General features: G+C 69.4%; 211 protein-coding genes, 12 tRNA genes, 1 other RNA gene and 11 pseudogenes (1 of these 235 running past the window's edge). 129 read left to right on the plus strand and 106 right to left on the minus strand.

Annotated elements, in window-relative coordinates:
• The 3 genes and pseudogenes from AQJ91_RS55650 to AQJ91_RS17575 all read right to left on the minus strand — a co-directional run.
• Positions 1–484 (minus strand): annotated as a pseudogene (locus AQJ91_RS55650) (DinB family protein); the annotation flags it as partial.
• A gap of 77 nt (positions 485–561) precedes the next feature.
• Positions 562–993, minus strand: a complete 432-nt coding sequence (locus tag AQJ91_RS17570; protein WP_067022151.1) for a hypothetical protein — start codon at positions 991–993, stop codon at positions 562–564.
• A 69-nt stretch (positions 994–1062) separates the two neighbouring features.
• Positions 1063–1929, minus strand: a complete 867-nt coding sequence (locus AQJ91_RS17575; RefSeq protein WP_067022153.1) for a bifunctional DNA primase/polymerase — start codon at positions 1927–1929, stop codon at positions 1063–1065.
• A 377-nt stretch (positions 1930–2306) separates the two neighbouring features.
• On the opposite strand from AQJ91_RS17575, the gene AQJ91_RS17580 reads away from it, so the two are divergent.
• The 7 genes from AQJ91_RS17580 (at position 2307) to AQJ91_RS17610 (ending at position 8769) form a co-directional block, all read left to right on the plus strand.
• Positions 2307–2633, plus strand: a complete 327-nt coding sequence (locus tag AQJ91_RS17580) for a hypothetical protein (RefSeq protein WP_067022155.1) — start codon at positions 2307–2309, stop codon at positions 2631–2633.
• A 277-nt stretch (positions 2634–2910) separates the two neighbouring features.
• Positions 2911–3816 (plus strand): bifunctional MaoC family dehydratase N-terminal/OB-fold nucleic acid binding domain-containing protein, encoded by a 906-nt coding sequence (locus AQJ91_RS17585; RefSeq protein WP_067022557.1) that lies wholly within the window; start codon positions 2911–2913, stop codon positions 3814–3816.
• Positions 3813–4208 carry a MaoC family dehydratase gene (locus AQJ91_RS17590; protein ID WP_067022157.1) on the plus strand — a complete coding sequence of 132 codons (396 nt, stop codon included), beginning with the start codon at positions 3813–3815 and terminating at the stop codon, positions 4206–4208. Before AQJ91_RS17585 ends, AQJ91_RS17590 begins: the two co-directional genes overlap by 4 nt.
• The gene (locus AQJ91_RS17595; RefSeq protein ID WP_067022159.1) at positions 4205–5371 is read left to right on the plus strand and encodes a lipid-transfer protein; all 1167 of its coding nucleotides are present in this window, start codon (positions 4205–4207) and stop codon (positions 5369–5371) included. The genes AQJ91_RS17590 and AQJ91_RS17595 overlap by 4 nt, the downstream gene beginning before the upstream one ends.
• Positions 5372–5517: 146 nt before the next feature.
• A complete protein-coding gene (locus AQJ91_RS17600) occupies positions 5518–6075 on the plus strand; it encodes a SigE family RNA polymerase sigma factor (RefSeq protein ID WP_067022161.1) in 558 nt (185 codons plus the stop codon).
• Positions 6076–6268: 193 nt separating this feature from the next.
• On the plus strand, positions 6269–6892 hold the full coding sequence (locus tag AQJ91_RS17605; RefSeq protein ID WP_079085030.1) for a superoxide dismutase family protein: 624 nt from the start codon (positions 6269–6271) through the stop codon (positions 6890–6892).
• 221 nt (positions 6893–7113) lie between these two features.
• A complete protein-coding gene (locus AQJ91_RS17610) occupies positions 7114–8769 on the plus strand; it encodes a long-chain fatty acid--CoA ligase (protein WP_407696868.1) in 1656 nt (551 codons plus the stop codon).
• Positions 8770–8915: 146 nt separating this feature from the next.
• Here AQJ91_RS17610 and AQJ91_RS17615 read toward each other — a convergent pair.
• The 3 genes and pseudogenes from AQJ91_RS17615 to AQJ91_RS17625 form a co-directional block, all read right to left on the minus strand.
• Positions 8916–9978: pseudogene (locus tag AQJ91_RS17615) on the minus strand (MFS transporter).
• A 341-nt stretch (positions 9979–10319) separates the two neighbouring features.
• The gene (locus AQJ91_RS17620) at positions 10320–14699 is read right to left on the minus strand and encodes a hybrid sensor histidine kinase/response regulator (RefSeq protein WP_079085031.1); all 4380 of its coding nucleotides are present in this window, start codon (positions 14697–14699) and stop codon (positions 10320–10322) included.
• A 271-nt stretch (positions 14700–14970) separates the two neighbouring features.
• Complete coding sequence (locus AQJ91_RS17625; RefSeq protein ID WP_067022166.1) at positions 14971–15489, minus strand: SSI family serine proteinase inhibitor; 519 nt, start codon at positions 15487–15489, stop codon at positions 14971–14973.
• Positions 15490–15739: 250 nt separating this feature from the next.
• Between AQJ91_RS17625 and AQJ91_RS17630 the strand changes: the two genes are divergently transcribed.
• From AQJ91_RS17630 to AQJ91_RS53630, 3 genes are all read left to right on the plus strand, one after another.
• Positions 15740–15830: transfer RNA gene (locus tag AQJ91_RS17630), tRNA-Ser, on the plus strand.
• 198 nt (positions 15831–16028) lie between these two features.
• A tRNA-Arg gene (locus tag AQJ91_RS17635) sits at positions 16029–16101 on the plus strand.
• 318 nt (positions 16102–16419) lie between these two features.
• A complete protein-coding gene (locus tag AQJ91_RS53630) occupies positions 16420–17229 on the plus strand; it encodes a PASTA domain-containing protein (RefSeq protein ID WP_159054594.1) in 810 nt (269 codons plus the stop codon).
• Between the two features lie 65 nt (positions 17230–17294).
• Here AQJ91_RS53630 and AQJ91_RS17645 read toward each other — a convergent pair whose 3' ends face one another.
• The 8 genes from AQJ91_RS17645 to AQJ91_RS17680 form a co-directional block, all read right to left on the minus strand.
• Positions 17295–18521, minus strand: a complete 1227-nt coding sequence (locus tag AQJ91_RS17645) for a site-specific integrase (RefSeq protein ID WP_067022172.1) — start codon at positions 18519–18521, stop codon at positions 17295–17297.
• Complete coding sequence (locus AQJ91_RS17650) at positions 18521–18703, minus strand: helix-turn-helix domain-containing protein (RefSeq protein ID WP_053560287.1); 183 nt, start codon at positions 18701–18703, stop codon at positions 18521–18523. Before AQJ91_RS17650 ends, AQJ91_RS17645 begins: the two co-directional genes overlap by 1 nt.
• Positions 18700–20187 carry a replication initiator gene (locus AQJ91_RS17655; RefSeq protein ID WP_067022174.1) on the minus strand — a complete coding sequence of 496 codons (1488 nt, stop codon included), beginning with the start codon at positions 20185–20187 and terminating at the stop codon, positions 18700–18702. The genes AQJ91_RS17650 and AQJ91_RS17655 overlap by 4 nt, the downstream gene beginning before the upstream one ends.
• A gap of 148 nt (positions 20188–20335) precedes the next feature.
• The gene (locus tag AQJ91_RS17660; RefSeq protein ID WP_067022176.1) at positions 20336–21055 is read right to left on the minus strand and encodes a DUF2637 domain-containing protein; all 720 of its coding nucleotides are present in this window, start codon (positions 21053–21055) and stop codon (positions 20336–20338) included.
• Positions 21056–21106: 51 nt separating this feature from the next.
• Complete coding sequence (locus tag AQJ91_RS17665; protein ID WP_067022178.1) at positions 21107–21292, minus strand: hypothetical protein; 186 nt, start codon at positions 21290–21292, stop codon at positions 21107–21109.
• Position 21293: 1 nt separating this feature from the next.
• Complete coding sequence (locus tag AQJ91_RS17670; protein ID WP_324618011.1) at positions 21294–22697, minus strand: FtsK/SpoIIIE domain-containing protein; 1404 nt, start codon at positions 22695–22697, stop codon at positions 21294–21296.
• Between the two features lie 11 nt (positions 22698–22708).
• A complete protein-coding gene (locus tag AQJ91_RS17675) occupies positions 22709–22996 on the minus strand; it encodes a hypothetical protein (protein ID WP_067022180.1) in 288 nt (95 codons plus the stop codon).
• On the minus strand, positions 22993–23352 hold the full coding sequence (locus AQJ91_RS17680; protein ID WP_067022182.1) for a hypothetical protein: 360 nt from the start codon (positions 23350–23352) through the stop codon (positions 22993–22995). Before AQJ91_RS17680 ends, AQJ91_RS17675 begins: the two co-directional genes overlap by 4 nt.
• A gap of 171 nt (positions 23353–23523) precedes the next feature.
• Between AQJ91_RS17680 and AQJ91_RS17685 the strand changes: the two genes are divergently transcribed.
• The gene (locus AQJ91_RS17685) at positions 23524–24054 is read left to right on the plus strand and encodes a GntR family transcriptional regulator (RefSeq protein ID WP_107122468.1); all 531 of its coding nucleotides are present in this window, start codon (positions 23524–23526) and stop codon (positions 24052–24054) included.
• A 1532-nt stretch (positions 24055–25586) separates the two neighbouring features.
• On the opposite strand, the gene AQJ91_RS17690 is transcribed toward AQJ91_RS17685, so the two are convergent.
• The 3 genes from AQJ91_RS17690 to AQJ91_RS17700 form a co-directional block, all read right to left on the minus strand.
• On the minus strand, positions 25587–26423 hold the full coding sequence (locus AQJ91_RS17690) for a serine/threonine-protein kinase (protein ID WP_067022187.1): 837 nt from the start codon (positions 26421–26423) through the stop codon (positions 25587–25589).
• Positions 26424–26493: 70 nt separating this feature from the next.
• Positions 26494–26946 carry a glycine-rich domain-containing protein gene (locus AQJ91_RS17695; RefSeq protein ID WP_067022189.1) on the minus strand — a complete coding sequence of 151 codons (453 nt, stop codon included), beginning with the start codon at positions 26944–26946 and terminating at the stop codon, positions 26494–26496.
• 196 nt (positions 26947–27142) lie between these two features.
• Positions 27143–27373, minus strand: coding sequence for a hypothetical protein (locus tag AQJ91_RS17700; protein WP_067022190.1), 231 nt, complete (start codon positions 27371–27373; stop codon positions 27143–27145).
• Between the two features lie 124 nt (positions 27374–27497).
• On the opposite strand from AQJ91_RS17700, the gene AQJ91_RS17705 reads away from it, so the two are divergent.
• On the plus strand, positions 27498–28838 hold the full coding sequence (locus AQJ91_RS17705) for an NsdA family TPR-like regulatory protein (RefSeq protein ID WP_067022192.1): 1341 nt from the start codon (positions 27498–27500) through the stop codon (positions 28836–28838).
• Here AQJ91_RS17705 and AQJ91_RS17710 read toward each other — a convergent pair.
• Positions 28816–29349, minus strand: a complete 534-nt coding sequence (locus AQJ91_RS17710) for an NUDIX hydrolase (protein ID WP_007503957.1) — start codon at positions 29347–29349, stop codon at positions 28816–28818. The genes AQJ91_RS17705 and AQJ91_RS17710 overlap by 23 nt on opposite strands.
• Positions 29350–29908: 559 nt before the next feature.
• Between AQJ91_RS17710 and AQJ91_RS53635 the strand changes: the two genes are divergently transcribed.
• Genes AQJ91_RS53635 through AQJ91_RS53640 form a run of 3 tightly spaced genes read left to right on the plus strand, consistent with a single transcriptional unit; the run spans position 29909 to position 35818 of the window.
• Positions 29909–31342 carry a TRM11 family methyltransferase gene (locus AQJ91_RS53635; protein WP_159054595.1) on the plus strand — a complete coding sequence of 478 codons (1434 nt, stop codon included), beginning with the start codon at positions 29909–29911 and terminating at the stop codon, positions 31340–31342.
• 17 nt (positions 31343–31359) lie between these two features.
• Entirely contained in the window at positions 31360–33891 is a 2532-nt protein-coding gene (locus tag AQJ91_RS49515; RefSeq protein ID WP_159054596.1) for an ATP-binding protein, read from the plus strand.
• On the plus strand, positions 33884–35818 hold the full coding sequence (locus tag AQJ91_RS53640; RefSeq protein WP_159054597.1) for a hypothetical protein: 1935 nt from the start codon (positions 33884–33886) through the stop codon (positions 35816–35818). The genes AQJ91_RS49515 and AQJ91_RS53640 overlap by 8 nt, the downstream gene beginning before the upstream one ends.
• A 468-nt stretch (positions 35819–36286) precedes the next feature.
• On the opposite strand, the gene AQJ91_RS17725 is transcribed toward AQJ91_RS53640, so the two are convergent.
• On the minus strand, positions 36287–37456 hold the full coding sequence (locus AQJ91_RS17725; RefSeq protein ID WP_067022199.1) for a site-specific integrase: 1170 nt from the start codon (positions 37454–37456) through the stop codon (positions 36287–36289).
• The gene (locus AQJ91_RS17730) at positions 37449–37997 is read right to left on the minus strand and encodes a helix-turn-helix domain-containing protein (RefSeq protein WP_159054598.1); all 549 of its coding nucleotides are present in this window, start codon (positions 37995–37997) and stop codon (positions 37449–37451) included. Before AQJ91_RS17730 ends, AQJ91_RS17725 begins: the two co-directional genes overlap by 8 nt.
• 123 nt (positions 37998–38120) lie before the next feature.
• On the opposite strand from AQJ91_RS17730, the gene AQJ91_RS17735 reads away from it, so the two are divergent.
• The 8 genes from AQJ91_RS17735 (at position 38121) to AQJ91_RS17770 (ending at position 43103) form a co-directional block, all read left to right on the plus strand.
• Positions 38121–38345, plus strand: coding sequence for a hypothetical protein (locus tag AQJ91_RS17735; protein WP_067022204.1), 225 nt, complete (start codon positions 38121–38123; stop codon positions 38343–38345).
• A gap of 71 nt (positions 38346–38416) precedes the next feature.
• Positions 38417–38722 carry a hypothetical protein gene (locus AQJ91_RS17740; protein ID WP_067022206.1) on the plus strand — a complete coding sequence of 102 codons (306 nt, stop codon included), beginning with the start codon at positions 38417–38419 and terminating at the stop codon, positions 38720–38722.
• Entirely contained in the window at positions 38719–39858 is a 1140-nt protein-coding gene (locus AQJ91_RS17745; RefSeq protein ID WP_067022208.1) for an AAA family ATPase, read from the plus strand. The genes AQJ91_RS17740 and AQJ91_RS17745 overlap by 4 nt, the downstream gene beginning before the upstream one ends.
• 108 nt (positions 39859–39966) lie before the next feature.
• Complete coding sequence (locus tag AQJ91_RS17750; protein WP_067022211.1) at positions 39967–40245, plus strand: hypothetical protein; 279 nt, start codon at positions 39967–39969, stop codon at positions 40243–40245.
• Between the two features lie 153 nt (positions 40246–40398).
• Entirely contained in the window at positions 40399–41769 is a 1371-nt protein-coding gene (locus tag AQJ91_RS17755) for a phage major capsid protein (RefSeq protein ID WP_067022212.1), read from the plus strand.
• Entirely contained in the window at positions 41766–42089 is a 324-nt protein-coding gene (locus tag AQJ91_RS17760; protein WP_067022214.1) for a hypothetical protein, read from the plus strand. The genes AQJ91_RS17755 and AQJ91_RS17760 overlap by 4 nt, the downstream gene beginning before the upstream one ends.
• A gap of 274 nt (positions 42090–42363) precedes the next feature.
• On the plus strand, positions 42364–42843 hold the full coding sequence (locus AQJ91_RS17765) for a phage terminase small subunit P27 family (RefSeq protein ID WP_067022216.1): 480 nt from the start codon (positions 42364–42366) through the stop codon (positions 42841–42843).
• Positions 42840–43103, plus strand: coding sequence for a hypothetical protein (locus AQJ91_RS17770; RefSeq protein WP_067022218.1), 264 nt, complete (start codon positions 42840–42842; stop codon positions 43101–43103). The genes AQJ91_RS17765 and AQJ91_RS17770 overlap by 4 nt, the downstream gene beginning before the upstream one ends.
• A gap of 7 nt (positions 43104–43110) precedes the next feature.
• Here AQJ91_RS17770 and AQJ91_RS17775 read toward each other — a convergent pair whose 3' ends face one another.
• Entirely contained in the window at positions 43111–43365 is a 255-nt protein-coding gene (locus AQJ91_RS17775; RefSeq protein ID WP_067022220.1) for a winged helix-turn-helix domain-containing protein, read from the minus strand.
• Between the two features lie 176 nt (positions 43366–43541).
• Between AQJ91_RS17775 and AQJ91_RS17780 the strand changes: the two genes are divergently transcribed.
• Together AQJ91_RS17780 and AQJ91_RS49520 are read left to right on the plus strand one after the other, a co-directional pair.
• Positions 43542–43772, plus strand: a complete 231-nt coding sequence (locus AQJ91_RS17780) for a hypothetical protein (protein WP_067022222.1) — start codon at positions 43542–43544, stop codon at positions 43770–43772.
• Positions 43769–43963, plus strand: a complete 195-nt coding sequence (locus tag AQJ91_RS49520) for a hypothetical protein (RefSeq protein ID WP_079085036.1) — start codon at positions 43769–43771, stop codon at positions 43961–43963. Before AQJ91_RS17780 ends, AQJ91_RS49520 begins: the two co-directional genes overlap by 4 nt.
• Positions 43964–44004: 41 nt before the next feature.
• Here AQJ91_RS49520 and AQJ91_RS17785 read toward each other — a convergent pair whose 3' ends face one another.
• Genes AQJ91_RS17785 through AQJ91_RS17795 form a run of 3 tightly spaced genes read right to left on the minus strand, consistent with a single transcriptional unit; the run spans position 44005 to position 44812 of the window.
• On the minus strand, positions 44005–44259 hold the full coding sequence (locus AQJ91_RS17785) for a hypothetical protein (protein WP_067022224.1): 255 nt from the start codon (positions 44257–44259) through the stop codon (positions 44005–44007).
• Positions 44256–44549, minus strand: coding sequence for a hypothetical protein (locus tag AQJ91_RS17790; RefSeq protein ID WP_067022226.1), 294 nt, complete (start codon positions 44547–44549; stop codon positions 44256–44258). Before AQJ91_RS17790 ends, AQJ91_RS17785 begins: the two co-directional genes overlap by 4 nt.
• A complete protein-coding gene (locus AQJ91_RS17795; protein ID WP_067022228.1) occupies positions 44546–44812 on the minus strand; it encodes a hypothetical protein in 267 nt (88 codons plus the stop codon). Before AQJ91_RS17795 ends, AQJ91_RS17790 begins: the two co-directional genes overlap by 4 nt.
• Positions 44813–45217: 405 nt before the next feature.
• On the opposite strand from AQJ91_RS17795, the gene AQJ91_RS49525 reads away from it, so the two are divergent.
• Entirely contained in the window at positions 45218–45871 is a 654-nt protein-coding gene (locus AQJ91_RS49525; RefSeq protein WP_079085037.1) for a signal protein, read from the plus strand.
• Positions 45872–45937: 66 nt separating this feature from the next.
• Here AQJ91_RS49525 and AQJ91_RS58745 read toward each other — a convergent pair.
• Positions 45938–46328: pseudogene (locus tag AQJ91_RS58745) on the minus strand (site-specific integrase); the annotation flags it as partial.
• 405 nt (positions 46329–46733) lie between these two features.
• Here AQJ91_RS58745 and AQJ91_RS17805 point away from each other — a divergent pair.
• The 3 genes from AQJ91_RS17805 (at position 46734) to AQJ91_RS17815 (ending at position 49690) form a co-directional block, all read left to right on the plus strand.
• On the plus strand, positions 46734–47660 hold the full coding sequence (locus AQJ91_RS17805; RefSeq protein WP_067022232.1) for an exonuclease domain-containing protein: 927 nt from the start codon (positions 46734–46736) through the stop codon (positions 47658–47660).
• Between the two features lie 793 nt (positions 47661–48453).
• Positions 48454–49134 carry a hypothetical protein gene (locus AQJ91_RS17810; RefSeq protein WP_234382507.1) on the plus strand — a complete coding sequence of 227 codons (681 nt, stop codon included), beginning with the start codon at positions 48454–48456 and terminating at the stop codon, positions 49132–49134.
• Positions 49135–49195: 61 nt separating this feature from the next.
• Positions 49196–49690: an NUDIX hydrolase gene (locus tag AQJ91_RS17815; RefSeq protein WP_067022570.1), complete on the plus strand. Its 495-nt coding sequence runs from the start codon at positions 49196–49198 to the stop codon at positions 49688–49690.
• Between the two features lie 100 nt (positions 49691–49790).
• Here AQJ91_RS17815 and AQJ91_RS17820 read toward each other — a convergent pair whose 3' ends face one another.
• From AQJ91_RS17820 to AQJ91_RS17835, 4 genes are all read right to left on the minus strand, one after another.
• Positions 49791–50360 (minus strand): hypothetical protein, encoded by a 570-nt coding sequence (locus AQJ91_RS17820; RefSeq protein ID WP_067022236.1) that lies wholly within the window; start codon positions 50358–50360, stop codon positions 49791–49793.
• Positions 50361–50454: 94 nt separating this feature from the next.
• The gene (locus AQJ91_RS17825) at positions 50455–50958 is read right to left on the minus strand and encodes a GtrA family protein (protein ID WP_067022238.1); all 504 of its coding nucleotides are present in this window, start codon (positions 50956–50958) and stop codon (positions 50455–50457) included.
• 203 nt (positions 50959–51161) lie between these two features.
• Positions 51162–51554 carry a hypothetical protein gene (locus tag AQJ91_RS17830; RefSeq protein WP_067022240.1) on the minus strand — a complete coding sequence of 131 codons (393 nt, stop codon included), beginning with the start codon at positions 51552–51554 and terminating at the stop codon, positions 51162–51164.
• Between the two features lie 97 nt (positions 51555–51651).
• Entirely contained in the window at positions 51652–52482 is an 831-nt protein-coding gene (locus tag AQJ91_RS17835) for an NAD(P)H-binding protein (RefSeq protein ID WP_067022242.1), read from the minus strand.
• Positions 52483–52617: 135 nt separating this feature from the next.
• Between AQJ91_RS17835 and AQJ91_RS17840 the strand changes: the two genes are divergently transcribed.
• Positions 52618–53016: a winged helix-turn-helix transcriptional regulator gene (locus tag AQJ91_RS17840; RefSeq protein WP_067022243.1), complete on the plus strand. Its 399-nt coding sequence runs from the start codon at positions 52618–52620 to the stop codon at positions 53014–53016.
• 12 nt (positions 53017–53028) lie between these two features.
• On the opposite strand, the gene AQJ91_RS17845 is transcribed toward AQJ91_RS17840, so the two are convergent.
• A complete protein-coding gene (locus AQJ91_RS17845; RefSeq protein ID WP_067022245.1) occupies positions 53029–53433 on the minus strand; it encodes a hypothetical protein in 405 nt (134 codons plus the stop codon).
• 335 nt (positions 53434–53768) lie between these two features.
• Here AQJ91_RS17845 and AQJ91_RS17850 point away from each other — a divergent pair, with 335 nt between their 5' ends.
• The gene (locus AQJ91_RS17850) at positions 53769–54653 is read left to right on the plus strand and encodes a DUF2797 domain-containing protein (RefSeq protein ID WP_067022247.1); all 885 of its coding nucleotides are present in this window, start codon (positions 53769–53771) and stop codon (positions 54651–54653) included.
• A gap of 136 nt (positions 54654–54789) precedes the next feature.
• Here AQJ91_RS17850 and AQJ91_RS17855 read toward each other — a convergent pair whose 3' ends face one another.
• Positions 54790–54975 carry a DUF397 domain-containing protein gene (locus AQJ91_RS17855; RefSeq protein WP_067022249.1) on the minus strand — a complete coding sequence of 62 codons (186 nt, stop codon included), beginning with the start codon at positions 54973–54975 and terminating at the stop codon, positions 54790–54792.
• 3 nt (positions 54976–54978) lie between these two features.
• Positions 54979–55842: a helix-turn-helix domain-containing protein gene (locus tag AQJ91_RS17860; protein ID WP_067022573.1), complete on the minus strand. Its 864-nt coding sequence runs from the start codon at positions 55840–55842 to the stop codon at positions 54979–54981.
• Between the two features lie 279 nt (positions 55843–56121).
• Between AQJ91_RS17860 and AQJ91_RS17865 the strand changes: the two genes are divergently transcribed.
• The 9 genes from AQJ91_RS17865 (at position 56122) to AQJ91_RS17905 (ending at position 67130) form a co-directional block, all read left to right on the plus strand.
• Positions 56122–56559: an ATP-binding protein gene (locus AQJ91_RS17865; RefSeq protein WP_067022251.1), complete on the plus strand. Its 438-nt coding sequence runs from the start codon at positions 56122–56124 to the stop codon at positions 56557–56559.
• A gap of 64 nt (positions 56560–56623) precedes the next feature.
• Positions 56624–56971, plus strand: coding sequence for a hypothetical protein (locus tag AQJ91_RS17870; RefSeq protein ID WP_067022253.1), 348 nt, complete (start codon positions 56624–56626; stop codon positions 56969–56971).
• Positions 56968–57222 carry a type II toxin-antitoxin system RelE family toxin gene (locus tag AQJ91_RS17875; RefSeq protein ID WP_067022255.1) on the plus strand — a complete coding sequence of 85 codons (255 nt, stop codon included), beginning with the start codon at positions 56968–56970 and terminating at the stop codon, positions 57220–57222. Before AQJ91_RS17870 ends, AQJ91_RS17875 begins: the two co-directional genes overlap by 4 nt.
• Before the next feature lie 1280 nt (positions 57223–58502).
• A complete protein-coding gene (locus AQJ91_RS17880; protein WP_067022576.1) occupies positions 58503–59243 on the plus strand; it encodes a response regulator transcription factor in 741 nt (246 codons plus the stop codon).
• Positions 59240–60877, plus strand: a complete 1638-nt coding sequence (locus AQJ91_RS17885; protein ID WP_079085038.1) for a sensor histidine kinase — start codon at positions 59240–59242, stop codon at positions 60875–60877. Before AQJ91_RS17880 ends, AQJ91_RS17885 begins: the two co-directional genes overlap by 4 nt.
• A gap of 14 nt (positions 60878–60891) precedes the next feature.
• A complete protein-coding gene (locus AQJ91_RS17890; protein WP_067022259.1) occupies positions 60892–62376 on the plus strand; it encodes a bifunctional glycosyltransferase family 2/GtrA family protein in 1485 nt (494 codons plus the stop codon).
• A 6-nt stretch (positions 62377–62382) separates the two neighbouring features.
• Positions 62383–64632, plus strand: a complete 2250-nt coding sequence (locus AQJ91_RS17895) for an ArnT family glycosyltransferase (RefSeq protein WP_067022261.1) — start codon at positions 62383–62385, stop codon at positions 64630–64632.
• Positions 64633–64727: 95 nt separating this feature from the next.
• The gene (locus AQJ91_RS17900) at positions 64728–66230 is read left to right on the plus strand and encodes an MFS transporter (RefSeq protein WP_067022263.1); all 1503 of its coding nucleotides are present in this window, start codon (positions 64728–64730) and stop codon (positions 66228–66230) included.
• Positions 66231–66374: 144 nt separating this feature from the next.
• The gene (locus AQJ91_RS17905; protein ID WP_067022265.1) at positions 66375–67130 is read left to right on the plus strand and encodes a TetR/AcrR family transcriptional regulator; all 756 of its coding nucleotides are present in this window, start codon (positions 66375–66377) and stop codon (positions 67128–67130) included.
• A 165-nt stretch (positions 67131–67295) separates the two neighbouring features.
• On the opposite strand, the gene AQJ91_RS17910 is transcribed toward AQJ91_RS17905, so the two are convergent.
• The 5 genes from AQJ91_RS17910 to AQJ91_RS17930 all read right to left on the minus strand — a co-directional run bounded on the left by AQJ91_RS17910 (position 67296) and on the right by AQJ91_RS17930 (position 72647).
• Entirely contained in the window at positions 67296–68084 is a 789-nt protein-coding gene (locus AQJ91_RS17910) for an alpha/beta fold hydrolase (protein ID WP_067022267.1), read from the minus strand.
• A gap of 61 nt (positions 68085–68145) precedes the next feature.
• Entirely contained in the window at positions 68146–68619 is a 474-nt protein-coding gene (locus AQJ91_RS17915; protein ID WP_067022269.1) for a PPOX class F420-dependent oxidoreductase, read from the minus strand.
• Between the two features lie 9 nt (positions 68620–68628).
• A complete protein-coding gene (locus tag AQJ91_RS17920; RefSeq protein ID WP_067022271.1) occupies positions 68629–69504 on the minus strand; it encodes a YceI family protein in 876 nt (291 codons plus the stop codon).
• Between the two features lie 91 nt (positions 69505–69595).
• Positions 69596–72130, minus strand: a complete 2535-nt coding sequence (locus tag AQJ91_RS17925) for an MFS transporter (RefSeq protein ID WP_079085039.1) — start codon at positions 72128–72130, stop codon at positions 69596–69598.
• 13 nt (positions 72131–72143) lie between these two features.
• Positions 72144–72647, minus strand: a complete 504-nt coding sequence (locus AQJ91_RS17930) for a MarR family winged helix-turn-helix transcriptional regulator (protein WP_067022275.1) — start codon at positions 72645–72647, stop codon at positions 72144–72146.
• A 178-nt stretch (positions 72648–72825) separates the two neighbouring features.
• Here AQJ91_RS17930 and AQJ91_RS17935 point away from each other — a divergent pair, with 178 nt between their 5' ends.
• Together AQJ91_RS17935 and AQJ91_RS17940 are read left to right on the plus strand one after the other, a co-directional pair.
• Positions 72826–73467, plus strand: coding sequence for a hypothetical protein (locus AQJ91_RS17935; protein WP_067022276.1), 642 nt, complete (start codon positions 72826–72828; stop codon positions 73465–73467).
• 48 nt (positions 73468–73515) lie between these two features.
• Positions 73516–73716, plus strand: coding sequence for a hypothetical protein (locus AQJ91_RS17940; protein ID WP_067022278.1), 201 nt, complete (start codon positions 73516–73518; stop codon positions 73714–73716).
• Between the two features lie 24 nt (positions 73717–73740).
• Here the strand turns inward: AQJ91_RS17940 and AQJ91_RS49540 are convergent, their stop codons facing one another.
• The 5 genes from AQJ91_RS49540 to AQJ91_RS17965 all read right to left on the minus strand — a co-directional run bounded on the left by AQJ91_RS49540 (position 73741) and on the right by AQJ91_RS17965 (position 77183).
• Positions 73741–74466: a hypothetical protein gene (locus tag AQJ91_RS49540; protein ID WP_079085040.1), complete on the minus strand. Its 726-nt coding sequence runs from the start codon at positions 74464–74466 to the stop codon at positions 73741–73743.
• Between the two features lie 48 nt (positions 74467–74514).
• Positions 74515–75423, minus strand: coding sequence for an RNA polymerase sigma factor SigF (locus tag AQJ91_RS17950; RefSeq protein ID WP_067022282.1), 909 nt, complete (start codon positions 75421–75423; stop codon positions 74515–74517).
• Between the two features lie 290 nt (positions 75424–75713).
• On the minus strand, positions 75714–76532 hold the full coding sequence (locus AQJ91_RS17955) for an RNA polymerase sigma factor SigF (RefSeq protein WP_067022579.1): 819 nt from the start codon (positions 76530–76532) through the stop codon (positions 75714–75716).
• Positions 76533–76701: 169 nt separating this feature from the next.
• Positions 76702–76995 carry a Dabb family protein gene (locus AQJ91_RS17960; protein ID WP_067022283.1) on the minus strand — a complete coding sequence of 98 codons (294 nt, stop codon included), beginning with the start codon at positions 76993–76995 and terminating at the stop codon, positions 76702–76704.
• An 8-nt stretch (positions 76996–77003) separates the two neighbouring features.
• Positions 77004–77183, minus strand: a complete 180-nt coding sequence (locus AQJ91_RS17965; RefSeq protein WP_067022582.1) for a hypothetical protein — start codon at positions 77181–77183, stop codon at positions 77004–77006.
• Positions 77184–77400: 217 nt separating this feature from the next.
• On the opposite strand from AQJ91_RS17965, the pseudogene AQJ91_RS58750 reads away from it, so the two are divergent.
• Positions 77401–77490 (plus strand): annotated as a pseudogene (locus AQJ91_RS58750) (DUF2637 domain-containing protein); the annotation flags it as partial.
• Positions 77491–79137: 1647 nt separating this feature from the next.
• Here the strand turns inward: AQJ91_RS58750 and AQJ91_RS17975 are convergent.
• Both AQJ91_RS17975 and AQJ91_RS17980 read right to left on the minus strand, forming a co-directional pair.
• Complete coding sequence (locus AQJ91_RS17975) at positions 79138–80028, minus strand: helix-turn-helix domain-containing protein (RefSeq protein WP_067022285.1); 891 nt, start codon at positions 80026–80028, stop codon at positions 79138–79140.
• Complete coding sequence (locus AQJ91_RS17980; RefSeq protein ID WP_067022287.1) at positions 80025–80822, minus strand: peptidoglycan-binding protein; 798 nt, start codon at positions 80820–80822, stop codon at positions 80025–80027. Before AQJ91_RS17980 ends, AQJ91_RS17975 begins: the two co-directional genes overlap by 4 nt.
• Before the next feature lie 423 nt (positions 80823–81245).
• On the opposite strand from AQJ91_RS17980, the gene AQJ91_RS17985 reads away from it, so the two are divergent.
• The 8 genes from AQJ91_RS17985 to AQJ91_RS18020 all read left to right on the plus strand — a co-directional run bounded on the left by AQJ91_RS17985 (position 81246) and on the right by AQJ91_RS18020 (position 91168).
• A complete protein-coding gene (locus AQJ91_RS17985; protein ID WP_067022289.1) occupies positions 81246–81797 on the plus strand; it encodes a peptidoglycan-binding domain-containing protein in 552 nt (183 codons plus the stop codon).
• 305 nt (positions 81798–82102) lie between these two features.
• Positions 82103–82696: a hypothetical protein gene (locus tag AQJ91_RS54450; RefSeq protein ID WP_199847955.1), complete on the plus strand. Its 594-nt coding sequence runs from the start codon at positions 82103–82105 to the stop codon at positions 82694–82696.
• Positions 82660–84864, plus strand: a complete 2205-nt coding sequence (locus AQJ91_RS17995) for a glycoside hydrolase domain-containing protein (RefSeq protein ID WP_067022293.1) — start codon at positions 82660–82662, stop codon at positions 84862–84864. Before AQJ91_RS54450 ends, AQJ91_RS17995 begins: the two co-directional genes overlap by 37 nt.
• Before the next feature lie 36 nt (positions 84865–84900).
• The gene (locus AQJ91_RS18000; protein WP_067022295.1) at positions 84901–85629 is read left to right on the plus strand and encodes a hypothetical protein; all 729 of its coding nucleotides are present in this window, start codon (positions 84901–84903) and stop codon (positions 85627–85629) included.
• A gap of 192 nt (positions 85630–85821) precedes the next feature.
• Positions 85822–86361, plus strand: coding sequence for a hypothetical protein (locus AQJ91_RS18005; RefSeq protein ID WP_067022297.1), 540 nt, complete (start codon positions 85822–85824; stop codon positions 86359–86361).
• Positions 86362–86466: 105 nt separating this feature from the next.
• The gene (locus AQJ91_RS18010) at positions 86467–88605 is read left to right on the plus strand and encodes a peptidoglycan-binding protein (protein WP_067022299.1); all 2139 of its coding nucleotides are present in this window, start codon (positions 86467–86469) and stop codon (positions 88603–88605) included.
• Position 88606: 1 nt separating this feature from the next.
• Complete coding sequence (locus AQJ91_RS18015) at positions 88607–90502, plus strand: PhoX family protein (protein ID WP_079085041.1); 1896 nt, start codon at positions 88607–88609, stop codon at positions 90500–90502.
• Between the two features lie 99 nt (positions 90503–90601).
• Positions 90602–91168 (plus strand): peptidoglycan-binding protein, encoded by a 567-nt coding sequence (locus AQJ91_RS18020; protein WP_067022301.1) that lies wholly within the window; start codon positions 90602–90604, stop codon positions 91166–91168.
• A gap of 217 nt (positions 91169–91385) precedes the next feature.
• On the opposite strand, the pseudogene AQJ91_RS18030 reads toward AQJ91_RS18020, so the two are convergent.
• The 7 genes and pseudogenes from AQJ91_RS18030 to AQJ91_RS18060 form a co-directional block, all read right to left on the minus strand.
• Positions 91386–91610, minus strand: a pseudogene (locus tag AQJ91_RS18030) (fatty acid--CoA ligase); the annotation flags it as partial.
• Between the two features lie 228 nt (positions 91611–91838).
• Positions 91839–92279: a type II toxin-antitoxin system VapC family toxin gene (locus AQJ91_RS18035; protein ID WP_067022307.1), complete on the minus strand. Its 441-nt coding sequence runs from the start codon at positions 92277–92279 to the stop codon at positions 91839–91841.
• Positions 92264–92512 (minus strand): hypothetical protein, encoded by a 249-nt coding sequence (locus AQJ91_RS18040; RefSeq protein ID WP_067022309.1) that lies wholly within the window; start codon positions 92510–92512, stop codon positions 92264–92266. The genes AQJ91_RS18035 and AQJ91_RS18040 overlap by 16 nt, the downstream gene beginning before the upstream one ends.
• A gap of 258 nt (positions 92513–92770) precedes the next feature.
• Positions 92771–92855, minus strand: a tRNA-Ser gene (locus AQJ91_RS18045).
• 60 nt (positions 92856–92915) lie between these two features.
• A complete protein-coding gene (tadA, locus tag AQJ91_RS18050) occupies positions 92916–93347 on the minus strand; it encodes a tRNA adenosine(34) deaminase TadA (protein ID WP_067022311.1) in 432 nt (143 codons plus the stop codon).
• A gap of 56 nt (positions 93348–93403) precedes the next feature.
• Positions 93404–93952 (minus strand): tRNA adenosine deaminase-associated protein, encoded by a 549-nt coding sequence (locus AQJ91_RS18055; protein WP_067022313.1) that lies wholly within the window; start codon positions 93950–93952, stop codon positions 93404–93406.
• A gap of 240 nt (positions 93953–94192) precedes the next feature.
• Positions 94193–94378 carry a hypothetical protein gene (locus AQJ91_RS18060; RefSeq protein ID WP_067022315.1) on the minus strand — a complete coding sequence of 62 codons (186 nt, stop codon included), beginning with the start codon at positions 94376–94378 and terminating at the stop codon, positions 94193–94195.
• 147 nt (positions 94379–94525) lie between these two features.
• Here AQJ91_RS18060 and upp point away from each other — a divergent pair, with 147 nt between their 5' ends.
• Complete coding sequence (gene upp, locus AQJ91_RS18065; RefSeq protein WP_067022317.1) at positions 94526–95161, plus strand: uracil phosphoribosyltransferase; 636 nt, start codon at positions 94526–94528, stop codon at positions 95159–95161.
• Positions 95162–95279: 118 nt separating this feature from the next.
• Here the strand turns inward: upp and AQJ91_RS18070 are convergent, their stop codons facing one another.
• The 5 genes from AQJ91_RS18070 to AQJ91_RS18090 all read right to left on the minus strand — a co-directional run bounded on the left by AQJ91_RS18070 (position 95280) and on the right by AQJ91_RS18090 (position 98452).
• Positions 95280–95921: a LytR C-terminal domain-containing protein gene (locus AQJ91_RS18070; RefSeq protein ID WP_407696870.1), complete on the minus strand. Its 642-nt coding sequence runs from the start codon at positions 95919–95921 to the stop codon at positions 95280–95282.
• A gap of 99 nt (positions 95922–96020) precedes the next feature.
• Complete coding sequence (locus AQJ91_RS18075; RefSeq protein WP_003999914.1) at positions 96021–96317, minus strand: type II toxin-antitoxin system VapB family antitoxin; 297 nt, start codon at positions 96315–96317, stop codon at positions 96021–96023.
• A 405-nt stretch (positions 96318–96722) separates the two neighbouring features.
• Positions 96723–97040 carry a hypothetical protein gene (locus tag AQJ91_RS18080; protein ID WP_067022321.1) on the minus strand — a complete coding sequence of 106 codons (318 nt, stop codon included), beginning with the start codon at positions 97038–97040 and terminating at the stop codon, positions 96723–96725.
• 80 nt (positions 97041–97120) lie between these two features.
• Entirely contained in the window at positions 97121–97783 is a 663-nt protein-coding gene (locus AQJ91_RS18085) for an HdeD family acid-resistance protein (protein WP_067022323.1), read from the minus strand.
• A 75-nt stretch (positions 97784–97858) separates the two neighbouring features.
• Positions 97859–98452 (minus strand): HhH-GPD-type base excision DNA repair protein, encoded by a 594-nt coding sequence (locus tag AQJ91_RS18090; RefSeq protein ID WP_067022326.1) that lies wholly within the window; start codon positions 98450–98452, stop codon positions 97859–97861.
• A gap of 167 nt (positions 98453–98619) precedes the next feature.
• Here AQJ91_RS18090 and AQJ91_RS18095 point away from each other — a divergent pair, with 167 nt between their 5' ends.
• The 8 genes from AQJ91_RS18095 to AQJ91_RS18130 all read left to right on the plus strand — a co-directional run bounded on the left by AQJ91_RS18095 (position 98620) and on the right by AQJ91_RS18130 (position 108655).
• The gene (locus AQJ91_RS18095; RefSeq protein ID WP_067022328.1) at positions 98620–99093 is read left to right on the plus strand and encodes a cupin domain-containing protein; all 474 of its coding nucleotides are present in this window, start codon (positions 98620–98622) and stop codon (positions 99091–99093) included.
• The gene (locus tag AQJ91_RS18100; protein WP_067022588.1) at positions 99090–99854 is read left to right on the plus strand and encodes an SDR family NAD(P)-dependent oxidoreductase; all 765 of its coding nucleotides are present in this window, start codon (positions 99090–99092) and stop codon (positions 99852–99854) included. Before AQJ91_RS18095 ends, AQJ91_RS18100 begins: the two co-directional genes overlap by 4 nt.
• 352 nt (positions 99855–100206) lie before the next feature.
• The gene (locus AQJ91_RS18105) at positions 100207–101925 is read left to right on the plus strand and encodes a copper resistance CopC/CopD family protein (RefSeq protein ID WP_067022330.1); all 1719 of its coding nucleotides are present in this window, start codon (positions 100207–100209) and stop codon (positions 101923–101925) included.
• A gap of 207 nt (positions 101926–102132) precedes the next feature.
• A complete protein-coding gene (locus tag AQJ91_RS18110; protein WP_067022332.1) occupies positions 102133–103446 on the plus strand; it encodes an ABC transporter substrate-binding protein in 1314 nt (437 codons plus the stop codon).
• A gap of 5 nt (positions 103447–103451) precedes the next feature.
• Positions 103452–104429 (plus strand): carbohydrate ABC transporter permease, encoded by a 978-nt coding sequence (locus AQJ91_RS18115; RefSeq protein WP_067022334.1) that lies wholly within the window; start codon positions 103452–103454, stop codon positions 104427–104429.
• On the plus strand, positions 104426–105310 hold the full coding sequence (locus AQJ91_RS18120) for a carbohydrate ABC transporter permease (protein ID WP_067022336.1): 885 nt from the start codon (positions 104426–104428) through the stop codon (positions 105308–105310). Before AQJ91_RS18115 ends, AQJ91_RS18120 begins: the two co-directional genes overlap by 4 nt.
• Positions 105311–105335: 25 nt before the next feature.
• On the plus strand, positions 105336–106652 hold the full coding sequence (locus AQJ91_RS18125; protein WP_067022338.1) for a glycoside hydrolase family 36 protein: 1317 nt from the start codon (positions 105336–105338) through the stop codon (positions 106650–106652).
• Entirely contained in the window at positions 106649–108655 is a 2007-nt protein-coding gene (locus AQJ91_RS18130; protein ID WP_067022340.1) for a beta-galactosidase, read from the plus strand. Before AQJ91_RS18125 ends, AQJ91_RS18130 begins: the two co-directional genes overlap by 4 nt.
• A 203-nt stretch (positions 108656–108858) precedes the next feature.
• Here AQJ91_RS18130 and AQJ91_RS18135 read toward each other — a convergent pair whose 3' ends face one another.
• Positions 108859–109671 carry an SCO2400 family protein gene (locus tag AQJ91_RS18135; protein WP_067022342.1) on the minus strand — a complete coding sequence of 271 codons (813 nt, stop codon included), beginning with the start codon at positions 109669–109671 and terminating at the stop codon, positions 108859–108861.
• A 255-nt stretch (positions 109672–109926) separates the two neighbouring features.
• Between AQJ91_RS18135 and AQJ91_RS53645 the strand changes: the two genes are divergently transcribed.
• Positions 109927–110112, plus strand: a complete 186-nt coding sequence (locus tag AQJ91_RS53645; RefSeq protein ID WP_159054599.1) for a hypothetical protein — start codon at positions 109927–109929, stop codon at positions 110110–110112.
• A gap of 15 nt (positions 110113–110127) precedes the next feature.
• Here the strand turns inward: AQJ91_RS53645 and AQJ91_RS18140 are convergent, their stop codons facing one another.
• On the minus strand, positions 110128–110625 hold the full coding sequence (locus tag AQJ91_RS18140) for a hypothetical protein (protein WP_234382473.1): 498 nt from the start codon (positions 110623–110625) through the stop codon (positions 110128–110130).
• Between the two features lie 184 nt (positions 110626–110809).
• Here AQJ91_RS18140 and AQJ91_RS53650 point away from each other — a divergent pair, with 184 nt between their 5' ends.
• Positions 110810–110974: a hypothetical protein gene (locus AQJ91_RS53650; RefSeq protein ID WP_159054600.1), complete on the plus strand. Its 165-nt coding sequence runs from the start codon at positions 110810–110812 to the stop codon at positions 110972–110974.
• A gap of 242 nt (positions 110975–111216) precedes the next feature.
• Positions 111217–111678: a DUF5990 family protein gene (locus tag AQJ91_RS18145; RefSeq protein WP_067022591.1), complete on the plus strand. Its 462-nt coding sequence runs from the start codon at positions 111217–111219 to the stop codon at positions 111676–111678.
• An 18-nt stretch (positions 111679–111696) separates the two neighbouring features.
• Here AQJ91_RS18145 and AQJ91_RS18150 read toward each other — a convergent pair whose 3' ends face one another.
• Positions 111697–112389: an ArsR/SmtB family transcription factor gene (locus AQJ91_RS18150; RefSeq protein WP_107122470.1), complete on the minus strand. Its 693-nt coding sequence runs from the start codon at positions 112387–112389 to the stop codon at positions 111697–111699.
• An 86-nt stretch (positions 112390–112475) separates the two neighbouring features.
• Here AQJ91_RS18150 and AQJ91_RS18155 point away from each other — a divergent pair, with 86 nt between their 5' ends.
• A complete protein-coding gene (locus AQJ91_RS18155; RefSeq protein ID WP_067022348.1) occupies positions 112476–113834 on the plus strand; it encodes an MBL fold metallo-hydrolase in 1359 nt (452 codons plus the stop codon).
• Between the two features lie 64 nt (positions 113835–113898).
• Entirely contained in the window at positions 113899–115173 is a 1275-nt protein-coding gene (locus AQJ91_RS18160; protein WP_067022350.1) for an MFS transporter, read from the plus strand.
• A gap of 187 nt (positions 115174–115360) precedes the next feature.
• Here the strand turns inward: AQJ91_RS18160 and AQJ91_RS18165 are convergent, their stop codons facing one another.
• Together AQJ91_RS18165 and AQJ91_RS55655 are read right to left on the minus strand one after the other, a co-directional pair.
• Complete coding sequence (locus AQJ91_RS18165) at positions 115361–115987, minus strand: 2'-5' RNA ligase family protein (protein ID WP_067022352.1); 627 nt, start codon at positions 115985–115987, stop codon at positions 115361–115363.
• A 14-nt stretch (positions 115988–116001) separates the two neighbouring features.
• Positions 116002–117582, minus strand: a complete 1581-nt coding sequence (locus AQJ91_RS55655; RefSeq protein ID WP_234382474.1) for a helix-turn-helix transcriptional regulator — start codon at positions 117580–117582, stop codon at positions 116002–116004.
• Between the two features lie 501 nt (positions 117583–118083).
• Here AQJ91_RS55655 and AQJ91_RS18180 point away from each other — a divergent pair.
• From AQJ91_RS18180 to AQJ91_RS18205, 6 genes are all read left to right on the plus strand, one after another.
• Positions 118084–118485 carry a DUF6415 family natural product biosynthesis protein gene (locus tag AQJ91_RS18180; protein ID WP_067022356.1) on the plus strand — a complete coding sequence of 134 codons (402 nt, stop codon included), beginning with the start codon at positions 118084–118086 and terminating at the stop codon, positions 118483–118485.
• Positions 118486–119782: 1297 nt separating this feature from the next.
• Entirely contained in the window at positions 119783–122995 is a 3213-nt protein-coding gene (locus tag AQJ91_RS18185; protein WP_067022358.1) for a family 78 glycoside hydrolase catalytic domain, read from the plus strand.
• Between the two features lie 165 nt (positions 122996–123160).
• Positions 123161–123445: an SHOCT domain-containing protein gene (locus AQJ91_RS18190; RefSeq protein ID WP_067022598.1), complete on the plus strand. Its 285-nt coding sequence runs from the start codon at positions 123161–123163 to the stop codon at positions 123443–123445.
• Between the two features lie 37 nt (positions 123446–123482).
• Positions 123483–123743 (plus strand): DUF2933 domain-containing protein, encoded by a 261-nt coding sequence (locus AQJ91_RS18195; RefSeq protein WP_067022360.1) that lies wholly within the window; start codon positions 123483–123485, stop codon positions 123741–123743.
• A 36-nt stretch (positions 123744–123779) separates the two neighbouring features.
• A complete protein-coding gene (locus tag AQJ91_RS18200; RefSeq protein WP_067022362.1) occupies positions 123780–124067 on the plus strand; it encodes a hypothetical protein in 288 nt (95 codons plus the stop codon).
• Positions 124068–124476: 409 nt separating this feature from the next.
• Positions 124477–124776, plus strand: coding sequence for a hypothetical protein (locus tag AQJ91_RS18205; protein WP_067022364.1), 300 nt, complete (start codon positions 124477–124479; stop codon positions 124774–124776).
• A gap of 1 nt (position 124777) precedes the next feature.
• On the opposite strand, the gene AQJ91_RS18210 is transcribed toward AQJ91_RS18205, so the two are convergent.
• Together AQJ91_RS18210 and AQJ91_RS18215 are read right to left on the minus strand one after the other, a co-directional pair.
• On the minus strand, positions 124778–125182 hold the full coding sequence (locus tag AQJ91_RS18210) for a hypothetical protein (protein WP_159054601.1): 405 nt from the start codon (positions 125180–125182) through the stop codon (positions 124778–124780).
• A gap of 17 nt (positions 125183–125199) precedes the next feature.
• Entirely contained in the window at positions 125200–125712 is a 513-nt protein-coding gene (locus AQJ91_RS18215; RefSeq protein WP_067022368.1) for a hypothetical protein, read from the minus strand.
• Between the two features lie 223 nt (positions 125713–125935).
• Between AQJ91_RS18215 and AQJ91_RS18220 the strand changes: the two genes are divergently transcribed.
• The 7 genes and pseudogenes from AQJ91_RS18220 (at position 125936) to AQJ91_RS18250 (ending at position 132393) form a co-directional block, all read left to right on the plus strand.
• On the plus strand, positions 125936–126925 hold the full coding sequence (locus AQJ91_RS18220) for an Acg family FMN-binding oxidoreductase (protein ID WP_067022370.1): 990 nt from the start codon (positions 125936–125938) through the stop codon (positions 126923–126925).
• Between the two features lie 135 nt (positions 126926–127060).
• A complete protein-coding gene (locus AQJ91_RS18225; RefSeq protein ID WP_234382476.1) occupies positions 127061–128734 on the plus strand; it encodes a stealth family protein in 1674 nt (557 codons plus the stop codon).
• Between the two features lie 74 nt (positions 128735–128808).
• Complete coding sequence (locus tag AQJ91_RS18230; protein WP_067022601.1) at positions 128809–130629, plus strand: stealth family protein; 1821 nt, start codon at positions 128809–128811, stop codon at positions 130627–130629.
• A 396-nt stretch (positions 130630–131025) separates the two neighbouring features.
• Positions 131026–131136 (plus strand): annotated as a pseudogene (locus AQJ91_RS18235) (type II toxin-antitoxin system prevent-host-death family antitoxin); the annotation flags it as partial.
• Positions 131137–131293: 157 nt separating this feature from the next.
• Positions 131294–131470, plus strand: a pseudogene (locus AQJ91_RS18240) (prevent-host-death family protein); the annotation flags it as partial.
• A 3-nt stretch (positions 131471–131473) separates the two neighbouring features.
• The gene (locus tag AQJ91_RS18245; RefSeq protein WP_067022374.1) at positions 131474–131755 is read left to right on the plus strand and encodes a type II toxin-antitoxin system RelE family toxin; all 282 of its coding nucleotides are present in this window, start codon (positions 131474–131476) and stop codon (positions 131753–131755) included.
• Between the two features lie 308 nt (positions 131756–132063).
• Entirely contained in the window at positions 132064–132393 is a 330-nt protein-coding gene (locus AQJ91_RS18250; protein ID WP_067022376.1) for a hypothetical protein, read from the plus strand.
• Between the two features lie 451 nt (positions 132394–132844).
• On the opposite strand, the pseudogene AQJ91_RS58250 reads toward AQJ91_RS18250, so the two are convergent.
• A pseudogene (locus AQJ91_RS58250) lies at positions 132845–134512 on the minus strand (SNF2-related protein); the annotation flags it as partial.
• Between the two features lie 281 nt (positions 134513–134793).
• Here AQJ91_RS58250 and AQJ91_RS18260 point away from each other — a divergent pair.
• The gene (locus AQJ91_RS18260; protein WP_067022380.1) at positions 134794–136125 is read left to right on the plus strand and encodes a ferredoxin reductase family protein; all 1332 of its coding nucleotides are present in this window, start codon (positions 134794–134796) and stop codon (positions 136123–136125) included.
• Positions 136126–136203: 78 nt separating this feature from the next.
• The gene (locus AQJ91_RS49565) at positions 136204–136827 is read left to right on the plus strand and encodes an FMN-binding protein (RefSeq protein WP_234382478.1); all 624 of its coding nucleotides are present in this window, start codon (positions 136204–136206) and stop codon (positions 136825–136827) included.
• Between the two features lie 422 nt (positions 136828–137249).
• Here the strand turns inward: AQJ91_RS49565 and AQJ91_RS18275 are convergent, their stop codons facing one another.
• Positions 137250–138722, minus strand: a complete 1473-nt coding sequence (locus AQJ91_RS18275) for an AAA family ATPase (protein WP_067022386.1) — start codon at positions 138720–138722, stop codon at positions 137250–137252.
• 851 nt (positions 138723–139573) lie between these two features.
• Between AQJ91_RS18275 and AQJ91_RS18285 the strand changes: the two genes are divergently transcribed.
• Positions 139574–140110, plus strand: a complete 537-nt coding sequence (locus tag AQJ91_RS18285; protein ID WP_234382481.1) for a Uma2 family endonuclease — start codon at positions 139574–139576, stop codon at positions 140108–140110.
• A 247-nt stretch (positions 140111–140357) separates the two neighbouring features.
• On the opposite strand, the gene AQJ91_RS18290 is transcribed toward AQJ91_RS18285, so the two are convergent.
• Complete coding sequence (locus AQJ91_RS18290) at positions 140358–141677, minus strand: helicase-associated domain-containing protein (protein WP_234382484.1); 1320 nt, start codon at positions 141675–141677, stop codon at positions 140358–140360.
• Entirely contained in the window at positions 141674–142402 is a 729-nt protein-coding gene (locus AQJ91_RS18295; protein ID WP_067022388.1) for a hypothetical protein, read from the minus strand. The genes AQJ91_RS18290 and AQJ91_RS18295 overlap by 4 nt, the downstream gene beginning before the upstream one ends.
• A 650-nt stretch (positions 142403–143052) precedes the next feature.
• Between AQJ91_RS18295 and AQJ91_RS54455 the strand changes: the two genes are divergently transcribed.
• The 4 genes from AQJ91_RS54455 (at position 143053) to AQJ91_RS18310 (ending at position 145828) form a co-directional block, all read left to right on the plus strand.
• Complete coding sequence (locus AQJ91_RS54455; protein ID WP_199847956.1) at positions 143053–143529, plus strand: 2OG-Fe(II) oxygenase; 477 nt, start codon at positions 143053–143055, stop codon at positions 143527–143529.
• On the plus strand, positions 143526–144905 hold the full coding sequence (locus AQJ91_RS54460) for a hypothetical protein (protein WP_199847957.1): 1380 nt from the start codon (positions 143526–143528) through the stop codon (positions 144903–144905). The genes AQJ91_RS54455 and AQJ91_RS54460 overlap by 4 nt, the downstream gene beginning before the upstream one ends.
• A 355-nt stretch (positions 144906–145260) precedes the next feature.
• Entirely contained in the window at positions 145261–145542 is a 282-nt protein-coding gene (locus AQJ91_RS18305; RefSeq protein ID WP_234382486.1) for a type II toxin-antitoxin system Phd/YefM family antitoxin, read from the plus strand.
• Positions 145543–145546: 4 nt separating this feature from the next.
• The gene (locus AQJ91_RS18310) at positions 145547–145828 is read left to right on the plus strand and encodes a type II toxin-antitoxin system RelE family toxin (RefSeq protein ID WP_067022610.1); all 282 of its coding nucleotides are present in this window, start codon (positions 145547–145549) and stop codon (positions 145826–145828) included.
• Positions 145829–146186: 358 nt separating this feature from the next.
• Here the strand turns inward: AQJ91_RS18310 and AQJ91_RS18315 are convergent, their stop codons facing one another.
• From AQJ91_RS18315 to AQJ91_RS57365, 3 genes are all read right to left on the minus strand, one after another.
• Positions 146187–146612: a PIN domain-containing protein gene (locus AQJ91_RS18315; protein WP_067022391.1), complete on the minus strand. Its 426-nt coding sequence runs from the start codon at positions 146610–146612 to the stop codon at positions 146187–146189.
• The gene (locus AQJ91_RS18320; RefSeq protein WP_079085043.1) at positions 146609–146890 is read right to left on the minus strand and encodes a CopG family transcriptional regulator; all 282 of its coding nucleotides are present in this window, start codon (positions 146888–146890) and stop codon (positions 146609–146611) included. The genes AQJ91_RS18315 and AQJ91_RS18320 overlap by 4 nt, the downstream gene beginning before the upstream one ends.
• A gap of 144 nt (positions 146891–147034) precedes the next feature.
• Positions 147035–147190: an IS1096 element passenger TnpR family protein gene (locus AQJ91_RS57365; protein ID WP_267891208.1), complete on the minus strand. Its 156-nt coding sequence runs from the start codon at positions 147188–147190 to the stop codon at positions 147035–147037.
• 418 nt (positions 147191–147608) lie between these two features.
• On the opposite strand from AQJ91_RS57365, the gene AQJ91_RS18325 reads away from it, so the two are divergent.
• Positions 147609–148331 (plus strand): hypothetical protein, encoded by a 723-nt coding sequence (locus AQJ91_RS18325; RefSeq protein WP_067022395.1) that lies wholly within the window; start codon positions 147609–147611, stop codon positions 148329–148331.
• Between the two features lie 341 nt (positions 148332–148672).
• Positions 148673–149947, plus strand: a complete 1275-nt coding sequence (locus tag AQJ91_RS18330) for a hypothetical protein (protein ID WP_159054602.1) — start codon at positions 148673–148675, stop codon at positions 149945–149947.
• A gap of 830 nt (positions 149948–150777) precedes the next feature.
• On the opposite strand, the pseudogene AQJ91_RS55665 reads toward AQJ91_RS18330, so the two are convergent.
• From AQJ91_RS55665 to AQJ91_RS18380, 11 genes and pseudogenes are all read right to left on the minus strand, one after another.
• Positions 150778–151012: pseudogene (locus AQJ91_RS55665) on the minus strand (hypothetical protein); the annotation flags it as partial.
• Between the two features lie 69 nt (positions 151013–151081).
• On the minus strand, positions 151082–151444 hold the full coding sequence (locus AQJ91_RS18335; protein WP_199847958.1) for a glutamate ligase domain-containing protein: 363 nt from the start codon (positions 151442–151444) through the stop codon (positions 151082–151084).
• Complete coding sequence (locus AQJ91_RS18340) at positions 151444–151965, minus strand: C39 family peptidase (RefSeq protein ID WP_067022398.1); 522 nt, start codon at positions 151963–151965, stop codon at positions 151444–151446. The genes AQJ91_RS18335 and AQJ91_RS18340 overlap by 1 nt, the downstream gene beginning before the upstream one ends.
• A gap of 37 nt (positions 151966–152002) precedes the next feature.
• Complete coding sequence (locus AQJ91_RS18345; RefSeq protein ID WP_067022400.1) at positions 152003–153094, minus strand: D-alanine--D-alanine ligase family protein; 1092 nt, start codon at positions 153092–153094, stop codon at positions 152003–152005.
• Positions 153091–153891, minus strand: coding sequence for a diaminopimelate epimerase (dapF, locus tag AQJ91_RS18350; protein ID WP_067022402.1), 801 nt, complete (start codon positions 153889–153891; stop codon positions 153091–153093). Before dapF ends, AQJ91_RS18345 begins: the two co-directional genes overlap by 4 nt.
• Before the next feature lie 60 nt (positions 153892–153951).
• Positions 153952–154191 (minus strand): hypothetical protein, encoded by a 240-nt coding sequence (locus AQJ91_RS18355; RefSeq protein WP_067022404.1) that lies wholly within the window; start codon positions 154189–154191, stop codon positions 153952–153954.
• An 83-nt stretch (positions 154192–154274) separates the two neighbouring features.
• Positions 154275–154817, minus strand: a complete 543-nt coding sequence (locus AQJ91_RS18360) for an NUDIX hydrolase (protein WP_067022406.1) — start codon at positions 154815–154817, stop codon at positions 154275–154277.
• Positions 154814–155197 (minus strand): hypothetical protein, encoded by a 384-nt coding sequence (locus AQJ91_RS18365; protein WP_067022407.1) that lies wholly within the window; start codon positions 155195–155197, stop codon positions 154814–154816. Before AQJ91_RS18365 ends, AQJ91_RS18360 begins: the two co-directional genes overlap by 4 nt.
• A 96-nt stretch (positions 155198–155293) precedes the next feature.
• A complete protein-coding gene (locus tag AQJ91_RS18370) occupies positions 155294–156139 on the minus strand; it encodes a helix-turn-helix domain-containing protein (RefSeq protein WP_067022409.1) in 846 nt (281 codons plus the stop codon).
• 27 nt (positions 156140–156166) lie between these two features.
• Positions 156167–156679 carry a DUF6879 family protein gene (locus AQJ91_RS18375; protein ID WP_199847959.1) on the minus strand — a complete coding sequence of 171 codons (513 nt, stop codon included), beginning with the start codon at positions 156677–156679 and terminating at the stop codon, positions 156167–156169.
• The gene (locus AQJ91_RS18380; RefSeq protein ID WP_067022411.1) at positions 156657–156887 is read right to left on the minus strand and encodes a hypothetical protein; all 231 of its coding nucleotides are present in this window, start codon (positions 156885–156887) and stop codon (positions 156657–156659) included. Before AQJ91_RS18380 ends, AQJ91_RS18375 begins: the two co-directional genes overlap by 23 nt.
• Positions 156888–157062: 175 nt before the next feature.
• Here AQJ91_RS18380 and AQJ91_RS18385 point away from each other — a divergent pair, with 175 nt between their 5' ends.
• Entirely contained in the window at positions 157063–157620 is a 558-nt protein-coding gene (locus tag AQJ91_RS18385) for a GNAT family N-acetyltransferase (protein WP_067022413.1), read from the plus strand.
• 42 nt (positions 157621–157662) lie between these two features.
• Here the strand turns inward: AQJ91_RS18385 and AQJ91_RS18390 are convergent, their stop codons facing one another.
• Both AQJ91_RS18390 and AQJ91_RS18395 read right to left on the minus strand, forming a co-directional pair.
• The gene (locus tag AQJ91_RS18390; protein ID WP_067022619.1) at positions 157663–159429 is read right to left on the minus strand and encodes a relaxase/mobilization nuclease domain-containing protein; all 1767 of its coding nucleotides are present in this window, start codon (positions 159427–159429) and stop codon (positions 157663–157665) included.
• A complete protein-coding gene (locus AQJ91_RS18395) occupies positions 159419–160264 on the minus strand; it encodes a type II toxin -antitoxin system TacA 1-like antitoxin (protein ID WP_067022416.1) in 846 nt (281 codons plus the stop codon). The genes AQJ91_RS18390 and AQJ91_RS18395 overlap by 11 nt, the downstream gene beginning before the upstream one ends.
• A 558-nt stretch (positions 160265–160822) precedes the next feature.
• Between AQJ91_RS18395 and AQJ91_RS18400 the strand changes: the two genes are divergently transcribed.
• Together AQJ91_RS18400 and AQJ91_RS18405 are read left to right on the plus strand one after the other, a co-directional pair.
• Complete coding sequence (locus AQJ91_RS18400) at positions 160823–161119, plus strand: helix-turn-helix domain-containing protein (protein ID WP_067022417.1); 297 nt, start codon at positions 160823–160825, stop codon at positions 161117–161119.
• 10 nt (positions 161120–161129) lie between these two features.
• Positions 161130–162359, plus strand: a complete 1230-nt coding sequence (locus AQJ91_RS18405) for a tyrosine-type recombinase/integrase (RefSeq protein WP_067022419.1) — start codon at positions 161130–161132, stop codon at positions 162357–162359.
• Positions 162360–162465: 106 nt separating this feature from the next.
• Here the strand turns inward: AQJ91_RS18405 and AQJ91_RS18410 are convergent.
• Positions 162466–162553, minus strand: a tRNA-Ser gene (locus AQJ91_RS18410).
• Positions 162554–162625: 72 nt separating this feature from the next.
• Here AQJ91_RS18410 and ffs point away from each other — a divergent pair.
• The 6 genes from ffs (at position 162626) to AQJ91_RS18440 (ending at position 171507) form a co-directional block, all read left to right on the plus strand.
• Positions 162626–162724: signal recognition particle sRNA small type (gene ffs, locus AQJ91_RS18415), an RNA gene on the plus strand.
• Positions 162725–162780: 56 nt separating this feature from the next.
• On the plus strand, positions 162781–165165 hold the full coding sequence (locus AQJ91_RS18420) for a DNA polymerase III subunit gamma and tau (RefSeq protein WP_067022421.1): 2385 nt from the start codon (positions 162781–162783) through the stop codon (positions 165163–165165).
• Positions 165166–165460: 295 nt separating this feature from the next.
• Positions 165461–166714, plus strand: a complete 1254-nt coding sequence (gene purD / locus AQJ91_RS18425; protein WP_067022423.1) for a phosphoribosylamine--glycine ligase — start codon at positions 165461–165463, stop codon at positions 166712–166714.
• A 325-nt stretch (positions 166715–167039) separates the two neighbouring features.
• Positions 167040–168806 (plus strand): M48 family metalloprotease, encoded by a 1767-nt coding sequence (locus tag AQJ91_RS18430; RefSeq protein WP_067022425.1) that lies wholly within the window; start codon positions 167040–167042, stop codon positions 168804–168806.
• 238 nt (positions 168807–169044) lie between these two features.
• Complete coding sequence (locus AQJ91_RS18435; RefSeq protein ID WP_067022433.1) at positions 169045–170538, plus strand: N,N-dimethylformamidase beta subunit family domain-containing protein; 1494 nt, start codon at positions 169045–169047, stop codon at positions 170536–170538.
• Between the two features lie 69 nt (positions 170539–170607).
• The gene (locus tag AQJ91_RS18440) at positions 170608–171507 is read left to right on the plus strand and encodes a phosphoribosylaminoimidazolesuccinocarboxamide synthase (protein WP_067022435.1); all 900 of its coding nucleotides are present in this window, start codon (positions 170608–170610) and stop codon (positions 171505–171507) included.
• Positions 171508–171552: 45 nt separating this feature from the next.
• On the opposite strand, the gene AQJ91_RS18445 is transcribed toward AQJ91_RS18440, so the two are convergent.
• Together AQJ91_RS18445 and AQJ91_RS55670 are read right to left on the minus strand one after the other, a co-directional pair.
• Positions 171553–171625, minus strand: a tRNA-Gly gene (locus tag AQJ91_RS18445).
• A 504-nt stretch (positions 171626–172129) separates the two neighbouring features.
• Positions 172130–172528, minus strand: coding sequence for a hypothetical protein (locus tag AQJ91_RS55670; RefSeq protein WP_067022437.1), 399 nt, complete (start codon positions 172526–172528; stop codon positions 172130–172132).
• Positions 172529–172700: 172 nt separating this feature from the next.
• On the opposite strand from AQJ91_RS55670, the gene AQJ91_RS55675 reads away from it, so the two are divergent.
• On the plus strand, positions 172701–172856 hold the full coding sequence (locus AQJ91_RS55675; protein ID WP_234382489.1) for a hypothetical protein: 156 nt from the start codon (positions 172701–172703) through the stop codon (positions 172854–172856).
• Between the two features lie 51 nt (positions 172857–172907).
• Here the strand turns inward: AQJ91_RS55675 and AQJ91_RS55680 are convergent, their stop codons facing one another.
• The 4 genes from AQJ91_RS55680 to AQJ91_RS18470 all read right to left on the minus strand — a co-directional run bounded on the left by AQJ91_RS55680 (position 172908) and on the right by AQJ91_RS18470 (position 174383).
• The gene (locus tag AQJ91_RS55680) at positions 172908–173225 is read right to left on the minus strand and encodes a hypothetical protein (protein WP_234382492.1); all 318 of its coding nucleotides are present in this window, start codon (positions 173223–173225) and stop codon (positions 172908–172910) included.
• A gap of 493 nt (positions 173226–173718) precedes the next feature.
• Positions 173719–173791 (minus strand) — tRNA-Gly (locus AQJ91_RS18460).
• A gap of 80 nt (positions 173792–173871) precedes the next feature.
• Positions 173872–173943: transfer RNA gene (locus tag AQJ91_RS18465), tRNA-Gly, on the minus strand.
• Between the two features lie 122 nt (positions 173944–174065).
• A complete protein-coding gene (locus AQJ91_RS18470; protein WP_067022441.1) occupies positions 174066–174383 on the minus strand; it encodes a histone-like nucleoid-structuring protein Lsr2 in 318 nt (105 codons plus the stop codon).
• A 339-nt stretch (positions 174384–174722) separates the two neighbouring features.
• Here AQJ91_RS18470 and purS point away from each other — a divergent pair, with 339 nt between their 5' ends.
• The 9 genes from purS (at position 174723) to purM (ending at position 183699) form a co-directional block, all read left to right on the plus strand.
• Positions 174723–174986 carry a phosphoribosylformylglycinamidine synthase subunit PurS gene (gene purS / locus AQJ91_RS18475; protein WP_019982969.1) on the plus strand — a complete coding sequence of 88 codons (264 nt, stop codon included), beginning with the start codon at positions 174723–174725 and terminating at the stop codon, positions 174984–174986.
• A complete protein-coding gene (gene purQ / locus AQJ91_RS18480; RefSeq protein WP_067022443.1) occupies positions 174983–175663 on the plus strand; it encodes a phosphoribosylformylglycinamidine synthase subunit PurQ in 681 nt (226 codons plus the stop codon). The genes purS and purQ overlap by 4 nt, the downstream gene beginning before the upstream one ends.
• Positions 175660–177918, plus strand: a complete 2259-nt coding sequence (purL, locus tag AQJ91_RS18485) for a phosphoribosylformylglycinamidine synthase subunit PurL (protein ID WP_067022445.1) — start codon at positions 175660–175662, stop codon at positions 177916–177918. Before purQ ends, purL begins: the two co-directional genes overlap by 4 nt.
• A 120-nt stretch (positions 177919–178038) precedes the next feature.
• Complete coding sequence (locus AQJ91_RS18490; protein WP_067022447.1) at positions 178039–178539, plus strand: ArsR/SmtB family transcription factor; 501 nt, start codon at positions 178039–178041, stop codon at positions 178537–178539.
• Between the two features lie 20 nt (positions 178540–178559).
• On the plus strand, positions 178560–179384 hold the full coding sequence (locus AQJ91_RS18495; RefSeq protein WP_067022449.1) for a M23 family metallopeptidase: 825 nt from the start codon (positions 178560–178562) through the stop codon (positions 179382–179384).
• 9 nt (positions 179385–179393) lie between these two features.
• Entirely contained in the window at positions 179394–180191 is a 798-nt protein-coding gene (locus tag AQJ91_RS18500; RefSeq protein WP_067022451.1) for a maleylpyruvate isomerase family mycothiol-dependent enzyme, read from the plus strand.
• 38 nt (positions 180192–180229) lie between these two features.
• Positions 180230–180994, plus strand: coding sequence for an META domain-containing protein (locus tag AQJ91_RS18505; protein WP_067022453.1), 765 nt, complete (start codon positions 180230–180232; stop codon positions 180992–180994).
• Positions 180995–181055: 61 nt separating this feature from the next.
• On the plus strand, positions 181056–182585 hold the full coding sequence (gene purF, locus AQJ91_RS18510; protein ID WP_067022455.1) for an amidophosphoribosyltransferase: 1530 nt from the start codon (positions 181056–181058) through the stop codon (positions 182583–182585).
• A gap of 46 nt (positions 182586–182631) precedes the next feature.
• Positions 182632–183699: a phosphoribosylformylglycinamidine cyclo-ligase gene (gene purM / locus AQJ91_RS18515; RefSeq protein ID WP_067022457.1), complete on the plus strand. Its 1068-nt coding sequence runs from the start codon at positions 182632–182634 to the stop codon at positions 183697–183699.
• A 126-nt stretch (positions 183700–183825) separates the two neighbouring features.
• Here purM and AQJ91_RS18520 read toward each other — a convergent pair whose 3' ends face one another.
• Together AQJ91_RS18520 and AQJ91_RS18525 are read right to left on the minus strand one after the other, a co-directional pair.
• Entirely contained in the window at positions 183826–184077 is a 252-nt protein-coding gene (locus tag AQJ91_RS18520) for a DUF3073 domain-containing protein (RefSeq protein ID WP_067022460.1), read from the minus strand.
• 283 nt (positions 184078–184360) lie between these two features.
• Positions 184361–185455, minus strand: a complete 1095-nt coding sequence (locus AQJ91_RS18525; RefSeq protein ID WP_067022462.1) for a Leu/Phe/Val dehydrogenase — start codon at positions 185453–185455, stop codon at positions 184361–184363.
• A 222-nt stretch (positions 185456–185677) separates the two neighbouring features.
• Between AQJ91_RS18525 and AQJ91_RS18530 the strand changes: the two genes are divergently transcribed.
• Together AQJ91_RS18530 and bldC are read left to right on the plus strand one after the other, a co-directional pair.
• Positions 185678–186520: a DUF8083 family protein gene (locus tag AQJ91_RS18530; protein ID WP_067022464.1), complete on the plus strand. Its 843-nt coding sequence runs from the start codon at positions 185678–185680 to the stop codon at positions 186518–186520.
• Positions 186521–187071: 551 nt separating this feature from the next.
• The gene (bldC, locus tag AQJ91_RS18535) at positions 187072–187278 is read left to right on the plus strand and encodes a developmental transcriptional regulator BldC (protein ID WP_003949541.1); all 207 of its coding nucleotides are present in this window, start codon (positions 187072–187074) and stop codon (positions 187276–187278) included.
• Between the two features lie 402 nt (positions 187279–187680).
• Here the strand turns inward: bldC and AQJ91_RS18540 are convergent, their stop codons facing one another.
• The 6 genes from AQJ91_RS18540 to AQJ91_RS57370 all read right to left on the minus strand — a co-directional run bounded on the left by AQJ91_RS18540 (position 187681) and on the right by AQJ91_RS57370 (position 197519).
• Positions 187681–187908, minus strand: a complete 228-nt coding sequence (locus AQJ91_RS18540) for a DUF6274 family protein (RefSeq protein ID WP_067022465.1) — start codon at positions 187906–187908, stop codon at positions 187681–187683.
• A gap of 143 nt (positions 187909–188051) precedes the next feature.
• A tRNA-Asp gene (locus tag AQJ91_RS18545) sits at positions 188052–188126 on the minus strand.
• Positions 188127–188220: 94 nt separating this feature from the next.
• Positions 188221–192213: an ATP-dependent RNA helicase HrpA gene (gene hrpA, locus AQJ91_RS18550; RefSeq protein WP_067022466.1), complete on the minus strand. Its 3993-nt coding sequence runs from the start codon at positions 192211–192213 to the stop codon at positions 188221–188223.
• Between the two features lie 120 nt (positions 192214–192333).
• Positions 192334–192410 (minus strand) — tRNA-Phe (locus AQJ91_RS18555).
• A 23-nt stretch (positions 192411–192433) separates the two neighbouring features.
• A tRNA-Asp gene (locus tag AQJ91_RS18560) sits at positions 192434–192508 on the minus strand.
• Positions 192509–192650: 142 nt separating this feature from the next.
• Entirely contained in the window at positions 192651–197519 is a 4869-nt protein-coding gene (locus AQJ91_RS57370) for a CHAT domain-containing tetratricopeptide repeat protein (protein WP_067022467.1), read from the minus strand.
• A 237-nt stretch (positions 197520–197756) separates the two neighbouring features.
• Between AQJ91_RS57370 and AQJ91_RS18570 the strand changes: the two genes are divergently transcribed.
• The gene (locus tag AQJ91_RS18570; RefSeq protein ID WP_067022468.1) at positions 197757–198104 is read left to right on the plus strand and encodes a hypothetical protein; all 348 of its coding nucleotides are present in this window, start codon (positions 197757–197759) and stop codon (positions 198102–198104) included.
• 82 nt (positions 198105–198186) lie between these two features.
• On the opposite strand, the gene AQJ91_RS18575 is transcribed toward AQJ91_RS18570, so the two are convergent.
• Both AQJ91_RS18575 and AQJ91_RS18580 read right to left on the minus strand, forming a co-directional pair.
• Positions 198187–198262, minus strand: a tRNA-Glu gene (locus AQJ91_RS18575).
• A gap of 80 nt (positions 198263–198342) precedes the next feature.
• Positions 198343–199896 (minus strand): metallophosphoesterase family protein, encoded by a 1554-nt coding sequence (locus AQJ91_RS18580; RefSeq protein WP_067022469.1) that lies wholly within the window; start codon positions 199894–199896, stop codon positions 198343–198345.
• Positions 199897–199981: 85 nt separating this feature from the next.
• Between AQJ91_RS18580 and AQJ91_RS18585 the strand changes: the two genes are divergently transcribed.
• From AQJ91_RS18585 to AQJ91_RS18620, 8 genes are all read left to right on the plus strand, one after another.
• A complete protein-coding gene (locus AQJ91_RS18585; protein ID WP_067022470.1) occupies positions 199982–200332 on the plus strand; it encodes a metallopeptidase family protein in 351 nt (116 codons plus the stop codon).
• 111 nt (positions 200333–200443) lie between these two features.
• On the plus strand, positions 200444–200938 hold the full coding sequence (locus tag AQJ91_RS18590; RefSeq protein WP_067022473.1) for a hypothetical protein: 495 nt from the start codon (positions 200444–200446) through the stop codon (positions 200936–200938).
• A gap of 268 nt (positions 200939–201206) precedes the next feature.
• The gene (locus tag AQJ91_RS18595; protein ID WP_067022475.1) at positions 201207–203399 is read left to right on the plus strand and encodes a DEAD/DEAH box helicase; all 2193 of its coding nucleotides are present in this window, start codon (positions 201207–201209) and stop codon (positions 203397–203399) included.
• A 225-nt stretch (positions 203400–203624) separates the two neighbouring features.
• Complete coding sequence (locus tag AQJ91_RS18600) at positions 203625–204914, plus strand: FG-GAP repeat domain-containing protein (RefSeq protein WP_159054603.1); 1290 nt, start codon at positions 203625–203627, stop codon at positions 204912–204914.
• Positions 204915–205091: 177 nt separating this feature from the next.
• A tRNA-Lys gene (locus AQJ91_RS18605) sits at positions 205092–205164 on the plus strand.
• Positions 205165–205771: 607 nt separating this feature from the next.
• Positions 205772–205975 (plus strand): cold-shock protein, encoded by a 204-nt coding sequence (locus AQJ91_RS18610; RefSeq protein WP_067022479.1) that lies wholly within the window; start codon positions 205772–205774, stop codon positions 205973–205975.
• Between the two features lie 238 nt (positions 205976–206213).
• Entirely contained in the window at positions 206214–207710 is a 1497-nt protein-coding gene (locus tag AQJ91_RS18615; protein ID WP_067022481.1) for a DEAD/DEAH box helicase, read from the plus strand.
• A 46-nt stretch (positions 207711–207756) separates the two neighbouring features.
• The gene (locus AQJ91_RS18620) at positions 207757–208161 is read left to right on the plus strand and encodes a CBS domain-containing protein (protein ID WP_067022483.1); all 405 of its coding nucleotides are present in this window, start codon (positions 207757–207759) and stop codon (positions 208159–208161) included.
• Positions 208162–208364: 203 nt separating this feature from the next.
• On the opposite strand, the gene AQJ91_RS18625 is transcribed toward AQJ91_RS18620, so the two are convergent.
• Positions 208365–208724 carry a hypothetical protein gene (locus tag AQJ91_RS18625; protein ID WP_067022485.1) on the minus strand — a complete coding sequence of 120 codons (360 nt, stop codon included), beginning with the start codon at positions 208722–208724 and terminating at the stop codon, positions 208365–208367.
• Positions 208725–209588: 864 nt separating this feature from the next.
• Between AQJ91_RS18625 and AQJ91_RS18630 the strand changes: the two genes are divergently transcribed.
• Complete coding sequence (locus AQJ91_RS18630; RefSeq protein WP_067022487.1) at positions 209589–209927, plus strand: MerR family transcriptional regulator; 339 nt, start codon at positions 209589–209591, stop codon at positions 209925–209927.
• 245 nt (positions 209928–210172) lie between these two features.
• Positions 210173–210376 (plus strand): cold-shock protein, encoded by a 204-nt coding sequence (locus AQJ91_RS18635; protein ID WP_067022489.1) that lies wholly within the window; start codon positions 210173–210175, stop codon positions 210374–210376.
• 198 nt (positions 210377–210574) lie between these two features.
• On the opposite strand, the gene AQJ91_RS18640 is transcribed toward AQJ91_RS18635, so the two are convergent.
• On the minus strand, positions 210575–211078 hold the full coding sequence (locus AQJ91_RS18640; protein WP_234382495.1) for a radical SAM family protein: 504 nt from the start codon (positions 211076–211078) through the stop codon (positions 210575–210577).
• 70 nt (positions 211079–211148) lie between these two features.
• Here AQJ91_RS18640 and AQJ91_RS18645 point away from each other — a divergent pair.
• Positions 211149–211280, plus strand: a pseudogene (locus tag AQJ91_RS18645) (PPOX class F420-dependent enzyme); the annotation flags it as partial.
• Positions 211281–211364: 84 nt separating this feature from the next.
• Here the strand turns inward: AQJ91_RS18645 and AQJ91_RS18650 are convergent.
• Positions 211365–211874 carry a MarR family winged helix-turn-helix transcriptional regulator gene (locus tag AQJ91_RS18650; protein WP_067022491.1) on the minus strand — a complete coding sequence of 170 codons (510 nt, stop codon included), beginning with the start codon at positions 211872–211874 and terminating at the stop codon, positions 211365–211367.
• Between the two features lie 318 nt (positions 211875–212192).
• On the opposite strand from AQJ91_RS18650, the gene AQJ91_RS18655 reads away from it, so the two are divergent.
• Positions 212193–215483, plus strand: coding sequence for a S8 family serine peptidase (locus AQJ91_RS18655; RefSeq protein ID WP_067022623.1), 3291 nt, complete (start codon positions 212193–212195; stop codon positions 215481–215483).
• A gap of 275 nt (positions 215484–215758) precedes the next feature.
• Here AQJ91_RS18655 and AQJ91_RS18660 read toward each other — a convergent pair whose 3' ends face one another.
• Both AQJ91_RS18660 and AQJ91_RS18665 read right to left on the minus strand, forming a co-directional pair.
• Positions 215759–216400 carry a GTP cyclohydrolase II gene (locus tag AQJ91_RS18660; protein WP_067022627.1) on the minus strand — a complete coding sequence of 214 codons (642 nt, stop codon included), beginning with the start codon at positions 216398–216400 and terminating at the stop codon, positions 215759–215761.
• Positions 216401–216524: 124 nt separating this feature from the next.
• A complete protein-coding gene (locus AQJ91_RS18665; protein ID WP_067022493.1) occupies positions 216525–217049 on the minus strand; it encodes a MarR family winged helix-turn-helix transcriptional regulator in 525 nt (174 codons plus the stop codon).
• A gap of 72 nt (positions 217050–217121) precedes the next feature.
• On the opposite strand from AQJ91_RS18665, the gene AQJ91_RS18670 reads away from it, so the two are divergent.
• From AQJ91_RS18670 to AQJ91_RS49585, 3 genes and pseudogenes are all read left to right on the plus strand, one after another.
• Positions 217122–218252, plus strand: a complete 1131-nt coding sequence (locus AQJ91_RS18670; RefSeq protein ID WP_067022495.1) for a dihydrofolate reductase family protein — start codon at positions 217122–217124, stop codon at positions 218250–218252.
• Between the two features lie 218 nt (positions 218253–218470).
• Positions 218471–219289, plus strand: a complete 819-nt coding sequence (locus AQJ91_RS18675; protein ID WP_067022497.1) for a hypothetical protein — start codon at positions 218471–218473, stop codon at positions 219287–219289.
• Positions 219290–219438: 149 nt separating this feature from the next.
• Positions 219439–219633 (plus strand): annotated as a pseudogene (locus AQJ91_RS49585) (transposase); the annotation flags it as partial.
• Here the strand turns inward: AQJ91_RS49585 and AQJ91_RS18680 are convergent.
• A complete protein-coding gene (locus AQJ91_RS18680) occupies positions 219634–220569 on the minus strand; it encodes a LysR family transcriptional regulator (RefSeq protein ID WP_067022499.1) in 936 nt (311 codons plus the stop codon). It lies immediately after the preceding pseudogene.
• Between the two features lie 119 nt (positions 220570–220688).
• On the opposite strand from AQJ91_RS18680, the gene AQJ91_RS18685 reads away from it, so the two are divergent.
• From AQJ91_RS18685 to AQJ91_RS18705, 5 genes are all read left to right on the plus strand, one after another.
• A complete protein-coding gene (locus AQJ91_RS18685) occupies positions 220689–221699 on the plus strand; it encodes a fumarylacetoacetate hydrolase family protein (protein ID WP_067022501.1) in 1011 nt (336 codons plus the stop codon).
• Positions 221696–222682 carry a cyclase family protein gene (locus tag AQJ91_RS18690; RefSeq protein ID WP_067022503.1) on the plus strand — a complete coding sequence of 329 codons (987 nt, stop codon included), beginning with the start codon at positions 221696–221698 and terminating at the stop codon, positions 222680–222682. The genes AQJ91_RS18685 and AQJ91_RS18690 overlap by 4 nt, the downstream gene beginning before the upstream one ends.
• Before the next feature lie 114 nt (positions 222683–222796).
• Positions 222797–223936 (plus strand): FAD-dependent oxidoreductase, encoded by a 1140-nt coding sequence (locus AQJ91_RS18695; protein WP_067022505.1) that lies wholly within the window; start codon positions 222797–222799, stop codon positions 223934–223936.
• A complete protein-coding gene (locus AQJ91_RS18700) occupies positions 223933–224961 on the plus strand; it encodes an amidohydrolase family protein (protein WP_234382501.1) in 1029 nt (342 codons plus the stop codon). The genes AQJ91_RS18695 and AQJ91_RS18700 overlap by 4 nt, the downstream gene beginning before the upstream one ends.
• Before the next feature lie 24 nt (positions 224962–224985).
• A protein-coding gene (locus AQJ91_RS18705; RefSeq protein ID WP_067022507.1) for a VOC family protein crosses the window boundary here: on the plus strand, positions 224986–225647 show its 5' portion. It continues 277 nt past the right edge of the window; only the first 662 of its 939 coding nucleotides appear in the window; the start codon lies at positions 224986–224988; its stop codon lies off the right edge, out of view.

Here is a 225647-nt window from a genome sequence, read left to right on the forward strand (position 1 = left end):
AGGGGGGAGAGCGTCAACAACTCGGCGTTCACCCAGCCGATCATGTGGGCGACGGGGTACTGCGGATCCGCCGGCCACGGGAACGAGGCCGTGGCGTCGAGGTCCGGGTCGGTGAGGGCGTCCAGGGCCGTCAGCCAGTCCGTGCGCAGGGCGCGGAGCCAGGCGACGGTCGAGGGCCGTCGCCGGGCCAGGTGATGTCCGTGCGGTCCCGGGGCGGGCGGCCGTGCAGGTGGTCGGTGGCCACGCTCCACCACCAGCCGATGTGCCAGCTCACCCAGGCGATGGTCGGCACGGGAACGGGGTCGGGCTCCGTCTCCGCCCAGTCCGGCACCCAGGTGCCGTCGGCGGTCCGGTGGACCGTCCAGCTGTGGGGAGCCGGTTCCCACAGAAAGTCCTCCGGTTCGAGCCGGTCGAGGTGGTATTCGAACAGCGGCCAGGTGAGGTCGAACTGCCAGCGCAGAAGGTCACGTCGGGGAGTGGTCATCGGGTGCCCCTGGCACAACGGTTCAGCGTCGGGAAAAGGGTTTCTCCGCCGGAGGCAGCCAGAGTTCGCCGGGGTCGTTAGAGCTCGTAGTCCTGAGCCAGCTCCTCCCAAGCGACATCCCGCAGCGCCGCCTCCGCGTCGCATCCCGACGGCACTTCCGGCGTCGGCTGGAACCAGATGACGGTGAGGGCGGAGCGGTACAGGACCGGATCGTGGTCCCGGTCGCGTGCCGTGGAGTGGAAGGCGCCGACACAGGCCACCGGCGGCAGCACCTCGACCGGGCCGAACGCACCGGCGTACTGGTCGGGATACTCACGCGGTGGCGGCACGAGGTGCACCGGCGTGGCCGGGAAGGCGCGCTCGGCGGTGTGGAGGAGGCCCTTGATCTTCATGTCGTTGACCGGCTTGCAGGGGTAGCCCTCGAGCATTCCGCCGTACGTCGAGGAGATCCGCAGTTCGGAGAGGTCGATCGAACGGCCGGAGGACAGGACTACGCGGGTCAGGGACATGGTGGGCACCTTAGGGCGACCCGGCATCGGACTCCTCTGGTTTTACGGGTGGTTCGGCGGCCTCGGCTACTACGGCCGGTGGCCTGTCATGCGTGCCGCCGACGCGATCGTCGCGCGGGCCTCGCGTTCGGTCAGGCCGGTGTTGAGGGCGGCGTCGACGAGGGGGTCGACGAGGGCGGGGCCGATGCCGTTCTCGTAGGCGCGGCAGGCCGCCCAGAACAGGCGGGTGTTGCGCTGGCCCTCGTGCGCGGCGAGGACGAACTGGACCAGGCCCTGGCCGTGGTCGCCGGCCGACGGGGGCGTGGGGTGGTGGGTGCGGGGCGGCGGGAGCAGCAGGCGGAGCAGTGCGGGCGGGCAGACCGCGGGGGCGAGGTGTGCCGTGCCGGGCGCGGTGCTGTAGACGCCGTGGTCGGTGCGGGAGCCGGGGCCGACTAGGTAGCCGCCGGCGCCGCGGATGTCGATGCCGGGGGCCAGCCTGCCCGCGGAGTTGGGGACGACGACGTCCGGCGGGCCGCTCAGCCACAGGTGGCGGCCGCCGCTGGGGGTCAGGACGACCACCGTGGGCGGAATCGTGAACAGGTGTCGCAGGGCCAGTTCGCGCAGGGCGGCCGAGGAGTCCGTACCGGACTTGGTGTCGAGGTCGATGCCGATCAGGTGGTGCGGGGGCAGGCCGCAGGCGATGCCGTAGCCGGTCGCCCAGGGGGCCGCCGCGAAGAGTTCGCGGATGCGGGCCGGGGCGGTGGCGGCGTCGTAGACCCCGTGGCCGAAGCGGCCGCACTCGCCGTGGCAGGGGTCGGGGTCGGGGTTGTCGCGGTGTGGGGAGCGCAGGGCCGGGAGCTTCGTCCGGGACAGGGGGATGACGGCCAGTCCGCGTTCGGCGGCTGACAGGGCGTGTGCGAGGGCCAGCGTCGTGGCCTGCCGGTCGGTGGTGGCCATGCCTCCATGTTCGTACGTATGTTCGAAAAAGGGAAGGGGGTGTGACTGTGACCCGCCGGGTGACGCGCCGCTCGGGGAGATTGGCTGGAAATATGCCGGAACGCTTCGCCTCTTGTGGGGCTTGGGGGTGAGTTGCCGGTCCTGCCCCTGAGGTGGGGATGAAGGTGAGTAAAGGGGTTTATCCACTTTGCCTCACGCTTGGGGGCGAATCGAGGCTTTCAGGGTGGTTCGCCGGGGATTCGGTGGGCAACTCTGTTCTCGCGACGTCGTGCACCACACCGAGGCGGTCGGCCAACTGCCTGGGCAGAAGCCGTATTTCATGCACTTCTTGTGCGTCCGGCGAGGAAGCCGGTGCGTACCTTTTCTGGAGGAACAACATGGCAAGCATCCGTACCGCCCGCGTCATCGCCGCCGTCTCCGCCCTTCCGCTCGTGGTCGCGCTCTTCACCGGCGTCGCGGCGGCGGACAACGGCGCGATCGCGGACGACGGATCGACCGCGACCGCGACGAGTGCACTGGCGGGCATCGTCGGCAGCGGCGTCGGCGGTGACAACAACGGCAACTCGTCCACCACGCAGCAGCAGGCGGTCGGCGCCGGTGCCTCGAACCAGAGCGACACCGCCCAGGTCAACGGCTCTGCGTTCACGGCCATCAACCAGGGCAACGACAACACGTCCATCAACTTCACCCCGCTGTGGTGGTGAGCCGAGGGGGTCGGCGCCAGGTGCTCCGGCGCCGGCCCCCTCCCTCCTGTGTGGGTGTGCTCTGTGGGGTGTAACGCGCCTGCGCGGCGGTACTTCGGTACCGCCGCGCAGGCGTTTTCGCGTGCGCGGACACCGCCTTGACAGTGCATAAGATCTGACGGACAGTCAGAAAACTCTCGCGGAGATCGTGGGAACCGGACCGGCGGCTGCGGTGTACCAGAAGTGTCAGTGCGATGCGGCACGGGCCGACGAGGACGACGAGCACGAGGGGGCGGCTGTGACGGATGACCTGGGAAAGCTGCTGAAGGCCTACGAGGGGCGGCCGTCCGCCGTCTCCGGCGTGGGCAGGGATCCCGTCAACGCGCCCATGATCCGGCACTGGTGCGAGGCAATGGGTGACACCAACCCCGCGTATGCGGGCCCGGACGCCATCGCCCCGCCCGCCATGCTCCAGGCGTGGACCATGGGCGGCCTCTCCGGGCACGAGGGCCGCGCGCGGGCCTACGACGAGCTGCTCGGCCTGCTCGACGGCGCGGGCTACACCTCGGTGGTCGCCACCGACTGTGAGCAGGAGTATCTACGGCCCCTGCGGCCCGGCGACGAGATCACCTTCGACGCGGTGATCGAGTCGGTGTCGGAGAAGAAGACGACAAAGCTCGGGACCGGGTACTTCGTCACCACGCGGATGGACATCAGAGTCGGCGCCGACCTCGCCGGCACCCACCGCTTCCGCATCCTCAAATACGCTCCCGAACGTCGGCCGGACCAGCAGCAGCTGCCCTCGCGCCCCCGCCCGGTCGTCAACCGCGACAACGCCGGCTTCTGGGAGGGCGTCCGGCAGCGCAGACTGCTCATCCAGCGCTGCACAGGCTGCAGCACCCCGCGCCACCCCTGGCTGCCCGGCTGCAACGCCTGCGGCTGCCTCGACTGGGACACGGTCGAGGCGATCGGCGAGGGCACGGTCTATTCGTACGTCGTGATGCACCACCCCCCGTTCCCCGCCTTCGACCCTCCGTACGCGGTCGGACTGATCGAGCTCACGGAGGGCGTGCGGATCATCGGCAATGTCGTGGGGGTGCCGTACGACAAGGTGCGGATCGGGCTGCCGGTGCGGCTCGAATTCCAGGAGTACGACGAGGAGTTGGTGCTGCCGGTCTGGCGCGCCGAGGAGGAGGTCGTATGAGGGCCGGTGACGAACTGCCGCCGCTGGAGGTGCCGATCACCCGCACGCTGATCGTCGCCGGGGCCATCGCCTCACGCGACTACCAGGACGTGCACCACGACGCGGAGCTCGCCCGGCAGAAGGGCTCCCCCGACATCTTCATGAACATCCTGACGACGAACGGCCTGGTCGGTCGCTACATCACCGACCACTTCGGCCCGACAGCCGTCCTGCGCAGAGTGGCCATACGGCTCGGAGCGCCCAACTATCCAGGAGACACCATGGTGTTGACGGGCAAGGTGGAGGAGGTCGACGGCGATACGGCGACGGTCCGGATCGCGGGGGCGAACGGCATCGGCAGACATGTGACCGGCACCGTGACGGTCGCCGTCCCGGCGGGGGGTGCGGGATGAGCGTGCGTACCCGGGATGCCCTCGCCGGCCGCGCGGCGATCGTCGGCATCGGGGCCACGGAGTTCTCCAAGGACTCGGGGCGCAGCGAGCTGCGGCTGGCCGTGGAGGCGGTGCGGGCCGCGCTGGACGACGCGGGGCTGACGCCGGGGGACGTGGACGGGATGGTGACGTTCACGATGGACACCAGCCCGGAGATCACCGTGGCCCAGGCCTGTGGGATGGGCGAGCTGTCCTTCTTCTCCCGGGTGCACTACGGCGGCGGGGCGGCCTGCGCGACCGTCCAGCAGGCGACGCTCGCCGTGGCTACGGGGGTCGCGGAGGTGGTGGTCTGCTACCGCGCCTTCAACGAGCGGTCGGGCCGACGCTTCGGTTCGGGGGTGCAGCGCCGGGAGCCGTCGGCGGAGGGCGCGGCGCTCGGCTGGACCCTGCCGTTCGGACTGCTGACGCCCGCCTCGTGGGTGGCGATGACGGCCCAGCGGTATCTGCACACGTACGGGCTCACCCCGGAGGCCTTCGGGCAGGTGGCCGTCGTCGACCGGAAGTACGCGGCGACCAACCCGGCGGCGTACTTCCACGGCAGACCCATCACCCTCGCCGACCATGCCGCCTCGCGCTGGATCGTGGAGCCGCTGCGCCTGCTGGACTGCTGCCAGGAGACGGACGGCGGCCAGGCCCTGGTCGTCACCTCCGCCGAGCGCGCTCGCGACCTGCCCCACCCGCCGGCCGTCATAGCGGCGGCCGCCCAGGGCGCCGGCCGGGGGCAGGAGCAGATGACCGGCTTCTACCGGGACGACCTCGCCGGTCTGCCGGAGATGGGCGTGGTGGCCCGGCAGCTGTGGCGGACGGCGGGGCTGGGGCCGGGGGAGATGGACGTGGGGATCCTGTACGACCACTTCACACCGTTCGTGCTGATGCAGCTCGAGGAGTTCGGGTTCTGTGGGAAAGGGGAGGCGGCGGACTTCATGGCGGAGGAGCGGTTGCCGGTCAACACGCATGGCGGGCAGCTCGGGGAGGCGTATCTGCACGGGATGAACGGCATCGCGGAAGGGGTGAGACAGGTGCGGGGCACGTCCGTGAACCAGATACCGGGGGCGGGGCGGGTGCTGGTGACGGCGGGGACAGGGGTGCCGACATCGGGGCTGGTCCTTACTGCGGACGGGTGACCCCCAGGGGTAATCCCGCAGTAGAGGTCGCCCTCTCCTCCACCTCCAGGAGGTGGAGCCAGCCCCACCCCTACAACCTGAGGGGGACGGCGCTTCGGCACCTCCGGCCGATCCGCCGAAGTGGGGCCCGCTCATAGCGTGGAGCCATGACCACACCCGTCTGCACCAGCGCTTCCCACGCCGCCAGTTCAAGGGCGCAGACCCTGGCGTACCCGTCGTTCTCGTCGTACGTGAGGGCCCGCCAGCCGGTGCTGCTGCGTACCGCCCGGTCGCTGACCGCGAACCCGAGCGACGCGGAGGACCTGCTGCAGACCGCGCTCACCAAGACGTACGTCGCCTGGGAGCGGATCGAGGACCACCGTGCGCTCGACGGCTATGTGCGCCGGGCGCTGTTGAACACGCGGACGTCGCAGTGGCGCAAGCGCAAGGTCGACGAGTTCGCCTGCGACGAGCTGCCCGAGCCGGAGCCCGTGCTCGGCGGCGACGACCCTGCGGAGCAGCAGGCGCTGCACGATGCGATGTGGCGCGCGATCATGAAGCTGCCGGCGCGCCAGCGGGCGATGGTCGTCCTGCGGTACTACGAGGATCTCAGCGAGGTCCAGACGGCCGAGGTGCTCGGGGTGTCAGTGGGGACGGTCAAGTCGGCGGTGTCACGGGCGCTGGGCAAGCTGCGCGAGGACCCGGAGCTGGTACTGGCCCGGTAGCGGGCGGGCACTGGGCCCCGGGTGGCGGGCCCTCGACCGGCAACAGCCCCCGAAAAACTTGAACTTTCACGAAACTTCCTCCGTACCCTTCGGTAGAAGCTCCTTGGTGGCCTTGCCTCCGCTATACCGTTCGAGTGATCACAACGCCCCTCGGGGCATCTCTCTCTGCCACCCCCCATCTCGGAGTTTCGCCATGCCCAAGCACAAGTTCACCGCCCAGCACAAAGGCATCCTGGCCGCCATGGCCGGCGCCGTCGCCGTCGCCATCGGGGTCGGTCTGGTGGCCTCCGCCGGAGCAACCGAGCCGCGGAACTCCAAGGCTCCCGTGCGCAAGGTCGTCGTCAAGACGACGTTCTCCCCGGTGAGCGAGGCGGCCACGGCTCAGGCGGTGACCTACAACACCGCGCTGGTGCCGGAGGACGCCCGAGTCCAGGTGAAGGAGGAGCTGCGCCGCGACGGCGGGACGCGTATCGAGCTGCGCCTGCGGGACCTGATGGCGGACCGCGCATACGGGGCACACGTCCACACCAAGCCGTGCGGCGCGCTGCCCACCGACGCCGGGCCGCACTACCAGGATCAGCAGGACCCGACGAAGCCCTCGGTCGACCCCGCGTTCGCCAACCCGGACAACGAGGTGTGGCTGGACCTGGCCACCAACAAGGACGGCTCGGACCGGTCCATAGCCACCGTGGACTGGCGGTTCCGCGAGGGCGGGGCGCGTTCCGTGGTGCTGCACGAGATGGCCACTGCCACGCACGAGGGCCACGCCGGCACGGCCGGTGCGCGCCTCGCCTGCGTCAACGTGGCGTTCGAGTAGGAGCTCCGGGCCCGGAGGCACCCCCTCCGGGCCCCCGCCCGGCAGAGCGGCTGGGGATGCTCGTAGGGAACCTGAGCTGCGGTTTGTTCGTTCCTGGGCTGTCGTGGTGCTTAACGTCGGCTGATCGATCACCCAGGCTTAGTGACATACCGCCTGGTATGTGCGCAGAATCAGCGCAGTCATTACCGCCGCGTAGGCAATGTCGCCCCGGGAGGAACGCCGTGCTGAGCACGATGCAGGACGTACCGCTGCTGATCTCGAGAATCCTGACCCATGGGTCGACGATCCACGGCACATCGCAGGTGATCACCTGGACCGGTGAGGCGGACCCGCACCGCCGTTCCTTCGCCGAGGTCGGCGCCCGCGCGGCCCAGCTGGCCCACGCCCTGCGCGAGGACCTGGGGGTCGAGGGCGACGACCGGGTCGCGACCCTGATGTGGAACAACGCCGAGCATGTCGAGGCCTACTTCGCGATCCCCTCCATGGGCGCGATCCTGCACACCCTCAACCTCCGTCTCCCGCCCGAGCAGCTGGCGTGGATCGTCAACCACGCGGCCGACCGGGTCGTGATCGCCAACGGTTCGCTCCTCCCCCTGCTCGCCCCACTGCTCCCGCATCTCAAGACGGTCGAGCATGTGGTCGTGTCGGGGCCGGGCGACCGTTCCGCCCTCGCGGCCGCCTCCGTTCAGGTGCACGAGTACGAGGACCTGATCGCCGGCAAGCCGACCACGTACGACTGGCCGGAGCTGGACGAGCGCCAGGCCGCCGCCATGTGCTACACCTCCGGCACCACCGGCGACCCCAAGGGCGTGGTGTACAGCCACCGTTCGGTCTACCTGCACTCCATGCAGGTCAACATGGCGCAGTCGATGGGCCTGACCGACCAGGACACCTCGCTCGCCGTCGTCCCGCAGTTCCACGTCAACGCCTGGGGTCTGCCGCACGCCACCTTCATGACCGGCGTGAACATGCTGATGCCGGACCGCTTCCTGCAGCCCGCGCCCCTCGCCGAGATGATCGAGAGGGAGAAGCCGACGCACGCGGCCGCCGTGCCGACCATCTGGCAGGGCCTGCTCGCCGAGCTCACCGCCAGGCCGCGCGACGTCTCCTCCCTCACTCAGGTCACCATCGGCGGCTCGGCCTGCCCGCCCTCGCTCATGGAGGCGTTCGACAAGCTGGGCATGCGGGTCTGTCACGCCTGGGGCATGACGGAGACCTCCCCGCTCGGCACGATCGCCCGCCCGCCGGCCCATGTCGTCGGCACGGACGCGGAGTTCGCCTACCGCCTCACCCAGGGCCGCTTCCCGGCGAGCGTCGAGGCCCGGCTCACCGGCCCCGGCGGCGAGCGCCTCCCCTGGGACGGCGAGTCCGCCGGCGAGCTGGAGGTCCGCGGCCCCTGGATCGCGGGCGCCTACTACAACGGCCCCGACGGCGAACCGATGCGCCCCGCCGACAAGTTCAGCGAGGACGGCTGGCTGAAGACGGGAGACGTGGGGACGATCTCCCCCGACGGCTTCCTCACCCTCACCGACCGCGCCAAGGACGTCATCAAGTCCGGCGGCGAGTGGATCTCCTCGGTCGAGCTGGAGAACGCGCTGATGTCCCACCCGGACGTCGCCGAGGCCGCCGTCGTCGCCGTCCCCGACGACAAGTGGGGCGAGCGCCCGCTGGCCACCGTCGTTCTCAAGGAGGGCGCCACCACCGACTTCGAGATCCTGCGCGCCTTCCTCGCCGCCGAGGGGAAGATCGCCAAGTGGCAGCTCCCGGAGCGCTGGACAGTCATCGCGGCGGTGCCGAAGACGAGCGTCGGCAAGTTCGACAAGAAGGTGCTGCGCAGGCAGTACGCCGAGGGCGACCTGGACGTCACCCAGCTCTGAACCCGGCTCCGACGCACAGAGGCTGACGCCGGGCGGCTCCCCGTGTCCCACGGACGCTGCCCGGCGTACGCCGACGCCACCGCCGTACGAAAGCGGCCGTCCCCGTCGTACGAGGACGGCCGCCCACCGTCGTACGAACAAAGCCGTCACCGCCGTACGACGGTCGTCACACACCCGAGCGCCAGCCACACCCCAGCAACCCCGACCACGCCATCCCACCCCCACGCGCCGAACGCCACCCCCGCCAGCGCCGAGGCCAGGGCGCCGTCCGCGAAGCCGGCCACCACGTGGGCGGTTGGCGGTCGCGGGGGTGGATGTGGTGGTCAGGGCCAGGGTCTGGTTGGCGACGTGGGAGGCGACCAGGGCACGCGTGGATCGTGAGCGCGGCCGCGCACAGGGCTGCCAGGGCATGCCCGCCCAGCCAGAACAGCGGTACGGACACGGCGGCGAGCAGATACGCGGACCGTACGACCTTGGCGGCGCCGAAGCGGTCCACCACAGCCCGCCCGCGAGAGGCGCGACGACCGCGGCCGCGAGCCCGCACAGGCCGAACAGCCCGGCCGCGGCGGTGGACATGCCGTACGGCTCCCCCGTCAGCAGCAGCGCCAGCGAGGTCCAAAGGGCGCTCCAGGCGCCGTACATCCCGGCCTGCCGTACGCACGCGCGCCACAGGTCGGGTGAGCTGCGGACGACCGACGGCAGGGCCGCGAGGCCCGAGAAGAGGCGGCCTTCCCGGCGTCGCGCCTCCGTGGGCAGGACGCGCGAGGTCGCCAGTCCCAGTACGGCCGTCAGCGCGGCCGCGCCCACGAACACCACCCGCCAGCCGAAGGCCTGCCCGATCAGTCCGCCGGCCACGCGGGCGACGATGCCGGTGAACAGGCCGGCGATGGCGGTGGCGACGTGGCGGGCGCGGCGTTCGGCGGGGGCGCGTTCGGCGACGAGCGGGACGAGGAGCCGGGGGACGACGGTCGCCGCGGAGGCCAGAGGACGGCGGCGGCGAGGGGCGGCGGTCCCGGGGGCCGCGGCGCACGCCAGCAGCGCGGCCGTCGTGACCAGCGAGAGGACCGTGACCAGCCGGCGCCGGTTGACGCTGTCACCGAGCGAGGCGAAGAGGAGCAGACCGGCGGCGTAGCCGAACTGCGCGACCGAGGCGACCTTGGCCACGGCCGAGCGGGTCGAGCCGAAGTCGTGGGCGATGAGGGGGAGCAGCGGGGCGTCGTCAGCGACGCGATCCCGGCCCGTGACCTGCTCTTCCTGCTCATCGCGCTGGCCAACTGGGCCGACGTCGTCCCGCAGGTGAAGCGCACGTGGCGGGTGGCGAGGACACCGACCACGAGCGCCTGCGCGCCTCGGTCAGGGAGGCGGCGCGGCGGCTCGTCGCACGCTGAGCGCAGGAAGTGTGGGAGCCGACCGCCCGTAGTGGGGGCGGCCGCCCGTTGAACGATCCGGGACCGCTGTATGGTTCCGGCCCCGGACCGCCAGTTGGTTCCGACCCGGGACCGCCAGTTGGTTCCGACCCGGGACCGTCAGTTGACTCCGGTCCCGGACCGCTAATTCGTTCCGATCCGCGCCAGCAGGTCCACGATCCGCGCCTGCACCTCACCACTGGTGGACCGTTCCGCGAGGAACAGCACCGTCTCGCCCGACGCCAGCCGCGGCAGGTCGGCCTGGTCGACGGCGGCGGTGTAGACGACGAGCGGGGTGCGATTGAGCTGGCCGTTAGCGCGCAGCCAGTCGACGATCCCGGCCCGGCGCCGGTGCACCTGCAGCAGGTCCATCACCACGAGGTTCGGCCGGAACTGCCCGGCGAGCGTCACCGCGTCGGCGTCACTCGCGGCCCGCGCCACCTGCATCCCACGCCGCTCCAGCGTCGCGGTCAGCGCCAGCGCGATCTCCGCGTGCTCCTCGATCAGCAGGACACGCGGCGGATGCTGCTCGCTGTCCCGTGGCGCGAGCGCCTTCAGCAGAACGGCGGGATCGGCGCCGTACGCCGCCTCCCGCGAGGCCTGTCCGAGCCCCGCCGTCACCATCACCGGCACCGAGGCCGCGACGGCGGCCTGCCGCAGCGACTGCAGCGCGGTCCGCGTGATCGGCCCGGTCAGCGGATCGACGAACAGCGCGGCCGGGAAGGCGGCGATCTGCGCGTCGACCTCCTCCCGCGAGTGCACGATGACCGGCCGGTAGCCGCGATCGCTGAGCGCCTGCTGCGTGGTCACGTCCGGCGCGGGCCACACCAGCAGCCGCCGCGGGTTGTCCAGCGGCTCCGGCGGCAGCTCGTCGTCCATCGGCTGCGGGCGCGGGGTGTCGGCGATCTCGACGGCGCCGCCGGGACCGTCCAGCGGTTCGGGCCCCTCGGCGGCGTTCTCGTCCGGTGCGCCTATGGCGTACGACCGTCCGGCGCCCTCGGTCATCGGCGCCAGCCGCGACTGCCCGGCCAGCGACGGCTGAGGCTGCGACGGCTGGGGCTGGGGCTGCGGCGGCGCCGCGGGGGCGGGCTGCTCGGCGGGCGGATGCGGCCGGGCAGCCTGCTCCGCCCCCGAGCCCTGCCGGGTGGCCGGGTCGGGGGGCGTGCCCAGCTTGCGGCGACGCCCGCCACTCGTCTGATGCGGGGGAGGCGTGGCCGACGCCTGACCCGGATGCTGCACCTGCGCCGCCTGCCGCGTGAACGGCACCCCCTGCCCCAACGTCCGCACACTGATCGCCCGGCCCTGCGTCGAGTTCGGGTCGACGGGCACGGCCGCCTCAGCCGGGAGCGGCTGGGCAGCGCGCTGCTGGGCGGCCGCCGCGGCCTCGGCCGACAGCGGGGTGCCCGGGGCGGGCGTGCCCTGCCCGGGCTGCGGGGCCGGTGCGGGCTGGGGGGTGTTCGGATGCGGTGGTACGGGGGTGGCGGCGCCGTTCGGCGGTACGGCTGTCCCGGCGCCGGAGGTGTCGTTGGCCGCGGGCCACGGCCGCGGGGCCGGGGTGCCCTGCGCGGGGGTGCCCGGAGCGCCCGGGGCCGCGTCGGCGGGGAGCGGCTGCGGGGCGGGAGCCTGGGCGGGCAGGCCTGCCTGGGAGGCGCCCGTGGCCTGCGCCTGTGCCTGGCCCGTCTGCTGTGTGGGAACGGCCTGCGCGGGAACGGCCTGCGCCGGGACAATCTGTCCGGGAGCCGTCGGCACGGAAACCGGTTGCCCTTGGGAGGGCATTACGGCAACCGGTTGCCCGGGCACGGCCATCTGGATGCCCTGCTCCACGGTCCCCTGCGGGGGCACGCCTTGGGCGCCCGCGGCCTCCACCGGCGCGCCGCCCGGCACACCGGTCTCCCCGGCCGCCTCCTGCGCGGGCTGGCCCACGGCTCGTCGGCGTCGGCCGGTGGGTGCGCTCGTGGGATGCGGCTGCGGCGGGGTGTGGTCGTCGGCCTGGTCCGGCGGCACGGCATCGTGCCGGCCATCGTCGAAGGGGACGGCCTGAGCCGGAACGGGAACGGGAACGGGTGCCGGAGCCGCAGCGGGAGCGGGAGCAGACATCGGAGCCGGTGCGGGCGTCTGCGTCGGCCCGTCCGGGGCAGCCACGTCGGCGACGGGCTCGACCGTCCGGTCCGCGTCGGCAGGCGGCAGGGCGAACACCGTACGGGGCGCCGCCTCCTGAGCCGCGCTGCGCTCGTTCGCGGCGGCCAGCGCACGGCGGCGCCGCCCGGTCGGCTGCTGCGGGTTCTCGGCGGCCGAGGCGGCTGAGGTGGCAGAGGCGGCTGGGGCGGCCGTGGGCTGACCCGCCGCGGGCAGCGCGGGCGGCAGGGCGTGCTGCTCCCCGCCGTCGCGCCGGGCCCGCCGTCCACCGGGCGCGGGCACGCCCTGGGGCGGCACGGTCCCGCCGAGCCCCGTCCCGACGGCCGCGGTCCCGGCGGCATGCTCGGCGGCCGTCATGACGGCGCCCTCGGCGACGTCGTCCCCGCCACCGCCACCGCCACCGCCACCGCCACTGTCACCGCTGCCGAGTTCGGCCGGCCGTCCACGCCGCCGCCCGGTACCGCCCGACGCCTCACCGGCGTCGGCCTGCACGGGCTCCTGAGCGGGCGCGGCCGCACGCCTCCGGCGCCGCCCGGTGGGCGCGGCACCCTCGGCCTCGGAACCGCCGACAGCCGCGACCTCCGTACCCGGAACCTCACCCTCAAGGAAGGCGTCCACGGACGAGCGCCGGGCCCGCCGCCGCCCGCCACCGGCGCCGTCGGTCGCGTCGCCGGAGCCGGCCGCCTCCAGAGCGGCGGGAGCGGCCGGAGCGGCGGAAACGGCCCCCGCCCCACCCCCGATCGGCACTTCGAGGACGTACGCGCTGCCGCTCATCCCCGGCACTTCGTGCGTCTGCAGCACACCACCGTGGGCGCGTACGATCCCGCGCACGATCGGCTGGTGCACGGGGTCTCCCCCGGCGTACGGCCCGCGCACCTCGATCCGTACGCCCTCACCGCGCTGAGCTGCGGCGACGACCACGGTGTTGTCCATGTAACCGCCCGCGGACACGGGCGAGTTGCCGGTCGCGTCGACTCCCGCCACGTCGGCGATGAGATGCGCGAGCGCGGTCGACAGGCGCTGCGGGTCGACCTCGGCCTCGATGGGCGGCGCGTGCACGGCGAACTGGACCCGCCCCGGCCCGATGAGCTCGACGGCCCCCTCGACACCGGCGGCGACGACGGCGTCGAGCATCACCTTCGTACGCGAGACGGTTTCCGCCCCCGTGTCGAGGCGCTGATAGCCGAGGACGTTGTCGATGAGGGTCGTGATCCGCGAGTACCCGGCCGACAGGTGGTGCAGGACCTGGTTGGCCTCGGGCCACAGCTGCCCGGCGTCGTCGGCGGCGAGGGCCGACAGGTCACGCCGCAGCTCGTCGAGCGGCCCGCGCAGGGACTGCCCGAGCAGCGTGAGGAGCTGCTCGTGCCGCCCGGCGAGGGCCTCGAACCGGTCCTTCTCCCGTTCCCCGAGGGCCGCGTACCGCTCCTCACCGGCGGCGAGCTCCTCCTCGTGCCGCTCCTGGAGCTCCTCGACCTCGGTGACATGCTTCTGCCGCAGCGCGGTGAGTTCGGAGGCGTGCTCCTCGGAGAGCCGCTCCAGCTCCTCCTCGTGACGCTTGTCGGCGGTGGCCTTCTCCTCGGCGAGGCTGTCGTACGGCCGCCGGTCGGTGAAGGTCATCACGGCGCCGACGAGCTGGTCGCCGTCGCGCACGGGCGCGGTCGTCAGGTCGACCGGCAGCTTGTCGCCGTTCTTGGCGAACAGCACCTGCCCGCGCACCCGGTGCTTGCGCCCCGAGCGCAGGGTGTCGGCGAGCGGGGACTCCTCGTACGGGAAGGGCGTGCCGTCCGGACGGGAGTGCAGCACGAGGTCGTGCAGCTCGCGCCCGCCCAGGTCACTGGCCCGATACCCCAGTATCTGAGCGGCGGCCGGGTTGACGAGCACGATCCGCCCGTCGGTGTCGGTCCCGACCACACCCTCGGAGGCGGCCCGCAGGATCATCTCGGTCTGCCGCTGCGAACGGGCCAGCTCGGCCTCGGTGTCCACGGTGCCGGTCAGGTCCCGTACGACCAGCATCAGCAGCTCGTCGCTGCTGTAGCCGTAATTGTCGTAGGCCTGCTGACCGTTCTCGAGATTCGCGGACGTGACCTCGACCGGGAACTCGGTCCCGTCGGTCCGCCGGGCGATCATCCGGGTCGGCTTGGTCCGGCCCCGCGGGTCCATGTGATCGGGCCGCCGCATCGAACCCGGAATGAGCTTGGAGTCGAAATGCGGCAGCAGATCAAGAAGCCCCCGCCCCACCAGAGCGGTCCCCGGCGTCTCGAAGGCCTCCAGGGCGATGGTGTTGGCGTTGACGACGGTCCCGTTGGCGTTGACCAGTACCAACGCATCGGGAAGCGCGTCGAGTATGGCTGCGAGGCGAGCAGCGCCTCGGGATGGCCTGCTGCTCACGAGACGCTTCCTCCCTGTTACCGCACCTTCCGGACCGCTCGGGCCATCTTGCCAACCGGCCCGCAGCGTGTCACGCGAGGGAGTCTAAGGGCTGAGGTTGCGCTCGCGACGCCGGATGAGAGGGAGGTCGCACGACGAAGTGATGCAGAACGTATGACCGCGTCTTACGGCTTCGCGAGACCTCCGCGACACTTTTACGGCCCCGATGTCTCCCCCGCGAGCCGCCTGTACGACCGCTCACCAGCCTCGTTGCCGGAGCTCGCGCCTCTCCTCAGGACCATCCTCGCGGCCGTAGATCGGGCAGCAGCGGCACGAGCCGGTCCCACCGGGCGATCCGGCATCCGTCCCCCCGGTCGAACGTGGCATCGACGGGCCGCCCGACCCAGGTCCCGGTGACATGGGCGGTGGCCGGCCCGCCGTACTGCATGGTGCACATGCTGCCTCGCGGTACGGGAGCGAAGGCGTTCCTGCCCCACTCGGTCCCCCGGTCGAGCGCGGCGCACGCCCCACCGACGTCGGGGTGGCTGCCCCCGCCCGGGTGGCAGTACAGCTCGAACGTCCCGTCGGCGCCATCGCCGGCCTTCCGCACGGTGACGGTGAGGTGGTCGCCGGACGGCGGCGCGAGGCGGAGGGGCGTGAGGCCGAGGGGGGCGGCCTGGGCGTAGGCGACGCCGTGCGCGAGGCCGGGTGCGACGGAGGAGCAGACGACGCCGGCGAGGACGACGAACCGCCGAAGGCGACGGGCGCGGGGGATACGGGCGGTGCGAGTGGAACGGGTGACCTGCAACATGACCTGACTAACGCCGCGGCCCACCGGATGTTGCGCGCGGGCCCGCCCCACTGCGGCGACCCACCTGAAGGCCGGCTCGAGGGCCGGCTCGAGGGCCGGCTCGCAGTCCGGCTTCAAGATCGGCGACGCCCGAGGAAGGGCTTTGCCCTGCGGCCCGCCTGCCTAGTACCGTAGAGGCCGATTGGTGACACCCCGCTCGACTGTGTCATCATCTGCACGCACCACTCGCGCTCGCGCGGGCGGTTGTGCTGGAGGCGTCGCCTAGTCCGGTCTATGGCGCCGCACTGCTAATGCGGTTTGGGTCTTAAAGCCCATCGAGGGTTCAAATCCCTCCGCCTCCGCGCGATCACCGAAGCCCCGGTCACCCGACCGGGGCTTCGGTGTTTTGGCGGTGCTGGCAGCGGTGGCCGTGAGGGCCGTTTCTGCAGGTCACAAGGGGTATGGGAAACGGATTTCACATGGCGGCGGCAGTCATGTAATGTTCTTCCTGTCGCCGCGAGCGGGCCAGAAGGGCCGGGAGCGGCGGGAAAGCAAGACAAGCACTCGTAGCTTAACGGATAGAGCATCTGACTACGGATCAGAAGGTTGCAGGTTCGAATCCTGCCGAGTGCACAGCAGACCAGAGGCCCTGTGGAGTGATCCACAGGGCCTCTGGCTTTTGCGTTGACGGCAGTGTTTGACGGCAACCCTGGATCGCACGGTGACAGGGCAAGCGCTTCGGACCGTCGCCTTTCGTCCCATCTGTTGCCATCACCTCTCTCATTCCGATAGAACCCGATACGCGCGGATCATCATGGCCTGGCCGCTGCTGAAGGTGGCGTGCGCACGTCGTCCTTCTGGCGGATGCCTCGGCTGGACGGCAGTCCCGCACCCCCGGTGGGGCTCCCGGGGATCGATCATGTGAACCAGGGGGGTATCACCGCATTGGCAATGACTAGAGGTGAAAAGGGATGGTTCAGCGGCGTAAGCGCTTTGGCCGTGGTGCTGCTCCTGCTGCTACTCAGCTCTTGTGGCGACGACTGTGAGGACGTGGCGGCGGCGCCGGGTGCGACGGTCACTGTTACGGCCACTCCGGGCCCGGCTGGGAGTCAGGTCGGGAAGAACGTCGACAGCGCCTCAGAGCGAGCACGGCAGAGCGGGTTGAGCGTTGCGGTCCACGACGCCAGCAATCAGAACGAGGTCCCAAGCGGGGACTGGACGGTGTGCTTTGAGAAAGCGACCTTGAGCAAGGTCGACTTCGCTGCCGTGCCCGACGGGGCGCCGTGCCCGAAGAAGGATGGTCGACGCATTCCCTGGCCCAAGATGCCGAACGTGAAGGGCACCACGTACGCCAAGGCAGTGGAGAAGCTGGGGGATGCCGTCGGTGAGGTAGCCATCGAGGCCGCCTACGAGGACGAGGCGGCCTACGACACGGACAACGAAGATGGTGACTACGCGAACTGGAAGGTGTGCTTCCAGAGCGTCAAGGCTGGGACTGCCCTGCCGTATGAACCAGATGTCACCCTGCACGCCGTGGAGAAGGGCGAGGCGTGTCCGTCGTCGAAGGGGCTTTACAAGGACCCCACGAACGATCCGGACTACGTCGACCCCGATTACGTCGACCCCGACGACGGATGGTCTGAAGACGACAGCAGCAGTGGGGACAGCGGTAGCAGCGAGGAGGACTACTACCCCGGTGATAAGGGTGGATGCCCGCCTGGCGGTTGCTACAACCCGTGTCCGCCCGGAGGCTGCCGGTAGAACGCAAGGGCCCGCGCCAATGTTGCTCTGGCGCGGGCCCTCGTAGGCGGAGTGAGCGGTCTTATCTACCTCAGGGCGTCCCCGACGCGGTCGAATGCCAAGCGCTGGGAGTCGAGTCGCACGAAGGTGTAGATGTCCATGGTCACCCGGATCGAGCTGTGACCAAGAATCTCCATGATCATGCGGGCGTCGGCACCCTGCTCGTGGAGGAGTGACGCGCAGGTGTGGCGCAGGTCGTGAAAGCGGACCTTGCGGACGTCGGCGCGGGCGCACAGCACCTCGAAGGAGCGGTTCAGGTTGCGCGGCTCGATGGGGGTCCCGTTCTTGGTGGTGAAGACGAGGCCGTGGCCCGTGCCCTTCCAGTTCTCCCCCGCGCCCTTCCGGTCGGCGATCTGCTGTGCGCGCTGGGCCCGGAGCGCGGTCACACACTCGGCGGGCAGGGCCACGCGACGAGCCGAGCGCTGAGTCTTCGGCGCGACGATCAGCAGTTCACCGCCGACGCGCTGTAGGGCCTGCCGAACGGTGAGCACGCCTTCGTGAAGGTCCACGTCCGACCAGCGCAGCCCCAGCAGCTCACCGCGCCGGAGGCCGATACGCACCGCCAGTTCGTACGCGGCCCACAGTCGGTTGTCCCGGGCCGCCGCCAGAAGCTGACGCCCCTCCTTGGCGGTGAGCGGTTCGATCTCGCGCTTGGTTCCCATGCTCAGCTCCACGTTCCGGGCCACGTTGCGGGGCAACTCGTCTTCGCGTACGGCGTGCTGGAGAGCGGCACGCAGGATCACCAGAAGGAAGCGCACGGTCCGGTCAGACGGGAGCTTCTTGCAGCACTTCCGGAGGGCACAGCAGCGCCGCTTGTGCTCCGGCCGCTTCTTGTCCTTGCCCTGCGCGCAGCACTGGCAGGTGACCGCCGTCTTCGCGAGGAAGGCGCGGATGTCGCGAGCGGTGAGCCGGACCAGCTTCTTCTTGCCGAACTCCGTGGTGACGTAGTTGCGGACGAGGGATTCGTAGTTGACGTAGGTCGTCCTGCGGACCTTGCCCTTGGCGACGTTCGTCAGCCAGTACGTCAGGTACTCGGCGATCGTCATCTTGTTGGTGGCGACCGGCAGGCCGTTGAGGGAGTCGGCCTTGAGCTTGGTCAGCTTCTCGTGCGCCTCGTCCCAGGTCTTGCCGTAGACGCTGCGCCGCTTGTACGTGCCGTCCGTCGTCAGGACGTACGCACTGCCCTCCCAACGGCCGTCCTTGCGCTGGTAGATGGTGCCCTCGTTGTTGGCGTTCTTCTTCGACGTGGCCATCAGGCAGCTTCCTGTTCGGTCTGGAGGGATATGTACGCGTGCACGGCGGACTCGCTGATACGGCGGCAGCGGCCGATCTTGAAGGAGGCGAGTTCGCGCGAGCGGATCAGGTCGTGGACCTTCCAGCGGCTGATGCCGAGACGCTCGGCGACCTGGTCCACGGTGAGCACGGCGGTCGTCATGCAGGCACCAGCCCTTCGTACTTGAGTCGTTGGGTGTTGGCGATGTCGTGGCGGACCTGGGCGGCGAGGAGTTCTTCGCCGGGGCGGTAGCCGCTGCTGAGGTAGGTCCAGGAGGAGGCGGTGACGAGGGTGGTGTTCTCGTCGGTGGTGGGGTGGCCGGCGCGGGCACGGGCGGCTTCGGCCTGGGCGAGGCGCCAGGCGCGGCGTACGTCGCGGAGGGCGCCGAGGGTGGTGGAGTAGGCGCGGGATTTGGTGGAGAAGTGGCCGCGGAAGCCCAGCATGTGAGCCCACTTCCAGAGCTTGAGGTGGGCGAACTCCGGCAGGTGGCCCAGGTCCCATGCCGTGCGGATCATCTGTCGTACGTGCTGCTGGATGGGCAGGGCCTTGATGGGTTCGGCCTGTCCGGTGCCGTCGCAGTCGGCGCACCGGTCGTGGAAGCCGTCGGGGCCGCGTACGTAGCCGCGTCCGGTGCAGGGGCGGCACATCAGGGTGCGGTCCACAGTGCCCGCCCCTTCGGCGTTCTTCGTGGCGTACTTGGCGACGTATCCGGCGACCTTGGCGTCTGTGTACTCGGCAACCCTGGCGTCGGTGAGTTCGCCGTCGCCCAGGGCGGTGATGGGGTCGACCTTGTACTGGTTGCCCCAGGCGATGACGCGTTCGCCGATGGCGTCGGAGGCGATGGTGAGTCGGGCGCGCTCGACGGCCAAGCCCACGGCGGCGCTCAGGGCGTCGAAAGTGGCCCAGGGCGGGGGCTCGGTGGTGTGGCCGTCGGGTCCGTCGAAGCGGATCACGGCGTGGAAGTGGACCAGGCCGCGTTTCTGGTACTCGGCGACCTTGGCGAAGGAGACGCGCAGAGCGGCGTTGAGTGCCTTCTGCGTGATGCCGAGGTGTTCGGCCAGGGCGCGGCGCAGGTAGGTGATGAAGCGTGCCCAGAGCTGTCCGGCGTGCGCGTTCCACAGCACGGCGCCGGTGTAGTCGTACGTGGCCGGGTCGAGCGGAGTGCCCAACGCCGGGTCGTCCTCGGCGTGATGGGCGCCGCAGCCGCAGGAGCGGGCCTTGCCCGTGCTGTCGGTCTTGCGGTTGTGGACGGGGCCGAAGGAAGGGGCGGTGAGGGTGACGAAGGCGCGGGGGTGGTCGCGGACGGTTTCGGCGACGTTCTTGCCGCCGGACAGTCCGGCCTTGATGAGGTGGTAGGTGTCGGCGGCGTAGACGCGGGAGCAGGCGGGGCAGCGGGAGGAGCGGCGGTTGCCGCAGGTGGTCAGCAGGCGTCCGGAGGGTTCGTCTTCGGAGCGGTAGGAGCGGACTACTTCCTTGGTGGTCTGGTCGGTGGTGACCGTCCAGCCGTGGAGGTTGACGGGGCTGGTGCAGCCGTGCAGGTCGCGGACCTGTTCGGTGACGCGGTCGAAGTCGTGGGTGTTGGCCAGTTCGATCAGGTCCCGCAGGCCGGGGCTGATCACGTGGCGCAGGTCGAGGGGGCGGCGCATGGGTGGCGGGGTCTCCCTTCTGGCGTGAGGGTGGGACCTGCGGGCAGCAGCGATCAGCGCTCGGGCTGCTGCCCGCAGGCATGGCAGGTCGGGCCCAGGAGTGGGCGAGGGTGGGAAGTGCCGGAAGGCCGGCGGGGAGAGCGCGGCTCTACAGGGCGGCGTGGAGTGCCGTGGCCATGGGGAGGCCGATGCCGAGCCGCATCTTGAGCTGGGCCGGAGTAATCGTTTCTCCGTGCTCGGCGTGGTGCGATGCCGCGATGGAACGTGCTTCGGTCAACAGCGGTTCGGGGACCTTGACCGCAGGCGCGACCGGAGTCGGAGCGGTGCGCGGAGCGACTGGGGCCGGGGTCGGTTCCGGTGTGACGGGCGGGGCAGTCGCCGTGACGTGCGCGGGCTCGGCGGGGGCCGGGGCGGGCTCTTGGGCCGCTTCCGTCTCGGTGGCGTGCGCCGGTTCGGCTGTATGGGCGGCGACCGCGTGGAACGAGCGGAGGAGCTGGGGGCCGACCGCTCCCCAGCCGAGGAGGAGCAGGGGTGCTACGGCGTCGATGGCGGCGCGGCCGTAGTGTCCGGCGACGACGGGTTCGGCGACGTTGAGGGCCAGGGTCAGCAGGCCGGAGACGTGCATCAGGCGAGTGGCCGCCTTCATCTGCTCGGGCGGAACGCCGCGCAAGGACAGGTAGCGCAGTGCCACCAGGAGCCCGACCACGGACAGGTCGACCATGGGGGCGATCAGCGGTGCGATGGGGGCGGGGACGCCCAGGCGCAGGGCCAGGGCCCAGACGTTGCCGAAGGAGAAGACGAACGCCAGGAGGGCGATGATGCCCATGACCACGGTCACGGTGCGCTGGGTGATCCGGTCCTCACTCATGGGGGTTCACCTCCTTTCGCGGTGTCGGTGGGGGAGCTGGGTGGGGTTGGGTCAGGGCTTCGGGGCGAGGTCGGCTATGTGAGCAGCGTTCGGGCCGAGGTAGGTCTCCAGAACCCGGCGTTCGTGGGTGTTGGCGACGCGGTACGCGGCGATGCCGATCCGACCGGCGCGGTCGAGGTCCCCGCCAGTGATCGCCTTGCGCATGTGCTGGATGTAGATCCTCACGACGCGGCGCATGTCAGGCCGCCATGGACGGGGGCTCAGGGTCGTTCTTGGTGAGGTCCACGACGTCCTGTCCGGTCAAGTCCTCCAGGAGCCGGGCCGGGTGGCGCACCAGGTGGCAGGTTTCTGCGGCGACGTGGGCGGCGTCCTCGTCGGCGACGTAGGGGGTACGGATGCGGATGAAGCCGGGGCGGCCGTGCTGGGACATGACCGCGACACCGACGTACGCGGGGTCTTGGAGGTTGACCGGGCTCGCGTCGGGCCACTCCCGGATGTCGTCGCCGAGGGCGGCCACGGCGGCGTCGGCGGTCTTCTGCGCGAAGGACAGGCCGACCGGGCAGACATCGCGGATGAAGGTGGGGATGGCGTCCCCGGTGGTCTTCTGCGTGGTGAGCAGGGTCAGGAAGCCGACTGAGCGTCCCTTCTTGACCAGGTCCTCCACGAGGCGGGCGTTGTCTGCCGCGAGCGCGGCCAGCCGCTTGGTGACCGGGTCGGAGCCCTTGTGGTCGCGGAAGTAGGTGTGGGCCTCGTCGATGACGATGACGACCAGTGGCCAGTCAGCCGAGGGGCCGACGTGCCACATGTTCTTCCTGCCCAGCACGCTGCGGATGCTCGCGGAGCGGGCGCGACGCAGCTCCACCAGCTCCTTGAACAGCTTGTTCGCTTCCTCCAAGTCGTCTCCGCAGAAGGCGAACGCCCGGTGTACGAGGTCGGCGTAGTCGCCCTCGTAGGCGTGGGAGACCTTCCCGTCGAAGAAGACGAACTGAACGGCCGGCGAGGGCGCCCAGTCACACACCAGCCGGTTCACGCACGAGGTCTTCCCGAAGCCAGGCAGACCGCCGACCGCCACCCCGGGCACTTCCTTGAGGGGCACGAAGACGGGCATGCCGTACTCGTCCACCCCCAGCTCCCACTTCGCGTACTCCTCCGGAGGGCGTCCGGTGGGCACATGAACGGTCGGCGTGATCAGCGGGTCCACGCGCACCCCGCGCAACACGACGTGTCCGGGCCTGTCCCCTGGCAGCGCCGACACACGGGTCATACGCCAGGCGTCCGCCAGGTAGGGGGCGGCCTTCTGGAACTCCGCCAGACCGACGCCCGGCAGACAGCCCGCCCGCGCGATCACCCCGTACGCGTCATGCGTGACCTTCAGGGCCGGGACCAGGACGCGCGGCTTGATCGGCTTGCCGTCCGTGCTGGCCAGCGATGCCATGGCGGTCGGCATCTTGTCCGTGGCCGACAGGTTCAGCATCTGCGCGAGCCGCTTCCACGTCCGCCGAACCCGAACGGCCTGCCGGATCGACTGCCGGGTCATGGCGTCGGCCCGCAGGTAGCGGACCACCCACAGCAGTGCCCACACGGCGATGCCAGCCAGACCCACCCCGACCAGAGCGGGGGCGTAGCCCATCACCTCAGTCACGTCGTTCAAGGTCACTTCGCTTCCTTCTTTCGCTTCCGGTTTCGGGTGCCTGCTGAGGGTGTTGGCGCAGCGAGGATCAGGCAGATTTCCGCGCGCTGGACCGCGTCAGCAGGCGGAAAGCCGTGGTTCGCCCACATCGCCGCGATGAGGCGGTCCCTGTCGTCGTGACCGGCGAGAGTCAGGCAGATCTCCGCATGGCGAAGAGCCGATGCGGGTGGAAAGCCAGCGCTCTCCCACACCGCCGCGACACTGTGAAGCTGGGTGTCGCGGCCGGTGCGGAAGAGGTCGGTGCCGCTCACGCCGTCTCAGTGGCCGGGGCCGAGCCGCCGACCAGGTCAAGACGGTCCGCGCGGTACGCGATGCCGTCCGAGAGCGACCCGTTGAAGATCCGGGCCCACGGGGTGGCGAACAGCTCCACCGGGATGACCGGCACGCCGGGCTTGAGGCCGTTGGGGAGACCGGTCTCCGGAACGGTGACCTTCATGGCCTCCGCCCGGTCCTCCTCCATGAGGAAGAGCGTGACCGTGAACAGCTTCGCGCCGGTCTCACGGTCGGTCGCGAACTGGGTCTTCTCGGCGTCCGAGTACTTCGGAACCGCCATGTTGCCGACCATGAACGACGTGGACGGGAGCAGGCCAACACGGATACGAGCCATGGGTGTTACGTCCTTTCGGTAGGTGCTCCGCCAGGTGGCGGGGCGTGATCAATAGAACATCGCTCACCTAGCAGTGTCAAGTGAGTAGAGGGTGCTAGGTGGGTTGGGTTATAGGTGTGCGTATGTCAGATGGGTGTGCTAGGGCAGCTAGATCTCGCTACCCTGATAGCTATGACGCCTGCTAGCTCTGCTAAGCCCGACCGTCGGCCGCCCTATCAGCACGCGGCCGACGAGCTCCGGCGCGAGATCAAGGCGGGCCGCTATAAGCCGGGCGAACAGCTCCCCTCCTACCGCGAGTTGCAGGAGCGCTTCGGGGTGGCGAACATGACCGCCCGCAGCGCACTCGGGGTGCTCCGGGAGGAAGGGCTGATCTACACCATCCAGGGCCGGGGCAGCTTCGTCAGTGACTTCGAAGGCACCGGTGTCGACTACACCGCGCCCGCCTGGTACCTCCGGAACTCGACCGGGGCCCCCGCCGAGGAGGCCGCCGACAGCTCCACCCGTGCCTGGCCACCCGGCGAGACGATTCCTCTCGGTGACTCTGGCGAGGGGAAGGCCGGCGGCTCGAACGTCGCCGATCCCTCCCTCGCCGACATGCTCACCGCGTTGCGCGACGAGATCAGAGCGCTCAGCGCCGAGCATCAGGAACTTCGCCGAGAGTTCGAGGAGTTGAAGAAGGCACAGCAGTCGCCGCGTTCCTGAGCCGCGTGACTTCTTCTCGCATTTCCCTCGCTTCACGGCCGAGCCTTGCCACGGTGGCCGTCATCTCGCGAACTAGTGCGGCCATCTCCGCCGACTCCCGGTTGTGAATGTCGATCAGCTCCTTTCCTGTGCTGGGTATCTGCTCGGTCATCTCTCCCCGTTCACTGGCGCGCCGTTGTTTCGTGTTGTCCTCACCCAACCGCCGGGGGCTTGCCCGAAGGCTTGCCCAGCGGCCATGTGCCACAGGATCGGGGCTTGCCCGGACCACCCGGCAACCCGTCACCGAGGTTGTTGCGACAGGTCTACCGGCCGGACCAGACACGTACGAGGCTTGCGGCGCCGCGCTCCCGTCGGACGGGCTGAATCCGTCCTTCGATTTCGTCAGCGTCCCCGCAGGCGGGAAATCGCGATTCCGCGCGCGCACGCCACTCGTCCTTCCAGTCGTCGGCCAGGAGCATCAATAGTCCGGAGAATCGCCGGTTTGGGTAACCGGCACTTCGGTGCTATGTTGCCCGGCTCGGTCCCTCCGGGATCGCCTATAGGGGTGTCGAAATCCGCATCGGTGCGACCCCCGTTTCTGTGATCCATGCCACTTCCCCATCTTTGGTTGACCTCCCGCACTCGCTTGCTACAGGTGTCAAAAGCCCTGCCCGTGTGACACCTCATTTTGTGATCTGAGTCACTTGGTAGAAGTGGCCCGTTGGGCGCGCTTCGCTCATCCCGAACTATGCGGCCCCCAGCCTGTGGATAAATTCCGCAGACTCGCAGAGCGAATAGGCAGAAATAGCGCTTCAAGTCCCCATAAAGACATCGAAGCCGTGGAACGGATGGGAAGGCGGGGAGACAGCGCATGGTCGTGCAACCGGCCAGGGGCCCAGCGCAGCGGAGCTGTTCAGAGTTTCTTTACTGGATCAAGGCGGCCCGCCTGCGGCGGGCCGCGCGCGCTGGCGGCCAGGGGCCGCCGCCGCTCCTTGTCTCCGCCACCGCTCCGGCGGCCCCACCCGCTCAGCGCGCAGCCCTGCCAAGGCGGGCAACTAGACCGGGGAAGCAACCCGACCACTCCGAGCAACAGGACCAGGCCGACGCCCACCAAGCGTGACCACGCCACCAACCGCCCACCGCTGGACGCCGCATGGCCCACAGAGCCGCAGCCCGAGCCCAGAGGACGGGCCACATCGGCAACGTCCAGGTCGGATCGAGGTGCGGCCTGTGACGATGGAAGCAGCGTGGCTGAGGACGGCACGGGGTTGCTGGAAACACACGTGACGGGTGCTCAGCCGGCGCACCCGCCGTCGTGGCTGACTTTCGCTGGCTCAGCTCAGAACCCTCTCCAACTCGACATCGCGAAACCGGGGTTGCAGCCGCACCCACGTTCGAGCACGCCAACCGCCCCGGTGCCATCGGCACCGGGGTCCTGATCAGGGCTTCCGCGACCGGACCACCCGGAATGCTGTCCAGGCTGAGGGGTGGTCCGGTCTTTGAGTTGTCGGCCGCAGCCGTGCGACCAGCGCCGACGAACCGGCGCTTCGGAATCAGCTCAGAGCCTTGCCCACCTCGTAGATGGTGGGCCGGTCCCCTGGCGCATGGCTGAGCATCGCGTCGATCAACTCGCCCAGCTCACCCGGCGCCTTCACGAGCCGGCGACGACCGTCCGCCACGGCCTCTCTCTGCACCGAGCGGGGAGCGTCGTCCGGGTACTCCATCGCCCGCCAACCGGTAGCGGAGATCAGCAGGGAAGCCCCGAGCGCGTACACGTCGGCTTCCTGCGTCGGCTCGGCTTCCCCGGTGTCGAGCACGCTGCGTGCGATCTCCGGTGCCTCGTAGTGGACGAGGCAGCCGCGGAACGGGAAGTCGTACCCCTCAGGCACGTTGCCGCCCTGGGCAAGGGCGAGGTCGATGAGGTGCGTTCGTTCCGGGCCGATGATGAAGTGGGCGGGCTGTACGTCACCGTGTGCCCAACCCTTGGCATGCAGTTCGGCAAGTGCCTCGACGCAGCCCAACGCCACGCTGGTGTGCGGCACGATGGACGAGTCCGGCCTACGGCAGGGCTCCCAGAGCTGGTACAGGTCGGGCCCTTCGTGCCACGGCTGGAAGTTCCAGGTACCGCGTTCCCACTCGCCGTACGCGAGGTCGACCAGGCCGAGGCGCAGCAGAACGGCCCCTTCACGTGCGGGCGCGAGGGCGGTCCAGGGCTGGGCGGCCCATTCGGCCGTGGCCTCGATCGGGTAGCCGACTTTCACGGCATAGTGGTCTCGATGGCTTTCTACCTCCCACACCGTGGAGCCCCGGCGGTCCAGGACCAGGCGCTGGGACGTGGGCATGAGCGCGTCGAGCACCACGAGCGGCAGTTCAGGGGGTGACCCGGGCAACGTCTGTTCTCCTTCCGGGCGAACGCGGCCGACCACGAGTCGAGGCCGGCCGCGTCGCTGCTGTTGTGTCCTACTCCTGGTAGTCCTGACCGTACGGACGGCCGCAGTCCGAGTCGCACTGCGCGAGGTTCGTGCCGTCCACGGTCCACAGGTCGTCGAAGACCTTGAACCCGGTCGCCTTCATGGCGCGGGCCGCGGTAATGACCATCAGCAGGTCCCGGGGCCCGCCGCCCGGCTTCGGGTTGTGGTGCAAGAAGCGGCCCGCGTACCGCTCACACAGCCTCGCGTACTCCTTCGTGTGCAGGATGAGCGCGTGCAGGCCGAGGTCCACGTCATCCGACGGGACCATGGGGACGTTGGCCGTGGCCGCCGTGACCAGGAAGGCGACTGCCTGGTCCGCGATCCGCTCGGCGCGTTCGGGCGACTGCCCGTTGTGGACGACCACGAAGTGGGCGAGGCTCTCGAACAGCTCCTCACCAGCCACCGCGCGACCGGTCTTCAGATCGTTCACTGTTGCCGTCATGTGAGTACTCCTTTTGTGTGGCGGTGCGTGGGTTGGATGGCCGGCCCCGAACGGGGAAGGGGGAGCCGGGGAGTTGGCACCCGTCCGGGGCGGCCCGTCTACTGGCCCATGGCGAGAGCCATGCCGATCGCCAGGCCGCACGAGCCGCTGATCATGATCACGAACAGGACTCCTGCGTACCGGCCGACGGCGCGCATCACAGCCCATCCCGACTGTTGCCGTTCCTGATGGCCAGGCGCGCGCTCAGTTCCTCCCGTGGACTCGGCGCCACCACGTTGTCCGGCATGGCATCCCATTCCGTGCCGCCGCCGATCGGCCTCATCTGCACCCGACCGCCGAGCGCACCCATGACGACGCCGATCCGGTCGCGGGCGCTGTCCTTCGCCAGTTCACCGATGCATGGTCTGGTCTGCTGGTTGCTCGCCATGAAAGGAGCATCGCGATCAGGCCACCCCTGCCAAAAGGTCAGGCTGATTACCCAACTTGGGTAACATCGCGGCAAGTAGAGAATCAGCGACGTTGCGTAGCCCTCGCAGTGTGGGAGCTTGCCGATGCCCGACGCAGACCGGCCGCAGGAACTGCCAGCCAGGCTGCTCACCGATCCCGAGATGATCGACGCGTGCCGAGTGCGGGACTTCGCCCGAGTCTTCCGGCTGGTGAAGATCAAGGCGGGCATCTACCCATCCATGATCGCCAGACGCTGTGAGCTGACCCCCAGCCGTGTCGGCGAAGTCATCGCCGGACAGCGCCAGTTGCAGCACATGGACGTCATCGAGCGCATCGCGGACGGCTTGCGCATCCCCGGACACATGCTGGGGCTCGCCCGCCGGGTGTGGGAGACACCTCAAGCCCTCGTAGTCACCGAGCGAGAGGTAGCCCAGGAGCCGGAGCCCGAGCCGCAGACCCCGGCCGCTTTACCTGGCCCGGACGTGGACAGCATCCTGGCCCTGGCCACACGAACGAGCTTGAACGCAGCCACCCTTGAAGCCTTCCGCTCCTCCATTGAGGACTACTGGCGACGGGACGACCAGCACGGAGGCGAGGCCCTACGGCCGGCCATCGTCGGCCAGCTCCGCCACGTCGTCGGTCTCTTGAAGGAGAACCGACCGCCGTCCATCCAAAACGGCCTGTACGGAATCGCCGCCGAGCTGGCACGCCTCACCGGCTGGACCTACTTCGACGCCCGCCAGTACAACCAGGCCCGCGCGTACTTCACCGAGGCCCTCCAACTGGCCAAGGAGATCGACGACCGCCAGTTCATGGCCAACGTCCTTGCCTGCATGAGCTTGCAGGGCACCTACCAGGACAAGCCCGCTGACTCCCTGGCCTTCGTCACCGCCGCCCAGGACCAGGCCCGCTCGGCTGTCGACACCACGCCGCGGGTCCTGTCCATGCTGTCGATGCGCGAAGCCTTCGCTCACGCCACGCTCGGCAACCGGGACTCCACTCACCAGGCGATCGGGGAGGCGCACCACCATTTCGAGCGGATTCGGTCGAGCGACCCCGACCCGTCCTGGGTGTCGTACTTCGACGAGACGAAGCTGATCGTGGACACGGGCATTGCCCACGGCCGACTGGGCGAAGCAGCCACCGCCGAACCCCTGATCGCGGACGCGTTGCGGCGCGAGGCCCGCACCAACCAGCGTGGCCGGGCGTTTCACTCGTTCTGGCTTGCCCGTACACAGCTGGATCAGGGCAAGCTCGACCATGCGTGCCACACCGCCACGCAAGCACTGGAACCGGCGTCGGCAGTGGCCTCCGAGCGAGTGTCAGGCCATCTTCGAGAGTTCTACGACCAGTTGGCCCCACACAGGCAGGAGCCCGTAGCCCTGGCCTTCGAGGCGCGGCTACGGGAACTCCTCCCGCCAGTTAGCGGATCGCTTCATCCATGAGCAGGTAGAGCAGGCCGACGAGCGAGCCGCTGCTTACGACCTCCCGGCGGTCGATCATGCCCCGCACCTCGGAGAGGGGAATCCACTCGATGCGGTCGGACTCGTTCTTCTCCGTGGGCGGCCCGGCGTAGGTAGCGCCGTCGATCCGGAAGACGTGATGCTGCGAGTCGGTGATCCCGTTGGCCGGCTCGGCGTAGATCAGAGGCTTGATGGGGCCGGGGCGCCAACCGGTCTCCTCCAGGACTTCTCGGCCCGCCGCTTCTTCCGGAGTCTCGCCCTCCTCGACCAGGCCCATGGGCAACTCCCAAGCCCACGAATCCGTGATGAAGCGGTGCCGCCACATCATCAGAACCTCTTGGCGGTCGTTGACCACGGCGGCCACGGCCAGGTGCCGCAGACGAACAACGTGGTACTCCCACCTGCGCCCGTCAGGCTGCTGGACGTCGACCAGACACAGATTCACCCACTTGTTCGTGTAGATCTGTCGCTCACCGTGCGTCTTCCACTCCATACCTTCGACCCCTCTCGATCGGTCTCCAGGATCTCAGACCGGTTCGGAGGAGGGTGCACGTTCAGCCTTTTTCGCGTCACCTTGACGAGATGTCCGACAGTATCGACAACCTGCATCGTGGCTCGTTGCTGTCAACCGCTCCGTGATCTCCGGCGCAGACGGTCGAGCACTGGTTCGGCGCCTCGCCATCCGGAGTGAGGCGGTGGAGCCCGTGTGCCCTGGCGTTGCCTGCCGCCCAAGTTCGCAGTAGCCGAGTGTGGTGATGAACACCGACAACTCCTGCACCAGGCTCAGGATCCCTGCGTCAGAACAGCGTTCACGTGCCGGACGCCATCGCAGCAGCTCACCGAGGCTTTGGCAGATCACCCGACGTGGAGGCCAGCAGGCACCTGTACAAGATCAGCCGTATCCGCAACGATTTTCGGCCGTTCTAGCAATCAGTGCTGATGACGTGACGGCCCGTCATCTGGTTCAATCTATGAACTTGTATCCGTAACTAAGCAGGCGGGGGTCCGGGTTGAATGACAACGGAACGGAATCCGCCTCGATGGAAAGTGCGATGGACCGCCAACCAGCATCCAACGTCACTGAGGGTGAGGCGAAGGATGAGGACGCTACGAGGACAGCCCGGAAACCTTCGATGAGGGCGACTCCCAAGCTTGAGCAGGAGTTGGCCTCCAAGCTCCGCGCGCGAGCAGACGCGACGCCAGAGTTCTGGTCATTCTCAGGGCGTTCTCGCCGTGAGGCCGGCCACGGGATCTTTGCCTACCCGGCAATGATGGTGCCCCAGCTTCAGGGCGCTCTTCTAGAGGACGTGCAGGCAGTAGATCCAGCTGTCTCGGCAGTCATGGATCCCTTCATGGGCTCAGGCACCGTCATGCTGGAATCAGTAAGCCGCGGACTGTCATTTTATGGCGCCGATATCAACCCTCTAGCTGTTCTTCTCGCTACAGTGAAGTCAAAGGTCTACGACCCGAAGCAACTTTCTATCGTACGTCAAAGAATTGCATCGCGTGTGACAGAGGACTCAAGCGATGAGATTGCTGTCGAGTTCCACAACAGAGACAAATGGTTTCGAAGCGACGTTGCACTGAGCCTGTCGAAGTTGAAAAGGGCTATTTCTGCAGAACGTCGAAAGGTAGTACGTCAGGCATTTTGGGTCGCCATGGCCGAAACCATCCGGCTGGTAAGTAACAGCCGAACTTCCACTGTGAAGCTACACTCATACAGTGCGGATGAGATCGATGCTCGCCAGATTGATACTATTGGAACTTTCCTGCGTATCTCCGCCGCACAGATCGAGCAACTCAAAGATCAGGCGGATGCCTTGTCGCGCGGGCTTTCCAATAATCCTGATCTCAAGATCGTATGCAGTGTAGGCGATGCTAGGAGTGCTCCGTCAGGAAAAGTTCGAAAAACCGTCGACATCCTTATGACGTCACCACCATATGGTGACAACGTCACCACTGTTACCTACGGACAGCACAGCTATCTACCCTTGCAGTGGATCGACACAGCTGACGTCCCCGGAATGCGCCCGGAACTGCTTGAGAACACTCGCTCAATCGATTCTATTAGCCTTGGCGGAAAGCTTAAAGGGGCTCTCGGTTGGGCTGACGAACTGCAGGGTAAGTCGCCCGCTTTTACATACTGCTTGGAACAACTTCGCAGTCATCCAACAAATGCGCAGTCGAGATTTGTTGGTTTTGTCCGCGATCTCGACGATTCCCTAGATGCGATTACTGCCCATCTGGGGAGTAACGCTTGGATGTTCTGGACGCTCGGCGAACGCAAGATCAGTGGAATTTCTGTCCCCACGGTGGCCATAGTACGAGACCTATTGGCTTCCCGTGGCGCTCGACACGTCGAGACATTGGAGAGAAAGATTCCCGGAGGATCCAAGCGAATGGCATTTCGTAACGCCAGCGTCGAGACGATGAATTCCGAGAGTGTTTTGGTCATGCGCGCCCCCTGCAATGATGACCCTCGCTGACAGGGAAGGAGAGAGCAGTGCCTCACCGTCACGAGGAACGTGATCCTACGGAAATCCTGCACCTTGAAGTCCATCCATCTGTCGTGTTTAAGCTTGGCGAGGACCTGATCACCGATTCTATGCAAGCTTTGATCGAGCTTGTAAAGAATTGCTATGACGCGGACGCGACTTGGGCAGAAATCGTAATCAACACTGGCCTAGGTGACTCAGCGGACCCGAGTGAAGCATCCATTGTTATCAGAGATAACGGCTCGGGAATGAATGGTGAGGACATCAGACGCGGGTGGCTCACGATCAGCAACTCCGTGAAGCGTGAAATGAAAGAGCAGGGCAGGGCTACTGTTCTCGGCAGGACTCCGCTAGGGGATAAAGGGCTCGGCCGTCTGGGTGCCCAGCGGCTAGGGGACGTTGTCTCCATTGTGACTAGGCCGAATGGTGCTGCTATCGAGAATGAACTCAGCATTGATTGGCGTGAGTTTCAGAGCAGGTCATCCCTTAGAGAAGTTGATCTATCACTTCATACTCGGCCAACACAGGAAACGTCCGGAACGACCCTGACCATCACACAGTTGCGAGACCCAGAACAGTGGCGGGAAGCGGCTAAGAGCGGGTCAGTGGATGGGGCCTCTGCCCTTCAGAAAGACTTGTCCGTCCTGATCTCGCCCTACGGTAATAAGCGTGGCCTGAAGATCCTTCTCAAGGTCGACGAAGAGCGCATTGACCTCTATGATTTGCCATCGCGTGTCCGAAGTGCGGCTGAAGTGCGGTACCTACTGAACTATGAAAACCGCAAGTTTGACATGATTGGTGAAGCCTCTCCGAGCTACTGGGCCCCCCAAGAGAGGTCGAAGGAAGTAGACCGAGCGGCCTTTGCAAGGCTCTTTGAAGCTGACTCAGGTGCGCGATTTTTGAATTGGCTACGTGAGCGCCGGCCTAGGCAGATGGAGGCGCTCAATTGCCAGGTGGCTGAGGCACCCTACTTTTTGCGTGCTAGCGGGTCAATCACCCTGGACAGTCTCGACAATGTTGCTCTGGTTCGCTCCGATGAGGGAAGTTTTAACCCCGCTGATCCCGGACCTTTTAAAGGCGAGGTTGATTATGTCACTCTTGGGCAGAGCTATCCAGAGGTATTCAGCAGCCGTAGCGAGTTCCGCAACTATCTAAAGAGCCTTGCGGGAATTCGGGTATATCGCGATGGATTCGGCGTCCGGGTGGATGAAGATTGGCTCGGACTGAGGAAGTCGCAAACCAGTGGCTCCTCGTACTATACGTTGCGACCTGAAAATACACTGGGGTTCATTGATATTTCTGCCCGGGATAATGCAAAGCTGATTGAAACGACAGACCGTGAAGGCTTTGCCGATACGCCACATTATCGCAATCTGATGGCGCTCCTTCAAGGTTGGCATTCCTTTACCAATGCGTTTCAGGAATTCCTTCGCCGCTCTTACAATGAGTATCGTCATGAATGCGAGGCCGCAAATGCAGGGGTTGATCCAGAGGCGGACTCGGAAGTACTGATTCAGCACGTCGAAGACACTCGATCGCGCACGATCGTAACAGCGAAAAGACAGCTTAAAGCTTTGCGCGACGAAGCAGAGGCAACTGCCAAGAGCCATGAACGTGTTGCAAATGAAATCGATGCGAGTGAGAGGTCGCTCTTCGCAGGTGCGGTTGATCCTGCGATCGCACAGGAACTATCGAATCTGCAAGCCGCGGACAAGCGGACAGGTCAGTCGGTCGCCAAGATTGAGCAGATCGTTGATTCCTTGGAGTCTGAGCGCGCGGTACTAGAGATTGTGCGAGACCGGACAGAGCAACTCCGTGCCCAACTCGCACAGACCTGGGAGACTGTTTCACTGGGTCTTACGGCTGAGGCCGTCTCCCACGAGGTGGCTCATGTGGCGGAAGGAATTTCGGTAAGAAGTTCTCAAGTTCGACGACACCTCGCCGAGACGGAGATCGTTGATAGGAGAATCTCCAACTACATCCAATATGTTCAGTCGGCGGCGAGTGCCCTGAAGCGTCAATTGGCTCATCTGAATCCGTCCCTACGCTATATGCGCGAGCGGCGGGAAAAGATTTTGGTCGGCGAATTCCTTCGTGACGTAGCCGAATATCACCGTGACAGGTGGAGTAAGGGGCCTCTCTCTGTCGAGGTTGAGGTCATCCGTGATTTCACAGTCGAGGTGAACAGAGGGAAACTCACCCAGATTCTCGATAATCTGCTGCTGAACAGCGAGTATTGGCTCCTCCAGGATCACAGGCTGGGTATCCAGAATTCCCCTAAGGTCTCTCTTCTTGTCGATTCTCCCCGCTTGACCGTCAGCGACAATGGTCGCGGAATCGATCGAAGTGTAGAGGTGACGCTTTTTGAGCCCTTTGTGTCATTCAAGAAGCGAGGGGAAGGGCGAGGGCTGGGGCTCTATGTGGTGACGCAGTTGCTCGATTCTGAGGGGTGCGGGATCGAATTGGCGCGAGACCGCAATGACAACGGTCGTTTGTATAAGTTTCAGATGAACCTGGGGGGGATGCGTGTTGATGCATGAAGAGGGCACCGCGAAGGATGATGCAGCGGCACGTGAGGGAATTCCTCGGGTTCCGGCTCAGGCGGACGTCAATGGCGGGGCCTCTTTCGATGCAAAGGCTGCATCCCAGCAGTTGCTGGAGCTAGCTAGGGTCGAGCGAGTCATATGCGTCGATGACTGGTACGCGCAGAAAGAAGACGGCGGTGAGGGAATTCTCGCGGCGCTAACCGAGGGTGCACTGCTGTCTGAGGACTTGGATAAGATCGCCAGTTTCATTCCTGGAGCGACTCTTTTAACCGATCCGTCAGCCCCCATCGAGTTGGTAGTGGACGAAGTCCGGGGTGTGTGGCCGTCCCTGGAAGAAGACCAGCGGACGGCTATACAGCGCCTTGTAGATGAGCGCCTTGGTCCGGAGGGTGTCGGCTTTCCTACGGAGGAGGACGAGCCAGCCGCTGCATGCTTGCGAGAACTACTTGCAGACTCAAGGGACTTTTTGACTCTTTCGCTCGCTGGGTGGCGTAGCCAGCGAAGCAGTCTGCTGGGCGACGGCAAGAGTACCTTGATCTTGTTCGACCGGGACTTCAGTAGAGAGGGTGCGTCACAGAATGCTGGCGAGGAGCAGATCTCTTTGCTTCTCAGAGATGCTCCTGATAGTTGGCGCATCGGCCTTCTGACACATACTGTATCTCCGGACGACGCTGAGGTTGAAACTTGGAGGATGCTTTCGCAGCAGTTTGAGGCGGACTCTTCCCGGTTCCTTGTAATTGCAAAGGGCCGTCTCTCAGTCAGTGCCGATGGCTTTCCTCGGATGCTGAAACTAACCTTGCTGGCACCCGCGCTAGAGCGTTTGCAAGGGAGCTTGTCTGAAGCAGTCAGTGGGACCTGGAGTGAGGCGATCGACAAGGTAGGGGCTATCGACCCTTACACGCTTGAAGCTGCCCTCAACGGTGACAGGTTGACGGACGGGACCTGGGGCCCTGAAACGCTCTTGCGGATTGCAACGGCTTTCACGCAGGACTCTGTCCGTGCCAAGCTCCGTGCTGACCGAATGGTTCACCTTTCTAGTGAGCTTGTCACGAGTCTCAGCCAAGTAAGGCTGCCGAGCACCGCGAACCCGGATCGTGTTCGTCAAGAGCTAGCTGAAATTGAGCGCCTCGAATACTTCGAGACCGCCGATCACTTGACGCAGCTCCACTTCCCGCTCGAAGTCGGTGACGTTTTCGCGTTCCAAAAGTTCGTGCAGAAGCCGCATCAGTTTGAACAGCAGAAGAGTGGGCGCAGGGCCGGTGCCGGGACGACTGATGAGCCCCGGCGTTCGGGAGCGGAGCACTATATGATTCTTCTGTCCCAGCCATGTGACCTTGCAGTTCGGTCTGATGGTAAGCGGGGCAATGACCTGGAGTTCGTTAGGGTTGCTCCTTTGAAAAGTCCTGCAAAGGGCCGGGTGATCACGCATCCGGGAGGGGGGGTTGCGACATCGTTCGATCTTCCATTCTTCTTCGAGGAATCGGGCGGTGGCGTTGAAGTCAAGCTAAGTCAGCAACACTATGTGCCACTAACCGCTCTCGATATGTGCGTGCTCAGTGCCGGAGGCAATGGCATTATGTCTGCGCGACAAGGAATGCCTGAGCATATTTTGCCTAATTGGCAAAAGCGTTTTGAAATCCTACGTGCGTGGGTTTCTAAGCAAGTTGACGCGTATAAGGCCATGGAGCCTCATGGAATGCCAGGGAGGGCGGCCGACCAGATCACAGCAGCTCTGACGGGTACTGTGGCATCGCCGAAACTTGAGTCGCTGATTTCGCTTTCGGAGTCCGCAATCATCTATGGCGTTAGGCGAGTTGGCCGCCTTCGGGAGCCGTATCGCTCGGCTCTGCTCTCTCGAATGGCACAGCGGGACTCTCGGGATGCGTTTGATCCGAGTTTGATCGACAAGACCAACTCATAATGTTGCGGAGATGTGAAACTGAGGGGCGGCAGTGGCCCCAGCCACGAAGTACCCCTCCTCTGGCATCAGGTGGCTGATTGCTGTAGTGCGCGGCACGGGCGCCGGCCGAGCGGGAGCGGGGCCGAGACATATGGAGTGCAGGCGCAGCTGGGATCCATAGTCGGTCTTGCTGGAGCTGTGGCGGGTCGGCCGGCAGACCGTCGTGACGACGGAGCGACCGGCCGGAATTGACGGCAGCGCTGACGGCAACGACGGCACACGGACGCACATGATCGCTGGCTTGCACAATCGGAGCAGGAGGCCGTTGGCCCCCCTCACGGCAAGCTGCCCGATCCTACGGATCAGAAGGTTGCAGGTTCGAATCCTGCCGAGTGCACCAGAGTTGCCAGGTCAAAGGCTCCGAATCGCCCCGGCGGATCGGGGCCTTTGTCGTGTCGTCTCACGGTTTCTCACATCCCGTTCGAGGACTCAGCCGAGGAGATCGGCGAGCCGGTCTGAACCCGCCTTCAGTGACTGCGGGTCGGGGTGCACGTACGTGCGCTTGGTGAAGCCGAGGTCGGCGTGTCCGGCCCACGCGCTCACTACCGTGTCGGGGACGCCGTTGTTCGCCATCCACGACAGGCAGGCGTGCCGCGCGTCGTACAGCCGCACCCTGCGCACCCCGGCCTCTTCCATCAGCCGGTACGCCTGGCGCCTGAGCCAGTCCGTCTTCACCGTGGCGCCCAGCTCGTCGACGACGACCCGCCCCGAGGCGTCGTAGCCCTCGCCCGCGGCGAGCCGCTCGGCGGCCTGCCGCCGGCGGAACAGCTTCAGCGCGGCGAGCAGCGGCGCGGGCAGGGGCAGTCCACGCTCCCCGGCGGTCGACTTGGTGTCCTTCTCGATGACGACGCCGGCGACGAGCGTCCGCGTCCACTCCACGGACAGCGTCCCGCCCTCCAAGTCGACGTCGACCCACCGCAGCCCGCACACCTCCGCGGGCCGCAGGCCGATCAGCGAGAGCAGCATCACCGCGTACAGGCGGCCCCCCGCGCAGTGCGCGAGGAACACCTTCACCTCGTCCTCGTCCCACGGCTTCCGTGCCCGCCGACGCGCCCTGTCGTCCTTCCGGGCCTGCCGCGGGATCTTCGCGAACTCGGCGACGTTCCGCACCAACAGGCGGTCCCGTATCGCCATGTTCAGCGCGGCCCGAAGACGGCCCAAGGTGAGCTCAATCGTCCGCACGGACAGGCCCGTTCCTGGCTTCCCGCCGATCCGCCGGGCGCTCGTCAGCATCCACTCGATGAGCTCCTGGACGTCCGCGGTCGTCAGCTCCTGGACGTGCTTGTGCCCGAGCCGGACGCGCACGTACCGCATCGCGTCCTCGTACGACCGCTTCGTCGCGACCTCCACGTCCACGGTGGCTTCCTTCAGCCACGCGTCGACGAGTTGGCCGACTGTCGTTTTCGACGGCACCACCAACGTGCCCGCACTCTTCTCGTGACGGATCCGCGCGTACTCGTTCTGCGCTTCCTTCTTCGTGTCGAAGGTGCGCGTGATCTGCTGCCGCTCGCCCGTCTCCGGGTGCCGGCCGACGTCGACGACGAACCTGTACCGGACCTTCCCGCTCGCCAGCGTGACCTTCTTGATCGGATCAGCCACCTTCCCCCCCGGTGTTGTCCTCCGTGCCCCACGCGCCGGCCTTCAGTGCCGCGATGAACGCGTCCCGCCCCTGCGACGTCGTCATGTCGAAGTCCGGCCCCTCCGGTGTCACGGCCATGAGCCACACCGCGAGGTAGCGGGCGCGGCCCTGATCGTCGAGACCCGGCGGGTAGCGCAGCGGCTCCCGCCCCTGGGCCCATGCCCACGCGCGTTTCCCGCTCACCAGGCCCGTGCCGCCATCGATGCCGCCCGTGCCCGTGAGCTCCACACCGCCCCGCGCCGTCGACGGCATCAGCAGCGTGATCGGCGGGACATCCAGAACCACCGCCAGCGCCACCAAGTCGCCGACGTCCACGCGCCGCTCGGCCCGCTCAAGGCGCCCCAGGGCCGAGGCAGTCATGGGCCGCCCGGCATCCGCAAGTTTTCGCGCCAATTCGTACGTGGACAGTCCCTGCCGCTCGCGGTGCCGGCGGATGTTCGCGGCCACAGTGCGGCCGGTCGGGTCAGTGATCTGCGGGGGTACGCGCTTCTGCTCGGCCATGAGCGTCAGCCTAAGGCTCATCTAGATCCATCCCGTCCCACTCAGGTTGTTGCCGTCCGCAGACGACGTGAGATATACATAGCACCGATGCCAAAAACAAAGCAAGTGATGCCAGGAGTGAACATGGAGCAAGGGCAGCGGCCCACTCTTACGGAGGTGCGGGGGTGGCCGGCCACGGTGCGCGTGCCTCAGGCGGCCCTCGCGTTGGGGTGCAGCCGCTCGGAGCTGTATGAGCAGATCAAGCGCGGCACGTCGCCCGTGCGGACGCTGGAGTTCGGCCGTAGGCGCGTGGTCGTCACGGCGGACCTGGTGCGTCTGCTGTCGGGGGAAGGCCAGCCAGCGGCATGACCCAGAACGCACAGACGCCCCGGGGGAAAGCCGGGGCGTCTGCGGAAGTCCTCGCGGCGAGCGGTGGGACTGTGGCCAGCGTAGCGCCCTCCGGTGTCACCCCGGGGGACATCACTGGGCTGTGGGCCTCCAACCAGGTGACGTCCCTCCTGGACGGCGTCGACGGCACCGTGCCCGAGTACGGCTCGCTGGAGTGGGTGCAGCTGCCGCCGGGAGACCCGCGGAAGGTCGCCGCCGTCATCGCGGCCGCCGAGGAGTTCCGGCGCTACGTCCTCGAGGAGACATGGATGGACGAGCTCCACCGCCGCGACCCCGAGGCATGGCACGCGGAGCTCGCCGCGAACTCCTACGCACCGCAGAACGGAACTGGCACGTGACCATTGACCCCACCGTCCGCGGCCTCGCCGACGGACTGCCCGAGCCGCCGGTGCCGCGCCGGATCAAGCTCACTCCCGCGTCCAATATGGTGCCGGAGCCGGTCATCTGGGCGTGGGAGCCCGAGCCGGGCGCCGGACGTATCCCCGCCGGCGCGCTCACCCTGGCCGCCGGGCGGGAGGGCACCGGCAAGTCGTCGTTCGGCATCTGGCTCGCGGCTCGCCTCTCCCGCGGCGAGTTGCCCGGCACCTTCTACGGGCATCCCCGGAACGTCTTCTACGCAGCCGTAGAGGACTCCTGGCCCCGGACCCTGCTGCCGCGCCTGATCGCGGCGGACGCCGACCTCGAGCGCGTCTTCCGCGTCGACGTCGAGACGACCCGCTTCGAGGACGGCCGCCTGATCACCGGAGAGACCATGATTTGCCTCCCCGCGGACATCGGCCCCCTCGAGCAGGCCATCGATGAGTACGACGTCGCCGCGCTCATCGTCGACCCGCTCATGTCCACCCTGGGCAGCCGCACCGACGCCCACCGGTCTCAGGACGTGCGCCAGTCCCTCGAGCCCCTCGTACGGATGGCGGAGCGCACCAAGGCCCTGACGCTGGGCATCGCGCACTTCAACAAGGGCACCAGCACGGACGCCTCGCAGCTCATCACCGGCTCGGGCGCCTTCAAGGACCTCGCCCGCGCCGTCCTCGCGTTCGCCCGTGACGGCGAGATGGACGAGCAGGTGATGACCCAGACCAAGAACAGCCTCGGACGGGACCTCGATCTGCCCTCCCTCGCGTACCGCATCGAGGGCTACGACGTCCCCACCCCCAAAGGCATGGCCAACGTCGGCCGCCTCACCTTCACCGGCGTATCCCAGCGCACCGTCCAAGACACCCTCGCCGCGCCCGTTGACCGCGACGAGGTGAGCGAGCGGGACGAGGCTGCCGAGTGGCTGCGCGGCTACCTCACCGACGCCGGCGGCGAGGCCGCGACGCGGGACCTCTTCAAAGATGCCGAACGGGACGGCATCGCCAAGCGCACACTCCAACGCGCGCGATCACGCCTCGGGGTGACGTCCCACCAGTCCGGATTCGGCAAGAAGAAGACTTGGGTCTGGACACTCAGCGTTACCGACGACGAGCCATGACCCCTCTCTCGCGCCTCTCGCGCCAACCCCTGAGTGCTGGCGCGAGAGGCGCGAGAGGCGCGAGAGCACCACTACCGAACACAGAGAGTGAAGACAGGAGAGACGGCCATGAAGATCGATCACGCCGCTATCGAGTCGACGCTGCCCACCGAGGTCGACGAGCTCATAGACGAGCTGGACTACCTGCAGGCGCCCGCGCACATCACAACCGGGAACCGGCTGCTGCGCGCCGAGCTCGGCGACGTCGACGATGCGGACCTGCACGATGCGGTCTACTTCCGCAAGCGCATGCTGTGTGGGGCCTGCAAGACCGGCAGCGGCCGTCACAGCGAGCCGGACGGCGCGAGGGTGCAGGAGTTCACGCCCGGCGTCCGTACGGGCCGCTAGCATGGCCATACGCCGCGTTCCTGAGCCCCGGCGCCCGCTCCCCGAGGGCGGGCCATGCTCCGCAGCTACTACGCCGCTCCCCGTGGGCGGCAGAACACCCCTTCACGCCCCGGCGCGCGCCGCTGCGCGCGTCGGCATTCCACGGGAGCCCTGATGACCAGACGAACCCTGCCCGGCAGCTTCGAGACCATGTGTGAGCGCTTCGGCGTACGCGCGAACAGTGCGCTGCTGATCCGGGAACTCAAGAGCAAGCGCACCGAGCGCCAGGACCAGGCCCGCCAGATCATGACCCGCTCCGGCGCGAACATGAACACCGCCGAACAGCGCGAGTTCGACCGGCTGATGGACGAGTACGAGAACCTGGACGAGATGGTCACCCAGGCAGAGGAGCGCACCGAGGGCGACCGCAGCGCCGTTGACGAGGACCGGCCCAACGGCCGCCGCGACACCCCGAACCTGTACTTCCACACGGCGGACGGCCGGAAGGTCCGCGCCGTACGACACGGCGAGTCGTTCGCCCGCGCCGCCGGTACGCCCCGCACGGCCGGAAGCGACCCCGAAGACCTCTCGCTCGGCCGCGCCCTGGTCGGCATCCTCCGAGGCGACCACGCGATGATGGAACGCGAGATGCGCGCCCAGGTCGTCGCCCAGGACCCCGCCGGCGGATTCTTCGTCACCCCCACCCTAGGAAACCTGTTCATCGACCTCGCCCGCTCCCAGTCCGTCATCTCGCAGGCCGGAGCGATGACCATCCCGCTCGGCTCCGGCGAGACCCGCATCCTGCGCACCGCCACCGACCCCACCGCCTCATGGAAGGCCGAGCTCGGCGCGCTCAACAACACCGACGTGCAGTTCGACGCCGTCACCCTCTACCCGAAGGTGCTCGGCTGCATCGCCGACATCTCCGAGGAACTCATCGAGGACGGCGCGAACGCCGCCGCGCAGATCGAGGCCGTACTGTCCGCGGCCGTCGCCAACCAGCTCGACCGCTCGTTCTGGCGCGGCGTCAGCAACGGCACCGGCGACAACGACGTGGCAGGCCGCTACTTCACCGGCATCCTCGACGACCCCGGCGTGGGAACCGTCGACCTGGCCGGCGCCGCGCCCGCCGACTACGACGAGTGGATCGACGCAATGCAACTCGTCGAGGACGCCAACGGCATGCCCGACGTCCGCATCGACTCCCCCCGCACCGCGGCCCAGTTGGCCAAGCTGAAGGAGGCGACCACACTCGCCTACCTCAAGGCACCCGAGCAGGTAGCCGCGCTGCGCCACTTCAAGACCACCCAGACCCCCGTGACCCTGGGCGCCGGCAACGACGAGTCGGTGAGCGTGGTCGGCAACTTCGCCTCCGCATTCGTGATCATCGGTATCCGGTCGGCGTTCCGCGTCGAGGTGTCCAACCAAGCCGGGAACGCCTTCGAGAACCTCGGCCGCAAGGTCCGGGTGTGGGGCCGCGCGGACATGGCCATCGGCCGCCCCGCGCACCTGGCCCTCGTGCAGGCGATCGGCCCCACACCGTGACCCGGGTCAAACTGCGCGCGCCGTACATCAGCCGTGCAGCCCGCGGCGTACCCGGCCAGGTCCTCGAGCTCGAGGACGCCGCTGCCCGGCGCCTGGTCAGTGCCGGCCGCGCCACACTGGCCGACGCCCCGGCCGCCGTCGACGACGAGGACCAGGACGCCAGCGAGCCGAGGCGTACGAAGCGTGCAGGTGGCACAACAGCCATCAGGTCAGGGCGTGGCCGACGTGCCAAGGCACCTACCGAGGATGCGTTCTACAACCCGGACATCGAGCCGGAAGTGTTCGACCCAGCACACGGCCGCAGAGCCCGGGCCGACTGACTCCCGCGCGGGCGCGTGGGCGTGCGGCACCTCCGTCCCGCCGCACACCTGCGGTGCAGCACCCGCGCGGGCACCGCTGCCCGGCGCGCCCGGTCCTGGTCAGGCCGCGCGCACCGGGCAGCACCACATCACGCAGAGTCAGCAGGTCACGGGGGTAGGCGGCAAGCATTTCTGGCATCTCGGGGGGTCGGAATGCGGGGGGAAGCCCCCTCTCTCGCGTCTGCTTCGAACCCACTTTTTGAAAAGACCCCGAAAGTGACGGAGGGTGACCGACATGGCTCAGCCGCGGAAGACCAACCGCCTGCGCATCCTGCACGGCCAGCCGCCCCGTGCGGCGCCCATCGTGGGCGGGCCGCTCGACCTCCCCGACCCGCCCGACTGGCTACCCGAGGCAGCACGCGACGAGTGGATCCGCGTCACCGAGGCGTGCGCCACCTACCCGACGTGGCTGCAGCACGGCGACGTGGCGATCCTGACCGCGTACTGCGCCACGTGGGCAACATGGCTCGAGGCCGCGCAAGATGTCGCCCGCCGCGGCGCCCTCGTACCCGGCCGCTCGGCCGCCGACGCCGCCGGCACCGACGACGAGGGCGGGCCGCGCCTGGTGAAGAACCCGGCTGTGCAGATCGCCCGGGACGCCGCCGTGCAGCTGCGCGCGCTCTGCCGCGAGCTCGGGTTCAGCCCCGATGCCCGCCGACGTGTCGACGTCGGCGATCTCCAGACCGACGACGACGCAGACAGGTTGCTGACATGACCGAACAGCCCGACACCCTCACCCGCGAACTCGCCCAGTACGCGGCCGACGCCCTTGTCAGCGCGCACAAGAAAGGGAACCTGACCCCCGAGGAGATGGAGAAGGCGAAGGAAGCGATGCGCGCGGGCGCCGTCGGCATACGGCGCGACCACGACGGCACGTTCACCGTGGCCATCGGCGCCGTGGCCATGGTCGAGGGCCACATCTCCGACCTGCCCTCGATCGCCGCCGAGTGGGAAGAGTGGTTCCACTCCAGCTGACCGTGGGCTACGCCCCGTCGCCCGGCTCGGCGGTGTCCGGGGTGGCGATGACGTACGTGCCCTTGATCGGGAGCGTCGCCACCAGGCCGCGCTCCCGCAGTTCACGTACGGCGCGCCGCACCGTGCCGAGACTCACGCTGTAGATCTCGGTCATCTCCCGCTCACCAGGCAACCGGCCGCCCACCGGCGGCCGGCCCTCGCTGATCTCCGCAGCGATCAGATTCGCCAGCTTCACGTATTCGTACTGCGGCAGCTCGGTCATGCCCCGAGCCTCTTGCGGCCCCTCGCATCCCGCATCACGGGGACGCATCGGTACGCGTATCGCAGCATGGGGTGCATAGGGACGCACTGAGCGCTACGGTCGTACGGCTACGACAAAGCCCCCGCGAGTCGGCCAGGACTCCGAGGGCGTGGCCGACCTGTTGGAGGCAGATCGACATGGCAGATGGTACGCAGGGCCGGCAGGTTGAGGAACGGTGGCTGGACACCGGCTCCGGGCCCGGTCGGGTGGTGCAGGTGTACGTCTATCCGGCGGATCCTGTGGAGACGGCCCGCAGGGCACTGAAGGTCCACCTCGAGAACTGCGCCGAGTGCGCCCCCGACTCCTGGTGTCCGGTCTCGGACCGCCTGTATGCGGCGTACCGGGGTGAGCGCGGGCCGGCGTCATGACCGCCACCGCCGCCGACCGGGCGCCACTGTCGGCCGAGTGCGCGCTTGCCCAGCGGCCCAACTACCAGGGCCTGCACCGCGAGTGCCGCCAGACCAGTGACGTACCCCTACCCCACAGCAACGGCCGGATCCTGCTCACGCGCAGCTGTGGCTGCGCCTGCCACCGGCCGAGCGGATCGCCGACCACCTGAAGCCCGTCCCGGGATCCCCCACCCGGGACGGGTTTCGTGTGTCATACGCCCTGCTCAGGCCCGTCATACGGCGCCCGCGGCGCGTACAGGGCGCGGGTCGGGATGGACAGGACGCCCGGGCGCCGGCCACCGTTCCCGGCCGCCTGCAGGTCGGCGTAGCGCTGGCCGCCGGCGACCAGGCGCACCGCGTGCCGGATCGCCGCGGACGCGTCCATGCCGTCGCGCTGCAACACCTCGAGGTCCGCGGCGAGCTGGTCCGTCATCCGCACGGACACCACGGTCGGCGTACGGCTCACCGGCCCTCCCCCTGCCCGGCGCGTACGCGGCGAAGGCCTTCGTCGAGATCGCGGCCGCCGATGCTGCCCTCCGCGTCGACGAGCCGGAGCCGGGGCCGGTTCTTCCTGCACGGCCGCGCCTCCTTGACCACGTTCACGGCCCGGGCCACGGCCTCCGTGTCAGCCTCCTCCGGGGCGTCCCGGTACATCAGCACGCCGACGAGGACGTTCAGCTTGGCGACCTCGATGCGGAGCTCGGTGAGCTGCAGCTCGGCCACGGCCAGGCGCTGCTCAGTCTCGGTCTGCGTCATCGGCCCTCGCCCCAAGCGCGGTATCCGGTGGCCGGCTTTTCGGCGAGACGTGCCCGCAGGTAGTCAGCGGACCAACCCGGGTCGTCCCCGCCCTCGAGGACGCCCCGGAGGGCGATCACGGTGTCCATGGTGCGGTGGGCGAGGATCTCGCGGTGGGTCTCGCTGTCGCCGACGGTGGCGGGGGTCGGGATGTCGAGCGCTTCGAGGGCGACGGCCAGGAGCTGACGCAGCTCTCCGGCGGAAGGTTCGGTACGGTCGGTCATGGGTCTGGACTCCTTGATCGGAAGGGGTTCCGGGCAAGGCGCCGTCCGGTGTTCGCAGCATCGGGCGGCGCCGCCGCGTCTCACACGCGTCTCACCGACGGTGTGGATCTTGCGGGGCGGGGAGCCTGTGACCTGGCCTCATGACGCACCGTCATGGACGCCATGGAAGGCGTGGACGGCTTTCGGATCACTACGGATCAGAAGGTTGCAGGTTCGAATCCTGCCGAGTGCACACAGGTGAGAGGCCCCGGAGAGATCCGGGGCCTCTTGCGTTTTGGGGGCCGTACAGCAGCGAAGTACAGCAACCATGACCGGAGCGCCCGGCCAGCTCGCGGACAGGATGGCCGCGCATGTCGCACGGCGACCGGGGGGTCGAGGCATTCGTGCGGCGCGGGAGGGGCACTCATGAAGATCAAGACTGGCAGAGCGGGACTCACCGCCGTAGTGCTGGCTGCACTGGTGGGATGTGGGGCCAGCGCATCCGAGGGATCAGAAGATGCGACAGAGACGGAGCAGACATCAGCTCCTGCTTCTGCGGTGCAGTCGCCGGCCCAAGCCCGCCTCTCTTCTGAGGCGCTGCAGAGCCGGTGGTGGACATGGGCAATGTCGGAGCCTGAAGGCACAAACCCGGTCGCTGACGAGGATGGAAGTGAGTGTGGGCGCAACCAGCCGCAGGATGTGTGGTTCCTGGCGGGCACCTTCGGCGCTCAGGCCGAGCGCACTTGCAGCGTTCCTGACGGGGTACCTCTCGCGTTCCCCCTCGTGAACCTGATCGGTGGCCCGGCGGACTGCACAGACTTCATGAGCGCGGCCAAGGGATCCGCAGTCCTGGACGGGAAGCGGGTCGACTCGGAAACCATCCGAGGAGAGGCGATCACTGCGCGGGGCGTCACCGAAAATCCCATCACGGGTACGGACGGGCGCTTCAGGGTTACCGGGTGCGGGCTCTGGGTCCAGTTGCCTCCACTGCAACCCGGAAAGCACACGCTGACGATTCGGGGCCAGTCTGAGGATTTCGCGGTTGGTGTGGATTACTCCCTGACGGTTGATACCGCGTAGGAGAACGACGTACAGGAGACCCCGAGTTCGGGGCCTCCTGAAGAGCAGGTCATTGTTGCGGTGTGCTCAGCTGGCGCCGCCCATCGCTGCGACAGCTTGCCGAGCGCCGCGCGCACCTCCTGCTCGCTCGCTTCCGCGCGGCCCTCCATCGTCATGGCGATCTGCGAGTGGCGGAGGATGCGCTGAGCCACCTTCGGGTGCACCTTCAGGGCCACCAAGAGCGAGCTGCGCGTGTGCTGGGTGTTCCGGAGCGGGATGACGCGGAGGCCGGCGCGGCGAGCGCGCAGGGCGAACAACGGGTGAGGTTTCCCGGCTCGATGGGCGTTCCGTACTTCGTGGTGAAGACCAGGCCGCGCGTGTCCTGCCAGAGATCACCGGCCGCCTTCCGGTCGCCGGTCTGCTGCGCGCGGCGCATGCGGAGGGCCGTGAGGCGCAGGTCGGGCAGCGGCAGGCAGTCGTGAAGGCGGCCCAGTCCGACGAGGCCATGGCCCCGCTGTTCGCCCAGGTCAGCGCCCCAACTGGCCCCAGAATGCCGCAGCTTCCCAAGCTGATGGCTCCCGCGCCGTCGCCACGGGCCGGCCGTCGCGGGTTGCTCCGGTCGCCACCCCGAAGGCGTGGCTGAGGCCGGTGGGGGTGCAGCGAGGCACACGCGTGCGTGATCGCGCGGCGCACCCGCCATCGTGGCTGACTGTCGTCGGCTGAGGTTCGTGCCGCAACTGAGTCAGGTGCAGAAGTCAGTCACAGTCAACAAGGGTTTCCTGGGGACGAGTTGCCAGTCACATCGCCGACTCGACCAGTTGGCCGCAGGTGAGAGGTCGTTGCAGCCCTTGACCGAAAATCGGCCGTCAGGAAATCTGACGCTATGTCTTCTTCATGGGTGGCCATTGACTTCGAGACCGCGAACGAGCACAGGGGCAGCCCTTGTGCCGTCGGCATGACGAAGGTCGTCGACGGCCGCATAGTCGGCACCTGGGGCACGCTGGTCAAGCCGCCCGCCGGCCTGGGCGACTTCAACCCGTTCAACGTCGCGATTCACGGCATCACACCCGTCGATGTGGCGAACGCCCCAGCCTGGGAAGCAGCCCTCGCCGACATCATGACGTTCACCGAAGGGCTCCCGCTGGTGGCTCACAACGCGGGGTTTGACATGAGCGTCATACGGGCCGCCTGCGACGCCGAAAGCATGGCGTGGCCCGAGCTGCGCTACACGTGCTCGCAGGTTGTGGCCCGCCGCACCTGGAAGTTGCTCTCCTACAGCCTCCCCTACTGCGCGGACGCCGCCGGGGTCGCCTTCACTGACCACCACGACGCAGGCGCGGACGCCACCGCAGCCGCCGAGGTCATGCTCGCGGCGATGCGGTCTGCCGAGACCACATCGCTCGACAGCCTGCTCGATGGTCACCGGATCCGCTGGGGCTGGATGACGCCGGCGAGTGAGTGGCTGGGCAGTCACTACAGCGGTCACAGCGCAGGGCCGCGCAAGCCTCTGCCCGGCGCCAACCCCAACGCCGACCCGGAGGGCGCTCTGTATGGGGCGACGGTGTGCTTGACCGGGAAGCTGACCTCCATGACCAGGGAGGAGGCATTCCGCAAGCTCGCCTGGGCCGGCGCGCAGCCAGCGGAGAACGTCACAAAGAAGACCGGCATCCTCGTCTCCGCCTCCCAGGCCAGGCTCAGGCCCGGCGACACGCTGAGCGGCAAGGCCAAGAAGGCCCAGGCACTGCTGCAAGCGGGGCAGGACATAGAGGTCATCGATGAGGACGAGTTCCTTCGACGTCTGGATGGCTGACGTACCCGCCCTCACGTGGAGGGGTGGAGAGGGCCCGTCTCATTTTCCGTCTGATTCAGCGACGTTCACAACCGTTCAGCGGGGTTCGAGAGGCCGCCTCATCTCGGTGACCAGCCGCGCATAAACCCAGTTGAACGCCCCCGTACGCACCCCCGCACCTCACCAACACAGCTGGAAAGCATGCTGGTTGGGCGGCACAGTGTGGCTGGTAAAAGCGCCGCCGAACCCGCGCCAGGGAGCAAGATGCCCGAGACAGAGAGGGGGGCTGTCCCGGGCCGGGTTGGAGTGAGGACCCTTCGAGGCTCCTCGTAATCAGTCGCCCCCGGGCAAAGGGGGAGAGCTCGGTGGCGACGCCCGCGCGAGGCGCGCGTGTTGCTATCCCTCGAAGTGGTGGCTGAACAGCTTCTCGATCAACGCCCAGAGAGCACGAGCCCCCAACGCGATCGTGAGCCGACCAGCAACATCGCGAATCTTCCCCTTGGACTCCGGGAAAGGGTTCGACTTTTCCATCACTCCACCTCATCTCTGGGGCTGCGTCTCGTCACCGTGCGGGACGAGGCGCCCCCCTCTCAGAGATGAGGTCCTGTCAGGCTAGCGCCCTCTGCTGATTGATCACCAGCTACAACTGATGTGATGTGTATGGCCGTTGAGGTACAGCAGCGAAGTGCAGCAGCCTCGGCGACCGCACCCGTCCGTTACCGTCCTCACGGGGCCGCAGCGCAACCGGTACGAGCGCCAGCGACCGACCCACATAGCCGAGCGTGAGCCGAGGGGCGAGGCAGGCGTGGAGACGATGCAGCGTGTGATTCATCGGAGCGGGTTGTTCTCGCGGTTTCTGTTGGTGCTGGTGGGGGTGGCGGTGGTGGTGCTCTGTTACTCGCTGCTTCGGGAGAATCTGCCGGATCGAGTGACCCGTGGCTGGCCGTGGCAGGTGGAGTTGCTGGATGTGCAGAGTGCCGTGGCGGCCGTGCTTGCGACGGGGGGAGCCTCGCTGGCTCGGGCCCAGTACGCGCGTACGGTCAGGCCGGCCATCGGGTACTTCGGCCGGGTCGTCGCCGACGTGTCGCCGGACGGGCGGATGGCCTGGGTGTGTCACCTGTGCAATGGCGGGCAGGAAGTGGCCGTCACGATGGACCTGGGGTACTGGATCGAGTACACGCCCGCCGCGCGTGCCTCGGGGGCCGAGGACTCCTCGGAGTGGGTGACGCAGGCTGTCGCGTCGGCGTCGGTCGAGGGGCTGGGGCTGATGAAGCGGCAGGACTTCGCGTTGAACCTCGTAGGGCCGGGCTGGCCCATCTCCGGGCAGCAGACGATGCTTCTGGGCTGGTTCACGGAGAAGGCCATGCGTGAAGTGGAGAACGTGTTCGTGAGGGTGCGGGTGCTTGATCGGGTTGGTGACACCCATGAGCGTGTTGTCAGTTTGCTGAAGGGTGCCGACCGTGTCCCTCGTCATCCGGACACTCCCCTCTTCTGAGCTCTGATCAGGCGGCCTGAGCGACTCTGCGATCGTGAGGCTCATGGGCGAACTGAGTGAACTGAGCGAACTGGTCGAGCGTGTCGACGAGGACGATCGGGTTCTTGGGGTCGTGGACCGGGGGGAAGCCATCGCGCGCGGGTGGCTGCATCGGGTTGCCACGACCGTCTGTCGGGATGCTGAGGGGCGGATTCTGGTGCATCGGCGGCCGGCGGGCGTGGCTCGGTTTCCGGCGCAGTACAACTGGCTGATCGGTGGGGCGGTCGAGGTCGGGGAGAGTTATGTGGAGGCGGCCGGGCGGGAGCTTGGTGAGGAGTTGGGGGTTCGGGTTCCCGTGCGGTTTGTGTTCAAGTTTCTGTGCCGGGGGGCCATCAGTCCGTACTGGCTCGGGGTGCATGAGGCCCTGGTGACCGAGAAGATCGAGCCTGATCCGGCGGAGATCGGGTGGTACCGGTGGGTCAGTGAGAGTGAGCTGCGGGATGTGGTCGGGCGGTGGGCCTTCGTGGCCGATGGGGTGGAGACGTTGAGGCGTTATCCCGGGCCGTTGATCCCGTAGGCAGGGGAAGGCAGGGGAAGGCAGGGGAAGGCAGAGCAGCGCAGGGCCCCGCCGAGTCGGCGGGGCCCTGGGGTTTGTGCCGGTGCGGTGACCTGCCCGGCTACTGCTTGAAGTGGACCGGGATGTACTGGTCGTAGGAGCGGTCGGCGGTGGCTGTGAAGTCGGCGCGGGTGATGATGGCGCACTTCACCGTGACGTCGCAGACCTTGCCGTCGGCGATCTCCGGCTTGAGGTTGAGGGTCGTGAGGAAGGAGCCGTGCGGGGCGTAGGGGATGGTCACGCCCGGGGTGCCGGTGGCGGTGTTGGTGATGCGGCGGGCCGAGCCGTCCGTGGACTCGCGGCCGCCGAGGCACGGCGTGGGCAGGGTGGTGTACGTCGTCGGGTCGCCGATCTCGACGGAGTCGGGGATGACGCAGAACGCCAGGAAGATGCCCTGGTCGGTGTTGTAGCCGGTGCCGCCGACGTTGACCGTGGCGCCCGAGGCGGGCAGCGTGACGGGGGTGGCCGCCAGCTTCAGGTCGAAGGTGCCGTCGGTGGTGGTGACCGTGCGCTCGGCGTGGCCGAACGCCGGACTGGCCGCGGCCGGGCCGCCCTGGGTGAGGACGAGGGCCAACGAGGTTGCGGCCAGGGCGAGTCCGCGTCGTAGGAGCTTCTTCGTGGGGGGATTCATGGGGCCAACTCCGCCTTTCGGTGGGCACGTTGCCGTGCTTGCTTGCCTTTCTTAATAATTGAAACATTGAGGGCTTGTGAGCGGTGCGGAGGGTTCAGGCGGCGCTGACGAGTGCCGGGCGGGCCAGAGTGAGTGCGCCCCTCGTCGTCCCCGGCCTGTGGTCCGCCGCGAAGACGAACAGCCGCAGGACCAGGAAGCGGCCGATGCCGGCGAGGCCGGAGGCGGTGAGGTAGACGGCCTGTTCCCAGAGCACCGTGGGGGACTGCTGGACCGCGTGGAGTATCAGCATCGCGGCGGTCGTCGCCAGGTACGCGGCCGTCGCCGAGCCCGCCGACTGGAGGTGCTCGCGCAGGCCGGGGCGGCGGCCGGTGCCGAAGGTGAACAGGGCGTGCAGCTCGGTGCACAGGAGGGTGGAGGCGACCGTGATCAGGGCGTTCGCCACCGCCCAGGGCATCGTAGTGGCCAGCAGCGGTACGGCGGCGCTGGAGAGGAGGCCGATGCCGCCGCCGCAGACCACGAAGCGGATGAAGGAGGCGAAGGGGCCCGGCGTCGACCTTGCGTCGGCCGGCAGCGGCTTCGACGGGAGCAGCGACTCCATGGCGGTGTCCTTCCGGGCGGGGCTCGAATCTCTGAGGGATCCAGTTGATCCCGGCCCGGCTTCAGCCCGACTTCAGTGGGGCTTCAGCCTTGATCGGCCGGGTTCAACGATGCCGTTGTCCGCTCGTGGGAACGATGGAGCGCCCTACCGAACCGGAGGTAGGGCTGGCTACACCATGGGGGTGGGGTTGCGCCGTGATCGGTTCAGGTCAGGAGGCGTACGAAGCCGCCGTGGGCGGTGCCCGAGCCCAACAGGTGGGCCCAGTCGAGGGTTTCCGGCAGCTGGTCGACGGACAGGACGAGCGCGCCGCCGGCCTGTTCGGCGTCCGTGCACCAGTCGGCCATGTCGGCGGGGCCGGTCGCGTCGAGGACCGGGGCGGCGAGCGCGGGGATGATCAGGCCGTGCTCGCCGGGGCCGTCCACGGCGCACAGGGTGAGCTTGGGAACGATGCTCCAGCCCGTGCACAAGGGCACTCTGCCGTCGGGGGCGGTCAGGGCAGGCAGGGCGTCGTGGACGGAGGCGGCGGCCAGGAGGAGCACGGGGGTGGAACCTCGTACGGACCGTACGAAGAGGGCTCTCTCGGGTTCGTGAAGCATGCGGCCACCCTCGCAGGGCGGGATCCGGTGCGCTTCCTCGGGGGGCGCGTCCCTGTGCCCTGGACGGTGGCCGCCGTTAAGTCGTGCTCCCCGCCCGCTACTTGAATGCCTCGAAGTTCCGTGCCGCCCAGTCCGCGAACGTGTGCGGCGGGCGGCCCAGGAGGCGTTCCACGTCGGGGCTCACCCGGCGCAGTGCGGCGGAGGGGGTGCCCAGCATGTCGAGGGTGCTCTCGACGACCGGCTCCGGCATGAAGTGCAGCATCTGCGCCCTGGCCGTCGCGCGGGTCTGTTCGACGAACCGTACCGGCTCGCCCAACGCCGCCTGGCTCGCGGCGACTTGCTGCCGGGGCGAGACGGGCGCGGGGCCGGTCAGTTCGTAGACCTCGCCGGTGTGGCCTGGTTCACGCAGCGCCACCGACGCGACCTCCGCGATGTCGGCCGGGTCGATGGTCGGCAGTGCCACGTCGCCGAAGGGGGCCGCGGCCTCCCGGCGGGTGCGGATCAGGTCCGCCCAGTGGAGGGTGTTCGAGTGGAAGCCGCCTGGGCGCAGCATCGTCCAGTCCAGGCCTGATTCCCGTACGGTGTCCTCCAGTTGGGAGGGGTGGTCGCCGGTGCCGACGCCCTGGGAGGACAGCAGGACCACCCGCCGGACGCCCGAAGCCCGTACGACATCGAGGGCCTCGGTGAGATCGCCGCCGGCCGCGACATAGTCGCCGGAGGTCAGCAGGAACAGCGCCTCGGCTCCATCGAGGGCGGGTTTCAGCCGCTCTGGTTCGGTCAGGTCGGCCTGGTGGTGGCGGGCGGTGCCGGGCGGCACGTCCCCGGCGGAGATCCGGCGGGAGACCGCCGTCACCCGCTCGCCCGCCGCGACGAGGGAACGTACAAGTGGCCGTCCGACATTACCCGTTGCTCCGGTCACCACGATCATCGTCGGTCTCCGATCCGAGTCAGTAGTGCGGCGTTCGTTGGTTCGTTAGTTCGTTCGTTCGCATCCGACTCGGCGAAGCTACTGTTGCGGGGGTAGTAGGTACCTAGAGGAAAGTAATGGCATTCGGGGGTTGGTGTGACCGAGAGCACAGCGAAGTGGGTTCAGTCGGGGGCCGATCCCGAGAACGCCTGCCCGGTCGCGCCCGTCGTCGACATCGTCTTCAGCCGCTGGACGACGCCGATCCTGTGGGCGCTCCACGAGTACGGGCGCCAGCGCTTCGTCGAGTTGGAACGCCGTATCGCCACGATCACGCCCAAGGTGCTGACGCAGCGGCTGCGGCAGTTGGAGCGGGACGGGCTGGTTGTGCGGACGTACTACCCCGAGGTGCCGCCGCGTGTGGAGTACGAGATCAGCGAACTGGGGCGCAGTCTGGCGCCGTTGTTCGCGGCGCTCGCCGAGTGGTCCGTCCATCTGGGTGAGGTGGAGCGGGCGCGGGTGGAGTACGACAGCAGGGAGCCGGGGCGCGGTCGCTGAGGCGGCGCCTTGTTATGACGTGCAGACGTTCTTCAGTTCGTCGGCGGCGGCGTCGATCTTGCTCGGGTCGGGGTCGGTGTCGCCGTTCAGGATGGCCTTGTTGTAGTCCGCGATCGCGTCGTTGAGGTCGTCGACCGCCTGGTTGACCTTGTCGTCGCTCGTGTCGTCGTCGACCTTGTCGATCTTTTCCAGGTTCTTGTCGATGGTGTCGATGGCCTCGTCGGTACGCGTGGGGTCCTTCGCCGCGTCCAGGCCCGCCTCGTGGATGGCCTTGACGCTGTCGGCGATCGTGTCGGCGTGCTGGACGCAGCCCAGTGTGGTGTCGAGGTCCTCGCAGCCGGTGGCGAGACCGGCGGTGAGGGCGACGGCGGCGACGGTGGTGGCCAGGGTGGCGATACGGCGGCGGTTCGTGGACATCGGGCGGTCCCTTTCGGTGGGCGGAGGCACGAGGGAGTGCTGCGTTCTCGGTTCTCTGTTCTCTGTCGAACAGCTTTCCGGTGCGTGTCCGTCGCGACGAGGGAGCGGCCTCCCGGAGTCCGGGTGTAGCCCGCTACACCCTGTCCAGGGTGTAGCGGGCTACCCGGACGCGGTGGCGGTCCGCCTCGACCGTCGGGACCGCTGTGGTGGGAGCGGGGCGGCGTACGGCCGGGGCGGCCGGGGTCGTGTCCGTGACCGGGGAGCCCGAGTCGGTCGGCGTCGACGCCGGGCGCTGAACGGTCGTTGTCAGTGGCTGCGTCTACGCTCGGAGAGCAATGGCACAGGCATGGAGGTGCGCGGGGCTGCGGTGGTCGGCGGACGGTCCCGTGCTGGCGTGGGACGGTGGGCGGCGCAGTGCGCTGACCTGGGGGAAACGGGTGGCCTTCGGGGTCGCGGAAGGGGGCGTGCGGAGATGCGTGGGAGCGCGGGGGCATGCGTGTCCCGTCCGGGCGGTCGTGCCGGGGCGGAGCACGGGGGCGCGGTGCGAGGAGTGCGCGCGGCTGGACCGGGCGCACTCGGTGGCCGCGGACACGATCGCGGACGACCCGCAGCCGTACCACGTATATCTGGCGTGGTTCGGGCCTGGGATGACCAAGGTCGGCATCACCGCGCTTGAGCGGGGCTCGGCACGGCTGCTGGAGCAGGGGGCGGTCTGCTTCAGCTGGCTGGGCGCCGGACCCCTGATGGCGGCGCGGCGCACGGAGGAGCTGTTGCGCGCCGCGCTGCGGGTTCCTGACCGGATTCCGTACGGCGACAAGCGGGCGGTGCGTTCCGCGCTGCCGGCGTCGGCGGGGGAGCGTGCGGCCGAGGTGGAGGACCTGCATGCCCGGGCGGTGGCCCTCCCCGCCTGGCCGGAGTCGCTCACCCGTGAACCCTGCCAACCGGTCGACCATGCCGGCGCGTTCGGCCTCACGGATCTGCAGCCCGCCGTCGGGGAGGTGACCGAGCTGGTCGCGGGCGGGGTGGTGAGCGGGCGGTTGGTGGCGGCCGCGGGGCCGGATCTGCATCTGGCGGCGGACGGTGACGGCGGGGTCGTCGTGGTCGATACGCGGTTGATGACGGGGTGGGAGTTGGTTCCTGCCGGTGGGGGTAGTGAACTCACCCTGCCGATCAGGGAGTTCGGAAAAGAGCAAGCGGCCGTGCAGGACGAGCTGTTCTGAGCGCGCCACGCAGGGGGAGCCGTCGGCGATTGGCAGATCCGTGCCACTCCCGGCGCGGAAGGGCCTGCTCGCAGACCCCGGTTCCGGAACAGATCTGCCAATCACCGTCCGGGCGTGAGGCCCTGTCGCTTTTGGTTCAGCTCGGGAGCCGGTCCGTGAGGCATAGGAAGGCCGTCCAGGATTTCGGCATGAGCCGGAGTATCGGCCCGTCCGCGTCCTTCGAGTCTCGAACGGCGATGGTGCCGGGGATGTTGCGGGCGACTTCGACGCACTCGCCATTGCCGCTGCTGTGGCTGGACTTGACGAACTCGAAGTGCGGCACGGCTCACAGCTCCTTGCGGATGCGTTCGATCAGGGTGACGGAATCGTGAAGAGCGAGCGCGGTCCTGGCGATCCGCTCGAACTTGGTGTTATGACGTGCGGCATCGGCCTCGCTCTCCAGCCACAGGGTAGACGAGGTGGTGTCCATGTAGACCACGTCCATCGCGCCGGGTTCGGCGAACGAGACGACGCTGAAGGCGCTGGTCATTCCAGGGTGGGAGCCCGCGAGGAACGGGACCACCTGAAGCTTGACGTTGGGCAGACGGGACGCCTCGACGAGGTGCGCGAGCTGTACACGCATGACCTCGCGGCCGCCCACGAGCTGGCGCAGCGCTCCCTCGCCCACTACGGCCCACAGGCTGAGCGGACTGCCGTCCGCCAGCCGGGCCTGCCGTGCCATCTTGGCCTCGACAAAGCGCTCGATCTCATCAGGGTCGTCCCAGTCGGCGTTGCCGATCGCGAGAGCCCAGGCATAGTCCGGTGTCTGCAACAGCCCTGGGATGAACGCACCTTGCCACGTACGAACGCCGGTCGCGATGTCCTCCAGGGCGACGTACTCCACAAGCGTGCGCAACTCGGGGTACTGGTTCCACCATCCCTTGGCCTTGCGGCGCTCGCGGTCGGTCTTGGCGAGGCTCAGCAGCCGTTCCACAGCCTTCGGGTCGGTCACGCCGTACAGATCGCACAGGATCCGGATGTCTGGATCACGGAAGGGCACCCAACCGCGCTCCATCTTGGCGACTTTGGCCGCGGTCGCCGACAGCGCCTTTGCCGCCTGCGGCTGCGTCAGGCCGGACTCGTCGCGCAGTCGCAGCAGCTCACCACCCAGCTTGCGGGCGAGGACTGTGGATACACGGTTGCCGCGCATGAACTGACCTGCGGTCACGTCGGATTACCTCCCTGGTCGCCGCCAGTGTGCAGTTGGTCGTAGGCGCATCGCAAGCAAATTCGGGGATAGATTTCCCTGGGACTGCTTGCAGACTTCGTCGCTGCATCGCTACCTTCGGTACTCAATCGCCCACTTAGCGACACCGGTTGGCGGAAGTGCACCGTGCTGCCCACCCCAGGGCCGCAGGGCGGAGCCACCTCCCCCCACCCACCCGGAAGCCGCGCAGGGCACCCGGCAACGCACAAGGAGGTACGCTCCATGACCGATTGCTACCCTCCCGGACTCCCCAAGTCCTACGACCGTTACGACGCCGTCACCTACACCCCGTACCCCCGCAACGTCCCCCTCGCCCGCCGGCATGTCACTCAACTCGCCGTCGACTGGGGCCACCCCGGCGCCGCAGGTGACGCGGCTCTGCTGACCAGCGAGTTGTGCACGAACGCCGTGTTGCACGGCTGCCTCCGAGACCGTCTGTTCCGCGTGGAGACGTCGTTGACCGGCACCGCACTCCGGATCGCCGTCACGGACCCGCGAGGAGAACGCCTCCCGAACCCCCGCCCCTCCGCCCCCGACGACCAGTTCGGCCGGGGCCTGCTCATCGTCCATACGCTGGCCAGCCGCTGGGCCGTGGAGAAGCTCACCGTCGGGAAGACCATCTGGGCGGAACTCGACATCGCGCGGAGTCTCGATGCGTAGCTTGCTGAGGCGTTTGCGAAGGTGCCGGGCCGGTACCTTGACCGCACGGCGAAGGGAGACGCAGATGACAGTCGAGTGGCAGCACGCGGTGGCCGAGGCCCGGGAAGCCACCGGGTTCACGGGTGCCGTCGTCCAGCGCACCGTTGAGGGCATCGGAGCGGCCCTGCGCCTCGATCATCGTGCCGCGTTCTATGCGGAACTCGGCACCCTGTCCGGCTCCGGCGGCTTCGAGGCGTTCCTCAACCACTGGTGGACCCAGGCACTCGCCGACTCGGCTCCCGGCGAAGAAGCACGCGAGCAGGCGATCGATTTCGCCGATGTGGCTGTGTCCCTGTATGCGCGAGCCACTGGCGGACCGACGTCCACCCAGGCCGAGATCGACGCGATCGTCACCGGAGCGGAGGCCTCTTGAGCTACACGATCATCTGGGAGAGGGCGGCCTCCGAAGGCCTCAAGCGACTCCGGGTTCGTGACGGCGACGCGGTGAAACCCCTGGTCAAAGCAATCAATGTACTCGCCGGAAACCCGGAGCCCGCAGCGAGCAGCAAGCTCGGCAACACCAATCTGAGACGGCTGCGGGTCGGCATGTACAGGGCCACGTACGAGATCGACGGCAGCAGCATCGCCATCAAGATCCTCATGGTCGGCAGTACGGCAGCCTGATCGTGTGTGCTGGGGGAGCTGTCCGGGACGGCAGCGCACGTCAGCGCCGCATCGCGTGCCCCGTGGCCGCCAGTGCACGGCCACGGACATCTACACCTTCGTCCGGCTCGACCCCCGGGGCTCCCGTCGTCGACCGCATCGGCGATGTGCTGATGGGTGACGGCAACGATCCGGACGATGACGAGGCACGGCCAGCGTCCCGATGGTCGTCTGACCTACCCTGCATCCGCCCTCCGAGGCGGTCGGCAACAGTCGGACCTGCAACCTTCCGATCTGTAGCTCCATGTGGATCGGTCAGTGACGGTCATACCGTTCGCCTCGGATCTTCCCAGGGCCGCTACTGGGCAAGGACGGTTGCTGTCGTTGCTGTACCGCAGTTCCTCGGATCTCGTCCGGACGACGTCCGATCGGCATGTACGCGGCATGGGCGGCTGCCTGGGGTCGCTACGACGAGGGAGTCGGTTTCCGGCGCCTGGCAAGCCGGCGCCAGGCCACCCAGAGATTGATCACAAGCAGCACCGCTCCCGCGATGGGCCAGCCCAAGGATCCACCGTCGCGGTAGGCTCAATGCCTACCGCCAGCAGCATGACGCCGATCACTGGGCCCGTCAGGTCCATGACGGCGTCCAGACGATTTGCGATCTTCGAAAGGTTGGCCACGGCTTGATCGTGACAGGTCAACGCGGTGCCTGCAAAGGAGCAAGGTCCGGACCGCACGGAGCTGCCGGTGTGTGTCTGCGTCGAGGCCGACCCCGGTGTACCGCCATCAGCTTGGGAAGCTAACTAACTGGCATCCCACCGTCCTCCCCCAAGAGTGGGACCAAATCTGACGGATCGGCCGCTGTTGGTGTTGTAGGCGCCGGATAAAGTCGCGGAGCTGACCGCCCCAGCCACAGAGGGGGTCTCCCCACTTCATGCCCGCAGTCGCGAGCGCGCCGCAGAGGCGGCGCGCGCCCGCGCCGTGCGCGGGCCTTGAACCCGTAGAGAAAGTTGCAACTCAGTCGGCGGTTGGGTCTTGTCCGGTCCCGGGAGATGCTTGACACTTCGGCCCCAGCTGATGGTTGACAGTGGCCGTGATCGGTTTTTCTGTGCGCGTCGTTGCGGCGTGTGGCGGAGGACCCCCGGAGCGGGGCGGTAGACAGGAGCTGCGGCGGCTGCCTCCCGCCCACCCGGCCCGGCAAGCAATTCCCAGGCGTCCCCTGAGAGCCTCCTGTGCGTTTCTCAGGAAAATCACAGGTTCTCAAAAGCGGGCTCTAATAGGCCCCCGACATCGTGTCCATCATGACCACGACCTCGCCCCAGGGGCGCACCGAACTGCTGAGGCCGGACGGGAGCCCCGTCCGAGTGCTTGTGGTGGACGACGAGATGTCGATCACCGAGCTGCTGTCCATGGCCCTGCGCTATGAGGGATGGCAGATCCGGAGTGCGGGGGACGGAACCGGCGCGATCCAGACCGCGCGTGAGTTCCGGCCCGACGCCGTCGTCCTGGACATGATGCTGCCCGACATGGACGGGCTGGCCGTGCTGGGCCGGCTGCGGCGTGAGCTGCCCGAGGTGCCGGTGCTGTTCCTGACCGCCAAGGACGCGGTCGAGGACCGGATCGCCGGGCTCACCGCGGGCGGCGACGACTACGTCACCAAGCCGTTCAGCCTGGAGGAGGTCGTCGCGCGGCTGCGCGGGCTGATCCGGCGTTCCGGTGCCGCCGACCGGCGGTCCGACTCCATGCTGGTCGTCGGTGACCTCACCCTCGACGAGGACAGTCACGAGGTGTCGCGGGCCGGGGAGAACATCCACCTCACCGCCACCGAGTTCGAGCTGCTGCGGTTCCTGATGCGCAACCCGCGGCGCGTGCTCAGCAAGGCACAGATCCTCGACCGGGTGTGGTCCTACGACTTCGGCGGCCAGGCCAACGTCGTCGAGCTCTACATCTCCTACCTGCGGCGGAAGATCGACGCCGGACGCGAGCCGATGATCCACACCCGGCGGGGTGCCGGTTACCTGATCAAGCCTGCGGCGTCATGAGCGGGCGACGACGGACGCGTACGCAGAGACAGCAGAAGCCGAGGCGAGGACGACAGCCGCGCACGCTGCGTACGCGGCTCGTCGTCTCCGCGGTGGTGCTGATCGCGGTGGTGTGCGCCGTCATCGGGACGGTGACGACGATCGCGATGGAATCGCGCCTGTACACGCAGCTGAACACCTCGCTCAGCGAGGCGGTGGGACGCGCGGCGGGCGCCGGTCCCGAGGGGCTTCCGCCCGACGCGCAGCCCAAGCCCGAGGACGACCCGGAGAAGAAGGCGCCCAAGGTGCCCAGCCTCTCGGAGTTCGTCACCAAGGGCCCGCAGCAGATGATCGGCACCATCGCGGCGAAGGTCGTGAGCGGTGAGATCAGCGAGGGCATGTTCAGCAAGGCCTCGACGAACGACAACGGCGTCACTGACGCCACGCCGTACGAGCTGAGCGACACGCAGAAGGACGAGCTGAACGCCGTCGCCAAGGACGGCAAAGCCCACACCGTGGCCATCACGGGGCTGGGCGAGTACCGCGTGCAGTACCGCGAGGGCGACAACGGCGCGTACTACGTGGCGCTGCCGACCACCGACGTCACCGACACGATCAACACCCTCATCCTCGTCGAGGTGAGCGTCACCGCCGCAGGCCTCGCCGCAGCCGGCATCGCCGGATACGTCCTCGTCGGTCTTGCCACCCGCCCCCTCCGCAAGGTCGCCGCCACCGCCACCCGCGTCTCCGAACTCCCCCTCCACACCGGCGAGGTGAACCTCAGCGAGCGTGTCCCCGAGTCGGAGTGCGACCCGCACACCGAGGTCGGTCAGGTCGGTGCGGCGCTGAACCGGATGCTGGACCACGTCCACGGCGCGCTGCACTCACGCCAGGAGAGCGAGATGCGCGTCCGGCAGTTCGTGGCGGACGCCAGCCATGAGCTGAGGACACCCCTCGCCTCCATCCGCGGGTACGCCGAACTCACCCGGCGCGGACGGGAGGACGTCGGCCCGGACACCAAGCACGCCCTCGGGCGGATCGAGTCCGAGGCCGGCCGGATGACCCTCCTCGTAGAGGACCTGCTGCTGCTCGCGCGCCTGGACGCCGGGCGGCCACTGCAGTTCGAGCAGACCGACCTCATCCCCCTCGTCGTGGACACCATCAGCGACTCCCGCGCCGCCGGCATGGACCACAACTGGCGCCTCGCCCTGCCCGACGAACCGGCCCTCGTGTCGGCGGACGCGGCGCGGATCCAGCAGGTGCTGGTCAACCTGCTCGGCAACGCCCGCAAGCACACCCCGCCGGGGACCACCGTCACCGCGCGGGTGCAGCGGCGCGGCACCTGGATGTGCGTGGATGTCGAGGACAACGGCCAGGGCATCCCGGCCGAACTGCTCCCGCACGTCTTCGAACGGTTCGCGCGCGGCGACTCCTCGCGCTCCCGTGCCTCCGGCTCGACCGGCCTCGGCCTCGCCATCGTGCAGGCCGTGGCGGCCGCGCACGGCGGTTCCGTGACCGTCGACAGCGTGCCCGGACGGACCGTCTTCACGGTGCACCTGCCGGCCCTGGCCCCGCAGCCGAGCGCCGAAATGAGCTGGCAACAGCACTCACAGGCGCAGCACAGCGCCACCACATGGGTGCAACAGGGCGCTTGACGAAAGTCGGTTCCATGCGAACCGACTCTTCTCCCGGCAACCTGCCGGCGCGGGAGCACCTCCCGGCCGGAGACGCCGGTACGCCTGTCCTGGACGTAGTGATCCCCGTCTACAACGAGGAGAAGGACCTCCAGCCGTGTGTGCTGAGACTGCACGACCATCTCAAGCGCACCTTCCCGTACGCGTTCCGCATCACGGTCGCGGACAACGCGTCGACGGACACCACCCCGCAGGTGGCGTCGCGGCTGGAGAGGGAGATCCCGGAGGTCACGTCCTTCCGGCTGGGGCAGAAGGGCCGCGGCCGGGCGCTGCGGACCGTCTGGTCCGCCTCGGACGCCCCGATCCTCGCCTACATGGACGTGGACCTGTCCACCGACCTCAACGCCCTGCTGCCGCTGGTGGCGCCGCTGATCTCCGGTCACTCGGACCTCGCGATCGGCTCGCGGCTCGCCCGTAGCTCCCGCGTCGTACGCGGACCCAAGCGCGAGTTCATCAGCCGCGCCTACAACCTCATCCTGCGCGGCTCCCTCCAGGCCCGCTTCTCGGACGCGCAGTGCGGCTTCAAGGCCATACGCCGGGATGTCGCCCAGGTGCTGCTCCCCCTCGTGGAGGACACCGGCTGGTTCTTCGACACCGAGATGCTGGTGCTCGCCGAGCGCGCGGGACTCCGTATCCACGAGGTGCCGGTCGACTGGGTCGACGACCCCGACTCCACGGTCCACATCGTGAAGACGGCGACCGACGACCTCAAGGGGGTGTGGCGGGTGGGCAGGGCCCTGGCCACCGGTTCGCTGCCGCTGGACCGCCTCGCGCGGCCGTTCGGCGACGATCCCCGGGACCGCGACATCAAGGACGTACCCAAGGGACTGGCCCGCCAGCTCCTCGGCTTCTGTGTCGTAGGCGCCCTGTCCACCCTCTTCTACCTCCTCCTCTACAGCGGCTTCCGGGTGTTCAGCGGCTCCCAGGTCGCCAACGCGCTGGCCCTTCTCGTCTCCGCGATCGCCAACACGGCGGCCAACCGGCGCCTCACCTTCGGGGTGCGCGGCCGCGGCGGAGCCGTCCGGCACCAGGCGCAGGGCCTGGTCGTCTTCGGCATCGGCCTCGCCCTGACCAGCGGTTCGCTCGCCGCCCTCAACGCGGCTACGAGCGACCCCGCGCACTCCACCGAGCTGGCCGTCCTGATCGCCGCCAACCTGGCGGCGACGGTCCTGAGGTTCCTGCTCTTCCGGGCCTGGGTGTTCCCGGACCAGGGAGCGGACGGCCCGTCGACGGTCGTCGCCTCGTACACGCCGGCCACCTCTCCGTCGCCGACCTGCTCCACGCAGCTTCCGCACCCGAAGCTGCCGCAGCGCCCGACCGCGACCCCGTACGCGGCGGCGCCGCAATCCTCGTACACCACCACCCGGTTCCGCGCCGGCGAAGCCGCGGACCGCACCTGGGGGGACGCAACCATGCAGCTGCAGCCGGTGCGCCCGACCGACACCGAGCCGAGGGACTGACCCACGATGACCACGCAGTACGACGAGACGATCCAGCAGAGGGAGCTCAGCCCCTCCTCGGATCCGGACACCAACAGAACAACCACCGCCGAGCCCGCCACGCCCGCTCCACCCGCTCCCGAGTCCGGTGAGCCCAAGCAGCCCTTCGTACGGCGGCTGTGGCGCGGCCGGCCCGAGGACCCGAGCTGGATCCGCCCGGCCTTCCTGCTGAGCCTGCTGGTGATCGGCGGCCTCTACACCTGGAACCTCACCGCCTCCGGCTACGCCAACTCCTTCTACTCGGCGGCCGTCCAGGCGGGCAGCCAGTCCTGGAAGGCGTTCTTCTTCGGCTCGCTCGACGCGGCCAACGCCATCACCGTCGACAAGCCCCCGGCCTCGCTGTGGCCGATGTCCCTGTCCGTGCGGCTCTTCGGCCTGAACTCCTTCGCGATCCTGTTCCCGCAGGTGCTGATGGCGGTCGCCACGGCGGGTGTGCTCTACGCCGCCGTCCGCCGCCGGTTCGGTGCTGGGGCCGGCTTCGTCACCATGGCGGTGTTCGCGCTCACGCCCGTCGCCGCGCTGATGTTCCGCTTCAACAACCCGGACGCGGCCCTCGCACTGCTGATGGCCACCGCCGTCTACTGCACGCTGCGCGCGATGGAGAAGGCGCAGACGAAGTGGCTGCTGTGGGCCGGCGCCGCGATCGGCCTCGCCTTCCTGGTCAAGACCCTGCAGGCATTCCTGATCCTGCCGGTCCTCGCCCTGGTGTACGTGCTCTTCGCGCCGGCGAGCCTGAAGAAGCGCGTCGGCCAGGTGCTGCTCGCCGGGCTCGCGATGGTCGTCGCGGGCGGCTGGTGGGTCGCGATCGTCGAACTGTGGCCGGCGTCCTCCCGCCCCTACATCGGCGGTTCGCAGAACAACTCCTTCCTGGAGCTGACCTTCGGCTACAACGGCCTCGGCCGCATCAACGGCGAGGAGACCGGCAGCGTCGGCGGTGGTGGTGGTGGTGGTGGTGGTGGCGGTGGCGGCGGCAACTGGGGTGAGACCGGCTGGGACCGGATGTTCAGCTCCAGCATCGGCGGCCAGATCTCCTGGCTGATCCCGGCCGCGCTGATCCTGCTGGCGGCCGCGATCTGGGCCACCCTCCCCCACTCTCGGCTGCGCTCGCGCGGGGGGACCCCCATGCTCAAGCGCACCGACACCACCCGCGCGGCGTTCCTCCTCTGGGGCGGCTCGCTGCTGATCACAATGGTGATCTTCAGCTTCATGCAGGGCATCTTCCACGAGTACTACACCGTGGCCCTCGCCCCCTACATCGCGCCGCTGATCGGCATGGGCTCGGCCCTGCTCTGGAGGGAACGCGACAAGGTCTGGGCGTCCCTGACGCTGGCGGCGGCCGTGACGGCCACGGCGGTGTGGGGTTACGTCCTGCTCAACCGCTCCTCCGACTACCTGCCCTGGCTGAAGTGGCTGGTGCTGGTCGGCGGTCTGGTCGCCGCGCTCGGCCTAGTCTTCGTGGCCAAGCTGGGCCGTCAACTGGCCCTGGCTGTTGTGGGGTTGAGCTTCGTCACAGCGCTGGCCGGGCCGACGGCGTACACCCTCACCACGCTGAACGAGGGCCACACCGGCTCGATCGTCACGGCCGGTCCGTCCGTCCAGGGCGCCCGCGGTGGCCCCGGCGGTGGTGGCGGCATGGGCGGCGGCGGCTTCCCCGGCGGTGGCCAGAACCAGCAGGGTCGGCAGAACGGCCAGAACGGCAACGGTCAGATGGGCCAGCCCCCGACCGGCGGCATGCCCGGCCAGCAGAACGGCAACGGCACCACCCAGGGCCAGGGCCAGAACCAGCAGGGCGGCATGCCCGGCGGTGGCATGGGCGCCGACGGTGGCGGTGGCGGCATGGGTGGCCTGATCAACGGCACCACCGTCAGCGACGAGGCCAAGGAGCTGCTGGCGGCCGACGCCGGCGACTTCACCTGGGCCGCCGCGGCCATCGGTGCCCAGAACGCCGCGAGCTACCAGCTCTCCACCGGCGAACCGGTCATGGCGATCGGCGGCTTCAACGGGACCGACCCGTCGCCGACGCTGGCGGAGTTCAAGCAGTACGTGGCGGGCGGCAAGATCCACTACTTCATCTCGAGCGGCTCCGGAGGCGGCGGCATGGGCGGCAGTGACAGCGGTACGTCTGCGCAGATCAGCGAGTGGGTCGAGGCCACCTTCAAGCAGGTGACGGTCGGTTCGTCGACCTTCTACGACCTGACGCAGGAGGCGAGCGGCTGACGGTTCTCTCAAGTGAAGGGGCGGTGACCACGGTCGCCGCCCCTTCTCCTCATCTCAATTGTACGGTGTATGGGAACTGTTCTACGGTGTATGGCATGACGACATCCTCCCAGGAACAAGCCCGGGCCACCCACACCCAGGGCCACCCGCAGCGCTGGCTGATCCTCGGTGTCATCTGTCTCGCCCAGCTCACCGTGCTGCTCGACAACACCGTCCTGAACGTGGCCATCCCCTCGCTCACCCGCGAACTGGGCGCGGCCACCTCGGACATCCAGTGGATGATCAACGCGTACTCGCTCGTGCAGTCCGGCCTGCTGCTCACCGCGGGCAGCGCCGCCGACCGCTACGGCCGTAAGAAGATGCTGATAACGGGCCTGGCCCTGTTCGGCGTTGGCTCCCTGGCCGCCGGACTCGCCGACAGCACCACCCAGTTGATCGCCGCGCGGGCCGGCATGGGTGTCGGTGGCGCGCTGCTGATGACCACCACGCTCGCCGTGGCGATGCAGATCTTCGCGCCCGAGGAGCAGCCCAAGGCCATCGGTATCTGGGCCGCGGTCAACGCGCTCGGCTTCGCGACCGGTCCGCTGATCGGCGGCTTCATGCTCAACCACTTCTGGTGGGGCGCGATCTTCCTGATCAACCTGCCGGTCGCCGCACTCGGCCTGGTGGCGGTCGTGTCCCTGGTCCCCGAGTCCAAGAACCCGCAGGGAGACCGCCCGGACCTGCTGGGCGCCGTACTCTCCACGATCGGTATGGGTTCGCTGGTCTACGCGATCATCTCCGGCCCCGAGCACGGCTGGACGTCGGGCCGGGTGCCGGCCACAGCGGGCGTCGCGGTGCTGGTCCTGGCCCTGTTCGCGTGGTGGGAGAGCCGTATCCCGTACCCCATGCTCGATCTGCACTTCTTCCGCGACCGGCGGTTCACGGGCGCGGTCGCGGGTGCGGTGCTGATCGCCTTCGGCATGGGCGGGTCGCTGTTCCTGCTCACGCAGCATCTGCAGTTCGTGCTCGGATACGGGCCGCTGGAGGCGGGCCTGCGGACCGCGCCGCTGGCGCTGGCCATCATCGCCCTCAACTTCTCGGGGCTGTCCGCGAAGTGGGCGGCGAAGACGGGGGCGCCGGTGGCCATCGCGCTGGCGATGGTGCTGATGTCGGCGGGGCTGGTGTCCATCGCGTCGCTTGCGTCTGGTGGTTATGCCGGGACGCTGGTCGGTCTTGTCCTGATCGGGGTGGGGGCCGCGCTGGCCAACCCGGTTATGGCGCACGCCATCATGAGTGCGATTCCGCCGGCCAAGGCGGGCGTGGGCGCGGGCATCAACGGGACGTTGGGGGAGTTCGGGAACGGGTTGGGGGTCGCGGTGTTGGGGGCGGTGCTCAACTCGCGGTTCGCGGCGGCGGTTTCTGTGGGGGCGGCCTCTTTGCCGGCGGCGTTGGCTTCCGCGGCTTCGGGGGAGGAGAGGGCGCGGATCTTGGATGGGTTTGCGTCGGGTCTTGAGAGCAGTCAGTTGGTGGGGGCGGGGGCTGTGCTGCTGGGTGGGATGGTGGCGGCTGCGTTGTTGCGGCTCGCTGAGCGGGCAGACTCCGAGGTGGTTGCCTAAGAGCTCGGGTGATGCGGGGGGTTGGCGGCTGCGGGTCGTGTGGGGTTGATCGCGCCCACGCGGCGGAGCCGCACAGTGATACAGCCCCGCCCCCTTAAGGGCGCTTAGCATGACCGGCGTTCTATTTGTCTAGGAAGGTGCGCCATGGTGAAGGCAGGCCAGCGGGTCAGTGTCTGGCTGGAGGCCAAGGCGCGGCGGGGTGGGCGTGGGGGTGGGCAGCCGTCGGGGCTGGACCGTGACCGGATCACCGAAGTGACCGTGCGGCTGCTGGACGCCGAGGGGCTGGCCAAGTTCTCCATGCGGCGGCTGGCCGGTGAGCTGAACGTGACCGCGATGTCCGTCTACTGGTACGTCGACACCAAGGACGACCTGCTCGAACTCGCCCTCGACGCCGCCTTCGGCGAGCTGAGCCTGCCCGACCAGGAGAGCGACGAGGACTGGCGCGACCAGCTGCGCACGCTGGCCCACGAGTACCGCGGCCTGCTGGTCCGGCACCCCTGGGTCTCCCCGCTCGCCGGTACCTTCCTCAACCTCGGCCCGAACTACCTCGCCTTCTCCCGGGTCGTGCAGCAGGTCATCCGCAAGACCGGGCTGCCCGTGCACCGCCTGACCAGCGCGATCTCCGCCGTCTTCCAGTTCGTCTACGGCTACGGCACCATCGAGGGCCACTTCATCGCGCGGTGCGCCCAGGCCGGCATGACCCAGGACGAGTACTTCCGGCACGCCATGAGCGCGGTGACCCAGGCGCCGGACGCCGCCGAGGTCCTCAAGGAGTCCGAGGAGATCATGGCGGCCCGGGGCGGCGACACGGTGGAGGAGATGATGGAACGGGACTTCACCTTCGCCCTGGACCTGCTGGTGGCGGGCATCGAGGCGATGGTGGGGGAAGCCGCCGACTAGTGCCCCAACAGGCAACGTTCGCCCCGTCGCGACGCCCGGCACGCCCTCTCGCCGCACCGGCCGAAAGCCCAAGTACATCCAGTACGAGGACTTCCGGCCGGCACGCCGAGAGCACGCACCGGACGCCGCTCCTTGACGGGCAAACGTTGCCTGCCGGGGCACTAGCTAGGCGGGACCGGCGCCCGCGCCCGTGTCCGCCCGCCGGATCGCCGCCACCGTCGGCACCGGCTCGTGGGTGAGGAAGTCCAGCACCAGCGCGTTGACCAGCGCGGGCTTCTCCTGGGTGAGGAAGTGCGAGGTGCCGGGGACGACGGCCAGCTCGGCGTTGGGCAGCGCGTCGTACATCTCCACCACGTGCCCCATGGTCACCAGGTCGTCGTCGGAGAACATCACCAGCGAGCGCGCGGTCACCGCGGCCAGGTCGGAGGCCTTCAGGTTGGGTTCCCGCGCGGCCATCTCGCCGATCTTCGTGGCGACGACCTTGAAGTGGTCGAGGCCGTCCGGCGACACCTCGGCGTAGGCCGGGCCGAGGAACTCGGCGATCGCGTCGACGTCCCACTCCGCGTCCGGCGCCGCCTCGCCCTCCTTGCTGAACCCGCCGCTGATCATCACCAGCCGCTTCACCAGCTCGGGCCGTTGCATCGCCACCAGCATCGCCACGAACGCCCCGTCGCTGTGCCCGACCAGGTCGGCGGGCTCGCGGACGACCGTCTCCAGGAAGGCGATCGTGTCGTCGGCCATGAGCTGGTACGTGATCGGGCCGGGCACGTCCGGGGTGTGGCCGTGCCCCCGGCGCTCGGGTGTGTAGACGTGGAAGTGCTCGGCGAGGGGCCCGAGGTTCGGCTCGAAGAACCGGGCGTCCACCAGCCCGCCGTGCATCAGGACCAGCGCCTCGCCCTCGCCGTACTCGTCGTACCAGGTCTTCACGTCGCCGAGCTGTACGTACGTACCCATGTGCGCGCTCCTTATGACTTCACCAGCGTCTCAGGAGGTCAGACCCCCCGCCCCGGCGAAACTAATCGCCCTGCGGAGCCAGCCGCGCCGGGAAACCGCCGGTGGCCACCGGCCCCCACCGCTCCGGCGTGACCCGGATGATCGACTTGCCCTGCTTGACCATGGCCTCCCGGTACTCGTCCCAGTCCGGGTGCTCGCCGGCGATGTTCCGGTAGTACTCCACGAGCGGCTCGACCGAGTCGGGCGTGTCGACGACCTCGGCGGTGCCGTCGATCTGCACCCAGGGCCCGTTCCAGTCGTCGCTCAGTACGATCAGGCTGACCCGCGGGTCCCGCTTGGCGTTGCGGGTCTTGGCGCGGTCGGGGTAGGTGGAGACGACGATCCGCCCCGAGTCGTCGACCCCGCAGGTCAGCGGCGACCCCTGCGGGCTGCCGTCGGCCCGGCGGGTGAGCAGGATGGCGCGGTGCCGGGGGCGTACGAAGTCCAGCAGCTCGTCGAGGGAGACGCGGGTGTTGGTCGCGATGTTCGGTGCCATGCCGTCAGCCTAGGGGCAGCCGGCCCCGGCGAGGCTGACCCTGCCGTGCGTACCCTCGTGCCCCTGAACCTGTGGCAGCGACTCCCCTTGCACCGCCTGGATGTCCAGCTCCACCCTGAGCGTCGTACCGATGGCCGCGATGCCCGCCTGCACGACCTGGTTGTAGTTCATCGCGAAGTCGTCCCGGTGCAGTTCCGTCGTCGCCCGGACCGCCGCCCGCGTCCCGCCCCAGGGATCGGCCCCCGTACCGAGATAGGCCAGGTCCAGGTCCACCGGCCGTACGACGCCGTGCATGCCCAGCTCGCCGTGCACCGTCCAGCGATCGGAACCGGCGGCCGCCGTCAGGCCTGTCGAGCGGTAGGTGATCTCGGGGTATTTCCCGACGTCCAGGAAGTCGGCGGACTTCAGGTGCCCGTCCCGCATGCCGTTGCCGGTGTCGATGGAGGCGGCCCGGATGACCGCCTCCACCCGGGACTCGGCGACATCGTCCGGCGCGATCTCGACCGAGGCCGTGAAGTCGGTGAAACGGCCGTGCACGCTCGAGATGCCCAGGTGCTGGGCCACCGCACCCACCGTGGAGTGCGCCGGGTCGACGCTCCACGGCCCGGGCGGCGGCAGCTCCGTGCCGCCCTGCCGGGCCGGCGTCACCGTCCCCGCCTCGGCCCGGCCGCTCGCGGTGACGATCGCGGTGGCGGCGGGCGCGTACCCGACGGCGGTGACGATGACGGTGTACGCCCCGGGAGCCAGCGGTGTCGTGTCCCGTACCGCCCCCTCTCCGTCGGCCTCGGCCCGCAGCACCTGCGTGCCGGTCATGTCCGTCACCGTGACGACCGCGTGCGACACGGCCCATCCGTCCCGGGTACGGATCCTCGCGGTCAGTCCCATCTCACGTAACTCCTCAGCCTCAAAGAAACCGGCCCGCGGCGCCCGCGCACCTCCGCTCAGAGCGCGCCGCCCGCCACGGGCCGGGGTTCAGCTACTCGCCGGGGTGGGCGAGTTCGATGTCGTGGTCGTCGACCCCTCGACCGTCGACCGTCAGTGCCGTCGCCACCGGCGGGTAGCCCGTCGCGATGACCGTGTACTCGCCGCCGTCCAGGTCGGTGAAGGCGTATGCCCCGTCGGCGCCGGTGGTGGAGGTGCCGACGACGTTGCCCGCCGCGTCGACGAGGGTGACCCGCGCGTCGGCCAGCGGCCCGTTCGGGGCCCGTACGGCGCCCTGGACCTGGGCGCCCGACTCGAGGTCGACCTCGACCCGGGTGACCCCGGAGCCGCCGATCTCGACGGGCAGGGCGCGGGGCCGGTATCCGGTGGCGTTCACGGCGACGGTCACGGTGCCCGGCACCAGCTCGGCGAAGCCGAACTCGCCCTGCTCACCGGTGGCGGCCGTGGCCAGCAGGTCCCCGCGCACATCGGTGACGATCACCATGGCGTCCTTGACCGGCAGCGCGCTCTGCGCGGCCCGCACGACGCCGGTGAGCCCGCTGGTGCCGCTGAGCAGGATGTCGTACGCCACCGGCTCGTCGTGGACGACGACCGTGGACGCCTGCGGCTGGAACCCGTCGGCGGACGCGATCAGGACGTACGATCCCGCGCCGGGCGCGTCCACCCCGTAGCCACCGTCGGCCTGCGCGACCGACCGGCCCAACTGCCGCCCTGCCAGCGAGATCAGCGTCACGGCGGCCTGCGGCACGGGCGCGCTCTCGGCACCGCGGACGAAGCCACGGACCGGGATCCGGCCACCGGAACCGGAGGAACCGGAGGATTCCGCGGTGGCGACGGCGACGGCGGCGGCCGGCTTCTGGATCCCCTCGGGACCGGCCTCGGTCTCCGGCGAGGTGACGGCCCAGCTCGGGACCCGCGCCGCGGCCGGAGCCTCCGCGACCGCCTCCGTGACCGTCTCCTGGGAGACCTTCGCCGCCTGGGCCGGCGCCCCGCTGGTGCGCAGCGGCGCCTCCTTGATGAACAGCGTCACCAGGAACGCGAGGAGCGCGACCGGGGCGACGTACAGGAAGATGTCGGCGATGCCGTGCCCGTAGGCGCTCTCCAGCCAGGTGCGGATGTGCGTGGGCAGCGCGTCCATGTCGGGCAGCTCGCCCGTGCCCGTCGCCTTGCCGGCGGCCGGCTGCTCCTGGGGGCTGAGCGAGCCGATGGTGTCGGTGGCGTAGTGGCTGATCCGCGTCGACATCACGGAGCCGAGCGCCGCGACGCCCATCGCGCCGCCGAGGGACCGGAAGAAGGTGACGACCGAGCTGGCGGCGCCGAGTTCGTGCGGGGCGACCTGGTTCTGCGTGGACAGGACCAGGTTCTGCATCATCATGCCGATGCCGAGGCCCATGACCGCCATGTAGAGGGCGATCTTCCAGTAGTCGGTGTCGTACCGCATGGTGCCCAGCAGTCCGAGCCCGGCGGTCAGCAGCAGACCGCCCGCGACCAGCCAGGCCTTCCACTTTCCGGTCTTGGTGATGATCTGCCCCGAGACGGTCGACGACACGAACAGCCCGGCGATCATGGGGATCGTCATGACGCCCGACATGGTCGGGGACTTGTCCCGCGCGAGCTGGAAGTACTGGCTGAAGAAGACGGTGCCCGCGAACATCGCGACACCGACGAACAGCGAGGCGACCGAGGCCAGCGTGATCGTGCGGTTCTTGAAGAGGTACAGCGGGATGATCGGCTCGGTGGCCTTGGTCTCGACGAAGAGGAAGACGAGGGTGAGGGCGAGGGCGCCGCCGACCATCGCGTACGTCTGCCAGGACAGCCAGGCGTACTTGTCGTCCGCGAAGGTCACCCAGATCAGCAGCAGGGAGACGGCGGCGGTGATGAAGAAGGCACCGGCCCAGTCGACCTTGACCCTGCGCCCGGCCTCCGGCAGATGCAGCGTCTTCTGCAGCACCAGCAGGGCGATCAGCGCGAACGGCACACCCACGTACAGGCACCAGCGCCAGCCCAGCCAGTCGGTGTCGGTGATGACACCGCCGACCAGCGGCCCGCCGACGGTCGCGACGGCGAAGGTCGCGCCCAGGTAGCCGGAGTAACGCCCGCGCTCGCGAGGCGAGATCATCGCGGCCATGATGATCTGCGCGAGCGCGGTCAGACCGCCGGCGCCGAGCCCCTGGATGACCCGGGCGCCGATCAGCATCCCCGAGTTCCGCGACAGACCGGCGACCACGGAGCCCACGATGTAGATGACGAGGGCTATCTGGACCAGCGCCTTCTTGCTGACCAGGTCGGCGAGCTTGCCCCACAGGGGCGTCGAGGCCGTCATCGACAGCAGCGCGGCGGTGACGACCCAGGTGTAGGCGCTCTGGCCGCCGCCCAGGTCCTTGATGATCTCGGGCAGGGCGTTGGAGACGATCGTCGAGGACAGGATCGCGGCGAACATGCCGAGCAGCAGCCCGGAGAGCGCCTCCATGATCTGCCGGTGCGTCATCGGAGCGCCGTCGGAAGACCCGTGAGCGCCTCCTCCGTGCTTGGCATGAGCCCGCACACCGGCTGGTGTGGTCGTTGCCATGAGCTTCCTTCTCTTACTTGGTGATCGCGGGTGTACGGGGGGACTGTCCGGGTGCGGGAGGCGGGAGCGGCCGGGGCGCGTGGCCGAGGCGGCAGTCGTCGAAGCCGGCCCGCAGCCGTGCCATCAGCCGGGTGAGCTGGGCGACCTCGTCGTCGGTCCAGTCGCTCAGCCGCTCGGCGAGCATCCGCGTGGTCCGCCGGGACAGTTCGTCGATCTGCGCCTGGCCCGCGGCGGTGAGGCGCAGGATGCGGCTGCGTTTGTCCGCCGGGTCGGGGGACCGGTCGATCCAGCCGCGCTCGGCGACGTGGGCGACATGGCGGCTGGTGACCGACATGTCCACGGCCAGCAGCTCGGCGAGCTTGCTCATGCGCATGTCGCCGTGCCGGGCCAGCAGCGTCAGCACGGCGGCGGAACCGCTGGGGCAGCCGGCCGGCAGCACGCGCGCCATCTCCCGCTTCACGGCACCGAAGGCGCTGAACTGACGGACCAGCTCCTCGTACTGCGCCTGCTCGGCCATCACGCCTCCCGGTTAGGTTGCTTAGGGCAACCATAGGAGTGATTGGTTGCTACAGGCAAATAAAATGGCAGGGAGGTGGCTCAAAAACTTGGCAAAGGCATGTATTGCGGCAGTAAACGCGCAGGCCAGAACGGTTAATGGCATGCGCATCGCCGTCGGCGCCCCATAGCGTCCGACGATGAGCAGCTTCACCACACACCGAAGACGGGTGCACGACACGACCCTCCCGCCCCGCGCCCGGCACGCCAACCTGCGCTCCTGCCTGGTCGCCTTCGCGCCCTACGGCTTCCGCGCCACGTACCACCACCTATGTGTCAGCGCCGGCATCCCCAGGAACCCGGAGCACGCCCCCGACGCACTGGTACGCGCCGTCGAGGAACTGACTGCCGCTCGCCGGCATTGGCTCACCGACGAGCGTGCGTACGCGGCCCAGCGGCGGGTGGACAAGGCGAGGGGCCGCCGACAACCGCCGTCCGACGCCTCCTGGCGTCGCTGGCAGCGGCAGTGGGGCAACATCGCGTACTGCCCCGACCCGGCGTTCCATCCGGCCGAGCCGCTTCCGGTGGTGGTCGAACGGGTGCTCCGCACCTCGGTCCCGCCGGGCTGCCGGGCGTGCGGGCGGCAGGGGGAGACGGTCGGCTGGGGTGACGGCTACTACTGGTACCGGCTGTGCGCGGGGTGCGGGGTCGCTCAGGGGCGGGAGCGGGCCGGCGACGTGGAGCTCGCCGCCCGCCGTGCCGGAGAGTGGAAGGACGTCTGGAGGCTGCGTGCCGACTACGGGCAGCGGGCGTCGAGGGACGGTTCGGACGGGCGTCCGTGACGACCCCCACTTGGGCCGCCCCGCCCGACTTCGCTAAGGTCTCGGCCCATGGCTAACACCCAGGGCCCCCAGGGCAACCACGACCCCGCCGGCAGCACCCAGATGTTCCGCGCGTTCGTCGACGAGGCGGCCCCGCAGGGCCGGCCGCAGCCGGCGGCCTCCTCCTCCGGTCCCCGCATCGGCCTGATCGTCGGCGTCGTCGCCGCTGTGGCGATCGTGGCGGCGGTGGCCTACCTGGCGCTCATGTAGTTCCAGTTCCGGCGGGGCGCCCCACTACTTCCACCGCACGTCGACGTCCCGCGTCTCGACATGCATCCCGAGCGGCACGCGCCACTCCTCCACGCACACCGTCCACGTCTTCTCCTTCCGTAGGCCAGGCCCGATCGGCGTCGGAAGTTCCTCGGTGGACTCGACGGTCCCCCAGTCGACGCCGAGCGCGCCGATGATGTGCGTCCCGAAGGTCACCGTGCCCGAACGCACCGCGCTGCCACCGGTGTTGTGGAAACCGAGGGTCACCTTCTCGCACCAGCGACGGTCGGCGGGCTCCCGTACGGGAGCGCTCACACTCAGGGCGGCGGGCGTCGTACGGCCGGGCGCCGGTGTCGGTGTCGGGGACGGCGAACTCACCGGCGTACGACCGGACTCGGCACCGGCGGACGGAGAAGTGCCGGAGCTGTCGCTCGCTTCGGGGGTCCTGGGCGCCGCGCCCGAGAGGTTTGCCGAATTTCCGGGACTTCCCGAATTCCCGTTCCTGGCAGGGGAGTTGCCCGCACCCCCCGCCCCACTCGCAGGCGGCTCCGTCTCCCCCTCCAGCGGCACGAAGGTCACGTCCCCCGTCGGTGCCGCCTCACCGGAGACCCGGGGCGCGCCGACCGCGACATAGCCGTCGGTGTCACCGCCGCCCGCGCACGCGGCCAGTAGCCCGCCCAGACAGACGACGGCCGCCGACGCACCGATCACGGTGCCCCGGCGGCCAGGTGTCCATGTCGTACGAAGCATCGCGCCAGTGTGGCTGACACTCCGTCAGGAAGGAACCCCTCGGGATCCTCAGTCGGAGATGAGGCCCTCGCGCAGTTGGGACAGGGTCCGGGTCAGCAGCCGGGAGACGTGCATCTGGGAGATGCCGACCTCCTCGCCGATCTGCGACTGGGTCATGTTGGCGAAGAAGCGCAGCATGATGATCCGGCGCTCCCGGGGCGGGAGTTTGGCCAGCAGGGGCTTCAGGGACTCGCGGTACTCGACGCCCTCCAGGGCCGTGTCCTCGTAGCCGAGGCGGTCCGCGAGGGAGCCCTCGCCGCCGTCGTCCTCGGGGGCCGGGGAGTCGAGGGAGGAGGCCGTGTACGCGTTGCCGACCGCGAGGCCGTCGACGACGTCCTCCTCGGACACGCCCAGTACGGCGGCGAGTTCGGTCACCGTCGGCGAGCGGTCCAGCTTCTGGGAGAGCTCGTCGCTGGCCTTGGTGAGGGCCAGGCGCAGCTCCTGCAGGCGCCGCGGGACACGCACCGACCACGACGTGTCGCGGAAGAACCGCTTGATCTCGCCCACGACCGTCGGCATCGCGAACGTCGGGAACTCGACGCCCCGTTCGCAGTCGAAGCGGTCGATCGCCTTGATCAGGCCGATGGTGCCGACCTGGACGATGTCCTCCATCGGCTCGTTGCGCGAGCGGAACCGCGCGGCGGCGTACCGCACCAGCGGGAGGTTGAGCTCGATCAGCGTGTCCCGGACGTACATGCGCTCGGGGCTGTCCTCGTCGAGTGCGGCGAGCCGCAGGAAGAGGGAGCGGGACAGGGTCCGGGTGTCGATGATCTCCGAGGTCGGCACGACCGGGGCAGGCGTGGTCGGGAGGGCCGGGGCCGGCGCGGCCTCGATGGCCATTACGTCGTCGAGCGCGTCGGGCGCCGACTCGCTCTTTGTGAGCGTGAGCACCTTGGAGCTGCCCTGTTCTGCGGACATGCCACCCCCTCTGGGTCGCGGGACGGTCGCGGCGGACGCTCCCGTCGAGGAACATCAGCCTTCACCTGAATACCGGAGCCGGAGCCACGGCAAACGCGTCTCCGGCAGAATGTCACATGTCGGCAACACGCTGTAGTGACATGTCGACATGTAAGACGTGAATCAGCCCTGGAAACAGGGGGTCTGACGGTATTTCGGCGCAGAACTGTCGGGATCCGCCCTGGTGAGCGATTCGCTCGTGCCGGTGATGCCTCGCTCGTGTTTGCGATTGCGCGTCGATCCGGTTCGCGTTACGCGTCGATGCGGTTCGCGGAGCGCAGCCGCTGGAAGCTACGCGCGAGTAGTCGCGAGACATGCATCTGGGAGACGCCGAGTTCCGCGCTGATCTGCGACTGGGTGAGATTGCTGTAGTAGCGCAGCAGCAGGATCCGCTGTTCCCGTTCGGGGAGTTGGACGAGGAGATGGCGGACCAGGTCGCGGTGTTCCACGCCGTCCAGCGCCGGGTCCTCGTAGCCGAGCCGGTCCAGCAGGCCGGGCAGTCCGTCGCCCTCCTGGGCGGCCTCCAGCGAGGTGGCGTGGTACGACCGTCCGGCCTCGATGCAGGACAGCACCTCCTCCTCGCTGATGCGCAGCCGCTCGGCGATCTCGGCGGTGGTCGGGGTGCGCCCGAAGGCGGTCGTCAGGTCCTCGGTCGCGCTGGTGACCTGCACCCACAGTTCGTGGAGCCGGCGCGGTACGTGGACGGTGCGGACGTTGTCGCGGAAGTACCGCTTGATCTCGCCGACGACGGTCGGCATCGCGAACGTCGGGAACTGCACGCCCCGGTCCGGGTCGAAGCGGTCGATGGCGTTGATGAGCCCGATGGTGCCGACCTGGATCACGTCCTCCATCGGCTCGCTGCGGGAGCGGAAGCGGGCGGCCGCGTAGCGCACGAGCGGGAGGTTGGCCTCGATGAGCGCCCCGCGCACCCGGTTGTGCTCCGGCGTGCCCGGCTGCAACTCCTTGAGCTGGGCGAAGAGGACCTGGGTGAGCGCCCGGGTGTCGGCGCCGCGGCTCCGCGGTGCGGCTTCCTGGGGCGGCGCAGTACTGGCCGACACGGTCAACGCCACCTCTTCATCGGTCAATCATCGTTCAACTCATCCGTCAAAAGCGGTCATAGCATCACAAGACATGTGCACTGTGTGCAAGCACCGCATAACACCGTGTTGAGGGAAGAGTTGGGGCATAAGACACAGAAAAGCCCCCCGCCGTTCCGGCGGAGGGCTCCCAGGGTGCGGCTCAGTACTCGTAGTCGGCGATCACCCAGGTGGCGAACTCCCGCCACAGTTCGACGCCCGCCTGGTGGTCCGGGTGCTCCACGTACTTCCGCAGCGCGGCCACGTCGTCGAAGCCGGAGTTGATCGCGAAGTCGTACGCGATGGGGCGGTCACTGATGTTCCAGCCGAGCTCCCAGAAGCGGATCTCGGGGATCCTGCCCTCGAGTGAACGGAAGGCCTCGGCGCCCTCCACGACCCGCGGGTCGTCGCGTTCGACGCCCTCGTTGAGCTTGAAGAGGACCAGGTGGCGGATCATGGGCACTCCTAGCTGTCGCCTCCGTCGGCGATCCACGTCATGAAGTCGCCGATGGCTTTGGCGGCGTCCGATATGCCCTGGAACCCTATCTGGACATAGTCGGCGGCCTGCTCCGGGTCCGTGATGATCACATACACCGCGAAGACCACGAGCACAAAAACGGTGATCTTCTTCGCATTCACCGCCATCGCGGCCTCCCCGGTCTCGGCTGTCACTGCTGTCTCTGATGTGCGCCAACGATCGGCCATGATCGCACGAAGGGCCCCGTCTTTCGACGGGCCCTTCAGAAGCGGTGGCGGAGGGATTCGAACCTTCGGTGAATTGCGCCACACTCGCTTTCGAGGTCTGTTCGTGCTGGTCAAGAGCCTGTCACCTACACCCCCTGGGGGGACAAGGAGGTGCGCGATGAACCGCGCCGGCAAGACGCTGCTCGTGCTCGCGCTGGTCGGCGTGGTGGGTATGGCATTCCGGGTCTTTTGGAACGCGCTGCGCGACCGGGGTTCGACATAATTCGCGGCGCTGGAGCGATGGGCATGCCACTTGACCTGCGGGTTCGCGAGTCAGTCCGCCACAGGGCGTTTCTCTAGGGCAACCCGTTTCCGCAGGTCACACGCGGTGTCTCGCCTTCTGCCTCGAAGCCTCCGAAGCAACTGTCATGATCCGCGCCTGGAGTGACGATAGGTCATCTATCACAGGGTCAACGCGGAGCCATCGATTTATCCCGATACGAACAGGTCTGGGCTCGTCGTTCTTCCGTGCATGTTGGCTCCACAGTGCATGCGGGCACCTCGCCGACCTGCCCGTTTCTCTATGTCTGGAGAAACGGGCGATTCGGGCGCGCTTGGCTAATCCGCAGGTCAAGGAGCTGTTGTTGCTCCAGTCGCTCGGAATTACGTCGAACCCGGGCGCGACGTCGCCGAAGCCGTAGGTGCCGACGCCACTGCCGCGACGCTGTACCCGTTCGTAGTCGATGAGCGGCGCTTTGCCGGAACCGCGCAATCTCGGATGTTTGTGCCTGCCGCGATTGGCACTCCTCATGCGGCGCTCCATGGGCCAGGCTTCTCGCACGCGGTGAGAGAGGGATGCCTGTGCCGACCAGCTACAAGGTCCATATGGGTGTGTCGTTGTCCCTGGCTGGACCGGCCGCGATTGCAGTGGCCTTGACCTTGCTGCCAGGAGAGCCAGTGGTGCCCGAAGCCGCCGCCTTTACCCTGTTCGGGCTAGTTTTCCCGGTATTCGGGAGCGCGATGCTGCGGTGCCACCGGGCAGGCGTGCAAACCAGGGGTCCGGAGTTTCTCGACCTGCTGTGGCACACCCCCCGATGGCTGCAGGCTGTGGCAGGGACTCTCGCTGCTGGCGTAGTACTGTGCGTCGCCATCGGCGGAGCTCCGGCCGTCAACAATCACGGGGACCGGGAACCAGTGAGCCGCGCCACGTACGAGTCGGCGCTCAAGTCAGGGGCGCGATGGTTCGACTCCGGAGCAACCCTCTTCTTTGCGGTGTCTGCCGTCATGGTCGCCGCTGCCTGTCGGGCAGAGGAGGAGTCGTTGGCCAGGTGGCGGGGGGCTCAGCACGACGCGTGAGAGCGTCACAGTGAGACCGAAACCGAGACGGAAGATCATGAAGGGGCGGCCCCCATACGGACCGCCCTCATCTACCAGCGGTAGCGGAGGGATTTGAACCCGCTTACGTGACCCGTCTCACCTGCGGTTTTTCCTGAGAGTGGGACATACCACCCCGTTTCCATCCCGCTGGATCCTGCTCGATCTGTCTCCGTCGGGTCTGGTGTGGACGTGTCCACACCGTGCGCAGAGCGGCTGCGGCGGCTGAATGAGAGCTGGACTCGATGGTGGGGGCCGCTTGAGAGAGCCGCCGAGTGCGGGCAAGTGCGGGGTAGCAGAGTCTCGTGATCGCAGTTGATCGGCGGCGGGGGAAACGAGCGTATCTGATTACGGAGAGTTGCATTCTGCGCTTGTGGTGTCGGGGCGTTGCCAGGAGATGGCTGATGCCCGAAGCGCTACCAGAGACTGAGCGGTCGGCCTGCTATGGCTGCTCTCTCGATCCGGCCTGCGATCTGTCGCTCGGATTCGTGGGCAGCGAGCCCGGCCCGGATTCGGCATCGACACGTCCGAGTGCCGGACGCTACTCGCGAGGGCCGGACGCCACCGGAGTTGAGGGCGGCCGGGTCGTGGCGGCGGCCCCACCCACGCGGGCCTCGAAGCACTCGCGTTCGCCGTCGGCCGACGCGGGCCGGAAGCAGGCCCGGACGGTGCTGCCCGGACGGACTTCGGTCATCTCGGTATAGATGAAGGTCGCCGCGTCGTCCTTGTTCCTGATGCGTACGCCGTGGGTCGGGCCGTCCGCCGTGACGTCCAGCCGGTCGCCGATCTCGGTCCCCCAGGTCCGGGCCCAGCTCGCGCCGCACTTCTCGCTGTAGCGCAGCTCGACGTGGGCGCCGGTGGCCGTGCGGTACGAGCCGAGGGTCTCGGGGCCGAGGCCGCAGATCAGGCGCATCGGGTCCCGGCCCTCGCAGGCGGCTCCGTGGCACTGGGGAGCGAGGGAGAACGGCACGGAGGCCGACAGCGGTTCGTCCTCCTGAGCCTCCGAGTCCGGCAGCAGGAAGAACAGCAGGGCCGCAACACCACCGACGATCACGGTGTACGCCGACGCCAGCACCACCAGGAGCCTGCTCCCGCCAAGTCGCCGCCGCCCGGTCCCGGCGGGCGGCGGCGACTCCTGAGGATGTGGCCGCGGCGACTCGTCCGCGGGAGGGGCGGGTGCGGGGGCCACCGCGCGTCCGCTCCAGTGCGACTCGGCGATCTCCCACAGGGCCAGCAGTCGCCCGTCCGGTTCGTTCGCGAGCCGGCACAGTTCCCGTACGGCCTGGCGAGGAGGCAGGCTCTTGCCGTTGAGGTAACGCTCCCACGAGGACTTGCTGTACGCCGTTCGCTCCGCCAGCGCCGCCAGGCTCAGCCCCGCACCGGCCCGCAGCTGCCGCAGCGCCGCGACCAGCCGGATGTGTTCCGCGGTCACTGGGGCGTCGCCTCCCGCAGGGCCTGCCAGGTGGGCGGGTCGATGACTCCGTTCACGACCAGCCCGTTCTGCTTCTGCATGCGCTCGACCGCTCGCCGCGTCATCGGGCCGAAAACGCCGTCGATGTCCCCTGGCGCAGTGCCCGCCCGGCGCAACAGGCACTGCGCCTCGGCCACTTCGAGCCCCACGTGGGTGTTGGACAGGAGGATGTCCGTAGTCCGGCTCAGGCCCGCGTACCAGCGGCCGTCACGCTGCTCCAGCCGACAGGTGTAGATGACCGGCACCATGGACTCCGACACGGTGGCCGGGGCCGCCGCGACAGCATCGCTGCGGTCACGCGCGAGCTGCGCACGGGCCTCGGTGAGCCGCACGGCCAGCAGGAGCGCCGCGGAGACGGACAGCACCGTGACCACGGCTCCCGCCATGACCGCGGCGCGCAGGTGACGTCCGTACGGCTGCTGCTCCGCGGGGGCATGTGCCGGTGTCGCGGAGGGGTTCTCGGGGGCGTCGGTGGTGACCACCCGTCCCTCCGCCCAGTGTTGGGCGGCGATCTCGTGCATCACCAGCAGCCGGGCCGGATCGTCACCGCCGACGCGGGCCATCGCCTCGACAGCCTCCCGGGGCGGCAGAGCCCTGCCGTTCAGATACCGCTGCCACGACTTCGCGCTGTACCCGGTCTTCGCGGCCAGTTGACGCGTGCTCAGTTCGCTGTGGTCCTTCAGTCTGCGCAGTCGCACGATCAACTGGTGGACGTGCGGATGCAGTTCTGCGGGCAGTGCCTTCCAGCGCGACACGCTTCCCCCACTCGCGTTCTTGGACCGCCGGCCCGGCCCTGTGCCCCGGTCTCATTCTGCATCAGTTTGCCACGGGGATCACAGAGCGGATCCCGCCGCAGCGACTCAGCGGGCGACATCTCCGCAGGTCAGCGCGTGGGATGTCCCGGGATGAGGTCACTTCCGCGCCAGCTGTGGCAGAACATCACGCCGAACCCGCAGTCTCGTCGCGGAGCCGGCCGGTGCAAACGACCGGCACGCTCAGCGACCGGGCCGGGCTGCCGTGCACGTCGTGCAGCGCGGGCACCGGCCGTGACGACCGCGCATGACCTCGCTATTCACCTCCCGCTCTGACCGGACAGTCCGGCACCGACAAGGTCTTCCCGGATCAGATTCGAGGCGAGCAATCCTGCCGCCTCCCTCTCTGAGAAATTAGGAGAACGTATGTCTGTCAAGAGGGCTTTGGTCGCGCTTGCCGCATGCACCGCCCTGGGCTTGACGGCGCTGAGCACGAGCCCTGCGTCGGCAAGTATCTCGCAGGGGTACATCTTTGGCACCGGCACGATCACCGATGACTGGGGGGATGAGGGCCCTCTTTGGGCGGGAGGCAAATACCAGATATCCAACGCGGTTGGTCTCTGGCAGTACGTCCTGTGGGCGGAAGGCGCCAGAGAACAGAACGGCACAGCTTACGACTACGCAGACATCGACTGTGATTTCGGCGCCAACACCACCTATGCAACGAAGAAGCTGCAGGCGAGATGGGGCCTGGAGGCAGACGGGGTCGTGGGCAGCAAGACCTTCAGTATCGCGGACAACCACCTCCGGGGAAGCACGGGCAAGGTCTACTACTTCGGCAAAGCGCGCGCCGTTACGTTCGTACGTAGCTCTGGTGGCGCCTACCGCTTTGAGAACCCTGAAGCGGGTGTGGGCTCGAATTTGTGGGAAACGGCAATTTACGACCCCTTCGCGACCTGCTTTGTTCCTGGCGGCTGAACCCAGCAGCACCTCATCTGCCCGCACCAGCAGTGGGCCGACGCCCAAGGCCCCGGCCCACTGCTCCCGTACAGCCGAGACGGCTCGCCGGATCCCGGTGTGGTCGTGGTGCCGGCCGCAGGTCTCCATCATCCCGCGGGAGTCGTGGGGAGCCCGACCGCCGACGGACGAATGCTCGGTCGCCCGCTCCCAGTGCACCCGCTTCACCGTGCACTGGTCGGCGGGCCCGCCCACCCCGACCGTCAAGCAGATCCAGAACTTCCACATGGACGGCAGCGGCTGGCCCGACATCGGCTACAACTCCCTTGTCGACCGGCAGGGATGGACCTACGAGGGCGTCGGCTTGGAACCATCGCGGCTCGCACACGGTCAATTACAACGCCACCCACATCGGGGTCTGCTTCATCGGCACCTCGATCCGCTCCCTCTACTACAAGGCGCCGGAGCTCTGCGGCCGCGCCCTCAACGCCACTGACCACAGTGGCCTGCCTGGCGCCCCCACCGCCTGCCCCGGCAACGACCTGCGCAACTCGGTGCTGGGCGGCATGGACGGCGAGAGCATCCCGATCGTGGTGACTCCCGGCATCGGCTCCGGCGGCCGCAGCAACATCAGCTCGGTGGTCTCCCAGCAGGGCGCCGTGGACCTCCTCGGGCACACGCCCCGGCTGGCCGAGGACGGCGTCTTCGGCGCGCTCACCCTCGCCGGTGTGATCCTTCCGGCCGTTTTGCGCCCTCCAGCGGCGGCCGTCCAGCCGATCTTGGTTGCGGCTGGTGGAGCCACCTGCGGCGTTCGGCCGACGGGCAGCCTCGCCTCGCGTGATCGTCCAAAGCAGCTACACCCCAAGCCGGAAGGTAGACCGTCATGGATGAACTGGTGCTGCGCGCACAGCAGTTCGTGAACAACACATACAGCGACGTAATTGGCATGACGCTTGAGGAGAACGGGCAAACCGGCTGGGCCACGATGTACGCGCTCACCCGCGCGCTCCAGTACGAACTCGGTATCACCGCCCTGTCCAACAGCTTCGGCCCCACCACCCTGAGCACCCTGAGAGCGGCGTATCCGTCACTCACCGCGGCGACCGTACCGTCGGAGAACTTCGCGAAGATCGTGCAGTCGGCGCTCTACTGCAAGGGATACGACGGCGGCGACATCGACGGTGTCTGGGGGCCGCGCGTCACCGCGTCCGTGACACAGCTCAAGCAGGACATGGGCGTCGGCAACGTCGAAGGAACCGGCCTCACCCCGAAGGTGTTCAAGGGCCTACTGAACATGGACCCGTACGTGCTGGTGACCTACGGCGACCGGGCCGGCAGCTCGGCCGTGCAGACTGTCCAGCGCTGGCTCAACGGACGCTACATCGGCCGCGCCGACTTCTTCGTCATCCCCTGTGACGGTCACCACTCCCGCAGTGTTGCCAAGTCGATGCTGTACGCGATCCAGTACGAGCTGGGCATGGCGGACGGCACCGCCAATGGCGTTTTCGGCCCCGGCACCCAGTCCGGCCTGCGCAGCCACCCCCTGGCTTCCGGTGACCGCGGTGTCTGGGTGTCCCTGCTCACCGCTGCCTTGGTCCTCAACGACCGCCCGGTGGTGTTCACTTCCTCTTACGACGCACAGGTCGCGGAAGCGGTCGCGCTGTTCCAGTCGTACGTCGCCCTGCCGCAGACCGGCACCGTCGACTTCTCCACGTGGGCGTCGCTGCTGGTCTCCTACGGCGACCAGTCCCGCCCCGGCACCGCCTGCGACTGCATCACCACCGTCACCCCGGCCCGCGCGCAGGCCCTCCACGACGCCGGATACCGGCACGTCGGCCGGTACCTGAGCAACGTGGCCGGCTCCACCCTCGACAAGATGATCAAGCCCGGTGAGCTCGACACCATCGCCGCGGCCGGTCTGAGCTGCTTCCCGATCTACCAGACCTGGGGCGGCAGCGCCGACTACTTCTCCTACAGCCAGGGCCTTCACGACGCCCACGACGCCATCGTCTGGGCACGGCGACACGGCTTCCAGGACGGCGCCCGCATCTACTTCGCCGTCGACTTCGACGCCCTCGATGGCGAAGTCACCGCCTCCGTCCTGCCGCACTTCCGTGGCGTCCACCACGTGATCACGACCTACTCCCGTTACCGGATCGGCGTATACGGCGCCCGCAACGTGTGTCGCCGCGTCTCGGACGCCGGCTACGCCGACGCCAGCTTCGTCTCCGACATGTCCAGCGGCTTCTCCGGAAACCTCGGCTACGCCTTGCCCGCCAACTGGGCATTCGACCAGATCGCTACCCTCACCGTCGGCTCCGGCGAGGGCGCCATAGAGATCGACAAGAACATCGCCTCGGGCCGCGACGACGGCGAGCGGACCTTCAACCCCGCCTCTTACACCGAGGCCCTCGACGTCGACATCGTCGCCGCCGACCACGAGGCGATGAAGGCCGAGATCCGCACCTACCTCGAGAGTATCGGGGTCCCCGAGACCGGAGGAGACGGCTGGACCGACGACGACTGGGGCACCCTCGGCGGCATATCCAACTCCGAGGCCATCGACGCAGTCGTCTCCATGGACTGGCTCTTCACCCGTCTGGCCCGCAACCTCCGGCTGCGGAAGGCCCTGGTGCAGGCACCAGTGCTGTGGGAACTGCGGCAGTTCAACCCGCTGGACCCCATAGCCGACGAAGCCTTCAAGGCCGGCCTGAAGGACGACTCCAGCACCGGCTGGGGCCAGATCTACGGCTGGGTCGCCATCGAGGCCCGCAACTACTGCGTGGAGCAGGGCCTCCTCAATGAGCCGCTGCTGACGCTCGAGGACGACCGCTCCACCGTGTGGACCAGACTCCACGAAGACCCCGAGTACAACATCGAGACCGCGGCCTACCTGACGGTCTACAACGCCTTCCAGATCGATCTGCCCCGCCCCGGCCTGGACACCTCGGACTCCGACAGCGAACGGATCATCGCCCGTTACAACGGCACCGAGGAAGCCGTCACCGAACAGTACGGCCGGGACGTCGGCGGCGTGTACCGCGTCATGGAGAGCTACTACGCCCGCCACCGCGCCGCGGCGAACTGACCCCTGCCCACAGCACATCGAGGAAGGACGCACGACATGACGTACATCAGCAGGCGCATGATGGTGCAGGGCACGGCGGTCCTGGGGCTGGGACTCGCCTCCGGCACGCTCCTCACCGCCCCGACGGCTTCCGCCGCCGACGTGGCAGCCTCCGCAAGCTCCGCAGGAGCCATGGGCGCCGCGGCGAAGGAACGCCCCGTTTCATTCAACGGCTGGGTGATGGAGGAGCAGGCCGACGACGTCTCCACCGTCTGGACCCGCCCCGTCCCTGGCACCGGCCTCACCGTCGCCACCCGCATCGGCGACGTGGAGACCGTTCTGGTCCATCTGCTGCGCCGCCACCACTACGAGATCGACGAGTTGCGCCCCGGCGACGTCACCGGCTGGCAGCACCCGTCAGGCTTCGACCCGGCGACCCCCGCCTCCAACCTGGCCTCTGGCACCGCCCTGCGGATCCGCCCCGGCCATTACCCGGCCGACACCGCCGGAGGCTGGTTCCCGGACCAGTTGACCGTGCTCCGCGACATCCTCGCCGAGCTCGACGGCGTGGTCCGCTGGGGCGGGGACGACAAGCGGCCCGACGAGTCCCTGTTCAGCATCGACGTCACCCCCGGCAGCCCTCGCCTGCCTCGTCTCGCCGCTGAGCTGCGCGGCTTGCGCGAACACCCGGGCCGTGGAGCCGGCGTCCCCGCCGACCCACTGGCCACCGACCGCCGCGAGGCCGCCGAAGCCCTCGCCCGCCGGCAGCGAGCAACCGTCCGCTGAACCACCTCAACCAGCCCTGAATGGGTCAGATCAGCAGGTCGAGAACCATGGGAGCTCCAGGGCCGGGTGGCGGCTTGGCGGCATGAGGGGCACGGGCGGTGAAGAGAACCGGATCGGGGTGCAACCCGAAGGGTGGGGTGGCGCGTAGAGAGCCGTAACCAGAACACCCCTGATCCTTGGGGGATCTTGACCATGCGCGTCTCACACCGCCGGGCCGCCGTGCGCTGCCTCACCGCTCTCGCCCTCAGCCTCGTGGCCCTGATCGGGTGCAGCGGTGAGGGCGACGGGCAGGCGGCCGCCACCGCACCCGTGACATCGGCGACTCCTTCCGCGTCTGCCGACGAGACGGCCCCGGACGGCACGTCGGCGTCGCCCAGTGCGGCCCCCTGGGCCGGTACCAAGCAGTTCGTGCAGATCGAGGACGCCCGGACCGGCGACGGACAGACGTATCTGTCGGTGCGGCCCGCCCAGAAGAAGGCCCACACCCAGTTCGAGGCATGGGTGATCGTCCCGGGCGAGGGGCCCTACACCGAGGTGCCCATGGCCGAGGACGCCAAGGTGCTGCTGTCGGTCCCGCTCGGCGACGAGAAGCATGCCTCGTCATACTCCCAGGCCGAGTTCGTCAGCCGGCTGACGGCCCAGTCGTCCTCAGCCCGCTCGCTCGTCGGCTACGACCTGAGCTTCGACGGAGAGGGCCGGGTCACCAGGCTGCAGTCGCTGTACACGCCCTGAATACGCCTGCCGTCACCGTCGGTCGCACCGCTGCCCTCCCAGCCTCATGTACTGCCACTGCCCTGCCTGCCGCCGTCAGCCGTCACCAGTCGAAGGAAATCCTGCATGGTCACCATCCTGTCGCGAACCGCCTGGACGCCCTACACGCGCAATACCGGCACCATGAACCTCCTGGCCCTCGCCTTTTCGATCAACAACGGAATCTCGCTGGGGGCGGCGAAGGATCTCCTGATCGACTCGCTGGCGACCACACGCAACCTCACGGGAGGGGACTGGACGCCATGGAAGGGGGGCGTCTTCGTTCACCACGCCGGCCCAGGAAGCGTCGACTCCACAGACTGCGAAGAATGCCGGTACGAGATCGCCGACATCTGGGCGTCCCATTACCGCGAGTACGGCAACATCGCCTACAACTTCATCGTCTGCCAGCACGGAAACATCTTCAGAGCACAGGGCTATATACGGGGCGAGGCAAACGGAGGGTACGCGGAGGGGACCAAGCAAGGCCCGCACCCCGACCCGACCATGGAGGACCGGCACATCAGAGTCGACGGCCACGGCCAGGTCGGCCGGAACGAGGCGTTCTACTCGATCCTCGGCCTGCTGCGGCTCAACGACCAGCCCACCGCCGCCATGCGTTCCTCCATCAAGGATCTCGTCTGGCACCTGCGGACCGAGGTCAGTGACAACCTGCGAGCCGGCAACCTGCTGTACCCCCACCAGCACGACGCCGGCTACACCGTGTGCCCCGGAAACCTGACGCCCTACTGCAATGACGGCTCACTGGACCCCGGCGTGGGCGTCGTTCCCGGCCCGGCCATCAACGTCATCTCCCGCGAGAACTGGGGCGCCCGGCCGCCGACCTCGACGGTACACGTACCGCTCTCCAGCCGTACCGGCTTCTGCGTGCACTACTCGGCCGGCCCGCCCAGCCAGACGGTGCGCCAGATCCAGAACTACCACATGGACGGCCGGGGATGGCCGGACATCGGCTACAACTTCCTGGTCAACCAGCAGGGATGGATCTTCGAGGGCCGGGGCTGGACGAATGTGGGCGCCCACGCCCGGGGATACAACACCAGCCACATCGGAGTCTGTTTCATCGGCAGCGACGGGGACGCCACCCAGGCCGCCAAGACCGCCATCCGCGCCCTGTTCCTCAAGGCACAGGAGCTGTGCGGCGGCGATCTCAGCGCTACGTACCACAGCGCGCTCGGCTCCACTTCCTGCCCCGGTAACGACCTGCGCAGCTGGGTGCAGAGCGGGATGGGCGGAGAGAACGTCCCCATCGAGATCACACCACCTCCGGGCACCGGTTCCGGCCGGAGCGACGTGCGGTCGGTGGACGCGCAGCAGCGGGCCGTCAACGCACTCGGATACCAGCCCCCGCTGGCCGTCGACGGCGCCTTCGGGCCCCTCACCCTCGCCGGCGTGCAGTGGCTCCAGCGGACGGTCGGCGTCGAGGACGACGGACTGTGGGGCCCGCTGACCGAGGCCGCCTTCGGCGCCTACATCGGCAGCGGCGGCGGCCGTTCCGATGTGCGGACCATCCGTGCCCAGCAGGTCGCCGTGAACGGCATGGGCTACTCCCCCGCGCTGGTCACCGACGGTGTGTACGGTGCCCAGACCAAGGAGGGCGTGGAGTGGCTCCAGGGCCGGCTCGGCGTCACCGCCGACGGACTGTGGGGCCCGGCGACCGAGCGGGCGTACATGGATCACGCGGGCGACGGTGGATGGTCCGGTGGCGCCAACACCACCATCCGCACGGTGACGCAGCAGCAGACCGCCGTCAACAGCCTGGGCTACAGCCCGGCCCTCGTCGTCGACGGCGTCTTCGGCCCGCTCACCTACGACGGGGTGCGCTGGCTCCAGGACCGGGTGGGCGCCCTCGTCGACGGCCTGTGGGGCCCGAACACCGAGTCCTGCTACAACGCCTACGCCAACGGGGAGGGCCTCGTGGTGGACGGCGTCTTCGGCGCGCGGACCATCGCGGCCCTCCAGCGGGCGATCGGGGCCGAGCCGGACGGAGTGTGGGGCCCGGAGTCCAAGCGGGCCCTGCAACGCCACCTCAACCGGGTGGCCGACGCCGGCCTCGTCGTGGACGGCGACATCGGCGCAGTGTCCGTGCGGGCCATGCAGGAGCACCTCAACACGATGACCGGCGCCGGCCTCGACGTGGACGGCGTCTGGGGAGCCGGCACCACCCGTGCCCTGCAGAGGGCCCTCAACCTGGAGAGGTTCTGACATGCGACAGCACGACGACAGCCGCCGCGGCGTCGACGACCCCGCGGCCGAGTCGGCCGGCCGGGGCGCTTCCCGCCGCTCGTTTCTCGCCGCGGGCACCGCCACCGCCACCGCACTGCTCGCCTCCGGTACCCCCGCGGCCCTTGCCGCGCCGCGCACGGGCGCGGCCACGAGGACGGGGACGGGCTCCGCCGTGCGCGCCCTGTCCACATTCGCCGCCGTACCAGCGGCCACCAGCGACACGGTGACGGTACCGGCCGGCTTCCGGGCCGCGCCCCTGGCCCGCTGGGGTGACGGACTGAGCCCCGCTTCCCCTCGCTGGCGGCCCGCCGGCGGCGGCGCGGCGGCCCAGGCCCTCCAGGTCGGCAGTCACCACCACGGTGTGGAGTTCCTTCCCCGCGCCGCAGGGCACAAGGGCCTGCTGGTCGTCACCCACGAGTCGGCCGACGAGACAGCCGGCCAGGTGCCCGGCGAGGTGGCGATGGCCGCGCAGGGAGTGACGGTCGTGGCCGTGGCCGCGGCCGGATCCGACGGTGCGTGGCGCACGGCAGGCTCCCGGTTCAACCGCCGCCTGACCGCCGACACCCGGGTAACGCCGGCCGGCCCGGCCGCCGAACGTCTCACCGGGGCGGGTGGGCCGGCCCTCCGGGGCGTACTGGCCCCCGGCGCCACCGGGACCACGCCCTGGGGCACCGTCCTGCTGGCGGAGCGGAACGCCAACGCCTGCTTCGGCACGGACAGCCCCGCCTGGCGGCGCGGCGAGAACGAGCGGCGCTACGGCCTGGCCGCCGGCGGCCTGGGCAGCCCCTGGCACACCGCGGACGCCCGCTTCGACCTCGCCGACCGCCGGGCGGTGCCCGAGGCGTTCGGCTGGATCGTGGAGCTCGACCCGGACGCCCCGGACTCCGTGCCCGTCAAGCGGACCGCCCTGGGGCGCTTCTGGCACGGTGCAGCCACCGTCACCGAGACCCACGACGGACGGGCTGTCGTCTACAGCACGGACGCCGAGGACGGCGAGTACCTCTACCGCTTCGTCAGCTCCAGGCCGTGGCGCACGCTCCGCGCCCAGGGCCGCAGCCCGCTGGACCACGGCACGCTCGCCGTCGCGCGCCTGGCCGACGACGGCTTTGGCCGCTGGCTCCCGCTGGCCTTCGGCCAGGGCCCGCTGACCGCGGCCAACGGCTGGCGTGACCAGGCGGACGTACTGGTCCGCGCCCGCCTCGCCGCCGACGCCCTCGGGGCCACCGGGCTGGCCGGACCCGAGGGAGTCGCCGTGGATCCGCACAGTGGCTCGGTCTACCTTGCCCTGGCCGGCAGCAGCGGCCCGGCCGGATGCACCGACTGCGCCGAGGACACCGGGTCCGCCGGGAAGCGGTCGGCGCGGCACAGTCCGTACGGCCGGGTGCTGCGGTGGCGCGAGGGGACGGACGGATCAGATGGCGCCGCCGAGGACACGTTCCGCTGGGAGGAGTTCCTGACCGGTGGTGCGGCGGAGCTGACGGAGCACGGGCGGTTCGCCTGCCCGAAGGGGGTGGGTTTCACTGCCGAGGGGCTGCTGTGGATCTCCACCGGTATCCCCGCCCACGACCTCGGCGGGCCCGACCCCGTCCACCGGGCCGTCGGCAACAACGCGCTGTTGGCCGCCGATCCCCGCACCGGCACGGTACGACGCTTCCTGACCGCGCCCCGCGGCGCCGAGGTGACCGGGGTGTCCGCATCCGCCGACGGCCACACCCTGTTCGTCAACATCCAGCACCCCGGACAGGGGACCGCCGCCTCCGCCGACCGTCCACGCGCCGTCGGCAACTGGCCGGACCACGAGCCCGGGGGCCGCCCGCGCTCGGCCACCGTCGCGGTCCGGGTACCGGCCGGTCCCGAGGCTGCCGCCGGCCAGTAGCCGGATGGCGCGCGTCCAGCACTCCCGCTCACTGACACAACATCAGCAAACAGCGGTCGGAACGCTCGGACGTTCCACCGGGAAACGGAGAATCGTCTCATGCCAGGAATCCGTCGCCTCCTCGTCGCAGGCGCCACCGCCGCGCTGGCCCTCGGCGTCGTGATGAGCCCCAGCCCCGCCACCGCCGATGTGAGCAAGGGGTACATCGACGCGGACCCCGGAGCCCAGAACGACTTCGAGGACGAGGCCACCTTGTGGCCGGGAAGCCCGTACTGGAACAGCAACGCCGTCGGCGTGGTGCAGACCATCCTGCATGCGGAGCGCATCCTCGACACGACTGACGTCGACTGCGCCTACGGAACCACCACCGCGAACGCCGTCAAAACCCTGCAGCGCCGCCTGGGCTTCACCGGAAGCGACGTCGACGGCGTCGTCGGCCCGAAGACCTGGGCCAGACTGGACAACCGCCTGGTCGTAGGCCCCGTCTACAACGACAGCCAGGAATGGATCCACTACCGGACCACGGGCGACTGGACCCGAACCAGGGTGTTTCTGCGCGCCCGGGTCAGCGACGGCACCTACCTCTTCCGCTACTGGGGCCTCGACGCACAATCCGAATGGCGCCAGGCCCTCTACCGCCCACTGGGAGGTTCGGTGTGCCGGTGACGATCAGGGGGACCGCTGGCCACGGCAGCCTGCCCGCCATGTCCGCATGGGAGGGTGGGAGGAGCAAGGCGGAGGGGGTCCGGTCGAAGCTGATGCGGCTGGAATCCTCGGACCCAACACGGTCGCGGCGCTACCTGAACCTCTTCGGCTACGGCCTAACCCTCGCATAACCGACAGCCCCGGCGAACACCGAGGGCTGTCCGGTCGTACGTCGGTCTCAGCCGAGCCGGGTCACGTCCAGCTCACCCTCCGCGTACCGCCTGCGCAGCACCTTCTTGTCGAACTTGCCCACGCTCGTCTCCGGGACCGACTCGATCACCGTCCAGCGCTCCGGGAGCTGCCACTTCGCGATTCCGGCCTGGTCGGCAAGGAAGGTGCGCAGGGCTTCGAAGCCGGTCGTCGCGCTCTCCTTCAGGGCGACGGTGGCCAGTGGGCGCTCGCCCTCAAGTGGTCCGACCTGGACCTTGAACGGGGCGTGCCGATGGTCCGCCGGAGTCACCGCCGCCCGCGCCGCACCACTCCAGCGCACTCCAGCGGACGTGACCAACGGCCGCTTTGGCGTCGAATGTGCGATCTGGCAAACATGGATGGGTTGTTGTTGTGTCCCTGTTCCGTGCCCTGGGGAAGCCGCGTGTCCCGCCTTTTACTACGAAGGGGGCCCGGACATTGGTCAGACGCGGACCCATTCCACGGGGCTGCTGCGGCCTGTGGATGCTGCGTGGCAGAGCTTCGGAATGTGGGAACCGTCGGTGGAGGCGACCTTCATCGGCCCGCCCGAGCAGGCTGCTGTGGCGACCACGAGCGCGTCCACGACGTTTTCGTGACCGTCCAGACCGGCATCCTCCAGTAGTTCTGCCGCGCGGTCGGCGATGAGCTCGGTTGCGGGGATGACGGTGAGCCGGGAGCGGAGCCAGCGCAGGTGGTTCGCGGCTTGTCCGGTGCGGCGGACTTCGGCGATGCTGACCGTGGAGATCGCGGCCGCGTACCCCTCGGCTTCGGCGACCTTGAGCATCAGTGTCATTCTGCGGTCCTGGTCGGCCAGGAGAGACAGCGGCTGTGCATCAAGGACGAGGAGGGCGCGGGGGAACGCCGGGGCTACTCGCCGTGCCATGTCCGGCGGGCCTCCTCGATTTCCTCGGGAGTGAAGGAGCCGTGCTCGTCCTCGTACGCCTCGACGATCTCCCTGGTTTTGGTCAGGGCGAGGGCGTGTTCGACGGCGTCGGAGACGAAGCGCGAGAAACCCCGGGTGCCTGTGCGGGCTTCGACCTCGCGGGCAAGCGATCTGGGGATGGTGACGGACTTCTTGACAGTGGTCTCGTCCGGAGGCGCGTGCTCGCTAGCCATACGGCATTATCCCACTGGTAGTAGGACTTCTGTCCAGTCGGATGGAGGCCTCCTGCAGGCCCCCGCCGCGGGGAAATCGCGGGGATCGCCTCGGAGGAGGGACTGCAGATGGCGAATCCCTCCGTGGGAGGGCGTAACGCGCTTGGCATGCGGGGCGATTGTGCTCTAGGCGTCTCCCGTGCGGCATGGTGGTGAGGTACGTGTCGCACGCAAAACACCCTCCTGACTGCGTTTCCGCAGGTCAGGAGGGTGTGAGAGCGGTAGCGGAGGGATTTGAACCCTCGGTGACTTGCGCCACACTCGCTTTCGAGGCGAGCTCCTTCGGCCGCTCGGACACGCTACCGGGAGAGACCTTACAGCACGCCGGGGTGTGGTTTGAAATCCGTATTCGCGGTTCAGGGGTTCACGGGTTCCGGAAGAACTCCGTGAGGATCCGGGCGCACTCCGCGGCGAGTACGCCCTCGATCACTTCGGGGCGGTGGTTGAGCCGCCGGTCGCGTACGACGTCCCAGAGGGATCCGGTGGCGCCGGCCTTCTCGTCGCGGGCGCCGTAGACGACGCGGTCCACGCGGGACTGCACGAGCGCGCCGGCGCACATCGTGCAGGGCTCCAGCGTGACGACCAGCGTGCAGTCCGACAGCCGCCACTCACCGAGCTTCGCGGCCGCCCGCCGGATCGCGAGGATCTCGGCATGGGCGGTCGGGTCGCCGGTCGCCTCGCGCTCGTTGTGGGCGGTCGCGAGGACGGTCGTACCGTCGCCGGACAGCACGACGGCGCCGACGGGGACGTCCCCGCCCCGGCGGGCCTGTGCGGCCTCGTCCAGGGCGAGCCGCATCGCGGCCCGCCAGCGGTCGCGTACCGGATCCGGTGGACCCGTGGTGGGCTCCGGGCTCAGCGGACGGTCTCCAGGACCTCCGAGGCGCCCAGGGCCTCGGCGATGGCGCCCAGCGCGTCGTCGGCGTCCAGGGCCTTCAGCTCCTTCTCGCCGATGCCCAGGTCGTCGAGGATCTCGCTGTCGCCCACCGGGCTGTGCGGGACGGCCTCGGCGGAGCCGCCGCCGTCCTCGTCGTCCGTGTCGTCGTCGGTGTCGGCGTCGTCGTCAGGCTCCTCCGTACCGTCGAGGTCGAGGGAGTCCAGGTCGGCGCCGTCGTCACCGGGCTCCCTTCCGAGCAGTTCGTCGGTGAGCAGGATCTCGCCGTAACTGCTGCGGGCAGCGGCGGCGGCGTCCGAGACGTAGATACGAGGGTCGTCCTCGCCGTCGATCCGGACGACGCCGAACCAGGCGTCCTCCTGCTCGATGAGCACCAGCACCGTGTCGTCCTCGGGCGAGGCTTCGCGGGCCAGGTCGGCCAGATCCGACAGGGTTTCCACATCGTCGAGCTCTGTGTCGCTCGCTTCCCACCCGTCTTCGGTGCGCGCGAGCAGTGCGGCGAAGTACACCGTGACTCTCCCACTGGTCATAGACGTGCCGGTTGGGGGTCCCCCCGGCGGAGGTTGCGGGCGGGGAGTGCGGAACCCTGAGCCCCACCCACTCGGAATCGTGGCAGAAACGGAGCGTCGAGGGGACGTCTTCGGCTCCCTGTGTCCGCCCGTTTTGATCGGCCACGAGCGGGATCGTACGACGAGGTCGGCGCGGCGCCCGCATCCGGGCGGCCATGTGAGGGGTGCGGAGCCCGCGGCCTACCAGCGGAAGGTGCGCATACGCACGGCGTGGCGCAGCCGTGCGGCCTTGGCGCGGCGGGGCTGCACGCGGTCGCGCAGCTCGCGGGCCTCGGCCAGTTCGCGCAGGAACTGGGCCCGGCGGCGCCGGCGCGCGGCCTCGGTCTCTCGCGGCGAGGCTTCCTCGCGGGACTCACGGTCAGGCATGGGCACACCCCCGATATGTCCCTCCCACTTTCCCTCTGATGGGCGGTTTGATGCCAGCTTGGATTGGAGCGGGGAGGGCGCAGCCCTCTCGAATAGGGTGGTGGTGGGCGACGGGCGGGTGACCAGGGCCCGGCTACTGTTGTGGCCATGCGTCTCCACGTCGTCGACCACCCCCTGGTCGCTCACAAGCTCACCACGCTGCGCGACCAGCGCACCGACTCCGCGACCTTCCGCCGCCTCGCCGACGAACTGGTCACCCTGCTCGCCTACGAGGCCACGCGGGACGTGCGCACCGAAGCGGTCGACCTCAGGACCCCGGTCGCCGCCACCACCGGTGTCAAGCTCTCCCACCCGCGCCCGCTGGTGGTGCCGATCCTGCGGGCCGGCCTCGGCATGCTCGACGGCATGGTCCGGCTGCTGCCGACCGCCGAGGTGGGCTTCCTGGGCATGATCCGCAACGAGGAGACGCTCCAGGCGTCCACGTACGCCTCGCGGATGCCCGAGGACCTCTCCGGCCGTCAGGTGTACGTCCTGGACCCGATGCTCGCCACCGGCGGCACCCTGGTCGCGGCCATCCAGGAGCTCATCAAGCGCGGCGCGGACGATGTGACCGCCGTGGTGCTCCTTGCCGCCCCTGAGGGCGTCGAGGTGATGGAGCGCGAGCTGGCCGGGACGCCGGTGACGGTCGTGACGGCCGCCGTCGACGATCACCTGAACGAGCACGGCTACATCGTGCCGGGCCTGGGAGATGCCGGGGACCGGTTGTACGGCGCCGCGGAGTAAGAACGCCTTTTCGCCGTAGGGGTGCGGATCCATCGCGGCTGCCGGTCCGTTGTGGCTGGTCGCGCCCGCGCGGCGGAGCCGCATATCGATGCAGCCCCGCGCCCCTGCCGGGCGCTTCTCAGCAGGCCTTCTTGGAAGAGCTGGGCGTCGGCTGGGGCTTGGCCAGTGCGGCCAGGGCCTTGTCGGCGTCCGCCTTCTTCGTGAGCGCCTTGAAGCCGGTGCCGATGATCAGGTCGACGTCGGTGCCCTTGCGGGCGTCGTCGGTGCGGCGCTCGGCGGTGGTGAGCTGGGTGGCGAGGACGGGCAGCGAGGTGTTCAGGGCGGAGGCGGGGCCGAGCAGTATCCCGGTGCCCTTGACCTTCTTGTCGAACTCCTCGGTCGCGTTGCCCACGTCGCCGATTCTGAAGCCGCGCTTCTTGAGTTCGTCGGCGGTCTCCTTGGCCAGTCCGCTGCGGGGCGTGGCGTTGAAGACGTTGACGGTGATCTTGCCCGGCTGGGGCAGGGCGGCGGGGCTCGCGGTGGCCGACGGGGTCACCTTCGTCGCGCAGTCCGCCTTGGGGCCGACCGCGGAGGCCTGGTCGCCGCCGGTGAAGACATCGATGAGCTGCAGCGTGCCCCAGCCGATCATGCCGAGGGCGGCGACGGAGGCGACCACCACGAGGACGAGCCTGCCGCGGCGCCGGGGGCGGCGCATCCGCGGGTACTTGTCGCCCTTGATGCGGTACCGGCCGCCCATGCCGGGGGGAGTCAGCATGCTCATGGGCGCAGCGTAGTGCGCCCGGGCGGCAATGCCTACTAGATGATCATTGGATGCCGCGCAGGAGAACCCGAAAGGGTCAAGTCTTCACAAGGGCGGCACTCAGTCCAGCTCGAGCACACGCGCGTGCAGCACCTGTCGCTGCTGCAGCGCCGCCCGCACCGCGCGGTGCAGACCGTCCTCGAGGTAGAGGTCGCCCTGCCACTTCACGACGTGCGCGAACAGGTCGCCGTAGAAGGTGGAGTCCTCGGCGAGCAGGGTTTCCAGGTCGAGCTGGCCCTTGGTCGTCACGAGCTGATCGAGGCGGACCGGGCGCGGCGCGACGTCCGCCCACTGCCGGGTGCTTTCCCGGCCGTGGTCGGGGTACGGCCGGCCGTTTCCGATGCGCTTGAAGATCACACGGAAAGCCTACCGGTCAAGGCTCTCCGGGCGCAGCCTCCCGGCCCGGGCCGTGCGAGTCAAGTGCGTTCAGATCGTGATCAATATTGGTCAAATGGGGTGTATGTGGCTAGTCGTCGAACCACCGTTACTTGGGTCGCGCAGTGACCGACCGGTGAGGGGACCGATTGATGAGGCGGCGCGGCGGAGAGGCAGTTCCGCCTCGACCACGCCGCCAGGTGGGTCAGTCGCGTTTCGGGTCCCGTGGGGGCTGCTGTCGCTCCCGGGGATCGGGCCCGGGCTGGGGCTTGGGCGCGCTGCGTGCGGCTTCTGCGCGTAGGAGGGCGCGCAGAACCGCGTATGGGTCGATTGGCATGCGTGTGTTCCTTGCGTCGTGCTGAGTGGCTGACCGGTGGGCCGGTCCGGTCAGCAGCGCAGGACCACGGAGCGTACGGCGGGCAGCGCGGGCGGAGTGCGCGGCGGCAGGGCGGGCGGCCGGCCCGCCGGTGCCGGGGGCGCCGACTCCGGGAGAGGTGCGGGACGCAGCGGTACGGCGGCACGGTGGGCGCCGCGGGACGGTGGCCGCAGGTCGGTCTCCAGGGCGTCGTACTCGACGGCCTCACCGGCCACGGCGACCGGCGTCGCCGGCACCCCCGAGTGCGCGCCCGGCACGAGCAGGGCGAGGAGCAGGACGGGCACCCGGAGCCAGGCGTACCGGCGGATGAGGTGCGCGACGCTGCTCATGGGAGGTCATCTCCCCGGGGGACGTACGTCGTTCATCGCGCGGCCTGCGAGAACCGCTCGCTCGGCGTACCCGCGGCGGTTCACAGCTCGCGCGGGACCTGGTGGGCGCGGTCCCGGATCCGGACCGCCGTGACGGTCTCGACGACGCCGACCACGACCAGCCACCAGCCGCCGAGCAGGGTGAGCACGGCGACCGACTCGAACGGCGAGACGATCAGCACGGCCCCGGCGGCGAAGGTGACCACGCCGAGGAGGAGCTGCCAGCCGCGTGCGGGCATCGCCGGGTCGGAGGCGGCGGCCAGGGTCTGGGTGATGCCGCGGATCAGCCAGCCGATGCCGATCCACAGGGCGAGCAGCAGGATCGACCGCATGGGGCCGCGGAAGCAGAACAGGCCGAGCAGGACGGACAGGGCGCCGCTGACGAAGGCCAGGACGCGCAGCGAGGTCGTCCGGTGCGTGCCGAAGGCGGCGACCAGCTGGAACACGCCGCTGATGAGGAGGTAGAGGCCGAAGAGGATCCCGGCGGCGAACAGGGAGGCGCCCGGCCAGACCAGGACCAGGATGCCGAGAACCAGGGAGGCGACGCCGGTGAGCAGGACGGCCTGCCAGGCGGCGCGCGACAGGGCGTGCAGGGGGCCCTCGAACGGTGGTTCGGGTTCGTGACCGCTCGCCGGGGGCCTGGCGTGGACCTTGCGGTCGTCGTACTCCGGGCCCCAGGGGGAGCCGGACGGTGGTTCGGTCATGGTCCATGCTTCGGCCGGGCGGCACCGCCTCGCCACCCGGACGGGTCCACTCGACTTACCCGCGTGACGCGGGACTTACTTGCGGGTGGCCTTCGCCGCCTTGGCCGCCGCCTTCATCTCCTGCTTGTGCGCCCGCACCTTGGTCAGTGACTCGGGCCCGGTGATGTCGGCGACGGAGCGGAAGGAATCCGGCTCTCCGTAGGCGCCCGCGGCCTCGCGCCAGCCCTCGGGCCGTACGCCGAGCTGCTTGCCGAGCAGGGCGAGGAAGATCTGGGCCTTCTGCTTGCCGAAGCCGGGCAGGTCCTCCAGGCGCCGCAGCAGCTCCCGGCCGTCGTCGACGCCCTTCCAGATGAGCTCGGCGCTTCCGTCGTAGTGCTCGGTCAGGTACTGGCACAGCTGCTGGATGCGCTTGGCCATCGACCCCGGGTAGCGGTGCACGGCCGGCTTCTCCGACAGCAGGGCGGCGAAGGCCTCGGGTTCGTGGGCGGCGATGTCGTGCGCGTCCAGGTCGTCGGCGCCGAGCCGGTCCGCGATGGTGCGGGGGCCCTTGAACGCCCACTCCATCGGAACCTGCTGGTCGAGCAGCATCCCGACCAGTGCGGCGAGCGGGCTGCGGCCGAGGAGCGCGTCGGCTTCGGGGTCCTGGGCGAGGTGCAGGGTGACGTCCATGGACCGATGATCGCCCGGCTGCGCTTCGGACGCAGCCGGGCGGAGGTCAGCGGTGGGTCACATCTCGACGTGGGGGCTGGTCAGGGCGGCGCCGAAGGAGGCGTCGACGCATTGCCGGAGAAACACGCCCAACTGGCCTTCCTCCCCCGGGCGGTAGCCTTCCCGGCGTGACTCCGGAAGACCTGGTAGCGCACTACTCCCTGGAGCCGATCCCGCGTGAGGGCGGGCTGTTCCGGCAAACCTGGGCCGGGCCCGAACGGCCCGACGGGCGGCCGCAGGGCACCGCGATCGTCGTCCTGCTGACCGCGGACGACTACTCGGCCCTGCACCGCCTGCCGGACGACGAGGTCTGGCACTTCTACCTGGGCGACCCGCTGGAACTGCTCCTCCTAGCCCCCGACGGCACGTCCCGTACGGCCGTCCTCGGCCCGGACATAAGAGGCGGCCAGCACCTGCAACTCACCGTCCCCGCCGGGACCTGGATGGGGGCGCAGGTGGTGGCGGGCGGTGCGTGGACGTTCTTCGGGTGCACCATGGCGCCCGGGTTCACGTACGAGGGGTATGAGCACGGCGACGCGGAGTGGCTCATCGCGCGTTATCCGGCGGAGGCCGACCGGATTGCGGGACTGTGTCGGCCATGAGACTGCTGGAGGGACACGTCGCCCTGGTCACCGGTGCGAGCGGCGGCATCGGACGCGGGATCGCGCTGCGGTTCGCGGAGGAGGGGGCGGCGGTGGCGGTGCACTGCCGTACGGAGCTGGACGCGGCGGTGGAAGTGGCGCGGCGGGTACGGAAGCTGGGCTCACGGGCCATCGTCCTGCGGGCCGAGCTGACCGACGAGGACGCGTGCCGGAGGCTGGTCGGGCAGGCGGTGGAGTGGGGGGAGGGGCGGCTGACGGCGCTGGTCAACAACGCGGGCGTCCAGCCGACCCAGGAGCTGCCGGGGATGACGGCGGCGGACTGGCGGGCGGTGGTGGACGCCAACCTGTCGAGCGTCTTCGCGTGTACGCAGGCTGCCGCTGAGGTCATGCGGGAGCAGGCGGACGGCGGTTCGGTGACCCACATCGCGTCCATCGAGGCGAGGTGGCCGGCGCCGTTGCACGCGCACTACTCCGCGTCCAAGGCGGCGGTCGTGATGCATGCGCGGTCCGCTGCCCTGGAGTACGGCCCGTACGGCATCCGCGTCAACACGGTCTCGCCCGGCCTGATCGACCGGGCCGGGCTGGAGGAGGCGTGGCCGGAAGGGGTGGCGAGGTGGGAACGGGCGGCGCCGCTCGGGAGGTTGGGGCGGCCGGAGGACGTCGGGGACGCGTGTGTGTTCCTCGCGTCGGGGCGGGCGTCCTGGATCACCGGGCAGGATCTTGTGGTGGACGGCGGGGTGTCGGCACGGCCGACTTGGTGAGCCAGCCAGGGGGCTCTGCCCCCTTTGCCGGCAGGCGGCTGTGCTCGGCGACCGGCCATCTGTCAATCGCGGCCGGGTGGCTGTCGTACGACTGTCGCCGCCCGGCCGCCGCGCGCAGCCTCTACGACGAGGCGTTGGCCGCCGCCCGGATCGCCGACGACCCAGGCCTTGAGGGGCACGCCTTCGGCTGTCTCTCGCTGTTGGCCAAGGTGTCGGCCCGCACCCGCACCGGCGCCCCAGTGAGCGCCGCCGCCCCCGCATCCGTACCTATCCACGACGCAACGTCCCGGACGGAGAACACAACGTGGGGTGCAATGGCGAACGACAAGGCCGGCGGCGGATTCAACGGCTGGTGCTGCTGGCGCCCCTGCTGGTCCTGTTCCTCCTCACCGGCACGACCCCCGCGTCCGCTCACGCCGCCCTCCGCACCACCGACCCCGAGGACGGAACCGTCCTCAAGTCCGCCCCCACCCACCTCACCCTGACCTTCACGGAGTCCGTCGGCCTCCTCGACGACTCCTTCCGCGTCCTCGACCCGGACAACCGGCGTCTCCGCACCGGCGAGCCCGAACACGCGCCGGACGGTTCAGACACCGCCCGCGTGACGCTCCCCGCCAAGCTCGGCGAGGGCACCTACACCGTGGCCTGGCGGGTGGTGTCCGAGGACAGTCACCCCGTCTCCGGCGCGTTCACCTTCTCCGTCGGCAAACCCTCCGCGACGACGGCCACGGCACCCACCGGCCCCGTCGAGGACCCGGCGACGGCCGGCCTCTACAACATCGCCCGCTATCTGGCGTACCTCGGCGCGGTCCTGCTCATCGGCACGGCGGTGTTCGTGGCGGTCTGCCGGCGGGAGGAGCCGGGGGCGGCGCTGCGCAAGCTGCTCCGGGGCGGCTGGTGGGCCCTCCTCGCGGCCACGCTCGCCCTGCTGGTGCTCCGCGCCCCGTACGAGGCGGGCACGGGCCCGGCGACGGCCTTCGATGCCCAAGCCCTCACCCGTACCCTGAGCAGCCGTCCTGGCGTGGTCCTGCTGGCGCGGCTCGCCCTGCTCCTGGCCGTGGCCGTCTGTTTCGTCCTCGTACGGTCGCCCAGGCGCCGCACGCTCCTCGGCGCCCCCCTCGCCCTCGGCCTCGCCCTCACCTGGGCCGCCGGCGAACACGCCTCCGCCGGTATCCAGGTGCCGCTGGCGATGACCTCGTCCGTGCTGCATCTGCTCGCCACGGCGGTCTGGCTCGGCGGCCTCGTCGCCCTGCTCACCGCACTCCACCGCGACCGTCTCACCCCGGCCGCCGTCACCCGCTTCTCCCGCCTCGCGTTCGCTTCCGTGACCGTCCTGGTGGTCACCGGCGTCTACCAGTCCTGGCGGGGGCTCGGTTCCTGGGAGGCGCTCACCGGGACGGCGTACGGCAGGCTCCTGACCGTCAAGCTGGTCGCGGTGGCGCTGCTGCTGGCCGCGGCGGGCCTGTCGCGGCGCTGGACGGCGCGGCTCGCCCCGGCGCAGACGGCGGCCGTGACGGAACGCGTCCCGGAAACGGTCGGCGGCCCGCCACCCGCGCAGAGTCGGCCGGAGCAGCCTTCCGCACCGGACACCCACCCCCGCACCGCCCTCCGCCGCTCCGTCCTCGCCGAGGTCGCCGTCGGTGCCGCCGTGCTGGTGATCACGACGATCCTCACCGGCACCCTCCCCGGCCGCGCGGAAGCCGAGGCGGCACAGGCGGCGCCCCCGGCGGTGGGCACCTCGGTCACCACGATCCCCTTCGACGTCGGCACCCCCGGCGGCACCGGCAAGGTGCAGATCACCCTCGACCCGGGACGGGTGGGCGACAACTCGGTCGAGGCGCTCGTCTACGGCCCCGACGGCGGCATCTCCAGCGTCCCCGAGCTCCGCCTCTCCTTCACCCTTCCCGCGCAGCGGATCGGCCCGCTGGACGCCGAGCTCACCGACCGGGGCGGCTACTGGGGCAACAGCTTCGTCCAGCTGCCGATCGCCGGGACCTGGGAGATGAAGGTGACGGTGCGGGTCTCGGAGGTGGACCAGGTGAGCGTGACCAGGAAGGTCCTCGTCCGGTAGGGCGGCGAAAGTTTCGCAGCGGCCCGGCAGGACAGTTCGAAATGTCGGTCACGTTTCCAAAACGGCCCCATGGACCCCTTGACGCATGACCTGACATACGGCTGTTATGGCGCCAACGTGTTCGGTCAAGTTGATTTCTGATCGATTACGACGGACTTCGACTCGTGCCGCTACCCACGGCCGAACCCTTGCCCTCAGGAGCCGCAGATGCACCACACCTCTCCCTCCGGTCTCTCCCTCCCCTCGCCGAGCCGTCGCACCCTGCTGCGCGGCGTCGGCGGCGCAGCTGTGCTCGGCGCGGGCATCCCGCTGCTGAGCGCCTGCGGCGGCGGTGGCACGGCGAGCGACCCGAAGACCGTCACGGTCGGCTCCAACGCGTCGGACGCGGTGCCGAAGAAGGCGTTCGCCGACATCTACGCGGCGTTCAAGAAGGAGTCCGGGCTCACGGTCGACGTGAACACCAAGGACCACAACACCTTCCAGGAGCAGATCAACTCCTACCTGCAGGGCACGCCGGACGACGTCTTCAACTGGTTCGCCGGTTACCGCATGCAGTTCTTCGCGGCCAAGGGCCTGGCCACCCCGATCGACGACGTGTGGAAGACCATCGAGGGCAACTTCCCCGACGCGATGAAGGGGCTCAGCAAGGGCGAGGACGGCAAGTACTACTTCGTGCCGCTGTACACGTACCCGTGGGCGCTCTTCTACCGCAAGAGTGTCTTCCAGGAGAAGGGCTACGAAGTTCCCACCACGTGGGACGACTTCGTCGCCCTGTGCAAGCAGATGCAGAAGGACAAGCTGGTCCCGATCGCCTTCGGCGACAAGGACGCCTGGCCCGCGCTCGGCACCTTCGACCAGATCAACTTCCGCGCCAACGGCTACGACTTCCACGTCGAGCTGATGGCCGGCAAGGCCTCCTGGACCGACGCCAAGGTGCGCAAGGCCTTCGACCTGTGGGCGGAGATCCTCCCGTACCACCAGGAGGGCGCCACCGGCCGCACCTGGCAGGACGCCGCGCAGACCCTGGCGTCGAAGAAGGCCGGCATGTACCTGCTGGGCACCTTCGTGGGCCAGCAGTTCACCAACGAGGCCGACCGCGAGGACCTCGACTTCTTCGCCTTCCCGGAGATCGACCCGGCGTACGGCCAGGACACCGTCGAGGCGCCCACCGACGGCTTCATGCTCTCCAAGGCCCCGAAGAACAAGGCGGGTGCCGTGCAGCTCCTGGAGTACCTGGGCTCCCCGGCCGCCGAGGAGATCTACCTCAAGTCCGACCCGAACGTCGTCGCCGCCTCCACCAAGGCCGACACCTCCGCGTACAGCCCGCTGCAGAAGAAGGCGTACGAGATGATCTCGGGCGCGAAGAGCCTGACCCAGTTCATGGACCGCGACAGCCGGCCGGACTTCACCTCCACGGTGATGCAGCCCGCGCTGCAGAAGTTCATCCGCGACCCCAAGGGGATCGACAGTCTGCTCTCGTCGATCGAGCGCCAGAAGAAGACGATCTTCGCGTCCAGCTGATCCAGATGACAACCGACACCTCGACGAAGTCCCCGGAGGCGGCCGCCGTGCCGCCTTCGGGCGCTGCATCGGACAAGCGGGTCCAGACCGGCCACAAGCGCCTGCTGACCCGCCGCGACCGGCTCACGCTCGGCCTCATGGCCGGGCTGCCGACGATCCTGCACGTGGCCCTCGTCTGGGTCACGGCGCTCGCCTCCATCGCGCTCGCCTTCACCACCTGGGACGGCATCGGCTTCGACGCCATCAAGTGGGTCGGCCTGGAGAACTTCAAGCAGCTCTTCAACGACAACCCGCAGTTCTGGCCGGCCGTCCAGCACAACGTGATCTGGTTCGTCGTCCTGATCCTGATCCCGACGCCGCTCGGCCTGTTCCTGGCCGTGCAGCTGGACAAGAAGATCCGCTTCAGCCGGGTCTACCAGACCGCGTTCTTCCTGCCCGTCGTGCTGTCGATGGCGGTCATCGGCTTCGTCTGGCAGCTCGTCTACAACCCCGACACCGGCCTGATCAACAGCCTCATCGGGGCCAACGAGCCCGGCAAGTACATCGACTGGATCGGCGACCCGGACCTCAACCTCTGGGCCATCCTCATCGCCGCGTCCTGGCGCCACGCCGGCTACATGATGATCCTCTACCTGGCCGGCCTGAAGGGCGTCGACCCCGCGCTGCGCGAGGCGTCCGCCCTGGACGGCGCGGGCGAGTGGCAGACGTTCAAGAACGTCATCTTCCCCACCCTGCGGCCCACCAACACCATCGTCCTGGTCGTCACCATCATCGAGGCCCTGCGCGCCTTCGACCTGGTCTTCGTCTTCAACAAGGGCGCCGAGGGCACCGAGCTCCTGTCGATCCTGGTCACCAACAACATCATCGGCGAGTCCAGCCGCATCGGGTACGGATCGGCGATCGCCGTCGTCCTGCTGGTGATCTCCCTCGTCGTGATCATCCCTTACCTGGTGGCCACCTTCCGGAAGGAGCGGCGCGCATGAGCACCAGCGTCATGACCAAAGTCCGTCCGCCCGTCCGCCCCGCCCGGATCCTGCTGCACGTCTTCCTCGCCGGTGCGGCGCTGGCCTGGCTCGCGCCCCTGCTCTGGGCGATCTACGCGGCCCTGCGGCCGTACGGGGAGACCAGCGAGAAGGGCTATGTGTCCCTCCCGGACACGCTGAACCTCGACAACTTCATCAACGCGTTCACGCAGTCGGACATGTCCCACTACTTCGTGAACACGCTGTTGATCGCGGTTCCGGCCGTGCTGCTGACGCTGTTCCTGTCGTCGATGGTCGCCTTCTACGTCAGCCGCTTCGACTTCCGCGTCAACCTCTTCCTGCTGCTGGTCTTCACCGCGGGCAACCTGCTGCCGCAGCAGGTCATCATCACCCCGCTGTACCGCCTGTACCTCCTCGTCGACCTGCCCGGCATCACCATGTCCGGCAAGCTGTACGACTCCGCCCTCGGCCTCGTCCTCATCCACGTGGCGTTCCAGTCCGGCTTCTGCGCCTTCGTGCTCAGCAACTACATGAAGATGCTCCCCCACGAGCTGACCGAGGCCGCCCTCGTCGACGGCGCCTCGGTGTGGCGGCTGTACTGGCAGATCACCCTGCCCCTGTGCAAGCCGGCGATGGCCGCCCTCGCGACCCTGCTGTCCATCTGGATCTACAACGACTTCTTCTGGGCCCTCGTCCTGATCTCCACCGGCGAGAACATGCCGATCACCTCGGCGCTGAACAACCTCTCCGGGCAGTACTTCACCGACCCCAACCTGATCGCCGCCGGCGCGCTGATCACCACGGTCCCGGTCCTGATCGTGTACTTCCTGCTCCAGCGCCAGTTCGTCGGCGGCCTCACCCTCGGCGCCAACAAGGGCTGACGGCCCCTTCTTGAAAGAGACACCCGTGCACCACCCCTTCACCCCCGTCGCCTCCGTGCCCGTGGACGTGGCAGCCGCCCGTGTCCACGAGGAGGGCTGGCAGTCCTGGAGCCCCAGCGGCGCCTACGCCCTGGACGCCACGCCGTACCGTCCGACGAACGGCAACTGGGCGACGGTCTGCTACCGCCCCGGCGTCACCGTCCCCGAGGGCACCTTCCAGGGCGAGGGCCTGCTGGCGCTCGACCCGGGGGACGGGTCGCCGGTGCGGCTGTGGGCCGCCGCGGATCCGCTGACCGAGGCCCCGTCCATCCGGCTGGCCGTAGGGGACGGAGCCGTCGCGGAGGTCAGCGCCGACGGCCCGGTGAAGGAGTGGACGGGCCCGGACATCCAGTCGGTGCTGGCGAGTTGGGCGGACAGCCTGGGTCTTGAGGCCCCTCGCCCGGCTCCCACCGTCTGGTGCTCCTGGTACGAGTACTTCACCGCCGTCACCGAGGACGACATCCACGAGAACCTCCGCGCGATGGACACCCTCGACCTGCCCATCGACGTCGTCCAGATCGACGACGGCTACCAGAAGGCGCTGGGCGACTGGCTCACCCTCTCCGGCCGCTTCCGCTCCCGGCAGGGCATCGCCGACGCCATCCGGGCCCGCGGCCGCCGCGCCGGCATCTGGACGGCACCGTTCCTGGTGGACCCGGCGAGCGACCTGGCCACCGAGCACCCCGACTGGCTGGTCCGCGACCCGGCGGGCGGCTTCACGCACGCCGGCCGCAACTGGGGGCACGACCTGCGCGTCCTGGACACCACGCACCCCGAGGCGGCGGCGTATCTGACGGAGGTCTACCGCACCCTGCGCGCCGAGGGCTACGACTACTTCAAGGTCGACTTCCTGTACGCGGGCGCGCTGGAGGGCGTACGGCACACGGACGCCGACGCTCTCCAGGCGTACCGTTCCGGCATCGCCCTGATCCGCGAGGCGATCGGCGCCGACGCCTACCTGCTGGGCTGTGGGGCGCCGGTCCTCCCCTCCATCGGCCTGTTCGACGCGATGCGGGTCAGCCCCGACACGGCCCCGCACCGCCGCCCCGAGGCCGACGACTACAGCCAGCCCGGCCAGGATCCCGCCGAGTTCACGGGCGCCGGACGCCAGTGGCAGCACGGCCGCCTGTGGATCAACGACCCCGACTGCCTGATGGCCCGGCCCGCGGTGGAGACACGGGAACGCTGGGCGGCGCACGTGGAGGCGACGGGCGGCCTGATGGCGTCCAGCGACCGGCTGCTGTCGCTGGACCAGTGGGGCGTGGAGACCACGCGCCGTCTTCTCTCGGAAGGTGCCCGATGAAGCGCGAACTGAAGGTGCCCGGCATCGCCTACGGCGGCGACTACAACCCCGAGCAGTGGCCCGAGGACGTCTGGGCCGAGGACATGCGCCTGATGCGCGAGGCGGGGGTGACGATGGTCAGCGTCGGCATCTTCTCGTGGGCGCTGCTGGAGCCGAGGGAGGGCGAGTACGACTTCACCCTCCTGGACCGGGTCCTGGACCTGCTCCACGCCCACGGCATCGCGGCCGACCTGGCGACTCCGACGGCGGCCCCGCCGGCCTGGTTCTTCCGCGCCCACCCGGAGGCGCTGCCGGTCGACAAGGACGGCCGGGCTCTGTCGTACGGCAGCCGCCAGACGTTCTGCCCGAGCAGCCCCGCCTACCGGGAGGCGGCCCTGCGTATGGCGGGGGAGCTCGCCCGCCGGTACGCGGACCATCCGGCGCTGGTGATGTGGCACGTCCACAACGAGTACGGCTGCCACAACGCGGAGTGCTACTGCGACGAGAGCGCGGCCGCGTTCCGGCGCTGGCTGCGCACGAAGTACGCGGACGACCTGACCGCCCTCAACGACGCCTGGGGCACGCGCTTCTGGAGCCAGTGGTACTACGACTGGGACGAGATCCTGCCGCCCCGGCCGACCGGCGCGGTCCCGAACCCGACCCACCAGCTGGACTGGCGCCGCTTCTGCAGCGACGCATTGCTGTCGCTGTACGAGGCGGAGCGGGACGTCCTGCGCAAGGCGGCCCCCGCCATCCCCGCCACCACCAACTTCATGGTGATGCACAACTTCGACGCGCTGGACTACTGGCGGTGGGCCCCGCAGCTGGACATCGTCTCGAACGACCACTACCTCCAGTCGACGGACCCCGAGTCGGAGCTCGACCTGGCGTTGAGCGGCGACCTGGTCCGCTCCCTCGCGGGCGGCCCCTGGCTCCTGATGGAGCACTCCACGGGCGCGGTGAACTGGCAGCCCGTGAACCGCGCGAAGCGCCCCGGCGAGCTGCGCCGCAACGCCCTCGCCCATGTGGCGCGGGGCGCGGACGGCATCGCGTACTTCCAGTGGCGGGCTGCGAAGGCGGGCGCCGAGCAGTGGCACTCGGCGATGCTCCCGCACGCGGGCACGGACAGCCAGATCTGGCGGGACGTCGTCCAACTGGGCGCGGATCTGCGGGCGTTGGGTGAGGTGCGCGGCAGCGTCGGTACGGCCTCGGTGGCGATCGCCTGGGACTGGAACGCCCGCTGGGCGATGGAACTCCCCTCCCAGCCCAGCGAGTTGCTCCGCTTCCACGACCTGGTCCGCGCGTGGTACGAGCCGCTGTGGCGCTCGGGCGTCGCGGTGGACTTCGTACGCCCCGACGCGGACCTGTCCCGGTACCGCGTCGTCCTCGCCCCCAGCCTCTACCTGGTGGACGACGCGGGCGCGGCGAACCTGACGGGCTTCGCGGACACCGGCGGCACGCTGGTGGTGGGCTTCCACAGCGGCGCCGTGGACCCCAACTGCCATGTCCGGCTGGGCGGTTACCCGGGCGCGTTCCGGGAGGCGCTCGGAGTGCGGAGCGACGAACTCTTCCCGCTGCTGCCGGGTGAGTCCCTGGACCTGACCGGCGGCGGTACGGCGACCCTGTGGTCGGAGCGGCTGCGGCTGGAGGGCGCGCGGGCGGTGGCGTCGTACACGACGGGCCCGCTGGCGGGCACCCCGGCGGTGACCCACCACACGTACGGCCGGGGCACCACCTGGTACCTGGCCACCCAGCCGGACCCCACGACCCTGGCCGGCCTGCTGGCCCGCATCCACACGGAGGCCGGCGTGACACCGGTCCGCGCCACTCCGCCGGGAGTCGAGACGGTGCTGCGGCGGGGCGCGGACGCCGACTATCTCTTCCTGATCAACCACACGGACGAGGACGCCCGGGTCGCCACCTCGGAGCCGGCGGTGGAGCTGCTGACCGGGAAACCGGTGGCCGGGTCGGTTGTCGTGGGGGCGGGGGACGTGGCGGTGGTGCGGGAGCCGCGCGACGCCTGAGGGGGCCGGCGACTCCCTGTTGAAGCGGCCGATTCCGGGCCGCGCGGCGCGCTGGGCCGCCGCGCGGTCGTCGGTCGGCTCCAGGAGCACAGCCCGGTGTTCGCTCGGTGGGCGCCGAGCTGTGTCGTGGTGACCCCGGCCGCGGCGGGGCGGGGGAGGTCCGCGGTCGTGTGCGGCTGACTCCGTGACGACCCGCGCCCGGCTCAGCCGATGCAGAGTACGAGCACGCAGAGCTGCGACGGTGAGGTCGCGGCCGGGTCGGGGCTCTCCGGTGTCGTGCCCGACTCGGTGCCGCCGTCCGTGCTGCCCGAGTCGTCCGCGGCGGGGGGTGTGGGCGTCGGTGTCGGCGTCGTTTCGGCGGCGTCGGGGAGTGTTCCGCCGGTGGCGGGAGTGGCGGCGGCCTGTGGCTGGGTGGCCGATATCGGCGTCGTACGAGAGACGGTGGCTGCGTTCGGCTGGGTGTTCCGCGGTGTCGTGGTGAGCGGGGCCGTGTCCTGCCGGCCGGCGCGCTCGGGCGCGGTGGGCTGGGTGGCGGGCGTGGAGCCGGAGCGGCGGGTATCGGTGTCGGGGAGGGTGGGCGCGGGGAGGGCGTCCTGAACCTCTTCGTCGACCTCGGCGCCCGTGCCTCCGGCGACCTCGGGTGCGGTGGCCGCCTGGGTGCGGTCGCCGCCCTGGCGGTCCATCGAGGCCACGGTCAGTGCGCCGCCGACGAGTGCGAAGGCGGTCGCGACCACGGCCCGCCGCTGGCTCTTCTTCCAGCGGGCGCGCTGCCGACGCCGTGCCGCCCGTCCCTGCGGCGCGGGAGGCGCGTCCACGAGGTCGGCGGCTTCGGCGGCGGTCTCGAGCTGCGGTTCCTCGTCCGTCATGTCGAGGAACCGGCCGTCGTCCCAGGTGTCCGACGCCGGGACGGTACGGCTGACGGCCGTGACCGGCGCGATGTCCGGGGCGTAGGAGCCGCAGCCGGGACACACCAGAGCGCCGTTGAGGTGGCGCCGGCATGAGGAGCAGTAGTCCATCTGCGGTCTTCCTGGTCGCACGGGGTCGCACTGAAGATCGAGCGGGCAGCAACGGTAACGAGGCCTGCGGAAGACTGTGTGCAGGCCGTGTAAGGCTCCTGAGGGGATTCCCGGCGGCGGTTTGGAACTCCCGCCTGCCGGAACCGTCTTGTCCGAAAAGCACATGGCCACGATCGGAGGACACGGTTTCCCCCGATACGGGTCATGCCGTGGTGCGGACGTGCCACCGGGGTGCGCGGGAGCGTTAGCTGCGACATGAATTGCACAGTCATCACAGGACGCCTGCTCCTGCCGCGCGGCGAGCGGCGCCCGGCACCGCAGCAGGACCCGCCCATCTACGCCGCCCTGGTCCTGGAGTGGCGTACCGGCGGACGGACGGTCCCTGTCACACGGGACGGACAGCGGACCGCCCTGGTCGCCGGCGTTTCTGGGGGCCGGTGAGGGGGCGAGCCGGTGTCAGCAGGGCCGGCCGACGCCCTGGACGCGGGCTCTCCCGGTGAGCGCCCCGCACATGGGACAGCGTTGCCGCGCCCCGGCCTGCGCGGCGAGGGTGCCCGTGGCCTGCTGCAGGGCCAGTTCCACGGCGGCGGGCACGAACAGCGTGCCGGAGCCGTCCGGCGGCACCAGCCAGCGCAGCCGCCCCGCGGCCCGGTGCGGTGCCGGCACGGTGATCCACGAGCCCGTGGTCAGATAGCGGATGTCCGCGCCGATCCAGCGCCCGTCGGGATCCGGCGGCAGGAAGAACGCCACCCGGTGCGCGACGGCGTCGGCGAGCACGGGACCGGGTGCCTGCGGGATGCTCAGCAGGGAGTCGAGGGCCAGCACGCCCAGTTCCTCGGGCACGCTCAGCACGTCCCAGAACCGTCCGCAGGACAGCAGCGCCGTCCCGGTCTCCCCGTGCCACTCCCGCTTGCAGGCCCGTGGGTCGGTCGAGGCGGCGGCGAGCCACTCCATGGCTTGTCGCGTAACTGTTCGCATGGGCATCCTCCGGGATACGTTCGCAACAGTGCGGGGGCGGCATGCTCATGCTTGTAGATATTTCTATGGTGCGGAAGGGGTGGCGAACCATGGCGATTGCGACCGTTATGTTCGCGCCTGGAGCAGGTGTTCCCGTGACCGCGGAAGGCTCGGCGACACCATGAGCCCGACCGCGAACTGGACCCGTATGCGGCGGGCATGGCGCAGCGCGTTCCGGCGGGACCCGCTGGCGCCGCTGGTGGAGACGGCGCGACGCCTCGACTACGGCGCGGGCCGGGTTCCGGCGCCGGTGACGAGGGGGCGGGAGAGACCTGAACGCCGGTGAACAGCACCGGAATTGACGACCGGGCCGTACAACCGATCGAGAGACGTGCTGGTCGGCCAGGGCATGACACGCTTGTATACGTCATGCCGGTACTCACCGGCGTGGACGCCGGCGAGCCGGCCGCGTTCGCGAAGGTCATCTGGACCGCCGACTGCACGCCCGACACCGCCGCCACGGCCGTCTGCGACGTTCCTCCGCCGGCGGATTCGTCTCGCCGCCGCATCGCTGACGTCGCTCAGGGGATGATGGCCGGCATGGGCATCCGCATCCGCATTGACGCCGTCGAGCTGCCCGGTCTCGTCACCGGCGAGTGGTCCGACATCCATGTCGCCGTGCAGCGCCGCGACCGCCCGGCCGAGCTCCTCGACCCGCGGCCCGGCGACGCCGTGTCCGCCACCTGGACCCTGGAGTGCACCACGGTCGCCGCCCCGCACGGCACCGATGTGCGGGGCCCGTACGTACAGGGCCGTCCGGGCGGCCGGTTCGTCCACCTGTCGTGGGGAACGGTCGACGACGCCGGCACCTTCACCATGTTCCGCCGGGCCAAGCTCATGCTCGACGCCGTGCCCGCCGAGACACTCGACGCCGCCGCACGCACCGGCCTGCTGGTCGGCCGCCTCGGCCTGACCGACGCATGCGGCATGCCCCTGTGCGCGCGGGTCGTACCACCGGGCATCACCTGGACCGCCGAAGACGCCGACTGAGCGCGTCCGCGACCGAACTCACGCGGCCGGCTCCGGCTCCGTCCCTGCCTCCGTCTCCACGGGCAGTTCCGCCAGCCGCCACTCCAGCATCCCCTCCACCAGCCGGACCGCCCTGCGGCCCCGCTCGCGCAGGAGGCGTACGGCGTCGTGGGCCAGGACGCAGTAGGCGCCCCGGCAGTACGCCACCACCTCCGTCTCCTCCGGCAACTCCGCGATGCGGTCGGCGAGTTCGGTGACCGGGATGGACAGCGCGCCGGGGATGTGTCCCGCCTCGTACTCCTCCGCCGGACGCACATCGAGGACGACGATCTCGCCGGCCGCCGCGCGGGCGAGCAGTTCCTCCCGGTCGGCCTCCGCCACGTCGTCCGTGCCGAGGCCGAGGTAGGCGCGCCGGGCGGGCTCGACGGCGTCCTGGTGGACCTGGGCGACCCGGCGCAGCAGCGCGTAGAGGGCGGCGACGTCGTCCCCGGCCAGCCGGTAGTGGATGCGCACGCCCTCGCGCCGGGTGGCGACCAGGCCGGCCTGTTTGAGGGTCTGCAGATGTGCCGACGCGGTGGTCAGGTTCAGCCCGGCGGCCCGGGCGAGGGCCTCGACGGGGCGCTCGCCCTGGGCCAGCAGATCGAGCAGCTCCAGGCGTTTCCCACTGCTCAGCGCCTTGCCCGTGCGGGCGAAGGCGTCGTACAGCGCGGCCTTGCGGACGGCGTCTCCCATGGCATCCTCCATAATTCCATGGAATAGTGTAGTGGTGGCCGGGCACAGAGACCAGCCGGCCCGTACCGTGGCACTTGGAGGCCCCGATGGGATTCGCCGACGACCACCTCGTACCGCTGGTCGACACCGGACTCGGCAACAGCGCCTACCTCGTCGACCTCGGAGACGGCCGCGCCCTGGCAGTGGACGCCGGCCGCGACCTGCGCCCGCTGCGTGCCGAGGCCGGGCGGCGCGGGCTGACCGTCGCGTACGCCGCCGACACCCACCTGCACGCCGACTTCCTGACCGGCGCGCTCCAGCTCGCCGCCGACGACGGGTCGACGGTGCTGGCCTCCGCCGCCGGCCGCCGCGCCTTCCCGCACACCGCGCTGGCCGACGGCGACGAGGTGGACCTCGGCGGGCTCACTCTGCGCGCGCTGGCCACGCCCGGCCACACCGACGAGCACCTCTCCTTCGTACTCCTGGACGGCACGAGGGAGTTGGGCGTGTTCACCGGCGGCTCGCTGATCGTCGGCTCCGCCGCCCGCACCGACCTGCTCGGCGCCGACCGCACGGAGGAGCTGGCCCGCGCCCAGTACCGCTCGCTACGGCGGCTGTCCCACCTCCCGGACGCGACCGCGGTATGGCCCACACACGGCGCCGGCTCCTTCTGCTCCGCCCCGCCGGGCGCCGAACGCACCACGACCATCGGTGCCCAGAAGCGAGCCAACGCCCTGCTTGCCGCGCCGGACGAGGACACCTTCGTACGGCAACTCCTCGGCAGCCTCGGCTCCCATCCCACGTACTTCGACCGCCTGGCCGAGATCAACCGGCGCGGCCCCGAGGTCCTCGCCGCGGCGCCCTCGCTCCCCGCCCTCTCCGCGGCCGCGGTACGCACCCTGCTCGGCGAGGGCGCGCAGCTCGTCGACGTACGGCCGATGCGGGACTTCGCCGCCGGGCACGTCCCCGGCGCGGTCTCCAACCCGCTCCGCGCCCAGTTCGCCACCTGGCTGGGCTGGCTGCTGCCCGACGACACCCCACTGGTCTTCGTCACCGCACCCGGCCAGAACCTCGCCGAACTGACCTGGCAGGCCCTGAAGATCGGGTACGAGCGGCTGGCCGGCCACCTGGACATGCAGGCCTGGACGTCCGACGGCGGCGCCCTGGACACGGTCGAACTACTGACCGCCGACGACATCGGCAACCGCCCGGTCCTCGACGTCCGCCAACACTCCGAGCGCGTCGCCGGGCACATCCCCGACGCCCTCGGCATCGAACTCGGCGACCTGTCCGCCCGTACGGGCGAGGTGCCGTCCGGGGCGCTGGTGCACTGCGCTCACGGTGAGCGGGCGATGACTGCCGCGAGCCTGCTGCAGCGGGCCGGGCATCGCGGTGTGGCGGTCCTCTCCGGGGGGCCGGATGACTGGGCTGAGGCGACTGGCCGGCCGCTTCGGGAGGGGGCGTGACCGGTACGAGCGCCGTGCCGGGCGCCCCAGCCGACCGAGCCGCCCGCCCGCCCCAGGAGGGTCCATGACCGGCACGGCCACCACCCCCGGCGGCCCACGGCTCGGACTCCGCGCCAACCTCGCCCAGTTCGCGCTGCTCGTCCTCGTCAACGCCCTCGTCGGCGGCATGCTCGGCCAGGAGCGCACCGTGCTCCCGCTGCTCGCCGACGACGTCTTCCACCTGTCCGCCTACACCGCAGCCCTCACCTACATCCTGGCCTTCGGCGCCACCAAGGCGGTCACCAACTTCTTCGCCGGTACCCTCTCCGACCGGTACGGCCGCAAGCCGGTGCTGGTCGGCGGTTGGCTGGTCGCCCTTCCCGTTCCCGCGATGCTCGCCTGGGGGCCCACCTGGGGCTGGATCATCGCCGCCAATGTTCTGCTCGGCGTCAACCAGGGGCTGGCCTGGTCCACCACCGTCATCATGAAGATCGACCTGGTCGGCCCGGAGCGCCGCGGGCTTGCCATGGGGTTCAACGAAGCCGCCGGGTACGTCGCCGTCGCCGCCACCGCGATGGCCACCGGCGCCATCGCCCAGCACGCCGGGCTGCGCCCCGAGCCGTTCCTGCTCGGCGCCGTCTATCTCGTCCTGGCCCTGGGGCTGTCCACCCTCGCCGTCCACGAGACCCGCGACCACGCCCGGGCCGAGGCCGCCCTCCACCCCGTACCGCCCGCGAAGGACGTGACCACCGCACAGATCGCGCGCCGCACCAGCTTCACCGACAGGGCCCTGTCCGCCGCCAGCCAGGCCGGCCTGGTCAACAACCTCAACGACGCCCTCGCCTGGGGTATCTTCCCGCTGCTGTTCGCCGCGCACGGTCTGAGCGTCGGGCAGATCGGCGTCCTCGCCGCCCTCTACCCCGCCGTGTGGGGCGCGGGGCAGATGCTCACCGGCTGGTGGTCCGATCACGTCGGCCGCAAGCACCTCATCACCGCGGGCATGCTGCTTCAGGCCGCCGCGATCGGACTGGTCGCGGCCGTCGGCACCTTCCCCCTGTGGGCCGTCGCCCAGATCCTGCTCGGTATCGGTACAGCGCTCGTCTACCCCACCCTGCTCGCCGTCGTCGGGGACGTCGCCCACCCCGCCTGGCGGGCCCGCGCCGTCGGCGTCTACCGCCTGTGGCGTGACGGCGGCTTCGCGGTCGGTGCCCTGCTCGCCGGGATCCTCGCCGACGCCTACGGCCTCACCACCGCCGTCTGGGCCGTCGCCGCCCTCACCGCGGCCTCCGGGCTGACCGTCGCCGCCCGCATGTACGAGACCCACCCGCGCCCCGCTCACGGGGTGGACGGCCCGCGCTGACCTGCGCGGTAGTGCGCACTCCGGCCACGCTGGCGCATTGTTGTCGCCCCACCGCCTCACCGGCGCCCCCTTCAGGGGCCAGCGCCTCCCGGGGGTGATGGGGCCCCTGGCTGCCGCGCGGGGTGCACCACTGCCGCCCCGGCCGCGCATGCCCCCTGTCGCGACCGGGGCGGCGCTCGGGGCGCAGTCAGCCGAGCGGCACCGTGGCGAAGGACTTCCACTCGTACATCTGGTTGTCGCGGTGGAGCACGATGAGCTCCGCGCCGGAGATCCGTGCCTGCGTCGGCCTCATCAGGCTGAGTCCGGCGAGGGCCTGCGCGATCGGCTCGGCCGGGCCGTCGCCGGCGCTGTAGGCCACGGAGACGTGCGGGGTGAAGCCCTCCGCTTTCTCCGGTACATCACCCAGAACATCCCCGATGGCGTCGCGGATGGCGTTTCGCACGTCCCGGACAGGTCCGTCGGGATGGACGTGTAGCAGGACCGCCTCGGGGTCCAGGATCTCCGGCCCGATCTGAAGGCTGAAGGCCGGAACGGCGGCAAGCCGGGCGCGTGCCACATCCACGATGGCGTGAATGTCCTGCTCCTTGGCTTCGCCCACGAAGCCGATCCCCTGCATGGTCAGGTGCAGCCAGCGATCGGGGATCGGGGTGAGGATGTCTCCGAGAGGCGCGAGCGCGGCCCGGTATTCCGCAGCTAGCCGGTGCACATCGTCCTGACCCTCGAACGTCAGGTGCCAGGTGTAGAAGCGGCGCCCCACACTCCAGCCGGGCCGCCACCACCAGTGGTTCCGCATGGTCTCGGGTTGAGTCGTCATAGCCCGAGATCAAATCAGCCAGAGCTGTCTCCTGACGAGAGTGCGATGTGCCGCGGAGCCGAGTCCACGCAGAACTCTTCGATCGCCGCCCGCAGCCCGACCGCCGCGCTGCCACTGGAGTGTGTCCGGCCAATGCCCGACGACAGCTCCTTGAGACGCTGCGTGACGGGCGCCAGGCGATGGTCTGGAGGGAGCGTGAGGACCGGCGCGAGCGCTTCGAGTGCGCCCTCTGCCTCCCCGGTGGCGAGGTGCGCTGCGGCTTGGCTGATGTGGATCTGGGCCTCTGTGCCGTACGCCCTGACGGGCTGGACGGACAGCAGGGCGAGAGCGTTCTCCGCTGAGTGCAGGGCGTCGGCGGGGCGGCCCACACGCAGCCATACGGCGGCAGCGTAGTTCTCCTGCCGCGCTGGCTGGCAGGAGAAGATGCCGCCGACCTCGTCGTCACCGTTCAGGGAGGCCCGCGCGTCCTCGGCGCGGGCAAGGGCGGCCAGGGACTCGCTCTGCGCTCCCAACTCGGACCAGGCGTCGGCTTCCTGGCAGGCGAGCAGTACCGCGACCGTTCCCATCGTGCGGAATGTGGCGCCGTGCCGGGCGAAGTTGATCGCTTCCCGCAGACGGCCGTCCCAGAACGCCACCTTGGAGCGCGTTGAAAGCACCCAGGCCCGCAGGTCGTTGTGGCCCGCCAGTTCTGCGCACAGCCACGCCGTGCGGCCCTGCGTGTCCGCATCCCGCAGCTGGCCAAGGTCCGAGGACATCCAGGCAAGCAGGCCACACAGATAGCCGGCGGCCATGTACAGGTTGGAGGACTGGCGCGGGTACTGGTGGCCTTCGAGCAGTGTGAACACGCGGTCGCGCAGGTCGCGCGTCCGCACGAAGAGCGCGACAGGATCGGACGTGAGGTAGTCCGAGGTCAGGCCTCGCGTCTCGGCCAAGAGCTGTTCGAGTGCGATGTCGCCGACGTTCGAGGCCTCCGCCCATTGCGCCCACGTCGCCGACTCGTCTGCGGCCAGGCGCACCAGCTCCGACCCGGTGGGCTCCGGCGTCGCCACGGGTGCGGCGTGAGACGCTGCTGGTTCGGTTTCCTGCGACCGATGGCTGATGGAGCGCAGGTCCGTCTCGGGGAGCGCGCGCCGGTCGTCGAGGTCCAAGAGGTCTTCGACCTGGCAGGAGAATGCGGCGGCCGTCGCGAACAGTACGGCAAGACTGGGTCGACGTGAGGACGGCCCCGGCCATTTCTCCCACTTGCCCACCAGGGAGGCATCCGCCGCGACAGACTCGCCGGGGCGGTGGTTGCTGACTTGGGTGATGCGGTCGGCAGTTTCTTGGAGAGTCCAGCCGTGGGCGTTCCTCCAGGCTTCGCGCGGGCGCATCCGGAAGCGGGTGCGCATCTCGATGGCGATGTCGGCGAGCGTGCATCCGGCGGCTGTCATGTCGTGGCGGAGGGCATCCCGTTCCTGCTTGGAACCGGGCTTGATGGGGGCGTTCATTGGCAAGCTCCCTGCGCGGCGTCGTGGACTCACCGTAGCCGTGATGTCACTCAGTCGAGTTATGGCAGACCGCAATTGGGCGGGCGCGCAGTCCAACCAGCTGTCCACAAACGGTCATTGTTCCTGGTCACGGCGATCTGGGCTGTCCAGGAAAGTTGGTCACGGCTGCCCGTGACGCCGAGCGCCGGTGTTGGAACGGTAGGGGGGCAATCAACGATCCCACCGGCCACGGTTCCGAAAGACCCCGGCAACCGCTCGCGACGGCCCCGGGGCGCGGCCGACTGTGAAGGAGTCGACAATGAACCTTGTATCACAGCTACTTGCGTGGGCGAGAGCGGTGCTTTTCGGGCCGTCTGAATCCGGTCGCCTCGCCTCCAGCGCGGGCCCGGAAATTGACCGGAGGCTCCCGGTGCGTTACCCGTCGCCGCAGCAGTGGACACGCGTCCTCCGGCGCGCTCGCCACCGCCGGGCCCCGCACCTGTGGCCGTCCCCCGAACTGGCCGCCGCAGCGGGCGCCCCCATCACCGGCGCGCTCGTGCGTGCCTACGTGTTGCCGGAAGGCGAACGGACCCGTGCCCTGGCCGCATCTGTCGGGGAGGGCCGGTGACGATGGCCGTCTACAAACCACGCCTCGGCGACGCCTTCGAGGACACCAGCAGCGAGACCGCCCCGCCGGACATCGAGACGATGCGCGCCACCGCCTCCCGCGTGCTCGGCCCGGACGACGGCCCCGGCGTGCTGCCGCCGGCCCTCGCCGAACTGGACACGCTCACCGCCACGCTGCGCGGCCACCTGGAGTTGCTCGTCCCCGAGGTCGAGCAGGCGGCTGGGCCGCGCCCCAGGGACGTGCAGACGTACTGTGCGCTTGCCTGCGTCGGCGAGGCACGTCGGAAGCTGAGTGTCGCGCCGCGCCCCGAGTTTGAGTCCCGCGTTGCCCATGCCCGGCGCCTGGCCTGGTCCCTGAACGCCTTGTGCGACCATCACGAGCGGCTCGGCGGGGCAGCGTCGTGACCGCGCCCGCAGCCGAGGCACCGCCGCTTTCCGGGGTCTTCGAACTTGAGCGGTGCGCCCCTGTTGGTCGGCGTCCGCCCCCAGGGCCCTCGTAAGCCGGGGATGTGACACTCTCGCGGAAACTGTCACATCCTCGCGGCTTACCAGTCGGCGCCCGGCGTCCGTGTACCGCTCAACTTCGAAGACCCGCTTTCCGCTGAGTGCGAGCTGGCGAAGCGGCCCGGCTACAAGGACTTGCACGGCCACTGCCGCCAGACCAAGGACATCCCTCTTCCCCACGGGGGCGGCATCCTGCTGCATCGCCGATGCGGCTGCTCCTGCCACAGGCGGACCGGGCGCGTGTCGTGACGGCAGTCGTTGGCCTCCTGCTGTACGTGGGGGCCGTGACCGCCCCTGTCCTCGCCCTGGTGCTGGCGCGGACACCCTCCTGACGCACCCCCATGGCGACCGCAGGGTCAGGGTCGCACCCCGTAGATGCCTCTCCCGTCGCGGACCGCAAGCCGCGGCGGGAGGGGGCCGCAAGACACCCGCCCAGGTCCCCACCCTGGACAGGTCGAGCCTGGGGCGGAGGTTCGGAAGTTCGCCCGGCTGTCGGTGAACGGCAGCAACAGACCACACCGGAAGAAGGACGAAGGCCGACCCGAGGGCGATCGACGCGTTTGCCGCGGCCACCCTCCGCATGTATCGCGCGTTCGCTGAGCGGAAACCCGATGTGCCGTGGCTCAAGGCCATGGAGGCAGCGGCCCAGGCATGGGCAGACCACCGGCGCGTGACCGTGGCGTGACAGCGGCCTGCGTGACCGGCCCCGCTCGTCTGAACTCCGTGGCGGATGGGCGGGGTCACTCAGTCCACGAGGAACGGAGACTCGCTCGTCGAAGGGCGGCGATGCCGCAGCAGGTCGCCGTAGCGGGGGTTCGTCTCGTCGGCCTCGATGTGCTGGAGCGTGCGGCGGTCGATGCCGGTGATCTCCGCGAAGCGCTGCCGGCCTGATCTGCCTGACCAGCGGCGGGAACCCGTACGACAAGCCGGTCTCGGTCGTCCAGCTGGATCCGGGCGGGGAGGGCGACGGCAGGCTGAGGTTCGTGGGCCTGGGCTGGCCCACCGGCCGGGAACAGCCGAAGAACTGTGTGATTCCCAGCAGTTCGCCGTAGTCTGCCGCAGGCGCGGAGCCGCCGAGTTTAAATCGTTTCAAATAACGGTCTCATTAGTTTCGTCGGTTCTGTTGACCCCCTTTCTGGACAGCGCCTAGCCTCCGGGCAACCCGCATGAAACCTTTCACCATCCCGAGGGTGCCCCCATGTCCAGCCACGTGTCGCGCCGAAGACTCCTGCAGCTGGGGGGCGCCACGGCCGCCTCCGTCGTCCTCACCGGGCCTCAGACAGCCGCCGCGGCCCCCTCCGCGGACGTCACGGGCGCGCCCCTCGCACCCACCGGCATGCTGACCGATCTGCTGCCGCAGGCCCTGGACGCCCCCGCCGGACAGCGGCCGCGCTTCAGCTGGCAGGTCCCCGACTTCGGCGAGGGCACCCTCCAGCGCGCCTACCAGCTGCAGCTGGCCGCCACCCCGACCGGGTTCGAGGCCGACCAGCTCCTCTGGGACAGCGGCAAGGTGGCCTCCCCGGCATCCAGCGCCGTGGCCCCCGGTCTTCCGGCACTGCAGCCCCGTACCGCCTACTGGTGGCGGGTGAGCAGCTGGTCGGACGAGAACAGGCGGTCGGCCTGGTCGAAGCCGGTGCTGCTGGCCACCGCGGTGGAGGACGAGTGGCGGGCCGAGCCCATCTGGGCCCCGGCCGGACCCACCATGACCGACGGCACCTTCGCCACCCGGCTGAAGATCTCCGCGGTGGCCGCCGGCCTGTGGTTCCGGGCCACCAACACCGCCAACAACTACATGTGGCAGCTGCGGGCCGGCAGCACCGCCGGGGTGCTGCGCAAGCACGTCTGCGTGAACGGCACGTACAGCGTCCTCGGCGAGGTCACCCTGCCCTTCCCGGTCGCCACCGGCGAGTGGCTGGACTTCTCGGTCACCATGACCGGCGCCACCTTCACCACCACCGTGAACGGCACCGTCGTCGACACCACCACCCACACCCGGTACACCTCGGGCAACATCGGCCTGCGCAACGGCCTCACCGAATCGCAGGTGTACGACAGCGTCCGCTTCACCGCCGCCGACGGCACGGTACTGCTGCAGGACGACTTCGCTTCGGACAAGGGCACGTTCGCCGCCGGCACCGTCGCGAACGGCGTGCTCACCCTCCCGACGGGCGCCTCCTCGCTCTCCTCCTACGGCGCCGACGACACCTGGGCCCTGCTGCGCCACGAGTATGCCCTGGACAGCGGCGCCGCCGGCAAGGACGTCGCCGCCGCCGTACTCCATGTCGCCGCCACCTCCGCCGGCCCCGCCCGCCAGTACGTGGCCAAGGTGTGGAGCAACGGCAGCCCGGTCGGCTACGCCTCCGTACGCTCCGGGACCGGAGTGGCGTACCAGTCCTTCGACATCACCGACACCCTGCGCGCCGGCCGGGCCAACGCCCTGGCCGCGCTCTGCCACACCACCTCGCAGCAGAAGTTCCTGGCCCAGCTGGAGATCACCTACGCCGACGGCAGCCGCGCCACCATCGGCTCCGGCGCCGACTGGAAGGCCCGCCGCCAGGCCGGCCTGCTACCTGCCAAGGGCAGCGCCGGCAGCAGCTACTTCACCGTCCCCCAGGAGTTCTGGGACCTGCGCCACGAGCCCGTCGGCTGGACCGAGCCGGGCTTCGACGACGCCGACTGGCACACCCCTGCCGGCCGCTCCGCCATCGACGGCCTGGTCCCCGCCCCGATCGAGCCGGTCCGTCTGCACAGCATCACCCCCGCCTCCGTCACCGAGGTGGCCGACGGCCGCTGGCTGGTGGACCTCGGCCGGGAGATCGTCGGCGGCCTGTCCCTGGAGATCACCGGCACCGCCGGCGACACGGTGGAGGTGCGCCTCGGCGAGGAGCTCAACACCGACGGCACGGTCAAGTACCAGCTGCGCGCCACCAACAGCTACCGCGAGGTGTGGACTCTGCGCGACGGCGCCCAGCGCTTCGAGCACTGGGGCTACCGCGGCTTCCGCTGGGCCGAGCTGCGCACGTCCCTGGACCTGACCGGGGCGACCGTCAAGGGCCGCGCCTGGAAGGCCGACTGGAACAACTCCGACTCCTCCTTCACCAGCTCCGACCCCGACCTGGACCGCGTCTGGGACCTGTGCCGCTACTCCATCGAGGCCACCCGCGGCGACCTCTACACCGACACCCCGACCCGCGAGCGCGGCCCCTACGAGGGCGACGCGCTGATCAACCAGCTCTCCGAGTACGGCGTACAGCGCTCCTACGCGCTCGCCCGCTGGTCCAACGACTACCTGGTACGCCAGGGCACCTGGCCCACCGAGTACCGGCTGATGTGCGCGATATCGGCCTGGGAGGACTACCTCGCCACCGGCGACGACCGCCAGCTGGCCAAGGACTACGACCTGCTCGCCGCCAAGAACCTCACCTCCTACCTGGGCACCGACGGCCTGGTCCACAAGTCGCCGGGCTCCACGAGCCGCGACCTCGGAGACCTCGTCGACTGGCCGACCGCCAGCCGGGACGGCTACGTCTTCACCAACGTCAACACCGTCGTCAACGCCTTCCAGTACGCGGCTTTCGACGCCCTGGCGAGGTGTGCGGACGTCCTCGGCAAGACCGACGAGGCCGCAGTCCTGCGCGACCGTGCGGACACCCTCGCCGCCGCCATGCGCAACACCCTGCTCGACAGCTCGTCGGGCCGCTTCCTCGACGGCGCCGGCACCACTCACAGCGCCCAGCACGCCACCGCGTTCCCGGTGGCGCTCGGGGTGGCGGACACCCTGTCCGACGACGTACGGGCAAGGCTGGGCGACACCCTCGCCGCGGGCGGCATGAAGGTGAGCGTCTACGGGTCGCAGTTCATGCTCGACGCACTGTTCCGGCTCGGCCGCGCCGACGCCGCCCTCGCGCTGCTCACCTCGAAGGCCACCAACTCCTGGCTCCACATGCTGGACGACCTGAAGGCCACCATCGTCACCGAGGCCTGGGACCCCTCCCTGAAGCCGAACATGACCTTCTCCCACGCCTGGGCCTCCGCCCCGGCCAACGCCGTCGCCCGTCACGTGCTGGGCGTGCAGGTCACCGAGGCGGGCGCGGCCGCCTTCCGGATCCGCCCCCGCACCGGTTCGCTGACCGAGGCCGACGGCACGGTCCCGTCGCTGCGAGGGCCGGTCTCGGTGGCGGTACGCCGTACCGCCGGCACGCACTCGCTCCGGGTGACCTTGCCGCCCAATACGCGGGCCGTCCTGGAGCTGGAGATCGGCGACGCCGACCCGGCGGCGTACCAGGTGACCGCGGCTACGCCCGGGAACGCCGGACGCGTCAGGGTCACGTCGTTCGCGGACCTGACGGGGACGGTGCTGAGGGTCGGGCCGGTGGGGTCGGGGACGGCGATGGTGGCCTTGAAGGGATAGGCCGTCCGGATACCCCCGCGGGGTAAGGGTCCAACGGCCCGGTGTCTTGGCCTCATCGGCCCATGACGCCGGGCCGCGCCGGGGCGACGGTGAAGGTGAGGCAGCGGGAAGACGCAGGCGCCGGGCCCGGTCTCCCGCAGACCCGTGAGGAAGCGGGTGACCGTGATGTTCTGGTACGACCACGATCTCGGCGGATGGGGCTGGTTCGCCATGTCGGCGAGCATGATCCTCTTCTGGGCCTTGATCATCGCCGCCGGCGTCCTGCTCTTCCGCGCCCTGGCCCGGACCAGCGACACCAGGACGACGACCGGCACCCCGCCGGCCACCCACCCCGAGGAGTTGCTCGCCGAACGCTTCGCCCGCGGAGAGATCGACGAGGACGAGTACCACCGCCGCCTGACCGTCCTGCGCGCTCGCGCCGCAGACGGCCGGCCTCTCAGCAAGAGCTGACCACAGACCGACGGGCACGCCCCCGAGGAGGCCCGCGATGAACACCAACCAACGCAACTACGGCACGTACGCCGTCGCGCTGGCGATCGCCGTGGTCGGCGCCCTGGCCCTGGGCGTGCCGGTGGGCACGCTCGCCGTTGCGGCGATCGTCCTGGCCTGCCCGCTGATGATGTTCTTCATGATGCGCGGCATGCACGGTGGCGGTGGCATGCACGGCGGCCACGACACCTCCCACGGGTCCCGTCCGGACGACGATCCGCTGACCAAGCACGACGACCGGCCACCGCGGCGGATCTGACCGGCCGGCCTGTCGAGCCCGGGGAGTGAGCGCCCCATGTCCGCGGCGATCGCCGCACTGCTCGGGGTGGTCATCCTGGCCGGTGCCGTCTACGACACCGTCCGCCTGATCACCCCGCGGGAGCCCCGCTGCCCGCCGTCGGCCCGGCTGCGCGGCCGTCGTGCCGCGCTGGACGCCACCGAGCGGTGGAACACCGTCCTGCTGCTGCACGGCCGCATCACCCCGGCCGACTACCGGGCCCGGATGAGCCACCTCGCCCACGGTGAGCGCCGTCCGGGCCCCACCCGCCACGCGAGGGCGCACGGACGAGGCCGTCATGGCTGACACGGCCCACGGTCTGCGGCCACTGGCGTTCCGAATCCCACGACCGAGGGGACCGGGGCACTGGGGCGACGGGCGCCCGCCGCGGCGGCGTCCCGCGAAGTGCTGTGGCGGCGGGGCAGCGCAGCCGCGTGCCCGGCGCCACGCAGGATTGCGGCGCAGCCGCCCGTGAGCGGCGCGGACGCCTGTGCGGAGGACGGGCCGGTGCCTTCCCTCGGCGCGGCCGAACGGAGTCGCGCGGTCCGCATGGCTACAGACGCCACGGGACGCCACCCCCGCAGGGCCTTCCCGGCCGCCCCGCCCCACGAGACCGCCGCCCTGCCGACCGCCCCCGCCCGCCGATCGGTACGCTGAGCCGGCCGAAGTGAAGACGAGTACCCCGCTCAGGGGACGCGCTGCGGAGGGCAGGCACGTGACGACGAGCAGAGCCGCGGCGACCGGGAGCCTCCTGGCGCGCCTGCTGCTGCTCGCCCTGCTCCTCATCGGCCTCGGCGTCGTCCACACCCTCGCGCACGCGGACGCCCACACGGGCATCACGACATCCGCGACCGAGCACGAGCACGCCGTACACCCCGCATCGGCCGCCGCCGACACCACGCCGGCCCCCGCAGCCACGACCCCGGACACGCTCGGCTCCCAGCCACCGACGGAGCCGGCCACGACATCCCCGGTTGCCGAAGACCACGACGAAGAACCCGGCCACGGCCACTGAGCTACTCGGGCGCGAAGAGCTGGAAGAACGTCGGGAAGGTGCCGAGGACACCGAGTGCGATCAGGACCAGCGCCACCGTCAGCGCACGGCCGGTCTCCCGGGGTTTGTTCCGCAGCGCCAGGTGCAGCACCGCCCACGAGACCAGCCAGACGATCACCGCCATGCAGGTCTTGCCGGACAGCGGGCCGACCCGGTCGTTCCACTGCAGCCACTCAGCCACGTCCTCGCTGGCCTCGGCCAGGGTCGTGAACAGGCCCAGAGCCGCGGCACCGATGCCGGCGGCGATGATCGCGGCGGAGATCGGTCCCTCGGGCCGGTCGACGTCCGCCGTGCCCTTCTCCTCGTTCACCGGGGCCGGGGGGAACGGCTGGTCGGCGTGTTGCGCGTGTTCCTCGTGCTCGGGCATCTCGCTCACTCCCCGGTTCACTCGACCGGTGCGACTTTGGTGATGAGGGCGCCGAACGCCCCGGCGACCGCGGCGAAGGCGAAGGCGAGCACGAACAGCAGCATCGTGGTGCGCCGTACCCGCTCGTGACGGATGAGGGTGGTGCCGTAGTAGAGGACGATGAAGGCGACCGCGGTGGCCAGGATCGGACTGAGCCAGGCGATGTGCTCCTTCCACTCCATGCCGAACTTGTGCCAGTCCGCGGTGTCCGGATCGGCCAGCAGCTGAGACCTGGGGCTGTCCGGCACCTTCTCCCGGTACCACGGGTAGACCACCCAGGTACCGGTGATCACGGTCGCCCAGGCGGCCACCGCCATCGCCGTGACCCCGATCCTCAGCCGCCGCATGCGCTCGACGACACCGGTGCCGGTGACCAGGGCCGTCCTGAGCCCGTAGAGGTCGGCCAGTCCGCCGGCGAAGGCCAGCAGGAACACCGCACCGAGGACCATGCCGTGGATCAGTCCCCACACCTCGCGGTCCGTGAAGTTCATCGCCCACCTCCCTGTGCGTTTCCTGTATATCCGTGTGCGGGAAACTAGGGCGCTGAAACGGCTGTGGCCAGGGGCCGAACAGCCCACCGTTGTCAACCCGAAGGCCCCCTGCGCCCCTGCCTCACTGCCGCCCGCGTGCGCGCCCGGCCCCCGGTGGAATAGTGGAAGAGACGGACATCGCGGTCCGTGACCGGCCGGAGGTCGGCTCCCGGAGGGAGGCCCGGTGTCAGTGGACGCGCTCGACACGAAGACCGTGACGGCCCTGGTCGAAGACGCCACAGCCGCCCCGTCCATGTTCAACGCGCAGCCGTGGAGGTTCCGCTTCCACCGCGCCGACAGCACCTTCCACGTGCGCTCGGACCTGGAGCGCGCCATCCCGCGCGCGGACCCCACCACCCGCGCCCTGCACCTGGGCTGTGCCGCCGCCCTGTTCAATCTGCGGGTCGCCGCCGTTCACGCGGGCCGGCAGCCGGTCACCGAACTGCTGCCCGATCCCGCGGACCCGCAACTGCTCGCCACGGTGCGGCTGACCGAGCCCGCCCCTCTCGACACCGACCTCGCCCCGCTGTATCCGGCGATCCACCGGCGCCACACGAGCCGCCACCCGCTCTCGGACGAGGAGATACCCCAGCCCATCAAGGACGCCCTCAGTGCCGCCGCCCTCCTGGAGGGAGCGCGGCTGACCTTCCCCGACACATGGCATGTGCAGACACTTCTGGACCTGGTCCAGGACGCGGAGGGGCGCGACGCCACGGACCCCGCCGCCGCCGAGGAACTGCGGCGCTGGACCCGCGTCGGCGCCGAGGCCGTGGACGCGGCGTCGGACGGGGTCCCGGACTACGCCTTCGGCCCGCGCAAGCACGGCGGCAGGGCGCCGGTACGGGACTTCGCCGGCCGACATCCCGTGCCCGGCCGCGACGCCGCCACCTTCGAGAACGCGCCCCAGCTCGCGCTACTCGGTACCACCGACGACCGGCCGAGGGACTGGCTGCGGGCGGGCCAGGCCCTGGAGCGCGTCCTGCTCCAGGCCACGCTGGACGGGCTGGCCACCTCACTCACCTCGCACGCCGTCGAATGGCCGGAGATCCGCTGGATCGTCCGCGACCCGGAGTCGGCGACAGGTTTCGTACAGATCGTGCTGCGGCTCGGATACGGCCCCGCAGGTCCACGAACGCCGCGCCGCCCCGTACACGAGGTACTCGACATCGAGTGAGCTTCGCTTGTTAATTCTCGGATAACTCTTCTACAACCTTCCGTCGCGCACGTCTGTCTGACTAACGAACAGATGTTCAAAAGGAGTTGATGAAGAGGAGCCCCGAACGTGACCGTGCGTTCCTTTGCCCGGCGGATGAGACCGAGAGTCGAGCGGAAGGCCGCCGAAAGGGTGTGGCAGTTGCGCACCATGCGGCGGCGTCGCAGGGCAGCGGTCACGGATCCGGTGCTCCGCCCGGTGGCGGTTCGCGGCCAGCAGCTCTACGGACGGGTCGTGACCCGGTTCAGCGCAGCTGAGGCGGCCGCCGCCAACCTCGGCCTGGTCGTCGCCGCGCTGGAGCAGGAAGGTATCCCGTACTTCCTGGTACGGGCGGCCTCCCGGACGCGCCACACGGTCGGCGTGAACGCCGTGGACCGGGAGCGCTTCCTCACCACGATCGAGGCGCAGAACGCGGGGAAGGCGGTGTTCATCGGCAGACCGCTGCCCGGCGGAAAGCTCAAGCACCCCGCCCTGTTCATGGACGGCGTACTGCCGGCCCGTCTGCGTACGGCCCCCGTACTGCGGATCGGGGAGAACCACCTCGGCCCCTCGGGCCAGCTGCTCGCCGGGCCGGAACTCGCCTGCGACGTCGAGTTCTGGGAGGACGGCGCACAGCTCCTCGCCTCCGACGACGGCCCTCGGCGACTGGCCAAGGTGCAGCCGCAGGCGTCCGAGGACATCTTCGCCGAGTCCCTCGTCGCGCCGCGGAACAACGGCATCACGGACGTACTGCCGGCGTCCGAGCAGGAACCGGCCGCGGTGCGGATCGGCGACCGGGAGCTGCCGAGCTTCGTCCCGCTCACCCTGCCGACCGTGGACGACGTGACCTTCCCCGTCGACGTCGTCTACACCTGGGTGAACGGCGAGGAGCCGGAGATGCGGGCCAAGCGGGCCCGGTACCAGGAGCACGGCATCGCCGAGATCCTGGACAAGGAGACCAACGCCTCCCGCTACACCAGCCACGACGAGCTGAAGTACTCGCTGCGTTCGCTCGCGATGTACGCCGACTTCGTCCGGCACATCTACCTCGTGACCGACGGCCAGCAGCCGCACTGGCTCGACGACCGGGACCCGGGGATCACGGTCGTGGACCACCGCGACATCTTCCCGCAGGACGTCCTGCCGGTGTTCAACTCGCACGCGATCGAGACCCGGCTGCACCACATCCCGGGCCTGTCGGAGCACTACCTCTACTTCAACGACGACGTGTTCGTCGGCCGCCGGGTCAGCGCGGAGCACTTCTTCCACGGCAGCGGCCTGATGAAGATCCCGGTGTCCCCGCTCAAGATAGGCGTCGGCAAGCCGCACGCCGAGGAGACGGCAACCAACTCCGCGAGCAAGAACGTCCGCCGACTGCTGCTGGAGAAGTTCGGCCGGATGACGACGAACAACTTCATGCACACCCCCCTGCCGCAGCAGAGGCAGACTCTGCAGTCGATCGAGGAGCTCTTCCCGGAGGACATCCGCCGCACCACGGCGTCCCGCTTCCGCTCACCGCAGGACCTCGCCATGACGGCCCCGCTGCTCTACCAGTACGCGCTGATGACCGGCCACGGAGTGCAGGGGAAGTACAGCTTCCGCTACGTGAACATCAGCCGCCCGGACGCCGAAGCCCGCCTGGCCGATCTGCGCCGCAACCGCCGCTTCGACTTCTTCTGCCTCAACGACGTGGACGTGCCACCCGAGGAGCGCGAGCAGGTGGGCGTCCGGATGAACGACTTCCTGGAGGACTACTTCCCCTTCCCGAGCCCTTTCGAGAAGCAGAAGTAACGGGGCAGGGGGGCATGGACATGGGGGGCATGGACATGGGGGGCATGGACATGGGGGGCATGGACATGGGGAGCATGAACATCCGTCACCGCGTCGGAGCGCTTGGGGGCATGCGCGCCGCACGGGACGTCCTGGTACGCCTGAGACTCTGGCTGTCGGCCCGGCTCTGGGCGCTGCGCGCGACCCGGGCCCGACGACGCCTGCGAGCCGCCGTCCCCGGACTGCGCCGGATCACCTTCGGACCGACGCGGCTGTACGGCCGTACGGTCGCCGGCTACACCGCAGAGGACGCCGTCGAAGCCGATCTGGAGCGGGTGTGCACCCTGCTGGAGGGGCTCGGCATCCGGTACTTCCTGGTTCCCGCCGACCACGGGCACGGCGCGCCGCGGCAGGTCATCGGCGTCGAGGAGGCATACCGCGGCGCGGTGCTCTCCCGGGCCGCCCAGCGCTTCGCCGGCACCGTCGGGTACGTCGGCGCCGTCGGACCGGACGGCACCGTGACGAACGTGGCGCTGTGGGCCGACGGGAGGCTGCCGCGGGCGCTGCGGCGGGCCGCGGTGCTCCGTACCGGCGTGGTGCGCCTGGGCCCGAAAGGTCAGGTCCTCACCGGCCTCGAAACGGGCTGCGACATCGAGTTCTGGCGTCACGGCCGGGACTTCGCCACCACCGCCCCGGGCACGGATCCCCCCTGGCTCACCGTGCCCGGCAGCCGGTTGCCGGACATCTTCGGCCCGGCGCTGGTCGCCCCGCGCCGTAACCCTGTATCGGAAGTACTCCCGGTGGCGGCGCAGCGTCCGGCCGCCGTCGTGTGCCACCACCGCAGCGTGCCGACGTTCGCCCCGTTCGCCGAGCCGGGCATCGACGAGGTGCGCTTCCCCGTCGACGCCGTGTACACGTGGGTCGACGGGGACGACCCGACGATGACCGCGAAGCGCCGCGCCTTCCAGGAGCTCTCCGACAACATCATCGCTCCGCGAGAAACGGGCGCCTCCCGCTACACCAACCACGACGAACTGAAGTACGCCCTGCGCTCGCTGGAGATGTACGCCGGGTTCATCCGGCACGTCTACCTCGTGACCGACTCCCAGCTCCCCGCCTGGCTGAACCCGGACGCGGAGGGCCTGACGGTGGTAGACCACCGGGACATCCTCCCGGCGGACGCGCTTCCCGTCTTCAACTCGCACGCGATAGAGAGCAGACTGCACCACATCCCGGGCCTGCCGGAGCACTACCTCTACTTCAACGACGACGTCTTCATCAACCGCCCGGTACAGGCCGAGCACTTCTTCCACGGCAACGGCATAGCCAGGATCCCCCTGTCCCCCCTGAAACTCGGCGTAGGCGCCCCACACCCCCTGGAGCCGGCCCCGAACTCCGCAGGCAAGAACGCCCGCGAACTGATCAGACGCTTCCACGGCAGAAACATCACGCACAAATCACTGCACAGCCCACACCCCCAACTGCTCTCGGTCATGCGGGAGATGGAGAGCCTGGGGATAGCGGAACTCGAACAGACCTCCTACTCCCGCTTCCGCTCCACCACCGACGTCGCCCCGGTCTCGACCCTCCACCACCACTGGGCAATCGCAACCGGCCGAGCCGTCCCAGCCGACTACCGCTTCCGCTACATCCAACTGGGCACCCCGGACATGCACCGCCGCCTCTCCCGCCTGGCGTCCGGCGAGGACATCGACTTCTTCTGCCTCAACGACGTGGACACGGCCCCGACGGCGAGACCAGCGGCCCAGGCCGCCATCCACACCTTCCTGGAACGCAAGTACCCGTTCCCGAGCCGCTTCGAGGGGGCGGCTCGAGCTGTTTCCCTCCCGGTCGCACCACTTACGGCGAGAGTCCCGCCGCAGTCGACGCGGGAGGGGGCGCGGCTTCGCGATTGACGCTGCCCGCACTGGGGCCGTTCCCGAAGCACGCCCCGTCGTACTCGCCCTCGGCCACCGGGGCTGCAGGGCATGAGTGGACGTGATCAGGCCGAGCTCAGAAGCGGGGCGCGATCCGCGGAACGTCTTGCCGCGTAGGGCGGGGCCCGAGCCGGTTCACGAGTAGGTCTTGTGGGTCGCACTCTGGTCACCCTCGACACCATGCTGGTGATCGGCACCGAGGACGCCGGCGCCCAGCTCTGGGACCTCGCCGGCCGGTCCCGTCTACCTCTGGGACGCCAGTCGCATTCGACAGCCCAGTGCAGGAACAGCAGCTCTACAGCGCCGCGTCCGGGCGGCCGCCCTACTCCTGAAGCTCACTCCACTGCCTTCATGTACATCTGCTACATTCGTGACATGAGTGATCCGGTGGTCGAATCCATGGCCGAGGTCCGCAGCCACCTCGCTGACGTCGTCGATCGTGCTCGCAGGGAGGAAACGCCGACGATCATCACTCGGCGCGGTAAGCAGGGTCTTCGAACTTGAGCGGTGCGCCCCTGTTGGTCGGCGTCCGCCCCCAGGGCCCTCGTAAGCCGGGGATGTGACACTCCCGCGGAAACTGTCACATCCTCGCGGCTTACCAGTCGGCGCCCGGCGTCCGCGCACCGCTCAACTTCGAAGACCCGGTAAGCAGGAAGCCGTCGTGATCGACATCCAGGAGTACCAGCGCCTGCGTGAGATCGAGGAGAGTGCCGAAGAGGCGTGGCTCAACCAGCTGGCCGACGAGGCCGAGTCCGAGGGTGCGGAGGGGTCGGTCTCGCTCGAAGAGATGGCCGCCTTGCTGCGCGCTCATCAGGGCTGACTCATGGGGTACGTCACGCGGTTCACGCCGCACGCACAGCGCGGCATGCTCAAGATCCCGCGCCCGGACGCCCTCCGTATCCTGTACCGCCTCACCGAACTCCAGAAGGCGATGGACGCGGGGGAGACCGCGTCGTTCGACATCAAGACCCTCCAGGGGCACAGTGCCCGCTGGCGGCTCAGGGTCGGCGACTACCGCGTCGTCTACACCGTCGAGGACGGTCAGCTGATCGTGTGGGTACTGGCTGTCGGCAACCGACGCGATGTCTACCGCCAAGTTCCGTAGGCGGCTCGCAGCGCAGGTGGGTGCGCAATCAGAACTGCCACCGGCGCATACCGAAGGCGGCTCGGCCCTTCAACATCGTGCCCGGTGATGCACTGGCGGAGGATACGAGATTCGAACTCGTGAGGGGTTGGCCCCAACACGCTTTCCAACTGTGGTGGTGGGCTGTGTGCAGGGGCGTTCACCTGTGTTCATGGACGGCCGCTCGCCCGCTATCGGCTTCCGGTCTCCCCTGAACGGCCGCGAACCGCGCTGAATGAGACGGACGATGCAGCGGGGCTCGGTAGCATCCTGGCCGTTGAGGAGGAGTCATGGCACTGGGCCGAAAGGGAGCACGGCGCATCGTCGTTGACGGCACGGCCTACAGGTGGCGGCTGCGACGTAGGCCGACCTACTTTCAGGCGCTGGCCTGGACGCCGTGCACGTTCGCGGCCGAGCATGTAGACGCGTGGGGGACGACACTCGTGGTGACCACGGACCAGCCGCATCCGGGCAACTGGTTCGGACGCGAGGCCAAGCCCGTACTGCCATCCGACGTCGCCCACGCCATCGAACTTGCCCTTCGCGAGGGATGGACCCCCACGGAGCCTGGCTCCCCTTTCTGCCTCGACCTGTCCGCCGGCTTCACGCCCTCGCTCTGAGCAAGGCAAGGAAACCTGAGCTTGGCAAGCTTGGGTGCTTCAGAGGCAAGATGCCTGATGGCCTGCGGTGGAACGATGTCGGCGCCTGACGTCTGCAGCCTGCGTTCCCTGGCATTCCCCGTGGCTTCCCGCACGACCTGGCACGGTTCTGGCACGTCTGCCGGGGGTGCCGACCACAGGAACAAGGGCGTTGTCAGTGGGGGTTGTTAGCTTCCGTGGCAGAGATGAGCCGGTTCGATGTTCTCGCCGAAGATCACGGCGGCCAAGGGGGGTGGCCGGATAGGGGTCCCCGGACCACTGGGTCCCGGGACGCCGAATGGCTCCGCACCCACCCCCCTCACAACCTTCTGAAGACAACAGCTTCTGAGGCGGTTGCGCCAGGTTCTGAGGTGTGTGGGGGAGTCGGTCATCTCGGCGAGGGCCGCGTCCAGGGCGGTGCGGGTGGCCTTCATCACCGTCGGGTCGGGGGCGTAGGGCTGTTCGGCGGCGGTGATGCCCGTGGCGCCAGGCGCCGGTGAGACATGCGAAGGCAGTGAATGTGGCGTTGGTGTTCTGGATCAGGTGGTGGAACCACTCGGCTCCGGGGTTGCTTGCGGCGACGCGGACGGCGTCCTGGTGCTGGGTCAGGTGCAGGTCGGCGGTGTCGCCCGCGAGGAGCCGGGCGGCGCCCGCGGTGGCGTCGGCCATGAGGCGTTCCAGGTCCGCGGCGGCCAGGCCGGTGCCGGGTGGCGGGGCGACGGGCAGTGCTGTGGTGTGGGCGGCGGGTTCCGGGAGTTCGGGCAGTTCGGGGGGCTCTTCGGCCCAGTGGGCGTACGCGGCGGCGGCCAGGATGCCGACCCGGTGCCGGTGGGGCGGCGGTCTCCTGTGCTGCCGTACGGAGCGCGCGCAGCTGGGCGAAGACCTCCTCGCGACCGCGGCCGCGCAGCGCGAAGAGCACGAATGGGTCGGTGCCGATGGTGGCGGCGATGGCGTAGCAGAGCGCGGCGGCGTGCTTGCAGGGGTATCCCCAGTCGGGGCAGGAGCACTCCGGATCGAGCTCGGTGGGCAGTGGGAGCAGTGGGACGCCTGCGTGCCGGGCGTCGTCTACGAGTTCGGCGGGCATCTCGTCGTCGAGAAGTGCAGCGAGATGTCCGGCGCGGGCCGCGATCGTGTCGAGCAAGGTGTCCCACTGAGGGTCGGTGAGGACGGGCAGGTGGACTGAGGAGCGGTACGGGCGCGGGCGGCTGCCCTGGACAGCGGCATTGACCTTGCCCGGAGCGACGGTGACCGGACCGACCATGGCACCGTGCAGGAAGAGAGTGGGGACGCCGCGCTCGGCGAGATGGTTCTCCAGCAGAGACGCCATCTGTTTGTACTGCGTGAAGACCAGCACGGATTCGCCTTCGGCGGTGATGGTGTCGAGCGGTTCGTCGAGCAGGTCGAGCTTGCCGGAGCGGCCCCGCAGGGGAGTGGACTGGCGCAGGCCGTGCTCTCTCAAATACTGGGCGGGGTGGTTGCAGATCTGCTTCAGCGCGGTGAGCAGCTTGAGTACCAGACCGCGTCGGGCGATGCCCTCCGACTCCGCGAACTTCGCCATGGTCTCGCGGACCTGTGCCTCGTACAGGCCGGTCTGCTCGGCCGTCAGCGGGACGACGTGGTCGGTCTCGGTCTTGGGCGGCAGTTCGGGCGCGATGCCGGGGTCGGACTTCTTGCGGCGCAAGAAGAAGGGACGTACGAGACGGGACAGGCGCTCGGCTGCCTCGGGATCCTCGCCCGCCTCGATGGCGCGGGCATGCCGGTCACGGAAGGCGGTGAGTGAGCCGAGGAGCCCGGGGATGGTCCAGTCGAGCAGTGCCCACAACTCGGAGAGGTTGTTCTCCACGGGGGTGCCGGTGAGAGCGACGCGGGCGCGGGCGGGCAGGGCACGCAGTTCGCGGGCGGTGACGGCGTAGGGGTTCTTGACGTGCTGGGCCTCGTCGGCGGCCACCAGCGACCAGGCTGTCTCGGCAAGCACTTCACGGTCGCGGCGCAGCACCCCGTAGGTGACCAGGACGATCTCGTCGCCGGCCAGGTCCTTGAGGTGGCGGTCGCCGCCGTGGTAGCGGCGCACGGGGGTGAGCGGTGCGAATCTGGCGGCCTTCGTCCGGCTGTCCACGGAGGGCCGGGAGCGTTCTGACCTGTGCTGGAACAGTCGGTGCAGGGGCCCCGGATGCCGCTGGACGGAGGCGAATGAGACCAGAGCTGAGACCACCGGCGGTTGGTTCCACCGGCATCGCGAAACCGCCCTGGCCGTGCCGGGAGCGCGGCTGCGGGCGCTCCGTGCGGGACATCCGGCCGGTATAGAGTGCCGGGGCTCCACCCACGCGAAGGGCCATTGCCTTGACGACGATCCAGCAGAGTCGGGCAGGAAGACGGCAAGCCATGCGCCGGATCCGCCCCCGGCGCTCCCCGGCGGTACCCCTCTTGGCGTTGGGCTGGGCCGGTGCGGGAGCCGTGCTGTGGCTGTGGTGGCGGAACACCCCGGCGGTCCCCCTGACGGCCGGCGAGTGGCTGGTGGACGCGGGCCGGATGACCGGGCTGCTGGCTGGCTACGCGATCGCCCTGACGATCCTGCAGATGGCACGTGTGCCGACGCTGGAGCGCCGGGTGGGCTCCGACCGGGTGGCGCGCTGGCACGCGATGACCGGCCGGTACGCGCTGTGCCTGACCGTCGCCCATGTCGTGCTGATCCTGTACGGGTACGCGGCACAGGCGGGCCTGGGCGTCGTGGCGCAGACCGTCTCGGTGGTGACCGACTACCCGTGGATGATCGAGGCGACGGTCGGCACGCTGCTGCTGCTCTTCGTCGGCTTCGTCTCCGCCGGCGCCGTGCGGCGCCGCATGCGCTACGAGACCTGGTATCACCTGCACCTGCTGACCTACGCCGCGGTCTACCTCGCTTTCTGGCACCAGTTGGCGACGGGCAGCGAGTTCGCCGACGACGCGGCGGCCCGTACGGCCTGGTACGCCCTCTACGCCACGGTCGGCGCCCTGCTGCTGTGGTTCCGGGTGCTCACCCCCGTCCGGCTCAACATCCGGCACCGTATGCGGGTCGAGTCGGTCGTACGGGAGGCGCCGGGCGTGGTGTCCGTGCTGATCCGAGGCCGGCGGCTGCACCGGCTGGGTGCCGAGCCGGGTCAGTTCTTTCGCTGGCGGTTCCTGACGAAGGGCCTGCGGTGGACCGCGAACCCCTACTCCCTCTCGGCACCACCCCGCCCCGACCTGCTGCGCATCACCGTCAAGGCGGTCGGTGGGCACAGCGCGGCGCTGGTCGGACTGCGCCCGGACACGCGGGTGTGGGCGGAGGGCCCGTACGGCGCCCTGACGGCCGCGCGCCGCAGCCGCGGCAAGGTACTGCTGCTCGCGGGCGGCGCGGGCATCACCCCACTTCGCGCCCTGTTCGAGACGCTGCCCGCGGCACCCGGCGACCTGACCCTCCTCTACCGGGCCCGTACGCCCGAGGAACTGGCGCTGCGGGGCGAGCTGGAGGCGATCGCGGACGCGCGCGGGGCGCAACTGCTGTACGTCGTGAACAAACCCGACGGCCGCCGGACCGAGATCACCGCGAAGACGCTGCGCGGGCTCCTGCCGGACATCGCCCGGCACGACGTGTACCTGTGCGGCCCGCCGGGCCTGGCCGAGGAGTGGTATGTGGTGCTCCGCAAGGCGGGTGTGCCCGACCAGCTCATCCACTACGAGTCCTTCGAGCTCTGAGCCGGTGTGTCCGCGAGGCCGGTACACAGGTGACACGAGCCCCGCTGCGCGGGTGACACTCGTGGTGCCGCATGCGCTGTGAGCTTCGTGAGGAAGACGCATCCGCTCCGCCGCATGGTGCTGGCCGGCGCCGCCACCGCCGCCACGATCGTGCTGCTGCTCGCGCTCAAGCCGAACACGGACCCGGCGCTCGCCCAGGCCGACGCCGCTCCCAGCACCGGCCTCACCGCTGATGCCTCTTTGTCGGCCTCCCCTACGGCGTCCCCGTCCGCGTCGGCGACGCCGGCACGGACAGTCGGCAAAGAGCGCGCCTCGTCCTCCCCGAGCCCCAGCCGGTCGGCGTCACGCTCCGCGTCCCGGGCCCCGGCCCCCACGAGGACCAGCGGCGCCCCCTCTGCCCCGAAGACCACGTCGGCCGCACCCACGACCCGAACCGTCACCGGTGCCACGGCCCAGACCAAGTACGGTCCCGTCCAGGTACGGATCACACTTACCGACGGCAGAATCACGGGGGCGACGGCCGTCCAGTCCCCGTCCTCCTCGCCGAGGAGCAGGGAGATCTCCTCCACCGCCGTTCCGAAACTCAACCAGGAGACGCTGGCGGCCCAGAGCGCGGACATCGACACGGTGTCCGGCGCCACCTACACCAGCGCCGGCTACAAGCAGTCCCTGCAAAGCGCCTTGGACCAGGCCGGCATCTGAGGACACGGCGGATGCGTCACGTCGAGCACGCCGAGGGGGCTGTCTCCTCCTGCCGCACACGCGCTTCGCCGACTTCTCCGGGAGATCTCGACGCGGCCCACCGTGGTCGCCAGCAGCCGCACATGCCCGCGTTCGGCACGCGTGCGCGCCACACCGTCCGCGCCGGTCACCTCCCGACGGCGCTCCTCCGCCGCGGTGCGGGCATCCAGCTGATCCTGCATCATCTGCCGCATCAACTCCCGCCCCGCGATCAACCCGGCCAACAAGGAGAAGACCTTCCTCTTGCCCCACCCTCATCAGAGGGCGGCCCTGAACGTGATGAATTCGCTTCTCGGGCGAACCCCAGGAGGCGATCGGAAGTCAGGGTAGGCAATTGATGGGTGTTGCGGCTCCAGGCGACTGCGGATGGATGATGGTATGCATCAGACCTGGCCGTAGAGGGTTGGCAGGTCGATCAGCTGGACGCCGGGGTCGGCCTCGGCAATGGCGCGTGCTTTGTCGTTGAAGCCTGCTCCGCTGAAGCAGATGAGCCGGGTGCGGCTCGTGTCGTAGCGTCCGGCCTGGGCGATGAGGTCGCGGATGTGCCGGAGGCGGTCTATGTGGGCCATGCCCATGGCGTCGTTCCATTTGGCCTCCCCGATGGTGAGGAGCGGCGGTTTGGCGCCGTCGGCGATGCCTATGACCGCCACGTCAATTTCATGGCCGATGCGGGCCTTGGGGTCGTGGACCACGCCGTGCCCGACGCGGGCGGGCAGACCGCCCAGGAGTTCGGGGTCGGCGTGGTGGAGGGCCCAGTCGCGACAGACCTGTTCGAAATGAGGTCCGAGGACGTTGCTGACGAAGCGTCGGCGGCTGGCCTGCCAGACCCGTGGCGCACTGCCGGGGCGTTCGAGCTGGTCCCAGACCGGGCGCATGATCGCGTGGTAGAAGCCGATCAGTGGCTCGGCGATTCGGTACGTGGGCCGGTTGTCGCGGAACGCGTCGGCGTCACGGTGCAGTAGTCCCGCATCTTCGAGGACGTTGATGGGGTGCGCGATATCGGTGGCCTTGCGTTCCAGATAGCCGGCCATGCCGCCGCGGGTGGCGTTGCCGTCGGCGACGGCGGCCAAGACGGACAGGTACAGGGCGGTGTCGCGGAGATCGGGTTCTTCGGCGAGCAGGTAGCGGGCCTCGCGGAAGAGGGGGGTCTCGGGGTTGAGGACGGTGCGGACGACCCAGTCGTCGAAGTCGTCCGGTCCCTCGGGGGTGTCGCCGCGGGCGAACTCGCGCCGGTAGGCGGGGGTGCCGCCGACGATCGCGTTGACCTTCATGGCCAGGTGGGGGTCGGTGATGTCCCAGAAGTCGGCGGCGAGGCGGTGGTCGAGGGGACGGACGACCAGTTCCAGCCCGGCCCGTCCACGCAGCGGGGCGTTGCCTGACAGCAGCCGGCCCATGAAGGAGAGCGCAGAGCCGCACAGCAGCAGCCGGGTGCGGGAGCCGGTGCGCTGGTCACGCAGGGGCCGCAGTGCCTCTTGGATGATCGAGGGCAGCTCCGGGTTGGCCTTGACGAGGTACGGGAACTCGTCGATCACGACGGGGACGGGCTGCTCGGAGCCGAGGGCGAGCAGCGCGTCGACGGCCTCAGACCAGTTGGCGAAGTGGAACGGGCTGGCGGGGCGGACGTGGGCGGTCAGTGCGGCGCTGATCCGTCGCAGCGACTCGGCGTCGGCGGCTTCGGTCGCGCCGAAGTAGAACCCTCCGGTGGCACGGCAGGCGGCGTCCAGCAGGAACGTCTTGCCCTGGCGGCGCCGCCCGGAGACCACGCCGAGGGTCGCGCCGGGCTGGTCATCGGTGATGAACCGGCTCAGCGCCGACCACTCGTAATCCCGGTCGAACATCTCGGCAGGCTTGTCCACGCCTTGTCTCCCCCCATAGATAGAAGTACGGTTCCATAAAACATACTCCTATATCTGACCCAGTGTGCATGGTGGACCGCGCATGCGTAAGTCGACGCTCGAGATCGCTGCACGTACCCCTCGAGCGGAGCCGTGCCCGAGGTTCGCCGGGCGGCGGCTGCTCCGTGCGAGAAGAATGCCTTGAATGCCGGAAATAAATGAGACCAAGACTGAGACCAGGGCAAGCCGAAGACCCCGGCCGCTGAGCAGTCCGGGGTCCTCGTTTCGCCTGTTCAGGCGGCTGCGGAAGATACGAGATTCGAACTCGTGAGGGGTTGCCCCCAACACGCTTTCCAAATGTTCGTCTGGGGGTTCGGGGATGCTCGGGGACATCCTGACCTGCGGCGATGCGTGGGGCCGGTTGGTGCGCGGACGGCCCTGGACGGAGGTGAATGCAACCAGAACTGCAACCAGAACTGCAACCAGAACTGCAACCAGCGGCCAGCAGGTTCCTGCTGGCCAGAGGGCTGTGGCGTCCTCAACACGATCGCGGGCCGGGAGCCACGCGACCTGCTGGGCGCCGAGGTGTTCTTCGGAGCCGACCTGGCCGTGTTCGTCACGACCACGCGCTTCAGCGGCCACTCCGAGAGGATGCGCTGCAGAACGGAATCCTCGCCGGGCACCGGGATCACCTCGGACTGTGGAACACCGGGGCCGCCCTGCCGTCCCTGAGTGAGGTGAACGGCCGTGGACAGGGCGAATTCCGTCACCGAGCACGCTGGAAGCGGGCAGAGGGAAGACCGGTGGCTCGCTGCGTCCGGCCCGTACGATGGCGGTACCTCGTGATGGGGCGTGGAGGCGCGATGAGCACGATGTATCCGGAGTACGCGCAGTGGTTGAGCCAGGTGCGGCGTTCGATGAAGTTGCCCAAGGCGGTCAAGCTGCTGTTCGACCAGGGGCGCCTGTACATGTCACCGGTGACGGAGGCGCACAGTGAGGCGCACGATTCGATCCGCTCCCAGCTGACGGAGCAGCTGGGCGGGGAGTCCGGTCTGCACGTCACGCGTGACAAGGGAGTACTGCCAGAGCTGGACGGGTACACGCCCGAGCCCGATGTGCTGGTGGTGGACGCGGGCGCGCTCGGCCCGGCAGATGCGTTCGTCGATCAGAAGCATGTGCATTTCGTCGCGGAGAGCGTGTCCCGTTCGACGGTCGGGCAGGACTACGGGCGCAAGCTCAACCAGTACGCGGCGCGCGGGATTTCGACGTATCTGATCGTGGACGTGCTGACTGGGGAGTGCGTGCTCTACCAAGTGCCGAAGGGTGACGAATACACCTCGGCCGTGCCTTACCGCTTCGGTGAGGAGATCGGGTTCAGCCTGGCCGGGGTCGGTCACGGTGCGCACTGACTTCAAGAAGATCCGCTGAGGCTGTTCCCCCGGCTTTGGCGGCACGGCTCCGTGGCCCTGCCCGTGGTTTCGTATGCTCACCGGAACTGGCTACATCGCGGCGCACACCCATGAGTACGGCACGGGCAGGCACCCGATCGAGCCGATCGACGGGCGCACCTTCACCCCTGACCTGGATGAGTTTCCTCGGCCTGAAGCCGGGGACCACTGACTGTGCTGGTCCGTGTCCGGCCCACGAGGGCGTGTGTCAGCCGACGGGGTAGCCCTGGGCGAGGGCGGACTTGCGGAAGGCGGGGAGCTTGTCGAGGGGGACGGCGAGGTGGCGTTCGCCGAGGCGGGCGCAGTGGGTGCGGGTGCGGCGGTCGGTGGCGAGGAGGGCCGCGACGGCGGGGTGCGCGCACTCGATGAGGTGCACCGGCCCGGTGGCGCGGACCTGGCCGACGCGGCGGGCGGCGTCGGCCAGCAGGGTGGTGACCGTCTGCGGGAGGGGAACGGTGGTGGCGGCGTTCAGATGGTGGCGGAGTTCGGCGAGATCGCGGCCCGTGTGGGCAGCGGCGAGCAGCGAGGCGGGGGTCAGGGTCCACACGCGGTCGCCGGTGCGCTCGGCGAAGGCGTCGAGGAGGAGGGTCTCGGCGGGGGCGAGTCCGTCGAGGGCCACCACGTCGTGGTTGGGGAGCACCTTCAGGCCGCCAGTGCTCTTCGGGGCGGCGTCGGCCGGTGCGGGGGTGGGGAGGTAGGTAGCGGTCTGCCCGGTGGCGTAGGCGCCGAGCGGGTTGGGGCGGAGGGCGAGGAGGCCGTCGTAGCGGCTGATGCAGTCGGTCCAGTCGGCGCCCCAGTTGTCGCGGTAGTCGTCGCGGGCGCCCACCGGCGGCCGGTAGTCCACGTCGATCAGGCCGAGGACGGCGGCGTACTCGAAGAGCACGGCGAGGGTGTAGCGGCCCTGGAGGAGTTCCCAGTTGTGGAACCCGTCATAGCCGAGGCTGCCGTACTCGGGGTCCTCCAGGTAGAGCTTCCACAGGGCGCGCTCGCTGCGGGCGATCTCGGGATCGTGACCGGCCTTGCGCATGGTGCGGAAGAGCGTGTCGACGTCGGTCCACTCACCGGGCGCACAGGCGGCCAGGGCCGCGCCGACCTGGGCCCGGCGCGGCTTGACGGCGGTGAGGACGTTCGCCGCGCGCTGGCCCTTGATCGCTTCGACGCGGGAGAACTCGTCGATCACGCCGCGGCTGAGCCAGCGCCGCCACAGCAGGGCGAGCGTGTCGTGCGTCGGTTTGGTCAGCGCCGCCCTGCCGCGTGCGGTCAGTGCGAGTTTGCCGGAAGCGAGTTCGGCGAGTCCGCCGGCCTGGAGCAGCAGTGGCCAGGCGAAGGACGCGATCGGTTCCTCGGCGTAGAAGTCGCCGCCGCTGAGCGCCTCCGCGACCGCCTTGACCGATGCCGCGGAGGGGCGGAGTGTCTTCTCGCTGCAGCGCAGTCGGCCTGCCGCGCACAGCTGAAGCACCGCCTTCAGGTTGGCCTGCGCCTCGTGCTCGGTCGTGCGTACCTGATGCTCGTCGTGGTTGCTGATCACAGCGGCCCGGTCCCCAGGACGTAGTGGTAGTTGCCTGCGCCGCAGGTGCGCTCCAGCGTGCGTACGATCTTCTGGGCGTCGTCGCGTGGGCCGTTGACGTAGAACGGCTTCCCCTGGCGACCGAAGCCGATCCGCGGGGCGGTCGGGCCGGGCTCGCCGAGGTGTACGGCGGCCTGCGCGAAGTCCGGCGCGGGCTCGAAGCCGAGGGTGCGGGCGTAGGCCACACCACCGTGCACGATGCTCTGCGCCTGCTCCAGGCCGATCCGCAGCGGAGGTTGGTCGAACGCCCGGTAGTAGCCGCGTACGTAGACGTCCAGCGATCCTCCGCCCATCACCTGTGGGCCGACGGTGTCCTTGACGCCGAGGCAGTAGACGTCGACCAGGAACCCGCAGAGGGTGACCCGGCTGGCACGCTCCTGGCGGGCGATCAGGACCTGGGCGAAACCGGCAGCCTCGGGATTCCCGGCGCCTTCGTCGTCCGCGCGCGCCCAGTCGGGGGCCGCGGACAGGTCCAGGTCGGTGCTCCAGCCGGCATTGATCCAGCAGCCCACCACCGGGCGCTCGGTCGGCGTGGCCGTGCTCTGCTGTTCGTGGGCCACCTGGCGCACCAGCGCGCTCGCCCGGGCCGGTTTCAGTCCGAGGGCCCGCGCGATCTGCTTCGGTCCGCTGCCCTTCTCCCGCAACGACCGTACCTGGGACAGTAGTTGCGCATCGTCGTCGTTCACGGTGCCATTGTTCCGCAACGCCGGGGCGCAGGTGCGGGGACTGGCCGTTCCCGTTGTCCCCGGAGGGGAGGCCCGCGTGGGCGCGCGGCCCGAACCGGGCGTTTCCGGGCCGCCCGTCCGTGCCGGGGAAGGCGTTCCCGTACGGGTGAGACGGCCCCCCGCGGTCCCGCTGCTCCGTTGAGCCGGGTCGGGGCGACACGGCCGCGGGAACAGGGAGGAGGGAGTGATGGCCAAAAGTGCGAGGGAGGGGCTGGGCGTGCTGCTCGGCGGGTCGAAGGCGGCGGAGTTCAGCGCCCGGCTCGAAGCACCGGCGGACGGCGTCGGCCTTGAGGTGGCCGGGGTCGGTCCGGTGCGTCTGCCGCTGCGCGCGCCGCAGGTGAGGAAGCTGATCGCGGTGGCGCGTCCGGCACTGTTCGGCCGGGGGGAGGACACCCTGAGCGACAGCAGTGTGCGCGACACCTGGCAGATCCCGCCGGACCAGGTCACGCTGGGCGGCCCGGCCTGGCCGGCGCTGCTCGACGGCGCGCTGGAGTACTTCCGGGGCGAGCTCGGGCTCCCCGCGCCGAGCAGGCTGAGGGCCGAGCTGCACGCGCTCCTCGTGTACGGCAACGGGCAGTTCTTCCTCCCCCAACTCGGAGAAGGACGACGCCATGGTGGGCACGCTGGTGCTGTCGCTGCCCTCGGCACACACCGGCGGCGAGCTGGTCATCGGGCACGCCGGGCAGAGCCGGACCTGCCGTGCGTCGAAGACGGGGCTGAGCCTGGTGGCCTTCTACGCCGACTGCCCGCACGAGGTGACGCCGGTCAGGAGCGGCTACCGGGTGACCCTCACGTTCAACCTGCTGGCCGAGCGAGGGGCCCCGGAGAGGGAGTCCGGCCCGCTCGACGACGTGGCGCACTGCCTGGAGCAACACTTCAACGCACCGGCCAGGAGCAACACTTCAACGCACCGGCCAGGCCGCGCTACGGCGGCCAGGACCTCGATCCGCCCCGCCGTCTTGTCTACCTGCTCGATCACGAGTACACCCAGCGGGGTCTCGGCTGGGACCGGCTCAAGGGCGCCGACGCGGAGCGTGCCGCGGCCGCCCAGGCGGGGTGCGAGACGGTACTCGCCCTCGCCGAGGTGAAGGAGACCTGGGACGCCACACCGGTCGGGTACGACCCCTGCGTGGGTGCCGACGAGGACCACGAGCTCGGCGAGCTGATCGACGACGAGATCACCCTCGGCTGGTGGACCGGTCCGGACGGCGCCGGCGGCGAGCAGATCTCGCTGTACGTCCACGACTACGAGAGCTGCTCCAGTACCCCGAGTGCGGATCTGAAGCCCTATGACTCCCAGTACGAGGGCTACATGGGCAACTACGGCAACACGCTGGACCGCTGGTACCGGCGGGCCGCGGTCGTGGTGTGGCCGCGAGAGCGGGCCTTCGCGGCGCGCAGCGAGGCCGGATCGCGGTGGGCACTCGAGGAACTGCAGGCCCGCATCACCAAGGGCGACCGGGACGGCGCACGCGCCGCGGCCGAGTCCCTCGCGCCGTTCTGGAAGAACAGCGGTGTACAGCCCGGACAGCTGGGGAACGCGCTGCGGGTGGCCGAGGGCCTTCAGGCGCCCGGGACCGCCGCGATGCTCCTTGAGCCATTCCGGATCGATGCGCTCACTCCGGAACACGCGGACGACATGGCCGCGGTGGCGAGGCGGTACGGCGTCCCGTGGCTGGGCCAGGTCACCGAGGGCTGGTTCGGCGGCGCGCACAACCGCTTCGAGGAACACCGGTACGGCTGGACCGAGCGGCTTTCCCAGCTGTGCGCGGCGCTGTGCTCCGCCCGGAGTCCGGCGGTGGCGCAGCTGCTGTTGACCGGGGTCTGGGCCCAGGTGGACGGTGAACTGCGGCTGTGGGCCGAATCCGGGCCGGCCGAGATCCGCCGCGCGCGGTTGGAGCGGCTGAGCCTGCCGCTGCTGCGCATCCTGGAAGCGGCCGACACGAGGCTGCGCGGCCCGATCATGGCAGCGTTGCGTTCCTGCCCGGACACGGTCCTGGAGTGCCTGCTGCCGATGCTGCGCCACGCGGCGCGGGAACAGACGGAGGGCGAGCCCCGGGCGGCGGGGCTCGCAGCGGTGGCACGGGAGTGCGGGGACCGGCTCGGCGCGCTCGCGCGACGGGCGCCGCGCGCCGCGGACGACTGGTCGGTGGCATGGGCCGGGTGCGGTTGCGAGCTGTGCGGCACCCTGGGTGCGTTTCTCGGCTCCCGTTCGCGGCGGACCCTGGAGTGGCCGCTGGCGAAGGACGGGCGACGGCACGTGCACAGCAGGATCGACACGGCCGAGCTGTCCGTAGACCATCAGACCAGGCGGCAGGGACGCCCGTACACGCTGGTGCTGACGAAGACCGAGGAGCTGTTCTCGCGCGAGCGGGCGACCCGCCGCCAGGCCGGAGCCGCCCTGACCTGGCTGGTCTCGACATGGAACCTTTCCGGCGAGGCCGGAGTTGAGCCGAGTCCGTAACACGAGACGTGGTGCAAACGGCTACTGATCTCGGTCGGGTGCCGTGCGACCAGTGGGTTTCTCGGCCGGTGTTTGCGACCTGCACACAACGATTCGTCGGCATTGCTCTACGCAGCGACTTGTTCGCACCTCCTGTTCGGCGGCCGAGTCGTCGCGGGGTGCCGGGCGGCGAAGCGTTTCGAGTTACGAGAGACAGCCCTCTGACAGCCGCGTGCCGACCCGGTCTCTATGACAGTGGGGTGCGCGGGCTCACCTCGTGATCGAGAGGCGGATGAGAACGCCGCGCGCAGATCGACGTCGCTGCGGCCTGCCAGTACCCCCCCCGGCCGTCATGTACACCTGCTACATTCATGACATGAGTGAACCAGTGATCGAATCCATGGCAGATGTCCGCAGTCACCTCGCTGACGTCATCGATCGCGCCCGCCGGGAGGACACCCCGACAATCATCACTCGGAGGGGCAAGCAGGAAGCTGTCGTGATCGACATCCAGGAGTACCAGCGCCTGCGTGAGATCGCGGAGAACGCCGAAGAGGCGTGGCTCAACCAGCTGGCCGACGAAGCCGAGTCCGAGGGTGCGGAGGGGTCGGTCTCGCTCGAAGAGATGGCCGCCTTGCTGCGTGCCGATCAGGGCTGACCTGATGGGGTACGTCACGCGCTTCACGCCGCATGCTCAGCGGGGCATGCTCAAGATCCCGCGCCCGGACGCCCTGCGCATCCTTTACCGCCTCGCCGAACTCCAGAAGGCGCTGGACGCGGGAGGGACCGCGTCGTTCGACATCAAGGCCCTTCAGGGGCACAGCGCCCGCTGGCGGCTCAGGGTCGGCGACTACCGCGTTGTCTACACCATGGAGGACGACCAGTTGATCGTGTGGGTCCTGGCCGTCGGCAACCGTCGCGACATCTACCGCCAAGTTCCATAGGCCCTCCGCAGTGCAGATTGGTGCCGACTGCCCGCCGGGGGCGCGGGGGGTGCGCCTGCCTGTTTGTAGGAATGTCCTGAATGTCGCCTGTAAACGCAACCAAAACTGCAACCGAGGCACGCAGAAGAGTCGAGCCGCAATCGCGGCTCGACTCTTCGTTTTGCCTGTTCAGGCGAGTGCGGAGGATACGAGATTCGAACTCGTGAGGGGTTGCCCTCAACACGTTTTCCAAATGTTCGTCCGGGGGTCCGCCGAGGGGCAGAGGCGTTCTGACCTGCGGTGGAGCGGGTGATGGCGGGCGTTTCGTACGGCGCTGGACGGCGGTGAATGAGACCAAAACTGAGACCAGAACGCCGGGTCAGACCTTCTTGACGACGATCGAGTCCGGAACCAGATGTACCAGGTCGTCCACGTCCGAGGTGAAGACGGTGACCTGTCCCTTCTGCTGTCGCGCGATGACGGCGAGCACGGCGTCGATCGCGTACTTGTGGCCGTGCAGCTTGGCATCAGCCAGGAGGCGGCGGGCCTGGCGGGCCTCGTCCTTTCCGATGTCGGCGACCTTGAGCCGAGAGAGCACCCAGTCCCAGCGCTGCTCGGTGGTTCTGCCGTCGTACGCCTCGACCAGCGTCATAGGAGACGTCACCACCTCGGCTTCGCCTCGGGCCGCGAGGTCGATCCAGGCGATCATCTTCCGGTCGCCTCGTACGGCCAGGGACAGGGCTTCGCAGTCGAGTACGAAGACGCGCAGTGGCCGCTGGGTTTGCTCACCGGCCCGCTTCTTCACGCGGACTCTCCGGCGTCGTGCTTGCCGGCGGTGCGGCGACGCTCGTGCTCGGCGTCGAGATCCTCGAGCTCCTCGAACGCTGCCGTGCGCTCCTCCTCACTGAGGGGGCCGTGTTCCTCCTGCAGCCAGCCGGACAGTTCCCGCAACCGGTCCCGGTCGCGCTTGAAGCGCAGTGCCTCGGCGACGTACGCCGACAGGCCCCGCTCCGCCGCCTCTGACCGGATCTCGTCGAGGAGATCCTCGGGGATCGTCACCGTCACCTTCTTGGTTGATGCCATACAAGAGACCATACTCCTGGTATCGAACCCCTTACCAGTGCGCGGCATCGAACGCTGCATGGCCGGACGGCTCGTCTTTCATGGTGCGGTGAGGCGCGACAGCCGCGCGTTGGCCTGGTCCGGCGCGAAACGGGCAGGGGTGAATTACGTGGCGGACTGAAGTCCGAGCCACACCAGCATGGCGTGGTGTTCCTCATGCGCTGGGTCGGCGAGGACCGCTTTGAGATCGCCGTGGTCGGGAGCGCCGCCGCAGTCCTCGGGCGGGCACGCCCCGGCACCGGGGCACCCAAGCCGGGGCAAGGGCGGACATCAATGTGTGACCAGTGGTCACCCGGCAAGGGGCGCGTTCACTGCATGGGAGAAATGTCTTTGATGCCGCACATAAATGAGACCAAAACTGAGACCAGGGCACGCCAGAGCGTCGGACCGCGAACTGCGGTCCGACGCTCTGTTTCGCCTGTTCAGGCGGCTGCGGAGGATACGAGATTCGAACTCGTGAGGGGTTGCCCCCAACACGCTTTCCAACTGTGGTGGTGGGGTGGTGGGCATCGTTCGGGGGCGTTCACCTGGGTTCACGGGCGGTTGGCCATCGGGGCGGGGGCGGCTCTGGGTCTCGTCTGAACGGCCGTGAACGGTGCTGAATGAGACGGGAACTGAGACGGAGCGGGGCCGACCCTCACGCCCTGGTGGTGTCGGTCCCTCATGCCATCATCCTCGCGTGTTGAAGATCCCCGGATATGAAGGCGGCCCCCTCGTCGAGGGCGGCGCCTACCTTGACGATCCGTTGTTCTGGCCCGTGCACCTCGGCACCTGTTTGCGTGGCGAGGACGCGCAACGAGCCGCGTTCGGAGCTGACTGGGACGCGGCCATGGAGCTCTACCGTGTGCTCTCCGCCGAGCAGGAGTGGCCGATGTTCAGCGTGCCCCTCCGCTCCGGCCACACCATCTACGTCGTCTACCGCAACTTCGACGGAGACCGAGGGGTGGACTACCTGATACATCACCCGACTTGGCCGGCAGCGGAAACCCTCGCTGTGGATGACGGTCACTTCATGGGTCCAGGCATGGCCTGGGCGGAGTTGCTGTCCGCTGCTCGACAGCCGTCAACAAAGGGCGTTGACGACCCAGACGCCCGTCTCTTGCTGCTCTTCCCCACACTTGGCGACGCGCGAATTCCCGACGACGCAACCGCCGCCCTCACCGCCGCGCTCAGCGCTCTCACCTTGATCGAAGAGCCCGCCGACGTGGCGAGCATGCTCCTTGAGAACCAGGGCCAATGGGCTCCTGCTCACTGGAGGCTGGCAGACGGCGTCTGCATCAACGACGGCGGTCATTCGTACCGAAACCCTGGCAACGCCTTCGCTCTGGCCGAGGGCCGCCTTCTGGAGATCAGTAACGTGCTGAACGGCGGAGAAGCGACGGGTCACCAGACATCTGGCTGAAGCTCTGAGCTTGGGAAGCTCGGGTTTCTTGGTGGCGGTTGCTGTGCTGACCTGCGATGGCGAAGCTCCGGCGCCCGGGATGGCCGATGACTTGATCCCCGGTGTTCCCCGGTGTTCCCCGCCCGATCTGGCACGGATCTGGCGGGGGGTAGCCATGCCAGGAGTGGGCGCAGGAGCCTGAACGGTGCTGCGGTCGTGATCCCTTAAGCGGGGACGAGCCACCGATTACTCCAGCTTCCGCGACGACAGCGACGGTCAACCTGGCGCCGATCCCCATCGGGGGCGTTCGCAGTGTTCGGCTACTTGGGTACCTCAGGTCCTGGCGGCAGTACATAATTCAGATGCAGGAACCCACTCCGGACATGGAAAATGAAATCAAATCTGCTCGATCTCTCCAGGATGTCGCCTTGTTCAGGATCCCGCCGCAGTTGCGCGCTGCCGCTCAATCCTTCGGGTTCGATGTAGCCACGTTGCCGTTTGCCCTTGGCATCATCAGTGAGGCCAGCGATTTTCCACTGCTCGGAAGCGATCATGATCATAAAGTCAAGGTCTACTTGGACACAAAGGACTGGATCGCTCTGGCCAGGGCCCGGCTCGGAAAGGCCGGTTCCGAGAAGGATCGACCGATCTACGAAGATCTGCGCGTGCGAGCCGCCGCTGGCGAGATACTGGTGCCTCTGACCAGCAGCCTCTACCAGGAGATCAGTAAGATTGGTCTTCTGCGGCAGCGTACTCATCTCGCCGAGGTCATTGCAGAGATCAGCGGTTTCGCCACTTTCACCAGCATGAAGAACGTGGTTTGTCATCAGATGCGTGCCGCACTGGCGTCACGTCAGGGCTTGCCACTGCCGGCGCCGCTGAAGACTCTTGGTATCGGGGTTTCATTCGCTCACGGTGATACCCGTCGGCTGACCATCCGCCGGACAGACGGCCAGGCCATAGATATCTCGCCTGAGTTGGTACACGAACTGACAACCTGCGGTCGAGCACTGACAGAGATGATGTTCCTCATTGGCCCTACACCTGAGGAGATCCCCCAGTTGCGGGCAGGTGGATACCGGCCCGAGCTTGTGCTCGCAAACCATGCCAAGCGCGTTGCCCACGAACAGCAGTTTGCTGACATGCTGGCTGCCGATCCCCGCATGCGGGCTAAACTGGAACGCATCGTCCAGGCCCGGCACATTGCGTGGGAACTCATAGATTTCATTGAGGTGATTGCCCCGGAGTACGGCATGACCTTGGAGACGTTCATTGCTCAAGGTGCGGACTGGATGGTCGCGTTCTTGGAGGACGTCCCGAGCGCCGCTGTCACCACCACCTTGATGGAACGCAACTTCCGTAATTCGTATAAGACCTGGACGGGTAACGACCTCTACGACGCCGATGCCATGGCGGTGGCGATTCCGTATTGCGACGTGGTGATGGCCGACAAGCACGTGACTGCTCAACTGGCCACCTCTGGCGCTGTCACTCGATGCGGCACTCTTCTGCTGTCCAAGCTTACCGACCTGCATCAGCGACTGCCCGCACTCATTGCGAATAAGCAGCCGCCACAATCCACCCGAAGCCAGCAAATCAGAGATGACGGTCAAGCGCCGGCGGCTAACGGCCCCTGACCAGGTCATACGGTCAGGGGCCGTTGCGCTGTTCGGCGCCCGTTCGCACCGTGGTTTCCCGTGAGTTCCCGCACCATCGGGCACGGCTGGGGCACGCGGTTCGTGGGTTGTCTCCTTGACTCACAGGTTCAAGTGTGCGAGCATTGTGGTTCGCCTACTTCGAGTATTTCCTTTGTAGGTTGAGCTGGTGCGCTGGGCCCTGCGAGCCCTCTTTTTTCTCAGCTCGACTACATCCCGTTTCCTCAAAGGGTGTAGTCTGTGCTGCTCGAAATCGCGATATTTGTGGGCTTTGTCGCCCGGCCTGTGGTCCGTCTCACGCTCGGTCTCGTTGCGCTCTGCCGGTGCGACAGCCGTGACGTGCCAGAGGTCGTGAAGGGCCTGGGTCTCCACAAGTAGATCAAGACTGAAGCTCCGGGCCGTTGGTTCGGGGCTTCAGCTGTTTTCGGACGGCGCACCATGCGGCGATCACAGGCTTGGTGAGCACCGAGGTCGGTGGAGCGGCTTTGGGGTGGCGCTGCTTTGGCGCGAGTGATCATGGCCCCGTAAGCTTCCGGCGCGTCGGGCAGTCTGTGGACCTGCCCGGTAAAGCACGACGGTGGGGCCATGATCTTCGAGGCTCGCGCCAAAGTGGCTCCGTAAAGCCGTGGAGCCGACCGCCCCAGCCACGACGTACCCCCTCTCTGACGGAAAGCGGCTGCATGCTGTGTGCGCGGCATGGGCGTCGGCCGGGCTGGAGCGGGGCGGAGACATGAGCGCAGGCCCGGCCGGGGGGCCGGGCCGCGCGCGGCGAGCGGAGCTCGCCGCCTTGAACCCGTGAAGAAGGTTGTAACTCAGTCGGATGCGTGGGGTTTGAAGTCCTGTGTGCAGGCGGGGAGTTCGGTGCTCTTGCGGTGTGCGAGCGGCAGGAAGATCACGGGTCGGATGGTCCAGTGATGCGGGTGCTGTCGTGGGTGACGGAGGCGGTGCAGGGCTCGCTGCCAGGAGAACGTGCCGTGTCGCGATGCGGCCTTGGTAAAGCCAGACCCATGCCTCGTCGGATGCCTCGGGGTCGAGTGCCGATGAGATCAAGTACGCCCACGACTGTGGAGACAATCCGTGCGACCAGCGTCGGCAAGCCAGCAGGCCGACGGTTGCTTACAGGCCGGTGACCGGCTGCCCGGTGAGTGCTTGGGCGATCTGCCAGAGCTGTCCACCGCGGGACGCTTTCACGAGAACGACATCGCCGGGGCGGAGGATGGAGGCCAGGTAGGCGGCGGCTGTGCCGTTGTCGCCGACCATCGCGATGTCCGGCACGCCTGCCGCGCCCGCCGCGAGGGCGAGTTGCTTGGCGAGTGTGTCGCCGACCGCCACGATGAGATCGACGCCGTTCTCCGCTGCCATGCGCCCAACCTGGCGGTGGGCTTCCACGGCTTCGTCGCCCAGCTCCAGCATCTCTCCGAGTACGGCGATCCTTCGGCCGCCTGCGGCCTCGGTCGTGTCGCCGTCTGCCTCGGGCATCAAGACTCTCCGTTGTTCAAGGGCGCGAAGGTGATCGCGCGGCCGGCGTAGGAAGGGGACAGGCGACTCAGGGGGACTCGATGGTGCGTCTGGCCCCAGGCCGATGGGTCCCGGATGAAGAGCGTCGGGTCGGGGCCGTCCTCGTAGCCGCGAAGGATGACGAGGTGGCCTCCCGAACGGCCGTCGTCGGGGAGTTGCTCGGTGACGGACACGATGACGGGTGCGACATCGAGGCGGGCGAGTAGATCTTCGACCGGTACGGGCTCCGCGGCCGACGGGACGCCGAGGTCGGTCGCCAGGCTCGCGATCCCCGCGTGGAGCGCCCCACGCGGGGTCAGAACCTCGTTCTTGACCGCGAGTTTCAGCAGTTCCGTGACCGTGGGTGCCTTGCGCCCGTAGGCGAGGAGGATCATTCTCAGCGACGCCAGGCCGCACGCCCGGTTGGACCATTCAAGCCTGTCCCCGAGTGCCCATCCTCCGTGCAGATCCCATTCCTCGGGGGCGATGAGCTGTCGGCACATGGGGACATCGTGGACGCGCGACACAGTGGGCGGGCTCCTACGGTGAGACGGCAGCCTCCCGAGTCAGAGTGCTGCTGGAGAACGCGGGAGTGGGCAGGGGAACATCGTATGGCGGTCGGGTCAACGCCTCGTGCAACATCGCCACTACGACATCCGTGTGCGTGAGTCCGACCATCGCGGCGCCCACCACGAAGTTGCTGTCACGGGACATGCCCGGCGTGCTGTTGACCTCCAGCACGTACGGCTGGTCGTCCTCGGTGAGGATGAAGTCGACGCGCGCCGATCCACGCAGCCCGAGCCCGTCCCACAGCGTCGTGGCGTACTCCGTGACCTTGGCCAGCACCTCGGGTGACAGCTCGGCTGCCCGTACGGCTACGGCGCCCCTGGACTCCACGTCGAGCTTCGTGTCGGCGTCGTAGAACTCCGCCTCGGTGGCTTCGGTGACCAGCGGGGGAAGTACGACGACCGCGCCTCCGGGTAGTTCCAGGAGTCCCACGGTTAGTGGTACGCCGGTCAGGTAGTCCTCGACCAGTACGGCGTCGCCTTCCTTGCTGGCAGCGTCCGCCAGCGCCCTGGGAAGGTCCGCCTGTTCGCGTACCAGGCTCATGCCCACACTGGAGCCGCCGAAGGGCGGTTTGACCATCGCGGCCCGCCCGTTCCAGTGCATCGGGCCTCCGGACCACACCCACCATCCCGGCGTGGGGACGCCGAGGCTCAACATCACCCGCTTGCAGAGGATCTTGTCGGCGGCCACCGCAGACGCTGCGACTCCGCTGCCGCAGTACGGCACGCGCAGGTAGTCGAGCAGCCCCTGCAGCCTCCCGTCCTCTCCGTACGGACCGTGAAGGTTCGAGAGGGCCACGTCATACCCTGCCAACTCCGTGATGAAGTCCGGCTCGCACGGGTTCACCACTTCCCAGCGGGCACCGATGTCGTCGAGGGCCTCGGACAGGGCGGTCACGGAACGCTGGTCCACGGGGCACTTCGAGTGGTAGAGCCGGTCCTCTGCTGATACCGGCCCGTAGACGAGGGCGACACCGAGCCCCTCTCGGTCGCGCTGCCAGTCGCGAAGGCTCTGGGCGGCCTCCCGCACCGCGAGAGCGGAGCTGGGGTTGAGGAACTGAGTCATGCGAGGACCCCTTCGAAGGTATTGGTGACCGGCCCGCCGACCCAGTGAGTCCGCCTCGGTCGGGCGGGATGTGGCCGGACCGTGAGCGGCTCTCCGGCGCGGTTGTGGACGGTGACGGCGCGCGGCGACACGAGGCCGCGCAGGGTGGCGATGACAACAGCCGCGACGGCTCCGCTCCCGCATGACAGGGTTTCCGCCTCGACGCCGCGCTCGTAGGTGCGGATCTTCAACGCCTGCCTGCCGGCGGCCTGTACGAAGTTGACGTTCGTGCCCAGCGGGGCCAGGTCCGCGTGGTGGCGGACGAGGCGTCCGACGAGTACCGCGTCGATGGCGTCCACGTCGTCCACGATGGCGACGACGTGGTCGGTGCCGGTGTGGGCGCTGTCGAACCAGGTCGGCTTGCCGTTGATGACGGTCTGAACTCGTCGGGGGTGGACCGCGCCGATTTCGGCCGTGACCCACACAGAGTCGTCGCTCACGATCGCCTCGTGCATCACCCCCGCCATGCGGAGGCTCATCTCGCGGAAGCCGTGGTCATGGTGGGCGGCCCAGGCGGTACACCTCAGGGCGTTACCGCACATCGTCGCGATCGAGCCGTCAGCGTTGAAGCAGCCGACTTCGAGGACGACCGGGCTGATGCTGATCAGGCTGCTGATGACGAGGCCGTCCGCGCCTACGCCGGTTCGTCTGGCGCAGAGGCGCTCGGCCTCCTTTGGCCAGTCCTTCTCGCCGTCCGGCACGGGGTCGGATAACAGGACGAAGTCGTTCCCCGCTCCGTGGATCTTGCGGAAGCGCATGGCAAAGCTCCTCGCTGGCGTGAGGTGACAGTTCTCGTGATGGCTGAATGGAGCTTCGGGTCAGAGGAGTTCGACGGGCCGATACGTCGTCGCCGACTCCTTCATGACCCACGGGGAGTGCCCGTCGAAGATCAGAACCCGGCGCCCCGCGGTGCCGGCGGACCTCATGTCGCGAACCCGCAGGTACAACCCGTCGATGAACACGAAATCGCCTATGCGGACATCGCTTGGTTGCCTGTAACCGGGGATGGTGCCGAGGGGAGGCATGGACGTTGGTTCGGTGGTGCGGCGCTCGTACATTCAGCCTCTCCAGATGGTCAGGAGGATCGAACCGCCGAGTGCCAAGAGGCTTGCCACATAGCAGAGTTGTTGGTTTCGCGGGCTCACGGGGCGCCGACCAGGTGGCCGTGAAGGCGGTCGCGGACTGACGGGATACCGATCTCCCTGAGGGGCATCCAGGCCGCTGCGCCGGCTTCGATCACCATGGGAGTGATGGCGCCGGAGTGGGCGCGGAAGAGGCATCTGAAGCCGATCCGGAGGCGGGGGCCGTACCTGTGTCGGCCCGCTCTGGTCACGTCGATCAGGAAGGGGCCATCGCTGTCGGGTTCCGTCCACACGTCCCGGATGCCTACCGCCTCGGCCAGCAGACGCAGGGCCGCTCCTCCGAGCGAGTCGTCCTGTTCCTCCGGCTCTGCTTCGGCTAGGGCGAAGGCTTCTCCATGCCACAGGGACAGGACGCGATGGTGTTCGTCGACGATGACCGCGCCCGTCGTCACGAGGGGGCAGCGCCGGCTGTGGGTGCAGGTCCCGCGCTGTGCGTGGTCGCGGGCGGCGTCGTACACCGGCATCAGCGCCATCTGCTCGTCAGGGTGCTCGTAGATGTAGTGGGACAGCTCCCGGACGATCTGGTCCTCCCGGATACTCACGGGGCACCGAGCCCGTGGCGCTGTGTGTAGATCCACAGGAGCCTTCGCGTGATGTCGGCGACATCACGGAGGTAGATGAAGACGCCGAACGACGGAGTCTCCGCGGTCGGGCGGTTCTGCAGGTCGATGAGCCGGTACCCCTTGCGGAACAGCTCCCGCACGTCCTCGTCCGCCCCCAGATCCTCGCCGAGTAGAAGGTTGAGGTGCCCGACGATCTCCGGCAGAGACGCGTCCATGTCCTTGCGGGTGGAGGTGGCCATCTGCATGGAGAGGGCTGCCTCGGTGCTCTCCGAAATCGTCTCGACGGCGACTGGGAGAACTTCGGTACCCTCGCTGTCGGTTGCTCTTGATGCCTTGCCACTACTTGCCACAGTGATCACCGTCTCGCCCCTTCAGTGCGCGTTTCCGGCCGTGCCGGTAACGCTAAGAAGGGCGACAGGAGGGGCTCTACGAGTGTGCCGGAACTTGCCCGGCATTCACCCCAGGGATTCGATGGTTGCCGTGATGAGTTCACGCGCCGCCGGGCCGTAGACGGCAAGTTCGGCCAGATCCGTGAACGTCTGGGCATACATGGCAAGTTCGTGCTTCTGCGTGACGGCGAGGTGAGCCGAAACGAGTTCGACGTGGACGGTGTGGTCGTCGTACAGGAAGAAGCCCTCGACGGGCCAGAGGCTGGAACGGTCAGCGTCTTCAGGGATGATGCCGATACTCACCGAGGGCAGCGCCATAACGCTGAGCAGATAGCCGAGTTGGCCGGCCATTACATCCGTCCCGCCTATGCGCTTCCGGAGTGCTCCCTCTTCCAGGAGGATCGCGAACGTGTGATTGCCGTACACGATCTGCTGCTTCTCCACACGCACCTTGACGGCCGCCGGCACGTCATCAATGAGGCCGCGGCGGTCGCGAATAGAGGTGAGCAGTGCGGTGATGTACGAGGCCGTCTGCACGGGGCCGGGAATGAGCCACGGCGAGTAGATGCGGAAGCGTTGGGTGCGTTCCCACAGGGGGAGGACGGACTCCTGGGCCTGCTTCAGACCGGTGCGCTCCATCCGGCGCCACTCGACGTACATGCCCTCGATGCCGCGGGCTGTCGAGACGAGATCCTCGGCCGCGCTCTCCGCACCGCAAGCAGCGGCCCACGCACGAAGGTCGCGCTCCGAGGGCGGACGCGTGCCGCTCTCGAAGCGCGAACACTTCGACTCATGCCAGCCGAGACTGTTGGCCAGCGCTCGCTTGGTGAGCCCGGCTTCGAGCCGGATTTCGCTCAGGCGTTTCCCCAGGGCCTTGCGGGCTTCCTGAACGCTCGAAGATGGCGATGTCATGTCGCTGCGATGATGCTGTTCGAGCTGTCAGGCCGGCTGGAACTCTGCGTGCGGTGTTGCCCGCGCCCACACGGCCTCGAAGGCCGACTCGCAGAGCTTTGCCACCTCGGGGTCCTCCGTGAGTTCCACCTCCATGTTCTCGCCTTCGCCATCGAAGTGGTTGACGAGAACGAGGCTGGAGTCGAAGAGCCAGAAGTCGTTGCCCGGAAACGCGAGGCCCGTTGCGTTTCGCCGGGAGAGCCAGCGCACGTCTTCGCCGGCGGCGATGTTCAGTCCATCCGTCACGTCGTACTCGAAGCGGATGTACTCGCTGACGGGAGTCGAGACGACTCGGGCCCGGCGGACCTCGACGCCTCGCGAGGTCGCCTCCGTGACGATGCTGTGCCAGTCGCCCCAGCGCTCGGCCGGGTCGAGTGTCAGGCCGGCCCTCCAGTCAATGAAGGCCGGGTCCGACTTCATGTAGGCGTCGCGCATCTCCAGATGGACGGCCGTCCTCTGGCAGTCGCGGAACAGCTCCTCAAACGTCGGGGTCCTCGTCAACCTTCTTCACCTCCAGGAAGAACTGCACCATGCGCCGGGGGATCTCCACCACCGACTCGTGGCCGGGGATGTCCATCTGCCCGAGGCGCTCGATGTCCTCCACCTTCAGCCCCTGCACGAGGTAGCTGTCCTTTTCCTCGTCGAGGTAGATGGTGGGGGAGCCGCCACTGGGACTCTCCGGGTCCTTACCGAGCTTACGCAGGGCCATGATGTCCTCCTCGGATGCCGGTAACGATCTCTGTGCCAGAGCTTGCCCGCGGCGATGCCGTGAAACGAGGAACTTGCCGAAACTTGCCAGGAGCGCGGAAGTTGACCTTACGCGGCCGGGGTCAGAGCGACGAAGAGCAGCCGCCCCGCCCTGCCCCGCGGGTAAGGTCCCTGGCATGTACCCGGTCACGCGTTCCGGCCCACGCATCGGCCTCCGCGAACTCACCATGGAGGACGTCGACGAGGTGCTCGCCGTCTACGGCAGCCCCGAGGCCACCGAGCACCTGTCGTTCGAGCCGCGCACCCGCGACCAGGTCGCCCAGATCGTGGCCCGGTCCATCGCGTCGGCCACCGAAGAACCCCGCACCGAGTACGCCCTCGCCGCCATCGAGCGGGACACCGGGCGACTGGTCGGGTTCGGGCGGATCGCCATGGACCCGCACCAGCAGCGCGCGGCCACCTTCGGCTTCGCGCTGCGCCCCGACGCCTGGGGCGTCGGCTACGGGCTCGAGACCGTGCGCCTCCTGCTCGGCCTCGGCTTCGACGACCTGGGCCTGCACCGCGTCTGGGGAGCGCGTTCCCCGCTCAACGAGGCATCGGCGAAGACCATGACGGCCGCGGGCATGGTCGAAGAGGGCACCATCCGTGAACACATCCTGAAGGCCGGCAAGTGGCGCGACTCGGTCGTGCACGCGATGCTCGACCGCGAATGGTGGCCGACCGCACCGGAGTAAGGGCACGGCCCACCACACGTTCGGAGAGGACGAGGACGGCGGCTAACGCTTGCGGCGCGTGGAGTGGTCGGGCTGTTGGACGGCGGTCGGGGCGGGGGTGGGCTTGGTGGTGACGGTCGTCGCTCGGCGGGTGCGGGCGGTGGCTGCGCGGGTACGGGCGTTCGCCTGGTTGGCGGTGTCGCTGCGGAGTCGCCAGATGAGGACTTGGGCGGGGTGGTCGGCACTGTCCAGTTCGCGTTGTCCAGCGGCAGCGGTGAGTGCGGGCCGGGGTGGAGTTCCGGCGGACTCGGCCTGGGCCAGGGCTGTGGCGAGGGCCGGCCAGGCGGGGTCGGTGAGGATGCGCTGGGCGTGCTCGGGTACGACCGCCTGGACGGCCGCGGCCAGGCGTCGGGTCTCGTCCGGTCCGGGAGTGCGTTCGGCCAGGTGGGCGAGCACAGGCTGGGCGGTGCGCTGGTAGGCGGCGTGCAGGTGGGTGAGGGATTGCCGTGTGGCGGCGGCCTGCTGCTCGTGTCCGCGTTGTTGGTGCCAGTGGTCCAGGGCGATCAGTACGTACACCGCCGTAGCCAGCAGGGCGGCCACGGCGGAGCCGTCCTCGCCGCCGCCGAGAGCGCGTATCAGCTCCTTGCCTGCCTGCCGCAGGGCGTGAGCGCTCTGGTGTTCGGCGCGGATCGCAGAGCGGTTCGCCCGGTCGAACGCGACCGCCGCTGCACGTAGTTCGGCTCGGGCGGCTTTCGGGGCGGTGGCGGCGGCGTTGTGGAGCAACTCGGCGAACGCTGCCGCTTGGGCCTGTGCCTGCCTGTCGAACGACTCGGGGTCCTGTTCGTCTTGCTGTTCGAGGAAGAAGGTGTAGGTGGTGCGCAGTTCTGTCTCCGCGCGCCTCCAGGCGTCGCTCTTGGCGTTCCGGCTGATGACACGGGCCGTGGCCGTGACCGTGGCTGCTGCGTCGGTGGTCGCCGGGGTGAAGCGTTCGCGCAGCCGGGTGAGTGACAGGTCGGGGGCGAGGCTGGAGCCGCCGTAGAAGACCGGTTTGCCCGTGGCGTCGGTGTCGCCGGGGGCGGCGAGGCTGTAGCCGGTGGTCTCGCCGGTCTGCGGACCGAGTCGTGTGTGGACCTTGATGCCCAGGGCGGTGAGTACGGCGAAGTACTCGTGTTCGTCGCGCGCTGCTGCTGCGGCGGCGTACGCGTGCTCGCGCAGCCATTGCCGCGTGGTCGTCTTGCGGCCCTGGCGCTCGGCCTTGGCCACTTCGGCCCCTGTGGGTGTCTTCGGGGCGGTGCCGTCGCCGGACTTCAGGCGCCGAAGCCCGAGTTCGATCTCGATCTTGCGGCACTCGGCCTGGGCGCGCTGGCCGTCGCGCTTGTTGCGCGGGCGGCGGCCGTCCTCGCGCACGCTGGTGGCCATGATGTGGATGTGGTCCTCGGCGTGCCGTACAGCGATCCACCGGCAGCCCGCGTCGTCGCCGTGCGGGGCGATGCCGGTGGCGTGGACGACGCGGCGGGCGACCTCGGCCCATTCGGCGTCGGTGAGGTAGCGGTCGCCGGGGGCTGTGCGGACAGGGCAGTGCCATACGTGCTGGGGCACCTTCTTCCCAGTGCGCTGCCTGCGGAGCTCGACCGGCTGGTCGAGGTAGCGCGCGAGTTCGGAGAGCGCGGCTTGGTGCTCTTCGAGGGGGACGCGTCCGGGGTCGGTGATCCCGGGCAGGGCGAAGGCGGCGACGATGTGCGGGTCGGTGTGCTCGTTACGGCGGCCCGGTCCGAAAAGGTAGGAGAGCAGGCCGCGCGTGCGGTCCCCGGTGGAGACGTCAGGCACCACGGCGACCACTACCCGCCAGGACCTGGTCCAGCGCGTGACGCGCCAGCCGCGCGGCCTCGTGCAGTTCGTCGAGGACCTGCTCGGCGCGGTCGGGCAGGTCGCCGCTGTGGATGGCGCGGACGATCTGGTTGAGGTTCGAGCCGATGCGGTGGAACTCCCGCAGCAGCCTGCCGAACAACACCATCAGCTCCTGGGTCGCCTGCGGCGAGGGCAGCGCCGGGACTGCGGCGGGACGCTGGTCGGGCAGGTAGGCGTGGGCGAATGTCAGCGCCGCGTCCATCAGGAAGGCCGAGCGGGACCGCTTCGCCTCGCGTGCGGCGCGATCGATGAAGTCGCGCTCCGCCGGTTCGGCCGAGCAGGTCAGTTGCACGTCACGCTTGATTCCGGAGCGCGGCCGGTACAGCACCTCGCTCAGCCGTCGGCGACGTGCGGAGCCCGGTGCGGTGTCGTCATGGGCGGGGGCGGGGACGTCGTACGCGGCGATGCCGCGGTGTACGAACGCGTCGGCGGTGATGGTTGGTGCGAAGCGCGCGGCATCGACGGCGGGCTCGCTCGGATCGGAGTGGTCGACGGCACGCTGGTCCTGGTGGAGGTCGCGCTCAGCCTCCACCACCCCGTGGTCCGTGCCCCGCTGGGCACGGGCCTGGTCCGCCTCCCCCGGGGCGGATCCGAGCGCGAAGTCCGCATCGCCACCGGCGATGTGGACTTCGCCCCAGCTCGCTCCGCTGTTGACGGAGGTGCGGTCCGTCGTGTTGTCGCGGTGCGGGGCTGCAGCCTGCCGTGTGCGTGCGGCGTGAGTGCGGTTGTTCTTACGGGAGAAGGGGTTGGGGCTCATTGCGGGTGGTGCTCCAGTGCTGGATCGCCGAGGGGTGCTGACAGGAGGTCAATGTGTTCGGGCTTGGCGATTTGGCCGTGCTGGGCTTCTCGGGTAGAGGCCGAGAAGGAGGGCACGGCCCGGAAGCGGTCAGCCTCCGGGCGATGGCCTTCGAGGCAGAGGCTCACTCGATGGGGTGTGGGCGTGCCTCTGCCTGCTGACGGGCCAGGGAGATGGCTTCCGGTCAGGCGGTCGGTGCCGGCCCCGAGTCCGGCTTCCTGAAGCGCCTTTTGGGCGTTGTCGCGGGTCAGCCCGGCGCCGTCGGGGTGTGCGGCGCTGATGACGTCGGCGAGCCGCGTGATGGAGGCGAGAGCGGGGCGCCCGACCGGCTGTATCCGGCTCCGAACTCGCCCGGAGACCCGCTCCGCGAGGGCGCCGGCCCTTCGGCCGAATAGCCGTCTGCCCGCAGTCCCCGGTGCTACGAACGCCGAGGGACGGACGTCGGGCCATTTCACCGCCCATCCCATGCACTCACCCAGCGGTTCGCGTTGCCCCGCGACCGCCGAAAGGCATCTCCTCATGTCTGCTTTGCTTGCCCGCTTCGCCGATCTGCTCGGCATCACTCAGCAGGAACTTCTCGACGCCGTGCAGGAGCACACCGCGTCTGAGCAGGGCTCCACCCGTGTCGCCCTCACAGTGGAGGAGGCGGCCCGGCGTCTCGGTGTCGGCCGCACCACGATGTACGCCCTCGTCTCCTCCGGTGAGGTGCAGTCCGTCCAGATCGGCCGACTGCGCCGTGTCCCCGTTCGAGCGCTCGACAGCTACCTCGCAGCCCATACGCAGGCGCCGGCGTCGACCGTCGCCCTCGCGGCCTGAGGGGGCTGGCATGGCAAGGTCCCGACAGCCCAACGGCGCTTCCTCGATCTACCTCGGCAAGGACGGCAAATGGCACGGCCGGGTGACGGTCGGCGTCCGTGATGACGGCAAGCCCGACCGCCGCCATATCGAGCGCAAAACCAAGGCCGAGGTGACCAAGGCCGTCCGCGAAATGGAGCGGGCCAGGGACGACAAGAAGCTCAGGAAGCCGGGGCAGAGCTGGACTCTCCAAGCCTGGCTTGAGCACTGGGTCGAGAACATCGCCAAGCCGTACGTCTCCGAGAACACGTACGACGGCTATGAGGTCGACGTCCGCGTCCACCTCGTCCCCGGCCTCGGCGCTCACAAGCTTGACCGTCTGGAGCCGGAGCACCTGGAGCGTTTCTATCGAAAGATGCAGGCCTCCGGGAGTTCCGCTGGCACCGCTCATCACGCGCACCGCACGATCCGGGTCGCCCTCGGTGAAGCGGTCCGACGCGGGCACGTCGTCAGCAACGCGGCCGAGATCGCCAAGGCTCCCCGGCTCGAAGAGGAGGACATCGAGCCGTACACGATCGAAGAGGTGCGGAGCCTCCTCGTCGAAGCGGCCAAGCTCCGCAACAGTGCGCGCTGGGTCGTCGCCCTGGCGCTCGGTCTCCGCCAGGGGGAGGCGCTCGGCCTGCACTGGGAAGACGTCGACCTGGACGCGGGGTACGTCCGCATCCGTAAAAACCGGCTGCGCCCGAAGTACGCCCACGGCTGCGAGGGCGAACCCTGCGGCCGTAAGGCGGGCTACTGCCCGAAGCGGCAGCAGACCCGCCGCGAGCACAAGTCCACCAAGTCGCGGGCGGGACGGCGCACCATCGGTCTGCCCGATCCGCTGATCAAGGTTCTCCGCCAGCATCAGGAGGTCCAGGAGCGGGAGCGCGCCGCCGCCGGCGCCGACTGGGAGGGCACGGGGTACGTGTTCGCCTCGCCGACCGGCAGGCCGCTGAGCCCCAACACCGACTTCCACGTCTGGAAGCGGCTGCTCCGGGACGCGGGCGTACGAGACGGCCGGCTGCACGACGCCCGCCACACCGCCGCGACCGTCCTCCTGATCCTCGGCGTCCCGGACGTCGTGGTCGACTCGATCATGGGATGGGAGCCTGGGGGAGCGGCCCGTATGCGCGCCCGCTACATGCACATCACCGGCCCGATGCTCCGCAAGGTCGCCCAGCAAATCGGAGACGCGATCTGGGAGCCGCCGAAGGCCGACTGAGACGGAAAGTCAGCGATACCCAACTGAGACGGAAAGTGAGACGGACAACGTCGAAGGGCCCCACCGCGAACGGTGGGGCCCTTCGACATCGTGCCCGGTGAGGCACTGGCGGAGGATACGAGATTCGAACTCGTGAGGGGTTGCCCCCAACACGCTTTCCAAGCGTGCGCCCTAGGCCTCTAGGCGAATCCTCCGCCGCAAACAATACAAGACGTTGAGGAGTGCTCGCGAACTCGTTCCCGCTGGCCGGCATCGGGTACTGTGGGCGCAGCCCCTCACGCGGCGCTATCTGACTGAACTCCCCCAGGGCCGGAAGGCAGCAAGGGTAGGTTGGCTCTGGCGGGTGCGTGGGGGGCGCTTGCGTTGCCGGGGGCGGCTCGGGCGGAGCCTGTTGTCAGTGGGCGCCTATAACCTCGTATGCGTGTCGTCTCTCGCGCTGTACCGCCGCTATCGCCCGGAGTCGTTCGCCGAGGTCATTGGGCAGGAGCATGTCACCGACCCGTTGCAGCAGGCGCTGCGGAACAACCGGGTCAATCACGCGTACCTGTTCAGCGGGCCGCGCGGATGCGGAAAGACGACCAGCGCCCGCATCCTGGCCCGGTGCCTGAACTGCGAGCAGGGGCCCACGCCGACCCCGTGCGGTGAGTGCCAGTCCTGCCGTGACCTGGCGCGCAACGGCCCGGGCTCCATCGACGTCATCGAGATCGACGCCGCTTCGCACGGTGGTGTGGACGACGCGCGTGAGCTGCGCGAGAAGGCCTTCTTCGGGCCGGCCGGCAGCCGGTACAAGATCTACATCATCGACGAGGCCCACATGGTCACGTCGGCCGGTTTCAACGCACTGCTGAAGGTCGTCGAGGAGCCGCCGGAGCACCTCAAGTTCATCTTCGCGACCACCGAGCCCGAAAAGGTCATCGGGACGATTCGGTCCAGGACGCACCACTATCCCTTCCGGCTCGTGCCCCCGGGGACGCTGCGCGACTACCTCGGCGAGGTCTGCGGGCGCGAGAACATCCCCGTCGAGGAGGGCGTGCTGCCCCTCGTGGTGCGCGCCGGTGCCGGTTCCGTGCGTGACTCCATGTCCGTCATGGACCAGCTGCTCGCCGGCGCGAAGGAGGAGGGTGTGACGTATGCCATGGCCACCTCCCTCCTCGGCTACACCGACGGCTCGCTCCTCGACTCCGTCGTCGAGGCCTTCGCCACCGGTGACGGCGCCGCCGCCTTCGAGGTCGTCGACCGCGTCATCGAGGGCGGCAACGACCCGCGCCGCTTCGTCGCCGACCTGCTGGAGCGGCTGCGGGACCTGGTGATCCTGGCCGCCGTGCCGGACGCCGCCGAGAAGGGCCTCATCGACGCCCCCGCCGACGTCATCGAGCGGATGCAGGCCCAGGCCGGCACCTTCGGCGCCGCCGAACTCAGCCGCGCCGCCGACCTCGTCAACGCGGGCCTGACCGAGATGCGCGGCGCCACCTCGCCCCGCCTCCAGCTCGAGCTCATCTGCGCACGCGTGCTGCTCCCCGCCGCCTACGGAGACGAGCGGTCGGTCATGGCCCGCCTCGACCGCATCGAGCGGGGCGTCAACTTCTCCGCGGGCGGCAGCATGCCCGCGGTGGGCTACGTCCCGGGGCCCGAGGCCCACGGGGCAGCGATGCCCGGCGACGCGCAGGTTCCGCCGGGGGGCGGAGCGGCTGCGGTCCGGGCCGCGGTACGGGCTTCGGGGGCACCCGGGGCCGGTGCGGTTGGCGGCGCGGGTTCGCCGGGTGCCGGCGCGCCCGGTGGAGCGCCGGTGCCACAGGGCGCGCAGGGCGCTCCCATGGGCCGGGGGCAGGGCGGGGGCTATGTCCAGGGCCAGGGGCAGGGGCAGGCGGTCGCGCCCGAGCCCCCCGCCCAGCAGCCCCCGACCGGCCACCAGCAGCAACCCCCGCAGCCACCCCCAGCCCCACCCGCCCCGGCACCCACACCCCCGGCACCCACACCCCCGGCTCCCGCGGCCCCCGCCCCGGGCGCCTGGCCCACCCCCATGGCAGCGGGCAGCGGCCGCCGCCCCGGAGGCTGGCCCACGGCCACCCCGGCAGGCGCCGGCGCGCAACCCCAGTCCCAGCCCGCACCGACCACACCCGCGCCCACACCTGCACCCCAGGCCGCGCCCCCCGCGGCCGCACCCACCTACGCCCCCCCGACCGGCGGCGTGGACCCCCGCATGATCTGGCCGAACATCCTGGAGGCGGTCAAGAACCGCCGCCGGTTCACCTGGATCCTGCTCAGCCAGAACGCCCAGGTAGTCGGCTTCGACGGCACGACCCTCCAGATCGGCTTCGTCAACGCCGGTGCCCGCGACAACTTCGCGAGCAGCGGCAGCGAGGACGTACTGCGGCAGGCGCTGGCAGAGCAGTTCAACGTCCAGTGGAAGATCGAGGCGGTCGTCGACCCGTCCGGCGGCGGCGCCCCGGCGCCCCCGACGACCGGTGGTGCCTCCGGCTTCGGAGGCGGTGGCGGCTACGGCGGTGGCGGTACCGGCGGAGGTGGCGGCTACGGCGGTGCTGGTGGCGGTACGGCCCCCCAGCGCCCGGCGCCCCCGCAACCCCCCGCCCCCACCCCGCCGCCTGCGGCATCCCCGGCGCCAAACACCACCCCCACCCCTGCTCCCCAGCCCTCCGCCCCGGAGCCGCCGCCCTATGTGGCCATCGAGGACGACGTCCCCGAGGACGACGACCCCGACCTCAACGAATCGGCCCTGTCCGGCCACGAGCTCATCGTGAGGGAACTGGGCGCGACGGTGGTGGAGGAGTTCTCGAACAACGAGTAGGAGACCGCGGCCCCGGGCCCAAGGCGCCCCGCCCGACCAACCCCCATCCCCGCCCGACCACCCCACCCCCGTCGCTGCGCCCACCCTCCCCCCCCCACCCCTCACCCCATCCCCACCACATTCCCGCCCACCCCTCCCCCAACCGAGTCGGTGGTGGGTGGGCGTAGGCCGGGGTCTGGGGGCGGAGCCCCCAGGGACGTTCACCCCCGCGCCGGGCCATGCTTCGGAGGAACCTACAAGCCACCGACCCCCACCCCTTCGGAACCCCGCACAAAAACCCCGTTAGGCTGACCCCGTGAAGGTCCTCGTCATCGGCAGCGGCGCCCGCGAACACGCCCTGTGCCGTTCCCTGTCCCTCGACCCCGACGTCACCGCGCTGCACTGCGCCCCCGGCAACGCCGGCATCGCCGAGGTCGCCGAGCTGCACCAGGTCGACGCCCTGGACGGCACGGCCGTATCCGCGCTTGCCACGGAACTCGGCGCCGAGCTGGTGGTCGTAGGCCCGGAGGCACCCCTTGTCGCGGGGGTCGCCGACGCCGTGCGCGAGGCCGGCATCCCGGTCTTCGGCCCCTCCAAGGAGGCCGCGCAGCTGGAGGGCTCCAAGGCCTTCGCCAAGGACGTGATGGCGGCGGCCGGGGTTCCGACGGCCCGCTCCTACGTCTGTACGACCGCCGACGAGGTCGCCGAGGCCCTCGACGCCTTCGGCGCCCCGTACGTCGTCAAGGACGACGGTCTCGCCGCCGGCAAGGGCGTCGTCGTCACCGCCGACCTCGACGCCGCCAAGGAGCACGCCGCCGGCTGCGACCGCGTCGTCATCGAGGAGTACCTCGACGGCCCCGAGGTCTCCCTCTTCGCCATCACCGACGGCGAGACGGTCGTCCCGCTCCAGCCCGCGCAGGACTTCAAGCGAGCCCTGGACGGCGACGAGGGCCCGAACACCGGCGGCATGGGCGCGTACTCCCCGCTGCCGTGGGCCGACCCGAAGCTGGTCGACGAGGTCATGGAGACGGTCCTCCAGCCGACCGTCCACGAGATGCACCGCCGCGGCACCCCGTTCTCCGGCCTCCTCTACGCCGGCCTCGCGATCACCTCCCGAGGCGTCCGCGTCATCGAGTTCAACGCCCGTTTCGGCGACCCCGAGACCCAGGTCGTGCTGGCCCGCCTGAAGACTCCGCTGGCCGGCGTCCTGCTGGCCGCCGCGAAGGGCGACCTCGACGTCCTGGAGCCGCTGCGCTGGAGCGACGACGCCGCGGTCACCGTGGTCATCGCCTCGCACAACTACCCGGGCACCCCGCGCACCGGCGACCCGATCACCGGCCTCGACGAGGTCACCGCCGAGGACGCCCCGCACGCCTACGTCCTGCACGCCGGCACCAAGCGCGCCGACGGCGCCGTGGTCAGCGCCGGTGGCCGCGTCCTGTCCGTCACGGCGACCGGCAAGGACCTGACGAAGGCCCGCGAGCGCGCGTACCAGGCCGTCGCCCGCATCAAGCTCGACGGCTCCCAGCACCGTACGGACATCGCGGCGAAGGCGGCGGCCGAAGCGTAGCCCGCCCCGTCGATGAACCCGTCGATGAACCCGCCAGGCCCCGAATCCGTCTAAGGATCCGGGGCCTGACCGTTGCCTGGATCCGGGGCCTGATCCTCGCAGCCCGTCATCCACCTTTCCCCAAAGCCATTCCATCGAGTGACCGATGCCCCATCCGGCTGACGTGGGCCGGAGCCCCAACTAGGGTGCGGCGCAAGCGTTCCGGCACTTGGCCCACCGGCATTGCGATGTCAGTGGTGGGTGCCACAGTGGGGGAGTGAGCAAAGCCAGGAAAGTCAGGACAGCCAGGGCATCGGGGAGGGGGTGAGGTCCGGCCGTGACCGGTATGGGAGTGGAGGCGGGCGCGCAGGGCGCGCGTGCCCGGGCGCTCGCTGTGTTGCGCATCCGTAGCAGGGCACTGGCGGTCGCCCTGGTGCCCGCCGCCGTCGCCGTGGTACTGCTGGCCGGCGGCTCCACCGGACATCTCACCGGCCCGGGCTGGCGTGCCGCCCGCTGGGCCGTGATCCCGCTCGCCGTGCTCGTCCTGCTCGCCGCCGCCGGCATCGCCCTGGTCCTCGCCCGCGCCCGCCCGGCCGTCAGCCCGACGGTCCCGGTCGCCGAGGAGCAGGCCCCTGACCTGTACCGCATGGTGCGCGACCTGGCCGACCGCCTCGACGTCCCCGCCCCGTCCGCGATAGCGCTCACCCCGGACTGCGACAGCTGGCTGGAGGACCGCACCCACCCGTCCCACGGCCCGCCCCCGCCCGGGGACCGCGACGAGCTCACCGGCGGCCTGCGGGCGGGACACCGCCGTACGAGCCGTACGCCGGCCGCTCCCGTACTCGTCATCGGCTCCCCGTTCCTGTGGTGGATGCGGGTCGGTGAGCTGCGCGCGGTCCTCGCCCCGGTCGTCGCCGGTACGGGCCCTTCGGCGCACCCGGACATAGCGCAGGCCCGCCGCTTCGTGCGGGGCCTGGACGCGGCGCTGGCGGCGGCCTCCACGCGCGGTCGCTGCCCACTGACCCGCGTGCTGTGCGCGGGCGTCGCCTGGGTGGCGCGGCTGCTGCTGCGCAGTTGCCGGGACCATGCCGCCGAGATGGAGCGGGGCGTGGCCGCCGCGGCCGCGGAGCGTGCACAGGCTGTGGATTACGGCCTGCGGATCGTCGCCCAGGAACAGGTCGGGCTGGCGTACGCGGGCTGGGACCGGCTGCTCACCCGGGTCGCGCTGCCCGCCTGGCGGATGGGCCGCTGGCCGTCCCGGCTGGACGCGGGCGTCGTCGCCGCGCTGACCGAGCTGTCCCGCCGGGACCGGCTGGCCGAGGGCTTCGCGTCCCGGCTGGGCGAGCGCCCCGCCTGCGACCTGCTCGAAGAGCCCGGCGTGATCGACGAGGCCGCCTCCCTGCTCGCCGCCCGGCTCTTCCACGGCGGCCCGGCCGAGACCGGCCCGGACTGGGCCCCGGTGGACTGGCAGGAGTATCCGGAGGAGGTCGTGGACCGCAAGTGGCGCACCGACGCCGCCCGCCTCCACCGTGTCCTCGACGCCCTCGGCGTCCGCCCCGCCCCCGGCCGCACTGCCTCCGAGGCCGACGGCCCCACCCTCTCTCGCGTCCTCGACCACCTGTCGGCACCGCCGGACGCCACCTCCGCGCCGACCCCCAGAACCGCCAAGGGCGACTACGAGGCGATGGGCGAGGAAGACACCGACGACCGCGAGAGCGAACGGAGTTCGGCACTCGCCGCCGGCCTCAGCGCCGAACTGGCCCGCGAGGAGGCGGCCGCCCCGCAGGAGCTGACGGAGGCGTCACCGGCCTCCGACACCGCCCTCTGGGACGACGGCACGCTGCCCCTCTTCCCGCTCCAGCCCCCGCGCACCGCCCGTGAACTGCTCACCGACCATGTCACCGCGATGGTGTGCTGCGCCGCGATGGACACCGCCGGCGCGACCCCCGGCCTCGACTGGCTGGACGGCCCCACCCTCCTCGTCCACGGCGAGCGGGCCGCCGACCTCACCCCCAGAGTCCTCAGCCTCATCGAGGACGGCGACCCGGGCCCCCTCCAGACCTGGCTGGTCGAGTCCGGGATACGCCCGGAGAAGCCGGTCCGCCTGGTCTGACGGCGTCTTCGCAGAAGGCCCGCCCAAAGCCGGCCCAAGTCCCGTACACCCAAGTCCCGTACACCCAAGTCCCGTACGGGAACACCTGATTCCACTTTCGGCCAATTCGCAACGAATAGTGACAGCCTGCGTGCGTTATGTGATGTGCTGGGACCGATCGGGCCCATGGCAAGGGCTTACGACATACGACAAGTACACAGGGCACGACAACAACGGGGGCCCGAGGGAGGGTGCGGCCATGGGGTCGGAGCAGATCCGCCGCTGGGAGTCGGGAGCACTCGCGCACGCCGTGACGGACCCCTTCGGCCAGGGCCCCGTCCCCTGGCTGCGCGGCCATGTGACGTACTTCGACGACACCGGCCAGGTGGTCCCCTGGTACGTCGACGGCCAGGCCCATCCCCCGGTGGAGGGCATGCCCAGGGTCCCCGGCCCCCGTACCGCCGACGGCCCCCGCTCCGCCGACGACGTGCACCGCCAGATCAAGGGCTTCACCTCCACCGGTGCGGTCGCCCCCGGCGAGGCCGTCGACTTCCACATCACGGTCGACCCGCCGCAGGAGTTCAGCGTCGACGTCTACCGCATCGGCCACTACGGCGGTGACGGCGCCGCCAAGATCACCACCAGCCCGCGCCTGCCCGGCATCGTCCAGCTCCCGCCGCTGGCCGCCGAGCGCACGGTCTCCTGCCACCACTGGTGGCTGTCCTGGCGCCTCCAGATCCCCTCCTACTGGACCGTCGGGGCGTACGTCGCCGTTCTCACCACCGCCGACGGCTACCGCTCCCACATCCCCTTCACGGTCCGCGACAACCACCCCGCCGACCTGCTCCTGCTCCTGCCCGACGTCACCTGGCAGGCCTACAACCTCTACCCCGAGGACGGCCGCACCGGCGCCAGCCTCTACCACGCCTGGGACGAGGACGGCCGCCTCCTCGGCGAGTCCGACGCGGCGACGACGGTCTCCTTCGACCGCCCGTACGCGGGCGCCGGCCTCCCCCTCCACGTCGGCCACGCCTACGACTTCATCCGCTGGGCCGAGCGCTACGGCTACGACCTGGCCTATGCCGACGCCCGCGACCTGCACGCCGGCCATGTCGACCCCACCCGCTACCGCGGCCTGGTCTTCCCCGGCCACGACGAGTACTGGTCGTCGAACATGCGCCGCACGGTCGAGCTGGCCCGGGAGAACGGCACGTCCCTCGTCTTCCTCTCCGCCAACACCATGTACTGGCAGGTGGAGTTGGGCCCGTCCCCGTCCGGCGTCCCCGACCGCCTGCTGACCTGCCGCAAACGCAGGGGGCCGGGCAGGCCCGTCCTCTGGCGTGAAATCGACCGCCCCGAGCAGCAGTTGGTCGGTATCCAGTACGCGGGACGCGTCCCCGAGCCCCACCCCCTGATCGTCCGCAACGTCGACCACTGGCTGTGGGAGGCGACCGGCGCGCACGAGGGCGACGAGCTCGAGGGCCTGGTCGCGGGCGAGGCCGACCGCTACTTCCCGCGCACCCAGCTCCCCGAGCACGAGGACCGCATCCTGCTCGCCCACTCCCCGTACACCGACACCGAGGGCACCCTCCGCCACCAGGAGACGTCCCTGTACCGTGCCCCGTCCGGCGCCCTGGTCTTCGCGTCCGGAACGTTCGCGTGGTCCCCGGCGCTGGACCGCCCGGGCCACGTCGACACACGTGTCCAGCGCGCCACCGCGAACCTCCTGGACCGCATCTGCAAACGTGACTGACCCCGTGTCCGTGATCAGTCCCGCATACGGGAGAATCGAGCCATTAGGACAGAACCACGGGGAGGAACCGTGTCCGGATTCGTAGAAAAGCCCGAGCCGATTCAGGTTCCGGGCTTGGTACACCTGCACACCGGCAAGGTGCGCGACCTGTACCAGAACGAGGCGGGCGACCTCGTGATGGTCGCCAGCGACCGTATGTCGGCGTACGACTGGGTCCTTCCGACCGAGATCCCCGACAAGGGCCGTGTCCTCACCCAGCTCTCCCTGTGGTGGTTCGACCAGCTCGCCGACCTGGTCCCCAACCACGTCCTGAGCACCGAACTGCCTGCCGGCGCCCCCGCCGACTGGGCCGGCCGCACCCTGATCTGCAAGTCCCTGCAGATGATCCCCGTGGAGGCGGTGGCCCGCGGCTATCTCACCGGCTCGGGCCTCGTCGAGTACAACGAGTCCCGCACCGTCTGCGGCCTCGCCCTCCCCGAGGGCCTGGTCGACGGCTCGGAACTGCCCGCCCCGATCTTCACCCCGGCCACCAAGGCCGCGGTCGGCGAGCACGACGAGAACGTCTCCTACGAGGAGGTCGCCCGCCAGGTCGGCGCCGACACCGCCGCCCAGCTGCGCCAGGCGACCCTCGCCGTCTACGGCCGCGCCCGCGACATCGCCCGGGACCGCGGCATCATCCTGGCGGACACCAAGTTCGAGTTCGGCTTCGAGCGGGAGACGCTCGTCATCGCGGACGAGGTCCTCACCCCCGACTCGTCCCGCTTCTGGCCGGCCGACCAGTGGGAGCCAGGTCGCGCGCAGCCGTCGTACGACAAGCAGTACGTCCGCGACTGGCTGACCTCCCCGGCCTCCGGCTGGGACCGCAAGAGCGAGCAGCCCCCGCCGTCGCTGCCCCAGCAGGTGGTGGACGCGACCCGAGCGAAGTACGTGGAGGCGTACGAGCGCCTGACGGGCACGAGCTGGACGTAGGACATGAAGAAGCCCCCCGGCCTGGGCCGGGGGGCTTCTTTGCGGAGCGGACGACGAGGCTCGAACTCGCGACCTCAACCTTGGCAAGGTTGCGCTCTACCAACTGAGCTACGTCCGCACTGCGCCGTGGCGCGAGAGCAACTATACCGTCTCTAGCGTGGTCGGCCGACACCGGTCGATTCGCTGTGAACCGGGCTGGTGAAGGCCGGGTGGCCTCGCGAACGGTCTTCGAGGCAGGGGAACAGCGCGAGCTGGTCACCTCGGTGCAGTCGGGTCTTACTGCCTACGCCAGGCGTGCCCGCTGTCCTGGGTGGGCTCGCGGCCCCACACGCTCGCGGGAGGGACACGGCCTGGCCGGTAGCTCTCCGCTCCACCATCCTCCGGTGATGGGCGGTCACACCTGGCCGACGCCGGATCCCGTGCCCAAGAGCGCGTCGTGCGATGGCCACCGCGGCGCCGTGGTGCCGGGTGACCGTGGTCTTTGACTGGTCTTGCAGGGGCTTGGTCCAGTGCTGCCCGCCCCAGCGACTGGTGTACGCCGGGTCGACGGCGATGACGAACAGGTCCCGGTGGTACGCCATGCCGCGCAGCCGCTCGCGGAAGCGCGCGGTGGGGATGCCGGCTACGGTTCGGTGGAAGTGTTTGCCGCGCTGGCCTCGCCCCATGGTCTCCCGTCCGGTGTCGCGGGCGTCGGCAAGCTCAGGTTCTCCACCACGATCGCTGCGCAGCCGTACTCGTGGGCGAGCGTGATCAGGTTGCTGATTGCGGCCCGCAGTCTGCCGTCCCGCGTGTCAGCGGGTCCGGTCAAGTCGACAGGTACCGTCATCGGCTCGCCGAGTGGGTTTCCGTGTGCGTCGAGTACGGCGGCAGCGAGGTGGTCGGCGTTCAGATCTACGCCGAGCAGCCGCGCGCCGGAAGCTTTGATCTCGTCTGGGGTGGGCAACATGACCTTGTCGGCAGCCCAGCACGCGTCCAGGTACCAGCGCCCGCGGATCGGGTCAGCAATGATGTCGTACCGCACGGGCCCGGTCAGCGGTGATCCGGTCCAGCCACTCCTCGCAACGGTGCGAGAACCGCACGGTGCAAGAGAGTCGGTAACGGCCCCGGGGCGCGTTTGCCGGATGCCGCAGCGGCTCGGGCAGCACGAGTGACACGGAACCGTCGGCCGGGTCGACGGTGATGGTGTAGTTGCCGTGTGGCGCACCGGACTCGCCGTCAGCGCTGAGAAACAGGCGCTCGGCTTCCCATCGTTCACGCCACTCAACCTCGGTGAGCTGTGCGTCGGCGAGGTGGTGCCGCAGTCCGGCCAGACGGCGGCTCCCTACAACAATCGATGGCCGCCCGGCTAGGATCCGTGCTTCCACGGTGGCGAGCCGGGCCCTGAGTACCTGCAGGTGCCGCTACTTCTGGAAACACTCGATTGGATCCGCATAACCACGTACGCCGTTCTTGGCACGCTTACCGCACGGTGCGGTCAGACGTCTGTTGATCGCGCGGATGGCGCGGCGCAGGGTGGCCCGCTCGGCGAAGAGGACCCGCATTGACAGCAGGTACTGATCCTCGCTGGCGCGGGTCATGGCCCCGGCCCAGCGGGATGAGGACACCGCAGTGACTCTCTTCTTCCGCTCCGCCCTCTTGGTGGCCTTCGCCGTGGCCCGGCCGATCCTGATGCGCTCGGCCAGGTCGGCCCGCTGGTGGTGGCCGAGATGCTCGCCCACCACACGGAGAACGTCCTCATCGACCGGGTCCAGACGAAGCCGGTCCCTGATCCTCGCTCCTGAAGGCGCTGCGACGGTGAATGGATCAGCCCGTACGCGCAGTTCACGCTTCCTCCCCCGCTTGTACGCCACCGGCCGACCCCCTCCTCCTGGTCACACGAACTCACCTACCGACGTCGATCATGCGTTTCGAAGGCTCGAATAGTCTCGGTATTTGACATGATTGACCTGTACAGGTGATTTGTTGCCAACTGTGGATCATCCTCGACCAGTAGCTGCTAAGGCGTCGTTATGCGGTAGCGCGAAGACGTGCAGGACGGCTCAAGGAGGCGAGGCCGCTTCGAACGGGCACCGTACGCAGATCGCCAAGCGGTGACGTGGATCGCATACCGCGGGTCTTGTGTGGCGATGGTCACAGCGCCACTGCTCTCGAACGGGAGGACTGGGCAAGAAAAAAAGACCCCGCTCCAGTGGACCGGGGTCTTCATTCAAGAGCGGACGACGAGGCTCGAACTCGCGACCTCAACCTTGGCAAGGTTGCGCTCTACCAACTGAGCTACGTCCGCATTGCCTCCGACCAGCTTTCACCGGTCGGCGCGAGCACCAGCCTACCTGATCCACAACAGTGGTCGGTACGGCGGTGCGGAGCGGGTGACAGGAATCGCACACTGCGCCTTCCCCCTGGAAGGGGGATGTTCTACTACTGAACTACACCCGCACAATCCTCGGGGTGGACCTTTCGGCCTCGCCCCTCGGCGTGCTCCAGACTCTAGCCGACCCGGAGGGGTGCGGCGCAAGTCGGTTCTCCCGAGGGGCGGGTGACCGGTCGTCGGCCCAGGGTCACTGCGCCGCAGAGAAGGCCTCGTACACCTTCTTGGGGATCCGCCCGCGGGCCGGCACCTCCATTTTGTTGGCCTGCGCCCAGGCCCGGACGGCCGCCGGGTCAGGGGCGACCTCCGTCTGCCGGTAGGCGCGGCCGGACCTCGACCGCTTGCGGCCTGCCTCCACGTACGGCTCGAGCGCCTTACGCAGTTTCTTGGCATTGGCTTCATTCAGGTCGATCTCGTACGACTTGCCGTCGAGTCCGAAGGCGATCGTTTCCGCCGCTTCTGAGCCGTCGATGTCGTCAAAGAGAGTGACCACGACACGCTGCGCCACGAATATCGGTCCCTTCGTGCGACATCTCTGCGATGACGTGCCAGGACGTCGCGGAGATGCCGACTGTCCGCCAGTTATTGGGCAAAGTATCGGCTATTGACATTTCATTTGTACAGGGCCCGGCAATGCATTGTGAAGCCCGACTAAATCTGTCCGCGTGTCCCGGGGCAATAGGGATGGCGGGCTGATCCAGGATCTTTCCCTGAACTTTTCGTGAAGACCCCGGTCCGATACCGGATCGTGACGGCAGGTATGTAGTTTCCTACAACTCTACCCGCGTAGAAATTTTGTACGGGTAGTCTGAAGGAACCTGCTCAGCACCACACACCGGGAGTGCCAGTGGCACGCGTCGTAGTCGACGTCATGCTCAAGCCGGAGATCCTCGACCCCCAGGGCCAGGCGGTGCAGCGCGCACTGCCGCGGCTGGGATTCGAAGGCATCTCCGACGTACGTCAGGGAAAGCGTTTTGAACTGGAAGTGGACGGGCCGGTGGACGACGCCGCGCTCGCTCGCATCCATGATCTTGCGGAATCCTTCCTCGCCAACACCGTGATCGAGGACTTCACCGTCAAGGTGGAGGAAGTCGCGGAGGCTGCGAAGTGACCGCTCGTATTGGCGTCGTCACTTTCCCGGGCAGCCTCGACGACCGGGACACGCAGCGCGCGATCCGGCTCGCGGGCGCCGAACCGGTCGTCCTCTGGCACAAGGACAAGGACCTCAAGCAGGTCGACGCCGTGGTGCTGCCCGGCGGTTTCTCCTACGGCGACTATCTGCGCGCCGGGGCCATCTCCCGCTTCTCGCCGGTGATGGAGACCGTCATCGAGCAGGCGAAGGCCGGTCTCCCGGTCCTCGGCATCTGCAACGGCTTCCAGGTCCTCACCGAGGCCCACCTGCTCCCGGGCGGGATGCTCGGCAACGACCACCTGCACTTCATCTGCCGCGACCAGAAGCTGCGGGTGGAGAACGCGGAGACCTCCTGGACCAGCGACTACACGTCCGGCCAGGAGATCCACATCCCGCTGAAGAACATGGACGGCAGGTACGTCGCCGACGAGTACACGCTGGACAAGCTCGAGGCCGAGGGCCGGGTCGCCTTCCGCTACCTCGACTTCAACCCGAACGGCTCGCTCCGTGACATCGCGGGCATCACCAACGAGGCCGGCAACGTCGTAGGCCTGATGCCGCACCCGGAGCACGCCGTGGAGCCGCTCATCGGCACCGGCCGCACCGACGGCCTCCCCTTCTTCACCTCGATCCTCAAGAAGCTGGTCAACGCATGAGCCGGACGCCTCTGGACACGGTCGAGCACGCGGCCGCGACCCCCGACGTCGAGCTGCCCTGGGCCGAACTCGGCCTGAAGAAGGACGAGTACGAGCGGGTCGTGGAGATCCTCGGCCGCCGGCCCACCGGTGCCGAGCTCGCCATGTACTCGGTCATGTGGTCCGAACACTGCTCGTACAAGTCGTCGAAGGTGCACCTGCGCCAGTTCGGCGAGAAGGCACCCCAGTCCGACGCCCTGCTCGTGGGCATCGGCGAGAACGCGGGCGTGGTCGACGTCGGCCAGGGCTACGCGGTCACCTTCAAGGTCGAGTCGCACAACCACCCCTCGTACGTCGAGCCCTACCAGGGCGCGGCCACGGGTGTCGGCGGCATCGTCCGCGACATCATCGCGATGGGTGCGCGGCCGGTGGCGGTCGTCGACCCGCTGAGGTTCGGTGCGGCTGATCACCCCGACACCAAGCGCGTACTTCCCGGCGTCGTCGCCGGCATCGGCGGCTACGGCAACTGCCTCGGCCTGCCCAACATCGGCGGCGAGGTCGTCTTCGACGCCTGCTACCAGGGCAACCCGCTGGTCAACGCCGGTGCCATCGGTGTCATGCGGCACGAGGACATCCACCTCGCGAAGGCGTCCGGCGCGGGCAACAAGGTCATCCTGTACGGCGCCCGCACGGGCGGCGACGGCATCGGCGGCGCGTCGATCCTCGCCTCCGAGACCTTCGACGACGCCAAGCCGTCGAAGCGCCCCGCGGTCCAGGTCGGCGACCCCTTCCAGGAGAAGCTCCTCATCGAGTGCACCCTGGAGGCATTCAAGGAGAAGCTGGTCGTCGGCATCCAGGACCTGGGCGCGGCGGGCCTGTCCTGCGCCACGTCCGAGCTGGCGTCGAACGGCTCCGGCGGCATGCGCGTGACCCTGGACGACGTACCGCTGCGCGACTCCACGCTCTCGCCCGAGGAAATCCTCATGAGCGAGTCGCAGGAGCGCATGTGCGCGGTCGTCGAGCCGGCGAAGGTCGACCGGTTCCTGGAGATCTGCGAGAAGTGGGACGTCATCGCCACGGTCATCGGTGAGGTGACCGACGGTGACCGGCTGGAGATCTTCTGGCACGGCGGCAAGATCGTGGACGTCGCCCCGCGGACCGTGGCCCACGACGGCCCGGTCTACGAGCGCCCGTACGCCCGCCCGTCCTGGCAGGACGAGCTCCAGGCGGACGACGCGAACAAGCTGCCCAGGCCTGCCACTTCGGATGAGCTGAAGGACCAGGTCCTGAAGCTGGTCGCGTCCCCCAACCAGGCGTCCAAGAAGTGGATCACCTCGCAGTACGACCACTTCGTGCAGGGCAACACGGTGCTGGCCCAGCCTGAGGACTCGGGCATGATCCGCATCGACGAGGAGAGCGGCCTGGGCGTCGCCATCGCGACGGACGGCAACGGCCGCTACGCCAAGCTGGACCCGTACGCGGGCGCGCAGCTGGCGCTGGCGGAGGCGTACCGCAACGTCGCCACGACCGGCGCGAAGCCGCTCGCCGTCTCCGACTGCCTGAACTTCGGCTCGCCAGAGGACCCGGCGGTGATGTGGCAGTTCGCGGAGGCCATCCGCGGCCTGGCCGACGCCTGCCAGCAGCTCGGCACCCCGGTCACGGGCGGCAATGTGTCGCTCTACAACCAGACGGGCGAGGTGGCCATCCATCCGACCCCGGTGGTCGCTGTCCTCGGCGTGATCGACGACGTCGCCCGCCGCACCCCGGTCGCCTTCCAGGAAGAGGGCCAGCTCCTCTACCTGCTCGGTGACACCCGTGAGGAGTTCGGCGGTTCGGCCTGGTCGCAGGTGGTCCACGACCACCTGGGCGGTCTGCCCCCGGCCGTGGACCTGGAGCGCGAGCGCCTGCTCGCCGAGATCCTGATCTCCGCCTCCCGCGACGGCATGATCGACTCCGCGCACGACCTGTCCGACGGCGGCCTGATCCAGGCGGTCGTGGAGTCGGCGCTGCTGGGCGGCAAGGGCGCGCGCCTGATCGTCCCGGACGGCCTGGACGCCTTCACGTTGCTCTTCTCCGAGTCGGCGGGCCGCGCGGTCGTCGCCGTACCGCGCTCCGAGGAGGTCCGCTTCAACGACATGTGCGGTGCGCGGGGCCTCCCGGTCACGCGGATCGGTGTCGTCGACAGCGATGCGGTGGAACTGCAGGGCGAGTTCGCGCTCTCCCTGGAGGACCTGCGCAAGGCGCACGAGGAGACGATCCCGGCGCTGCTGAAGTAGTCCCCCTCTGGCGTACGACGTCGAAGGCCCCGCCCGACTCGAGGAGTCCGGGCGGGGCCTTCGACGTGTGTGGACAACCCTTCGATTGACGTAATTACGTAGTTCCGTATTATCGAAGACGTGGAACTGGACGACCGAGTCACAGAGCTGGAGCGCCGGGTCGCGGCCCTGGAGGGCACGCACGCCACCGCCCCCCGCCTCGGCGACGGCGACTTCTGGGCCCTCGACGGACTCAAGGAGCAGTTGGCCGCGCTGCGGGCCGCCGACGGTGGCGTGCTGTTCACCGGCGCCGTCCGGCTGCCCACCGGTGAGCGCTACGACTGGCAGCAGGGCGCGCTGACCGAGGAACTGCTGGCCGGCGACTGGACGCAGGCCGCCGAGTCGTTCGCGGCGCTCGGGCACCCCGTCCGGCTGCGGCTCCTCCGCGAGATCGTCGGCGGTCGGCGCACCGCGGCCGAACTGGCCGAGCTCGACGAACTGGGTACGACCGGCCAGATCTACCACCACCTGCGCCAACTGACCGGCGCGGGCTGGCTGCACACCACCGCCCGGGGACGGTACGAGGTGCCGGCCGGCCGGGTGGTCCCGTTGCTGGTGGCCCTGTCCGCGGGGCTGCCCTGACCTACTTCACTGGGGGAACGATGCCCGTGCGCAAGCTGGTCATGAAGGCCTTCCGCTTACTCTGGATCGCCTTCGTGGCCCTGATCGTCGTCGACCTCTCGGTCGGCCTGCCCTACCCCGGCTGGTGGAACTCCCTGCCGCTGATCCTGGCGTACGTCCTGGTCGCTGTGCTGAACCGCCGGGACAGGCCCGCCGCCCCCGAGCCCGTCGAGGTCGGCCCACCGGTCACCGGCCGCTGGTCCGCGCTGAACAGCCCGGCCGACCGCACCCCGAGCCACGGCACGCACGCCTACGGCCAGACCTACGCCATCGACATCGTCGCCGAGCCCGAGCCGGGCGCCCGCCCCGGCTTCCGCGCACTGTGGCCCCTGGCCCGCCGCAACAGCGACTTCCCCGGCTTCGGCGCGCCCGTCCTGGCCGTCGCCGACGCCACGGTCGTCCGGGCCACCGACCGCCACCGCGACCACCTCAGCCGCACCTCACTGCCCGCCCTGCTGTACCTGTTCCTGATCGAGGGCCTGGCGCGGACGATCGGCGGGACCGGCCGCATCGTCGGCAACCACGTCGTCCTCGACCTCGGCAACGGCACCTACGCCCTCTACGCCCACCTGCGCCACGGCTCCCTCACCGTCACCGAGGGCGACCGCGTCCACGCCGCACAGCAGCTCGCCCAGTGCGGAAACTCCGGCAACTCCTCCGAACCGCACCTGCACTTCCAGCTGATGGACGCCCCGGACCCGGAGACGGCCCATGGGCTGCCGTTCCGCTGGAGCGAGATCGGAGTGCCGCGCAACCGCGAGGTGTTCGACGTACCGCGGCCCGCCTCCGCGTTCCACCCCGAATAGGCTCACCCCATGCCCCCGGCCAAGAAGCGCCCCCGCACCTACGACCCCGCCAAGATCCGCACCGCGATCCTCACCCAGTTCGGGAACGTACGGCAGGCGGTCCGGGCCCTCACCGACGAGCAGCTCGCCCTTCCCACCCGCCTGGCGGGCTGGACCGTACGCGACCTGGCCGCGCACGTCACGATGGCCGTCGAGACCGTCAGCCGGAACCTCGACCGGGACGAGCCCACCAGACAGGAACTCACCCTTCTCGACTGGCCCTTCGCCACCGCCGCCCGTGCACGGGACATCGCCGACGGCACCCGTGAGCTGGCCGCCGCCAACCCCGACCTCGACGCCCTCTACGCCCGCGCCGAGGAGCGGATCACCGAGGCCCTCGCCACCGCCCCCGGCGACCGGCTCCTCGCCGCCCGTACCGGTGCCATGACCCTCGCCGACCATCTGGTCACCCGTACCGTCGAACTCGTCGTCCACACCGACGACCTGAACGCCGCCGTCCCCGGCCTCGACATCCCGTACGACCGGCAGGCCCTCGCCGCCTGCACCCGGCTGCTCGCCGACGCGCTCGCCGCGAAGGCGCCGGGCGGGTCGACCGAGGTGCGGATTCCGCCGTATGCGGTGGTGCAGTGTGTGGAGGGGCCCCGGCACACCCGTGGCACCCCGCCCAACGTCGTCGAGACCGATCCACTGACCTGGATCCGGCTCGCCACCGGGCGGGTGGAGTGGAAGGACGCGCTCGACGAGGCCAAGGTCAGCGCCAGCGGGGAGCGGGCCGATCTCGGCGGGCTGCTGCCGCTGATGGGCTGAGGGCGGAACCGGTCTTCCGTCCCTCCCGTCCCACCGGCATGGAGAAACAGCGACTCACCCTCGTCGTGCTGACCGTCCTTCCGCTCATGGCCGCCTGCGGCACCGAGCAGGCGGGCAGCGACTCGGTCGGCGCCGGTCCGGCAGCCGTCACCGGCGTCCACTGGGCGATCGACGACCTCACCGTCGACGGGAAGAACAGCAAGGCGCCGAGCACCACCTACCTGCGGATCGCCGAGGACGGCGAGGTCAGGGGCAGTCTCGGCTGCAACGACTTCGGCGCCGAGGCCGCGTTCAAGGACGGCAGCGTCTCCTTCGACGGCATGTCGGCCACCGAGAAGGCCTGCGAGGGCATCCCCACCACCTTCGAGACGTCCCTCGCCCGCACCCTCGACGACGGCACCCTCAGCGCCGAGACCAAGGGCGACAAACTCACCCTCACCACCGCCGACGGCGACCGCGTCACCCTCACCAAGAAGCCGGACGCCGCGCTCGACGGCACGAAGTGGACCATCACGTCCCCGCACACCGCCGGCAAGGCCCATCTCACCTTCGACGAGAAGGCCGGCAAGGTCAGCGGCAGCCTCGGTTGCAACAAGGTCAACGCCACCGCCACGGTCAGCGACGGACATATCACCCTGGGCGCCCCGTCCACCACCCGAATGATGTGCGACACCTCACTCATGCAGACCGAGAAGGAGCTCCTGGGCCTCTTCAACGGCAAGGTGACGTACGAACTCGATCACCGGACTCTCACGCTGACCAGCGAAAACGGAGAAACCACCAACGCGGTCGCCGCCGAGTGATCCACTTCTGGCCCGTATCCCCAATTCGGACCAGTGGTCGATCTCGCCTACACTCGGTGGCGTGCCACGTGGTGACGGTCGACTCAATCATGATCTGCTCCCCGGCGAGAAGGGCCCCCAGGACGCTTGCGGCGTCTTCGGAGTCTGGGCTCCGGGTGAAGAGGTCGCCAAGCTCACTTACTTCGGGCTCTACGCCCTCCAGCATCGGGGCCAGGAATCCGCGGGAATCGCGGTCAGCAACGGCTCCCAGATCCTCGTCTTCAAGGACATGGGACTCGTCTCCCAGGTCTTCGACGAGACCTCGCTCGGTTCGCTCCAGGGTCACATCGCGGTCGGTCACGCCCGCTACTCGACCACCGGCGCCTCCGTGTGGGAGAACGCCCAGCCGACGTTCCGTGCCACCGCGCACGGCTCGATCGCGCTCGGCCACAACGGCAACCTGGTCAACACGGCGCAGCTCGCCGAGTTGGTCGCCGACCTCCCGAAGGACACCAACGGCCGTTCCACCCGGGTGGCCGCCACCAACGACACCGACCTGCTCACCGCGCTCCTCGCGGCCCAGGTCGACGCCGACGGCAAGCCGCTGACCATCGAGGAGGCCGCCCACTCGGTCCTCCCGAAGGTGCGCGGCGCCTTCTCCCTCGTCTTCATGGACGAGCACACCCTCTACGCCGCCCGCGACCCGCAGGGCATCCGCCCGCTGGTCCTCGGCCGCCTGGAGCGCGGCTGGGTCGTCGCCTCCGAGTCCGCGGCCCTCGACATCTGCGGCGCCGCCTACGTCCGTGAGATCGAGCCGGGCGAGTTCATCGCCATCGACGAGAACGGCCTGCGCACCTCCCGGTTCGCGGAAGCGAAGCCCAAGGGCTGTGTCTTCGAATACGTGTACCTGGCCCGCCCGGACACCGACATCGCCGGCCGGAACGTCTACCTCTCCCGCGTGGAGATGGGCCGCCGCCTCGCGAAGGAGGCGCCGGTCGAGGCCGATCTGGTGATAGCGACTCCGGAGTCCGGTACCCCGGCCGCCATCGGCTACGCGGAGGCCTCCGGCATCCCGTTCGGCGCCGGCCTGGTGAAGAACGCGTACGTCGGCCGTACGTTCATCCAGCCCTCCCAGACCATCCGTCAGCTCGGCATCCGCCTCAAGCTGAACCCGCTGAAGGAAGTCATCAAGGGCAAGCGCCTGGTCGTCGTCGACGACTCGATCGTCCGCGGCAACACCCAGCGGGCGCTGGTGCGGATGCTCCGCGAGGCGGGCGCGGCGGAGGTCCACATCCGGATTTCCTCTCCCCCGGTGAAGTGGCCCTGCTTCTTCGGCATCGACTTCGCCACCCGCGCCGAGCTCATCGCCAACGGCATGACCATCGACGAGATCGGCACCTCCCTGGGCGCCGACTCCCTCTCCTACATCTCCATCGACGGCATGATCGAGGCGACCACCATCGCCAAGCCGAACCTCTGCCGCGCCTGCTTCGACGGCGAGTACCCGATGGAGCTCCCCGACCCCGAGCTGCTCGGCAAGCAGCTCCTGGAGACGGAGCTGGCCGCCGGCCCGGCCGCCACGGCCGCCGCCGACGCGATCCGCCGCCCGTAAGACGGCCCGTAACACCTGCCGTACGACACGAAAGTTCTCACTAGCCATGTCTGAGACAACTGGTGCCAGCTACGCAGCTGCGGGCGTCGACATCGAAGCGGGCGACCGCGCCGTGGAGCTCATGAAGGAGTGGGTGAAGAAGACGCAGCGCCCCGAGGTCCTCGGCGGCCTCGGCGGTTTCGCCGGCCTCTTCGACGCCTCCGCCCTCAAGCGCTACGAGCGCCCCCTGCTCGCCTCCGCCACCGACGGCGTCGGCACGAAGGTCGACATCGCACGCCAGCTCGGCGTCTACGACACGATCGGCCACGACCTGGTCGCGATGGTCATGGACGACATCGTGGTGTGCGGCGCCGAGCCACTGTTCATGACCGACTACATCTGCGTCGGCAAGGTCCACCCCGAGCGCGTCGCCGCCATCGTGAAGGGCATCGCCGAGGGCTGCGTCCTCGCCGGCTGCGCCCTGGTCGGCGGTGAGACGGCCGAGCACCCCGGTCTGCTGGGCCCGGACGACTTCGACGTCGCCGGCGCCGGTACGGGCGTCGTGGAGGCCGACCGGCTGCTCGGCCCGGATCGTATCCGTACGGGTGACACGGTGATCGCCATGGCGGCCTCCGGCCTTCATTCGAACGGGTACTCGCTCGTCCGGCACGTCCTGCTGAACCAGGCCGGACTGGCCCTGGACGCCCGCATCGACGAGCTGGGCCGCACCCTCGGCGAGGAGCTCCTGGAGCCCACCAAGATCTACTCGCTGGACTGCCTGGCCCTCACGCGCACCGCCGATGTGCACGCGTTCAGCCACGTCACCGGCGGCGGCCTCGCCGCCAACCTGGCCCGCGTCATCCCGGACCACCTGCACGCGACCGTCGACCGTTCCACCTGGACCCCTGCCCCGATCTTCGACCTCGTCGGCCGGACCGGCTCGGTCGAGCGACTCGAGCTGGAGAAGACCCTGAACATGGGCGTCGGCATGATCGCGATCGTGCCGCAGGAGGCCACGGACGCCGCCCTGGCGACGCTGGCCGACCGCGGCCTGGAGGCCTGGGTCGCCGGCGAGATCACCGACCGCGGCGAGCACACCACCGGTGCCGCCCTGGTCGGCGACTACGCGAGCTGACGCCTCAGGAGGCGCGAAGCCTCAGGAGGCGCGAAGCCTCACGAGGACCGACGCTTAACGAGGGCAGCGCAAAACCCGGTCCGGCGGTGGTAACCGCCCCGGACCGGGCAAAGCGCAGTTGAATCGTCAAGCGCCGCGGCGTTGAGACGCAGGACCGGACTCGTCGTCCTCATCGTCCTCGTCGTCGTTGTACAGATCCGCGTACTGGGCGTACGGGTCGTCGTCTTCGTCGTCCTCGAACGGCTCGCCGTTCGGCGGCTGGTTCGAAGTCGAAGCGCCCAGCTCGTTGGCCAGACGCGACAGGTCAGTCCCGCCGCTGTTGTACTTCAGCTGGCGGGCGACCTTCGTCTGCTTGGCCTTGGCCCGGCCGCGCCCCATGGCTCGACCCCCTCGGTGACGGGGCTCGACGGCCCCAGAGTCTTGACACGCGTTCATGATCCGGCACGGGCTCTCCGCGGAGAGACCGGTCCGTAGGGCTTCCACGGTACCTGAGCCCACGCCCATACGGTACGTCGCCCGCAGCACGCGCGTGTGCTCAGGACCTTCGAGGCGCCCTGTCCTCGCTGGTCAACCGCGATTTTAACCACTTCTCGACGGTCGACCCGCCGGTAGAAGTGAGAGTTCTCTCTAACTGTCCACCGGCAGGTACCGCCAGCCCCGGCTACGATCTCCCGCGGGCTTCCGCCATCCGCTGCTCCGCGATCCGGTCGGCCGCCGCCGCCGGCGGAATCCCGTCCGCCTTCGCACGTGCGAATATGGCCAGCGTGGTGTCGTAGATCTTGGCCGCCTTCGCCCTGCACCGCTCGAAGTCGAAGCCGTGCAGCTCGTCGGCGACCTGGATGACACCGCCGGCGTTCACCACGTAGTCGGGCGCGTAGAGGATCCCGCGGTCGGCGAGGTCCTTCTCGACGCCCGGGTGGGCGAGCTGGTTGTTGGCGGCGCCGCAGACCACCTGGGCGGTCAGCACCGGCACGGTGTCGTCGTTCAGCGCCCCGCCCAGCGCGCAGGGGGCGTAGATGTCGAGGCCCTCGACCCGGATCAGCGCGTCCGTGTCCGCGACGGCCAGGACGTTCCGGTGCCGCTCGGTGATCCGCCGTACGACGTCCTCGCGCACGTCGGTGACGAACACCTCGGCGCCCTCCGCCACCAGGTGCTCCACGAGGTGGTGGCCGACCTTGCCGACGCCCGCGATGCCGATTTGCCGGGCACGCAGCGACGGGTCGCCCCACAGGTGCTGGGCGGAGGCCCGCATGCCCTGGTAGACGCCGAAGGCGGTGAGGACGGAGGAGTCGCCGGCGCCGCCGTTCTCCGGCGAGCGGCCGGTCGTCCAGCGGCACTCGCGGGCGACGACGTCCATGTCGGCGACATACGTGCCGACGTCGCAGGCGGTGACGTAGCGCCCGCCCAGCGAGGCCACGAACCGGCCGTAGGCCAGCAGCAGCTGCTCGGTCTTGATCTTCTCCGGGTCGCCGATGATCACGGCCTTGCCGCCGCCGTGGTCGAGACCGGCCATGGCGTTCTTGTACGACATCCCGCGGGCGAGGTTCAGCGCGTCGGCGACGGCCTCCTCCTCGGTCGCGTACGGGTAGAAGCGCGTACCGCCGAGGGCGGGGCCCAGTGCGGTGGAGTGGATGGCGATGACGGCCTTGAGGCCGCTGGCACGGTCCTGGCAGAGCACGACTTGCTCATGACCGCCCTGGTCCGAATGGAACAGGGTGTGCAGTACATCAGCAGGTGCGCCGGTTACGTCGGTCACTGTGGTGACTCCTGGGTAAGTAGCGGCGGTTGGTGACAGCTCCCGTACGGGTGGCGGGGTGCTGTGGCACGAGATTAGAGCCTGGTGGGACCCGCTCACCGCGCCGTGCTCAGGATCACCTACTCCCGGAGTACGGCCGTGCGACGATTTGCATAGTTTTCCCGCTCGTTCGTGTGTGGGTTTCGCAGGTTTTCCTGGCAGACGGCGGGGGAGGGAGCAGGCGTGCCCAAGGTGTCCTCGGTGGTCGTCCCGTACGCGACCTATCTGCGCGTGTACGAACCGCTGGCCGCCTTCCCCGAGCCGGAGCGCGGCCACTGGGCGCGCTACGCCCGCCGCCCCGACCGTCCCTCGTACCAGGACGAACTGCGCCGCGCCCTGGCCGACTTGCTGCCCACCCCGCCGGTCCCGGTGCCGGTGCACGAGAGCGGCGACGCGTTCGTGCTCGATGTCGACGGGGTGGTGTGCGTCTGCCCGTGGCGGACCCGGCTGCGCGGCTGGCAGGCCCTGGGGGAGCTGGCCGAGGAGCTGCCCAAGCCAGTCCTCGACGCGGTGCTGCCGGAGGTCGTAAGGCGTCAGGCGGCCCAGGACTACGAGCGCTGGCTGCGCCGCAACCCGGACGCCCGCCCGTGGATCCGCACCTCGACCTGGCAGGTGCCGCTGCACTGGTTCGTGCTGGTCGGTGACGAGGAGCGGGAGTACGGCAAGGGGTCCGGCGACGAGGCGCCCGTGCTGCGCTACCGGACGCCCATGGTGCAGGCGCGGCGGCGCGTGGCGCGGGCGCTCAGGACGCTGAAGGACACCATCGACGAGGGGCCGCTGATCGACGGCCTGGTGGACGTCGGGCGCTGGCTGGAGGAGTTCCATCCGCGCTCCCTGGTGGAGCTGGACTACGGCGGCCTGGTGCACGTGCTGCCGGCCGGCGAGCTCGAGGGCGATCACTCGGCGGCGGACGTGGCAGCGGGCATCGACGCGCTGCGGCGTGGCGACGGGGATGCGGCTGGGGTGGCGTACGGGCGGCTCGTGGAGCGGTGGCGGGCGGTGCGGGACCGGCGCTCGGCGAACTGAACGTGTCCTGGGTCACGATGAGCGGGTCTTAGGTCACGAACGGATGTTTGACGAGACGCCCGTTTTGGGGTTTCGTCCTCGTTCTGAGGCGCTTGGAGTTCCTGAGGTTTCGTCAACATGGGACGTAGGTTCCGATCCGGGCGTTCGCCTCAAGTCCGTGTCAAGCGTGACGGACCGCACGTACGCGGCCCTTGCGTCCCTTGCCCCTCCTCGTGCCAAAATAGGACAAGGAGTCCGGGGGAGGATTCCGCTCGCATTGCACGCTTTGGGGGGTCAGATGACTCCTGCACGCCACTGTGACTGATCGTCACAGTGGCGTGACTGTCCGCTATGGCATGGTCCATCGGCTTCCGTCGCTGATGAACACCTGGAGGGCAATTCCATCGGTTTGGCCGACGCGGCTGGACAGATGGTGTAGTTGTAGTGCCGAGGACAAGCCGTTCGTCCTATAACCGACTCGACTCGCGTCCGCCATTTCGGGCAACGCGGGTCAAGGTGCAGAATTTAGAGGAAAGAACCGAGAAGGTTCGGTTCTCCCGAGGAGGCCGCTCATGACCGCTCGCACCCCTGATGCCGAGCCGCTGCTGACCCCGGCTGAGGTCGCCACGATGTTCCGCGTAGACCCGAAGACGGTCACGCGGTGGGCGAAGGCCGGAAAGCTTACGTCCATCCGTACGCTCGGCGGACACCGCCGTTACCGCGAGGCTGAGGTCCGCGCTCTGCTCGCGGGTATCCCGCAGCAGCGCAGCGAGGCCTGAACAACTCCATATCCGGGCAAACCGGCAGGTCCCCCCACTGTGCCGTAGCGCCCGAACCCTAGCTCCAAGCGACGCGGGTTCTGCCCCAACAGGGCCCACGCCCAAGCCAGTCAGAGCTCTTCAGGCAAGCAACAGGGTGCGTCGTAGATCGCGCTGGACTCCGCCGGGTCCAGCGCGATCTTTTTTGTGCGCGCTGTGGTGCCGGCCGGACACGTCTGTGAGCGTCCTTGTCGGAGTCTGGTGGGGGGTGTGGGGAGGGGTGTCGGGAGGGCCGTCGGGTCTGGTGCAATTGCACATATTAAATCGACCAGTTGTAGGCAGGGTGTAAGTACCGCGGTTTCAAAAACTCATGCGGTGACACCCGTCACATGCCGGGATGCTTGTTGCCTCTGGCGTAGTGCGCTACAGGGAGGCGGGGGAGGGGCTTTCGTCCTCCATGGCCTCTACGGCCTTCACCGCCTTCACGGTCTCCTCGGGGCCACTGCCGGCGTTGTGCGGCGGGGAGTCCATCGCCAGCCGCAGCAGCTGATGGCAGATCGGGCAGTGCCGGGTGAGATGTCGATAGGAGGAGGCGGCTGCCAGATGTGCACGAAGCAACGCCCGAGTCTCGTGCCTAGCCGAAGCCGCCATACGCCACCTCCAGGAGGGCCTGCGGGGAACGGGCCTGGTTTCTGGGTACCGAGCGAATGTGACGGCGTCAAGGCGCTGCGGAGCGTCGTGCGGACGCAAGAGAGCCCGGGTCATCCGACCCGGGCTCTCTTTACTGCTTGCTGCGGTCCTGACGGGATTTGAACCCGCGGCCTCCACCTTGACAGGGTGGCGAGCACTCCAAACTGCTCCACAGGACCAGGTTTCGCGGCGCGATTCCTGCGTTGCGCTGCGAGAAGAGACTGTACAGGAGGGGGTGGGCCCCGGTCGAACTCACCCAACGTACAGGGCCGGTTACGGGACCAGCGCGTCGATCGTCTTCACGATGCGCTTGTCGGAGACGGGATACGCCGTGCCGAGCGCGTGGGCGAAGTAGCTGACCCGGAGCTCCTCGATCATCCAGCGGACGTCCAGGACCGGCGAGGGGACCGGGCGGCCCTGCGGCATCTGCTCCAGGAGCCAGGCGTACTCGTCCTGCATCTCGTGGACCTTCTCCATACGGGTCGTGTCCCGCTGGACGTTGGTCGGCATCTGCTGGAGGCGCCGGTCCACCGCGACCAGATAGCGCATCAGGTCCGGCATCCGGCGCAGGCCCGCCTCCGTCACGAAACCGGGCCGTACGAGGGCGTCCAGCTGCTTGCGTACGTCCGTGAGGTTCGCGAGCAGCACAGGGCTTCGTACGCCCTTCAGACGGCGCTCACAGGCCTGCCAGGCGGCCAGCACCTGCTGCACCTGGCCCACCGTACGGACCGTCGTGTCGACGATCTCGGCGCGCACTTTGTCGTAGAGCTTCCGGTACGACTCCTCGTCCCACGCGGGGCCCCCGAAGTCCCCGATCAGCTTGTCCGCCGCCGCCATCGCGCAGTCGTCGAACAGGGCCTGGATGGAGCCGTGCGGGTTGGCGGACAGGGCGAGCTTCTGGGCGTTCGTCAGCTTCTCGGACGCGAACTTCGCGGGATTCACCGGGATGTTGCGAAGGATCAGCCGGCGGGTGCCCTTCCACATCGCCAGCTGCTGCTCCGCCTCCGTGTCGAAGAGGCGTACGGAGACCGTGTCGCCGTCGTCGACCAGCGCCGGGTACGCCTTCACCGGCTGGCCGGCGCGGCGGGTCTCGAAGACGCGGGTGAGCGTGCCGATGGACCAGTCGGTGAGGCCCTTGCGTTCCAGGGACTCGCCGCCCTGGCGCTCGGCGGTCGCGGCCGCGGCCTGCGAGAGGGCCTGCCGTGCCTTCGGCTTCAGCTGGAGCTTCAGCGTCTCCAGGTCCTTGTCCTCGGCGAGCTTGCGGCGCCGCTCGTCGACGATGCGGAAGGTGATGCGCAGATGCTCCGGCACCCGCGCCCAGTCGAAGTCGTCGGCCTCGAAGGGCACGCCGACCATGCGCTTGAGCTCGCGCGCCATGGTGGTGGTGAGGGGCTCCTGCTGTGACATCGGGCGGCCAGAGGCCGACGGCACAGCGGTGTCCAGGAACCGCTTCGCGAAGTTCGGCGCGGGGACGTAGTTCCGGCGGATCGGCTTCGGCAGGGAGCGGATCAGCTCGGTGACGAGCTCTTCCCGCAGGCCCGGGATCTGCCAGTCGAAGCCCTCGTCCGTGACCTGGTTGAGGACCTGGAGCGGGATGTGGACGGTCACGCCGTCGGCGTCCGCGCCCGGCTCGAACTGGTACGTGACGCGGAACTTCAGCGGTCCCTGGCGCCAGGAGTCCGGATAGTCGTCCTTGGTGACCGCTTCCGCCGACTCGCGGATGAGCATCTCCCGCTCGAAGTCGAGGAAATCGGGCTGCTCGTGCCGTTTGTGCTTCCACCAGGAGTCGAAGTGGGCGCCGGAGACGACGTGTTCGGGGACCCGCTGGTCGTAGAAGTCGAAGAGCGTCTCGTCGTCGACGACGATGTCCCGGCGCCGGGCACGGTGCTCCAGTTCCTCGACCTCGCTGAGGAGTCTGCGGTTGTCGGCGAAGAACTTGTGGTGGGTGCGCCAGTCGCCCTCGACGAGGGCGTTGCGAATGAACAGTTCGCGCGAGGTCTCCGGGTCGATCCGGCCGTAGTTGACCTTGCGCTGGGCGATGATCGGGACGCCGTAGAGCGTGACCTTCTCGTACGCCATCACCGCGGCCTGGTCCTTCTCCCAGTGCGGTTCGCTGTACGTCCGCTTCAGGAGGTGCTCGGCGAGCGGCTCGACCCACTCGGGCTCGATCTTCGCGTTGACGCGGGCCCAGAGCCGGGAGGTCTCCACCAGCTCCGCCGACATCACGAAGCGCGGGGTCTTCTTGAAGAGGGCGGAGCCAGGGAAGATCGCGAACTTGGCGCTCCGCGCGCCCAGGTACTCATTCTTCGAGCCGTCCTTCACGTCCTTCATCCCGATGTGGGAGAGGAGGCCGGCGAGGAGCGAGACATGGACGCGGTCGGCGGGGGCGTCGTCCTCGTCGAGGTGGATGCCCATCTGCTTGGCGACGGTCCTCAACTGCGAGTAGATGTCCTGCCATTCGCGAATGCGCAGGAAGTTGAGGTACTCCTGCTTGCACATCCGGCGGAACGACGACGAACCCCGCTCCTTCTGCTGCTCACGGATGTAGCGCCACAGGTTGAGATAGGCGAGGAAGTCGCTCGTCTCGTCCTTGAAGCGGGCGTGCTGCTGGTCGGCCTGGGTCTGCTTGTCGGCGGGGCGTTCGCGCGGGTCCTGGATGGAGAGCGCGGCCGCTATGACCATGACCTCGCGGACACAGCCGTTCTTGTCGGCCTCCAGGACCATGCGGGCCAGGCGGGGGTCGACGGGGAGCTGCGCGAGCTTGCGGCCGGTGTCGGTGAGCCGCTTGCGTGCGTCCTTCTGGGCCGGGTCCAGCGCGCCGAGCTCCTGGAGGAGCTGGACGCCGTCGCGGATGTTGCGGTGGTCCGGCGGGTCGATGAAGGGGAACTTCTCGATGTCGCCGAGGCCGGCGGCGGTCATCTGCAGGATGACGCTGGCCAGGTTCGTACGGAGGACCTCCGCGTCCGTGAACTCCGGGCGGGCAAGGAAGTCGTCCTCGGAGAAGAGGCGGATGCAGATGCCGTCGCTGGTGCGTCCGCAGCGGCCCTTGCGCTGGTTGGCGCTGGCCTGGGAGATCGGCTCGATGGGGAGACGCTGGACCTTGGTGCGGTGGCTGTACCGGCTGATCCGGGCGAAGCCGGGGTCGATGACGTACTTGATGCCCGGGACGGTGAGGGAGGTCTCGGCGACGTTGGTCGCCAGAACGATCCTGCGGCCGGTGTGGGGCTGGAAGACGCGGTGCTGCTCGGCGTGCGAGAGCCGGGCGTAGAGGGGGAGGACCTCGGTGCCCTGCCCATGAGCGCCTCCGGCGCGGGGGTAGTTCTTCTTGATGAGCGCGTCCGCGGTGTCGCGGATCTCCCTCTCTCCCGAGAGGAAGACGAGGATGTCGCCCTTGCCTTCGGCCTGGAGTTCCTCGACGGCGTCGCAGATCGCGGTGATCTGGTCGCGGTCGGCATCGTCGCCGTCCTCTTCGAGGAGGGGGCGGTAGCGCACCTCGACGGGATACGTCCGGCCGCTGACCTCGATGATCGGGGCGTCGCCGAAGTGCCGGGAGAAGCGCTCGGGATCGATGGTCGCCGAGGTGATGACGACTTTCAGATCCGGCCGCTTCGGCAGCAACTGCGCGAGATAGCCGAGCAGGAAGTCGATGTTCAGGGACCGCTCGTGGGCCTCGTCGATGATGATCGTGTCGTAGGCGCGCAGCTCGCGGTCGGTCTGGATCTCGGCGAGCAGGATGCCGTCCGTCATGAGCTTGATGAAGGTGGCGTCCTGGTTCACCTGGTCGGTGAAGCGGACCTTCCAGCCGACGGCTTCACCGAGCGGCGTGTTCATCTCCTCGGCGACGCGCTCGGCGACGGTGCGGGCGGCGATACGACGGGGCTGGGTGTGCCCGATCATGCCGCGCACGCCCCGGCCGAGCTCGAGGCAGATCTTCGGGATCTGCGTCGTCTTCCCGGACCCGGTCTCACCGGCGACGATCACGACCTGGTGATCACGGATGGCCTCCGCGATCACGTCCTTCTTCTGGCTGACGGGCAGCTGCTCGGGATACGTGACGGACGGCACACGGGCACGCCGCTCGCCCATCCGTACCTCGGCCTTCCCGACCTCGGCCTCGATCTCGGCGAGCACGGCGGCGCGGGCCTCGGCGCTACGAATCTTGCGTGCACCTTCGAGCCTGCGCCCGAGCCGGTGCGCATCACGCAGGGACAGCTCGGTCAGGCGGGGGGCGAGAACGCCGAGGGCGGGGGCAGGGTGCGTAGACATACGCGGTCCAGGATCTCATCCCGGGGAAATTCGTGGCGAACGATTTCTCTGCGGTGCAGTGCCAGGGGTGTCGACGCCAACGCAAAACCCCCGTCGATCATCTCGACGGGGGTCCTTGGGTGGTGGCTGGGGCCGGGGTCGAACCGGCGACCTATCGCTTTTCAGGCGATCGCTCGTACCAACTGAGCTACCCAGCCACGAGGTTTCACAGAAACCTCGGCGGTCCTGACGGGATTTGAACCCGCGGCCTCCACCTTGACAGGGTGGCGAGCACTCCAAACTGCTCCACAGGACCAGGCTGTTGCGTACGACAGTGTCGCACACGGCGATGTGGGTTCCAAAAAGATGGCTTCTGGTTGGTTTGACCTGCACTTTTTCGGTGCCCGGCATCGCTGGATCAGCATATCAGAGCTCCGATGGTGTCCCGAACCCGTTATTCAGGGGCCCGTGTGGACGTACGCCGCCCACCAGAGGGGATCGGGGTTGTGGTCGCGCAGGTGGCGTACGGCGGCGTGCAGGGCCTGGGCCGGGGGCAGGGCCTCGTTGCCCTCGGTGTCCCACAGGGCCGTGTAGAAGGCGTCGGCAACGCGGAGCGCGCCGACGTCGTCCACCGCCCACTGGGCCGCCACGGCATGGGCGAACCCGGCCAGTTGCAGGGCGCCGGCCAGGTGGATCGCCTCGTCGGCCAGGACGATGGCGCCGCGGGCGGTCTCGCAGGCCGAGAGGTAGGCCAGGTGGGCGGCGGTCAGGCGGAGGCGGGAGATGTCGGCGACCGTCACGGGGCCGGCCTCGTCGTGGTCGTGGAGGTGGAGGGCGCCGCCCGCGGAGGTGCTGGCGCCCTGGGTGCCGTGGCCGGAGAAGTGCAGGTGGGTGTGGGTGGGGAGGGCTGAGAGGAGCGCCTGGCGGGTTGCTTCGGGGGCGGTCAGGAGGGTGGGGGCGGGGACGCGGTTCGTGAGTAGGCGTATCTCTTCCGTCGCGTGGGGGAGGGGTGGGAGGCCTGGGGTTGTGGACTGGTCCACCGCCAGTAGGCGGGTGGGGGGTGGGGTGCTCCCCGTCGTGGTGGTCAGGGCTCGCAGGGTTGGTGTGTACGAGCAGACGTGGCGGTCGGGGAGGGAACGGGTCTCGTCGGCCGCCGTGGGCGTGTAGTGGCCCGCGGCGTGCAGGGGGAGGAGGGCGAGCAGGCCCGTGGGGCACCACCACAGGTGGGAGCCGGGCGGGGCGGGGTCCAGGGCGGCCAGGACGGGGGCCGCCACCGTGTCCCACAGCCAGGCCAGGGTGCGGATCAGGACGCGCTGGGCACGCCAGGCGCCGGCGGGGGAGCCGCCGAGGGCGGACAGGGCGTCCAGAAGGGCGCCCGTACGTTCGATGAGGCCGCCGTCGCCGTCCAGGTGCAGGCCGGGGAGGGGGACCGTGCGCAGGCCGGTGCCGGTGACGATGAGGGCGTCGCAGCGCAGGGTGCTGGTGTTGACGACGATCACGGGGCCGTTCGCGGCGGTGGCCTGGAGGCGGTCGGGAGAGGGCAGGCGCAGGAAGTCCTCCAGGCCGGGGAGTTCGCGGGCCCGGGCGATCAACTCGTCCATCTCGCGGGCGAGTTCGCGGTGCTGTTCAGCCGCCGTGCGCTGGGCGCGGGACAGGCGGGCGGGGTCGGTCGTACCCGCGCTCGCCGGGGCGGGGTCCGGGGCCGGGGTCTCCAGCAGGGCCCGGATCTCGCGGATGCGGTCGGCCAGCCGGGGGGCGCGTTCGCGCAGGTCGGTCATGTCGTCGCGGGTGTTCAGGGACTGGGCGAGGAGGACGCCTCGGCCCTGTTCCAGCAGGCGCAGGGCCTCCTGCGGGTGGCCGGCGTTCAGGGCCGCGGCGGCGGCGTCGTTGGCCAGGCCCGGCACCTTGCCGAGGGCGTCGAGGCGGTCCCGGCGGTCGAGGCCGTGCCAGGCCGGCAGGGGCAGTTCGGCGACGGCGGCCCGGTAGGCGTCGAGGGCCTCGTTCCAGTCGCCGAGGGCGGTGGCGGCGGCGGTCCAGCCGCGGGCGGCGTTGAAGCGTACGGAGGCCGGGGCGGTGGCGATGGTGGTGGCCTGGCGGAGGACTTCGCAGGCGGTGCGGAGGTCGGCCTCAGTGCCGTTGTCGGTAGCGGTGGCGCTGGTGTCTGTTCCGGTGCGGTGCCTGGTGCTGGCGTCGGCTCCGTTTCCGGTGCGTGCCCGGGGCCCGGCGTCGGTCCGATCCCTGGCGCCAGCCTTCGATCCGTCCTGGATCGGAAGGAGTGAGCCCGAGGTCAGGATCAGCGTCGGAGTCGATGTCGAGGCCGGGAACGGGTCCGGAGCCGGGGACGGAGGCGGGACCGTTTCCGTTTCCGTTTCCGTTTCCGGAGCCGGAGCCGGAGCCGGAGCCGGGCCCCGAGCCGAGGTCGAAGCCCCGGGCCGGCCCTCGCCCTCGCCTTCGTGCCCGCTGCCCTCCACCCCCGCCACCCGCCCCAGCAGCGCCGCCCCCAGCGTGGTCAGGCATGCCGCCCGTTGTGGATGGTCCTCGGGGATGGTCCGTAGGGCCGCGCGGGCGACGTGGGCGGCTTCCGTCGCGGCGTCGGTGTCCGTGTCCGTGCGGGTCAGGAGGGCCGTCGCGAGGTTGGTCAGGTAGAGCGGGCGTGCGGGGTGGCCTTCGGGGCACAGGCGTACGGCGTCGCGGAGGCGGACGACCGCCTCGTCGGCGTCGGAGCGGCGGCCGTCGCGTTCGTGGCGGCGGCGCAGGGCCAGGCCCAGGTTGCTCAGGCAGGCCGGGCGGTGTGGGTGGTCGTCGGGGACGCCGGCCGCGGCGCGGGCCGCGTCGATCGCGTCGTCGAGGTCGGCCGCGGTGCGGGTCCGGTCGTAGCGGGCGAGGAGGGCGAGGGTGAGGCTGCCGCGGTGCCCGGGGCCGTCCACGTGGCCGTCGGGCAGGGCGGCCACCGCCGTGCGGAGCGACTCGATCGCCTCGTCCAGGTCGGCGAGGGCGCCCGACGCCTCGTAGCGGCGGCGCAGGGCGATGCCCAGGTTGGCGAGGTGGACGATGCGGTGGGCGACGTCCGTGGTGGTCGTCGACTCCACCGACTCGCGGCCCGCGCGCACCGCGTCCGTGAGGTCCTGCTGGGCGCCGTACGCGGTGTGTCGGGCGATCAGGGCCGTACAGAGGTTGGTGAGGTAGACCGCCCGGCGGGGGTGTTCCGTGGGGAGAGCATCGATCGCCTGTTCGCTCAGGTCGACTGCTCGGTCCAGGTCGGTGCGGTCGCCGAGGCGTTCGGCTCGGACGCGGAGGGCGGCGCCCAGGTCGGAGAGGAGTTTCGCGTGGTGGGCCGTGGAGCGGTGGCGGGTGCGCAGGGCGGTTTCCAGGTGGCGTACGGCCTCGTCGAGCAGGGTGAGGTCGTCGTTCTGCTGGTAGGCGGCCTGGAGGGCGCGGCCGAGGTTGAACAGGATCTGGCCGGCGTGCGGGTCGGTCTCGTCGGTGAGCCGGTCGGCGGCCCGGCGGTGCTGGATGAGGGCCTCGGCGAGGTCGTCGGGGTCGGCGGTGCGGGCGTGGCGCTGCATCAGTGCGCCGCCGAGGTGGGATTCGTCGATGGTCCGTTGCGGGTGGTCGGGGTCCGCCTCGATCGCCTGCTGGAAGGCGGTGATCGCCTCGTCCAGGTCGGCGGGGGAGAGGGTGGTCCTGAAGCGGCGAATGCAGGCCTTGCCCAGCTCGGAGAGGCACTTGGCGCGGGCGGCGGGTTGGAAGCCGAGGTCGGAGAGGTGATCGGCAGCCCTGCGCAGGACGTCGACGGCCTCGTCCGTGTCGTCCTGGGAGCCGGTCCGTACGGAGCGCGCGGACAGGGCCTCGCCGAGGAGGGAGAGGGACATACCCAGTTCGGGGTTGTCGGGCTGGGTGGCTTCGGTGCCGCGGCGGCCCGCCGTGATCGCCGCGTCGAGGTCGGGTATGTCGTCGGTGGCGTCGAAGCGGGCCAGCAGGGCGCGGGACAGGTTGTAGAAGTGCTGCGGGGGGACGCTGTGGTCGTCGGTGGCGGTGTCCTGGAGCAGGGCCACCGCCTCGTCGATGTCCGGACGCTGCCGCGCATGCTGGAAGCGGACCCGCAGGGCCTGGCTCAGGGCCTCGGTGGCCACGGGACGGTCGGGGCTGGTGTCGGGTGCGGCCGCCAGCGCCAGCCGTGCGGTGTCCACGGCCTCGTCCAGGTCGGCGGCCGCCCCGGACCGCTCGGCCTGCGAACGGAGGATGTTGCTGAGACCGCTGAGGTGGCCGTGCCGGGCGGGATGGTCCGGCGGGGAGTCGGCCACGGCCCGCCGCGCCGCGGTCACGGCCGCGTCGAGGTCGGCCTCCTCGCCGAACCGTTCGTACCGCCGCTCCAGCGCGCGCCCCAGGTTGGACAGGTACATCGGCCGCTGCGGATCCTCCGGCGCGGCGTGCTCCACGGCCTGGCGGAACGTTTCGATGGCCTCGTCCAGGTCGGCGAGCGCCGCGTTCCGCTGGAACCGCATCAGGAGGGCGGCGCCCGCGTTGGAGTGGTACAGCGCCTGCGGTTCGGGGGCGGCGCGTACGGCTTCCCGGCCGGTGTCGATGGCGAGGTCCAGGTCCGCGGGTTCCTGCCGCAGCCCGTAGCGCACGCTCAGCGAGCCGGACAGGTTCGCCAGGTACATGCCCCGGCTGGGATCGTCGTCCGTGGCCAGCCGCACCGCCTCGCGGCCCCGGGCGACGGACTCCTCCAGGTCCGCCTCGGCGCCCCGCACCATGTACCGGTAGCGCAGCCCGCTGCACAGGTTCGACAGCATCATCGCCCGCCCCGGCCAGAACTCCGGCAGTACGGCCTCCAGCTCCCGCCACTGGGCCAGCGCCTCCTCCAGCGCGTCCTCGTCGCCGGCGGTCTGCCAGCGCGCGAACAGCTCCAGCGCGCGGGCCGCCGCGGTCTCCAGGTCCTCCGCGGCGGGCATGTCCAGCGTCGCGGCGGACTCCCGCAGTTCCTCGGGCACCTCGTCCGGCGTGAACCTTCCGACCAGCGCGTACAGCGTCAGCGTCAGCTGGGCCTCGGGACCGCCTTCGGCGGTGTCCGGGCCGAGGATCAGGGCGCGGGCGTAGTGCAGGGCGGCGACCAGGGTCACGGCGGACCGGTCGAGGACGTAGAGGGGCCCGTCCGGTGTGCCGTCCGGGGTGCGCAGGACGACCGCCCGCAGCTCGTCGGCCTCGGCGACGGCCGCCGGGTCCAGCACCGACTCCTGGACGCCGCGGCTCCAGACGTCGTCGACCCGCTCCCCGAGCTGCCGGGCGAGCAGTTCCACTCGCGCCCAGCCGCTGTCGTCCCGCATCCTCCGCCCCCGTCGGCCCCTGCCGTGCGTGTGCTCAGGGCATCATGATGGTCCATCAACTCCGTGGGGGAGGAGAGTACGTCGTGGAGACGCCGGAGCTGCTGGGTGCGCTGTGCCGGGAACTCCCCGAGCTGCGGGCGGTCGCCGCGGAGTCCGGTGACAGCGCGGCCCTGGAGGAGACCCTGGCGGCGGCCCGGCGCGGTGAGCCGGTCGTCGCCCGGCTGACGGAGCTGGGGCTTGTTCGCCTGGCCGCGGCTGTGGCTGGTCCTGAACGAGTCCGAGCAGAACACGCTGCGCGCCGCCCGCACCGAGCTCGACGCCGCCGTCGCGGTCGCCGGGTGGGGGGTGCTGATCGTGCTGCCGGGCCTGTGGTGGTGGCCGGCCCTGTTCGTCGCGGCGGGAGTCTTCGCCGCGGGGCTGCGCCGGACGCGGGCCGCCGTGGACACCATGGCGCATCTCACCGAGGCGGCGTTCGATGTGCGGGGTGCGCTGCTCGCGCGGGAGCTGGGGTTCGGCGTACCGGAGGGGCCGTTGCCGCCGGACGTCGGCGCGCAGGTCACGGTGCACCTGCCGAAGCACGCGTGAGGAACGTGAGCGAGAAAGAAAAAGAAGGAGACACGCAAAAACCCGCTCCCCTAAGGGAAACGGGTCTGTGCACGTCGTTCGCTGGTGCCCCCAACGGGATTCGAACCCGTGCTACCGCCTTGAAAGGGCGGCGTCCTAGGCCGCTAGACGATGAGGGCTATCGGCCCGCCTGGGCGCCTCGCGGCGCGTCGGGGACGTGAGCAGCATATGGGATGACGGGAGGGTTCGCCAAAACGGTTTAGGGGGTGGGGGTGGGGGACGTGGGGTTTGCCCCGGGTTGGTTCTCCTCCGGCAGGTGGCGGCTGACCTCCGCCGTCGTCAGGCCGAGGCCGCCGAGTTTGATCGCGTCCCAGGCCTGGAGGCGGCGGGTGTCGCGGTCGAAGTAGAGGATCGACGCCTCGATCGGGTCCGGATACTTGCCCTCGACCGCCCGCAGACCGCTGCCGCCCGTGGAGCCCTCGATGCGCAGCCGGGTGCCCCGGTCCAGGACCTCCATCTCGTTGTGGTGGATGTGCCCGGCCAGCGCCAGTGGCACCTCGCCGTCCGTCTGCCGGGCCGCGACCGGTTCGTGGGCGACGGCCACGTCCACCGGGGTGCCGGCTGCCTTCTGGTCGCGCAGGGCCGAGGCCAGGCGGGCGCCGGCCAGCTGGTTCGCCGCGTCGCCGCCGGGGATCGTCGAGCGGTCGGGCGTGAACTGCGGGTCGCCGATGCCGGCGAAGCGCAGGCCCGCGACCGTCTTCGCGCGGCCGTCGTCGAGGACGTGGACGTTCTCCAGGCCCTCCAGATAGCGCTGGGTGATACCGGAGTCGTGGTTGCCGCGGACCCAGACGTACGGCGCGCCGAGGTCCTCGATCGGGTCCAGGAAGCCGTTCTCGGCCGCCGCGCCGTGGTCCATCGTGTCGCCGGAGTCGACGATCACATTGACCTTGTACTGGTCCACCAGCGAGGTGATGATCTTCCAGCTCGCCGGGTTGAGGTGGATGTCCGAGACGTGCAGCACCCGGATCGTGTTCGGGGCCGGCCGGTAGGCGGGGAGCGTGGAGGTGACGTCGTACAGCTTCGTCATGTTCGTCACCAGACGCGCCAGCTCCTTCTGGTAGACGTCGAATTCGGTGACGATGCTGCGCGCGCCGCCGACCACTGAGGGCGCCGAGGTGAGCAGGCCGGAGAACTTCGGCTCCAGGACCGAATCGGGGTTCCAGGTGGCGTACGCCGTCCCGCCCGACGCGGCGAGCAGGGTGAGGGCGAGGCCGCCGGCGGCGAGGGCGCGGCGGGGGCGGCGGTAGACGGCGAGGCCCAGGGCGGTGGCTCCCGAGACGACGGCCACGCAGCTGCGTACGGCCAGGTCGCGGGTGCCGTCGGCGACGTCGCGGGTGACCTCGTCCTGGAGGCCGGAGAACCGTTCCGGATGGTCGATCAGGGCCTGGGAGCGGGCCGGGTCGAGCTGGTCGACGTTCACGTCCAGGCGGACCGGGGCGATGTGGCTGTCGAGCTGGAGGGCGCCCAGCGGAGAGACGTTGATCTTCGTGCCGCCGGAGAGGGACGGGCGGAGCGTCATCGTCGTGTCCATCGGGCCGACCGGGGTCCGGACGTTGCCGACGATCAGCAGCCCCAGCCAGGCGCCGAGGAGGACGACGGCGACCATGCCGAGGGCGCGTCCCCAGGGGTGGGGATGGGAGATGAGCTCAAGGGTGGGGAGGGGGCGGCGCGTGGCGTAGTGCCGGGTGAGGGCGTGCGGGAACTTGCGTACGCGGTTCAGCGCGGCGAGGGCTACGGCGGGGACGCGGGCCATTAGTCCCATGTGCCCATGTATGGGGGTGGATATGCGGGAGGCCCGCGAGTCTCATACGGCTGCTTCGTGCCGGACAATGGGGCGCGTGCTGGAGATGACGCGTGAGGAGTTCGAGGAACTGGTCGCCGAGGCGCTGGACCGGATCCCGCCGGAGTTGACGCGGCTGATGGACAACGTCGCGGTGTTCGTCGAGGACGAACCGCCGGCGGACGATCCAGAGCTGCTCGGGCTCTACGAGGGGACCCCGCTGACCGATCGCGGCGAGTGGTACGCCGGGGTGCTGCCGGACCGGATCACGATCTACCGGGGGCCGACGCTGCGGATGTGCGAGAGCCGGGAGGAGGTCGTGGCGGAGACCGAGGTGACCGTGGTGCACGAGATCGCGCATCACTTCGGGATCGACGACGCGCGGCTGCACGCGCTCGGGTACGGGTGACGGGCGCGGCCTCCGGGTCTGATTACCGGGTCTGATGAACAGGGCGCGTGTCCTCTTGTGGGCGGCGGGAGTTGGGCAGGTTGACTCTTCCCCGCCCTCGGAGGTGGCCCCGTGCGCCCCTTGTACGTACCCGTCCGTCTGGCCGCCACGGTGATGGCCGTCGCCGCTGCCGCCGGCTGCATGAGCGTGGGCGACGACGAGGGAGGCGGGAGCGCGAAGCCGTCGCACTCGGCCGGGCAGCGGGGCGGTGAGGCGCCCGACGGGGGCTCGGCGGCGTCGGGGAGTGGGACCGGGTACGGGGCCACCGCGGAGGACGGCAAGCACGGGAAGCACGGCAAGGAGAAGAGCGAGAGCGAGCCGCCGTCCCCCTCGGCGCTGCCGTCGGCGGAGGCGAGCGAGCCCGCTCCGGCGCGGGGCAAGCCGGTCAAGCCGGGCAAGGGCGAGAAGCCCACGCCCACGCGGACCGCTGTGACGCCGACCACTCCCACGCGGACGCCGGACCCGGAACCGGCACCCATCGAGGAGCCGACGTCCGCCTCGCCGGAGCCGACGGAGGCCGAGCCGTCGTCGTCGGCGCACGAGGAGACGGAGCCGCGAATGGCGTAGGGGGAGTCGGCGCCGGCCGCGGGGTCGTCGGCGCGGGAGTGTGCGCAGCCGGGCTGCTGACCTGGGCTTATGTGCTCAGTTTGCCTTGGGGGGTGGTGGGTGCGTATGGTGGCAGATCGTTTGATCCCATTTGCCCGGCGCCAACGCAGAGCGCGCCGTGTGGCGCGTACTCTCCCTTGCCGTGGCTGACCGCATAGAGGCGGTCGTATTGCGAATCACGGAGTTGACGGGCGCGTGCCGACGAGACTCCGGAAGGTTTCGCTAACGCATGTCCATTTCCAGTACTGATCACGTCGTCGTGCCCGAGAACGAGGCTGTCGAGAACGAGGCTGTCGAAGCCGCTGCTCCCGAAGACGCTGCTCCCGAGGCGACGTTCGCGGACCTCGGTCTCCCCGAGGGCGTCGTGCGCAAGCTCGCGCAGAACGGCGTGACCACCCCCTTCCCGATCCAGGCCGCGACCATCCCGGACGCCCTGGCCGGCAAGGACATCCTCGGCCGCGGCCGCACCGGCTCCGGCAAGACCCTCTCCTTCGGTCTGCCGCTGCTGGCGACGCTGTCCGGCGGCCACACCGACAAGAAGAAGCCCCGTGGCATCATCCTCACGCCGACCCGTGAGCTCGCGATGCAGGTCGCGGACGCGCTGCAGCCGTACGGCGACGTGCTCGGCCTGAAGATGAAGGTCGTCTGCGGCGGTACGTCGATGGGCAACCAGATCTACGCCCTGGAGCGCGGCGTCGACATCCTCGTCGCCACCCCGGGCCGCCTGCGCGACATCATCAACCGCGGCGCCTGCTCGCTCGAGAACGTCCAGGTCGCGGTCCTCGACGAGGCGGACCAGATGTCCGACCTGGGCTTCCTGCCCGAGGTCACCGAGCTGCTCGACCAGATCCCGGGCGGCGGCCAGCGCATGCTGTTCTCCGCCACGATGGAGAACGAGATCTCCACGCTGGTCAAGCGCTACCTGAGCAACCCGGTCACGCACGAGGTCGACGCCGCCCAGGGCGCGGTGACGACCATGTCGCACCACATCCTCATCGTGAAGCCCAAGGACAAGACGCCGGTCACCGCGGCCATCGCCTCCCGCAAGGGCCGCACCATCATCTTCGTCCGCACCCAGCTGGGCGCCGACCGAGTCGCCGAGCAGCTGCGCGACGCCGGAGTGAAGGCCGACGCGCTGCACGGCGGCATGACGCAGGGCGCGCGGACCCGGACGCTGGCCGACTTCAAGGACGGCTACGTCAACTGCCTGGTCGCCACCGACGTCGCCGCCCGCGGCATCCACGTCGACGGCATCGACCTGGTCCTGAACGTGGACCCGGCCGGCGACCACAAGGACTACCTGCACCGCGCCGGCCGTACGGCCCGTGCGGGTCGCACCGGCACCGTGGTGTCCCTCTCCCTCCCGCACCAGCGCCGCCAGATCTTCCGCCTCATGGAGGACGCCGGCGTCGACGCCGGGCGGCACATCATCCAGGGCGGTACGGCCTTCGAGCCGGAGGTCGCCGAGATCACCGGCGCCCGGTCGATGACCGAGGTCCAGGCCGAGTCGGCGGGCAACGCCGCGCAGCAGGCCGAGCGTGAGGTCGCTCACCTCAGCAAGCAGCTCGAGCGGGCCCAGCGCCGCGCGACGGAACTGCGCGAGGAGGCCGAGCGTCTGGTCGCCCGGGTCGCCCGGGAACGCGGCGAGGACCCCGAGGCGGCGATCGCCGAGGCGCAGGCCGCGGTGGCGGCCGAGGCCGCCGAGGTGTCCGTGCCCGAGCAGCCGGTGGCGCAGACGGTGGACCGGCGCGAGCGGGACGAGCGTACGGAGGGTTCTTCCTCCTCGTACGAGCGCCGTGAGCGTCGTGACGACCGCGGTGGTGACCGTGGTGGCTTCCGCCGCGACGACCGTGGCGGCGACCGTGGTGGGCGTGGCTACGAGCGCCGGGACAACGACCGGGGCGGCTTCAACCGGGACCGCGGCGGTGACCGTGGTGGCTTCCGTCGCGATGACCGTGGCGGTGACCGTGGTGGGCGTTCCTTCGAGCGTCGGGACGACCGTGGCGGTGACCGTGGTGGGCGTTCCTTCGAGCGTCGCGATGACCGTGGCGGTGACCGTGGTGGGCGTTCCTTCGAGCGTCGCGATGACCGTGGCGGCGACCGCGGTGGGCGTTCCTTCGAGCGTCGCGATGACCGTGGCGGCGACCGCGGTGGCCGTACCTTCGAGCGCCGTGACGACCGTGGCGGCTTCCGTCGCGACGAGCGTCCCGCCCGCTCTTTCGACCGGCGTGACGAGCGCGGTGGGCACCGCGGCAGCGACCGCCCCTTCAACCGCGACCGCCAGGCCGACCGCCCGGGCTTCCGCACCGGCGGCCACGACCGTCCGAGCCACGACCGCCCGAACGGCCGGCGTGACGACCACCGCGGCGCCGGCACGTTCGGCCGCCGCGAGGACAAGCCGCGCTGGAAGCGCAACGGCTGACGCCGGGTAGTAGGCAGGCGTAGACAGCCAGACAGACAGGGCAGAGCGCCGTGGTCCCGATCTCCGGGGCCACGGCGCTCTGTCGTTCCGCCGGCCAGAAAACGCTCTCCTCGGTTCTGTGAAGTAGCTGTAAGATCAGCCGACTTCTGAGAGGGATGCGACGGCCGGGGCCGGGGTCATCTGTTGCAGCGCCCGCTTCCTCTCGTGTTTCGGGGGAGGAACGCCTTGGCTCGGCATGCCTTCGTACGTCACTCGCGCGCGAGACGCGCGGCTGTTGCCATAGCGGCTTCCGCGGCGCTCGCGGGCGGGCTGAGCCCGCTGCTGCCGGCCGCTTCGACGGTGGAGGCGGAGGCGCAGGAGACGGTGGTCCCGGCCGCGCTGCGGAGTACCAACCTGGGGGCGGCGCTTCACTACGCCGACACTCTCACGGGTACGGACGGGGCGGGCACCGAGGGAGTCTTCCACCGGCTGGAGGGCAACCCACATCTGCTGTGGACGCGGTACGCGGACGGCAAGTCCTTCGAGCAGCCGTTGCGGCTGCTGGGGCCGGCGCAGAGCGCGACGTACGTCGAGCCGCACGAGCTCGACACGACACCCGACACCCTCACCTCCGTGCTGCTGTCGAAGCCGTCCGCGGGCCGGGAGCTGACGCTGCGCCACCGGGCGACCGGCAAGGTCTACACCGACCGGGACGGCGCCTCCGCCCGCGGCGAGCTGAGCGTCGGATGGCACGGTGACGACCCCGACCCCACGAGGACCGGGGACGCGTTCCTGCCGAGCGGCTTCTACGACTGGACGCTGTCCGTAACCCCGGCGGACGGTGTCGGCGGGCCGCTGGAGGTGCGCGGCACGGTCCAGCTGCTGCACGGGGAACCCGTGCGCCACGACCACGTGGGCTCCGAGGGACTGCCTGACGGCACCGGCGATCTGCTCACCCTCAACTCCTCGGGCGCGCTGACCTTCCAGCAGGGCACGGGCAAGGGCACGTTCTCCGGGAAGGTCTTGGGCGGCGGGTGGTCGACGAAGGCGGTCGCGGTGCCCTTCGGGGGTCTGAACAACGACCGCTGCAACGATGTGCTGGTGCGGATGAGCGACGGTTCGCTGCGTGGCTACAAGCCCAAGTGGGGGCTGGCGCCGACGCCTTCGACGGCGTACACGAAGCTGGGCACCGGCTGGAACGCCTACAACGTCCGGACGCTGGCGGCGGGCAGGAAGATCCGCTCGGCGTGGTCCGGCTACACGAAGATCGTCGGTGCTGGGGACCTCAACGGCGACGGGCACGGGGACGTGTTCGCCCGTGACAGGGCCGGCACGCTGTGGCGCTACAACGGCCTGGGCAACGGGCTGCTGAAGGACCGGGTGAAGGTCGCCGCCAACTGGGGCGGGTCGTACAACGCCGTCGTCGGCGTCGGGGACATCACCGGCGACGGCAAGGCGGACCTCGTCTCCCGGGACACCAGCGGCAACGCTGGCGCAACAACGGTGACGGCAAGGGGTCGTTCGGTCCGCGGATGAAGATCGCGACCGGCTGGCAGGGCTACAAGGGCGTTTTCTGACCTCTCGAGCGGGGGCGCCCGAACCGGTTGATCCGTAACACTCCGGGCCCCTGCGTCACTCCGACGCGGCCGTGTCCCCGATACCCGATCGGAGACACGGCTGCGTCCGGCTATGCTCGGGGAGGCAACATCGCCTGGGCCCTTAGCTCAATTGGCAGAGCAGTGGACTTTTAATCCATTGGTTGTGGGTTCGAGTCCCACAGGGCCTACCGGCGCGGGGGAGGGGAAACCCCTTCTGACCTGCTGTGCAGCGCTCGATTCGGCTTCGGTCGGGTCGGGCGCTGTGGCGTTTTCGGGGCTCTGCGTGAGCGGATGTTCGGGGCGGTACGTCGGGTGAGGTCCCAGCGGCAGCTGATCGGCGGCGTCTGGGGGAGACACTCGGCGTACTGACTCCGACGCGGCCGGGGTCGGTGTCGGTGTCGGTGTCGGCGAGCTTGATCGCGCTCGGGTGGATCTGCGGATGGCCGGAGCCTACAAGCCGCGCTGGGCACTCCCCATGCTCGTCCCGATACTTTGCGCTGCGGGTGAATCAATATCTGTGGCCGTGAGCTGAGATTTTAACGGAACGCACGGACAGGTTATTTGCCGCAATAACCAGTAGAGGATTATTCAACGCACACAGGCTGTTGCGGTGTGCTACTGTCGATCTAAGTTGCAGTTGTGGTTCCCAAAACTTCAAGTGCTTCCCGGTCGGCTTAATGGGTCACTGGAAGTGCTTTTGTATTTCCGGTCTTTTCCGGGCGGGGCAATCATCGCGGCGACACGGAGTCTGCGCAGCGCGGATCCCGTATGCACTGCCCCCAAAGGAGATATGACATGGCTGCTGGTACCGTGAAGTGGTTCAACGCGGAAAAGGGTTTCGGCTTCATCGAGCAGGACGGTGGCGGCCCTGACGTGTTCGCCCATTACTCGAACATCGCCGCCCAGGGCTTCCGCGAGCTGCTCGAAGGCCAGAAGGTGAACTTCGACATCGCGCAGGGCCAGAAGGGCCCGACGGCCGAGAACATCGTTCTCGCCTGACGCTGACGCGTACTGAGTAGCCGGGGCCCGCATCCCGAGGGGTGTGGGCCCCGGCTACACGCATTTTTCGCCGGGTATTGCATCCACATCGCGTCATTTATTTCAGCGTCTGTGCCCGCGCGAATTTTCCGCCGGCCCAGATTCGCTTTCGCTTTCTATCGGCCCATTCTTGCGTTTCTCCGTGCCGCTCATTGCTGCGGAAATTCCTAGATGTGCGCCGCATCGAGGAAGGTTCTGCATGAACCGCACACGTACGAACGACCGCTTCGCCCGCGCCCGTAACGGCAGTGCCGCCTCCGGAAGGGGTGGCGGCCGATTCGGCTCGTCGGCCGCGAGCCGTTCCGGCGGGCCGAGCCGTTCGGGCGGTTACGGCCGCAGGCCCGCCGCGATCCAAGGGGAGTTCGCCCTTCCCAAGACGATCACCCCCGCGCTTCCCGCCGTGGAGGGCTTCGCCGACCTCGACATGCCTGGGGAACTGCTGGCCGCGCTCGGCTCGCAAGGCGTGACCGTACCCTTCCCGATCCAGGCCGCGACCCTGCCGAACTCCCTCGTCGGCCGGGACGTACTGGGCCGCGGGCGCACCGGCTCCGGCAAGACCCTCGCTTTCGGGCTCGCGCTGCTGGCCCGTACGGCCGGGCAGCGCGCCGACGCCAGGCAGCCGCTGGGGCTGATCCTCGTACCGACGCGTGAGCTGGCGCAGCAGGTCACCGACGCGCTCGCCCCGTACGCCCGCTCCGTGAAGCTGAGGCTGGCCACGGTGGTGGGCGGGATGTCGATCGGCAGGCAGGCCGGCGCGCTGCGAGGCGGCGCCGAGGTCGTCGTCGCCACTCCCGGACGACTCAAGGACCTCATCGACCGCGGCGACTGCCGGCTGAACCAGGTCTCCATCACCGTCCTCGACGAGGCCGACCAGATGGCCGACATGGGCTTCATGCCGCAGGTCACCGCCCTTCTCGACCAGGTCCGCCCCGAGGGCCAGCGCATGCTGTTCTCCGCCACCCTCGACCGCAACGTCGACCTGCTCGTGCGGCGATACCTCAGCGACCCCGTCGTGCACTCCGTCGATCCCTCGGCCGGCGCGGTCACGACGATGGAGCACCACGTACTGCATGTCCACGGTGCCGACAAGCACACGGCCACCACCGAGATCGCCGCACGCGACGGCCGCGTGATCATGTTCCTCGACACCAAGCACGCCGTCGACCGCCTCACCGAGCATCTCCTGAACAGCGGGGTACGGGCTGCCGCGCTGCATGGCGGGAAGTCGCAGCCGCAGCGCACCCGCACGCTGGCGCAGTTCAAGACCGGGCACGTCAACGTGCTGGTAGCGACCAATGTCGCGGCGCGCGGCATTCACGTCGACAACCTCGACCTCGTCGTCAACGTCGACCCGCCGACCGACCACAAGGACTACCTCCACCGCGGCGGCAGGACCGCCCGTGCCGGCGAGTCCGGCAGCGTCGTCACCCTGGTCACCCCGAACCAGCGCCGCGACATGACCCGCCTCATGGCAGCGGCCGGCATCGTTCCGCAGACCACTCAGGTCCGCGTCGGCGAAGAGGCCCTGCGCCGCATCACCGGCGCCCAGGCCCCCTCGGGCATCCCGGTCGTCATCACCGTGCCGGTGGCCGAACGCCCCAAGAAGCGCAGCGCCGCCTCACGCGGCCGACGCCGCCCCGCTTCGGCGGCCCGCCGTGCGCCCGCACGGCAGTCCACCGTCGGTGCGCCGGCATAGAACCTTCGTGATCAGGAAGCTGGTCCATCTCCGCTGGAGGCACCCTTTGACGCTGGTCCGGACGCAGACCCGCCCGGCAAGCCCCAACTCCGTGCACAGCACGGTGGTCGACGGCATGGACGCGGCCGGACCGCAGGTCTGGTACGACATGACCGTCGAGGTGGCGCTGTCCGTCATGGCCGCCGCCCGTACGGGGCATCTGGTCGTCTGCGACGAGGACGGCCTGTGCGTCGGCCTGGTCACCCGGGCCCGGCTCGCCGCCGTTCGGGACAGCTGCGGATACACGGACCGTATCCGCTTGAGTGACATCACCGACGGCAGCGGGCTCTTCGCCTCACCGCTGACCACGAGGGCCGAAGCCGAGGACGCGGTGCCCTACGGGCGGCTCGGGCGCCTGCCCCTGGTCGACGAACACGACAGCGCCCTGGGCGTCCTCGCCCTCTCCCGCTGAACCGCTTCCCCGTTCGACCTGACCAAGAGTGGCGTGGCCCGTTCAAGCGGGCTTCCGTGCTGCTCGGCACCCCCATGTCCGTCTGACCGACCGGACCGGCGCGAGCCGAACAGCAGTGAGGGTCCGACCCGGCGCGCGCCGGGTCGGACCCTCACTGCGTGCCGTGCCGTTCCCGGCGCGGCGGCGGGTCAGTGGTCAGTGGGTCAGTGGTCGGAGTAGCTGAAGTCGCCCACGGTCCAGGCGCTGACGTCCTCGATCGCAATGCGGTACATCCCGCCCGTCTCCGGGATCCCCACCGTGCCCTGCAGGATCCGGGCGACATGGAAGTGCAGATGTGTGGGCGGCCCGTCCTTCTCGGCGGGGGCGTCGAAGACGGCGGAGAACTCGCCCAGGTGGGCGGAATCCGTCAGCACCTCCGACACCCTCTGCCTCCACATGGCTTCGGGAGCCAGTCGACCGGTGATGACAGCGCCACCGGTGACCACGGTCAGGGACATCTGATTGCTCCGCCCGGACTCCACAAGGGCGGCGATGTCAACGATCAGCTCGTCAGGCTTCGGCATGGGACCGGATTCTATGCACCGGCCCGTCCGGGCGGCGGCTTGGGCGGTGGAACTACCGGGCAGGACGGGCGCACACGGTCTTGCCGCCGGGGGCCCGCCGGATGACCGCGATGCCGCGGGCCGAATCGCTGACCATGAGCCGACCGTCCCCCGGTGCCGAACGGCGGCTCCCGCAGGTCTTCGAGGAAGGCCCGTGCGGTGTCGCATGCGTCGTCAGCGACGACCGCGGTGGAACGGACGGTTGTGGGTCCCGTACGTCGCACCCGGGCTGCGGACTGTCCCAACATCCGCAGGCTGACGTAGGGGGATACCTCATCGCCGAGCACACCAAAATCTGTGCTTGCTGGAGTAGACATTGGGGACTCGGATCATTACTGTTTCTCTCGTAGCTGAGATCGAGCGAGGCCCGGCAGACACGAACTGCCGGGCAGTAGTACACGCAGGACGGTGCGGTGGTGGAGTTTCGAAGCCTGGTAGTTGCACGACGGCGACGGGACTGACGACCGGACCGGGTGGCCCGCAGTGATCAGGGGCCGCCGTGAGCAGGACCGCAGTTGACGCGGTGGCAGTACCAGCAGTTCGCAGTTCCCGTTCGGATTGATTCAGAGGGAAGAACGGAGGAGTCGAGCGCCATCAGGATCGCCCGGGCGGAAGACCTGAGCCCGGGTACCGCAGGACATCGATAGGTAGGTGGTCTCCGGTCATACATCCGCGATCCCCGCACCCCCGTCGGCGTATCGGGCGGCTGTGCGGAAACAGAAGGCCGGTGCAGCAGTAGGGCCGGCAGATGGTGTTTGCAGTTCCTTCGGGGCCTTGGTGCCGTACGGCACCAAGGCCCCTCTACGCGTTCCACAGAGAGGTGAGATGACAGCAGACGAGTCGCGAGGCCGTCTTGACGACGACGACTACCCCGCCTACACGATGGGCCGGGCCGCCGAACTGCTCGGTACCACTCCCGGCTTCCTCCGTGCCATCGGCGAAGCACGGCTGATCACACCACTGCGCTCCGAGGGCGGACACCGCCGCTACTCCCGTTACCAACTGCGCATCGCGGCCCGCGCGCGTGAGCTTGTCGACCGGGGCACCCCGATCGAAGCCGCATGCCGGATCATCATCCTCGAAGACCAGCTCGAAGAAGCCCAGCGCATCAACGCCGAATACCGCCGCGCCGACGGATCGTCCAATCCGTCGGCTGCGACCTGAGGAGAGCGTGCCCGCCAGTATCGGCGGGCCATCACCCGCACGCGTGGCTGGAATACGACGCGGGAGTTTTCTGTGGTGATGGCGTGTGCGGACGGGTAGCGTCTGTGTCAGTTGTCGTGGTTCGGAGTTCCCCTTGCCCACGCCTTTGGTGTGGGCGCTTTGCTGTGCTGTGCCGCAGGGACCAGGGCGATCAACTCCGTCTTCCCCATGGAGGGGGAGGCGTTCATCGACTGGGAGGCATGACTATGGCTTCGGGAACTGTGAAGTGGTTCAACGCGGAGAAGGGCTTCGGCTTCATCGCCCAGGACGGCGGCGGTCCGGACGTCTTCGCGCACTACTCGGCGATCAACTCCTCGGGCTTTCGTGAGCTCCAGGAGGGTCAGGCCGTGACGTTCGACGTCGTCCAGGGCCAGAAGGGCCCACAGGCGGAGAACATCACCACTGCCTGACCCTTTTCACCCGTCACGACGTGGGATCGCACGTCACGGCGAATGTGCTCTGACCTGGTGGTTCCGTGGGTTCGAGTCCCACAGGGCCTATGGTGCGGGTGACGAGGGTATCCCTCTGACTGCTACGCAGCGTCCGGGCCGGCTTCGGCCGGCCCGGACGCTGCTTCGTTTTTCGGGCCCGTGCGTGTGGCCGTGCGATCACGCCGGTCGCGTCGCCGTCCGCGGCAGTTTGTCGACGTCGTCGTGGTAGACGACCTCGTCGAAGCGCAGCCGCAGGCCGTGCCTGGCCAGGAGGGACGCGACGATGGCGTCCAACTGTTCGCGGTGTTCCTCGCTGCGGGCCTGGACATATGCCTCGCGTACCTCGGCGGGTTCGTCGGCGAGCACCTGGTCCATGCGTTCGCGGATGTAGCGCTTGAGGTTGATGTGCTCCATGAAGACTTCGCCGATGCCCGCCTCGACGAGCTGCCCGAAGAGGTGGTCCAGGAGTTCCGGCTGGGTGGCGAAGTGCGGCAGGAGCGGTCCGACGAAGGCGAAGGTGGGGATGCCGGCGCCGCGGAGTTCGGCGAGGGTGCGCAGACGGCGGGAGGCCAGCGGGGCGCGGACCTCCAGCCAGCGGCTGACCTTGTCGTCGGTGGTGGTGACGGTCATGCCGACCTCGGCCCGGGGCAGGCTGGTGAGCAGGTCGATGTCGCGGGTCACGACGGGTGACTTGGTCAGGATGCGGACCAGTCCGGGGTAACCGACCGCGTCGAGTTCTCGCAGGATTCCGGGACGCCTCGGCGCCCGCTACATGGGCACCGCCCGCACCGAGGAGTACGCCGCCCGCAACGGCGGCCCCGGAAACCTCCTCGTGCGCGCCCGCGTCGACAAGGTCATCGCCTTCGCCGGCATCGCCGACTGATCCACCACGGCTTTCCCCCGCAGCACGGTTCCGGGCCGGGGCGTCCCTCGACGCCCCGGCCCGGAACCGTGTTCCCTCACCCGCTCACGGCGCCGACCGACCGGACTCCTTCGGCCCCCGCATCGCCGGCGCCGGTCCCTGCCCGGCAGCCTTCCGCTCCTCATCCAGGGCACGCCCGGCGGCACGCATCGCAGCGAGAGCCTCGGTGACCTCGCGCACCGAGTCCTCAGGAATGACGGACCCGATCCGCAGCTCCAGCTCCTCCTCGAAGACCTTCATCGCCTCATCCACCACGTGCTGCCCCGCGGGCGTCAGTTCAACGACGGAAGAACGCCGGTCGTTCGGGTTGGGCCGCCGCGCACACCAGCCGTCTCTCTCCAGCCGGTCCACCACCTTGCTCGTGCCGCCCACCGTGATCCCGAACTCATCCGCGATGTCCTGGATCCGCGGTCCCTGCCGCCGCGCGACCAGATGCAGCACCTCGAAAGAGGTGAGCGGCAGGTCGAACTCGGCGCGCAGCCGGGCGTCGATGCCGCCCCACATCTGGATCTCCAGGCGGATCAGCTCCTGGTACAGCAGCTTCAGGTCGGCCATCAGTCATCTTCCGGAGAATTATCTTCCATGGGCACTTAATGGTACGCCCACCGTGCGTGAGGCCAGGCACCTTGAGATGCGAACGCGGCCCTCGTCTTCTGTCCCCTTGCTCTGCTCATCGTTTCGCGATAGTCCACACCCATAAGTCCCCTGTGACGCATGGCGGGTTCACGCCACTTTTGATCTGCGGTTGGGTAACTCTCAACAAAATAGGGCCCGTTGGGGAAAGCTTGGCGATCATCCGGGATCACATTCCGGACTGTGACGGTCGAAGGTGACCGAGTCGGCCGTCGCGCCTACGTACCTTCAGCACCAGGGATCACCCATGCCCCCCACCCTGCCCGGATATCGGGCTCAAGACGCGCCGCCCGTATCGCCGTGGCCGCCGGACTCGTCGCCGCGCTCTCCGCGGGCGGGTCCATACCCCTCGCCCTCGCGGCGGACCAGGGATCGGACACCCCCTCCTCCCCCTCCTCCATCTCCCCCAAGTCCGCGCACGACAAGCTCGGTTCGGACGACGCCGATCTGCTCGCCGAGGCCAAGGCCGGCCGCGAGAAGAACGTCACGATGATGATCGCGACCGCCCCGGGGCAGACCGAGAAGGTCGCCCAGCAGCTGGACGCGGTCAAGGGCGGCTCTGTCGGCCGTACCTACGACAAGCTCGGCTACGTCCGTGCCACCGTCCCGACCGGGAAGGCGGACTCTGCCATCGCCGCCGCCGTCAGGCTCTCCTCCGTGCACGGCATCGACCTGCGCGACGAGATACCCCTGGAGGAGCCGGGCGTCGAGACCGCCGGCGCCGGTTCCAAGGCGTCCGCGGGCACCTACCCCGCCCCCGACGAGAACACCCCCGCCAAGAACCCGTACAACCCCTCGGCCGAGACCGGCGCCGTCGACTTCGTGCAGCAGAACCCGAAGGCGGACGGGCGCGGTATCACCATCGGCGTCCTCGACTCCGGTGTCGACCTCGCCCACCCGGCGCTGCAGAAGACCACCACCGGCGAGCGGAAGATCGTCGACTGGGTCAGCTCCACCGACCCGGTCATCGACGGCGACAACACCTGGCGGGCGATGCTCACCTCCGTCTCCGGGCCCGCCTTCACCTACGGCGGCCAGAGCTGGAAGACCCCCGAGGGCGACTACCGGATCAACGTCTTCCGGGAGTCCGCCACCGTGGCCGGCCAGGCCAAGGGCGACGTCAACCGCGACGGGGACACCGGTGACGACTGGGGCGTGCTGTACGACGCCGCGGCCGGCACGGTCACCGTCGACGTGAACGACAACGGCGACTTCACCGACGACGAGCCGATGAAGCCGTACAAGGACGGGTACCAGATCGGGTACTTCGGGACCGACGACCCGTCCACCCAGGTCGCCGAGCGCCAGCCCTTCGTCGTGTCGATCCGCACGGACGTCCCGATGGACCCGCTGGGCGGCGACTGGGTCGGCAGGAAGTCCGACTTCGTCAACATCGGCGTCGTCACCATCGACCACGGCACGCACGTCGCCGGCATCACCGCCGCCAGCGGCCTGTTCGGCGGGAAGATGGACGGCGCCGCCCCGGGCGCGAAGATCGTGTCGTCCCGGGCCTGCAACACCGCCACCAGCTGCACCAACGTCGGACTCACCGAGGGCATGATCGACCTCGTCGTGAACCGCGGTGTCGACGTCGTCAACATGTCGATCGGCGGCCTCCCGGGCCTGAACGACGGCAACAACGCCACCGTCGAGCTCTACAACCGCCTCATCGACACCTACGGCGTCCAGCTGGTCCTCTCCGCCGGCAACTCCGGCCCCGGCGCCAACACCATCGGCGACCCGGGCCTGGCCGACAAGGTCGTCTCGGTCGGCGCGGCTGTCTCCAAGGAGACCTGGGCCGCCAACTACGGCGCGGAGGTGGAGAAGAAGTACGGCCTGTTCAACTTCTCCTCGCGCGGCCCGCGTGAGGACGGCGGCTTCACCCCGACCGTCATCGCGCCCGGCTCCTCGGTCAACACGATCCCGACCTGGCTGTTCGGCGAGCGTCCGATCGCCGAGGCGGGCTACAAGCTGCCGGCCGGCTACGCCATGTACAACGGCACCTCGATGGCCGCCCCGCAGACCGCGGGTGCGAGCGCGCTGCTGCTGAGCGCCGCGAAGCAGAAGGGCATCGACCTGACGCCCGCGAAGCTGCGCGCCGCGCTGACCACAACCGCCCGCCATGTCGAGGGACTTCAGGCGTACGAGGAGGGCTCCGGCCTCATCGACGTCAGCGCCGCGTGGAAGGCCGTCCAGGCCGGTGCGAGCGCCCACGACTACGCCGTCAAGGCGCCCGTCCACACCGTGCTCGACCAGTTCCTGAAGACGCCGGGCTTCGGCACCGGCCTCTACGACCGTGAGGGCGGCCTGAAGGCCGGGCAGAAGAAGACGTACGACGTCACCATCACCCGTACGTCGGGCCCCGAGGGGTCGGTGCCGCACGTGTTGAGCCTGAAGAACAACAAGGCCCGCACCTTCTCGATCGTCGGCCCGACCCGGGTGAACCTGCCGCTGAACCAGCCGGTCACCGTCAAGGTGCGGGCCGAGGCCAAGCACGCGGGCATCAAGAGCGCGATCCTGGTCGCCGACGACCCGAAGACCCTGGGCGTCGACGAGCAGATCATGGCGACGGTCGTGGTCACCACGCCGGCTCCGCTCACCTTCGCGGCCTCGGGTTCGGTGCAGCGCAACGGCTACAAGTCGTACTTCGTGACCGTCCCCGAGGGCGCCAAGACCCTGGAGGTCGCGCTCGGTGGACTGGCGCAGGGCAGCAGGGCGACCATCACGGCCCTCCACCCGTACGGCCTTCCCCGCGCCGACGACGGCCCCGACGACGCCAACAAGACGCCCGGCGTGGCCGCGTACGCGGACCCGCTGCCCGGTGTCTGGGAGATCGTCGTCCAGGGGTCCCGTCTCACGCAGCTGCTCGACAACCCGTACAAGGTGGACGTCACCGTGCTCGGCGCGGCCTTCGACCCGGAGGCCGTGACGATTCCCGAGGCCAAGGTCGGCACGCCGGTCGCCGCGTCCTGGAAGGTGACCAACCAGTTCGCGGCCGTGGACGGCAAGCTGGCGGGCGGCGCGCTCGGCTCCTCGAAGACCACGCGGCCGGCCATCAAGCAGGACGAGACGCGGACGACCACGATCGAGGTGCCCGAGGGCGCCACGTCGCTGGACGTCGCCATCGGCGGAGTCACGGACCAGGCCACCGACCTCGACCTGGTGGTGTACGACGCCAAAGGCGCCGTCGCCGGGCAGTCCGCGGACGCCGACTCCGAGGAGTCCGTGTCCCTGGCCAACCCGGCCGCCGGGACGTACACCGTCGAGGTGTTCGGCTTCGGGGTGCCGTCGGGCTCGGTCGAGTACGACTACCGGGATGTGTTCTTCGCCCCCGCGCTCGGCTCGGTCACCGTCGACGAGCCGGCGCCGGTGAAGCTCGGCACGGGCGCCTCCACCACCGTCTCCGCCCAGGCCACGGCCGCGTTGAACGTCACCGAGGGCCGGGAACTCGTCGGTGAGGCCCGCCTGGTGAACGCGCGCGGGACGTCCGTGGGCGTCGGCGTGCTGGAGATCGAGAAGGTCGCGCAGTAGGGCCAAGCCTCACAAGGGGGTTGGGGCGGGCGTCCGGCAACGGACGCCCGCCCCTTCCGCGTTCACAAGGCCGACCGGAAGGCCATACGGCCCAGATGAAAGGGGACAGTTGCCATGGCGGGATACACCTCCACGAGAGCGGCCGAACCGGCGGAAGGAATCAGGAAGGAGAAGAAACGGGAGACGTAAGGTCTCGCCCTTCACGATTCCGTCCGGCGGCGGCCGCCACGAGGGAGTGGGTTCCCGAGTGGAGGTGTAGCCCGCTACACCTCCGGTTATCCGACGCTGAGGCCGGCGAGGTCGCCCAGGGGCAGGGTGTGCTGGGTCTGGAGCACCTTGGCGCGCAGGTAGCGGACGTTGTCCGGGGTGGCGAAGACACCGGTCGGGATCCGGTCCCGCACCTCGATGCCGAGGTCGCGCAACTGGCCCGCCTTGTCGGGGTTGTTGGAGAGCAGGTCCAGCTCGCCGATGCCGAGGGCGCGCAGCATCTGGGCGGCGGCGGTGTAGTCGCGTGCGTCCTCGGGGAGGCCGAGGGCGGCGTTGGCGGCGTATGTGTCGAGGCCCTGGTCCTGGAGGGCGTACGCGTCGAGCTTGTTGTAGAGGCCGATGCCCCGCCCCTCCTGCCGGAGGTACAGCAGCACGCCGCCGCGTTCGGCGATGCGCTCGACGGCCTCGCGCAGCTGGGGGCCGCAGTCGCAGCGGGCCGAGCCGAAGACGTCACCGGTGAGGCACTCGGAGTGCATCCGGACCAGCGGGGTGGTGCCGGGGGCCGGGTCGCCGAGGACGACGGCCACGTGCTCCTGGCCGTCGGTGAGGCCGTGGAAGGTGACGAGTTCGGTGTCGACGCTGTAGCCGTCGTGGAAGCGCAGCGGGACCCGGACGCGGGAGCGCTGCGTGGCGGCGGGGAAGTCGGTCATGCGGGTCTCCGGGTCTTCGGGTGCCATACCTATCTGCTTCAGATTTGAAGCAGATCCTTCGGTCGGACCCTACCCCATGCTTGAATTTTGAAGCAACAGCTTTGCGACTCGGGTCACGTGCAGGTCAGGTACAGCCGCTGACGGACGGCTGGGACGCGCGCCGCCGCCACGGAACCTCGTCGGCCGCGGCCCGCTCATCCCCCTGCAGACCCCGGGCGATCTCCGAGCAGATCGCCTCCAGCTGCTCCACCTGCTCCTCGCTGAGCTGGTCGAACAGCGAGGCGCGCACGGTATCGACATGACCGGGCGCCGCCCGCTCCAGCGTGGCCATCCCCTCGTCCGTGAGGATGGCGAGGCTGCCCCGCTTGTCGTACTGGCAGGCCTCGCGCCGCACCATGCCGTCCTTCTCCAGCCGGGCCACGGCGTACGTCAGCCGGCTGCGCGTGATCTTCAGGACCTCGGCGAGATCGGTCATGCGCAGGCGCCGCTCCGGGGCCTCGGAGAGCATGGCCAGGACGGAGTAGTACAGGTGCGGCATCCCGGCGTCCTGCTGGAGCTGCCGGTCGATCGCGTCCTCGACGAGGGAGGTCGCGGCCACGTACGCGCGCCAGGCGCGTTGCTCCTTGGGGGTGAGCCAGCGAGTCGTCATGCACCCAGTGTAGTTTTGTTTCAAACTTGAACCAAGCCCGCCGTGTCAGCCAATCATCCGGAGACCGCGCCGATGCCGTACCCCTACGTCCTGCTGTCCGCAGCCGTCTCCCTGGACGGCTACCTGGACGACACCACCCCCGAGCGCCTGCTCCTCTCCAGCCCCGCCGACTTCGACCGGGTCGACGAGGTACGGGCGTCCGTCGACGCGATCCTGATCGGCGCCGGTACGATCCGCGCCGACAACCCCCGCCTGCTGGTGAACTCACCGGAACGGCGGGCCGCGCGAGTGGCGGCAGGCAAGCCGGAGTACCCCCTGAAGGTCACGGTCAGCGCGACGGGCGAGCTGGACCCGGAGGCCCGGTTCTGGCACACCGGCGGCGCGAAGGTCGTCTACACGACGGACCGGGGCGCCGAGCGGCTGCGGCGGACGCCGGTCGACGCGGACGTGGTCGCACTGGGCGCGGACCTGGACTGGCGGCGCCTGCTGTCGGACCTGGCCGAGGCACGCGGGGTGGAACGCCTGATGGTGGAAGGCGGAGGACGGATCCACACCCAGCTGCTCCAGCAGGGCCTGGCGGACGAACTGCAGCTGGTGCTGGCGCCGCTGTTCGTGGGGGACGGGAAGGCGCCTCGGCTGTTCGGGCCCGGCGGCTACCAGGGCGGCCGGCTGCGGCTGCTGGAGACGCGGCGGATCGAGGACGTCGTGCTGATGCGCTACCAGCCGACGGCGCCGGGCGAGGGGGGCCTGGTCTCCGCCGCGGACCGGCACTGGCTGGCGCTCGCGTGTGAACTGGCGGAACTGTGCCCGCCGTCGCGCACGGCGTTCAGCGTCGGGGCGGTGGTGGTGGCGGCCGACGGGACGGAGCTGGCCCGCGGCTACTCCCGGGAGGGCGACGACCTCGTGACGCACGCGGAGGAGGCGGCACTGGCGAAGATCGACGCGGGGGATCCGCGGCTGGCGTCGGCGACGGTGTACAGCAGCCTGGAGCCGTGCGCGCGACGGGCGTCCCGGCCGGCGCCGTGTGCGCGGCTGATCGTGGAGGCGGGGGTGCGGAGGGTGGTGACGGCTTGGCGGGAGCCGGACACGTTCGTGGAAGGGGCCGATGGCGCTGGGCTGTTGGTGGGGCAGGGGGTCGATGTGGTGGTGCTGCCGGAGTACGAGGGGCGGGCGAAGGCGCCCAACGCCCATCTGTTGGGCTGACGTCCAGGGACGCCCATGAATATCCGGACATGACGGAGATTGACGTCTGATTGTGGCCCGGCCGGTCCGCTCATTACGGTGTGCCCCCTTCAACCCGGGCGTGCAGTAGCCACCATCACGCTCGCGGAACCGTGCTGCGCTCCCGCCTACCTGCCGGACCCGCACTGTGGCTCAATATCTCCCACCGCGAACACACGCGCCGAGGGAGAGGAGGCCCGGTGACCAGGAGCAGGAGAGCGGAGGTGCGGCGGCGTCGGCGTGCGTCGTGGCGCCGGGCCCTGGGGATGTGCGTGGTGCCGTTGGCCGTCCTGGCCGGCGTGGCAGGCGTTGCCGCCCTGGCCACGGTGCCGGACTTGGTGGACGAGGTGCGGGCCTTCCGTGCCGCCCGGCCGTGCGTCCTCCCGGCGTCCGCCCCGGCCGACTGCCTGCACACGTACCCCGCGACGGTGCGGGGGAAGGTGATCGAGAACGAGGGCCGCAGCCAGCTGTATCTGCTCAAGCTCGACGGCCCGCCCCCGGTCCCCGCGGAACTCGACATGGGCGACGAGGAGCCGTTGCTGACGCGGCTGCACAAGGGCGACCACGTCACGGTGACCGTGTGGCGCGATTACACGACCGCCGTCACCAAGGACGGGGCCACCCAGGAGTCCGGCGACACCCCGGACGGCCTGCCCGAGATCCAGACCGCCGCCGGGCTCGACCTGCTGGCCGTCGGAGGCTACGGCGGCTACGCGGGAGTCATGGCGGTACGTCACGCACGGCAGCGGTCGCTGCCCCGCTCGGTGGCCATGTGGGGGCGTTGGACCATGGGCGCCGTGCTGGCCTCCGTGCCGGCGGGCATCGTCGGCTACGAAACGGGCACCGGCCCGGTGGTCGTGACGCTGCTGTGGCTGGTGCTGCTGCCCGTGGTCTGGCTCGTCGTCGAGCACCAGGAGCGGCGCAGGCCCCGGCGGAGCCACCGCAAGCCCGGCCCGCCCCCGCCCAGGACCGCCGACAGGGGCACCTGGCTCCGCTACCTCCAGGGACACGACGCCTGATCGGCCCGAATGTGGGACAGAAACAGCGCTGAAGCGCGGCCGATGTAGGTTGAGCCGCTCCGTTAGCAGTGAGTCCTGGTGGACCTCCGGATTCCATGTTGCGTTAGCAGCGGACTGATCGGCTGATCTTTAGCAATCGTGTGGCCCGCAGGCCGCTCGACGCCGGGCCATATGCGTTCGTCTGGGTGGACGCGCTGGCCCAGAAGGTCCGCGAGGGCGGCCGCATCATCAACGTCCACGCCCTGATCGCGGTCGGCGTCAACGCCGACGGCCACCGCGAGATCCGCGGCATCGGCGTCGCCACCGCCAAGGACGGCGCCGACTGGCTCGCCTTCCTACGCTCATCATTTCGGCGGACGGGAGGTCGTAGGCCGACCGGCCTCCATCATCTCGGCGACCCGAGCCGTCGTCTCCCGCAGCCACATGTGCGCCGCGTCGTGCATGTGGACCGGATGCCACCACAACGCCTGCTGGATCGGCACGGCGTCATAGGGCGGTTCCATGATGCGGACGGGTGCGACTCCGTCCAGCTCGTCGGCGAGACGCCTCTGAAGGAGAGCTACCCGGCGCGTGCCTGCGACCAAAAGTGGCATCAGCTGGAAACTGTCGACGGAGACCGCCACGCGCGGCTCGATGCCGAGCATGGCAATCTGGCGGGCGGCGGGGGCATCGTAGGCTCGTTGGTACGTCACCCACGGCAGCCGGGCCAGGTCGTCGAGGGTGAGCTGCTCGCCGACCTCGGGGTTGTCGTCCGCGACGAGGAAGACCCAGCTGTCCTGGTAGAGCTCGACCATGGGGAAGCCTCGAATGATGCCGTGGGGCAGCAGTAGCCCGTCCACGGTGCTGAGCAGCGACCCGGTGTCGTCGATGATTTCGTTCGGTACCTGTTTGAACCTGAGCCGGATTCCTGGTGCCTCGGCTTGGACGGTGCGGGCGAGTTCGGTGCCGAATACGGCAACCGCGTAGTCCGAGGCGATCAGCGTGAACTCATGTTCCTCGCGGGAGGGGTCGAATTCGGCCTGACTGGCGAAGACGCGCTCCAGCAGGTCGCATGCGGTGGCGGTCCGGTCGAGGAGGGCCCGCCCGAGGGCGGTCAGTTCGTACCCTCCGCCCACCCGGGCGAGCAGGTCGTCGTCGAAGTGGCGGCGCAGCCGGGCCAGGGCCGCGCTCATCGCGGGCTGACTGAGCCCGATGCGCTGGCCGGCCCTGGTGACGTTGCGCTCCTGCAGGAGGGCGCGCAGGGCAACGACGAGGTTGAGGTCCAGGCTGGCCAAGTTCACGAAGCATCCCAATTCCGGAGCCGACATCAGTATTCACCGGCTGGATTCTTATATAGATGAAATCGATTTCCCTGATTGCAATCTACGGGCCAGATTAGTGGGACCGCAATCGGGAGGACATCTCCGTGAAATCCGCAGCCGCGTCGGCACCATTCGCACCCTTCTCGGGCCCTTTCGCCATCGGCACTCTCTCCGCCTCGGGCGGAGCCGCGTTCCCCGGCCTCGTGGCGCCGGACGGCCGGGGGCTCGACCTGCGCACGGCACTGGGTGAACCCGCGCTGACGACCCTTGCGCTCCTGGAGCGCTGGGACGAGACGTTGCCCCGCCTGCACGCTCTCGCGGCGGATCGGGCCGGCGCGTGGCTGTCGCTCGATGACCTGCGGGTGCACGCGCCCGTCGAGCCCCGGCAGATCTTCCAGTCGGGCGCCAACTACCGGCAGCACGTGATCGACCTGGCGGTCGCACACCGCGCCCCGGACGACCCGCGCACCGTCGAGGAGGCCCGCGCCGAGGTCGCGGCGGTCATGGACAAGCGGGCCGCCGAGGACCTCCCGTACGTCTTCATCGGCCTGCCGACCACGATCAGCGGTCCCTACGACGACGTGGTGCTGCCCGCCCGGGCCGAGAAGCCCGACTGGGAGCTGGAACTGGCCGCGGTGATCTCCCGCCCCGCCTACCGGGTCACCGTGGAGGAGGCGCTGGAGTACGTCGCGGGCTACACCATCGCCAACGACCTGACCGACCGCGCGACCGTCTTCCGCCGGGACATGCCTCCGATCGGCACCGACTGGCTGCGCAGCAAGAACGCCCCCGGCTTCACCCCGCTCGGCCCGTGGATCGTCCCCGCCGGCTCCATCGCCGACCCGTCCGACCTGCAGGTCACCCTGAAACTCAACGGCGAGACCATGCAGGACGAGTCCACCAACGACATGATCTTCGGCGTCGCACGGTTGATCTCGTACATCTCCCAGACCGCCCGACTGCTCCCCGGCGACCTGGTTCTGACCGGCAGCCCGGCCGGCAACGGCATTCACTGGGGCCGGCTGCTGCGCGACGGCGACGTGATGGACGGCTCGGTCACCGGGCTCGGCGCCCAGCGCACCCGCTGTGTCGCGGAGGAGGCCCGATGAGCGCCGATCACATCGGCCGTACGGATATCGATCGTACGGATCCCGAGGCGGCGATCGCCGAGGCCGCCAAGGCGTACTCGAACTGGGGCCGCTGGGGCGAGGACGACGTGCTCGGCACGCTCAACTTCCTCGACGAGGCCAAGCGCCGCGAGGGCGCGGCCCTGATCCGCGACGGCGTCAGCTTCTCCTTGTCACAGGCCTTCGACATGGACGGCCCGCAGAAAGGCTGGCGGCGGCGTACGAACCCGGTGCACACGATGCTCGCCACCGGCACCGACGCCGCTCTGGGCGGCCAGGGCTTCCCGCACGGTTTCGGTGGCGCCGACGACGTGATCGCCATGCCCCTGCAGTGCTCCACCCAATGGGACGGGCTCGGGCACATCTTCGATCACGGCAAGGCGTGGAACGGCCGTCCGGCGGAGAAGGTCGTCACCTGCGAAGGCGACCTGGTCACCGGTATCGAGCACATGGCTTCGCACGTCGCCGGGCGGGGCGTCCTCCTTGATGTGGGCTTGGTCATCGGCCAGGACGGCGAACTGCCCGACGGCTTCGCCATCACCGAGGAGCACCTGACCGAAACCGCCGCCTCGCACGGCGTGACCGTCGGTCGTGGCGACCTGGTCCTCGTGCGCACCGGGCGGCTGGCCCGCGCCCGCCACGAAGGCTGGGGCGACTACGCGGGCGGGCCGGCGCCGGGGCTGAGCTTCAGCACGGCCGGCTGGCTGCACCGGAGCGAGATCGCCGGGATCGCCACCGACACCTGGGGCTTCGAGGTGCGGCCCAACGAGTTCGACCACGCCTTCCAGCCGCTGCACCAGGTCGCCATCCCCCACATCGGTCTGCTCATCGGTGAGATGTGGGACCTCGACGCCCTCGCCGCACATTGCGCCGCCGACGGCCGGTACGAGTTCTGGCTCACCGCCGCGCCACTGCCCATCACCGGTTCCGTCGGCTCACCGGTGAATCCCATCGCCGTCAAGTAACGCCCTGGACGGCCGGGCGAGCCGCGCCCGGACGGCTACGCCACCCTCGCCCGCCCGGCCCGCAACACCCCCTCTGCCGCTCGAAGTCGCGTGGCACCATCTCAGGGAGAACCCATGAACGACCCTCGTCCCCGCACCGTCCTCGTCATAGGCGGCGGCGCGTCCGGCAACGCCGTGACCGTGCTGCTGCGGCGGGCGGGCATCGCCGTGGAACTGATCGAGGCCAAACCCGACTGGAACGTGCTCGGCTCCGGCATCACCCTCCAGGGCAACGCGCTGCGCGTGCTGCGCGAAGTGGGCGTATGGGACAAGGTCCGGGAGAGCGGCTACGCCGTCGACGCCGTCGGCCTGGCCGCGCCCGACGGGACCGTGTTCCATGTCCAGCAGGACATCCGCACCGGTGGGGACGACCTGCCCCCGATCTTCGGCATGCAGCGGCCCCGGCTCCAGGAGATTCTGTGTGAGGCCGTCGTCGAGAGTGACGCGACGGTACGCCTGGGCACCACCGCCGAGGAACTGGTCCAGGACGCGTCCGGCGTCACCGCCCGGTTCAGCGACGGCACCGAGGGCCGCTACGACCTGGTCATCGCCGCCGACGGCGTCGGCTCCCACACGCGCGCGATGATCGGCATCAGCGACAAACCCGAACCGACCGGCATGGCCATCTGGCGCGTCCCCGTGCCCCGCCCCGAGGGCGTGGAGCGCATGCAGCTGTCCTACGGCGGACCCTGCTATATCGCCGGCTACTGCCCCACCAGCAAGAACACCATCTACGCCTACCTCGTCGAGGCCAACCGCGACCGCGCCTCCATCGACCCGGCCTCGTACGCGGACGAGATGCGCCGCCTGGCCGCGCCCTACGGGGGTGCGTGGCCGGAGATCGCCGCGAGCATCACCGACCCCGCCAAGGTCAACTACACCTGGTTCGACCGGCTGCTCGTCGAGGGTTCCTGGCACCGCGGCAGGGTCGTCCTGATCGGTGACGCGGCCCACGTCTGTCCCCCCACGATCGCCCAGGGCGCGGCCATGTCGCTGGAGGACGCCTCCGTACTGGCCGAGATGCTGAGCGAGGAGCAGGACTGGAGTTCCCTCGACGCCCTGCTGACCGACTTCTACGAACGCCGGATCAACCGTGTCCGCATGGTGGTCGAAGCATCCGTGCAACTCGGTCAGTGGCAGATGGACGGCGCCCGTGACGCCGACGCACCCGGTCTGATGAGCCGCACGATGTCCGCCCTGCAGGAGACCCCGTGAACCCCGTGAGCTCCCAGAACGGCGCACCCACGATCGACGTCCACGCGCACGTCCTGCTCCCTCAGGTCGAGGACGCCGTCGCCGGACACCCCGGGCTGGCCGCGGCCCGCGATCTCGACGCCCGCCGCAACGGTCCCGAGGCCATCGCCGTCAGCGGCCCGATGTTCCGCGACCGCTTCCCGAAACTGACCGACGTCAAGGCCCGGCTCGCCGCGATGGACGCCTCCGGGGTCGACGTCCAGATGGTCTCGCCCTCTCCCTCGCACTACCACTACTGGGCCGACGAGGACCTGGCCCGTACGGTGTGGGAACTGGCCAACGAGGGCACCGCCGCGCACGTGGCCCAGGCCCCGCAGCGGCTGCACGGCCTCGGCCTCGTCCCGCTCCAGCACCCGGCCCTCGCCGTCGAAGCCCTCGAACACGCCCTTGGCCTGGGCCTGCGCGGTGTCGAGATCTCCAGCCACGCACCGGGACGCGAACTGTCGGACCCCGCATACGAACCGTTCTGGACACGGGCCGAGGAAACCGGCGCGATCCTCTTCCTGCACCCCTTCGGCTGCACGCTCGACGAACGCCTCAACCGGTGGTACCTGTCCAACACCGTCGGCCAACCGACCGAGAACGCCGTCGCCCTGTCCCATCTGATCTTCTCCGGAGTCCTGGACCGGCACCCGGGGTTGCGCATCGTCGCCGCCCACGGCGGCGGCTATCTGCCCACCCACATCGGCCGCTCCGACCACGCCTGGCTCGCCCGCACCGACACCCGCGGCTGCGCGCACCCGCCCAGCAGCTACCTCAAGCAGCTGTACTTCGACTCCCTCGTCCACGACCCGGACGTCCTGCGCGAGCTGATCCGGGTGGCCGGCCCCGACCGGGTACTGCTCGGCTCCGACTTCCCCTTCGACATGGGCACCGACGACCCGCTCGGTGCTCTGCGCGACGTCACGGACCTGCCCGCCCCCGACTTCCACGCCGTACGCGGCGGCAACGCGGCAGCGCTGCTCCGCCTTGTCGGAACCGTCTGAACCTCACAGAGGAGAACCCCCACCATGAGCACACGTCTGCTCACCCACCTGCGGCACGTCGACCTGGCCGTGCCGGACTACGACAAGCAGCTCGACTTCTACGCCGGCGTCTGGGGCCTGACCAAGGTCGCCGAGGACTCCGGCATCTCCTTCCTGGCCGCCGAGGGCTCCCCCGAGCAGTACATCGTCCGGCTCCGCAAGGCCGAGGAGAAGCGTCTCGACCTCATCTCCTACGGCGCCGCGAACCCCGCCGACGTGGACACGCTCGCCGAGCAACTCCTCGCGGGTGGAGTGCAGTTGATCTCCCAGCCGGGCAAGGTCGACACCCCCGGCGGCGGCTACGGCTTCCGCTTCTTCGACATCGACGGCCGCACCATCGAGGTCTCGGCCGACGTCGAGGCGCGCCGGCACCGTCGTATCGAGGAGAAGGAGTCCATCCCGGTCCGTCTCTCGCACGTCGTCCTGAACTCCCCCGACATCAACGCCACCCGCGCCTGGTACGAGCAGCACCTCGACTTCCGGCTGTCCGACACGATGGCCTTGCCGCACATGGGCGAGGTCATGCACTTCATGCGGATCAGCAGCCAGCACCACTCCATGGCCATTGCCAGCGGCCCGCACACCTCCCTGCAGCACCTCTCCTTCGAGATGCGCGGCATCGACGAGTACATGCGCGGCTCCGGCCG

This window comes from Streptomyces dysideae, assembly GCF_001514305.1.
GTDB classification, from domain to species: Bacteria; Actinomycetota; Actinomycetes; order Streptomycetales; family Streptomycetaceae; genus Streptomyces; species Streptomyces dysideae.

Coding starts and splice junctions, on each gene's coding strand:
- AQJ91_RS17570 (WP_067022151.1), bottom strand. CDS start 993: ATGTCCCTGACCCGCGTAGTCCTGTCCTCCGGCCGTTCGATCGACCTC.
- AQJ91_RS17575 (WP_067022153.1), bottom strand. CDS start 1,929: ATGGCCACCACCGACCGGCAGGCCACGACGCTGGCCCTCGCACACGCC.
- AQJ91_RS17580 (WP_067022155.1), top strand. CDS start 2,307: ATGGCAAGCATCCGTACCGCCCGCGTCATCGCCGCCGTCTCCGCCCTT.
- AQJ91_RS17590 (WP_067022157.1), top strand. CDS start 3,813: ATGAGGGCCGGTGACGAACTGCCGCCGCTGGAGGTGCCGATCACCCGC.
- AQJ91_RS17595 (WP_067022159.1), top strand. CDS start 4,205: ATGAGCGTGCGTACCCGGGATGCCCTCGCCGGCCGCGCGGCGATCGTC.
- AQJ91_RS17600 (WP_067022161.1), top strand. CDS start 5,518: ATGACCACACCCGTCTGCACCAGCGCTTCCCACGCCGCCAGTTCAAGG.
- AQJ91_RS17605 (WP_079085030.1), top strand. CDS start 6,269: ATGCCCAAGCACAAGTTCACCGCCCAGCACAAAGGCATCCTGGCCGCC.
- AQJ91_RS17625 (WP_067022166.1), bottom strand. CDS start 15,489: ATGTTGCAGGTCACCCGTTCCACTCGCACCGCCCGTATCCCCCGCGCC.
- AQJ91_RS53630 (WP_159054594.1), top strand. CDS start 16,420: ATGACTAGAGGTGAAAAGGGATGGTTCAGCGGCGTAAGCGCTTTGGCC.
- AQJ91_RS17645 (WP_067022172.1), bottom strand. CDS start 18,521: ATGGCCACGTCGAAGAAGAACGCCAACAACGAGGGCACCATCTACCAG.
- AQJ91_RS17650 (WP_053560287.1), bottom strand. CDS start 18,703: ATGACGACCGCCGTGCTCACCGTGGACCAGGTCGCCGAGCGTCTCGGC.
- AQJ91_RS17655 (WP_067022174.1), bottom strand. CDS start 20,187: ATGCGCCGCCCCCTCGACCTGCGCCACGTGATCAGCCCCGGCCTGCGG.
- AQJ91_RS17660 (WP_067022176.1), bottom strand. CDS start 21,055: ATGAGTGAGGACCGGATCACCCAGCGCACCGTGACCGTGGTCATGGGC.
- AQJ91_RS17665 (WP_067022178.1), bottom strand. CDS start 21,292: ATGCGCCGCGTCGTGAGGATCTACATCCAGCACATGCGCAAGGCGATC.
- AQJ91_RS17680 (WP_067022182.1), bottom strand. CDS start 23,352: ATGGCTCGTATCCGTGTTGGCCTGCTCCCGTCCACGTCGTTCATGGTC.
- AQJ91_RS17685 (WP_107122468.1), top strand. CDS start 23,524: ATGACGCCTGCTAGCTCTGCTAAGCCCGACCGTCGGCCGCCCTATCAG.
- AQJ91_RS17695 (WP_067022189.1), bottom strand. CDS start 26,946: ATGACGGCAACAGTGAACGATCTGAAGACCGGTCGCGCGGTGGCTGGT.
- AQJ91_RS17700 (WP_067022190.1), bottom strand. CDS start 27,373: ATGGCGAGCAACCAGCAGACCAGACCATGCATCGGTGAACTGGCGAAG.
- AQJ91_RS17705 (WP_067022192.1), top strand. CDS start 27,498: ATGCCCGACGCAGACCGGCCGCAGGAACTGCCAGCCAGGCTGCTCACC.
- AQJ91_RS17710 (WP_007503957.1), bottom strand. CDS start 29,349: ATGGAGTGGAAGACGCACGGTGAGCGACAGATCTACACGAACAAGTGG.
- AQJ91_RS53635 (WP_159054595.1), top strand. CDS start 29,909: ATGGACCGCCAACCAGCATCCAACGTCACTGAGGGTGAGGCGAAGGAT.
- AQJ91_RS53640 (WP_159054597.1), top strand. CDS start 33,884: ATGCATGAAGAGGGCACCGCGAAGGATGATGCAGCGGCACGTGAGGGA.
- AQJ91_RS17730 (WP_159054598.1), bottom strand. CDS start 37,997: ATGGCCGAGCAGAAGCGCGTACCCCCGCAGATCACTGACCCGACCGGC.
- AQJ91_RS17735 (WP_067022204.1), top strand. CDS start 38,121: ATGGAGCAAGGGCAGCGGCCCACTCTTACGGAGGTGCGGGGGTGGCCG.
- AQJ91_RS17750 (WP_067022211.1), top strand. CDS start 39,967: ATGAAGATCGATCACGCCGCTATCGAGTCGACGCTGCCCACCGAGGTC.
- AQJ91_RS17755 (WP_067022212.1), top strand. CDS start 40,399: ATGACCAGACGAACCCTGCCCGGCAGCTTCGAGACCATGTGTGAGCGC.
- AQJ91_RS17765 (WP_067022216.1), top strand. CDS start 42,364: ATGGCTCAGCCGCGGAAGACCAACCGCCTGCGCATCCTGCACGGCCAG.
- AQJ91_RS17770 (WP_067022218.1), top strand. CDS start 42,840: ATGACCGAACAGCCCGACACCCTCACCCGCGAACTCGCCCAGTACGCG.
- AQJ91_RS17775 (WP_067022220.1), bottom strand. CDS start 43,365: ATGACCGAGCTGCCGCAGTACGAATACGTGAAGCTGGCGAATCTGATC.
- AQJ91_RS17780 (WP_067022222.1), top strand. CDS start 43,542: ATGGCAGATGGTACGCAGGGCCGGCAGGTTGAGGAACGGTGGCTGGAC.
- AQJ91_RS49520 (WP_079085036.1), top strand. CDS start 43,769: ATGACCGCCACCGCCGCCGACCGGGCGCCACTGTCGGCCGAGTGCGCG.
- AQJ91_RS17790 (WP_067022226.1), bottom strand. CDS start 44,549: ATGACGCAGACCGAGACTGAGCAGCGCCTGGCCGTGGCCGAGCTGCAG.
- AQJ91_RS17795 (WP_067022228.1), bottom strand. CDS start 44,812: ATGACCGACCGTACCGAACCTTCCGCCGGAGAGCTGCGTCAGCTCCTG.
- AQJ91_RS49525 (WP_079085037.1), top strand. CDS start 45,218: ATGAAGATCAAGACTGGCAGAGCGGGACTCACCGCCGTAGTGCTGGCT.
- AQJ91_RS17805 (WP_067022232.1), top strand. CDS start 46,734: ATGTCTTCTTCATGGGTGGCCATTGACTTCGAGACCGCGAACGAGCAC.
- AQJ91_RS17810 (WP_234382507.1), top strand. CDS start 48,454: ATGCAGCGTGTGATTCATCGGAGCGGGTTGTTCTCGCGGTTTCTGTTG.
- AQJ91_RS17820 (WP_067022236.1), bottom strand. CDS start 50,360: ATGAATCCCCCCACGAAGAAGCTCCTACGACGCGGACTCGCCCTGGCC.
- AQJ91_RS17825 (WP_067022238.1), bottom strand. CDS start 50,958: ATGGAGTCGCTGCTCCCGTCGAAGCCGCTGCCGGCCGACGCAAGGTCG.
- AQJ91_RS17830 (WP_067022240.1), bottom strand. CDS start 51,554: ATGCTTCACGAACCCGAGAGAGCCCTCTTCGTACGGTCCGTACGAGGT.
- AQJ91_RS17835 (WP_067022242.1), bottom strand. CDS start 52,482: ATGATCGTGGTGACCGGAGCAACGGGTAATGTCGGACGGCCACTTGTA.
- AQJ91_RS17845 (WP_067022245.1), bottom strand. CDS start 53,433: ATGTCCACGAACCGCCGCCGTATCGCCACCCTGGCCACCACCGTCGCC.
- AQJ91_RS17850 (WP_067022247.1), top strand. CDS start 53,769: ATGGCACAGGCATGGAGGTGCGCGGGGCTGCGGTGGTCGGCGGACGGT.
- AQJ91_RS17860 (WP_067022573.1), bottom strand. CDS start 55,842: ATGCGCGGCAACCGTGTATCCACAGTCCTCGCCCGCAAGCTGGGTGGT.
- AQJ91_RS17865 (WP_067022251.1), top strand. CDS start 56,122: ATGACCGATTGCTACCCTCCCGGACTCCCCAAGTCCTACGACCGTTAC.
- AQJ91_RS17870 (WP_067022253.1), top strand. CDS start 56,624: ATGACAGTCGAGTGGCAGCACGCGGTGGCCGAGGCCCGGGAAGCCACC.
- AQJ91_RS17880 (WP_067022576.1), top strand. CDS start 58,503: ATGACCACGACCTCGCCCCAGGGGCGCACCGAACTGCTGAGGCCGGAC.
- AQJ91_RS17885 (WP_079085038.1), top strand. CDS start 59,240: ATGAGCGGGCGACGACGGACGCGTACGCAGAGACAGCAGAAGCCGAGG.
- AQJ91_RS17890 (WP_067022259.1), top strand. CDS start 60,892: ATGCGAACCGACTCTTCTCCCGGCAACCTGCCGGCGCGGGAGCACCTC.
- AQJ91_RS17895 (WP_067022261.1), top strand. CDS start 62,383: ATGACCACGCAGTACGACGAGACGATCCAGCAGAGGGAGCTCAGCCCC.
- AQJ91_RS17900 (WP_067022263.1), top strand. CDS start 64,728: ATGACGACATCCTCCCAGGAACAAGCCCGGGCCACCCACACCCAGGGC.
- AQJ91_RS17905 (WP_067022265.1), top strand. CDS start 66,375: ATGGTGAAGGCAGGCCAGCGGGTCAGTGTCTGGCTGGAGGCCAAGGCG.
- AQJ91_RS17910 (WP_067022267.1), bottom strand. CDS start 68,084: ATGGGTACGTACGTACAGCTCGGCGACGTGAAGACCTGGTACGACGAG.
- AQJ91_RS17915 (WP_067022269.1), bottom strand. CDS start 68,619: ATGGCACCGAACATCGCGACCAACACCCGCGTCTCCCTCGACGAGCTG.
- AQJ91_RS17920 (WP_067022271.1), bottom strand. CDS start 69,504: ATGGGACTGACCGCGAGGATCCGTACCCGGGACGGATGGGCCGTGTCG.
- AQJ91_RS17925 (WP_079085039.1), bottom strand. CDS start 72,130: ATGGCAACGACCACACCAGCCGGTGTGCGGGCTCATGCCAAGCACGGA.
- AQJ91_RS17930 (WP_067022275.1), bottom strand. CDS start 72,647: ATGGCCGAGCAGGCGCAGTACGAGGAGCTGGTCCGTCAGTTCAGCGCC.
- AQJ91_RS17935 (WP_067022276.1), top strand. CDS start 72,826: ATGAGCAGCTTCACCACACACCGAAGACGGGTGCACGACACGACCCTC.
- AQJ91_RS17940 (WP_067022278.1), top strand. CDS start 73,516: ATGGCTAACACCCAGGGCCCCCAGGGCAACCACGACCCCGCCGGCAGC.
- AQJ91_RS49540 (WP_079085040.1), bottom strand. CDS start 74,466: ATGCTTCGTACGACATGGACACCTGGCCGCCGGGGCACCGTGATCGGT.
- AQJ91_RS17950 (WP_067022282.1), bottom strand. CDS start 75,423: ATGTCCGCAGAACAGGGCAGCTCCAAGGTGCTCACGCTCACAAAGAGC.
- AQJ91_RS17960 (WP_067022283.1), bottom strand. CDS start 76,995: ATGATCCGCCACCTGGTCCTCTTCAAGCTCAACGAGGGCGTCGAACGC.
- AQJ91_RS17965 (WP_067022582.1), bottom strand. CDS start 77,183: ATGGCGGTGAATGCGAAGAAGATCACCGTTTTTGTGCTCGTGGTCTTC.
- AQJ91_RS17985 (WP_067022289.1), top strand. CDS start 81,246: ATGTCTGTCAAGAGGGCTTTGGTCGCGCTTGCCGCATGCACCGCCCTG.
- AQJ91_RS17995 (WP_067022293.1), top strand. CDS start 82,660: ATGGATGAACTGGTGCTGCGCGCACAGCAGTTCGTGAACAACACATAC.
- AQJ91_RS18000 (WP_067022295.1), top strand. CDS start 84,901: ATGACGTACATCAGCAGGCGCATGATGGTGCAGGGCACGGCGGTCCTG.
- AQJ91_RS18005 (WP_067022297.1), top strand. CDS start 85,822: ATGCGCGTCTCACACCGCCGGGCCGCCGTGCGCTGCCTCACCGCTCTC.
- AQJ91_RS18010 (WP_067022299.1), top strand. CDS start 86,467: ATGGTCACCATCCTGTCGCGAACCGCCTGGACGCCCTACACGCGCAAT.
- AQJ91_RS18015 (WP_079085041.1), top strand. CDS start 88,607: ATGCGACAGCACGACGACAGCCGCCGCGGCGTCGACGACCCCGCGGCC.
- AQJ91_RS18020 (WP_067022301.1), top strand. CDS start 90,602: ATGCCAGGAATCCGTCGCCTCCTCGTCGCAGGCGCCACCGCCGCGCTG.
- AQJ91_RS18035 (WP_067022307.1), bottom strand. CDS start 92,279: ATGGCACGGCGAGTAGCCCCGGCGTTCCCCCGCGCCCTCCTCGTCCTT.
- AQJ91_RS18040 (WP_067022309.1), bottom strand. CDS start 92,512: ATGGCTAGCGAGCACGCGCCTCCGGACGAGACCACTGTCAAGAAGTCC.
- tadA (WP_067022311.1), bottom strand. CDS start 93,347: ATGCGGCTCGCCCTGGACGAGGCCGCACAGGCCCGCCGGGGCGGGGAC.
- AQJ91_RS18060 (WP_067022315.1), bottom strand. CDS start 94,378: ATGCCTGACCGTGAGTCCCGCGAGGAAGCCTCGCCGCGAGAGACCGAG.
- upp (WP_067022317.1), top strand. CDS start 94,526: ATGCGTCTCCACGTCGTCGACCACCCCCTGGTCGCTCACAAGCTCACC.
- AQJ91_RS18070 (WP_407696870.1), bottom strand. CDS start 95,921: ATGAGCATGCTGACTCCCCCCGGCATGGGCGGCCGGTACCGCATCAAG.
- AQJ91_RS18080 (WP_067022321.1), bottom strand. CDS start 97,040: ATGAGCAGCGTCGCGCACCTCATCCGCCGGTACGCCTGGCTCCGGGTG.
- AQJ91_RS18085 (WP_067022323.1), bottom strand. CDS start 97,783: ATGACCGAACCACCGTCCGGCTCCCCCTGGGGCCCGGAGTACGACGAC.
- AQJ91_RS18090 (WP_067022326.1), bottom strand. CDS start 98,452: ATGGACGTCACCCTGCACCTCGCCCAGGACCCCGAAGCCGACGCGCTC.
- AQJ91_RS18100 (WP_067022588.1), top strand. CDS start 99,090: ATGAGACTGCTGGAGGGACACGTCGCCCTGGTCACCGGTGCGAGCGGC.
- AQJ91_RS18110 (WP_067022332.1), top strand. CDS start 102,133: ATGCACCACACCTCTCCCTCCGGTCTCTCCCTCCCCTCGCCGAGCCGT.
- AQJ91_RS18115 (WP_067022334.1), top strand. CDS start 103,452: ATGACAACCGACACCTCGACGAAGTCCCCGGAGGCGGCCGCCGTGCCG.
- AQJ91_RS18120 (WP_067022336.1), top strand. CDS start 104,426: ATGAGCACCAGCGTCATGACCAAAGTCCGTCCGCCCGTCCGCCCCGCC.
- AQJ91_RS18130 (WP_067022340.1), top strand. CDS start 106,649: ATGAAGCGCGAACTGAAGGTGCCCGGCATCGCCTACGGCGGCGACTAC.
- AQJ91_RS18135 (WP_067022342.1), bottom strand. CDS start 109,671: ATGGACTACTGCTCCTCATGCCGGCGCCACCTCAACGGCGCTCTGGTG.
- AQJ91_RS53645 (WP_159054599.1), top strand. CDS start 109,927: ATGAATTGCACAGTCATCACAGGACGCCTGCTCCTGCCGCGCGGCGAG.
- AQJ91_RS18140 (WP_234382473.1), bottom strand. CDS start 110,625: ATGGAGTGGCTCGCCGCCGCCTCGACCGACCCACGGGCCTGCAAGCGG.
- AQJ91_RS53650 (WP_159054600.1), top strand. CDS start 110,810: ATGAGCCCGACCGCGAACTGGACCCGTATGCGGCGGGCATGGCGCAGC.
- AQJ91_RS18145 (WP_067022591.1), top strand. CDS start 111,217: ATGATGGCCGGCATGGGCATCCGCATCCGCATTGACGCCGTCGAGCTG.
- AQJ91_RS18150 (WP_107122470.1), bottom strand. CDS start 112,389: ATGGGAGACGCCGTCCGCAAGGCCGCGCTGTACGACGCCTTCGCCCGC.
- AQJ91_RS18155 (WP_067022348.1), top strand. CDS start 112,476: ATGGGATTCGCCGACGACCACCTCGTACCGCTGGTCGACACCGGACTC.
- AQJ91_RS18160 (WP_067022350.1), top strand. CDS start 113,899: ATGACCGGCACGGCCACCACCCCCGGCGGCCCACGGCTCGGACTCCGC.
- AQJ91_RS18165 (WP_067022352.1), bottom strand. CDS start 115,987: ATGACGACTCAACCCGAGACCATGCGGAACCACTGGTGGTGGCGGCCC.
- AQJ91_RS18180 (WP_067022356.1), top strand. CDS start 118,084: ATGGCCGTCTACAAACCACGCCTCGGCGACGCCTTCGAGGACACCAGC.
- AQJ91_RS18185 (WP_067022358.1), top strand. CDS start 119,783: ATGTCCAGCCACGTGTCGCGCCGAAGACTCCTGCAGCTGGGGGGCGCC.
- AQJ91_RS18190 (WP_067022598.1), top strand. CDS start 123,161: ATGTTCTGGTACGACCACGATCTCGGCGGATGGGGCTGGTTCGCCATG.
- AQJ91_RS18195 (WP_067022360.1), top strand. CDS start 123,483: ATGAACACCAACCAACGCAACTACGGCACGTACGCCGTCGCGCTGGCG.
- AQJ91_RS18200 (WP_067022362.1), top strand. CDS start 123,780: ATGTCCGCGGCGATCGCCGCACTGCTCGGGGTGGTCATCCTGGCCGGT.
- AQJ91_RS18210 (WP_159054601.1), bottom strand. CDS start 125,182: ATGCCCGAGCACGAGGAACACGCGCAACACGCCGACCAGCCGTTCCCC.
- AQJ91_RS18215 (WP_067022368.1), bottom strand. CDS start 125,712: ATGAACTTCACGGACCGCGAGGTGTGGGGACTGATCCACGGCATGGTC.
- AQJ91_RS18225 (WP_234382476.1), top strand. CDS start 127,061: ATGAGACCGAGAGTCGAGCGGAAGGCCGCCGAAAGGGTGTGGCAGTTG.
- AQJ91_RS18230 (WP_067022601.1), top strand. CDS start 128,809: ATGAACATCCGTCACCGCGTCGGAGCGCTTGGGGGCATGCGCGCCGCA.
- AQJ91_RS18245 (WP_067022374.1), top strand. CDS start 131,474: ATGGGGTACGTCACGCGGTTCACGCCGCACGCACAGCGCGGCATGCTC.
- AQJ91_RS18250 (WP_067022376.1), top strand. CDS start 132,064: ATGGCACTGGGCCGAAAGGGAGCACGGCGCATCGTCGTTGACGGCACG.
- AQJ91_RS18260 (WP_067022380.1), top strand. CDS start 134,794: ATGCGCCGGATCCGCCCCCGGCGCTCCCCGGCGGTACCCCTCTTGGCG.
- AQJ91_RS18285 (WP_234382481.1), top strand. CDS start 139,574: ATGTATCCGGAGTACGCGCAGTGGTTGAGCCAGGTGCGGCGTTCGATG.
- AQJ91_RS54455 (WP_199847956.1), top strand. CDS start 143,053: ATGGTGGGCACGCTGGTGCTGTCGCTGCCCTCGGCACACACCGGCGGC.
- AQJ91_RS18305 (WP_234382486.1), top strand. CDS start 145,261: ATGAGTGAACCAGTGATCGAATCCATGGCAGATGTCCGCAGTCACCTC.
- AQJ91_RS18310 (WP_067022610.1), top strand. CDS start 145,547: ATGGGGTACGTCACGCGCTTCACGCCGCATGCTCAGCGGGGCATGCTC.
- AQJ91_RS18320 (WP_079085043.1), bottom strand. CDS start 146,890: ATGGCATCAACCAAGAAGGTGACGGTGACGATCCCCGAGGATCTCCTC.
- AQJ91_RS18330 (WP_159054602.1), top strand. CDS start 148,673: ATGCAGGAACCCACTCCGGACATGGAAAATGAAATCAAATCTGCTCGA.
- AQJ91_RS18335 (WP_199847958.1), bottom strand. CDS start 151,444: ATGCCCGAGGCAGACGGCGACACGACCGAGGCCGCAGGCGGCCGAAGG.
- AQJ91_RS18340 (WP_067022398.1), bottom strand. CDS start 151,965: ATGTGCCGACAGCTCATCGCCCCCGAGGAATGGGATCTGCACGGAGGA.
- AQJ91_RS18345 (WP_067022400.1), bottom strand. CDS start 153,094: ATGACTCAGTTCCTCAACCCCAGCTCCGCTCTCGCGGTGCGGGAGGCC.
- dapF (WP_067022402.1), bottom strand. CDS start 153,891: ATGCGCTTCCGCAAGATCCACGGAGCGGGGAACGACTTCGTCCTGTTA.
- AQJ91_RS18355 (WP_067022404.1), bottom strand. CDS start 154,191: ATGTACGAGCGCCGCACCACCGAACCAACGTCCATGCCTCCCCTCGGC.
- AQJ91_RS18370 (WP_067022409.1), bottom strand. CDS start 156,139: ATGACATCGCCATCTTCGAGCGTTCAGGAAGCCCGCAAGGCCCTGGGG.
- AQJ91_RS18380 (WP_067022411.1), bottom strand. CDS start 156,887: ATGGCCCTGCGTAAGCTCGGTAAGGACCCGGAGAGTCCCAGTGGCGGC.
- AQJ91_RS18385 (WP_067022413.1), top strand. CDS start 157,063: ATGTACCCGGTCACGCGTTCCGGCCCACGCATCGGCCTCCGCGAACTC.
- AQJ91_RS18395 (WP_067022416.1), bottom strand. CDS start 160,264: ATGAGCCCCAACCCCTTCTCCCGTAAGAACAACCGCACTCACGCCGCA.
- AQJ91_RS18400 (WP_067022417.1), top strand. CDS start 160,823: ATGTCTGCTTTGCTTGCCCGCTTCGCCGATCTGCTCGGCATCACTCAG.
- AQJ91_RS18405 (WP_067022419.1), top strand. CDS start 161,130: ATGGCAAGGTCCCGACAGCCCAACGGCGCTTCCTCGATCTACCTCGGC.
- AQJ91_RS18430 (WP_067022425.1), top strand. CDS start 167,040: ATGGGAGTGGAGGCGGGCGCGCAGGGCGCGCGTGCCCGGGCGCTCGCT.
- AQJ91_RS18435 (WP_067022433.1), top strand. CDS start 169,045: ATGGGGTCGGAGCAGATCCGCCGCTGGGAGTCGGGAGCACTCGCGCAC.
- purL (WP_067022445.1), top strand. CDS start 175,660: ATGAGCCGGACGCCTCTGGACACGGTCGAGCACGCGGCCGCGACCCCC.
- AQJ91_RS18495 (WP_067022449.1), top strand. CDS start 178,560: ATGCCCGTGCGCAAGCTGGTCATGAAGGCCTTCCGCTTACTCTGGATC.
- AQJ91_RS18500 (WP_067022451.1), top strand. CDS start 179,394: ATGCCCCCGGCCAAGAAGCGCCCCCGCACCTACGACCCCGCCAAGATC.
- AQJ91_RS18505 (WP_067022453.1), top strand. CDS start 180,230: ATGGAGAAACAGCGACTCACCCTCGTCGTGCTGACCGTCCTTCCGCTC.
- purM (WP_067022457.1), top strand. CDS start 182,632: ATGTCTGAGACAACTGGTGCCAGCTACGCAGCTGCGGGCGTCGACATC.
- AQJ91_RS18520 (WP_067022460.1), bottom strand. CDS start 184,077: ATGGGGCGCGGCCGGGCCAAGGCCAAGCAGACGAAGGTCGCCCGCCAG.
- bldC (WP_003949541.1), top strand. CDS start 187,072: ATGACCGCTCGCACCCCTGATGCCGAGCCGCTGCTGACCCCGGCTGAG.
- AQJ91_RS18540 (WP_067022465.1), bottom strand. CDS start 187,908: ATGGCGGCTTCGGCTAGGCACGAGACTCGGGCGTTGCTTCGTGCACAT.
- hrpA (WP_067022466.1), bottom strand. CDS start 192,213: ATGTCTACGCACCCTGCCCCCGCCCTCGGCGTTCTCGCCCCCCGCCTG.
- AQJ91_RS57370 (WP_067022467.1), bottom strand. CDS start 197,519: ATGCGGGACGACAGCGGCTGGGCGCGAGTGGAACTGCTCGCCCGGCAG.
- AQJ91_RS18580 (WP_067022469.1), bottom strand. CDS start 199,896: ATGGCCCGCGTCCCCGCCGTAGCCCTCGCCGCGCTGAACCGCGTACGC.
- AQJ91_RS18595 (WP_067022475.1), top strand. CDS start 201,207: ATGTCCATTTCCAGTACTGATCACGTCGTCGTGCCCGAGAACGAGGCT.
- AQJ91_RS18610 (WP_067022479.1), top strand. CDS start 205,772: ATGGCTGCTGGTACCGTGAAGTGGTTCAACGCGGAAAAGGGTTTCGGC.
- AQJ91_RS18615 (WP_067022481.1), top strand. CDS start 206,214: ATGAACCGCACACGTACGAACGACCGCTTCGCCCGCGCCCGTAACGGC.
- AQJ91_RS18625 (WP_067022485.1), bottom strand. CDS start 208,724: ATGCCGAAGCCTGACGAGCTGATCGTTGACATCGCCGCCCTTGTGGAG.
- AQJ91_RS18630 (WP_067022487.1), top strand. CDS start 209,589: ATGACAGCAGACGAGTCGCGAGGCCGTCTTGACGACGACGACTACCCC.
- AQJ91_RS18635 (WP_067022489.1), top strand. CDS start 210,173: ATGGCTTCGGGAACTGTGAAGTGGTTCAACGCGGAGAAGGGCTTCGGC.
- AQJ91_RS18650 (WP_067022491.1), bottom strand. CDS start 211,874: ATGGCCGACCTGAAGCTGCTGTACCAGGAGCTGATCCGCCTGGAGATC.
- AQJ91_RS18660 (WP_067022627.1), bottom strand. CDS start 216,400: ATGACCGACTTCCCCGCCGCCACGCAGCGCTCCCGCGTCCGGGTCCCG.
- AQJ91_RS18665 (WP_067022493.1), bottom strand. CDS start 217,049: ATGACGACTCGCTGGCTCACCCCCAAGGAGCAACGCGCCTGGCGCGCG.
- AQJ91_RS18670 (WP_067022495.1), top strand. CDS start 217,122: ATGCCGTACCCCTACGTCCTGCTGTCCGCAGCCGTCTCCCTGGACGGC.
- AQJ91_RS18690 (WP_067022503.1), top strand. CDS start 221,696: ATGAGCGCCGATCACATCGGCCGTACGGATATCGATCGTACGGATCCC.
- AQJ91_RS18695 (WP_067022505.1), top strand. CDS start 222,797: ATGAACGACCCTCGTCCCCGCACCGTCCTCGTCATAGGCGGCGGCGCG.